This is a genomic window from Mycolicibacterium novocastrense (assembly GCF_001570485.1).
Lineage (GTDB): Bacteria > Actinomycetota > Actinomycetes > Mycobacteriales > Mycobacteriaceae > Mycobacterium > Mycobacterium novocastrense.
On the sequence record NZ_BCTA01000002.1, the window covers coordinates 1 to 225,001 of the forward strand.

The 225,001-nt window shown below is 66.2% G+C and carries 226 protein-coding genes, 1 tRNA gene, 1 rRNA gene and 5 pseudogenes; 143 read left to right on the top strand and 90 right to left on the bottom strand.

The window, feature by feature from the left end; translation table 11 throughout:
• Positions 1–90, top strand: a 5S ribosomal RNA gene (gene rrf, locus RMCN_RS00145); the annotation flags it as partial.
• A gap of 137 nt (positions 91–227) precedes the next feature.
• On the opposite strand, the gene RMCN_RS00150 is transcribed toward rrf, so the two are convergent.
• Positions 228–731 carry a methylated-DNA--[protein]-cysteine S-methyltransferase gene (locus tag RMCN_RS00150; RefSeq protein ID WP_067386865.1) on the bottom strand — a complete coding sequence of 168 codons (504 nt, stop codon included), beginning with the start codon at positions 729–731 and terminating at the stop codon, positions 228–230.
• Between the two features lie 249 nt (positions 732–980).
• Between RMCN_RS00150 and RMCN_RS00155 the strand changes: the two genes are divergently transcribed.
• Positions 981–1,550: a dihydrofolate reductase family protein gene (locus tag RMCN_RS00155; RefSeq protein ID WP_067386867.1), complete on the top strand. Its 570-nt coding sequence runs from the start codon at positions 981–983 to the stop codon at positions 1,548–1,550.
• A gap of 123 nt (positions 1,551–1,673) precedes the next feature.
• Here RMCN_RS00155 and RMCN_RS00160 read toward each other — a convergent pair whose 3' ends face one another.
• Positions 1,674–3,170, bottom strand: a complete 1,497-nt coding sequence (locus RMCN_RS00160; RefSeq protein WP_067386373.1) for a DNA-3-methyladenine glycosylase 2 family protein — start codon at positions 3,168–3,170, stop codon at positions 1,674–1,676.
• A gap of 172 nt (positions 3,171–3,342) precedes the next feature.
• Between RMCN_RS00160 and RMCN_RS00165 the strand changes: the two genes are divergently transcribed.
• Positions 3,343–4,167 carry a mycofactocin-coupled SDR family oxidoreductase gene (locus RMCN_RS00165; protein ID WP_067386375.1) on the top strand — a complete coding sequence of 275 codons (825 nt, stop codon included), beginning with the start codon at positions 3,343–3,345 and terminating at the stop codon, positions 4,165–4,167.
• A 24-nt stretch (positions 4,168–4,191) separates the two neighbouring features.
• On the opposite strand, the gene RMCN_RS00170 is transcribed toward RMCN_RS00165, so the two are convergent.
• On the bottom strand, positions 4,192–4,998 hold the full coding sequence (locus tag RMCN_RS00170) for a FadR/GntR family transcriptional regulator (protein WP_064412850.1): 807 nt from the start codon (positions 4,996–4,998) through the stop codon (positions 4,192–4,194).
• A gap of 160 nt (positions 4,999–5,158) precedes the next feature.
• Between RMCN_RS00170 and RMCN_RS00175 the strand changes: the two genes are divergently transcribed.
• Positions 5,159–6,331, top strand: coding sequence for an amidohydrolase family protein (locus tag RMCN_RS00175; RefSeq protein ID WP_067386378.1), 1,173 nt, complete (start codon positions 5,159–5,161; stop codon positions 6,329–6,331).
• A 16-nt stretch (positions 6,332–6,347) separates the two neighbouring features.
• Here RMCN_RS00175 and RMCN_RS00180 read toward each other — a convergent pair.
• The 3 genes and pseudogenes from RMCN_RS00180 to RMCN_RS00190 all read right to left on the bottom strand — a co-directional run bounded on the left by RMCN_RS00180 (position 6,348) and on the right by RMCN_RS00190 (position 9,187).
• A pseudogene (locus RMCN_RS00180) lies at positions 6,348–7,565 on the bottom strand (CaiB/BaiF CoA transferase family protein).
• A gap of 1 nt (position 7,566) precedes the next feature.
• Positions 7,567–7,986: a Zn-ribbon domain-containing OB-fold protein gene (locus RMCN_RS00185; protein ID WP_067386379.1), complete on the bottom strand. Its 420-nt coding sequence runs from the start codon at positions 7,984–7,986 to the stop codon at positions 7,567–7,569.
• A 7-nt stretch (positions 7,987–7,993) separates the two neighbouring features.
• Positions 7,994–9,187: a thiolase C-terminal domain-containing protein gene (locus RMCN_RS00190; protein ID WP_067386381.1), complete on the bottom strand. Its 1,194-nt coding sequence runs from the start codon at positions 9,185–9,187 to the stop codon at positions 7,994–7,996.
• A 127-nt stretch (positions 9,188–9,314) separates the two neighbouring features.
• Here RMCN_RS00190 and RMCN_RS00195 point away from each other — a divergent pair, with 127 nt between their 5' ends.
• The 4 genes from RMCN_RS00195 to RMCN_RS00210 all read left to right on the top strand — a co-directional run bounded on the left by RMCN_RS00195 (position 9,315) and on the right by RMCN_RS00210 (position 12,619).
• Positions 9,315–10,052 carry a cytochrome P450 family protein gene (locus RMCN_RS00195; RefSeq protein ID WP_084376996.1) on the top strand — a complete coding sequence of 246 codons (738 nt, stop codon included), beginning with the start codon at positions 9,315–9,317 and terminating at the stop codon, positions 10,050–10,052.
• Entirely contained in the window at positions 9,974–10,510 is a 537-nt protein-coding gene (locus RMCN_RS00200; RefSeq protein ID WP_084376998.1) for a cytochrome P450, read from the top strand. The genes RMCN_RS00195 and RMCN_RS00200 overlap by 79 nt, the downstream gene beginning before the upstream one ends.
• An 85-nt stretch (positions 10,511–10,595) precedes the next feature.
• Complete coding sequence (locus RMCN_RS00205) at positions 10,596–11,099, top strand: hypothetical protein (protein WP_067386383.1); 504 nt, start codon at positions 10,596–10,598, stop codon at positions 11,097–11,099.
• Positions 11,100–11,170: 71 nt separating this feature from the next.
• A complete protein-coding gene (locus RMCN_RS00210) occupies positions 11,171–12,619 on the top strand; it encodes a cytochrome P450 (protein ID WP_067386385.1) in 1,449 nt (482 codons plus the stop codon).
• 28 nt (positions 12,620–12,647) lie between these two features.
• On the opposite strand, the gene RMCN_RS00215 is transcribed toward RMCN_RS00210, so the two are convergent.
• Positions 12,648–13,304: a TetR/AcrR family transcriptional regulator gene (locus RMCN_RS00215; protein ID WP_234787525.1), complete on the bottom strand. Its 657-nt coding sequence runs from the start codon at positions 13,302–13,304 to the stop codon at positions 12,648–12,650.
• Positions 13,305–13,368: 64 nt separating this feature from the next.
• On the opposite strand from RMCN_RS00215, the gene RMCN_RS00220 reads away from it, so the two are divergent.
• Together RMCN_RS00220 and glsA are read left to right on the top strand one after the other, a co-directional pair.
• On the top strand, positions 13,369–14,802 hold the full coding sequence (locus RMCN_RS00220) for a carotenoid oxygenase family protein (RefSeq protein ID WP_067386389.1): 1,434 nt from the start codon (positions 13,369–13,371) through the stop codon (positions 14,800–14,802).
• A 9-nt stretch (positions 14,803–14,811) separates the two neighbouring features.
• On the top strand, positions 14,812–16,104 hold the full coding sequence (glsA, locus tag RMCN_RS00225) for a glutaminase A (RefSeq protein WP_067386391.1): 1,293 nt from the start codon (positions 14,812–14,814) through the stop codon (positions 16,102–16,104).
• Here the strand turns inward: glsA and RMCN_RS00230 are convergent.
• Positions 16,093–17,694, bottom strand: coding sequence for an adenylate/guanylate cyclase domain-containing protein (locus RMCN_RS00230; RefSeq protein ID WP_067386396.1), 1,602 nt, complete (start codon positions 17,692–17,694; stop codon positions 16,093–16,095). The two genes, glsA and RMCN_RS00230, sit on opposite strands and share 12 nt — an antisense overlap.
• A gap of 45 nt (positions 17,695–17,739) precedes the next feature.
• On the opposite strand from RMCN_RS00230, the gene nucS reads away from it, so the two are divergent.
• Together nucS and RMCN_RS31310 are read left to right on the top strand one after the other, a co-directional pair.
• Entirely contained in the window at positions 17,740–18,411 is a 672-nt protein-coding gene (gene nucS, locus RMCN_RS00235; RefSeq protein WP_067386398.1) for an endonuclease NucS, read from the top strand.
• Positions 18,411–18,707, top strand: a complete 297-nt coding sequence (locus tag RMCN_RS31310) for an Rv1322 family protein (RefSeq protein ID WP_084376999.1) — start codon at positions 18,411–18,413, stop codon at positions 18,705–18,707. Before nucS ends, RMCN_RS31310 begins: the two co-directional genes overlap by 1 nt.
• A gap of 9 nt (positions 18,708–18,716) precedes the next feature.
• On the opposite strand, the gene mce is transcribed toward RMCN_RS31310, so the two are convergent.
• The gene (mce, locus tag RMCN_RS00245) at positions 18,717–19,190 is read right to left on the bottom strand and encodes a methylmalonyl-CoA epimerase (protein WP_064412961.1); all 474 of its coding nucleotides are present in this window, start codon (positions 19,188–19,190) and stop codon (positions 18,717–18,719) included.
• Between the two features lie 83 nt (positions 19,191–19,273).
• Between mce and RMCN_RS00250 the strand changes: the two genes are divergently transcribed.
• From RMCN_RS00250 to RMCN_RS00260, 3 genes are read left to right on the top strand one after another with little or no spacing between them, the layout of a single operon-like run.
• Positions 19,274–20,455, top strand: a complete 1,182-nt coding sequence (locus tag RMCN_RS00250; protein ID WP_067386400.1) for an acetyl-CoA C-acetyltransferase — start codon at positions 19,274–19,276, stop codon at positions 20,453–20,455.
• Positions 20,456–20,499: 44 nt separating this feature from the next.
• On the top strand, positions 20,500–20,883 hold the full coding sequence (locus RMCN_RS00255) for a DUF3817 domain-containing protein (RefSeq protein ID WP_067386403.1): 384 nt from the start codon (positions 20,500–20,502) through the stop codon (positions 20,881–20,883).
• Positions 20,884–20,896: 13 nt separating this feature from the next.
• Positions 20,897–21,790: a tetratricopeptide repeat protein gene (locus tag RMCN_RS00260; protein WP_201028777.1), complete on the top strand. Its 894-nt coding sequence runs from the start codon at positions 20,897–20,899 to the stop codon at positions 21,788–21,790.
• A 90-nt stretch (positions 21,791–21,880) separates the two neighbouring features.
• Here RMCN_RS00260 and glgB read toward each other — a convergent pair whose 3' ends face one another.
• Positions 21,881–24,094 (bottom strand): 1,4-alpha-glucan branching protein GlgB, encoded by a 2,214-nt coding sequence (gene glgB / locus RMCN_RS00265; protein ID WP_067386407.1) that lies wholly within the window; start codon positions 24,092–24,094, stop codon positions 21,881–21,883.
• Positions 24,095–24,098: 4 nt separating this feature from the next.
• A complete protein-coding gene (locus RMCN_RS00270) occupies positions 24,099–26,183 on the bottom strand; it encodes an alpha-1,4-glucan--maltose-1-phosphate maltosyltransferase (protein WP_067386409.1) in 2,085 nt (694 codons plus the stop codon).
• A gap of 231 nt (positions 26,184–26,414) precedes the next feature.
• Here RMCN_RS00270 and glgP point away from each other — a divergent pair, with 231 nt between their 5' ends.
• From glgP to RMCN_RS00285, 3 genes and pseudogenes are all read left to right on the top strand, one after another.
• Complete coding sequence (glgP, locus tag RMCN_RS00275; protein WP_067386412.1) at positions 26,415–29,039, top strand: alpha-glucan family phosphorylase; 2,625 nt, start codon at positions 26,415–26,417, stop codon at positions 29,037–29,039.
• Positions 29,036–29,884, top strand: coding sequence for a virginiamycin B lyase family protein (locus RMCN_RS00280; RefSeq protein WP_067386414.1), 849 nt, complete (start codon positions 29,036–29,038; stop codon positions 29,882–29,884). Before glgP ends, RMCN_RS00280 begins: the two co-directional genes overlap by 4 nt.
• 105 nt (positions 29,885–29,989) lie before the next feature.
• Positions 29,990–30,726: pseudogene (locus RMCN_RS00285) on the top strand (MspA family porin).
• 7 nt (positions 30,727–30,733) lie between these two features.
• On the opposite strand, the gene RMCN_RS00290 reads toward RMCN_RS00285, so the two are convergent.
• From RMCN_RS00290 to RMCN_RS00300, 3 genes are all read right to left on the bottom strand, one after another.
• Entirely contained in the window at positions 30,734–32,173 is a 1,440-nt protein-coding gene (locus RMCN_RS00290; protein ID WP_067386416.1) for a neutral zinc metallopeptidase, read from the bottom strand.
• A gap of 67 nt (positions 32,174–32,240) precedes the next feature.
• Positions 32,241–34,223: an ATP-dependent DNA helicase gene (locus RMCN_RS00295; RefSeq protein WP_067386418.1), complete on the bottom strand. Its 1,983-nt coding sequence runs from the start codon at positions 34,221–34,223 to the stop codon at positions 32,241–32,243.
• The gene (locus RMCN_RS00300; RefSeq protein ID WP_234787531.1) at positions 34,224–35,483 is read right to left on the bottom strand and encodes a nicotinate phosphoribosyltransferase; all 1,260 of its coding nucleotides are present in this window, start codon (positions 35,481–35,483) and stop codon (positions 34,224–34,226) included. It lies immediately after the preceding gene.
• A 103-nt stretch (positions 35,484–35,586) separates the two neighbouring features.
• On the opposite strand from RMCN_RS00300, the gene clpS reads away from it, so the two are divergent.
• The 12 genes from clpS to RMCN_RS00360 are packed head-to-tail and all read left to right on the top strand — an operon-like array spanning position 35,587 to position 44,556.
• Positions 35,587–35,901 (top strand): ATP-dependent Clp protease adapter ClpS, encoded by a 315-nt coding sequence (clpS, locus tag RMCN_RS00305; RefSeq protein WP_064405504.1) that lies wholly within the window; start codon positions 35,587–35,589, stop codon positions 35,899–35,901.
• Between the two features lie 7 nt (positions 35,902–35,908).
• Entirely contained in the window at positions 35,909–36,493 is a 585-nt protein-coding gene (gene aosR, locus RMCN_RS00310; protein ID WP_067386422.1) for an oxidative stress transcriptional regulator AosR, read from the top strand.
• The gene (locus RMCN_RS00315; RefSeq protein ID WP_067386424.1) at positions 36,490–37,509 is read left to right on the top strand and encodes a P1 family peptidase; all 1,020 of its coding nucleotides are present in this window, start codon (positions 36,490–36,492) and stop codon (positions 37,507–37,509) included. The genes aosR and RMCN_RS00315 overlap by 4 nt, the downstream gene beginning before the upstream one ends.
• A 59-nt stretch (positions 37,510–37,568) precedes the next feature.
• Positions 37,569–38,009 (top strand): M67 family metallopeptidase, encoded by a 441-nt coding sequence (locus RMCN_RS00320; protein WP_263987533.1) that lies wholly within the window; start codon positions 37,569–37,571, stop codon positions 38,007–38,009.
• Between the two features lie 14 nt (positions 38,010–38,023).
• Complete coding sequence (locus RMCN_RS00325) at positions 38,024–38,305, top strand: MoaD/ThiS family protein (RefSeq protein ID WP_064412875.1); 282 nt, start codon at positions 38,024–38,026, stop codon at positions 38,303–38,305.
• Between the two features lie 10 nt (positions 38,306–38,315).
• Complete coding sequence (locus RMCN_RS00330) at positions 38,316–39,278, top strand: cysteine synthase (RefSeq protein ID WP_064346457.1); 963 nt, start codon at positions 38,316–38,318, stop codon at positions 39,276–39,278.
• The gene (locus RMCN_RS00335; protein ID WP_067386426.1) at positions 39,269–39,952 is read left to right on the top strand and encodes a rhomboid family intramembrane serine protease; all 684 of its coding nucleotides are present in this window, start codon (positions 39,269–39,271) and stop codon (positions 39,950–39,952) included. Before RMCN_RS00330 ends, RMCN_RS00335 begins: the two co-directional genes overlap by 10 nt.
• Before the next feature lie 8 nt (positions 39,953–39,960).
• Entirely contained in the window at positions 39,961–40,782 is an 822-nt protein-coding gene (gene murI, locus RMCN_RS00340; protein WP_064412963.1) for a glutamate racemase, read from the top strand.
• A gap of 58 nt (positions 40,783–40,840) precedes the next feature.
• A complete protein-coding gene (locus tag RMCN_RS00345) occupies positions 40,841–41,620 on the top strand; it encodes a cyclic nucleotide-degrading phosphodiesterase (protein WP_064412876.1) in 780 nt (259 codons plus the stop codon).
• Positions 41,621–41,664: 44 nt separating this feature from the next.
• Positions 41,665–42,447: a ribonuclease PH gene (rph, locus tag RMCN_RS00350; RefSeq protein WP_064405490.1), complete on the top strand. Its 783-nt coding sequence runs from the start codon at positions 41,665–41,667 to the stop codon at positions 42,445–42,447.
• Positions 42,444–43,052 (top strand): RdgB/HAM1 family non-canonical purine NTP pyrophosphatase, encoded by a 609-nt coding sequence (gene rdgB / locus RMCN_RS00355; RefSeq protein ID WP_064405487.1) that lies wholly within the window; start codon positions 42,444–42,446, stop codon positions 43,050–43,052. The genes rph and rdgB overlap by 4 nt, the downstream gene beginning before the upstream one ends.
• Before the next feature lie 43 nt (positions 43,053–43,095).
• The gene (locus RMCN_RS00360) at positions 43,096–44,556 is read left to right on the top strand and encodes an MFS transporter (RefSeq protein ID WP_064405485.1); all 1,461 of its coding nucleotides are present in this window, start codon (positions 43,096–43,098) and stop codon (positions 44,554–44,556) included.
• Here RMCN_RS00360 and RMCN_RS00365 read toward each other — a convergent pair.
• Together RMCN_RS00365 and RMCN_RS00370 are read right to left on the bottom strand one after the other, a co-directional pair.
• Positions 44,534–44,866, bottom strand: coding sequence for a DUF3817 domain-containing protein (locus RMCN_RS00365; RefSeq protein WP_064346463.1), 333 nt, complete (start codon positions 44,864–44,866; stop codon positions 44,534–44,536). The genes RMCN_RS00360 and RMCN_RS00365 overlap by 23 nt on opposite strands.
• Positions 44,863–45,240 (bottom strand): hypothetical protein, encoded by a 378-nt coding sequence (locus RMCN_RS00370; RefSeq protein ID WP_067386428.1) that lies wholly within the window; start codon positions 45,238–45,240, stop codon positions 44,863–44,865. Before RMCN_RS00370 ends, RMCN_RS00365 begins: the two co-directional genes overlap by 4 nt.
• A 94-nt stretch (positions 45,241–45,334) precedes the next feature.
• Between RMCN_RS00370 and RMCN_RS00375 the strand changes: the two genes are divergently transcribed.
• A tRNA-Leu gene (locus RMCN_RS00375) sits at positions 45,335–45,418 on the top strand.
• A 5-nt stretch (positions 45,419–45,423) separates the two neighbouring features.
• Here the strand turns inward: RMCN_RS00375 and RMCN_RS00380 are convergent.
• The 3 genes from RMCN_RS00380 to RMCN_RS00390 all read right to left on the bottom strand — a co-directional run bounded on the left by RMCN_RS00380 (position 45,424) and on the right by RMCN_RS00390 (position 46,571).
• Complete coding sequence (locus RMCN_RS00380; RefSeq protein WP_067386429.1) at positions 45,424–45,915, bottom strand: SRPBCC family protein; 492 nt, start codon at positions 45,913–45,915, stop codon at positions 45,424–45,426.
• Positions 45,916–45,950: 35 nt separating this feature from the next.
• A complete protein-coding gene (locus RMCN_RS00385) occupies positions 45,951–46,169 on the bottom strand; it encodes a hypothetical protein (RefSeq protein WP_067386431.1) in 219 nt (72 codons plus the stop codon).
• Between the two features lie 87 nt (positions 46,170–46,256).
• Entirely contained in the window at positions 46,257–46,571 is a 315-nt protein-coding gene (locus RMCN_RS00390) for a WhiB family transcriptional regulator (protein WP_067386869.1), read from the bottom strand.
• Positions 46,572–46,695: 124 nt separating this feature from the next.
• Between RMCN_RS00390 and RMCN_RS00395 the strand changes: the two genes are divergently transcribed.
• Positions 46,696–47,325, top strand: coding sequence for a TetR/AcrR family transcriptional regulator (locus RMCN_RS00395; protein ID WP_064405480.1), 630 nt, complete (start codon positions 46,696–46,698; stop codon positions 47,323–47,325).
• Positions 47,326–47,334: 9 nt separating this feature from the next.
• Here the strand turns inward: RMCN_RS00395 and RMCN_RS00400 are convergent, their stop codons facing one another.
• Positions 47,335–48,186, bottom strand: coding sequence for an AraC family transcriptional regulator (locus RMCN_RS00400; RefSeq protein WP_067386433.1), 852 nt, complete (start codon positions 48,184–48,186; stop codon positions 47,335–47,337).
• A gap of 24 nt (positions 48,187–48,210) precedes the next feature.
• Between RMCN_RS00400 and RMCN_RS00405 the strand changes: the two genes are divergently transcribed.
• On the top strand, positions 48,211–49,473 hold the full coding sequence (locus tag RMCN_RS00405; RefSeq protein WP_067386435.1) for an amidohydrolase family protein: 1,263 nt from the start codon (positions 48,211–48,213) through the stop codon (positions 49,471–49,473).
• Positions 49,474–49,506: 33 nt separating this feature from the next.
• On the opposite strand, the gene RMCN_RS00410 is transcribed toward RMCN_RS00405, so the two are convergent.
• Genes RMCN_RS00410 through RMCN_RS00420 form a run of 3 tightly spaced genes read right to left on the bottom strand, consistent with a single transcriptional unit; the run spans position 49,507 to position 51,642 of the window.
• Entirely contained in the window at positions 49,507–49,740 is a 234-nt protein-coding gene (locus RMCN_RS00410; RefSeq protein WP_064412883.1) for a hypothetical protein, read from the bottom strand.
• A 23-nt stretch (positions 49,741–49,763) separates the two neighbouring features.
• Positions 49,764–50,837 carry an NAD(P)H-dependent amine dehydrogenase family protein gene (locus RMCN_RS00415; RefSeq protein WP_067386437.1) on the bottom strand — a complete coding sequence of 358 codons (1,074 nt, stop codon included), beginning with the start codon at positions 50,835–50,837 and terminating at the stop codon, positions 49,764–49,766.
• Between the two features lie 16 nt (positions 50,838–50,853).
• A complete protein-coding gene (locus RMCN_RS00420; RefSeq protein ID WP_064405471.1) occupies positions 50,854–51,642 on the bottom strand; it encodes an SDR family NAD(P)-dependent oxidoreductase in 789 nt (262 codons plus the stop codon).
• Positions 51,643–51,716: 74 nt separating this feature from the next.
• Between RMCN_RS00420 and RMCN_RS00425 the strand changes: the two genes are divergently transcribed.
• From RMCN_RS00425 to RMCN_RS00490, 15 genes are all read left to right on the top strand, one after another.
• Positions 51,717–52,316 carry a TetR family transcriptional regulator gene (locus RMCN_RS00425; RefSeq protein ID WP_067386438.1) on the top strand — a complete coding sequence of 200 codons (600 nt, stop codon included), beginning with the start codon at positions 51,717–51,719 and terminating at the stop codon, positions 52,314–52,316.
• 109 nt (positions 52,317–52,425) lie between these two features.
• Positions 52,426–53,073 (top strand): hypothetical protein, encoded by a 648-nt coding sequence (locus RMCN_RS00430; RefSeq protein WP_231745160.1) that lies wholly within the window; start codon positions 52,426–52,428, stop codon positions 53,071–53,073.
• A gap of 59 nt (positions 53,074–53,132) precedes the next feature.
• The gene (locus RMCN_RS00435) at positions 53,133–53,735 is read left to right on the top strand and encodes a TetR family transcriptional regulator (RefSeq protein WP_067386440.1); all 603 of its coding nucleotides are present in this window, start codon (positions 53,133–53,135) and stop codon (positions 53,733–53,735) included.
• A gap of 154 nt (positions 53,736–53,889) precedes the next feature.
• Positions 53,890–55,422 (top strand): nitric oxide reductase activation protein NorD, encoded by a 1,533-nt coding sequence (locus RMCN_RS00440; protein ID WP_067386442.1) that lies wholly within the window; start codon positions 53,890–53,892, stop codon positions 55,420–55,422.
• A 31-nt stretch (positions 55,423–55,453) separates the two neighbouring features.
• Entirely contained in the window at positions 55,454–56,257 is an 804-nt protein-coding gene (locus tag RMCN_RS00445; RefSeq protein ID WP_064346477.1) for a CbbQ/NirQ/NorQ/GpvN family protein, read from the top strand.
• Between the two features lie 13 nt (positions 56,258–56,270).
• Positions 56,271–56,399, top strand: a complete 129-nt coding sequence (locus tag RMCN_RS31800) for a hypothetical protein (protein WP_255361544.1) — start codon at positions 56,271–56,273, stop codon at positions 56,397–56,399.
• The gene (locus tag RMCN_RS00450) at positions 56,396–57,079 is read left to right on the top strand and encodes a hypothetical protein (RefSeq protein ID WP_409366027.1); all 684 of its coding nucleotides are present in this window, start codon (positions 56,396–56,398) and stop codon (positions 57,077–57,079) included. Before RMCN_RS31800 ends, RMCN_RS00450 begins: the two co-directional genes overlap by 4 nt.
• A 16-nt stretch (positions 57,080–57,095) precedes the next feature.
• Positions 57,096–57,533, top strand: coding sequence for a hypothetical protein (locus RMCN_RS00455; protein WP_064412886.1), 438 nt, complete (start codon positions 57,096–57,098; stop codon positions 57,531–57,533).
• Positions 57,530–58,753 (top strand): cytochrome P450, encoded by a 1,224-nt coding sequence (locus RMCN_RS00460; RefSeq protein WP_067386446.1) that lies wholly within the window; start codon positions 57,530–57,532, stop codon positions 58,751–58,753. Before RMCN_RS00455 ends, RMCN_RS00460 begins: the two co-directional genes overlap by 4 nt.
• Positions 58,750–59,799, top strand: a complete 1,050-nt coding sequence (locus RMCN_RS00465; RefSeq protein WP_067386448.1) for an NAD(P)H-dependent amine dehydrogenase family protein — start codon at positions 58,750–58,752, stop codon at positions 59,797–59,799. The genes RMCN_RS00460 and RMCN_RS00465 overlap by 4 nt, the downstream gene beginning before the upstream one ends.
• Entirely contained in the window at positions 59,792–60,850 is a 1,059-nt protein-coding gene (locus RMCN_RS00470) for an NAD(P)H-dependent amine dehydrogenase family protein (RefSeq protein WP_067386450.1), read from the top strand. The genes RMCN_RS00465 and RMCN_RS00470 overlap by 8 nt, the downstream gene beginning before the upstream one ends.
• A complete protein-coding gene (locus RMCN_RS00475; RefSeq protein WP_067386452.1) occupies positions 60,847–61,266 on the top strand; it encodes a VOC family protein in 420 nt (139 codons plus the stop codon). Before RMCN_RS00470 ends, RMCN_RS00475 begins: the two co-directional genes overlap by 4 nt.
• The gene (locus tag RMCN_RS00480; protein ID WP_067386454.1) at positions 61,263–62,438 is read left to right on the top strand and encodes a cytochrome P450; all 1,176 of its coding nucleotides are present in this window, start codon (positions 61,263–61,265) and stop codon (positions 62,436–62,438) included. Before RMCN_RS00475 ends, RMCN_RS00480 begins: the two co-directional genes overlap by 4 nt.
• Complete coding sequence (locus tag RMCN_RS00485) at positions 62,435–63,661, top strand: cytochrome P450 (protein WP_067386871.1); 1,227 nt, start codon at positions 62,435–62,437, stop codon at positions 63,659–63,661. Before RMCN_RS00480 ends, RMCN_RS00485 begins: the two co-directional genes overlap by 4 nt.
• The gene (locus RMCN_RS00490) at positions 63,661–64,230 is read left to right on the top strand and encodes an isomerase (protein ID WP_067386456.1); all 570 of its coding nucleotides are present in this window, start codon (positions 63,661–63,663) and stop codon (positions 64,228–64,230) included. Before RMCN_RS00485 ends, RMCN_RS00490 begins: the two co-directional genes overlap by 1 nt.
• On the opposite strand, the gene RMCN_RS00495 is transcribed toward RMCN_RS00490, so the two are convergent.
• From RMCN_RS00495 to RMCN_RS00520, 6 genes are all read right to left on the bottom strand, one after another.
• On the bottom strand, positions 64,147–65,481 hold the full coding sequence (locus RMCN_RS00495; RefSeq protein ID WP_110765716.1) for an MFS transporter: 1,335 nt from the start codon (positions 65,479–65,481) through the stop codon (positions 64,147–64,149). The two genes, RMCN_RS00490 and RMCN_RS00495, sit on opposite strands and share 84 nt — an antisense overlap.
• A gap of 87 nt (positions 65,482–65,568) precedes the next feature.
• Complete coding sequence (locus tag RMCN_RS00500; protein ID WP_064412967.1) at positions 65,569–66,867, bottom strand: MFS transporter; 1,299 nt, start codon at positions 66,865–66,867, stop codon at positions 65,569–65,571.
• A gap of 29 nt (positions 66,868–66,896) precedes the next feature.
• Complete coding sequence (locus RMCN_RS00505; protein ID WP_067386458.1) at positions 66,897–68,363, bottom strand: adenylate/guanylate cyclase domain-containing protein; 1,467 nt, start codon at positions 68,361–68,363, stop codon at positions 66,897–66,899.
• 13 nt (positions 68,364–68,376) lie between these two features.
• The gene (locus RMCN_RS00510) at positions 68,377–68,679 is read right to left on the bottom strand and encodes a hypothetical protein (RefSeq protein WP_064346487.1); all 303 of its coding nucleotides are present in this window, start codon (positions 68,677–68,679) and stop codon (positions 68,377–68,379) included.
• A 13-nt stretch (positions 68,680–68,692) separates the two neighbouring features.
• Positions 68,693–70,192: a class I adenylate-forming enzyme family protein gene (locus RMCN_RS00515; RefSeq protein WP_067386460.1), complete on the bottom strand. Its 1,500-nt coding sequence runs from the start codon at positions 70,190–70,192 to the stop codon at positions 68,693–68,695.
• Entirely contained in the window at positions 70,189–71,040 is an 852-nt protein-coding gene (locus RMCN_RS00520; RefSeq protein WP_067386461.1) for an SDR family oxidoreductase, read from the bottom strand. Before RMCN_RS00520 ends, RMCN_RS00515 begins: the two co-directional genes overlap by 4 nt.
• 209 nt (positions 71,041–71,249) lie before the next feature.
• On the opposite strand from RMCN_RS00520, the gene RMCN_RS00525 reads away from it, so the two are divergent.
• Genes RMCN_RS00525 through RMCN_RS00540 form a run of 4 tightly spaced genes read left to right on the top strand, consistent with a single transcriptional unit; the run spans position 71,250 to position 75,288 of the window.
• Positions 71,250–72,827, top strand: coding sequence for a methylmalonyl-CoA mutase family protein (locus tag RMCN_RS00525; RefSeq protein WP_067386464.1), 1,578 nt, complete (start codon positions 71,250–71,252; stop codon positions 72,825–72,827).
• The gene (locus RMCN_RS00530; RefSeq protein WP_064346491.1) at positions 72,827–73,243 is read left to right on the top strand and encodes a cobalamin B12-binding domain-containing protein; all 417 of its coding nucleotides are present in this window, start codon (positions 72,827–72,829) and stop codon (positions 73,241–73,243) included. The genes RMCN_RS00525 and RMCN_RS00530 overlap by 1 nt, the downstream gene beginning before the upstream one ends.
• Positions 73,244–73,279: 36 nt before the next feature.
• Positions 73,280–74,236: an LLM class F420-dependent oxidoreductase gene (locus RMCN_RS00535; protein WP_067386466.1), complete on the top strand. Its 957-nt coding sequence runs from the start codon at positions 73,280–73,282 to the stop codon at positions 74,234–74,236.
• Positions 74,233–75,288, top strand: coding sequence for a CaiB/BaiF CoA transferase family protein (locus RMCN_RS00540; protein WP_064346493.1), 1,056 nt, complete (start codon positions 74,233–74,235; stop codon positions 75,286–75,288). Before RMCN_RS00535 ends, RMCN_RS00540 begins: the two co-directional genes overlap by 4 nt.
• Here the strand turns inward: RMCN_RS00540 and RMCN_RS00545 are convergent.
• Entirely contained in the window at positions 75,276–75,587 is a 312-nt protein-coding gene (locus RMCN_RS00545; protein WP_064412899.1) for a 2Fe-2S iron-sulfur cluster-binding protein, read from the bottom strand. The genes RMCN_RS00540 and RMCN_RS00545 overlap by 13 nt on opposite strands.
• 116 nt (positions 75,588–75,703) lie before the next feature.
• Between RMCN_RS00545 and RMCN_RS00550 the strand changes: the two genes are divergently transcribed.
• Genes RMCN_RS00550 through RMCN_RS00565 form a run of 4 tightly spaced genes read left to right on the top strand, consistent with a single transcriptional unit; the run spans position 75,704 to position 79,742 of the window.
• Entirely contained in the window at positions 75,704–77,101 is a 1,398-nt protein-coding gene (locus RMCN_RS00550; protein ID WP_067386468.1) for a class I adenylate-forming enzyme family protein, read from the top strand.
• Positions 77,086–77,898 (top strand): acyl-CoA dehydrogenase family protein, encoded by an 813-nt coding sequence (locus tag RMCN_RS00555; protein ID WP_067386470.1) that lies wholly within the window; start codon positions 77,086–77,088, stop codon positions 77,896–77,898. The genes RMCN_RS00550 and RMCN_RS00555 overlap by 16 nt, the downstream gene beginning before the upstream one ends.
• Complete coding sequence (locus RMCN_RS00560; RefSeq protein ID WP_067386472.1) at positions 77,885–78,973, top strand: acyl-CoA dehydrogenase family protein; 1,089 nt, start codon at positions 77,885–77,887, stop codon at positions 78,971–78,973. Before RMCN_RS00555 ends, RMCN_RS00560 begins: the two co-directional genes overlap by 14 nt.
• Position 78,974: 1 nt before the next feature.
• On the top strand, positions 78,975–79,742 hold the full coding sequence (locus tag RMCN_RS00565) for an enoyl-CoA hydratase/isomerase family protein (protein ID WP_067386474.1): 768 nt from the start codon (positions 78,975–78,977) through the stop codon (positions 79,740–79,742).
• 262 nt (positions 79,743–80,004) lie between these two features.
• Here the strand turns inward: RMCN_RS00565 and RMCN_RS00570 are convergent, their stop codons facing one another.
• Complete coding sequence (locus RMCN_RS00570) at positions 80,005–80,769, bottom strand: SDR family NAD(P)-dependent oxidoreductase (RefSeq protein WP_067386475.1); 765 nt, start codon at positions 80,767–80,769, stop codon at positions 80,005–80,007.
• 74 nt (positions 80,770–80,843) lie between these two features.
• Between RMCN_RS00570 and RMCN_RS00575 the strand changes: the two genes are divergently transcribed.
• Entirely contained in the window at positions 80,844–81,989 is a 1,146-nt protein-coding gene (locus tag RMCN_RS00575; protein WP_067386477.1) for a thiolase family protein, read from the top strand.
• Between the two features lie 48 nt (positions 81,990–82,037).
• Positions 82,038–82,925 carry a methylmalonyl Co-A mutase-associated GTPase MeaB gene (gene meaB / locus RMCN_RS00580; RefSeq protein WP_067386479.1) on the top strand — a complete coding sequence of 296 codons (888 nt, stop codon included), beginning with the start codon at positions 82,038–82,040 and terminating at the stop codon, positions 82,923–82,925.
• Here the strand turns inward: meaB and RMCN_RS00585 are convergent.
• Positions 82,880–83,506, bottom strand: a complete 627-nt coding sequence (locus RMCN_RS00585; protein WP_067386481.1) for a TetR/AcrR family transcriptional regulator — start codon at positions 83,504–83,506, stop codon at positions 82,880–82,882. The genes meaB and RMCN_RS00585 overlap by 46 nt on opposite strands.
• Positions 83,507–83,593: 87 nt before the next feature.
• Between RMCN_RS00585 and RMCN_RS00590 the strand changes: the two genes are divergently transcribed.
• From RMCN_RS00590 to RMCN_RS00605, 4 genes are read left to right on the top strand one after another with little or no spacing between them, the layout of a single operon-like run.
• A complete protein-coding gene (locus tag RMCN_RS00590; RefSeq protein WP_064346503.1) occupies positions 83,594–84,301 on the top strand; it encodes a hypothetical protein in 708 nt (235 codons plus the stop codon).
• Positions 84,298–85,137, top strand: coding sequence for a hypothetical protein (locus RMCN_RS00595; RefSeq protein WP_067386484.1), 840 nt, complete (start codon positions 84,298–84,300; stop codon positions 85,135–85,137). The genes RMCN_RS00590 and RMCN_RS00595 overlap by 4 nt, the downstream gene beginning before the upstream one ends.
• Positions 85,134–85,730: a cytochrome c oxidase subunit 3 gene (locus RMCN_RS00600; RefSeq protein WP_064412907.1), complete on the top strand. Its 597-nt coding sequence runs from the start codon at positions 85,134–85,136 to the stop codon at positions 85,728–85,730. Before RMCN_RS00595 ends, RMCN_RS00600 begins: the two co-directional genes overlap by 4 nt.
• A 3-nt stretch (positions 85,731–85,733) precedes the next feature.
• Positions 85,734–86,027 (top strand): cytochrome C oxidase subunit IV family protein, encoded by a 294-nt coding sequence (locus tag RMCN_RS00605; RefSeq protein WP_064346506.1) that lies wholly within the window; start codon positions 85,734–85,736, stop codon positions 86,025–86,027.
• Positions 86,028–86,162: 135 nt separating this feature from the next.
• Here RMCN_RS00605 and RMCN_RS00610 read toward each other — a convergent pair whose 3' ends face one another.
• Both RMCN_RS00610 and RMCN_RS00615 read right to left on the bottom strand, forming a co-directional pair.
• Complete coding sequence (locus RMCN_RS00610; RefSeq protein ID WP_067386486.1) at positions 86,163–87,767, bottom strand: FAD-dependent oxidoreductase; 1,605 nt, start codon at positions 87,765–87,767, stop codon at positions 86,163–86,165.
• Positions 87,768–87,794: 27 nt separating this feature from the next.
• Positions 87,795–88,574, bottom strand: a complete 780-nt coding sequence (locus tag RMCN_RS00615) for an IclR family transcriptional regulator (RefSeq protein ID WP_084377001.1) — start codon at positions 88,572–88,574, stop codon at positions 87,795–87,797.
• Positions 88,575–88,715: 141 nt separating this feature from the next.
• Here RMCN_RS00615 and RMCN_RS00620 point away from each other — a divergent pair, with 141 nt between their 5' ends.
• The 19 genes from RMCN_RS00620 to RMCN_RS00710 are packed head-to-tail and all read left to right on the top strand — an operon-like array spanning position 88,716 to position 109,409.
• On the top strand, positions 88,716–89,636 hold the full coding sequence (locus RMCN_RS00620; protein ID WP_409366028.1) for an alpha/beta fold hydrolase: 921 nt from the start codon (positions 88,716–88,718) through the stop codon (positions 89,634–89,636).
• Positions 89,633–91,333 carry a bifunctional 3-(3-hydroxy-phenyl)propionate/3-hydroxycinnamic acid hydroxylase gene (locus tag RMCN_RS00625; RefSeq protein WP_067386488.1) on the top strand — a complete coding sequence of 567 codons (1,701 nt, stop codon included), beginning with the start codon at positions 89,633–89,635 and terminating at the stop codon, positions 91,331–91,333. Before RMCN_RS00620 ends, RMCN_RS00625 begins: the two co-directional genes overlap by 4 nt.
• On the top strand, positions 91,281–92,201 hold the full coding sequence (locus RMCN_RS00630; protein ID WP_067386490.1) for a 3-carboxyethylcatechol 2,3-dioxygenase: 921 nt from the start codon (positions 91,281–91,283) through the stop codon (positions 92,199–92,201). The genes RMCN_RS00625 and RMCN_RS00630 overlap by 53 nt, the downstream gene beginning before the upstream one ends.
• The gene (locus tag RMCN_RS00635) at positions 92,194–93,966 is read left to right on the top strand and encodes an FAD-binding protein (RefSeq protein WP_067386492.1); all 1,773 of its coding nucleotides are present in this window, start codon (positions 92,194–92,196) and stop codon (positions 93,964–93,966) included. The genes RMCN_RS00630 and RMCN_RS00635 overlap by 8 nt, the downstream gene beginning before the upstream one ends.
• On the top strand, positions 93,963–95,303 hold the full coding sequence (locus RMCN_RS00640; protein ID WP_064412913.1) for an LLM class flavin-dependent oxidoreductase: 1,341 nt from the start codon (positions 93,963–93,965) through the stop codon (positions 95,301–95,303). The genes RMCN_RS00635 and RMCN_RS00640 overlap by 4 nt, the downstream gene beginning before the upstream one ends.
• 23 nt (positions 95,304–95,326) lie before the next feature.
• Entirely contained in the window at positions 95,327–96,145 is an 819-nt protein-coding gene (locus RMCN_RS00645; RefSeq protein ID WP_067386494.1) for a coniferyl-alcohol dehydrogenase, read from the top strand.
• A 30-nt stretch (positions 96,146–96,175) separates the two neighbouring features.
• A complete protein-coding gene (locus RMCN_RS00650; RefSeq protein WP_067386496.1) occupies positions 96,176–97,171 on the top strand; it encodes a cyclase family protein in 996 nt (331 codons plus the stop codon).
• An 11-nt stretch (positions 97,172–97,182) separates the two neighbouring features.
• Positions 97,183–97,773 (top strand): NADPH-dependent FMN reductase, encoded by a 591-nt coding sequence (locus RMCN_RS00655; protein ID WP_064346551.1) that lies wholly within the window; start codon positions 97,183–97,185, stop codon positions 97,771–97,773.
• Positions 97,770–98,609 carry an alpha/beta fold hydrolase gene (locus RMCN_RS00660; protein WP_067386499.1) on the top strand — a complete coding sequence of 280 codons (840 nt, stop codon included), beginning with the start codon at positions 97,770–97,772 and terminating at the stop codon, positions 98,607–98,609. The genes RMCN_RS00655 and RMCN_RS00660 overlap by 4 nt, the downstream gene beginning before the upstream one ends.
• On the top strand, positions 98,606–99,415 hold the full coding sequence (locus RMCN_RS00665; RefSeq protein ID WP_067386500.1) for an SDR family NAD(P)-dependent oxidoreductase: 810 nt from the start codon (positions 98,606–98,608) through the stop codon (positions 99,413–99,415). The genes RMCN_RS00660 and RMCN_RS00665 overlap by 4 nt, the downstream gene beginning before the upstream one ends.
• A 5-nt stretch (positions 99,416–99,420) precedes the next feature.
• On the top strand, positions 99,421–100,137 hold the full coding sequence (locus RMCN_RS00670; protein ID WP_067386879.1) for a TetR/AcrR family transcriptional regulator: 717 nt from the start codon (positions 99,421–99,423) through the stop codon (positions 100,135–100,137).
• Positions 100,134–100,328 carry a ferredoxin gene (locus RMCN_RS00675; RefSeq protein WP_064346517.1) on the top strand — a complete coding sequence of 65 codons (195 nt, stop codon included), beginning with the start codon at positions 100,134–100,136 and terminating at the stop codon, positions 100,326–100,328. The genes RMCN_RS00670 and RMCN_RS00675 overlap by 4 nt, the downstream gene beginning before the upstream one ends.
• Positions 100,329–100,338: 10 nt before the next feature.
• Entirely contained in the window at positions 100,339–101,577 is a 1,239-nt protein-coding gene (locus RMCN_RS00680) for a cytochrome P450 (protein ID WP_064412919.1), read from the top strand.
• 36 nt (positions 101,578–101,613) lie between these two features.
• Positions 101,614–102,783, top strand: coding sequence for an amidohydrolase family protein (locus tag RMCN_RS00685; protein WP_067386503.1), 1,170 nt, complete (start codon positions 101,614–101,616; stop codon positions 102,781–102,783).
• Between the two features lie 59 nt (positions 102,784–102,842).
• Positions 102,843–104,018: a M24 family metallopeptidase gene (locus tag RMCN_RS00690; protein ID WP_201028782.1), complete on the top strand. Its 1,176-nt coding sequence runs from the start codon at positions 102,843–102,845 to the stop codon at positions 104,016–104,018.
• A 5-nt stretch (positions 104,019–104,023) separates the two neighbouring features.
• The gene (locus RMCN_RS00695; protein WP_067386508.1) at positions 104,024–105,166 is read left to right on the top strand and encodes a M24 family metallopeptidase; all 1,143 of its coding nucleotides are present in this window, start codon (positions 104,024–104,026) and stop codon (positions 105,164–105,166) included.
• A 6-nt stretch (positions 105,167–105,172) separates the two neighbouring features.
• On the top strand, positions 105,173–106,123 hold the full coding sequence (locus tag RMCN_RS00700; protein WP_067386510.1) for an enoyl-CoA hydratase/isomerase family protein: 951 nt from the start codon (positions 105,173–105,175) through the stop codon (positions 106,121–106,123).
• Complete coding sequence (locus RMCN_RS00705; RefSeq protein ID WP_067386512.1) at positions 106,123–108,591, top strand: CaiB/BaiF CoA-transferase family protein; 2,469 nt, start codon at positions 106,123–106,125, stop codon at positions 108,589–108,591. Before RMCN_RS00700 ends, RMCN_RS00705 begins: the two co-directional genes overlap by 1 nt.
• An 8-nt stretch (positions 108,592–108,599) precedes the next feature.
• Positions 108,600–109,409, top strand: a complete 810-nt coding sequence (locus RMCN_RS00710) for an SDR family NAD(P)-dependent oxidoreductase (protein WP_067386515.1) — start codon at positions 108,600–108,602, stop codon at positions 109,407–109,409.
• 8 nt (positions 109,410–109,417) lie between these two features.
• On the opposite strand, the gene RMCN_RS00715 is transcribed toward RMCN_RS00710, so the two are convergent.
• Both RMCN_RS00715 and RMCN_RS00720 read right to left on the bottom strand, forming a co-directional pair.
• A complete protein-coding gene (locus RMCN_RS00715) occupies positions 109,418–110,260 on the bottom strand; it encodes an SDR family NAD(P)-dependent oxidoreductase (protein WP_064405375.1) in 843 nt (280 codons plus the stop codon).
• Between the two features lie 18 nt (positions 110,261–110,278).
• Positions 110,279–111,361, bottom strand: a complete 1,083-nt coding sequence (locus tag RMCN_RS00720) for an NAD-dependent epimerase/dehydratase family protein (RefSeq protein WP_067386517.1) — start codon at positions 111,359–111,361, stop codon at positions 110,279–110,281.
• A 94-nt stretch (positions 111,362–111,455) separates the two neighbouring features.
• On the opposite strand from RMCN_RS00720, the gene RMCN_RS00725 reads away from it, so the two are divergent.
• Together RMCN_RS00725 and fadD12 are read left to right on the top strand one after the other, a co-directional pair.
• A complete protein-coding gene (locus RMCN_RS00725; protein ID WP_064412928.1) occupies positions 111,456–112,262 on the top strand; it encodes a lysophospholipid acyltransferase family protein in 807 nt (268 codons plus the stop codon).
• 3 nt (positions 112,263–112,265) lie between these two features.
• Positions 112,266–113,873, top strand: coding sequence for an acyl-CoA ligase FadD12 (gene fadD12, locus RMCN_RS00730; protein WP_067386519.1), 1,608 nt, complete (start codon positions 112,266–112,268; stop codon positions 113,871–113,873).
• Here fadD12 and RMCN_RS00735 read toward each other — a convergent pair.
• Complete coding sequence (locus tag RMCN_RS00735) at positions 113,870–115,303, bottom strand: WS/DGAT/MGAT family O-acyltransferase (RefSeq protein WP_067386521.1); 1,434 nt, start codon at positions 115,301–115,303, stop codon at positions 113,870–113,872. The genes fadD12 and RMCN_RS00735 overlap by 4 nt on opposite strands.
• Before the next feature lie 142 nt (positions 115,304–115,445).
• Here RMCN_RS00735 and RMCN_RS00740 point away from each other — a divergent pair, with 142 nt between their 5' ends.
• Complete coding sequence (locus RMCN_RS00740) at positions 115,446–116,417, top strand: NADPH:quinone oxidoreductase family protein (RefSeq protein ID WP_067386523.1); 972 nt, start codon at positions 115,446–115,448, stop codon at positions 116,415–116,417.
• Positions 116,418–116,439: 22 nt separating this feature from the next.
• Here the strand turns inward: RMCN_RS00740 and RMCN_RS00745 are convergent, their stop codons facing one another.
• From RMCN_RS00745 to RMCN_RS00765, 5 genes are all read right to left on the bottom strand, one after another.
• A complete protein-coding gene (locus RMCN_RS00745) occupies positions 116,440–117,183 on the bottom strand; it encodes an SDR family NAD(P)-dependent oxidoreductase (protein ID WP_067386881.1) in 744 nt (247 codons plus the stop codon).
• Positions 117,184–117,249: 66 nt separating this feature from the next.
• On the bottom strand, positions 117,250–118,329 hold the full coding sequence (locus RMCN_RS00750) for a phosphotransferase (protein WP_067386525.1): 1,080 nt from the start codon (positions 118,327–118,329) through the stop codon (positions 117,250–117,252).
• Positions 118,330–118,342: 13 nt separating this feature from the next.
• Positions 118,343–119,179 carry a mycofactocin-coupled SDR family oxidoreductase gene (locus tag RMCN_RS00755; RefSeq protein ID WP_064424515.1) on the bottom strand — a complete coding sequence of 279 codons (837 nt, stop codon included), beginning with the start codon at positions 119,177–119,179 and terminating at the stop codon, positions 118,343–118,345.
• A 40-nt stretch (positions 119,180–119,219) separates the two neighbouring features.
• Complete coding sequence (locus tag RMCN_RS00760) at positions 119,220–120,350, bottom strand: cytochrome P450 (protein WP_234787533.1); 1,131 nt, start codon at positions 120,348–120,350, stop codon at positions 119,220–119,222.
• A 311-nt stretch (positions 120,351–120,661) separates the two neighbouring features.
• Positions 120,662–121,378 (bottom strand): TetR/AcrR family transcriptional regulator, encoded by a 717-nt coding sequence (locus tag RMCN_RS00765; protein ID WP_082680964.1) that lies wholly within the window; start codon positions 121,376–121,378, stop codon positions 120,662–120,664.
• 122 nt (positions 121,379–121,500) lie between these two features.
• Between RMCN_RS00765 and RMCN_RS00770 the strand changes: the two genes are divergently transcribed.
• A complete protein-coding gene (locus RMCN_RS00770) occupies positions 121,501–122,676 on the top strand; it encodes an acyl-CoA dehydrogenase family protein (protein WP_067386530.1) in 1,176 nt (391 codons plus the stop codon).
• A gap of 12 nt (positions 122,677–122,688) precedes the next feature.
• Positions 122,689–123,471, top strand: coding sequence for an enoyl-CoA hydratase (locus RMCN_RS00775; RefSeq protein WP_064346535.1), 783 nt, complete (start codon positions 122,689–122,691; stop codon positions 123,469–123,471).
• A 68-nt stretch (positions 123,472–123,539) separates the two neighbouring features.
• Here the strand turns inward: RMCN_RS00775 and RMCN_RS00780 are convergent, their stop codons facing one another.
• The 8 genes from RMCN_RS00780 to RMCN_RS00815 all read right to left on the bottom strand — a co-directional run bounded on the left by RMCN_RS00780 (position 123,540) and on the right by RMCN_RS00815 (position 130,396).
• Positions 123,540–124,427, bottom strand: a complete 888-nt coding sequence (locus RMCN_RS00780) for a type IV toxin-antitoxin system AbiEi family antitoxin (RefSeq protein WP_067386532.1) — start codon at positions 124,425–124,427, stop codon at positions 123,540–123,542.
• Positions 124,428–124,606: 179 nt separating this feature from the next.
• The gene (locus RMCN_RS00785) at positions 124,607–125,374 is read right to left on the bottom strand and encodes an acyl-CoA dehydrogenase family protein (protein ID WP_064346555.1); all 768 of its coding nucleotides are present in this window, start codon (positions 125,372–125,374) and stop codon (positions 124,607–124,609) included.
• Positions 125,375–125,410: 36 nt separating this feature from the next.
• Positions 125,411–126,550 carry an acyl-CoA dehydrogenase family protein gene (locus tag RMCN_RS00790; RefSeq protein ID WP_067386534.1) on the bottom strand — a complete coding sequence of 380 codons (1,140 nt, stop codon included), beginning with the start codon at positions 126,548–126,550 and terminating at the stop codon, positions 125,411–125,413.
• Positions 126,547–126,975 (bottom strand): nuclear transport factor 2 family protein, encoded by a 429-nt coding sequence (locus RMCN_RS00795; RefSeq protein WP_064346538.1) that lies wholly within the window; start codon positions 126,973–126,975, stop codon positions 126,547–126,549. Before RMCN_RS00795 ends, RMCN_RS00790 begins: the two co-directional genes overlap by 4 nt.
• Positions 126,962–128,185: a metal-dependent hydrolase family protein gene (locus tag RMCN_RS00800; RefSeq protein ID WP_067386536.1), complete on the bottom strand. Its 1,224-nt coding sequence runs from the start codon at positions 128,183–128,185 to the stop codon at positions 126,962–126,964. The genes RMCN_RS00795 and RMCN_RS00800 overlap by 14 nt, the downstream gene beginning before the upstream one ends.
• Before the next feature lie 2 nt (positions 128,186–128,187).
• Positions 128,188–128,517, bottom strand: a complete 330-nt coding sequence (locus RMCN_RS00805; protein ID WP_067386538.1) for a hypothetical protein — start codon at positions 128,515–128,517, stop codon at positions 128,188–128,190.
• The gene (locus tag RMCN_RS00810) at positions 128,510–129,850 is read right to left on the bottom strand and encodes an aromatic ring-hydroxylating oxygenase subunit alpha (protein ID WP_067386540.1); all 1,341 of its coding nucleotides are present in this window, start codon (positions 129,848–129,850) and stop codon (positions 128,510–128,512) included. Before RMCN_RS00810 ends, RMCN_RS00805 begins: the two co-directional genes overlap by 8 nt.
• Before the next feature lie 6 nt (positions 129,851–129,856).
• A complete protein-coding gene (locus RMCN_RS00815) occupies positions 129,857–130,396 on the bottom strand; it encodes a carboxymuconolactone decarboxylase family protein (RefSeq protein ID WP_067386883.1) in 540 nt (179 codons plus the stop codon).
• Positions 130,397–130,656: 260 nt separating this feature from the next.
• Between RMCN_RS00815 and RMCN_RS00820 the strand changes: the two genes are divergently transcribed.
• The 7 genes from RMCN_RS00820 (at position 130,657) to RMCN_RS00850 (ending at position 138,463) form a co-directional block, all read left to right on the top strand.
• A complete protein-coding gene (locus RMCN_RS00820) occupies positions 130,657–131,952 on the top strand; it encodes an amidohydrolase family protein (protein ID WP_067386543.1) in 1,296 nt (431 codons plus the stop codon).
• 139 nt (positions 131,953–132,091) lie between these two features.
• Positions 132,092–133,258 (top strand): acyl-CoA dehydrogenase family protein, encoded by a 1,167-nt coding sequence (locus RMCN_RS00825; RefSeq protein ID WP_064350243.1) that lies wholly within the window; start codon positions 132,092–132,094, stop codon positions 133,256–133,258.
• A 19-nt stretch (positions 133,259–133,277) separates the two neighbouring features.
• Positions 133,278–134,036: an SDR family NAD(P)-dependent oxidoreductase gene (locus RMCN_RS00830; RefSeq protein WP_064414599.1), complete on the top strand. Its 759-nt coding sequence runs from the start codon at positions 133,278–133,280 to the stop codon at positions 134,034–134,036.
• Entirely contained in the window at positions 134,033–135,253 is a 1,221-nt protein-coding gene (locus RMCN_RS00835; protein ID WP_082950697.1) for a CaiB/BaiF CoA transferase family protein, read from the top strand. Before RMCN_RS00830 ends, RMCN_RS00835 begins: the two co-directional genes overlap by 4 nt.
• Positions 135,254–135,261: 8 nt before the next feature.
• On the top strand, positions 135,262–136,056 hold the full coding sequence (locus tag RMCN_RS00840; protein ID WP_084377021.1) for an enoyl-CoA hydratase/isomerase family protein: 795 nt from the start codon (positions 135,262–135,264) through the stop codon (positions 136,054–136,056).
• Complete coding sequence (locus RMCN_RS00845; RefSeq protein ID WP_067386547.1) at positions 136,049–137,194, top strand: thiolase family protein; 1,146 nt, start codon at positions 136,049–136,051, stop codon at positions 137,192–137,194. Before RMCN_RS00840 ends, RMCN_RS00845 begins: the two co-directional genes overlap by 8 nt.
• A gap of 120 nt (positions 137,195–137,314) precedes the next feature.
• Complete coding sequence (locus RMCN_RS00850; RefSeq protein ID WP_067386549.1) at positions 137,315–138,463, top strand: acyl-CoA dehydrogenase family protein; 1,149 nt, start codon at positions 137,315–137,317, stop codon at positions 138,461–138,463.
• 4 nt (positions 138,464–138,467) lie between these two features.
• On the opposite strand, the gene RMCN_RS00855 is transcribed toward RMCN_RS00850, so the two are convergent.
• The 3 genes from RMCN_RS00855 to RMCN_RS00865 all read right to left on the bottom strand — a co-directional run bounded on the left by RMCN_RS00855 (position 138,468) and on the right by RMCN_RS00865 (position 141,092).
• On the bottom strand, positions 138,468–139,388 hold the full coding sequence (locus RMCN_RS00855; protein WP_067386551.1) for a TIGR03619 family F420-dependent LLM class oxidoreductase: 921 nt from the start codon (positions 139,386–139,388) through the stop codon (positions 138,468–138,470).
• 72 nt (positions 139,389–139,460) lie between these two features.
• A complete protein-coding gene (locus RMCN_RS00860; RefSeq protein ID WP_064350249.1) occupies positions 139,461–140,300 on the bottom strand; it encodes a mycofactocin-coupled SDR family oxidoreductase in 840 nt (279 codons plus the stop codon).
• A 135-nt stretch (positions 140,301–140,435) separates the two neighbouring features.
• The gene (locus RMCN_RS00865; protein ID WP_084377005.1) at positions 140,436–141,092 is read right to left on the bottom strand and encodes a TetR/AcrR family transcriptional regulator; all 657 of its coding nucleotides are present in this window, start codon (positions 141,090–141,092) and stop codon (positions 140,436–140,438) included.
• 70 nt (positions 141,093–141,162) lie between these two features.
• On the opposite strand from RMCN_RS00865, the gene RMCN_RS00870 reads away from it, so the two are divergent.
• The 3 genes from RMCN_RS00870 to RMCN_RS00880 all read left to right on the top strand — a co-directional run bounded on the left by RMCN_RS00870 (position 141,163) and on the right by RMCN_RS00880 (position 143,722).
• The gene (locus RMCN_RS00870) at positions 141,163–142,452 is read left to right on the top strand and encodes a cytochrome P450 (protein ID WP_067386557.1); all 1,290 of its coding nucleotides are present in this window, start codon (positions 141,163–141,165) and stop codon (positions 142,450–142,452) included.
• Positions 142,453–142,604: 152 nt separating this feature from the next.
• A complete protein-coding gene (locus tag RMCN_RS00875; RefSeq protein WP_064414604.1) occupies positions 142,605–143,222 on the top strand; it encodes a TetR/AcrR family transcriptional regulator in 618 nt (205 codons plus the stop codon).
• Entirely contained in the window at positions 143,219–143,722 is a 504-nt protein-coding gene (locus RMCN_RS00880; protein WP_067386560.1) for a hypothetical protein, read from the top strand. The genes RMCN_RS00875 and RMCN_RS00880 overlap by 4 nt, the downstream gene beginning before the upstream one ends.
• Positions 143,723–143,743: 21 nt before the next feature.
• Here the strand turns inward: RMCN_RS00880 and RMCN_RS00885 are convergent, their stop codons facing one another.
• The 3 genes from RMCN_RS00885 to RMCN_RS00895 all read right to left on the bottom strand — a co-directional run bounded on the left by RMCN_RS00885 (position 143,744) and on the right by RMCN_RS00895 (position 146,784).
• Positions 143,744–144,736 carry a phosphotransferase family protein gene (locus tag RMCN_RS00885; protein WP_201028783.1) on the bottom strand — a complete coding sequence of 331 codons (993 nt, stop codon included), beginning with the start codon at positions 144,734–144,736 and terminating at the stop codon, positions 143,744–143,746.
• A gap of 38 nt (positions 144,737–144,774) precedes the next feature.
• Complete coding sequence (locus tag RMCN_RS00890) at positions 144,775–146,076, bottom strand: acyl-CoA dehydrogenase family protein (protein WP_064414607.1); 1,302 nt, start codon at positions 146,074–146,076, stop codon at positions 144,775–144,777.
• 69 nt (positions 146,077–146,145) lie between these two features.
• A complete protein-coding gene (locus RMCN_RS00895) occupies positions 146,146–146,784 on the bottom strand; it encodes a TetR/AcrR family transcriptional regulator (RefSeq protein WP_165604395.1) in 639 nt (212 codons plus the stop codon).
• A gap of 87 nt (positions 146,785–146,871) precedes the next feature.
• Between RMCN_RS00895 and RMCN_RS00900 the strand changes: the two are divergent.
• Positions 146,872–147,623, top strand: a pseudogene (locus RMCN_RS00900) (SDR family NAD(P)-dependent oxidoreductase).
• A 19-nt stretch (positions 147,624–147,642) separates the two neighbouring features.
• Complete coding sequence (locus tag RMCN_RS00905; protein WP_067386566.1) at positions 147,643–148,089, top strand: VOC family protein; 447 nt, start codon at positions 147,643–147,645, stop codon at positions 148,087–148,089.
• On the opposite strand, the gene RMCN_RS00910 is transcribed toward RMCN_RS00905, so the two are convergent.
• From RMCN_RS00910 to RMCN_RS00920, 3 genes are read right to left on the bottom strand one after another with little or no spacing between them, the layout of a single operon-like run.
• Positions 148,041–149,009 (bottom strand): LLM class F420-dependent oxidoreductase, encoded by a 969-nt coding sequence (locus RMCN_RS00910; protein ID WP_067386567.1) that lies wholly within the window; start codon positions 149,007–149,009, stop codon positions 148,041–148,043. The two genes, RMCN_RS00905 and RMCN_RS00910, sit on opposite strands and share 49 nt — an antisense overlap.
• A 13-nt stretch (positions 149,010–149,022) precedes the next feature.
• Positions 149,023–149,766, bottom strand: coding sequence for a hypothetical protein (locus RMCN_RS00915; RefSeq protein ID WP_067386568.1), 744 nt, complete (start codon positions 149,764–149,766; stop codon positions 149,023–149,025).
• Between the two features lie 11 nt (positions 149,767–149,777).
• Positions 149,778–150,692, bottom strand: coding sequence for an NAD-dependent epimerase/dehydratase family protein (locus tag RMCN_RS00920; RefSeq protein ID WP_067386569.1), 915 nt, complete (start codon positions 150,690–150,692; stop codon positions 149,778–149,780).
• A gap of 56 nt (positions 150,693–150,748) precedes the next feature.
• On the opposite strand from RMCN_RS00920, the gene RMCN_RS00925 reads away from it, so the two are divergent.
• The gene (locus tag RMCN_RS00925; RefSeq protein ID WP_067386570.1) at positions 150,749–151,924 is read left to right on the top strand and encodes an acyl-CoA dehydrogenase family protein; all 1,176 of its coding nucleotides are present in this window, start codon (positions 150,749–150,751) and stop codon (positions 151,922–151,924) included.
• Here the strand turns inward: RMCN_RS00925 and RMCN_RS00930 are convergent.
• From RMCN_RS00930 to RMCN_RS00940, 3 genes are read right to left on the bottom strand one after another with little or no spacing between them, the layout of a single operon-like run.
• Positions 151,910–153,616, bottom strand: a complete 1,707-nt coding sequence (locus RMCN_RS00930) for a nitric oxide reductase activation protein NorD (protein ID WP_067386572.1) — start codon at positions 153,614–153,616, stop codon at positions 151,910–151,912. The genes RMCN_RS00925 and RMCN_RS00930 overlap by 15 nt on opposite strands.
• Complete coding sequence (locus tag RMCN_RS00935; protein WP_067386575.1) at positions 153,613–154,434, bottom strand: CbbQ/NirQ/NorQ/GpvN family protein; 822 nt, start codon at positions 154,432–154,434, stop codon at positions 153,613–153,615. The genes RMCN_RS00930 and RMCN_RS00935 overlap by 4 nt, the downstream gene beginning before the upstream one ends.
• Before the next feature lies 1 nt (position 154,435).
• The gene (locus RMCN_RS00940) at positions 154,436–155,596 is read right to left on the bottom strand and encodes a spirocyclase AveC family protein (protein WP_067386577.1); all 1,161 of its coding nucleotides are present in this window, start codon (positions 155,594–155,596) and stop codon (positions 154,436–154,438) included.
• Positions 155,597–155,699: 103 nt separating this feature from the next.
• Here RMCN_RS00940 and RMCN_RS00945 point away from each other — a divergent pair, with 103 nt between their 5' ends.
• A complete protein-coding gene (locus RMCN_RS00945) occupies positions 155,700–156,302 on the top strand; it encodes a TetR/AcrR family transcriptional regulator (protein ID WP_067386579.1) in 603 nt (200 codons plus the stop codon).
• Here the strand turns inward: RMCN_RS00945 and RMCN_RS00950 are convergent.
• Both RMCN_RS00950 and RMCN_RS00955 read right to left on the bottom strand, forming a co-directional pair.
• On the bottom strand, positions 156,289–157,065 hold the full coding sequence (locus tag RMCN_RS00950) for an emopamil-binding protein (protein ID WP_067386581.1): 777 nt from the start codon (positions 157,063–157,065) through the stop codon (positions 156,289–156,291). The two genes, RMCN_RS00945 and RMCN_RS00950, sit on opposite strands and share 14 nt — an antisense overlap.
• 4 nt (positions 157,066–157,069) lie before the next feature.
• Positions 157,070–158,553: pseudogene (locus RMCN_RS00955) on the bottom strand (aldehyde dehydrogenase).
• A 195-nt stretch (positions 158,554–158,748) separates the two neighbouring features.
• On the opposite strand from RMCN_RS00955, the gene RMCN_RS00960 reads away from it, so the two are divergent.
• The 4 genes from RMCN_RS00960 to RMCN_RS00975 are packed head-to-tail and all read left to right on the top strand — an operon-like array spanning position 158,749 to position 162,089.
• Positions 158,749–160,014, top strand: a complete 1,266-nt coding sequence (locus RMCN_RS00960; protein WP_064417416.1) for an aromatic ring-hydroxylating oxygenase subunit alpha — start codon at positions 158,749–158,751, stop codon at positions 160,012–160,014.
• 1 nt (position 160,015) lies between these two features.
• Positions 160,016–160,354, top strand: a complete 339-nt coding sequence (locus RMCN_RS00965) for a hypothetical protein (protein ID WP_064397097.1) — start codon at positions 160,016–160,018, stop codon at positions 160,352–160,354.
• A complete protein-coding gene (locus RMCN_RS00970; protein ID WP_067386583.1) occupies positions 160,351–161,601 on the top strand; it encodes a metal-dependent hydrolase family protein in 1,251 nt (416 codons plus the stop codon). The genes RMCN_RS00965 and RMCN_RS00970 overlap by 4 nt, the downstream gene beginning before the upstream one ends.
• Before the next feature lie 35 nt (positions 161,602–161,636).
• Positions 161,637–162,089 (top strand): MarR family winged helix-turn-helix transcriptional regulator, encoded by a 453-nt coding sequence (locus RMCN_RS00975; protein ID WP_064417418.1) that lies wholly within the window; start codon positions 161,637–161,639, stop codon positions 162,087–162,089.
• A gap of 5 nt (positions 162,090–162,094) precedes the next feature.
• On the opposite strand, the gene RMCN_RS00980 is transcribed toward RMCN_RS00975, so the two are convergent.
• Positions 162,095–163,165 (bottom strand): NAD(P)H-dependent amine dehydrogenase family protein, encoded by a 1,071-nt coding sequence (locus tag RMCN_RS00980; RefSeq protein ID WP_064426259.1) that lies wholly within the window; start codon positions 163,163–163,165, stop codon positions 162,095–162,097.
• A gap of 80 nt (positions 163,166–163,245) precedes the next feature.
• Here RMCN_RS00980 and RMCN_RS00985 point away from each other — a divergent pair, with 80 nt between their 5' ends.
• From RMCN_RS00985 to RMCN_RS01020, 8 genes are all read left to right on the top strand, one after another.
• Entirely contained in the window at positions 163,246–164,259 is a 1,014-nt protein-coding gene (locus tag RMCN_RS00985) for a ferredoxin--NADP reductase (RefSeq protein WP_064417464.1), read from the top strand.
• 30 nt (positions 164,260–164,289) lie between these two features.
• Positions 164,290–165,033, top strand: a complete 744-nt coding sequence (locus tag RMCN_RS00990) for an SDR family NAD(P)-dependent oxidoreductase (protein ID WP_064397089.1) — start codon at positions 164,290–164,292, stop codon at positions 165,031–165,033.
• 45 nt (positions 165,034–165,078) lie between these two features.
• Positions 165,079–166,350: an aromatic ring-hydroxylating oxygenase subunit alpha gene (locus RMCN_RS00995; RefSeq protein ID WP_064417420.1), complete on the top strand. Its 1,272-nt coding sequence runs from the start codon at positions 165,079–165,081 to the stop codon at positions 166,348–166,350.
• 2 nt (positions 166,351–166,352) lie between these two features.
• Positions 166,353–166,682, top strand: a complete 330-nt coding sequence (locus RMCN_RS01000; RefSeq protein ID WP_064426257.1) for a hypothetical protein — start codon at positions 166,353–166,355, stop codon at positions 166,680–166,682.
• 13 nt (positions 166,683–166,695) lie between these two features.
• Positions 166,696–167,541 (top strand): TauD/TfdA dioxygenase family protein, encoded by an 846-nt coding sequence (locus tag RMCN_RS01005; RefSeq protein WP_067386585.1) that lies wholly within the window; start codon positions 166,696–166,698, stop codon positions 167,539–167,541.
• A 136-nt stretch (positions 167,542–167,677) separates the two neighbouring features.
• The gene (locus RMCN_RS01010) at positions 167,678–168,967 is read left to right on the top strand and encodes a cytochrome P450 (protein WP_067386587.1); all 1,290 of its coding nucleotides are present in this window, start codon (positions 167,678–167,680) and stop codon (positions 168,965–168,967) included.
• On the top strand, positions 168,964–169,155 hold the full coding sequence (locus tag RMCN_RS01015) for a ferredoxin (RefSeq protein WP_064397080.1): 192 nt from the start codon (positions 168,964–168,966) through the stop codon (positions 169,153–169,155). The genes RMCN_RS01010 and RMCN_RS01015 overlap by 4 nt, the downstream gene beginning before the upstream one ends.
• A 46-nt stretch (positions 169,156–169,201) precedes the next feature.
• Positions 169,202–169,489: a DUF1330 domain-containing protein gene (locus RMCN_RS01020; RefSeq protein WP_064397078.1), complete on the top strand. Its 288-nt coding sequence runs from the start codon at positions 169,202–169,204 to the stop codon at positions 169,487–169,489.
• 76 nt (positions 169,490–169,565) lie between these two features.
• Here the strand turns inward: RMCN_RS01020 and RMCN_RS01025 are convergent, their stop codons facing one another.
• The 10 genes from RMCN_RS01025 to RMCN_RS01070 form a co-directional block, all read right to left on the bottom strand.
• Positions 169,566–170,345: an alpha/beta fold hydrolase gene (locus tag RMCN_RS01025; protein ID WP_064397076.1), complete on the bottom strand. Its 780-nt coding sequence runs from the start codon at positions 170,343–170,345 to the stop codon at positions 169,566–169,568.
• Positions 170,345–171,550 carry a cytochrome P450 gene (locus tag RMCN_RS01030; protein WP_064397074.1) on the bottom strand — a complete coding sequence of 402 codons (1,206 nt, stop codon included), beginning with the start codon at positions 171,548–171,550 and terminating at the stop codon, positions 170,345–170,347. The genes RMCN_RS01025 and RMCN_RS01030 overlap by 1 nt, the downstream gene beginning before the upstream one ends.
• The gene (locus RMCN_RS01035) at positions 171,547–171,747 is read right to left on the bottom strand and encodes a ferredoxin (RefSeq protein ID WP_064397072.1); all 201 of its coding nucleotides are present in this window, start codon (positions 171,745–171,747) and stop codon (positions 171,547–171,549) included. The genes RMCN_RS01030 and RMCN_RS01035 overlap by 4 nt, the downstream gene beginning before the upstream one ends.
• On the bottom strand, positions 171,744–172,946 hold the full coding sequence (locus RMCN_RS01040) for a cytochrome P450 (protein ID WP_064397070.1): 1,203 nt from the start codon (positions 172,944–172,946) through the stop codon (positions 171,744–171,746). The genes RMCN_RS01035 and RMCN_RS01040 overlap by 4 nt, the downstream gene beginning before the upstream one ends.
• A gap of 66 nt (positions 172,947–173,012) precedes the next feature.
• The gene (locus tag RMCN_RS01045) at positions 173,013–173,855 is read right to left on the bottom strand and encodes an NAD(P)-dependent oxidoreductase (protein WP_064397069.1); all 843 of its coding nucleotides are present in this window, start codon (positions 173,853–173,855) and stop codon (positions 173,013–173,015) included.
• Positions 173,852–174,670 carry an NAD(P)-dependent oxidoreductase gene (locus RMCN_RS01050; protein ID WP_064426254.1) on the bottom strand — a complete coding sequence of 273 codons (819 nt, stop codon included), beginning with the start codon at positions 174,668–174,670 and terminating at the stop codon, positions 173,852–173,854. Before RMCN_RS01050 ends, RMCN_RS01045 begins: the two co-directional genes overlap by 4 nt.
• Positions 174,670–175,527, bottom strand: coding sequence for an alpha/beta hydrolase (locus tag RMCN_RS01055; protein ID WP_064426333.1), 858 nt, complete (start codon positions 175,525–175,527; stop codon positions 174,670–174,672). The genes RMCN_RS01050 and RMCN_RS01055 overlap by 1 nt, the downstream gene beginning before the upstream one ends.
• Before the next feature lie 38 nt (positions 175,528–175,565).
• Positions 175,566–177,221 (bottom strand): thiolase C-terminal domain-containing protein, encoded by a 1,656-nt coding sequence (locus tag RMCN_RS01060; protein ID WP_064426253.1) that lies wholly within the window; start codon positions 177,219–177,221, stop codon positions 175,566–175,568.
• A complete protein-coding gene (locus RMCN_RS01065) occupies positions 177,218–177,517 on the bottom strand; it encodes a ferredoxin (RefSeq protein WP_231984718.1) in 300 nt (99 codons plus the stop codon). The genes RMCN_RS01060 and RMCN_RS01065 overlap by 4 nt, the downstream gene beginning before the upstream one ends.
• Positions 177,518–177,525: 8 nt before the next feature.
• On the bottom strand, positions 177,526–178,827 hold the full coding sequence (locus tag RMCN_RS01070) for an NADH-ubiquinone oxidoreductase-F iron-sulfur binding region domain-containing protein (protein ID WP_064397061.1): 1,302 nt from the start codon (positions 178,825–178,827) through the stop codon (positions 177,526–177,528).
• Positions 178,828–178,863: 36 nt separating this feature from the next.
• Between RMCN_RS01070 and RMCN_RS01075 the strand changes: the two genes are divergently transcribed.
• Positions 178,864–179,337 (top strand): hypothetical protein, encoded by a 474-nt coding sequence (locus RMCN_RS01075; RefSeq protein WP_064426252.1) that lies wholly within the window; start codon positions 178,864–178,866, stop codon positions 179,335–179,337.
• An 88-nt stretch (positions 179,338–179,425) separates the two neighbouring features.
• Here the strand turns inward: RMCN_RS01075 and RMCN_RS01080 are convergent, their stop codons facing one another.
• From RMCN_RS01080 to RMCN_RS01095, 4 genes are all read right to left on the bottom strand, one after another.
• Positions 179,426–180,334 carry an alpha/beta fold hydrolase gene (locus tag RMCN_RS01080; protein WP_064426251.1) on the bottom strand — a complete coding sequence of 303 codons (909 nt, stop codon included), beginning with the start codon at positions 180,332–180,334 and terminating at the stop codon, positions 179,426–179,428.
• A 91-nt stretch (positions 180,335–180,425) separates the two neighbouring features.
• Positions 180,426–180,818 carry a Rieske (2Fe-2S) protein gene (locus tag RMCN_RS01085; RefSeq protein ID WP_064397055.1) on the bottom strand — a complete coding sequence of 131 codons (393 nt, stop codon included), beginning with the start codon at positions 180,816–180,818 and terminating at the stop codon, positions 180,426–180,428.
• Between the two features lies 1 nt (position 180,819).
• Positions 180,820–181,962 carry an amidohydrolase family protein gene (locus RMCN_RS01090; protein ID WP_064426250.1) on the bottom strand — a complete coding sequence of 381 codons (1,143 nt, stop codon included), beginning with the start codon at positions 181,960–181,962 and terminating at the stop codon, positions 180,820–180,822.
• 37 nt (positions 181,963–181,999) lie between these two features.
• On the bottom strand, positions 182,000–183,094 hold the full coding sequence (locus RMCN_RS01095; protein ID WP_064426249.1) for an amidohydrolase family protein: 1,095 nt from the start codon (positions 183,092–183,094) through the stop codon (positions 182,000–182,002).
• A 281-nt stretch (positions 183,095–183,375) separates the two neighbouring features.
• Between RMCN_RS01095 and RMCN_RS01100 the strand changes: the two genes are divergently transcribed.
• The 10 genes from RMCN_RS01100 to RMCN_RS01145 all read left to right on the top strand — a co-directional run bounded on the left by RMCN_RS01100 (position 183,376) and on the right by RMCN_RS01145 (position 193,066).
• Positions 183,376–184,383 (top strand): acyl-CoA dehydrogenase family protein, encoded by a 1,008-nt coding sequence (locus tag RMCN_RS01100; protein ID WP_064426248.1) that lies wholly within the window; start codon positions 183,376–183,378, stop codon positions 184,381–184,383.
• Positions 184,367–185,554: an acyl-CoA dehydrogenase family protein gene (locus RMCN_RS01105; RefSeq protein ID WP_067386590.1), complete on the top strand. Its 1,188-nt coding sequence runs from the start codon at positions 184,367–184,369 to the stop codon at positions 185,552–185,554. The genes RMCN_RS01100 and RMCN_RS01105 overlap by 17 nt, the downstream gene beginning before the upstream one ends.
• A 5-nt stretch (positions 185,555–185,559) precedes the next feature.
• Positions 185,560–186,339, top strand: a complete 780-nt coding sequence (locus tag RMCN_RS01110) for an enoyl-CoA hydratase/isomerase family protein (RefSeq protein WP_067386592.1) — start codon at positions 185,560–185,562, stop codon at positions 186,337–186,339.
• 22 nt (positions 186,340–186,361) lie between these two features.
• Positions 186,362–187,660: an acyl-CoA dehydrogenase family protein gene (locus RMCN_RS01115; protein ID WP_067386595.1), complete on the top strand. Its 1,299-nt coding sequence runs from the start codon at positions 186,362–186,364 to the stop codon at positions 187,658–187,660.
• Between the two features lie 12 nt (positions 187,661–187,672).
• Positions 187,673–188,452: an SDR family NAD(P)-dependent oxidoreductase gene (locus RMCN_RS01120; RefSeq protein WP_067386597.1), complete on the top strand. Its 780-nt coding sequence runs from the start codon at positions 187,673–187,675 to the stop codon at positions 188,450–188,452.
• A gap of 85 nt (positions 188,453–188,537) precedes the next feature.
• Entirely contained in the window at positions 188,538–189,665 is a 1,128-nt protein-coding gene (locus RMCN_RS01125) for an LLM class flavin-dependent oxidoreductase (protein WP_067386600.1), read from the top strand.
• Positions 189,662–190,831: a sulfotransferase family protein gene (locus RMCN_RS01130; protein WP_067386602.1), complete on the top strand. Its 1,170-nt coding sequence runs from the start codon at positions 189,662–189,664 to the stop codon at positions 190,829–190,831. The genes RMCN_RS01125 and RMCN_RS01130 overlap by 4 nt, the downstream gene beginning before the upstream one ends.
• A gap of 2 nt (positions 190,832–190,833) precedes the next feature.
• Positions 190,834–191,598, top strand: coding sequence for a sugar phosphate isomerase/epimerase family protein (locus RMCN_RS01135; protein WP_067386604.1), 765 nt, complete (start codon positions 190,834–190,836; stop codon positions 191,596–191,598).
• Between the two features lie 8 nt (positions 191,599–191,606).
• Complete coding sequence (locus RMCN_RS01140; RefSeq protein WP_067386605.1) at positions 191,607–192,815, top strand: DUF1214 domain-containing protein; 1,209 nt, start codon at positions 191,607–191,609, stop codon at positions 192,813–192,815.
• 38 nt (positions 192,816–192,853) lie between these two features.
• Complete coding sequence (locus tag RMCN_RS01145; RefSeq protein ID WP_067386607.1) at positions 192,854–193,066, top strand: amidase family protein; 213 nt, start codon at positions 192,854–192,856, stop codon at positions 193,064–193,066.
• A 402-nt stretch (positions 193,067–193,468) separates the two neighbouring features.
• On the opposite strand, the gene RMCN_RS01150 is transcribed toward RMCN_RS01145, so the two are convergent.
• The 5 genes from RMCN_RS01150 to RMCN_RS01170 are packed head-to-tail and all read right to left on the bottom strand — an operon-like array spanning position 193,469 to position 197,216.
• Complete coding sequence (locus tag RMCN_RS01150) at positions 193,469–193,945, bottom strand: hypothetical protein (protein ID WP_369816248.1); 477 nt, start codon at positions 193,943–193,945, stop codon at positions 193,469–193,471.
• A 32-nt stretch (positions 193,946–193,977) separates the two neighbouring features.
• Complete coding sequence (locus tag RMCN_RS01155) at positions 193,978–195,366, bottom strand: cytochrome P450 (RefSeq protein ID WP_067386889.1); 1,389 nt, start codon at positions 195,364–195,366, stop codon at positions 193,978–193,980.
• Positions 195,367–195,414: 48 nt separating this feature from the next.
• Positions 195,415–195,606 carry a ferredoxin gene (locus tag RMCN_RS01160; RefSeq protein ID WP_067386609.1) on the bottom strand — a complete coding sequence of 64 codons (192 nt, stop codon included), beginning with the start codon at positions 195,604–195,606 and terminating at the stop codon, positions 195,415–195,417.
• A gap of 19 nt (positions 195,607–195,625) precedes the next feature.
• Positions 195,626–196,486: a mycofactocin-coupled SDR family oxidoreductase gene (locus RMCN_RS01165; RefSeq protein WP_067386612.1), complete on the bottom strand. Its 861-nt coding sequence runs from the start codon at positions 196,484–196,486 to the stop codon at positions 195,626–195,628.
• 31 nt (positions 196,487–196,517) lie between these two features.
• Positions 196,518–197,216, bottom strand: a complete 699-nt coding sequence (locus RMCN_RS01170; protein WP_067386614.1) for an SDR family NAD(P)-dependent oxidoreductase — start codon at positions 197,214–197,216, stop codon at positions 196,518–196,520.
• Between the two features lie 289 nt (positions 197,217–197,505).
• On the opposite strand from RMCN_RS01170, the gene RMCN_RS01175 reads away from it, so the two are divergent.
• The 12 genes from RMCN_RS01175 to RMCN_RS01230 are packed head-to-tail and all read left to right on the top strand — an operon-like array spanning position 197,506 to position 212,102.
• Positions 197,506–199,011, top strand: coding sequence for an aldehyde dehydrogenase family protein (locus RMCN_RS01175; protein ID WP_067386891.1), 1,506 nt, complete (start codon positions 197,506–197,508; stop codon positions 199,009–199,011).
• Complete coding sequence (locus RMCN_RS01180) at positions 199,008–200,216, top strand: CaiB/BaiF CoA transferase family protein (RefSeq protein WP_067386616.1); 1,209 nt, start codon at positions 199,008–199,010, stop codon at positions 200,214–200,216. Before RMCN_RS01175 ends, RMCN_RS01180 begins: the two co-directional genes overlap by 4 nt.
• 18 nt (positions 200,217–200,234) lie before the next feature.
• A complete protein-coding gene (locus RMCN_RS01185) occupies positions 200,235–201,410 on the top strand; it encodes an OB-fold domain-containing protein (protein WP_067386618.1) in 1,176 nt (391 codons plus the stop codon).
• Complete coding sequence (locus RMCN_RS01190; protein WP_067386620.1) at positions 201,407–202,576, top strand: thiolase C-terminal domain-containing protein; 1,170 nt, start codon at positions 201,407–201,409, stop codon at positions 202,574–202,576. Before RMCN_RS01185 ends, RMCN_RS01190 begins: the two co-directional genes overlap by 4 nt.
• Complete coding sequence (locus RMCN_RS01195; RefSeq protein WP_067386623.1) at positions 202,563–203,372, top strand: MlaE family ABC transporter permease; 810 nt, start codon at positions 202,563–202,565, stop codon at positions 203,370–203,372. Before RMCN_RS01190 ends, RMCN_RS01195 begins: the two co-directional genes overlap by 14 nt.
• Positions 203,373–203,375: 3 nt before the next feature.
• The gene (locus tag RMCN_RS01200) at positions 203,376–204,233 is read left to right on the top strand and encodes an MlaE family ABC transporter permease (protein WP_067386625.1); all 858 of its coding nucleotides are present in this window, start codon (positions 203,376–203,378) and stop codon (positions 204,231–204,233) included.
• 9 nt (positions 204,234–204,242) lie between these two features.
• Positions 204,243–205,442: an MCE family protein gene (locus RMCN_RS01205; RefSeq protein ID WP_067386893.1), complete on the top strand. Its 1,200-nt coding sequence runs from the start codon at positions 204,243–204,245 to the stop codon at positions 205,440–205,442.
• Positions 205,439–206,467 (top strand): MCE family protein, encoded by a 1,029-nt coding sequence (locus RMCN_RS01210; protein ID WP_067386627.1) that lies wholly within the window; start codon positions 205,439–205,441, stop codon positions 206,465–206,467. The genes RMCN_RS01205 and RMCN_RS01210 overlap by 4 nt, the downstream gene beginning before the upstream one ends.
• 8 nt (positions 206,468–206,475) lie before the next feature.
• A complete protein-coding gene (locus RMCN_RS01215; RefSeq protein ID WP_067386894.1) occupies positions 206,476–207,579 on the top strand; it encodes an MCE family protein in 1,104 nt (367 codons plus the stop codon).
• Positions 207,563–209,062 (top strand): MCE family protein, encoded by a 1,500-nt coding sequence (locus tag RMCN_RS01220; RefSeq protein ID WP_067386629.1) that lies wholly within the window; start codon positions 207,563–207,565, stop codon positions 209,060–209,062. Before RMCN_RS01215 ends, RMCN_RS01220 begins: the two co-directional genes overlap by 17 nt.
• 5 nt (positions 209,063–209,067) lie before the next feature.
• The gene (locus tag RMCN_RS01225; protein ID WP_067386631.1) at positions 209,068–210,387 is read left to right on the top strand and encodes an MCE family protein; all 1,320 of its coding nucleotides are present in this window, start codon (positions 209,068–209,070) and stop codon (positions 210,385–210,387) included.
• Positions 210,387–212,102 carry an MCE family protein gene (locus RMCN_RS01230; protein ID WP_067386633.1) on the top strand — a complete coding sequence of 572 codons (1,716 nt, stop codon included), beginning with the start codon at positions 210,387–210,389 and terminating at the stop codon, positions 212,100–212,102. The genes RMCN_RS01225 and RMCN_RS01230 overlap by 1 nt, the downstream gene beginning before the upstream one ends.
• Positions 212,103–212,135: 33 nt before the next feature.
• On the opposite strand, the gene RMCN_RS01235 is transcribed toward RMCN_RS01230, so the two are convergent.
• A complete protein-coding gene (locus RMCN_RS01235; protein ID WP_067386635.1) occupies positions 212,136–212,678 on the bottom strand; it encodes an Rv2253/PknI dimerization domain-containing protein in 543 nt (180 codons plus the stop codon).
• A gap of 78 nt (positions 212,679–212,756) precedes the next feature.
• Here RMCN_RS01235 and RMCN_RS01240 point away from each other — a divergent pair, with 78 nt between their 5' ends.
• Complete coding sequence (locus RMCN_RS01240) at positions 212,757–213,134, top strand: hypothetical protein (protein WP_067386637.1); 378 nt, start codon at positions 212,757–212,759, stop codon at positions 213,132–213,134.
• A 509-nt stretch (positions 213,135–213,643) separates the two neighbouring features.
• On the opposite strand, the gene RMCN_RS01250 is transcribed toward RMCN_RS01240, so the two are convergent.
• Positions 213,644–214,924, bottom strand: coding sequence for a cytochrome P450 (locus tag RMCN_RS01250; protein ID WP_067386642.1), 1,281 nt, complete (start codon positions 214,922–214,924; stop codon positions 213,644–213,646).
• 200 nt (positions 214,925–215,124) lie between these two features.
• On the opposite strand from RMCN_RS01250, the gene RMCN_RS01255 reads away from it, so the two are divergent.
• Positions 215,125–215,757 carry a TetR/AcrR family transcriptional regulator gene (locus RMCN_RS01255; RefSeq protein ID WP_067386644.1) on the top strand — a complete coding sequence of 211 codons (633 nt, stop codon included), beginning with the start codon at positions 215,125–215,127 and terminating at the stop codon, positions 215,755–215,757.
• Here the strand turns inward: RMCN_RS01255 and RMCN_RS01260 are convergent.
• From RMCN_RS01260 to RMCN_RS01270, 3 genes are read right to left on the bottom strand one after another with little or no spacing between them, the layout of a single operon-like run.
• On the bottom strand, positions 215,751–216,215 hold the full coding sequence (locus tag RMCN_RS01260) for an Rv2576c family protein (RefSeq protein ID WP_067386646.1): 465 nt from the start codon (positions 216,213–216,215) through the stop codon (positions 215,751–215,753). The two genes, RMCN_RS01255 and RMCN_RS01260, sit on opposite strands and share 7 nt — an antisense overlap.
• Before the next feature lie 45 nt (positions 216,216–216,260).
• A complete protein-coding gene (locus tag RMCN_RS01265; RefSeq protein WP_067386648.1) occupies positions 216,261–217,406 on the bottom strand; it encodes a thiolase family protein in 1,146 nt (381 codons plus the stop codon).
• Positions 217,407–217,420: 14 nt separating this feature from the next.
• Positions 217,421–217,843: a Zn-ribbon domain-containing OB-fold protein gene (locus tag RMCN_RS01270; RefSeq protein ID WP_197506140.1), complete on the bottom strand. Its 423-nt coding sequence runs from the start codon at positions 217,841–217,843 to the stop codon at positions 217,421–217,423.
• A 108-nt stretch (positions 217,844–217,951) separates the two neighbouring features.
• Between RMCN_RS01270 and RMCN_RS01275 the strand changes: the two genes are divergently transcribed.
• The 3 genes and pseudogenes from RMCN_RS01275 (at position 217,952) to RMCN_RS01285 (ending at position 219,697) form a co-directional block, all read left to right on the top strand.
• Positions 217,952–218,371 (top strand): nuclear transport factor 2 family protein, encoded by a 420-nt coding sequence (locus tag RMCN_RS01275; protein ID WP_067386652.1) that lies wholly within the window; start codon positions 217,952–217,954, stop codon positions 218,369–218,371.
• Positions 218,368–219,132, top strand: coding sequence for an SDR family NAD(P)-dependent oxidoreductase (locus tag RMCN_RS01280; protein ID WP_067386654.1), 765 nt, complete (start codon positions 218,368–218,370; stop codon positions 219,130–219,132). Before RMCN_RS01275 ends, RMCN_RS01280 begins: the two co-directional genes overlap by 4 nt.
• Positions 219,133–219,176: 44 nt before the next feature.
• Positions 219,177–219,697, top strand: a pseudogene (locus RMCN_RS01285) (VOC family protein).
• 93 nt (positions 219,698–219,790) lie between these two features.
• Here RMCN_RS01285 and RMCN_RS01290 read toward each other — a convergent pair.
• The gene (locus RMCN_RS01290; protein ID WP_067386656.1) at positions 219,791–220,507 is read right to left on the bottom strand and encodes an enoyl-CoA hydratase/isomerase family protein; all 717 of its coding nucleotides are present in this window, start codon (positions 220,505–220,507) and stop codon (positions 219,791–219,793) included.
• 93 nt (positions 220,508–220,600) lie between these two features.
• Here RMCN_RS01290 and RMCN_RS01295 point away from each other — a divergent pair, with 93 nt between their 5' ends.
• The 3 genes from RMCN_RS01295 (at position 220,601) to RMCN_RS01305 (ending at position 224,959) form a co-directional block, all read left to right on the top strand.
• The gene (locus RMCN_RS01295; protein WP_067386658.1) at positions 220,601–222,169 is read left to right on the top strand and encodes an AMP-binding protein; all 1,569 of its coding nucleotides are present in this window, start codon (positions 220,601–220,603) and stop codon (positions 222,167–222,169) included.
• A 127-nt stretch (positions 222,170–222,296) separates the two neighbouring features.
• Positions 222,297–223,487, top strand: a complete 1,191-nt coding sequence (locus tag RMCN_RS01300) for an amidohydrolase family protein (protein ID WP_067386660.1) — start codon at positions 222,297–222,299, stop codon at positions 223,485–223,487.
• Positions 223,484–224,959 carry a FadD3 family acyl-CoA ligase gene (locus RMCN_RS01305; RefSeq protein WP_082962224.1) on the top strand — a complete coding sequence of 492 codons (1,476 nt, stop codon included), beginning with the start codon at positions 223,484–223,486 and terminating at the stop codon, positions 224,957–224,959. Before RMCN_RS01300 ends, RMCN_RS01305 begins: the two co-directional genes overlap by 4 nt.
• Positions 224,960–225,001: the final 42 nt, after the last annotated feature.

Genomic DNA, 225,001 nt, shown 5'->3' on the forward strand with positions numbered 1-225,001 from the left:
ACGCCCGGACCCATCCCGAACCCGGAAGCTAAGCCTGCCAGCGCCAATGATACTGCCCAACCCGGGCGGAAAAGTAGGACACCGCCGAACACAAATTAAGCCCTGTGGCCCCCATTTCGATTGGGGGCCACAGGCATTTGTACGGCACGACCCGTGTCCGGGCGCTTGCGAATTCGGATTGGGAGTTGGCGCCGGTGATCGAAATTTGTGGTGCCCCGGCAGCCGGTTCACTCGAACAAGGTCAACGCCGGCGAGACGCGACTCTTCTCCATGTCGAGTAGCGCCCGCTTCCTGTCGAGGCCGCCGCCGTATCCCGTGAGGCTGCCGTTGGCGCCGATGACCCGATGGCACGGCACGATGATGCCGATCGGGTTGTGTCCGTTGGCCAAACCCACCGCACGGAACGCACCGGCTGCGCCGATCTGGCGGGCGATCTCACCATACGAGCGGGTCTCACCATAGGGAATGGTCAGCAGTGCCGACCAGACCTTCCGCTGGAACGGCGTACCGACCAATTCGAGGTCCAAGTCGAATTCGGTGAGGTCACCGGCGAAGTAGGCCTCGAGCTGCCCGACAGCCTCGGGGAAGGCTTCATCGTCGGGTATCCAGCCTTCGCGACTGGGCTCATATGTCTGGTCGACCATCCGTAGGTGCCTCAACCGCCTATCCGTACCCGCCAACGTGAGCGGGCCAACGGGGCTGTCGACGACACGGTAGTGTAGGGCTTTCATCGCTTCTCCTTCGGCAGCCACCGTTCGTGTGGCATATGACCGCCGATGTTCGCCACGGGTCGTTGCCGAATCGGACAGGCTTGTCGTGGTCGACTCACCACCGCGGATCTCGTGCACTCTCTCACGATGGCACGTGTCCACCGATCGAGCTGGCGGAAATCCGACATCGTCGTCACGCCGGCTCGTGGAGTCACCGGGCGACGGTGTGGCGCCGCGATGAATTCTGCGGTCCGGTGCAGTCTGATCAGCGTGGGCAGACTCATCTATGGCTTCAACGTCTCGATAGACGGATACATCGCTGACGCGCACGGCAACATCGACTGGTCGACTCCGAGCGATGAACTGCATCAGTACTGGAACGACTTCGAGCGCGAGACCGCCTTGTCGTTCTACGGGCGGCGGCTCTACGAACTGATGTCCGCCTACTGGCCGACCGCCGACGAGGCCCCGGACGCCACCCCGTTGATCGTCGACTACGCCCGAGTCTGGCGCGATATGCCCAAAGTCGTGTTTTCGCGCACCCTGGAGTTCGTCGAATGGAACGCCCGACTGGAACGCGGCGACCCGGTCGAGGTCGTAAGGAAGCTGAAGGCCCAAACCGACGGCAATCTGGAGGTCGCCGGTGCCACGCTGGCCGCACCGATCGTGCAGGCCGGCTTGGTGGACGAGTATCGGCTCGTGGTGGCGCCCACCGCTGTCGGCGGCGGCACTCCGTTCTTTCCGACGCTGCCGGGACGGATCTCGTTGCAGTTGTTGGAGAACCGCACCTTCCCGTGCGGCACGGTCCTGCTGCGATACGGGGCCGAACGAGACGGATGAAGGACAACTCCGATCGGCGACACCCGTATCGCCACACGCGCCATCGCCCTGAAATCTGAAGTCGGCCAATCGAACACCCACCACTGACGTCCTGCGTGAGTGGCTAAACCGTTCGGTGCGGAGCTAGCCCGCGGCGACCGCATCCGGAGGAGGCCAGTCGTTGACCGCATGATCGAGCGCGGTCCACAGATGCTGCGTCACATACGACCGCCACGGTCGCCAACGGACGCTGTGTTCGGTGAGCGACCGCACATCAGCGGGCAGGCCCAGCTGCTCGGCCGCCACCCGTACGCCAAGGTCGGTCACCGGGAACGCGTCGGGGTCTCCCAACCCGCGCATGGCGATGATCTCCGCGGTCCACGGCCCGATTCCCGGCAACGTCTGCAGTTGCTCACGTGCGTTATTCCAATCGCAGCCCGCATCCAGCACCACGTCACCGTCGGCCAGCGCGCGGATCAGCGACGTCAGGGACCGTTGTCTGGATTTCGGAAATGCCAAATGGGCGGGGTCGATCTCGGCGAGATGCTCGACCGTTGGAAAGACATGCGTCAGACCACCGTTGGCATCGGCGATCGGTTGACCGTACGCGGACGCGAGGCGGCCGGCATGGGTTCGCGCCGCCTTTACCGACACCTGTTGGCCGAGTACCGCTCGCACGGCCAGTTCCTGTTCGTCGACGGTGCGGGGAATGCGCTGCCCCGGAGCCTTGGCGACCAGGGCGCTCAAGCCGGCGTCGGCGCAAAGCGCATCGATGACCGCTTCGGGGTCGGCATCGAGGTCGAGGAGCCGTCGGCAGCGGGCGATGGCCGTGGCGAGGTCGCGGAAATCCTCGAGTGCGACGCGGCACTGCACATGGTCCGGCTGCGGTGTGAGACAGACGATTCCGTTGCCGTTGGGCAATCGCAGTGTGCGCCGATAAGTGCCGTCGCGCACCTCTTCGACGCCCGGCACCGCACTGGCCGCCAAGTGGCCGAACAATCCCTCGTACGCAAACGGGGTGCGGACCGGCAGTCGCAGCGATATGGCTCCGACACCGTCGTCGTTGCGGCCCAGGCGTGTTCGCGCGCGCTGGCGGAGTGCGGTCGGAGGAAGGTCATACACCGTTCGGACGGTGTCGTTGAACTGACGGATGCTGGAGAAGCCTGATGCGAATGCGACGTCGCTGAAGGGCAATTCGGTGGTCTCGATGAGCACACGTGCCGTTTGCGAACGCTGTGCCCGCGCCAACGCGAGCGGATTGGCGCCGACCTCTGCCTGTAGGAGCCGCTCGACCTGGCGGGTCGTGTATCCGAGTCTGGCGGCCAGTCCGGTGACACCTTCGCGGTCGACGACGCCATCGGCGATCAGCCGCATGGCTCGCGCAACGACATCGCCACGGAAGTTCCACTCCGGTGAACCGGGGGAGGCGTCGGGTCGGCACCGCTTGCAGGCGCGAAATCCGGCCTTCTGGGCGGCCGCCGCGGTCGGATAGAACCGCATATTGCGGGCGTACGGCGGGCGGACCGGACAGCTCGGCCGGCAATAGATTCCGGTGGTGAGTACCGCGGTGACGAACCAACCGTCGAACCGGGCGTCCTTGGACTGGACGGACCGGTAGCAGCGGTCGAAATCGTCGTACATGTCTCTCACCTTTACACGGGACCACCGACAGAACTCGCGGAAAACCGACATGGTCGTCGGGGGCCGAAGTGGGTACCGGCCATGCGGTCGCGAAACGGGATGCTTGACGGTGGAGCCGCGCCCCCCTTACGTTGATTCAAATAGTCGAACATTCGAGAACCGACGGAGACCGATGACGGGCGCGCAGCGGGTCGCAATGATCACGGGGGCGGCTCGCGGGCAGGGCAGGGCCCACGCCGTGCGCCTGGCCGCCGACGGCATCGACGTGATCGCGGTCGACATCTGCGCCGATATCGAGACCATTCCTTACCCCATGGGTACACGGGACGAACTCGAGGAAACCTGCCGACTGGTGGAGAAGGCCGGGCAGCGGGCCAGCCTCCAGATCGCCGACGTCCGCGAATTCGACCAAGTCCGACAAGCCTTTTCGGCCGGTACCCATGACCTCGGCGTCGACTGCGCCGACATCGTGATCGCCAACGCCGGCGGGTGCGCCTACCCCGCCGACGTCGACGAGGCCCGCGCCTTCAAGGACGCGATCGACATCATGCTCGCCGGCGTATGGAACACCGTGAAGGCCACCACCCCAGCACTCGTCGAGGCCGGTCGTCCCGGATCGGTGGTACTGACGAGCTCCACGGCCGCAGTCAAGGGCTTCACCGGCGGTTGGGGCGGCCTCGACGGCTACACCGCCGCGAAGTCGGGCATCCTCGGTTTGATGCGGGTGTTCGCGAACACACTTGGGCCGCACAACATTCGCGTCAACGCCATACTGCCTACCGGTGTTGACTCCGGGATGACCCGCAACGAGGCGTTCTCCAGTTGGATCGCAACCGTCGCCGAGCGGCCACTGGCCAACCTTCGCAACCTTCTGCCGGACGTCAACATCCTTCAGCCCGAGGACATCGCCGACGCGGTGGCCTGGCTGGTCTCCGAGCGGGGCCGCTACATCACCGGCGTGTGCCTGCCCGTCGACGCCGGATTCTGCAACGTGTGAAGCGCGGCCCGACCCGCGGGCCCGTCACTGCCAGTCGACAAGGTTGTCGGCCAAGTCCGGCGCAACCTCGAAGATCGCTTGCGACGCAGTGGTCATGTGCTCACGCATGAGTTCGCGCGCCGCGTCCGGATCGCCGGCTTCGATGGCATCGGCGATGCGGATGTGGTCGAAGTGCAGGCGGGTTCTCGTCATGTCACTGAAGAGGTTGGCGCCACCTTGCGCGGTGCGGCTGGAGAAGATGTGGCTCACCGACTCGGTGAGAAGGTCGAGCGCCGGGTTCGGGCAGATGTCGCGGACCACGATGTGGAAGCGGCTGCCCGAGTCGACGTAGTCGTGGCTGGACAGATTCTGCTCGGTCACTCGGGCCATCCCGCGGCGGCTCTCCTCGACCATCTGCGCGACGAGGTGCGGATCGGCCGAGCCCTCACGAACTCGCAGTGCGGCCCGTTCGGCCGCCAGCGGCTCGAGATAGATCATTGACTCGTTGACGTCGCGCATCGTCGCGTGGGCCAGCTGCAGATGCATCGTCATCGTCTCGCCGAAGCGTTGCGGGCCGCGGTGGCCGACAACCGGACCGCCGCCGTTGCCCCGGCGGATCTCGACGATTCCCTGTAGTTCGAGCACCCGCAGGGCTTCGCGGATCGAGGCCCGGCCGACGCCGAACTCGGCGGCCATCGCCTGTTCGGTGGGAAGCGGGCTCCCGGCCGACAGCTGATCCAGTGCGATGCGCCGAACGATGTCCTGGGCGATACCCAACGAGAGCTTGCCGCGACGGATCCGGGCAACCAGCTCCTGACGGGGACCGTCGGCCCGCCAGTCGTCAACCGTCATCCCTCATACCGCCTTGCCCGCAAGAACGCGTGAATACTCGGACATTCAGCGTACTCGTCGCGGCTCGGAAAGCTTGTACGTAGTCCGAATATAGGTATATTTGAGCAGTCGCCGTCACGACGGACATGGACGCCGTCGACGCCGGCATCGGGAGGATGCCATGCCGCTACAGGAACAGCACCAGATCATCTCCGTCGACGACCATCTGGTGGAGCACCCCTGCGTGTGGGTGGATCGCCTGCCCACGCGGTGGCACGAGGACGCACCGCAGATCAGGGACGTCAACGGCAGCCAGTTGTGGCATTACAACGGCGAGCGGTTCCCCACCATCGGACTCAACGCCGTGGCCGGTAAACCTCGCGAGGAGTGGGGTGTGGACCCCGTGCGCTACGAGGACATGATCCCCGGGTGCTACGACCCCGCGATGCGGGTCAAGGACATGGACGTCGACGGCGTCCATGCCGCCCTGTGCTTCCCCTCATTTCCCGGTTTCGCGGGAAGCACGTTCTTTCGTGGCAAGGACAAAGAGCTTGCGCGGCTGTGTATTCAAGCGTGGAACGACTTCTACATCGACGAATGGTGCGCCACGGCGCCGGACCGGTACATCCCGCTGGGGATGGTGCCGTTCTGGGATATCGACGCGGCGGTGGCCGAAGCCGAACGCCTCGTCTCGAAGGGCGCGCGGACACTTTCGTTCCCCGACACCACATCGGTTTTCGGTCTCCCGTCATTCCACACCGATCACTGGGATCCGCTGTGGCAGCTGTGTTCGGACGCCGACCTTCCGGTGTCGCTGCACTTCGGTGCCGGCGGCTATGTGCCCGGCTTCTCGTTTTCCGGTGCGCCGTTCGCGCCCAAGACCATGAAAAGCAAGGCGGCCCCCTTCGCTGTGGCGATCGCCGTGTTCGCCACGAACTCCTGGTGGACGACGGTCGATCTGCTGTTGTCCGGCAAGCTCCAGCAGTTCCCGAACCTGAAGTTCTCCCTGGCCGAGGGAGGCATCGGCTGGGTTCCCTACATGCTCGAACGAACCGATTTCACCTGGGAACGGCACCGCTACTACCAGGACATCGACTTCGACGCCCGCCCCTCGGAGTTGTTCCACCAACACTTCTGGACCTGCTTCATCGATGACGACCACGGTGTGGAAAGCCGGCACAAGATCGGCGTCGACCGCATCATGCTGGAAAGCGATTTCCCGCACTCGGATTCCAACTGGCCGAACTGCCGTAAACGCGCCGCTGAAGCCCTGGCCGCCGTGCCCGACGACGAGGTGGCGATGATTGCCGAAACCAACGCGCGCAACCTGTTTCACTTTCCGCGTTCGGACTGAGCCGATACCACCGGGGTCAGGTGATGGCGCCGCCGATCTTCAGGTTCATGATCGTCTCATCGTCGTATCCGCACGCGCGGAGCAAATCGTCGGTGTGCTCCCCGTGTCCGGGTGCGGGGCGCAGATCTCCCGGCGCCTCGTCGAACTGGACGGGGGCGGGCACCAACGGCAACCGGGCGCCGTTGTCGTAGTTCACCATCGTGAAGAAGCCGTTGTCCCAAGCCTGCTGGTCGCTGAGCGTCTCGCGGGGTGACTGCACGACGCTCCACTGACCTTCCTGGCTGTCGAGCACAGTCTTCCAATGCTCCAGTGGTTCTTCGGCGAACAACTCGTCCAGGAGTGCGACGCAGCGCTCGATGTTCTTGCGCCGGCACGAGGCGGTCGCGAATTGCGGATCGTCGATCCACTCGGGCCGACCGACGGCGCGGCAGAATCCCGGCCAGTACCGGTCGGCTTCGAGCATGGCGAGGAAGACGAAACGGCCATCAGCGGTCCGGTATACGTTGGCCAGGGGATTGCCGGGACGGCGCCGGTCACCCTTGACCAGTTGGTCGCGATCGGTGACATAGCTGCCAGCGATGCTGGATTGCATGGCCCACAGGCCCGCCGACAACAGCGACGCATCGACGACCGCACCCTCACCCGTGCGCTCACGGTGATACAGCGCCCCACAGATGCCGCCCGCCAGGTTCAGTCCGGCCTAGATGTCTCCAACGGCCGGACCCGGCAGATTGATCGGGTAGTCGTAATCGGCCGGCATGGCCGCGGTCGCCAAACCTGCGCGCGCCCAGTAGGAAATACCGTCGATGCCGCCGCGGTCGGCGTCGGGACCCCGGACGCCGTGACCGGTTCCCCTGGCGTAGATGATGCGCGGGTTTCGTGCCCGGATGTGTTCGGCGTCGATGTGCAGGCGCTGGCGCGCCGGCCCCAGGAAGTTCGTCAGGAAGACATCGGCCTGGTCGACGAGCGCCATCAGCGCTTCGTACCCGTCTGGATGGGCGATGTCGATTCCCGCGCAACGCTTTCCGCGATTGAGCACCTCCCACAGCATGGTTACCCCGCCGTCGCTGGGCTTGACCCCGAACGCCGCCAGGCCGCGAATCGGGTCACCGGTCTCGGGATGCTCGACCTTGATCACGTCGGCTCCCCAGTCGGACAGCGCGCTGGCCGCCGCCGGTACGAAGCCGTACAGGGCCACCTCCAGCACCCGCACACCCTGCAGCACCTTGGTCACGTCAATCCCCTTCCGCGTTCTCGGTGATGGGCGCCCACTGCGGCAGCAGCGCTCCGCTGGTATCGGGGCGCGTGAAGAACCGCATGCGCTGCCCCTCGTACAGGGGCGGGGCCCCGTCGAGGTGCGCGATGAGTCGGACCGCGGGGTGTGCGGCGAGAGCGACCAGCACGACGGTGTATGGAACCGAGAACGCGCGATGGACCGGATGATGTACCACCGCCCAGGAATACACGGTCGCCTCACCGTCGACCTCGCGCCAGGCCAGGGTCTCCGAAGCGCACCGAGGGCACTGTGGCCGCGGAAGGTGGACCGGTTGATCGCATGCGTCACACCACTGGACCGCGAGTGTTCCGCGTTGTGCTGCTTGCCAGAATCCACCGGTGTCCGGGTCATCGACGACGGGGGAGGGTGCATCGGTCATGGAAGTCCTATCGGGCGGCGGTGAGCATCAGGGCGCCGGTGGCGGTCGGTAGTCCCGACGTCACCAGGCACACCTCGGCGCCGGGCACCTGACTGGTCGAATGCCCTCGGATCTGCCGCACTCCTTCGACCACGTGGTTGAGTCCGTGGATGTAACCCTCCGACAGGTTTCCGCCTGCCGTGTTGATGGGCAGGGTGCCTCCGGCGCGCAGTGCGCCGCCCGCGGCGAAATGACCGCCCTCACCCTTGGCGGCGAAGCCGTAATCCTCCAACTGAAGCAGCACGGTGATGGTGAAGCAGTCGTACAGCTGTGCGACGTCGACGTCGCTTGGTCCCAAACCGGCTCTGCGATAGAGGGTTTCGGCCGTCCGTCTCGACGGTTGCTCGACCAGGCTTTCTCGCATCAGCGCCGGGAAGACCAACCCGGGTTGTTGGTAGGCATCGGCGCCCTGGGCCACCGCGCGGATCGACACCGGCGTGGAGGCGGTATCGCGCGCCCGTTCGCTGGAGGTCACCACGACGGCGCACGCACCGTCTGTTTCCAGGCAGTAATCGTAGAGGCGCAGCGGTTCGGTCACCGGCCGCGAGCCCAGGTAGGCGGCCATGGTCATCGGCTTGCCGTGCATCTGCGCGGCGGGATTGGCGTTGGCGTGCTCGCGACAGGCGAGTGCGATCGCACCCAGATGCTCGGGCTCGGTGCCGAATTCGATCATGTGCCGACGGGCGATCAACGCGAACATCTGACCGGGGGCCATCAGACCGTAGGGCAGGAAGAACTCGTCGTACGAGCCGTTCCCGCCGACGGGTGCGTTCTGGCGCCGCCCCCGGCCGAAACGAGCGCCCGAACGCCCGTTGAGCGAGCGGAACACCAACACGGACCGCGCCAGCCCGGCGGCGATCGCGGCGCAAGCCTGCGCGACCATCCCGGCCGGGGCCGAACCCCCCGTGCCGGTCGATCCCCAGTAGGTCAACGAAGGCAGGCCCAGAATGTCGGCCACGTCGTTGTGGCGCACTGTGTCTTGTTCGCAACGCACGATGCCGTCGACGTCGGCCGGTGTCAGGCCCGCGTCGGCGATCGCGGCGGTACACGCCTGCGCGGCCAGCGCCAGTTCGGTGCGTCCGGACTTCCTGTTGAAATCGGTGGTGCCGATCCCGACGATCGCGCAGCGGTCACGCAACGGGTGCGTTGACGGCGCGGACATGAAAAGCACCCTAGCGTCAAACACCTCAAATATGACAGTATTCGGGCTTGTCCGCCGGACGTGGGCGCGGTTCGCGACGCACGCCGGTGGCAGGCACACACCCGGAGGTTGTAGATGACCGACACACTTGACGCCGCACGCGCCGGAGATCCCCATCGATCTGTACTCGGCGAAGTCGTTCAGCAACGGCCACCCCTTCGAGCAATACCGATGGCTGCGGGCCAATGCGCCCGTCTACAAGCACCCTGCCCCGGACGGCGGCTTCTTCTGGGCGGTGACGCGCAACGCCGATATCCGCCACATAGAGCACCATCCCGAGCTGTTCCAGTCCTCACCGTCGGTCGGCATCGTGGACGCGGAGATCGAGGTCGGGTTCCTGTCGATGGACGCACCACGACACGCACACTTTCGCAAAGTGATTGCGCCGCGCCTGATCCCGGCGCGGGTCAAGCACATGCTCCCGGACCTGCAGCGGTTGGCCTCCGGCATCGTCGACGAGGTGTCCGGTCTCGGCGAGTGCGACGTCGTCGAGCTGGCCGGTCAGATGGCCGGCTACACGGCGGCGGCCCTGCTGGGCATACCCCGCGAACACGGTCACCGCCTGCACGAGCTGTTCATGATCACGCACAGCTCCCCGGACATCGTGGGGGAGGAGGCGTTTCACGCGGCGTTCATCGAGATGGCGGGCATGGGCTTCGAGGCGTTCGCCGCGAAGAAGGCCAACCCTGCCGATGACGTGTTGAGCGCCTACGCGAACATGGAAGTCGACGGTCGCCCGATACCGACATGGAGTTCATCGGCAACTTCATACTTCTCACCGACGGCAGCCTCGACACGTCGCGCAACCTCATCTCGGGCGGGATGAAGCTGTTGTTCGATCATCCTGACGTCCGTCGACGTCTGGTCGAGGATCTCGACGCGCTCCTGCCCGGTGCGATCGAGGAGATGCTGCGTCTGCTCTCGCCGGTCGTCTACATCCGCCGCCTGGCCACCGAGGACACGGAGCTAGCCGGCCAGCCGATCGCCAAGGGGGATCGCGTGGTCATGTACTACGGCTCCGGCAATCGCGACGAGCGGGTCTACGACGACCCCGAAGCCTTCGACATCGACCGCAAACGCAGCGAGCACATCGCGTTCGGTGGCGGCGGCCCGCACTTCTGCGTCGGCTCGCATCTGGGCCGGGCGGAAGGCACGGTGATGATCCGTGAGTTGCTCACGCGCCTACCCGACATCGAGCAGGCCGGCCCGGAGACATGGGCGGCGACCAGTCTCACCTCCGGTCTGTCGTCCCTTCCAGTGCGGTTCACGCCGAGGTCCAGCTAACGGGCCGGTTGCGGCGTGCTAACGATTCGGGCCAGTTGGCCTTTGTCAGGTGCGCAGATGCCGATGTCGTGGTGTCGTGGAAGCAATGTCGAATCGAGGATGGTTTCTGATCGGTGCCGTGGCCGCATGCTCGGCCGCGGCCGCGTTCACCCTGCCGTCGGCCCTCGCGGCGCCGGCCAGCGACACCCGCGGCTACGTCGACTCGACCGCGCGGTGTGCGGCGCCCTACTCGGCGGTGGTGTTCGGCAGCACCGCCACGTCGCGCGTGGCGATCTGTGAGACACCCAACGGCGGTTACGAATACCGCGGAGTGCGGTTGCGCGACGGCGCAAAACTGATCAAAACCGCTGAGAAATCAGGCAACACGTTCACGGTCGACAACAACGGGATCACCTACACCCTCTCCGAGGAGTCGCTGATCCTCGCGGAAGGCTCACGCGTCATCCGCGACGAGGCAATGCTGGATTTCCACGAGGGCTCCGCGTCGAGCCCCGGGATGTCGCCGCCCGCGGCAAGTTCGGCACCCACCACATCGCAAAAGCCGCTGCCACCACCGCTGCCCGCGGAAGTGGGGCACGACGACAGCTGACAGAGCCGCGGCCTTTTGCAGTCGGCGGTTTCGGAGGTTAGGTTCCAGATAGTCGACGGAGGGTTCGCCCGATGATCAACCTCGTGGACGCCGTCGCACCGCCGACCTCACTGGTCGAGGCGCGACAACGGCTGTCCGGACTCGGCGCGACGATCGCCGACAGGTGGCCGAGCCCCGACCGCCCACTGGCGGATCCGCCGGCCGGCTCCGGGCTCGCACCGGTGATGGGCAACTACGGTGTGCCGTACCTCGGCCATGTCCTGGCCGCACTCGCCGACCCGCTCGAGTTCGCCCGCCGCCGTTACGCGAAGTACGGACCGGTGTCGTGGGCCGGCGGGGTCGGATTTCGCGTCGTCGCCCTGATGGGACCCGAAGCACTCGAGGCGGCATGGGTCAACCGGGACAAAGCGCTGTCGAGCACCCGGGGATGGCAACCGGTGATCGGGCCCTTCTTTCATCGCGGCATCATGCTGCTGGATTTCGAGGAACACCGCGACCACCGGCGCATCATGCAGCAGGCGTTCACGCGCACCGCGCTCAACACCTATCTCGCCGACACTGCCGACGGCATCGACCGCGCCCTGGCGACCTGGCGGCCCGCGCCCCGTTTTCCGATGTATCCGTCGATCAAGCAGCTGCTGCTGCAGCAGGCCGCCGAGGTGTTTGTCGGCACCGAAATCGGCGCGGTGTCCGACCAACTCATCCGAGACTTCCACGACACCGTGCACGGCGGTCAGGCCATCGTCCGCGCCGATGTGCCGGGCGGCACGTGGGCGCGCGGACTGCGGGCTCGAAAACGCCTCGAGCGCTACTTCGACAGGCAGATCTCCGACCGCCGTCGCGGCGACGGCACCGATTTGTTCTCGATGCTGTGCCGCAGCGAATCCGAGGATGGTCAACGCTTCACCGACGCCGACATCGTCAACCACATGATCTTCCTGCTGATGGCCGCTCACGACACCACCGCCATCGCCCTGGCCATGCTCGTCTACGAGCTGGGGCGAAACATCCGCTGGCAGAACACTCTTCGTGAAGAGGCCGTCGACCGCCCGATCGATCTGCCCACCCTCGACGACCTGGAAGGGTTTGCTTGGCTGGACGCGGCGTTCAAGGAAGTGCTGCGCATGTACGCCCCAGCGGGCACCCTGTTCCGCCAGGCGATTCGCGATACGGAGATCTGCGGGCACTACATACCGCGCAAGGCCCAGATCGCGATCAGCGTGCACGCCTCGATGCGGCTGCCCGACTGGTGGCCTGCCCCCGACACCTTCGACCCTTCGCGGTTCACCGATGCGGCCAACCGCGCCGCGGTCAACCGGTATGCGTTCGCCCCCTTCGGCGGCGGCGCCCACAAGTGCATCGGCCAACAGTTCGCCGACATGACGGTCAAGACGGTCATGCACAAGCTGTTGCGGCGCTTCCGCTGGAGCGTGCCCGACGGCTACCGCGTCCCGCTCACGTGGGGGACCGGACCCACGCCGGCCGACTCGCTGCCGATCGAGCTCGAAACGGTCGGTTGAGATTTCGGTCCTCCACGGTGGTGAGCGCCTACGGTCCGGACAGGGTCGTCATGGCGGTCGTCAGCGACTGCATCGTGCGGTCGCGCTCGTCGCCCATTCCGACCAGGGTGTCGACGATCAACGGTCCGAGTATCTGAGTCAGGCCATGGCCCTCGTGCCCGAAGAACCCGGCGACCTCCAGCAGCACCGCACCGTGGCTGATGCTCCACAGCCGCCCCGCGACGGCCGCCTCCCCGTCGTCGCGGATGCGCCCGGCCGCGATCATCCGACGCACGCCGGTCAGCAGTGCGTCGAACGACGCGGCCCACTCGCTTCGGGCGCTGGCGCTGCCGGTGGCGGTGAGATCGGCGTGGTACCTGTTCAATGACTCGGCCGCGGTGCCGAACATCATCTGGTAGCGCTGCGGGTTCTGCAGCGCGAATTGGCGGTAGCGCGCGCCCATCACGAAGAAGTCGGCGACCGGGTCCTCGGTCGGTGTGACCTGGGTCAGGGCCCGCGTGAAGCGGAGGAACGACTCGCCGGCGATCGCGTCGATCAAACCCGACATGCCCCCGAAGTGGGTGTACACCGCCATCGTCGATGTTCCGGTCTCGGCGGCGAGGTTGCGCGCGCTTAGCGCGGCCAGGCCGTCGCGCTCGAGGATGCGGATGCCGGCCTCGACCAGCTGTTCCCGAGCGGTGCTCACCCTTGCCATAGTGCCATAACGGTGTTATACAGAGGGGGTCATAACACTGTTATAGGGATGTCCGATGACGAACCGTTACCTCGAAGGCGCCTTCGCGCCGATCCACGACGAGCACACGCTGACCGACCTCGACGTCACCGGGACGATTCCCGAGCACCTCGACGGCCGTTATCTGCGCAACGGCCCGAACCCGATCGGAGAGCTCGACCCCCAGCTGTACCACTGGTTCATCGGAGACGGGATGGTGCACGGGATCCGGATTCGCGACGGCAGGGCGGAGTGGTATCGCAACCGGTGGGTCCGAGGTCCGCAGACCGCGCGGGCTCTGGGAGAGCAGCCGCCAAAGGGGCACTTTCCGATCTCGGGAATCGGCGCCAACACCAACGTCATCGGACATGCCGGTAAGACGATCGCGCTGATCGAGTCCGGCGTCACCAACGTCGAACTCACCGACGAGCTCGACACCGTCGGTGCCTGTGATTTCGACGGGACGCTGACCGGTGGCTACACCGCCCATCCCAAGCGCGACCCGGACAGCGGTGAGTTGCACGCCGTCTCCTACAGCATGTACCGCGGCAACACGGTGCAGTACTCGGTGATCGATGCCGACGGGCGCGCGCGGCGCACGGTCGACATCGAGGTGGCGGGAAGCCCGATGATGCACGACTTCTCGCTGACCGAGAACCACGTCGTGTTCTACGACCTGCCGGTGACGTTCGACACCGGTATGGCGGTCCAGATGACGGTTCCGCGCGGTCTTCGTTCCGTGTCCCGGCTGGTGTTGTCGGCTCTCATCGGCCGGGTACGCATTCCCGACCCGATCAGCGCGCGGCAACCGCGGGGTCAGACAACCGATCGCCGGTTCCCGTACTCGTGGAACCCTCGGTATCCGGCGCGGGTCGGCGTGATGCCACGCGAGGGCGGCAATGCCGATGTGCGCTGGTTCGACGTCGAGCCCTGCTACGTGTTCCATCCGATGAACGCCTACGACGACGGCGACACCATCGTGCTCGACGTGGTGCGTCACCCGAAGATGTTCGACACCAACCAGCTTGGACCCGACGAGGGGCCCCCGACGCTCGACCGCTGGACGGTCGACCTCGCCGACGGGAAGGTCCGCGAATCGCGCATCGACGATCGCGGTCAGGAGTTTCCCCGTGTCGACGAACGCCGCGTCGGCAGGCGGCACCGCTACGGGTATGCGCCCAGCGTCGGCGAGGGCGAGGCCGCCGACGTCCTGCTCAAGCACGATCTCGTCGGCGGCAGAACCCAATCGCGGTCGTTCGGTGACGGAAAAGTGCTCGGGGAGTTCGTCTTCGAGCCCTCGTCACCGGACGCGGCCGAGGACGACGGCGTGTTGATGGGCTATGTCTACGACCGCCGGACCGACCGCAGTGAGCTGGCACTACTCGATGCGCAGACCTTGGAAGACGTCGCGACCATCCGGCTACCGCACCGCGTTCCCGCGGGGTTCCACGGAAACTGGGTACCGGCCTAGGATTGCGCCATGGCCGAACTGGTGCAGTCGCTCCTGGACCAGATTCGGGAGCGCCATGCCGACAACGACGAAGGGGCGCTGGCCGACTACATCCCCGAGCTGAGACGCGTGGACCCGAAGGGATTCGGCCTGTCGTTGTCGATGGCCGATGGCTATGTCTATGAATCCGGTGACACGGCAATCGAGTTCACCATCCAGTCGATATCGAAGCCGTTCACCTACGCGCTCGCGCTCGAGCGCATGGGCATGGACGCCGTCGACGCCAAGATCGGCGTTGAACCCTCCGGCGAGGCGTTCAACCAGATCAGCGTCGACGAAACCACCAAAACGCCGAAGAATCCGATGATCAACGCCGGTGCGATCGCCGCCGCCTCGCTGATACCCGGCGCCACGGCCGACGAGCGGTTCAACCAGATTCACGAGTTCTATTCGGCTTTTGCGGGCCGCGAGCTCGCAATCGATCACGACGTCTACGGTTCAGAGCAGGCCACCGGTAGTCGCAACCGCGCGATCGCCTACATGCTGCAGAGCTTCGGCGTACTCGACGGCGATCCCGACGAGACTCTCGACGTCTACTTCCGGCAGTGCTCGATCAAGGTGACGAGCAGCGATCTGGCCGTCATGGCCGCCACGCTCGCCCGCGGTGGCGTCGAGCCGGTGGCTGGGCGGCGTGTGGCCAGTGCGGCGGTCGTGCAACGCACGCTGAGCGTGATGGTCACGTGCGGGATGTACGACGCGGCAGGGGATTGGGCGAGTGCCGTCGGCATGCCCGCCAAGAGCGGTGTCGGCGGCGGCATCGCGGCCGTGCTGCCCGGGCAGCTCGGAATCGGTGTCTACTCACCGCGGTTGGACGCCAAAGGCAACAGCGTGCGAGGGACCGAAGTGTGTCGCAGCATGTCTGCGGAGCTCGGCCTGCACTTCCTCGCGCACACCCGGGAATCCCGGTCCACGATCCGCAACGCGTACGACGTCGAACCGGGTGTGCGGGTTTTCGAACTGCACGGCGACCTGTTGTTCGCCGGTGCCGAGCAGGTGCTGCGCAGGGTCTATCGCGAGCGCGACGCATTCGACGTCGCGATTCTGGAACTGTCACGGGTCGACGACATCGACGACGCGGCGCGCCGCATGTTCGCGGGCATGCGCGAATCGCTCGTCGCGGCCGGCAAGGAGGGCTACGTGGTCGACCCCGACCGGGTCCTGACGGCGAGCCACACCGCGGGCTTCGATGCCAGGGTGTACGGCACACTCGAGGATGCGCTGAGCGCTACGGCGCACCTCGGCTCGGGTGATTCAGGCGGGTAGGGCCAACCTCGTCGGCTCGTCGTGCCCCCGCAACGTCACCTCATCACCCAATCGCCAGTGGGCACACTCGGTTTCGCTAGCGCCGCGCAGCGCGTCGGCGCTGGCGAGAATGTGTCCGGGAGTCTCCTTGGCCAGTTCGCACAGCCGTGCCGCCTCGTTGACGGGCTCGCCGATGACGGTGTACTCGAAACGTTCCCGGGCGCCGACATTGCCGGCCACCGCCTCGCCGGCGGCCACCCCGATGCCGGCGTCGAACTCGGGCACCTCCTCGTGGATGCGCCGCGCGATCGCCCTCGCGGCGGCCAGCGCCGAATCCTCCGGGTTCTCCAGGCGCACCGGCGCCCCGAACACCGCGAGTGCGCCGTCGCCCTCGAACTTGTTGACGAAGCCGTGGTGACGATCCACCTCCTCGACGACCACGGCGAAGAACCGGTTGAGGAGGTCGACGACCTCGGTCGCGCGCTTGGCCGTGACCAGCTTCGTCGACCCGATGATGTCGACGAAGATCACTGCGACGTGACGTTCCTCGCCGCCGAGCTTGGGTCGCTGCTTCTCCGCCTCGGCGGCGACCTCCCGGCCGACATGGCGTCCGAAGATGTCCCGCAGGCGCTCGCGTTCCTTGAGCCCCTGCACCATCGAGTTGAACCCCCGCTGTAGCTCGCCGAGTTCGGTGCCGTCGAAAACGACGAGATTGCAGTCCAGGTCGCCCTCCTCGACGTGCTTGAGAGCCGTTCGCACGACGCGTACCGGGGTGGCGATGAGCCACGACAGCAGCCACATCAGGGTGAGCCCGAAGGCGAGGGCGATCACCGCGATGATCATCACGGCCACCGCGAATTGGGTGGCGGTGAGGTTCCGCAGCGCCAGGGCGAACACCGCAAGTAGAAGGATGCCCAGCACCGGCACCCCGGAACTGAGCAGCCAGACCGTCATCGTTCGCCCCATGACACCGTGCGCCAACCGCCGCGGCGGGCGACCGGCCTCGAGTGCTTGAGCGGCGATCGGGCGCAGCGCGAACTCGGTGATCATGTAGCAGGCGGTCGCCACCACGATGCCGGGAAAGCCCACCGCGAGCAGGAACCGCGGAATGAACGCCGGGTCCTGCATGCCGTACAGCACGGTCAGCAGCACCGTGCCGATGCCCCACAGCAGGAGAAGCTTCTTGGCCACCCGCCACGGCGCCAGGAACACGTTTCGCTGGTCCTCGCGGGTGGGTGCCCGCTCCTCGATCGCCCACCGCAGCGAGCCAACGGTGCGCGACGTGATCCAGGTCGTGCCAAAGATGAGCGCGACCACCATGTAGGCCGGAACCACGCCCCAGGTCAGCCAGGCCGGTGCGTCGGTGAAGACGCTGGGAACCGGGATGGCGACCCCGTTGAGCAGCAGCGAGACCGCGATGCCGAGGATGTTGGTGAACAGTATGAAGAACGTCAGGATCACCTGGATGCGGACGCGTCGGCGCGCCTGACTCTCCTGGGGCTTTCCGAGTAACCACGATCCGTATTCGGGGGTGCCCAACCGCCCACTCTGGCGGGTCACCGTCTCCAGGACGCGACCCAGCCGATGTGCGACGCTCCTGTTGGCGGTCATCGTCCCCTCAGCCTAAATCGCCGGGCGGCCGCCTAAGGTGGTCGGGTGCGTCTCGTGATCGCCCAGTGCACTGTCGACTACGTCGGACGCCTGACCGCACACCTGCCTTCGGCGCGGCGGCTGCTGCTGATCAAGGCGGATGGTTCGGTGAGCGTGCACGCCGACGACCGTGCCTACAAACCGCTGAACTGGATGACCCCGCCGTGTCGCCTCACCGAGGACACCTCCGGCCCGACGCCCGTGTGGGTGGTCGAGAACAAGGCCGGTGAGCAGCTGCGGATCACCGTCGAAGACATCGAACACGACTCGAGCCACGAACTCGGCGTCGATCCCGGCCTGGTCAAGGACGGTGTCGAGGCCCATCTGCAGGAGCTGCTGGCCGAGCATGTCGAATTGCTGGGCGCGGGTTACACGTTGGTGCGGCGCGAGTACATGACCGCGATCGGCCCGGTCGACCTGCTGTGTCGCGACCCGAACGGCGGTTCGGTCGCGGTCGAGATCAAACGCCGCGGCGAGATCGACGGGGTCGAGCAGCTCACCCGCTATCTCGAACTGCTCAACCGCGACAGCCTGTTGGCCCCGGTCGCCGGCGTCTTCGCCGCACAGCAGATCAAGCCGCAGGCCCGCACGCTGGCCACCGACCGCGGTATCCGCTGCGTCACGTTGGACTACGACAAGATGCGCGGTATGGACAGCGACGAGTTCCGGCTGTTCTGATGGCCCGCAAGCGGTCTCGTCGGCGTTCCGAGCGTCCGCCACCGCCGCTGTCTTCGTCCCGCCGTGTCGAGACGGGGCCCGACGGCTACGACTACGAGGTGCGTCCGATAGCCGCCGCGCGTGCCACCAAGACGTACCGGTGTCCGGGGTGTGATCACGAAATCCGGCCCGGGACAGCACATGTCGTGGTGCTTCCGGCCGATATGGGGGAGCGGGCGGCCGAGGACCGTCGGCACTGGCACACGCCGTGCTGGACGCACCGCGCCACGCGCGGACCGACCCGCAGGTGGTCCTAGTGACCGCCGTCAGTGCTTGTCGGAGGCCGGCTCGACGAGCTCGACGAGGACCCCGCCGGCGTCCTTGGGATGAATGAAGTTGATCCGCGAGTTCGCGGTGCCGCGACGTGGGGCGTCGTAGAGCAGCCGAACGCCGTCGGCGCGCAGGCGCTCGCTGAGCGCGTCGATGTCGCTGACGCGGTAGGCCAGTTGCTGAAGACCCGGGCCGCGCTTGTCGATGAACTTGGCGATGGTCGAGGTCTCGTCCAGCGGCGCCATCAACTGAATCTGCGCGCTGCCGACCGGGGCGCCACGCACCGAGAGCATCGCCTCGCGCACACCCTGGTCCTCGTTGATCTCCTCGTGAAGGACGATCATGCCGAGGTGATCGTGGTACCACTTGATCGCGGCGTCGAGGTCCGGAACGGCGATCCCCACGTGATCGATCGCCGTCACGAGTGCGCTGGCGAGCGCTGGACGTGCGTCTACGTGTTCGGTGGTCATAACGTAACGGTAACCTTGAGACAGATGTTTGCGGAATGTGTCATGGAACACACATCGCTATACCCACTTTTTGGAGGTAGTAAATGACCACGTCGGTGATCGTTGCCGGGGCCCGTACACCCGTCGGCAAGCTGATGGGCTCGCTGAAGGACTTCTCCGGCAGCGATCTCGGCGCGATCGCGATCAAGGGGGCGCTGGAGAAGGCCAAGGTCCCCGCCTCCGCCGTCGAGTACGTGATCATGGGCCAGGTCCTCACCGCGGGCGCCGGGCAGATGCCAGCCCGGCAGGCGGCCGTCGCGGCGGGCATCGGCTGGGACGTGCCCTCGCTGACCATCAACAAGATGTGCCTGTCGGGTATCGACGCGATCGCGCTGGCCGACCAGTTGATCCGCGCGGGCGAGTTCGACGTCGTCGTGGCCGGCGGCCAGGAATCGATGACCCAGGCGCCGCACCTGCTGATGAACAGTCGGGCGGGTTACAAATACGGCGACGTCACCGTGCTCGACCACATGGCCTACGACGGTCTGCACGACGTGTTCACCGACCAGCCGATGGGCGCGCTCACCGAGCAGCGCAACGAGGTCGACCAGTTCACCCGCGCCGAGCAGGACGAGTTCGCGGCCCGTTCCCACCAGAAGGCCGCTGCTGCTTGGAAAGACGGCGTCTACGCCGATGAGGTGGTGCCGGTGCAGATCCCGCAGCGCAAGGGCGACCCCCTGGAGTTCTCCGAGGACGAAGGCATCCGCGCCAACACCACCGTCGAATCGCTGGCCGGTCTGAAGCCGGCATTCCGCAAGGACGGGACCATCACCGCCGGGTCGGCCTCGCAGATCTCCGACGGTGCGTGCGCCGTCGTCGTGATGAACAAGGCCAAGGCCGAGGAACTAGGGCTGTCGTGGCTGTGTGAGATCGGCGCGCACGGTGTCGTCGCCGGCCCGGACTCCACGCTGCAGTCGCAACCGGCCAACGCCATCAAGAAGGCGGTTGCGCGCGAGGGCATTTCGGTCGATCAGCTCGACGTCATCGAGATCAACGAGGCGTTCTCCGCGGTCGCGCTGGCCTCGACGAAGGAACTCGGAGTCGATCCGGACAAGGTCAACGTCAACGGCGGTGCGATCGCCATCGGACACCCGATCGGGATGTCGGGCGCCCGCATCACGCTGCACGCCGCACTCGAGCTGGCCAAGGGTGGTTCCGGTTACGCGGTGGCGGCGCTGTGCGGTGCGGGCGGTCAGGGTGATGCACTGATCCTGCGCGCGCGCTGAGGGTCTACGACGGCGTGTAGTAATCGACGCGTGTTTCGGGCACAATGGCGGCCATGACTCGCCTGCTGAACCAGCGCACCGTCTCGGGATGGTTTCGTTTCGTCGCCCTGCTCGAGGCGGTGAGCTGGGTCGGACTGCTGATCGGGATGTACTTCAAGTACCTCGGCGCCCCGCGCACCGAGATCGGCGTCAAGGTCTTCGGGCCCGCCCACGGCGCCGTCTTCGTGGCGTTCGTCGCACTGGGGCTGCTGGCGGCCGTGATGTTCAGGTGGGGGACCGGTACGTGGTTGCTGGGGATCGTTGCGAGCATCGTGCCGCTCGGCAGCGTGGTCTTCCTCATATGGGTGGAGCGCACCGGCCGGTTGGGAGCGGAGTCCGTCGTCGCGCCCATCGCGCAACCGGGGCAGCCGGTTGCCGAAACGACGTGACAAACTTATGGGCGTGAGTCGTCCACGCCCTTCCATCGCGGCCTCGATGGCCGGTGCGGTTGATCTGTCCGCCCTCAAGCAGCGCCCCTCGACCGGCGACGGCGAATCGTCGGCCCCGTCCGGTGGAGTCGAAGTCACCGAGGCGAACCTCGAAGCCGAGGTGCTGGTCCGGTCCAGCCAGGTTCCCGTCGTGGTGCTGCTCTGGTCACCGCGCAGCGACGCCAGCGTCCAATTGGGCGATGCCCTCGGCCAACTGGCCGCAGCCGACGGCGGTAAGTGGTCGTTGGCCACGGTCAACGTCGACGTCGTGCCCCGTGTCGCGCAGATGTTCGGTGTGCAGGCGATCCCGACCGTGGTCGCGCTGGCCGCCGGCCAACCCCTGTCGAGTTTCCAGGGCATGCAGCCCCCCGAGCAGTTGCGCCGGTGGATCGATTCGCTGCTGAACGCGGTCGCGGGCAAGTTGCCCGGCGGTGCTGAGGAGGGGGAGCCCGAACAGGTCGATCCCGAGCTCGCGCAGGCGCGTTCGCACCTGGACGCCGGCGACTTCGACGCCGCGCGCACCGCATACCAGGCGATCCTCGACGCCAACCCCGGTCACGCCGAGGCCAAGGGCGCCGTGCGCCAAATCGATTTCCTGCAGCGCGCCACTTCCCGGACGCCCGACGCGATCGCCGCCGCCGACGCGGACCGCGGCGATATCGAGCTGGCGTTCGCCGCCGCCGACGTCGAGGTCCTTCAGCAGAACGTCGCCGCGGCCTTTGACCGGCTCATCGATCTCGTCAAGCGGACGTCGGGCGACGATCGCACCACCGTGCGTACTCGCCTCATCGAGCTGTTCGATCTGTTCGATCCGGCCGACCCCGAGGTCATCGCGGGCCGGCGCAAGTTGGCCAACGCGCTGTACTAGGCGCCCGGCTCTAGTGTGCGCACAGATCGACAATCGCCCCGAATCCGGCCGAAACGACGATCTGAGCGCACACTAGAGCGCCCCGGCACATCAGGCGGGCTCGTACTCGAACCACAGCGCCGACAGCGGTGGCAGCACCATGACCGCCGACGCCGGACGCCCGTGCCACGGCTCGTCGGTTGCCTCGACCGCACCGTAGTTGCCGATGCCCGACCCGTTGTAGATGTCGGCGTCGGTGTTGAGCACCTCGCGCCAGGTGCCTGCGTGCGGCAGCCCTAGGCGATAGCGGGTGTGCTCGGCGCCGGAGAAGTTGAACACACACGCAAGCACGGAGCCGTCGTCGCCGTAGCGCAGGAAGCTCAGCACGTTGTTCGCCGAATCGTTGGCGTCAATCCAGCTGTAGCCCTCCGGGCGGGTGTCTTGGGACCACAGGGCCCGCCTGGTGCGGTAGACGGTGTTCATGTCGTGCACCATGCGCTGGATGCCCGTCGAGAAGCTGTTCTCATCGAGCTGGTACCAGTCGACGCCGCGCTCCTCGGACCATTCGGCACGCTGGCCGAACTCCTGGCCCATGAACAGCAACTGCTTGCCGGGATGCGCCCACTGGTAGGCCAACAGGCTACGCAGCCCCGCGGCCTTGTTGTGGTCGTTGCCCGGCATCCGGCCCCACAGTGTGCCCTTGCCGTGCACGACCTCGTCGTGGCTGATCGGCAGCACGTAGTTCTCGCTGAACGCGTAGAGCATCGAGAACGTGATCTCGTGGTGGTGGTAGCTGCGGTGGATCGGATCGCGTTTGATGAACTCCAGCGTGTCGTTCATCCAGCCCATGTTCCACTTCATCGAAAAGCCAAGGCCGCCAAGGTTCGTCGGCCTCGTCACCCCCGGCCAGGACGTGGATTCCTCGGCGACCGTGACGATGCCCGGGGCGGCCTTGTGCACGGTCGCGTTCATCTCCTGCAGGAACTGCACGGCCTCGAGGTTCTCGCGACCGCCGTAGATGTTCGGGGTCCAACCGCCTTCGGGTCGGGAGTAGTCGAGGTAGAGCATCGAGGCGACCGCATCCACCCGAAGGCCGTCGATGTGGTACTCCTGCAGCCAGTACAACGCATTGGCCACCAGGAAGTTGCGCACCTCGGCCCGGCCGAAGTCGAAGACGTAAGTGCCCCAATCCAATTGTTCACCGCGGCGGGGGTCGGAGTGCTCGTAGAGCGCGGTGCCGTCGAAACGTCCGAGCGCCCACGCGTCCTTCGGGAAGTGGGCGGGCACCCAGTCCATGATCACACCGATGCCGGCCTGGTGAAGGGTGTCGACCAGATGGCGGAACTCGTCGGGGGAGCCCAGGCGCGACGTCGGTGCGTAGTACGAGGTCACCTGGTAGCCCCAGGAACCGCCGAACGGATGCTCGGCCACGGGCATCAACTCGACATGGGTGAAACCGTTCTCGACGACGTAGTCGGTGAGCTGGGTTGCCAGTGCGCGATAGCTCAGACCCGGGCGCCACGACATCAGATGCACCTCGAGGGTGCTCATCGGCTCGAACACCGGGTTCTGGGCCGCGCGGCGCGTCATCCACTCGTCGTCCGCCCACGTGTAATCGCTCTGGGTCACCTTCGAGGCGGTCTTCGGCGGCACCTCGGTGGCGAACGCCATCGGGTCGGCGCGCTCGCTGACCGAACCGTCGGCGCCGTGGATACGGAACTTGTACAACCCGCCGATCTCGAAGCCCGGCCAGAACACCTCCCACACGCCGGTCGAACCGAGCACGCGAAGCTGGGCTTCATTGCCGTCCCAATGGTTGAACTCGCCGATCAGGGCGACGCCCTTGGCATTCGGGGCCCACACCGCAAACGAGACACCGTCGACGACACCGTCGGGGGTGGTGTAGCGGCGGGGATGCGCGCCCAGGATCTCCCACAGCCGCTCGTGGCGGCCCTCGGAGAACAGGTGCAGATCCATCTCGCCGAGCGTCGGCAGGAATCGGTACGCGTCGGCCACCGTGTGCACCTGGGTCGACCCGTCGCCCCCCGTGTAGTGCACCTCGAGTCGGTAGTCGGCCAGCCCGGTGAACGGCAGTGCCACCGCGAAGAGCCCGGATTCGATGTGCTGGAACGCATACCGCTCCCCGCCGATGACCGCGACCACCTCGACGGCATGGGGTCGGTAGGCGCGGATCACGGTGTGGTCGTCGTACTCGTGCGCACCGAGCACCGAATGCGGGTCGTGGTGCTCGCCGGCCAGCAACCGGTTGAGGTCGGCGGTGTGCGGCCGCAGATGTGGGCTGCTCGCTTGTTTGGTCTGCGTCATGTTGTCACTCCCTACGCAGCAGATTGAGTCGTTGGTCGGCGGGCACCTGCGGCATGTTCAACACATGTGCCACCGCGCGCACCGGGTCAAGGCGGACGTAATTGGACTGCCCCCATTGGTATTCGTCGCCGGTGATCTCGTCGCGGACCCAGAACCGGTCGTAGGGCTCCATTCCGAGAGCGGGCATGTCCAGCCACAACGTGGCCTCTTCGGGTCCGAACGGGTTGAGCGTGACCACCACCAGAACCTGATCTCCCGTGGTGGGATCGAACTTGCTGTAGGCCAGCAGTGCGTCGTTGTCGACGTGGTGGAACGTGATGGTGCGCAACTGATGTAGCGCGGGATGCAGTCGGCGGATCTCGTTGAGCCGGGTGATGAACGGCTCCAGCGATTCACCGTCGGCCAGCGCTGCGTCGTAGTCACGGGGCCGCAACTCGTACTTCTCGGAGTTGAGGTACTCCTCGCTGCCTTCCCGGACGGCGCGGTGTTCGTAGAGTTCGAATCCGGAGTACACACCCCACGCCGAACTCATCGTCGACGCCAGCACCGCGCGGATCGCGAACATTCCAGGGCCCCCGTGCTGCAGGCTTTCATGCAGGATGTCGGGGGTGTTGACGAACAGGTTCGGGCAGGCGTAGTCGGCGTGCTCGGCGATCTGTTGGCCGAACTCGGTGAGCTCCCACTTCGCGGTGCGCCAGGTGAAGTATGAATACGACTGCGTGAAACCGAGTTTGGCCAGTCCGTACAGCCGCGCGGGACGGGTGAACGCCTCTGAGAGAAACAGCACATCGGGGTGCTCGTTCTTCACCCGGCCGATCAGCCAGGCCCAGAAGTTCGGCGGCTTGGTGTGGGGGTTGTCGACCCGGAAGATCTTGACGCCGTGCGAGATCCAGTGTCGAACCACCCGCAGCACCTCTTCGTAGAGCCCGGCCGGGTCGTTGTCGAAGTTCAGCGGGTAGATGTCCTGGTACTTCTTCGGCGGGTTCTCCGCGTAGGCGATGGTGCCGTCGGGCAGCACGGTGAACCACTCGGGATGTTCCCTGGCCCACGGATGGTCGGGGGCGCACTGCAACGCGAGATCGAGCGCCACCTCCATACCGTCGTCGCGCGCCGCGGCGACGAAGTCGTCGAAGTCGTCGATCGTGCCCAGGTCTGGATGGACCGCGTCGTGGCCACCCTCGTCGCTGCCGATCGCCCACGGCGAGCCGACGTCGTCGGGCGCGGCGGTGACGCTGTTGTTGCGGCCCTTGCGGTGCACCTTGCCGATCGGATGGATCGGGGGAAGGTAAACGACGTCGAAGCCCATCCGGGCGATGCGGGGCAGCGCCTTGGTGGCGGTCGCGAAGGTGCCGTGCACCGGGTTGCCCTTGGCGTCCCAGCCGCCGGTCGAACGGGGGAAGAATTCGTACCAGGCGCTGAACCGCGCCTCGGGGCGGTCGACCCAGACGCCGTACTGCTTGCCGCGGGTCACCAACTCACGCAGCGGATACTCATCGAGCAGACGGGTGACCTCCGGTGCCAGCGCGGCGCCGGCGCGGGCGAACGGGTCGCCGGGTTGGCGCAGCCGCGCCGCGGCCTCGATGAGCGGATAGCGATGCTGACGCGGCACACCGGTCGAGGCGCGTTCCAGCAGACTGGCTCCGATCAACAGGTCGTTCGACAGTTCCGATTCGCTCTGACCGGCGTCGAGCTTGGCGGTCACGCTCTTACGCCAGGTCGCCACCGGATCGCCCCAGCCGTCCACCCGAAACGTCCACAGCCCGGCGCAGTCGGGGGTGAACACACCGTGGAAGACATCGGGAGTCCGCCCGGTCGACATGGGCAGATGCTGAGGCTTTTTGCGCGGCGTCGTGCCGAGCACGGTCTCGATCGGCACCGCTTCGGCGGATACCAGCCCCGGCGGATCGTCAGCAAGCTGGGGATATGCCGTGCCGCGATAGCGCACCACCAAGGTGGCCGCGACCGCGTCGTGGCCCTCTCGCCACACGGTGGCCGCGACCGGAACGATCTCTCCGACGACCGCCTTGGCTGGGTACCGCCCCCCGGAGACGACAGGCGCGACGTCATCGATCTCGATTCGACCGGCCACCTACCACTCCTTCTTCTGGTCCTTCTTCTGGCGCGGCCACCGAGGTGCTCCGGCGGCACCGCCGACGGGACCGCTGCGTCGTCTTGGTCGCGTTCACAGTCACGATGAATAAGCCTCGTCGCGCCCTATACCCACGTTAGTGCGCAGCCCAACCCGAAGCGGGCCAAGCAGTTCGACCAGCGCCCTGCGAGCCGCCGGATTGTCAGTAATGTTGTCTCGCGTGATAGCCCGATGAAAGCGCTGAGAAGGTTCACCGTCCGAGCGCATCTGCCCGACCGCCTGGCCGCGCTCGAACGGTTGTCGATCAACCTGCGCTGGTCCTGGGATCGGCCGACGCAGGATCTGTTCGAGACGATCGAACCCGAGCTGTGGAAGCGGGTCGGCTGTGATCCTGTGGGCCTGCTGGGGCAGGTCAGCCCGCAGCGCCTGGACGCCCTGGCCGGCGACGAGGAGTTCCTGCGCCGCCTCGACGGGCTGGCCGCCGATCTCGACGACTACCTCAACCGGCCGCTGTGGTACCAGCAGGAGGTCGAGCACGGCGCCCAGTTGCCCAACGGGATCGCGTACTTCTCGATGGAGTTCGGGGTGGCCGAGTCCCTCCCGAACTACTCGGGCGGTCTCGGCATCCTCGCCGGTGACCACCTCAAGGCGGCGTCGGATCTGGGCCTGCCGTTGATCGCCGTCGGGCTGCTCTACCGCTCGGGTTACTTCCGGCAGTCGCTGACCGCCGACGGCTGGCAGCATGAGAGCTATCCGGCGCTGGACCCGCAGGGCCTGCCGCTTCGGCTGCTCACCGACCATGACGGGCAACAGGTGCTCGTCTCGGTCGCGATGCCCAGCGAGAACGGCTATGACGCCCGGCTGCAGGCGCGGGTCTGGATCGCCCAGGTGGGCCGAATCCCGTTGCTGCTACTGGATTCCGACGTCCCAGAAAACGACCACGATCTGCGTGGCGTGACCGACCGACTCTACGGCGGGGATCAGGAGCACCGGATCAAGCAGGAGATCCTCGCCGGTATCGGTGGGGTGCGGGCGATCCGCGCTTTCATCGAACTGGAGGGCAGACCCTCGCCCGAGGTGTTCCACATGAACGAGGGACATGCCGGCTTCCTCGGTGTCGAGCGCATCCGGGAACTCATCGACGCCGGGCTCGACTTCGACACCGCGCTGACGGTGGTGCGGTCTTCGACGGTGTTCACCACGCACACCCCGGTTCCCGCGGGTATCGACCGATTTCTTGTGGAGATGGTGCGGCGGTACTTCGGCGGTTTTGCCGACGGTCCATCGGGCGCGATGTCGCGGCTGCTGCCCGGCCTTCCGCTCGATCGCATCATCGCGTTCGGAGAAGAGGACGACCCGACCAAGTTCAACATGGCCCACATGGGTCTGCGCCTGGCGCAGCGCGCCAACGGCGTCTCGATGCTGCACGGCAACGTCAGCAGGCACATGTTCAACGAGCTGTGGCCGGGCTTCGATCCCGGCGAGGTGCCGATCGGGTCGATCACCAACGGTGTGCACGCGCCCACCTGGGCGGCGCCACAGTGGATGGAACTCGGCCGCGAACTTCTCGGCAGCGAGGACCTCACCAGCGCGCGCGAACCCGCGGTGTGGGGCCGCCTGCAGCAGGTCGACACCGGCCACCTGTGGTGGATCCGCTCGCAGCTGCGCGAGCAACTCGTCGAGGACGTGCGCGCGAGGCTGCGTAGATCCTATCTGGAACGCGGCGCGGCGGAAGCCGAGCTGGGTTGGATCGCAACGGCTTTCGACCCCGCCGTGCTGACCATCGGGTTCGCGCGGCGGGTGCCGACCTACAAGCGCCTGACGTTGATGCTGCGTGACCCCGAACGGTTGGAGCGGCTGCTGCTCAACGACGAAAGGCCGATCCAGCTCATCGTCGCGGGTAAGTCCCATCCGGCCGACGACGGCGGCAAGGCCCTGATCCAGCAGGTGGTCAAGTTCGCCGACCGGCCCGAGGTACGGCACCGAATCGCCTTTCTGCCCGATTACGACATGTCGATGGCCCGCCAGCTGTACTGGGGATGCGACGTGTGGCTGAACAATCCGCTGCGGCCGCTGGAAGCGTGCGGCACGTCGGGCATGAAGAGCGCACTCAACGGCGGGCTGAATCTGTCCATCCGCGACGGGTGGTGGGACGAGTGGTACGACGGCGAGAATGGGTGGGAGATCCCGACCGCCGACGGTCTGGCCGACGAGAACCGGCGTGACGACCTCGAGGCGGCCGCCCTGTATGACCTGCTGGAGACCTCGGTGGCGCCGAAGTTCTACGACCGCGACGAGCGCGGTGTCCCGGCGCGGTGGGTGGAGATGGTGCGGCACACGCTGATCGTGTTGGGGCCCAAGGTGCTTGCGTCGCGCATGGTGCGCGACTACACCGAGAAGTACTACGCACCGGCGGCGCACTCGCTGCGGCGGACCGTCGAGCCCGGCGGTGACGGTGAACCGTTCGGCGCCGCAAGGGATCTGGCCAACTACCGGCTGCGTGCCCAGGAATCGTGGCCCAAGATCCAGATCACCGACGTCGACAGCTACGGTCTGCCGGACACCCCGCTGCTTGGTTCGGAGCTCACGCTGACCGCCACCGTGTACCTGGCGGGTCTGCGGCCCGAAGAGGTTGCCGTGCAAGCGGTGCTGGGCCGCGTCGACACGAGCGATCAACTCGTCGAACCGGTCACGGTGCCGATGGTGCACACAGGAAGCGCCGACGCGGGCAGGGAAGTCTTCTCCGCGACCGCACCGTTGCCCGTCGCGGGGCCGGTGGGCTACACGGTGCGCGTGTTGCCGCACCACCCGCTGTTGGCGGGCGACAACGAGCTCGGCCTCGTCACGCTCGCGTGACACCCGCTCGAAAGGTCGCGCTCGACGGCGGGCCCTACGGGATCGCGGCGGGTCCGGACGCGGCGCTCTGGGTGACCCTCGTGCACGACGGCGCGATCGCGCGGGTGACCGACAGCGGTGAGGTTGCGGTTCATCCCGTGGCACCGGACTGTCGGCCCTCGATCATCACCGTCGGACCCGATGGGGCGTTGTGGTTCACCCGCAACGGCGACGACCACATCGGCCGCATCACCACCGCCGGCGAAGTGAGCGCATTCGAACTGCCTGCCGGAAGCGCTCCGTACGGCATCACGGCCGGCCCCGATGGGGCGCTGTGGTTCACGGCCATGGGCTCCGGCGTGGTCGCCCGGATGTCGGTGGACGGTGAAGTGACGGAGACCCATCCGGTAGGCGGTGCGCCCTCGATGATCGTCACCGGCCCCGACGGCGCGCTGTGGTTCACGCTGAATCAGGCGAGCGCCGTGGGCCGTCTTACGCTGGCCGGCGACCTGACCGTTCGCGAAACACCCACCGCCGCTTCGGGTCCCGTCGGTATCACCGCAACCCACGACGATGCGCTGTGGTTCACCGAGATCCTCGCCGAACGTCTCGGCCGGATACCGATCGACGACGCCATCCAGGAGATCGAACTGCCCGGCAAGCCGCACGCGGTGATCGCCGATCCCAGCGACGGCGTCTGGGTGACGCTGTGGGGTTCGAGCCAGCTTGCCCGCGTCAGCGGTGACGGTGACATCGTGACGATCGACCTCCCGCCGGGTAGTGAACCGCATGGCCTCGCGGTCGACGCCGAAGGCGCCGTCTGGGTCGCCCTGGAATCGGGCCACGTCCTGCGAATGCCCACCTGAGCGGGGCAATCGCAACGATTCTGGGAGCATCCGCACGCGGCACACGGCGGGCGCGGTAGGTTCCGAAGCGTTGCTAACGACGGAGGGTGGCCAGTGACGATTGGGATTGTGCTGCAGCGAGGCATCACCGTGATCGCGGTCGCGGGGGTACTCGGCAGCTTGGGCGCCGCATCCGCGTCGGCCGATCCGGAGGCCGACCCGGTCGTGGCCGAGGTGCCCGCCGAAGGGGCGCCTCCACCTCCTCCGCCGCCTCCGGACGGCGCCGTCGAATCCACCCCGCCCGCGGTGACCGAGACCCCCGATGGTTGGCGTCTGGAGATGGGCGCCGAGAAGGAGACCCAAGCGCCGACACCCCCGCTGACGACTGCACTGTCGTCGCGTGAATACGTCGTCGGCGGCACCTACAAGGGACGGCTGATCGGCCCGGGCGATGGTGAAGCGCCGGAGGGCAGCCTCGAAGTCGGTTACGAGATCGGCTGCGGCATCGACATGAGTACCTCGAACGGCGTCTCCCTGACCGGCACGGCGGGCATGAACCCGTCCATCGGACTCCTGGGGCTCACCGTCGTCGGTGGTGGAGAGGATTTCGGAATCCTGCCGAGCTCGGCGGCAATGTCGGCGGCGGTATCACCGTCGGCCTCAAACCGGGCCTGGTCAACGTGGTCCCGGTGACGAAGAAGAAGTTCACCGGCGCGGAGCCGTGGGTGATGGTGAGCAACTTCCGGGTCAAGATCGACGGCTGCGTCGGTGAGTCCTTCATCCGCTCGTATGCCTACCTCAGCCACACGACGGACCAGTCGGAGGCGATCGTCGCCTGGTACGGCGTGACCAAGAAGATCTGAGCCGCGTTCAGTCGAAGCGTCTGAAGCAGCGTTCGGTGTCGCCGAGGACGCCGACGCGGAACGCGTCGATGCGCGAGAAGCCGGAAGGCACCGATTCGCCGTTGACGTCGCTGGCCACCAGGCCGTTCATCAGGATGCCCGACACGGCTTCGTCGACGTCGCCCGCCGTCAGCGCCACGGTGTTGCCGTCGGGGGTGGTCACGCTTTTGGAGAGCTTGGTGGTCGCCACTCCGGTCAGGCAGGCGGTGCGCAGCGCGGCCTCGGCGTTGTCGAGCGCGACGCGGCCGTGCTCGTTCTGGATCGCCTGCATGTACCGCGACACCAGCACCGAATAGGCGGTGTTGTCACCGGTGGCCAGGCTGACCGGGTCCTCGATGTCGGGCTGAGCGCCCATCACCGCCAGCTCATCGAGGTCGACGGCGATCGTGTTGGTCGCCGGGCAGTAGGACACCGGCGGACTCGGCCGCGCGTTCGTGCACTGCGGGGGGTCGAAGCTCAGCTGTGGCGGGTTGGCAGGTGTGAAGAGGATGTTCATCGCGTCCATGACGGCACGCACCGACTCTTCGGAGACGGGCCATTCACCTGTCTCGTCCTCTTCCAGGAGCACCGGCAGATCGCCCCGGCGTTGGCCGATCTCGCGTAGGTCGATGGCCGCGCAGGCCGACGGGCCATCGGTGAAGCCGAACTGGAAGGCCGATAGGCGCTCGAACGCCGAACCGTGTTCGTCGACACCGACTTCCGGGTCGTCCTCGCTCAACAACGGATCCCGGAACGCGATGACGGACGCCAACACGTTGTTGAGTCCTTCGCCGGTCGACAGCGTGAATCGCGGCGAGTTGTCTTCCGCGACCCAGCGCATGTAGGCGCCCGCGAGGCAGTCGGCCTGCTGTTCGGATACCAGCGTCGGGGTTTCGTCGTCGACCAGGCCGGCCTGCCTCTGCACGGCGTGACCGTATTCGTGGGCGAGCACCATCGTCACACCCATGTCTCCGAACTCCTGGCGAAGGCTGGGCAGAAGCTCGCCGCGATCCCATCCGATGGTGTTGTCGGTGGTGCAGTAGCCGGCGTTGACCAGTCCGTAGGTGTCGGTGTCACAGAACCCGGTGCTGTCGAATCCGTTGGCGTCCCAGGAATAGACGCGGTCGACCGGCTCGAACCGGCCGTCGAAGGCGGTGCCGTAGGCGCCTTCCCAGAACTCCTCGATGTCGCTGATCGCCTGGCGGGCCAGTTCGTCGGAGTCGCTCCCGTCGGTGCCCACCACCGCTCGGGCCGGACCGCGCGCGTCCGGTCGCAGACCGGTGGGTCCGTCGGTCGCCGGCATGCCCGCGACACGGAACGGATCGTTGAACACCGACACGGGTTCGCCTCGCAGCGTGGTGGTGCATCCGGTGACGACGAGCACCGCCGACAACGCGGTCACGGCGCCGACCAGGTGTCGCCGAGTCATGGACGCCGCCTTTCGCGTCGAGGCGGCCGCAGGGCGCGCACTGAACCGTTGTCAGAATAGAAAACAATCACCGTGCGCGGAGACGTTCGAGCGCCTGGCGCACGCGCTCGGAGTCGGTGGTCGCCCAGAACGGCGGCAGGGACGCTCGCAGGAATCCGCCGTAGCGGGCGGTGGCCATTCGCGAGTCCAGCACGGCGACCACGCCGCGGTCGTCGACGGTGCGCAGCAGCCGACCCGCCCCCTGGGCCAACAGCAGTGCCGCGTGGCTGGCGGCAACGGCCATGAAACCGTTCCCGCCTCGGGCGGCCACCGCCCGTTGCCGGGCCGTCAGTAACGGATCGTCGGGACGCGGGAACGGAATCCGGTCGATGAGCACCAGTGACAATGACGGGCCGGGCACGTCGACGCCCTGCCACAGCGACAGCGTGCCGAACAGCGACGTCTCGGCATCGTCGGCGAACCGCTTCACCAACGCCGACGTGGTGTCCTCGCCCTGGCACAGCACCGGGGTGTGCAGTCGTTCCCGCATGATTTCGGCGGCCGCCTTGGCCGCACGCATCGAGGAGAACAGCCCGAGCGTTCGGCCGCCCGCCGCGGTGATCAGCGCGGCGATCTCGTCGAGTTGTTCCGCGGATCCTGTGCCGTCACGTCCCGGCGGCGGCAGATGCGCTGCGACATACAGGATGCCGGACTTCGCGTGCTCGAAGGGGGATCCGACGTCGATACCCTTCCACTCAGTCTCCCCGCCTGTCAGCCCCCACGCCGAAGCCATCGCGTCGAACGTGCCGCCGATCGTCAGCGTCGCCGACGTCAGAACGGTTGTGGTGTGCTCAAAAAGCCTGGTGCGCAACAGACCCGACACCGAAAGCGGAGCGACGCGCAGTATCGTCCGCACCGATCCGCGCGTGTCCTCGCGTTCGATCCACACCACGTCCGTGCGGTCGGGGATGGCAGGCAGGAAGGAGTCGAGGACTCGCGAGGCGGTGTCACCGATATCGGTCAACGCGGTGACGGCTTCGGTGCGCGCGGATGCGGCCGCCGGGTCGCTGGGTGCGGTGTCGATCGCCGACCGGGCCCGGAACGCGGCGTCGCGCACCGCGGTGAGGTAGGTCGCCAATTCGTCGTCGAGGACGTCGATGCGACCCGGTTCCGTGTCGTGGATGGCCGACGACAGCGTCGCCGTCGCGGCTTCCAGCCGTTGCGCCAGTTCCTGGTCGACCAGCCGAGCGGCCCTGCGGTGGGCGATGCCGAGCGATGTCGCGGACAGCTCGCCGGTGGCCACCGAGGTCACGCGGTCGACCAACTCGTGCGCCTCGTCCACGACGAGCAGGTGGTGTTCGGGGAGTACGGCGGCGTCGGAGATCGCGTCGATGGCCAGCAGCGCATGGTTGGTGACGACGACATCTGCACTGCCGGCGCGACTTCTGGCCTTCTCGGCGAAACAGTCGGTGCCGAACGGGCATCGGGCCACCCCGATGCATTCGCGCGCCGACACGCTGACCTGTGACCAGGACCGGTCCGGGACGCCCGGGGTCAGCTCGTCACGGTCGCCGGTGTCGGTGTCCGACGACCACGCGATGAGCCGCTTCACGTCTCGACCCAGGGCACTGGTCGCAACCGGTTCGAACAGATCTTGCTGGGAGCGGTCGTCGGGTTCGGTCGCTGCACCGTTGTGAATCTTGTTCAGGCACAGGTAATTTCCCCGGCCTTTCAACAGGGCGAACTCGGGTGCGCGCGGTAGCGTGTCGGCCAGTGATTCCGCCAGCCGCGGAAGGTCGCGGTCGACGAGTTGGCGCTGCAGCGCGATGGTCGCCGTCGACACCACGACGGGTTCGTCGGCGTCGACGGCACGTGCGAGTGCCGGCACGAGGTAAGCCAGCGACTTGCCGGTGCCCGTCCCGGCTTGGACGGCGAGGTGCTCACCGGTGTCGAAGGCATGGGTGACGGCCTTGGCCATTTCAACCTGGCCCGCGCGTTCGCGGCCGCCGAGGGCAGCCACGGCGGTGGCCAGCAGCTGGGTGATGTCCGGCGTGTCCGACGTGGTGACCACCTACGCGCCGGGAGGAATCAGCCGCGTCGGCACGGCGGGTTCGCCGCGGGACAGTTTCAACCCGTCCCACGGAAGGCTCGTCAGGCCGTCCCTGACCCGGGCGCGGGCCGCATCGAGGCCCAGATCGGCGACCGGTTCGCCCTGCTGTACCAGTGGAACGGTCAGAACCCGCGCGGTGAAGCCGGTGGGATCAGTGGGCGGGCGCTCGAAGGGGAAGACGACCTCTTCGACGATCGTGCCGGTCGTCTTGGCCACCCGCATCGCCTGCTTACGTCCGCCGTGGGATTGCTTGTGGCTGCTGCGTTTCTCCACCGGGAGCCCGTCCACTTCGGTCAGCTTGTAGACCATCCCGGCGGTCGGGGCACCGGAACCGGTGACCAGGGACGTGCCGACGCCGTAGGTGTCGACCGGTTCGGCGCGCAGCGCGGCGATCGCGAACTCGTCGAGATCGCCGGAGACGACGATCTTCGTGCCGGTGGCGCCGAGGTCGTCGAGTTGAGCGCGCACTTGGCGCGCGAGCACCCCGAGGTCTCCGGAATCGATGCGCACCGCACCGAGTTCCGGACCGGCGACCTCCACGGCCGTCGCCACGCCCGCGGTGATGTCGTAGGTGTCCACCAGCAGCGTGGTGCTCACCCCGAGCACCTCGACCTGCGCCCGGAACGCCGCGCGCTCGTCGGGGCCGTCGTGGGTGGTGTGGAGCAGGGTGAACGCGTGCGCGCTGGTGCCCAGCGCCGGAACCCCGTAGTCGCGCTGCGCCGCCAGATTGGACGACCCGGAGAAGCCGGCCAGGTAAGCGGCACGAGCGGCGGCGACTGCGGCGTGCTCGTGGGTGCGTCGCGAGCCCATCTCGATCAGGGGTCGCCCTTCGGCCGCGCTGACCATGCGGGCGGCCGCGGATGCGATCGCGGTGTCGTGGTTGAAGATCGACAACGCCAGGGTTTCGAGTACTACACATTCGCCGAACGTGCCGTGCACCGAGAGCACCGGTGAACCCGGGAAGTAGAGCTCGCCCTCGGGGTATCCGTCGACATCGCCTGCGAACCGGTAGTCGGCGAGGTACGCGAGCGTTTCGGCGTCGAGGAAATCCGCGAGCGACGACAGCGCCTCGTCGTCGAATTCGAACTGCGCCAAAGCATCCACAAACCGTGCGGTGCCGGCCACCACCCCATAGCGGCGTCCTTCGGGCAGTCGGCGCGCGAAGATCTCGAACGTGGTGCGTCGGTGCGCGGTGCCGTCGCGCAGCGCGGCCGCGAGCATCGTCAGCTCATACTTGTCGGTGAGCAGGGCCGGGGATGCGGCGGTCACAGGTGTCACCGTAGTAGCTCGAAGTGCCGGTTATGCGTTGGCTATCCTGAACGACATGGTTACGCCGGCGAAGGCTCGACCGGGGACTCGCGAAGAGCGGGGCGCCAAGTCCGTCGCGACGGAAGACGCCGCCGTCGACACACCCTGGGTGACCATCGTGTGGGACGACCCGGTGAACCTGATGACCTATGTGACCTACGTCTTCCAGAAGCTGTTCGGCTACCCCGAGGCGCACGCGACCAAATTGATGCTCCAGGTGCACAACGAGGGCAAGGCGGTGGTGTCGGCGGGCAGCCGCGAGGCGATGGAGATCGACGTGACCAAGCTCCACGCCGCCGGGCTGTGGGCCACCATGCAGCAGGACCGCTGACAGACACGTGCGTAAGTGGAAGCGGGTGGAGACTGCCGATGGAGCGCGCTTCCGGTCGGCCATTGCACCGCACGAGGCCGCCCTGTTGCGAAGCCTGGCCACCTCGGTGGTTGGCATATTGGAGGAGCGCGAATCATCTGCGCCCGCAGATGAACTCGAAGCGATCACCGGGATGCGGACCGGCAATTCGACGCCACCTGAAGACGACACGATGAAACGCCTGCTGCCGGACTTCTACCGGCCGCAGACAGAGCACCCCGCCGGCTCCAGCGCCACCGAGAGCCTCAACAGCGCGCTGCGCGGCCTGCATGAGCCCGACATCATCGATGCGAAACGTGAAGCGGCGCAGACACTTCTGGACACCATGCCGGCGCAGGGCGGCAAGTTCGAGCTGAGCGAGGACGATGCGCACGCCTGGGCCGCCGCCGTCAACGACATGCGCTTGGCGCTGGGCACCATGCTCGCGATCTCACCGGACGGGCCCGACGAACTGCCGCCCGACCATCCGATGGCCGGACACCTCGACGTCTACCAGTGGTTGACCGTGCTGCAGGAGTACCTGGTGCTGGGGCTGATGGGTAAGTCGAGATGAGTTCGATCACCGATGTGGCCGGTATCCGGGTGGGACAACACCATCGGCTGGATGCGGACGTGACGTTGGGATCGGGCTGGGCCAGCGGCACCACGGTCGTGTTGACGCCGCCGGGAACCGTGGGCGGTGTCGACGGCAGGGGCGGGGCCCCCGGGACACGGGAGACCGACCTGCTGGACCCGATCAATTCCGTTCAGCACGTCGACGCCGTGGTCTTGAGCGGCGGCAGCGCCTACGGGCTGGCAACCGCCGATGGGGTGATGCGGTACCTCGAGGAGCAGGGCCGCGGCGTCGCGCTGGACGGCGGCGTGGTGCCGATCGTGCCCGCCGCGGTGGTGTTCGACCTTCCGGTCGGCGGTTGGCAGTGCAGGCCGACCGCCGAGTTCGGCTACGCCGCGGCTGCAGCCGCGGGGACCGAGGTGGCGATCGGCACCGTGGGAGCGGGCACGGGAGCGCGCGCCGGGGTGCTCAAGGGCGGGGTCGGCACGGCGTCGATGCAACTGGACTGCGGCGTCACGGTGGGCGCCCTGGTGATCGTGAACTCCGCGGGCGAGGTGTTCGACACGGCGACCGGTCTGCCCTGGCTGGCGTACCAGATCGAGGAGTTCGGGTTGATCCCGCCGCCGGCCGACCAGATCGCGGCCTACGCCGACCGTCATCGGGAATTCAGCCCGCTCAACACGACGATCGCGGTGGTGGCCACCGATGCCGCGATGAGCCCCGCGGCCTGCCGCCGGGTGGCCGTCGCCGCACACGACGGGTTGGCGCGCACCATCCGGCCGTGCCACACGCCGCACGACGGCGACACGGTGTTCGCTCTGGCCACCGGCGCCGTGGAGGTGCCGCTCGATCCCACCACGCCGGCGTCGATGACGCCCGAGATGCCGCTGATCACGCAGGTGGGCGCCGCTGCGGCGGACTGTCTGGCCCGCGCGGTGATGGTCGGGGTGCTGGCCGCCGAGTCGGTGGCCGGAATACCGGCGTACCGCGACATGTTGCCTGGAGCGTTCGAGTAACCGCGAAACTGCGTTCCAGCAGCCGTTTACTCGATTTTTCGCTGCTGGAATACAGTTTCGTGCAGAAAGGGGTAGCTGCTGTGTTGGTGATCCGAGCGGATCTGGTCGACGCCATGGTCGCCCACGCCCGCGCCGACCATCCCGACGAGGCCTGCGGAGTGATCGCGGGACCCGAAGGCTCGGACCGGCCGGAGCGCTTCATCGCGATGACCAACGCCGAGCGGTCGCCGACGTTCTACCGGTTCGACTCGATGGAGCAGCTGCGGGTGTGGCGGGAAATGGACGACGCCGACGAGGTCCCGGTCGTGATCTACCACTCCCACACCGCGACGGAGGCCTATCCCAGCCGCACCGACATCTCATTGGCCCAGGAACCCGACGCCCACTACGTGCTGGTGTCGACCCGCGACCCCGGGGAGCACGAACTGCGGAGCTACCGCATCGTCGACGGTGTCGTCACCGAGGAACCCGTCAAGATCGTCGAGCAGTACCAGACTTAAAAGGAGCCCTTCGCATGTCCGTTTCAGTGTCCATCCCGACCATCCTGCGCACCCACACCGGAGGGGAGAAACGCGTCACCGCATCCGGCGACACCCTCGCGGCGGTGATCAGCGACCTGGAGGCCAACTACAACGGCATCTCGGAGCGCCTGATGGACAAGGACAACCCCGGCAAGCTGAACCGGTTCGTCAACATCTACGTCAACGACGAGGACGTGCGGTTCTCGGGCGGGCTCGACACCACGGTTGCCGACGGCGATTCGGTGACGATCCTGCCCGCAGTGGCTGGAGGGTAGCGGGCGTCTGATGGCGCGATACGACTCGCTGCTCGAAGCTCTGGGCGGTACACCGCTGGTAGGCCTGCGCCGCCTCTCGCCCGGCTGGGACACCGAGCCCCATGTGCGGCTGTGGGCCAAGCTCGAGGACCGCAATCCCACCGGCTCCATCAAGGACCGTCCGGCGCTGCGGATGATCGAGGAGGCCGAACGGCAGGGCCTGCTGCAGCCCGGTGCGACGATCCTGGAGCCGACGAGCGGAAACACCGGCATCTCGCTGGCGATGGCGGCGCTGCTCAAGGGCTACCAGATGATCTGCGTGATGCCGGAGAACACCTCGATTGAGCGCCGCCAGCTGCTCGAGTTGTACGGTGCGCGGATCATCTACTCGCCCGCGGAGGGCGGCTCGAACACCGCCGTCGCCCACGCGAAAGAGCTTGCGCTGCAGAACCCTTCGTGGGTGATGCTCTACCAGTACGGCAACGAAGCCAACTCGTTGTCGCACTACGAGGGCACCGGTCCGGAGTTGCTGGCGGATCTGCCGGAGATCACCCACTTCGTCGCGGGCCTGGGCACCACCGGCACCCTGATGGGAACCGGGCGGTTCCTGCGCGAGCGCAAGCCGGACGTCAAGATCGTCGCCGCCGAACCCCGGTACGGCGAGGGCGTTTACGCGCTGCGCAACATCGACGAGGGGTTCATCCCCGAGTTGTACGACCCGGACGTGCTCACCACGCGGTTCTCGGTCGGTTCGTACGACGCGATCCGGCGCACCCGCGACCTGGTTCAGGTGGAGGGGATCTTCGCGGGCATCTCCACCGGCGCGGTGCTGCACGCGGCGCTGGGCATGGCGGCCAAGGCGGTCAAGGCCGGCGAGCAGGCCGACATCGCGTTCGTCGTCGCCGACGCGGGTTGGAAGTATCTGTCGACCGGTGCGTACGCCGGTAGCCTGGATGACGCTGAAGACGCGCTTGAAGGGCAGCTATGGGCATGACCGGGTATCCGGGGACCACACCGTCGCAACCGCGCAAACGACCCGCGTGGGTGATCGGCGCCGTCACGGTCTTCAGCTTTGTCGTGCTGCTGTGGGTCATCGAACTGTTCGACTCGCTGTCGAACCATCGCCTCGACGACAACGGCATTCGGCCGATGGAGTCCGACGGCCTCGTGGGCATCCTGTTCGCGCCGCTGTTGCACTCGAACTGGGATCACCTGATCGCCAACACCGTTCCGGCTCTGGTGCTGGGTTTTCTGATGACGCTGGCGGGGATGTCGCGGTTCATCTTCGCCACCGCGATCGTGTGGATCTTCGGCGGTCTGGGCACGTGGCTCATCGGCAACGTCGGCATGCACTGCCCGTATGTGGGGGTGCGCTGCGAGGCCAACCACATCGGCGCTTCCGGGCTGATCTTCGGGTGGCTGGCGTTCCTCATCGTGTTCGGGTTCTTCACCCGCAAGGCCTGGGAGATCATCGTCGGCGTCATCGTGCTGCTCGTCTACGGCAGCGTCCTGCTCGGCGTGCTGCCCGGCACACCGGGGGTGTCGTGGCAGGGCCATCTGAGTGGGGCGGTCGCGGGCGTCATCGCGGCCTATCTGCTGTCCGGCCCGGAGCGCAAGGCTCGCGAGAAGCGCAGAAGTGTGGCGTCGAACCCGTACCTGACGTCGTGACACCGGCGGTGTCCGCCGACGCACCCGTCGGCATCTTCGATTCGGGTGTCGGCGGGCTCACGGTCGCCCGCGCGATCATCGACCAGTTGCCCTCCGAGAACATCGTCTACGTCGGCGACACAGCCAATGGCCCGTACGGGCCGCTGACCATCCCGGACGTTCGCGCACACGCCCTGGCGATCGGTGACGATCTCGTCTCGCGCGGCGTCAAGGCGCTCGTCATCGCCTGCAACACGGCGTCGTCGGCATGCCTGCGCGACGCCCGCGAACGCTACGCGCCGGTGCCCGTGATCGAGGTGATCCTGCCCGCGGTGCGCCGCGCGGTCGCGACCACCCGCAACGGTCGCATCGGTGTCATCGGCACCGCGGCCACGATCTCCTCGGGTGCGTACCAGGACGCGTTCGCGGCGGCCCGCGACACCGAGGTGTTCGGGGTGGCCTGCCCCCGGTTCGTCGACTTCGTCGAGCGCGGGGTGACCAGTGGGCGCCAGGTGCTCGGGCTCGCCGAGGGGTATCTCGAACCGCTTCAGCGCGCACAGGTGGACACGCTCGTGCTGGGCTGCACGCACTACCCGATGCTGTCGGGACTGATCCAGTTGGCGATGGGCGAGAACGTCACGTTGGTGTCGAGCGCCGAGGAGACCGCCAAGGACTTGCTGAGGGTGCTCACCGAACTCGATTTGCTGCGCCCGCACGACTCCCCGGCGCCGCAGCGGATCTTCGAGGCGACGGGCGACCCGGACGCCTTCACCGCCCTTGCCGCACGGTTTCTCGGGCCGACGCTCGACGGCGTTCGACCTGTTCAACGTCACGTCGGCGCGCCGAGATGATTTCGGTCGCTCAAACCGGCCATGTTTTCGTCAAGCGGGGACCGGGCATGGCAAGCTAGTGAGCGTGCGAATCACCGTACTCGGTTGCTCCGGCAGTGTTGTCGGGCCTGATTCGCCGGCGTCCGGATATCTCGTCACCGCACCCGATACCCCGCCGTTGGTGCTCGACTTCGGCGGTGGCGTGCTCGGTGCGCTGCAACGCCACGCCGATCCCAACGACGTGTACGTGTTGCTGTCGCATCTGCATGCCGACCACTGCCTGGACCTGCCGGGCCTGTTCGTGTGGCGGCGCTACCACCCGTCGCCGGCTCAGGAGCGCGGCATCATGTACGGCCCCGCCAACACCTGGGCCCGCCTTGGTGCGGCGTCATCGCCCGAGGGCGGCGAGATCGACGATTTCTCCGACGTGTTCGAGATCCGCCACTGGGTCGACAACGACACGGTCACCATCGGTTCGCTGAGCGTGACGCCGAAACTGGTTTGCCATCCGACCGAGTCCTACGGCATGCGCATCACCGGCCAGGACGGTGCGACGCTCGTCTACAGCGGCGACACCGGCTACTGCGATCAACTCATCGACCTCGCCCGCGACGCCGACGTCTTCTTGTGTGAGGCGTCATGGACACACTCGCCGGATCGGCCGCCCAGGCTGCATCTGTCAGGTACCGAGGCGGGCCGGGCCGCCGCCGAGGCCGGAGTCGGCGAACTGTTGCTGACCCACATTCCGCCGTGGACATCGCGCGAGGACGTCATCAGCGAGGCCAAGGCCGAATTCGACGGCCCGGTGCACGCGGTGGTGTGCAACGAGACGTTCGACATCGCGCGTGCGGCGGCCTGATGGTCTCGAGCGATGGGGTCGGAGCCAGCCGATAGGGTTGGCTGGTGTCCCGAAGAGAAGACGGCCGGCTTGACGACGAGCTGAGGCCGGTCCGCATCACCCGTGGTTTCACCACCCATCCCGCCGGTTCGGTGCTGGTGGAGTTCGGCGAAACGCGCGTCATGTGCACCGCAAGCGTCACCGAGGGTGTGCCGCGCTGGCGCAAGGGCTCCGGAAAGGGCTGGCTGACAGCCGAATACGCGATGCTGCCCGCCGCCACGCACGATCGGTCCGATCGCGAGTCGGTCAAGGGGCGCGTCGGTGGCCGCACCCAGGAGATCAGCCGGCTCGTCGGCCGGTCGTTGCGGGCGTGCATCGACCTCGCGGCGCTGGGCGAGAACACGATTGCGATCGACTGTGACGTGCTGCAGGCCGACGGGGGTACGCGAACGGCCGCGATCACCGGGGCCTACGTCGCGCTGGCCGATGCGGTGACCTACCTGTCGGCCGCGGGCAAGCTGTCGGACCCGCGGCCGCTGTCGTGCGCGATCGCCGCGGTCAGCGTCGGCGTCGTCGACGGGCGCATTCGCACCGACCTGCCGTACACCGAGGACTCGCGCGCCGAGGTGGACATGAACGTCGTGGCCACCGACACCGGCACCCTCGTCGAGATCCAGGGCACCGGCGAGGGCGCGACGTTCCCACGCTCCACACTGGACAAGATGCTCGACGCGGCGATGGCGGCGTGTGAGCAGATCTTCGAGATTCAGCGCGAGGCATTGGCGCTGCCCTATCCCGGGGTGCTGCCCGAGCCGAAAGACCCGCCCAAGAAGGCGTTCGGAAGCTGACCGAGCTGCTGGTTGCCAGCCGCAACTCGAAGAAGCTGGCCGAGTTGCACCGGGTGCTCGCCGCGGCGGGGGTGTCGGGGCTGAGGCTGCTCTCGCTCGACGACGTGCCCGCCTTCGACGAGGCCCCCGAAACCGGGGCGACGTTCGAAGAGAACGCGTTGGCCAAGGCGCGCGATGCTCATCGCGCGACGGGCCTGGCGACGGTCGCCGACGACTCCGGTCTGGAAGTCGCGGCGTTGAACGGAATGCCCGGCGTGCTCTCGGCGCGGTGGGCCGGCCGGCACGGAGACGACGCCGCGAATACGGCGCTGCTGCTGGCACAACTGGCCGATGTACCCGACGAGCGGCGCAGCGCGGCGTTCGTGTCGGCCTGCGCGCTGGTGCACGAGGGGGGCGAAATCGTGGTGCGAGGGGAGTGGCCGGGCAGCATCACCCGCGCGCCACGTGGCGACGGCGGGTTCGGCTACGACCCGGTGTTCCTGCCCGCCGGATCGGAGCGGACCGCGGCCGAACTCGACGCGGCCGAGAAGGATGCGGCCTCGCACCGGGGGCGGGCGCTGACGGCGCTGCTTCCCGCGTTGCGTGAGTTGGCCGCGCGAACCTGAGCGCGAATTTTGTATAGATCAACTAAGCGGTAGCATCCCCGGGGTGCGCCGCGCCCCCGCCCAAGCCGATGTCGGCAGAACGCGGCACCCGGCGATCGTCGTGGCGGTGCTCGCGGCGGCGGGCATCAGCGTGTCCCTGATGCAGACGCTGGTCATCCCGCTCATTCCCGAACTGCCCACGCTGCTGGACACCAGCGCGTCCAACGCGTCGTGGGTGATCACCGCGACGTTGCTCACGGCGGCCGTCGCCACACCGATGTTCGGCAGGCTCGGCGACATGTACGGGCCCAAGCCCATTTTGATCATCTGCGCCGTACTGCTCACGGTCGGATCGTTGATCGCGGCGACGACGACGGCGCTGGTCCCGGTGATCATCGGTCGCGGGCTGCAGGGCTTCGGGATGCCGATCATCCCGCTGGGCATCAGCGTGATGCGCGCATCGGTGCCGGCTCATCGGGTCGGCACCGCGATGGGACTGATGAGCGCATCGCTGGGTGTGGGTGGGGCGCTTGGCCTTCCGCTGTCGGCGATGATCGCCGATCGCTTCGACTGGAGCGCGTTGTTCTGGTTCGGCGCCGCACTGGGGGTGATGTCGGCGGTGTCGTTCGCCGCGCTGGTACCGCGGCTGCCCTCGGTGTCGGCCGACCGCTTCGACGCGCTGGGCGCGATCGGTCTCGCCGGCGGGCTCGTCACGCTGCTGCTGGGCATCTCCAAGGGCGGAAGCTGGGGTTGGACCAGCGCGATCACCGTGACGATGTTCGGCTCGTCGGTGGTGATCTTCGGGTTGTTCGCGCTGTGGCAGTTCCGGACGGCTGCCCCGATCGTCGATCTTCGCACCACGCTGAAACGGCCGGTGCTGACGACGAATCTGGCGTCGATCGCGGTGGGCTTCTCGCTGTTCGCGATGTCGTTGATCGCGCCGCAGATCCTCGAGCTACCCGCGGGCTCGGGCTACGGACTCGGCCAGTCGCTGCTGCAGACGGGTCTGTGGATGGCGCCCGGCGGGTTGGCGATGATGTTGACGTCGCCGGTGGCGGCTCGGATCGCCGATGTGCGCGGGCCTCGGTTCACCTTGTTCGTCGGGTCGACCGTGGTGGCCGCCGGGTACCTGTCGGGGCTGGTGCTGATGAACAGTGCGTGGCAGCTGTGCGTGTTCAACGTGATGGTCAGCATCGGCGTGGGTTTCGCGTTCTCGTCGTTACCCGCGTTGATCAATGCCGCCGTGCCGGTGTCGGAAACGGCCGCTGCCAACGGAATCAACGCGCTGGCGCGCTCGCTGGGCACATCGATCTCCAGCGCGGTGATCGGTGCGGTGCTGACGGTGATGACCACGACGGTGGCCGGGCACGAGGTGCCGTCGTTGGCCGGTTTGCGGGTCGCGCTGCTGATCGCAGCGGGTGCGGCCGTCGTGGCCGCGCTCACTGCGCTCGCGATCCCGAAACTCGGTGAAATGAACGAATCAGAACCGGATCTGGCGCTGGCTACAGACCGTAGCGGTCTTTGATCTCCCTGGTCTGGACCTGCTCGACGATGATGCCGACGAGCGGAATGGTGCCCGCGAGCAGTACGCCGATGGTCTTTCCGATCGGCCAGCGCACCTTGACCGCGAGGTTGGCGGTGAAGAGCAGGTACACGAAGTAGACCCAGCCGTGGACCACCGCGATCCAGTTCAGGCCTTCGACGTGGTAGACGTACTTCATCACCATCTCGTAGCAGAGCGCGATGAGCCAGATGCCCGTCGTCCAGGCCAGCACCCGGTAGCCCAGGAGTGCCTTGCGGACGTTTTCGGCGGAGGTGATCGGCGGTTCGGTCATGTGGCCGGGTGTTCCTTGTCCTTCTCGGCGAGCTCGGCCAGGTAGGCGTTGTACTCGCGCAGTGCAGGGTCGTCGACATCGTCGTCGAATCGGGTTGTCGCTGAGGGCTTTTGCGGGAGCAGATCCTCGGGGATCTCCGTGACTTCGCGTTTCGCGGGCTCGGGGGGAGCTTCCTCGTAGCGCACGAATTTGTAGTAGGCGTACACGACGAAGCCGGCGAACAGCGGCCACTGCATCGCGTAGCCGAGATTCTGGAAGCTGCCCGAGGCCGACTCGAAGCGGGTCCACTGCCACCACGCCAGCGCAAGGCAGCCGACGGCCCCGACGATCACCAAAGCGATGAGCGCCGGGCTCCTACGCCGTGTAGTGGACACCTTCCAACGGTACCGCGACGTGCTTGGGGCCGACGAACTCGTCGAGGCGGTCCGACAGGTGTGGGGGAGGCGCGGAGTAGCATCGACACTCGCTGCGGGCGTGGCGCAATTGGCTGACGCGCCGGCTTTAGGTGCCGGTGTTCGAAAGAACGTGTGGGTTCGAGTCCCACCGCCCGCACGAACTCACCTAGCGGCGAAGTACTTCTGCCCGTCGCCGGGAATGCGCCCGAAGCCTGCCTTGAGTAGCGGCGCCAATACTTTGACGGGCAGGGTCATCGCGTTCTTCGGTTCGATCGCGACGACCCAGGTGAACCGTGTCTGCTCGCCGTCGGCCTCGACGATGTAATCCTCGGCGAAGCGTTTGAACAGCGGCAACGTCGACTCGTAGACGTAGAAGGACTTCTGATGGCCCTCGTCCCATTCGAAGAAGCGTTCACGTAGGACGGCGCCGCCGAGGGCGGTCACGTCACGGGTCGTCCCGACTCCGAACGGACGCGGTGAGGTCCAGGTGACGTTCTTGACAGCGGGACCCCACGCCGCGAGCGACTCGTCCGAAGTCAGCGATTTCCACACCTGCTCCGGGGTCGCGGCGTAGCGCTTCTCGTAGCGGAAGACGTGGGGAGCCGATGCCAAGAAGTCAGCGTCAGCGGATACCAGGGGATACCAGCGGGCCATAACCGGCCATCATCGCAGGCGTGTACCGGCGCGCGTCAGTCGTCTGCGCTCTGCTTGCCGAAGCACAGCAGGCTGGCAGTGAAGCTGACCACGGCGACGAGCCCCGCGGCGGCGGCCAACGGTGCGTCGGAGGCACCCCAACTCGACAGGCTCACGGCGAGCGCGATGATTGCGGTGAAGATCAAAAAGAGGCCGGTGGTGGCGATCGCCTCGGCGGTCGGGTTGTCGGCGGGGGCGAGAGCGCGCTCGCGCATCGGGGTCTCCTGGTGGCTCGCGGAATCGGTTGCGCTGAGGTTGCCCGCTGGCAACGCCAGTGAAACCCGCGGCCTGAAAGATGCGGTTCAGCCCGCCTTTCGGACGGTGAATCCATTGCGTTCGGCCAGCGACTGTAGTTGCCGCAACGCGAACTGGCGTGCCCGGCCGGTGTCCGGAATGTAGATGCCGGCCCACACCCCGACCGCTCCGGGTGTCCGACACGCCTCCTGGGCGCAGAGCCAACGGCGAGGACATGTCCGGCACAGCTCCTTGGCGCCCTCGTCGGCCCCGAGGGCCCACCGGTCGGGGTCCTGAATGCAGGCGCCGATCGCCGTGTCCTGGGGCGCGTTGACCGCAACGGGGCGCGTCGTCCGGCCATTCAGCCGCTCGTCGACGGGCATCTGCGTTTCCTTTCGGTCGGGACGGTCCTCCGCCACGAGGGTGACAATACACGCGTATCGGTTTCCGACAATACACGCGTATTGGCTACTGTGTGGGGGTGAGCACTCAGACCTGCGGGTATCGATGACGGCGGCGTCGACGGGGCAACACGCCTCCGAGAAGCATCAGCGTTCGAGCGTCGAACGGATTCGCGATGCGGCGCTTCAGTGCTTTGCGGCTCGCGGCACGTCGGCGACGTCGCTTCGCGCAGTCGCGGCGGAAGCCGGCGTCTCGCTGGGGTTGGTCCAGCACCACTTCGAAACGAAAGCCAACCTGATCAAGGCCGTCGACGACCACGTGCTCGGGGTGATGAATACCGCACTCATGCAGCGCATGCCCGAATCAACGGTGGACTCCATCACCGACGTGGGGGACCGCGTGACGTCCCTGGTGGCCGACGAACCCGATGTGGTCGCATATGTCGTACGTGCGCTGACCGACGGGAGTTCGCTCGGCACGCAGGTGTTCGACTCGCTCGCCGCCGTCGGCGCTCAGCGCTGGCAGGCGCGCAGGGAAGCCGGGCTGACCCGCCCCGACCTCGACCCGACGTGGGGTGCACTCAACCCGCTGGTGTTGGCCCTGGGCGCCTGGATCCTGCGCGACCACATCGAGCGTCACCTCACCGAACCGTTCGACACCCCCGCCCAACTTCAGCGATGGGGGAGCGCGGTGAACGCGCTGCTTCGCGATGGCCAGATGCGCGACGAGTCGTGACGCTGCCTTTTACAGCGATGTGCCGCCCACCCGCTTGCGGTAGCTCGTCGGCGTCTCCCCGCAGAACTGAGTGAAGGCCCGGGTGAAGGAACTGAGGCTGTCGAAGCCGACCGCCGACGACGTCTCCTGCACCGACTGACCCGGCGCGGCCAGCAATGCCATGGCCTTCAGCATGCGGGCGTGCAGAAGGTATGTGCGCCAGGACAACCCGACCGAATCCTGGAACAGCCGCCGGAGCGTGCGTTCGGACACCGAAACGGCCCGGCTCACCTCTTCGGCGGTGACACCGTCGAGATGCTCCTTGGTGTAGGCCATTGCGGCGGCGACGATCGGATGCTCGGACGTGGGCAGGCTCAACGGCGCCTCGTGGTCGAGTGCCTCGGTCACGAGATTGGCCAGCGTGCGGAAGAACGCGTCGGAGATCTCGTCGCCTTCGGCGCGGTCGATGGGCCAGCGCAGCGCGTAGATCATCATTTCGCGGATCAGTGGGGACACCGCCAGGATGCGCGCCCGGTCGCCGGCATGCGGGATCAACTGCGGGTCGAACATCACCGCGACGGTCCGGACGTCGGGGTTCATGGTCGCCTGATGGTCGAGACCCACGGGAATCCATGCGGCCTGCTGCGGCGGCAGAAGGTAGTGCGCCGAGTCGGTTTCCACCTCGACGACCCCGCCGAGCGCGTACTCGATCTGGTGCACGTCGTGCGAGTGCCAACCGGTGATCAGCGCATCGCCCTCATATAGATAGCTGCCGCCCAGCGCTCGACCGCCTCGCCGCAGGTCGATGACGCGTCGGTTCGCGGCGACTGCCATGTTGGCCGGTTGGGCAAAACCTCTGTCCGATAGCGCAGAGACGGTCATGGGGCTAGACGGTACTACTGGGGTATGAACGTTGACGACCTGATCCTGGTGAGCATCGATGACCACGTCGTGGAACCGCCCGACATGTTCCTGCGACATGTGCCGGCGAAGTACAAGGACGAGGCGCCGATTGTGGTGACCGACGACAAGGGCGTCGATCAGTGGATGTATCAGGGCCGCCCGCAGGGTGTCAGCGGGCTGAACGCGGTGGTGTCGTGGCCGGCCGAGGAGTGGGGCCGGGATCCGGCCGGGTTCGCCGAGATGCGGCCGGGTGTGTACGACGTGCACGAGCGGGTGCGCGACATGAACCGCAACGGCATCCTGGCCTCGATGTGCTTCCCGACGTTCACCGGGTTTTCCGCACGCCATCTCAACATGACCCGCGAAGACGTCACCCTGGTGATGGTGTCGGCCTACAACGACTGGCACATCGACGAGTGGGCCGGGTCCTATCCGGACCGCTTCATCCCGATCGCGATCCTGCCGACGTGGACGCCGGAGGGGATGTGCAACGAGATCCGCAGGGTCGCGGCCAAGGGGTGTCGAGCGGTGACCATGCCGGAACTGCCCCACCTCGAAGGCCTTCCGAGCTATCACGACGAAGAGTACTGGGGCCCGGTGTTCCGTACGCTCTCCGAGGAGAACGTGGTGATGTGCCTGCACATCGGGACCGGCTTCGGCGCGATCAGCATGGCGCCCAACGCCCCGATCGACAACCTGATCATCCTGGCCACCCAGGTCTCGGCGATGTGCGCACAGGACCTGTTGTGGGGTCCGGCGATGCGCAACTACCCGGACCTCAAATTCGCCTTCTCCGAAGGCGGTATCGGCTGGATCCCGTTCTACCTGGACCGCAGCGACCGCCACTACACCAACCAGAAGTGGCTGCGACGCGACTTCGGGGACAAGCTGCCGTCCGACGTGTTCCGCGAGCACTCGCTGGCCTGCTACGTCACCGACAAGACCTCGCTGAAGCTGCGTCACGAGATCGGTATCGACATCATCGCGTGGGAGTGCGATTACCCGCACTCAGACTGCTTCTGGCCCGACGCGCCCGAGCAGGTGCTGGCCGAGCTCAACGCCGTGGGGGCATCGGATTCCGACATCAACAAGATCACGTGGGAGAACTCCTGCCGGTTCTTCAGTTGGGACCCGTTCAAACTCACCCCCAAGGAGCAGGCGACCGCGGGTGCGTTGCGCGCCAAGGCAACCGACGTCGACGTCTCGATCCGGCCGCGCAAGGAGTGGGCGCGGCTCTACGAGCAGAAGCAGCTCGCCAGGGCGTGAGACCTGACGTGCGCGTCGTTGGCTGACGCGCACTCAGGGGCGGCCGGCCGCGTCGCCACGCGGTGGGTCTCCGAGCCGGAGTCGTTGCACCGAGGCAAGAATCGATGCCACGCCGATGCTCAGGAAAAGCACACCCAGCACGAGGAAAATCAGGCCGCCGTGCGCGAAGAAGGTGTAGCCGCGCACGATGCCGAGCGCGATGGCGACGACTCCGCCGAGGATCAGCCAGCGGGCCTGGCGGACGGTGGTCGGAACGAGACTGTTCATCACTGGTGGCTGCGACCCTGCGCTCACCACACCAGTCCGCGGACCATTTCGGCCGGCGGGATGTCCTCGACGGCGATGATGCCCTGCGGGGCGCGGCACACCCAGTCGATGACGTTGACGACGCGGGCCGCGGTTGAGACGCATCCGGCCTCGGTGACATCGAGTAACGGATGAGACAGCAGCGTATTCACTTCGATGCGCGGCTCGCCTTCCACGATCACCTTGTGGACGCCGGAGTGACCCTCGGGTGGGTACTCCCAGTCCGGCGCGGCCGCCGGTGTGAGCCGGGTGGTGTGCTCGACGGCGATCAGGGGCGCGCCGCCGCGGATTCCCTCGGCGGCGAACCGCACCCCGGCGAGCCCCCCGGGTTCGACGGTCATCATCTTGCATTCGATGCGCCGGTCGGCGTACCAGGGCTCGAATCGCTGCGTGACATCGTCGAGTTCGACACCGAGGTGGTGGGCGATGTTTCGCACCAGCCCACCGAACATCGTGGTGATGACCCCGGGCTGGAACGCCATCGCGAGCTCGTCGTCGGCAGTGGTGCCGAATCCCATTGCGGTACCGGTGTACTCGTAGTCGTCGTAGTTGCCGTAGTCGAAGACTTCCTGCACCGTGACCGATTCGGCACGGGTCACCAGGCTCAACGCGGCCAGTACCGCGGTGTCACCGGAGTATCCCGGATCGATGCCGTTGACGTAGAGCGACGAATTGCCTGCCGCGCAAGCCTCTTCCAGTGGCACCCGCAGCCAGTCGTCGATCTGCCGAGGTGTCACCAGCCATACCATCGATGTGCCGACCACGTTGATCCCGGCGGCCAGGAAGCGCGACATCTCCTCGATCGCCTCCATCGGCCGCGTCTCGCCCAAAGCGGTGTAGACGACGCAATCCGGTTTCAGCGCGATCAGCGCGTCGATGTCGTCGGTCCCGGTGACGCCGGTGGGATCGCTCAATCCGCACAACTCGGCGGCGTCGCGGCCGATCTTGTCCGGATTGGCGGCGTGCACCCCGACAAGCTCGAGATCGGGCCGCCCGATGAGCGCCCGCAACGAGTGCTGCCCGACGTTGCCTGTGGAAAATTGGACTACTCTGCGCATCTCGCGTCCGTTTCTATCAGTAGTCGGGTATGGGCAGTGGCAGGTTGTTCGAGTCGATTCCGCCGTCGACGTGGAAGATGGCGTTGGTCGCGTAGCAGTCCTTGGTCGATAGGTAGACACAGAGCCGACCGAGATCCTCGACGTCGCCGAGTCGATGCAGCGGCGTGAGCGAGAGCATCGTGTCCAGTGCCCCCGGCATCATATCGAGGCCGCTTTGCAGTCCCTCGGTGGCGAATGAGCCGAGTGCGATGGCATTGACGCGGATCTTCGGCGCCAACTCCTGGGCCATCGCCCGGGTGAGCGCTTCGAGGCCACCCTTCGCGACGCAGTACGCGGTAAGCGCGCGGATACCGAAACGTGCTGAGCCCGAGGAGATGTTGACAATGTTGCCGTGTCCGGCCTCGATCATGTGACGGGCGGCGAGTTGACTCATGATGAACGCCGACGTGACACACCAGTCGAAGGTGTGCCGGAAGTCCTCGTCGGTGATGTCGAGAAACGACCCGAACGTCGAACCGCCCACATTGTTGATGAGGATGTCGATGCGCCCGAACTCTTTCATGGCCGTGTTCACCACGCGCTCACCGTCCGGTCGGCTCATCGCGTCGGCCACCAGGGCCAGCCCCTTGCCACCCGAATCCTCGATGCCCTTGATTGTTTCCACGATGTCTGATTCGGTACGTGCCGTGCCGACGACCGTGGCACCCGCTTCCGCGAGCACCCTCGCGATACCCTCGCCGACTCCCTTGCCGGCTCCGGTGACGATCGCGACCTGCCCGGCGAGGTTGAACTGTTCCAGCGCCATCGCAGACTCCTTCCGAAATTGACTGCAGTCAATCACACGTGTCAATACCCGACCGGTGTTGCTATCGTCGGGTCATGGCCGTGGTGGACAAACCCTCAGCGCGCGAGGCGAAACGCCTGCAAACCCGCGAGCGGCTGATGGGAGCCGCCATCGCCGAGTTCAAGCGGTCGGGGATGGCCGAGGCCGACGTGGGAGCGATCGTGGCCGCCGCCGGGGTCGCGCACGGCACCTTCTTCTTCCACTTTCCCACCAAACAGCACGTACTGCTCGAGCTGGAGCGCAGGGAAGAGGAGCGCATCGCCAAGCAGCTCGGTCGGTATGCCGATTCCGCCCGCAGCCTGTCCGCTGTGCTCCAGGAGGCCGTTCGACTGGTGCTGGGACTCGAGCGCCGTCTGGGCGCGATGCTGTTCAAAGATTTTTTGGCGCTGCACTTTTCCCAGACGCGACCCACTGACGAGAGCGATGAGCACCCGGTCATCGTCAGGGTCGCTCAGGAGATCGAACGTGCGCAGAACGCGGGTCGGGTCGCACCTGACGTCAGCCCGATGAACAGCGCGGTGTTCTTCCTGCTCGGTCTCTATGCGCTGTTGACCACCACGCATGAGTGGCCGACGCAGGGCTCGATGCTCGACGACTATGTGGCAAGGACATTGCGCGGCATCGAAGCCCGATGATGGTTGACTAAAGTCAGCCACACTGCAAAGCTCATGCGCTGAGCGATGCAGGAGGTGGCCCTTGACCATGCCCGCGAATGCTGCGACCACAAGCGGCCTCGACGAGCACATGGAGCGATCGCGCCAGGTGCAACGACAGGCCGACAAGTGGCTGATCGCGGGCAGCATTCTCATCGGCACGGCCGCACTCGGCGTGTTCGGCCTGCCGCTCTTCTTACGCGGTGTGTGGATTCTGCGTAACGCGGCACGGGAGGGCCTGACCGTTCGGCCGATGTTGGTGACGCTGCTCGGCTACTGCGTCATCGTCGACGCCGCGATCAACGTCTTCGGATGGGCGCTGGATCTGGTGGCCCACCACACGTTGTTGGCCCGAGTCCTGTTGAACGGCTGGGGCGCGATGTTCGACGCCGGGTATTTCTGGCACTACAACGAACTGTGGCTCGGCGGTGCGGCGGGTCCCGGCGAAAAGGCGCTCGAGGTCGGTCTCATCCTCACCGTCTTCTGCATGCGGATCGCCGCGGCGATCGGCTTCCTGCAGATGAAGCGGTGGGGGCACCAGTGGATGATCATCACCTGCTGGATGGGTGTGGTGATCTGGTGCGTGTACGTGTTCAACATGACCATGTACGCCGACGTGCGTTATGCCGGGGTGATCCTGCCGGTGGTCGGCTGGTGGATCTACGACATCTTCTACATCACGCCATTCCTGGCCATTCCCTACTTGCACTCGGTCAATCGCGAGATCTTCTCCGATTGACGTCTCGACTGACTTCACTCATTGACTTGGGTCAGTAACTACGTTACAAATAGCGAATCATGACGGCACAGGCGAACGCGTCGACGCGTGAAGCGCGGCGGCTGCAGACGCGGGAGCGCATCCTCGCCGCGGCGATCACCGAGTTCACGCGTGCCGGTATGGCCGGGGCGGACGTCAACTCGATCGCGAGGGCCGCAGAGGTCGCACACGGGACGTTCTTCTTCCATTTCCCGAGCAAGGAACATGTGCTCCTGGAGTTGGAGCGCCGTGAGGAATCGCGGATCGCGGACGAGTTCGCCGGTTTCCTGCAGCAGCGTCATGATCTGGCCGCCACCCTGACCGAGCTGGTGGATCTGGTCACCGGCCTGGAGCAGCGGTTCGGCCCGATACTGTTCAAAGAGATACTGGCGCTGCACTTCTCACCTACCCGTCCACACAAGGACGAATGGACCGACCACCCGGTCATCGTCTTGCTCGTCCGCGAGCTGGAGCGGGCGCGCGGCAATGGTGAGGTGCATCTAGAGGTCGACGCGTTCTACAGCGCAACGTTCTTCCTGCTCGGCATCTACGGGGTGCTCACCACCACGGACAACCCCGGTACGCGCGACACGATGCTCACCAAGCTCGTGGCGACCGCCGTTCATGGGCTGGAGGTGCGATGACCCGATCGCACAAACGACGACACGACAGAGGAGTGCACAGTGTGGGCCTGGATCTGGGAGATATTGCGATACGTCGGCGCCTGGGGCGGAGCCGCCCTTGTCATCTGGTTCTGGTACTGGATGTTCTCGAGTCTGGGCACGTTCTAGGGCCACGATGACCGAACTGTCCGACGCGCACGCGATGGCGATCGAACGCAGCTGCGCCGTGACCGCCGTCGCGCTGAGCGACAAACGTCGCGAGGGTGTGCGCCTGGTGACCGGCGAGCACCGCCAGTTCAGCCTGAGCGGATCGTTGGACTACGTGCAGGTGCCGTACCCGTCGCTGGGCCGCGACTGGACGCGCAGAACACTGACCTGCGGTGTGGCTCTGCAATGTTCGCCGTCCAAGGATCGGGTCGTCGAGTTCCGGATCAACGAATTGTCCGCACGCGAGATTCGGGCACTGACGCTCGTCGAGGCCGGCGTCGCGCTCGGGTGGGTCGGCGCCAACTGGCCGGGGCTGCTGGCAGAGATGCGGCGCCTGTTGCCCAATGTTGAAGCGCTGCCGCAGGACACCACCGTCGAGTCCATGCTCAACCGCGCAATCTCGTTGGCGCGCACGAGCGATCCGCTGTCGGTGCCGTCAGTGGCCGGCAGGTTGCCGTCGGTCTACACGGTGCCGCAGAGCCTGTCCGACAAGATGCGACGCACCTTCGGCCGGATGCCGTGGACCACGACGCAGAAACGCCTGCCGCGCCCGTACTCCGTTCCTGTCGGCGGCGACGGCGGTATGCGCAACCCGAACCTGCCCCCGCCGAGCCGGCCGCAGGACAACGATATGGACGTCACTCCCGAGCACCGGCCCGGCATTCCGTATCCAGAGTGGAACGCATGGACCAAGAGCTTCATGCGAGACCACGTGGCGGTCCTGGAACGCCCCCATCCCAGCCGGGAGCGCCAACCGGGCGCGGCGTCGGCGGACCTGCGGAAGTGGTTCACCGAGCACACCCATCGCGCGATGACGAACCGTCTCGAGGACGGTTCCGATCTGGACGTCGAACAGTACGTGCGCCACTACATCGACCTGACCACCGGTGAGGCCGTCGAACCGCGTATCTTCCGCGAACTCCTGCCCAGCAGCCGCGACGTCACGACCGCGCTTCTGCTGGACGGCAGTTCGTCGCTCGGTGTGCACGGGGGCCGGGTCTTCAAACTGGAGCTGGCATGTGCTGACGCGCTGTCGCGGGCGATGACGCATGCGCGGGAGCGTCACGGCATCTTCATGTTCACCGGCAACACCCGCCACCGTGTCGAGGTGAACTGCCTCAAGGACTTCGAGGACCGGCGGTTCGTGCCGCCGAGCCGGCTGGGACTGTCCGCCGGCGGCTACACCAGGCTCGGCGCACCCCTGAGGCACCTCACGAGCCGGTTGCTCGCGCAGCCCTCCGAGCGGCGACTGCTCATCGTCATAGGAGATGGCCTGATCTCCGACGAGGGCTACGAAGGCCGCTACGCATGGGCCGACGCCGCCCACGCGGTCGAAGAAGCCGCCGAAGCCGGAGTGTCCATCTACTACGTCGGCGTCGGGCCCACCCGGGTGGACCCGCTGCCAGAGGTCTTCGGACCGCGGCGATCCCAACGCATACGACGGGTCGAGGACCTCCCGCGCGTCCTTGCACACGTGCACCGCGAACTGGTCGCCGCATGAACCATCACCACCCAAAGGAGCTGCATCCATCGTGACAACCGACACCTACTACTCGAACGGCAACGAGGTTCAGCTGTTCGAGCAGGCATACCACCAGCGGCTGCCGGTGATGCTGACCGGTCCGACCGGGTGCGGTAAGACGCGCTTGGTCGAACACATGGGGGCGCTGCTGCGCAGGCCCGTCGTCACCATCAGCTGCCATGACGACCTGACCAGCTCAGACCTCGTCGGCCGGTTCATGGTGACCGGAGGCGACGTCGTGTGGACCGACGGGCCGCTCACCCGGGGTGTGAAGGCCGGCGCGATCTGCTATCTCGACGAGGTGGTGGAGGCCCGCCACGACTCGCTGGCCATCCTGCACTCTCTGACCGATCATCGCCGCGCCCTCTATCTCGACCGCGCCGGCGAGGTGGTCCGAGCGCCCGACACCTTCATGCTGGTGTGCTCCTACAACCCGGCCTACCGCAGTTCGCTCAAAGAGCTCAAACCGTCGTTCCGCCAGCGCTTTGTCACGCTTCCGATGACCTACCTTCCACCGGACCGTGAGGCCGAGGTGATCGTCGCGGAGGCGGGCATCGAGTTGGCGACCGCTCGACGACTGGTCGCCTGCGCCACCGCGATCCGCACCGCCGATGAGGCATTCCACTTCGAGCCGCCGTCAACGCGTGTCCTCGTCACCGCCGCGCAGTTGGTCGCCGCCGGCGCAACGGAATTGGATGCCGCCGAAGCGTGCATCCTTGCGCCGCTCTCCAGTGACGGCGCGGTCACCGACGGCTTACGTGAAGTGGCAGTGGCCAGCCTGACCACGGCTGACAACCCGAATTCCACACGCTAGGAAGGAGTCCCGCGTGGACCCGAAGGAGAAGCAGCGCAAGAAGGCGCTCATCATCCTGCAGATCGTCATCTACGGCTATCTGCTGGCAATGTTCCTGATCCAGCTCTATATGTCCTTCGACCGTGGATGGTGGTCGCTGTGACCACCACGGCGACAGTCAGTCTCGAGGACCACCACGAAGAATCCCGGCTCGCGCAACGCCGGGCCGACAAGTGGATGATCATCGGTGCCGCACTGATGGGCATGTGGGCGCCCGGCCTCATCGGGTTCCCGATCTTCATGCGCGGAGTCTGGCTGCAACGCCAGGCTGCGCGCGCCGGGCTGTCGGTGCGGCCGATGATCGTCACCCTCATCGGCTACCTGGTGTTGATCGACGGCATGCTCAACAGCCTGGGCTGGGCGCTGGATCTGGTGGCCAACCACACGCTGATCAACCGCGTGCTGATGATCGGCTGGGGCCACATGTTCGACGCCGCGTACTTCTGGCACTACAACGAACCCTGGGTCGGCGGATCCGCGGTGCCCGGCGAGAAGGCGTATGTCGCGGGCCTGATCCTCACCGTCTTCGCCATGCGGTGCGCGGCGGCGATCGGCTTTCTGCAGATGAAGCGGTGGGGTCACCAGTGGATGATCGTCACCTGCTGGATGGGCGTGGTGATCTGGTGTGCCTACGTGTTCAACATGACGATGTACGCCGACGCCCGCTACGCCGGTGTGCTGTTCCCCGTCATCGGCTGGTGGATCTACGACATCTTCTACATCACCCCGTTCCTCGCGATCCCGTATCTGCACACGGTCAATCGCGAAATCTTCTCCGACTGAACGCCAGGAGCACACCATGACGCCTTCACCGTCCTCGTCCACCGACGAAAAAGACCCCGCAGAGGATCTGCCCCCGGGCACCACGCCCTACTACGCGCGCATGCACAAGTACATCAAGCGCGCGGTGCTCGTCTGCCTCATCGCCCTTGTCATCGAGGGAGCGTTCACCCTGCCGTTCATGGCGGTGTGGTACGGCTACCCGACCCTGAGCCTGACCGAGATCTGCAGCGGTTTGCTCAAGGTCCGCTACTCCGACGACACGCTCGAGTGCAAGGTCCCGTACCCGATGCTCGGGCCCCCGGAAGGCGCCGAAGGCAAGGACACCGCGCGCGACGAGTGGGGCATCCAACCGGTTCCCAAGTACGACCGGATCGGATTCCGCGAACTGGTGCGCATTCACGAGGAGAGCGAAGCCCGCAAAGCGGCGCAACAGCAGCAGGATTCGGCCCCGTGAGTCGAAGGTCGCCGGAGCAGCACGCGGAGAACTGGGATCTGCGCCACGAGGACTTCAACGATGAGGAGTTCCTCTACGACGTGTACGCGGTGATGCGCCGAAACGGGCCCTTCGCCCATACCGATTCGCCGTTCCTGAGCGCGACGCCCGGCGGCGCATGGGTCGCGGTGCGCTACGAGCAGTGCTACAAGATCCTGCAGGATTGGCAGCACTTCTCCAGCAATCCGACACCGGAGGCCTCCGAGCACCTCGCGGGCGACCTGGTCATCACGTTGGATCCCCCGCGGCAGCAGAAGTTCCGCAAGGTGCTCAACCCGTACTTCTCGCCGGCTCGGATGAAGGCGCTTCGACCTCAGATACGTGAGGAGACGGACCGGCTGATCGACGGCTTCATCGAGCAAGGCGCAGGAGATCTGGCCGAGGTGGCTTGGCGGCAGCCCGGCGTCGTGTTCTTCAAATACCTACTCGGTATGCCGATCGACGATGTCCCGCTGTGCATCGAGCTGACCGACACCGCGCTCAACGGGGCGACCGAGGACTCGCGCATGGCGGCATGGGGCGGGCTCTATCAACACATCCACGACGCGGTCGCAGCGCGCAGCACCGAGCCGGAGCACGATGACATGATCGATGTGCTGCTGTCGGCCGAGATCGACGGTGAGAAGCTGCCGTTCGCCGATGTCGTCTCCAACGCGATGTTACTGGTGCAAGCGGGCCTCGAGACCACCGCCAATGCAATGTCATTCGCCTTTCATCACCTGGCCACTCACCCGGCGGAACGCGACCGGTTGGCCGGGGACCGCGAGATGCTGCCCCGCGCCGTCGAGGAGTTCATTCGGTTCGGGGGATCGATACATGGAATTCCCCGCACGGTCGCGAAAGAGGTTGAGCTGGGAGGGCATACGTTCCGCCCCGGCCAGTCGGTCATCGTCAACTACGCCTCCGCTAACCGGGACGAGCGTGAGTTCCGTGACGCCGGCCGGTGCATCCTCGACCGTCGCGAGAACCGCCATCTCGGATTCGGTGCGGGTGTCCATCGATGCCTCGGTTCGAATCTCGCGCGCTTGGAGTTGCAGGTCGGTATCGAGCAGGTGCTGGCGCGGATGCCGGATCTCGCCATCGACCCGGACGCTTCGCCACACTTTCACGGAAGTTCGGTCACGCGCGGTTTTCGTTCGGTGCCCGTCGTCTTCAGCCCCGCCGAACGGTCCGCGGCATGACGTATCGGATCGTTCAGTGGACGACGGGAAATGTCGGCAAGCGATCCGTCCGCGCTGTCGCACTGAACCCGCACCTGGAGCTGGTCGGGTGCTACGCGTGGTCGAAGGACAAGGTCGGCCGCGATGTGGGGGAGCTGTGCGGCATCGACGCGCTCGGCGTGTCCGCGACCGATGACATCGATGCACTGCTGGCGCTGGAGCCGGATTGCGTTGTCTACAACCCGATGTTCGCCGACGTCGACGACATGGTGCGAATACTGAGCGCCGGCATCAACATCGTCTCCACGTCCGAGTTCATCACCGGACATTTCTTCGGCGATGACCGCGACCGCATCGTCGGGGCCTGTCGGGATGGCGGCTCGACCATCTTCGGCAGCGGCATCAACCCGGGGTTCATCCAACTGTTCGCCGTCATCTCGGCCGGGCTGTCGGAACGTGTGGACAAAGTTTCGGTCGTGGAGGCCATCGACACCACCATCTACAACTCGCCCGCCACCGAAAAGCCCATGGGCTTCGGGTATCCCATCGACCTGCCGGAACTGAAGTCGATCACCGAAAAGGGCTCGGCGATCTTCCGCGACGGAGTTCTTCTCGTGGCCGACGCGCTCGGCGTCGAACTCGACGAGGTCCGGTGCGACGTCGCCTACGCCCAGACCACCGAAGACCTACACCTGCCCGGGGACTGGCTGATCGCGAAAGGCTGTGTCGCCGGGGTGGACGTCGCCTGGAAAGGCGTCATCGGCGACAAGGAGGTCGTCGAGATCCGCGGTCGGTGGCGCAAGGGGCAGACCCTGGAACCGGATTGGGAACTCGACATGGGCTACACCGTGGAGGTTCAGGGCACGCCGACGATCAAGACCACCCTGAGCTTCCTTCCACCCGAGGGATTCGTCGGCGAGACGTTGGACGACTACATCATGCTGGGCCTGTCGATTGTCGCGATGCCGGCGATCACCGCGATACCCGCCGTCGTGGCCGCACCTCCCGGCATCGCCACGTACAACGATCTGCCGCTTCTGCTTCCGAGGGGAGTGCTCAATGTCTGACAAAACGTACCGGGTCATTCAGTGGATGACGGGCGACGTCGGTCAAGTCGGAGTGCGACATTTCACGCAGTGCCCGATATTCGACCTCGTCGGCGTGTTGGTGCACAGCAAGGACAAGGTCGGCAAGGACGCCGGTGAGATCGCAGGCATCGGACCGACCGGAGTGGCCACGACCGACGATGTGGAGGCGATGGTCGCACTCGACGCCGACTGCGTGTTCTACACGCCGATCATCATGGACGTCGACACCGTGTGCCGGCTCCTACGCTCGGGCAAGAACGTCGTCACCACCAGTGGCTTCTTCCATCCGACCGAACGGTTTCGCGAGGGCGGAGACAAGATCCGGGCGGCATGTCAGGACGGCGGCACATCGTTCCACGCCGGTGGCATCCATCCCGGTTACGCGGGCGACATACTTCCGCTCACGCTTGCCCGCGTCGCCAGCAGGGTCGACAGGATCGAGGTGTGGGAAGTCGTCAATGTGCTGACCGATGCCCCCATGGACCACATCGACTGGATGGGGTTCGGCAAGGACAAGGGCCAGTTCCTCTCGGAGCCAACGATTCTCGGTCTGGGTGTGCCGTTCTTCGCGCAGTCGATGCACATGGTCGCCGACGGCCTCGGGGTGACCATCGACGACGTGACCGCCGCGGACGTGAAGGCCGCCGTCGCCACCGAGGACATCGCGCACGACGAAGGCGCGATCCCGCGGGGAACGGTTGCCGCACAACACCACGAGTGGACCGCCTGGGTCGATGGCAACCCGTTGATCGTGTACCACGCCATCTACCTGACCGCCGGCCCCGATCAACTCGACCCCGCGTGGGATTGGGGAAGGACCCGCTATCGCATCGTCATCGAGGGCGACCCGCCCACCGAACTCACGATGCACGGTCTGGTCTTAGCGGACGGGACCATGACACACCCGGGCTACACGTGGACCGCGATGGGTGCCATCAACGCCATTCCCGACGTCTGCGACGGCCCGCCCGGTTGGCTGACCCACCTGGACCTCGGCCTCGTCCGCCCGCGCGGATTGGTCCGGAAATGACCGCCGAACCACTGCAGTTGCACCACGTCGTGTTCGCGGTGGCACCGGAACGGCGGGTCGCGATGGCGTCGCTGTTCACCGACCTCGGCTTCGCATTCGAAGAAGCCGAACTGACCGAACTCGGCGTGCGCGTCCACCTGGATTGGAACCGGGGGATCGAGCTGATCAGCCCGGTTCCCGGCTCGACGGCCTCGGTGGCGAACTACGTCAACGACTTCCTCGAGCGTCGGGGTGACGGTGTCTACACGGTGGTGCTGCGGGTGCCCGACGCCTCGGCGGCGGAATCGGTCGCGCAGCGCTACGGCTCGACCACCCGCTTCCGCCAGGGCTTCTCCGGAGAGGGTTCGTATCTCGACGAGATCGACCTGTCGGTCCTGGGCCTTCCGCTGACGTTTCTGGCCACCAACGTGTCATGAGCGAGGGTTCGGGGTTGACGCAGGTCCTCTACGAGGACCTGCCGATGGCGCGGGACCGCGGTGCGGGCTGGGCCAAGCTGCGCGACCTCGGCCCGCTGCTCTACGGCGAGGGCTGGTATTACTTCACCCGCCGCGAGGATGTGCTTTCCGCACTGCGCGATCCGGAAACGTTCTCGTCGAGAACCGACTACGACGACATGATCAGCCCGGTGCCCCTGGTGCCGCTGGGGTTCGATCCTCCCGAACACACCCGCTACCGCCGGCTCCTGCATCCGTACTTCAGCCCCCAGACGCTGAGCGCGCTGCTGCCGTCGCTGCAGGCGCAGGTGATCGACATCATCGACGAGATCGCCGACCGTTCCGAGTGTGAAGTGATGGCCGATCTCGCGATCCCGTATCCCTCGCAGGTCTTCCTCACCCTCTTCGGCCTTCCGCTCGACGACCGCGAACGGCTGATCGCCTGGAAGGACGCGATCATCGCGGTCAGCCTGGCGACCGATCCCAACAGCGTGGACCTGACCCCGGCAGCCGAACTCTTCGGCTATCTCGCCGAAGCCGTTCAGGCACAGCGGGAGTCGCCACAGGTGGGCATACTGTCCGACGTGCTCCACGGCGAGGATGCGCTGTCCGACGCCGAAGCCACGGGGATGTCGCTGGTGTTCGTCCTCGCGGGCCTGGACACCGTCACCGCCTCGATCGGCGCCGCGATGCTGGAGCTGGCCCGTCGCCCGGATCTGCGCCGGCACCTGCGCGAGAACCCCGACCACGTCGGCGCGTTCGTCGAGGAGGTGATCCGGTTGGAGCCCGCGGCGCCGGTGCTCGGGCGCGTGACCACCCGGCCGGTGACCGTCGCGGGCGTCACCTTGCCGGCCGGATCACAGGTTCGACTCTGTGTCGGCGCGATCAACCGTGACGGAAGCGATCCACACTCCGGCGACGACCTGGTGATGGACGGCAAGTTGCACAAGCACTGGGGCTTCGGCGGCGGTCCGCACCGATGCCTGGGAGCCCACCTGGCCCGGATGGAGCTGAGGCTGGTCGTAACCGAATGGCTTACGCGCATATCGGATTTCGACCTGATCGAGGGCTACGTCCCGGAGATTACGTGGCCCTCGGCGACCTGCTCGCTGCGAGAGCTCCCCCTGAGGATCCGCGCGGGGACGGCGCCATGACCCTCGGAGCGGCCAAACCCAGCGTCTTCGACGCCGGACTGCCGACGCTGACCTACGACATCACAGCGACCCCCCAGGAGATCTACCCTCAGTTTCGCGCGGCGCAGCAGGAAGCGCCGATCGCGCTCGGCCCGATCGGCCCGGAGGTGCTGTCCTACGAACTGGCCAGGACCGTTCTGCGTGACCCGCGCTTCGGAATCCCGCAGGGCATACACCTGTCCGCACATGGGATCACCTCAGGGGAGTTGTGGGACAGGGTGACCCGCAGCATCCTGAATATGGACGGCGAGGAGCACCGCCGATTGCGCGGGTTGGTGTCGAAGGCATTCACACCACGCGGGACGGCGCGCATGGACCCCACCATCCACACCGTGGTCAACGAACTGATCGACCGAGTCGCCGCCCGCGGCCGGTGCGAATTCGTCGACGACATCGCCAGGCCGTACCCGATCCCGGTCATCTGCGCGCTTTTGGGCGCGCCCCGCCGGGATTGGCAGCGGTTCTCCCGGTGGGCCGAGGACATCTTCAAGATCGTCAGCTTCGACTGCGATCTGGCCGAGGAAGAGCCGGTGGTCCTCAAGGCGTGGGACGAATTCGACGCCTACATCGACGAGATGATCACCCACCGGCGCGAGGACCTCACCGACGATCTGCTCTCCGAGCTGATCCGCACCGAAGACGACGGCGACCGACTCAACGCGGGGGAGCTTCGCATGCTGGCGTTCAGCATCCTGATCGCGGGCACCGACACCACCCGAAGCCAACTGGCGGCGTCCATGCAGGTGTTGTGCGAGCATCCCGAGCAATGGGAGCTGCTGCGCGACCAGCCCGGACTCGCGATGTGCGCCGTCGAAGAGACGATGCGACATTCGCCGTCGATGTGCAGCACCGTGCGCAGCGCCCTTCACGACGTCACCATCGGTGAATACACCTTCCCCGCGGGCACATTCATCATCGTGAACACCTACGCGGCCAACCGCGATCCGGCCATCTACGATGATCCGACCCGTTTCGACATCACCCGTGCCGATCCGCCACCGATCCTCACCTTCGGCGGCGGCGCACACTACTGCCTGGGTGCCAACCTCGCCCGACGCGAGCTCTGCGAGGCCCTGGTCATCATCGCGCGACGCATGCCGAACCCGCGCGTCACCGGGCCGGCGCCGTGGAAGCCGCTGTTGGGCATGAGCGGACCGACGAGCCTGCCGATAGAGTTCGGCTGATGCGTTACCAGATCGACCCCGACGTGCTGCACGGCGTCGCTGCCCAGCTCGTCGGACTGCCCACCGGCGCACTGACCACCCGCGCCGTCGAATTGCTCGCCGAGGCGTACCCCGACCTCATCGATGCGGAACCCGGACGGTGGGTGGCGAGCAAAGCAGGCGGAATCCTCGGCAAGGTCCGGTTCGTGTACTTCAGTCCGCGCGAGTACATCGTGATCTTCGGTTCGCCGACGGGCACGCAGGGCTTCTCCGGACGCTACAAGCGGGTGCAGATTCACAAGTTCCTGATGGCCGGACGTATCGACTCCTACGACCTGGAATCCGACGACAGCGCCGCGATGACGTTGCTCCCCGGTGAACGCACATGCCTGGACAAGGGTCAGGCGCGGGGCCTGACGATCCATCCCGGTTCGTGGCACATCGAATACGGACGCGGCGCGGTGGCGACCACCCTGCCGTTCGCGATGGTCGACACGCTGCTGGTGTCACTCGAATGGGATTCGGTCCGCCGCTCGACGGTCGAGTTCGCGCGGTTGATCCGCCGCCGGCCGCGTCCACGTACCCGGTAGGAAACACGCCGATATCGCCGAGATCACCGAGACGGCAACCAGATAGGCCACGATCGAGTCGCTGGTCCTCGTCGCCGCGTACAGCGCGGTGGCGATGGTCGGGGCGAACGCCGAGCCCACCACTTGGGACAGCGTGTAGCCGATCGAGACCCCGCTGTAACGGACGTCGGGATCGAACGCCAGACTGAACAACGAGCCGGTCACGCCGGCGGCCGGCGCCATCGCGAACCCGAACACCAGCAGAAGCGCGACACCGAAAAGCAGCGCGCTGCCGGTGTTGATCAGCGCGAAGGCCGGGCCGATCGACATGCCCATCAGGATCACCCCGGCCAGGAAGACGGGCTTGCGGCCCAGACGGTCGGAGAGCGCACCGAACATCGGGTAGGTGGCGACCGCTACCACCGCCGCCACGGCCACCCCGAAAAGCGCTTGCGTACGGCCGATCCCGGCAACCGTCGTACCGTACGACACCAGATACGCCACGCAGATGTACGCGAACACCCCTTGAGACAAGTACGCGCCGGCGACCAGCAGGATCTGCTTCCAGTGCCTGCGAAACGCGTCGGCGATCGGCATGCGCACCACTTGTGCGCGCTGCCGCAGCGCCGCAAAGTCCGGGCTCTCCGATATCGACAGCCGGATCACCAGTCCGATGACGATGAGCAGGGCGCTGGCCACGAACGGGATGCGCCAACCCCACGCCAGAAACTGGTCGTCGGGGAGCCGCGACACCGCCCAGAACGCCAGCGTCGCGCACGCTGTCCCGGCAGGCGCACCCATCTGCGGGAAGGCCCCGAAGAGCCCCTTGCGCCGGTCCGAAGCGTGCTCGACGGCCATCAGCGTCGCACCGCCCCACTCGCCTCCGACCGCGAAACCCTGCGCCAGCCGCAACACGGTCAACAGGATCGGGGCCGCGAGACCGATCTGGGCATAGGTCGGCAGAAGGCCCATCAGCACCGTCGCGATCCCCATCACGAGCAGCGAGTAGACGAGCATCTTCTTGCGCCCCACCCGGTCCCCGAAGTGACCGAACACCGCACCGCCGAGAGGACGGGCGACGAACCCGACGCCAAAGGTCGCGAACGACAACAGCAATCCCGTCGCAGGGGACACGGCCGGAAAGAACAGCTCCGGGAAGACCAGCGCGGCTGCGGTGCCGTAGATGAGGAAGTCGTAGAACTCGACCGTTGTTCCGATGAAGCTGGCCAGCCCCACGCGCATCGGCGAGACCGGTGAAGACACCGTCGACATCCTTCGATTGTGTGCCATACCCGATTTCGGTGCACCCGGTTGCGGTGACCGCAACGAAATACCCCGAAATCGCCGCCCACGCGTGCGCTATGTGTGCACCGTCGCTCGCAGCGGCCGCCGCGCGGTTTCCCGCATCGTCAACAGCGTCGCAAGGGTGACGGCGGCGGCGGCGATCACGTAATAGGCGGGAGCGATTTCATTGCCGGTGCGGTCGACGAGCCACGTCGCCACATACGGCGCGGTCCCGCCGAAGATGGCGACCGACATGTTGTAGCCGATGGAGTATCCGCTGGAGCGGACTCTGGTGGCGAACAGCTCTGCGCCGGCGGCCAAGGATGCCGACACGAAGACCGACTCGAGCGCCGCCAGGGTGGCGTGGGCGGTGACCGCGGCGGCCAGCGAGCCCGAATTCAGCAGTAGGAACAGCGGATAGGCGAAGAGGGCGAAGCCTATGGCACCGGAATACAGCAGCGGCTTGCGCCCGATCCGGTCGGACAGCGCGCCCAGTGGCGGGATCAGGATGATGGCCACCATGCTGGCGACGGCGATCGAGACGAACGCGTCGACCTTGGTGAACTCGAGTGTCTCGGTGAAATACGTTGGCAGGTAGGTGAACACGATGTAGAAGCCGACGTTGTGGATGACCACCAGGCCGGCGATCTGCAGGATGGGCCGCCACGAGGTGCGCAGCGCCTCGCGCAGCGGTGACGTCGCGACCTCACCCTGCTCGCGCAGGTTCTCGAACTCCGGTGTGTCTTTCAACCGCAGCCGGATGTAGAGGCCGACGACACCGAGCGCGCCGGCGATCAGGAAGGGGATCCGCCAGCCGTAGGAGTTCATCGCCGGTTCGGACAGGAGGGTTTCGAGACCGGTGACCGTCAGCGCACCGAGAAGGAAACCGACGACCACCGACCACACCAGAAACGACACGATGAAGCCGCGGTGCCTGTCGGTGGCGTATTCGGCGAGGAAGCACGCCCCGCTGCCGTACTCGCCGCCGGCCGAGAAGCCCTGCAGGCACCGCAGGAACAGCAACAGCAGCGGTGCGGCCACCCCGATGGCGTCGTAGCTGGGAACCAGTCCGATGGCCAGAGTCGAGGCCGACATCAGCAAGATCACCAGCGCGAGAACGCGTTGGCGGCCGATCCGGTCGCCGAGTGGGCCGAAGAAGAACCCGCCCAAGGGCCGCATGAAGAACGCGGCGGCGAAGACGGCGAATGTGTTGAGCAGCGCGGCGGTCTCGTCACCCGGCGGGAAGAACTTCTCGGCGATGTAGGTCGCCAACAGCCCGTAGATGGCGAAGTCGAACCACTCCACGGCGTTGCCGATCGACGCGCCGACAACGGCTTTCCGAATGGCCTCCGAGTCCGCGGTGCGCGCAACCATGCCGCTGTATTCCCCGACGGTCCGCGTCTCTAACCAGGCTCGGCGGCCGGTGTCCACATCTGGGTGGGGGCGGATCGGCCGCGCAGGTTTTCCGATCCCTGTGCCTCCCAGCGCCGTCGTTCCGCCGTGCTGGCACGTTCGAGCGCGCTGCCTGAGCACAGCGCTCGCGCGGGAAACTCCTTGGCCCGGTCGGCCAGTCGGGCCGCCTCGTTGACCGCGTCCCCGACAACGGTGTATTCGTACCGGTTCTCCGCGCCGATGTTGCCCGCGAAGACGGGTCCGGCCGAGACCCCGATGCCGAAGTCGAGTGGCAGGCGCTGCAGATCGGTGACCAGATCGCGTGCGGTCATCAGCGCCGCCGACGCTGGATCGTCGACGCGCAGGGGAGCACCGAAGACGGCGAGTGCCGCATCGCCTTGGAATTTGTTGATCAAGCCGTGCCGCTGATCCACGGCCGCGACGACGATACGGAAGAACTCGTTGAGCAGTTCGGCGACCTCGGCGGGCTCGTGGGTGGCCGCCAACGGAGTCGACCCGACCAGATCGATGAACAGCACCGCGACGTCACGTTCGTCGCCGGACAACGACTCGTTCTCCTCGATGGCTCGCCGGACCACGTCCTCGCCGACGTGGCGGCCGAACAGGTCGCGCAGCCGGTCACGTTCACGCAGCCCGGCCACCATACGGTTGAAACCGCGTTGCAGACGGCCGATCTCGGACCACTCGTAGACCTCAACGGACCGGTCGATTTGCCCGCGCTCCACATCGGCCATCGCCTGGACGACTTCCTGAACGGGGTCGGAAATCGACATGGAGGTCAGGATCAGTGAACGCAGACCGAGCACGACCGCGACCAACGCGAGCACGATCAGCGCCAACTCGATGGCCGCGGTCTCCTCGAGAAGCCACCCGTTGTTCCGCATGATCAGCAGTGCGGCGATGGCGACGCCCGGCAGGGCGGTGCACACGGTCCACATCAGCAGCAGCCGCGCCCGGACTCCGGGCGCCGTCAACGTCGGCGTGCTGGAATCGACTGCCACGCTGGCCAATACGGGTCGCAACGTTCGTAGTGTGAACAGGAAGCCGGTGCACACCGTGGCGATCGTCCCGAAGAGCATGGCCGATCCGATCACCGCCAGCGCCTCGGATCCGGCGTCGAGGTTCAGTGGTACCAGGACCGCGGCAGTGAGGATCCACGGCGCCACCGTGGCCGCGGCCTGGCGGCGCATCATCGTCAGCGTCGAGCGTCGTTCGGCGGCGGTGGGCTCGCGCCCCGCGCGCAGATACCGCAACGCCGGGAGCAGGATGTAGGCGGCACTGACGCCGACGGTGGCGGTGCCGACCGCGAGCAGTGCCGCCGCGGTGATCACATTCTCGGGAGTGACCACGTCGCGACCGCCCAGCAATCCGACGATCGCGATGACCTCGACCGCAGTCAGCAGGTAGGCCGACGCGAGCCCGGCCACATACCGGGTGAGCAGGCGGCGCGGCCTCACCCAGAGGAAGGTATCAGTCGCTCGCGGGCAGGGGCTTGGCTTCTTTGAGAGACAGTGGCGTGGTGCCCACGCTCAGCGTTCCGGCACCGGCCTTCGTCACCAGGACTTCGGCGCCGTTGTCGTCGACATAACGCTTGCCCATCGCGTTGCCGTCGGAGAATTCGGGGTCGATCTGAACGTCGGTACTCTTCTCGGCATCCAGGGGCACCATCGGAACGCCGCCCGCGCGCAGATCGTCGAGGCTGTCCGAGCTGCGCACGACGATCACCTGGGTGTCGCACACCTGGCTCTGCAGTCGCGTGCCGTTCTTGATCATGCTGGGCTCCTTGCTATCTGGTGGCTGTCAACTCGGCGATCAGTTCTCGACGCAGCACCTTGCCGGTCGCATTGGTCGGCAACTCGTCGCGGAACACGACGCGGTCGGGGGTTCGCGATCCGCGCAACTGGCGCCGCACATACTCGCGCAGCTCCTCGGGGTCCGGGTTCGCGGGGCCGTCCGGACTGTCGGCCGGGACCACGACCGCGACGATGATCTGACCCCATTGCGGATCCTCGGGCCCCACCACGGCGCAGTCGCGCACCGCCGGATGTTCGACGAGCACGTCCTCGATCTCGGCGGGTGCGATGTTCTCCCCGCCGCGGATGATCGTGTCGTCGGAACGCCCGCCGATGAAGAGATAACCGTCTTCGTCGAGCATCGCGATGTCTTTGGTGGGGAACCATCCGTCACCGTCGAGCACCGAGCCGATCTCGGTGTAGCGGCCCGATACCTGCTCGCCGCGGACGAACAGTTCCCCGGTCTCGCCGGGGCCGAGCACCTCGCCGTCGGCGTTGCGGATCTGTACTTCGATCCCTGGCACCGGCTGGCCGACCGAGCCCAGCCTGCGCAGGACGGCCTCGTCGGACGAGGAGAGCGCCTCGCGGTGGTCGTCGGGCCCGAGCACCGCGATGGTCGAGCTGGTCTCGGTCAACCCGTAGGCGTTGACGAAGCCGACCTCCGGCAACAGTGAGAGCGCCTTGCGCACCAACGGAAGTGGCACCTTGGAGCCGCCGTACGCCAGGTTGCGCAGGGTGGGCAGGGCCACGTTCCCCGTTTCCAGGGCGGTCACGATGCGGTCCAACATCGTCGGCACGACCGTCGCCGACGTCACGCCCTCGTCGCGCACCAGCCGGATCCATTCGCTGGCGTCGAACTGCGGCAGGTACACCATCTTTCGCCCGGCGTAGAGGTTGGACAACGCGGCGCTGACACCGGCGATGTGATACGGCGGGACGCAGATCAACGCGGCGTCGCCGGGCTCCGCGGAATCGAACTCGACCGTGCCGGTGATGTAGCTGGTGAGGTTGCTGTGCGTCAGCTCAACGGCTTTCGGGCGCGATGTGGTACCGGAGGTGAACAGCACGACCCCGACGTCTTCGGGATCGGGGAACTCCGCGGCCGGATCGCTGGTGCGCGCGGCGCCGAGGAACTCGTCGGAACCGATGACCTGCTTGCCCGCGCCGGCGACCATATCGAGGTATTCGGCGTCGGCGACGACGAGCGGTTGGGGGAGGCGATCGATGAGCTCACGAAGGCCGTCGGCGCTGAGCCGGTAGTTCAGCGGCGTCACCGGCACCCCGGCGCGAGCCGAGGAGAACAGCAGAAGGGGCAGCATCGCGCCACCCATGCCGACATAGGCGACGTGGGAAGCACCGGACTCGGCGATGACGCCTGCCCCGCCGTCCGCCAGGGCGCTCAACTCACCTGTGGTCAGCCGCAATCCACCCGACACCACGGCGGTGCGGTCCGGATTGCTCGAGGCCATCTCGAGCAGCAGTGAGATGCTCATGATTTGTCGACGAAGATATCAAGGATGGGGTCGTCCCCACCGCCGTAGCGCGACAGGTCTGTCACGCCGGACTCGGCGAGCAGTTCGGAGTCGATGAAGCATTTGCCGTTCGCATCGGCCGGGGGGCGCGACAGGATCAACGCGGCCGCGTCACCCATGATCTGCGGGTCGCGCGACCGGTCCAGCATCTCCTGGAAGCCGGGAGCGTTGGCGACCGCAGACGTCGCGATGTAGGTCTCGGGCCACAGGCAGCTGAATCCGATGCCGGTTTCCGCGTACTCGGCGGCCCACCCCAGCGAGAGCAGAGTCATTCCGTACTTCGACAGGGTGTAGGAGGGGTGAGCGCCCAACCAGTGCGGGTTCATGTTCAGTGGCGGCGCCAGCGTGATCACGTGCGCGCCTGCCGGCTCCGCTCCCTGGGCGCGTGCCGCGGACTTGCGCAGGTACGGCAGCGCCGCCTTGGTGAGCAGGAACGTGCCGCGCACGTTGATGTCCATCATCAGGTCGAACTTCTTGGCCGCCAATTGCTCCGTGGGCTCGGTGGCGATGGCGCTGGCGTTGTTGACGACGACGTCCACCCCGCCGAAATGCTCGACGGCCGCATCGACCGCACGTTGCACGTCCTCTTCTTTTCGGACGTCGCCGACCACGGCCACACCCTTGCCGCCGGCGGCCTCTACCTCGGCGACTGCGGTGTGCACCGTGCCCGGCAGCTTCGGATGCGGTTCGGCCGTCTTGGCCAATAGCACGACGTTGGCGCCCCGCCTGGCCGCAGCGAGGCCGATTGCGAGACCGATGCCGCGACTGCCGCCGGAGACGACGAGCGTGCGGTCAGTGAAGGCGGACATGGACCTCCTTTGGCTGCGACCTGCGTCGCCCCACGATGCTAGCGGACCTCGAATACAGGCGGTATTGGCGTTCTCATTTTACGCAAGTGCCATATTCGCTGTGTACCGGGTCTTCGCAGGCTTTGGACGGTGGGCGACGCCCCTTCTCGGGTGCACGTTTCCGGCCTGCGGTATTGGCATTCTCATTTTTTGCAAGTACGTTATCCGTGATGAGCGAGCCAGTACAGACCCCGTCGGGGATCCCGCTCGAGCCGGTGTATGGGCCGACGGACCGGGCGACGGAACCGCCTCCGCCGGGCACATATCCGTTCACGCGCGGGAACTTCGCCACGGGATACCGCGGGAAGACGTGGACGTTCCGGCAGTACTCGGGGTTCGGGACGGCCGAGGAGTCCAATCGGCGTTACCGCTACCTGCTCGACCAGGGCGGAACCGGGCTGTCGGTGGCGCTGGACCTGCCCACGCAATGCGGCTACGACTCCGATGACCCCGAGTACGGCGAAGAGGTCGGCCGGGTCGGCGTCGCGGTCGACACTCTCGCCGACGCGGAGATCCTGTTCGACGGCATCCCGCTGGACAAGATCAGCACCAGCTTCACGATCAACGGCACCGCCGCCATCCTGCTGGCGTTCTACGTCGCCGCCGCAGAGAAGAAGGGGGTGCCGCGGGCCAAGCTCACCGGCACCATCCAGAACGACATCCTCAAGGAGTACGCATCGCGCGGCACGTGGATCTGGCCGCCCGAACCGTCGCTGCGGCTGATCGCCGACACCATCGAGTTCTGCGCGGCCGAGGTGCCCAAGTTCAACGCGATCTCGGTTGCCGGTGCGCACTTCCGCGACGCGGGCGCCAACGCGGTGCAGGAGATGGCGTTCACCCTCGCCGACGGCGTCACCTACTGCGACACCGTCGTTGAACGCGGGCGCATGACGATCGACCAGTTCGCACCGCAGATCTCGTTCTTCTTCTACACCCACGGTGACTTCTTCGAGGAGATCGCCAAGTACCGCGCCGGACGGCGGCGCTGGGCGACGATCGTGCGCGAGCGCTACGGGGCCTCGTCGGACAAGGCGTCGATGTTCCGATTCGGCTGTGTGGCCGGTGGCGCATCGCTGTTCGCGCCGCAGGCCCAGAACAACCTCGTCCGCGTCGCCTATGAAGCGATGGCCGCGGTGCTCGGTGGCGTGCAGTCGATGTTCACCGCGGCGTGGGACGAACCGTTCGCACTGCCCAGCGAGGAATCGGCGACCCTGGCGTTGCGTACGCAGCAGATCCTCGCCTACGAGACCGGCGTGACCAAGGTCGCCGACCCGCTCGGCGGGTCGTACTTCGTCGAGGCGCTCACCGACGCGACGGAGGAGAAGATCATCGAGATCATGCACGATCTCGAAACCCACGGCGGCATGGTCCGTGCGATCGAGGACGGATACCTGCAGGGCCTGATCGCCGACGAGGCGTTCAAGATCCACCAGGAGATCGAATCGGGCGAGCGACCGGTGGTCGGGGTCAACAAGTTCGTCTCCGACGAGCCGCCGCCCGAGATCGCGACCTACGAACTCGATGCCGAGGGCCGCGATCTGCAACTCAAGCGGCTCGCGAAGGTCAAGGCCGAGCGCGACGCCAGCGCGGTCTCCGCATCACTGGCGGCGCTGGCGCGCGCGGCCGAAGGTGACGACAACCTGATGCACAAGCTGGTCGACTGCGCCAACGCCTACTGCACTGTGGGAGAGATGGTTTCGACGTTGAAGTCGGTGTGGGGCGAGTTCCAGCAGCCGGTGGTGTTCTGATGGCGGACTCTTCTACGGCCGGCCCGGTGCGGGTCCTGGTCGCCAAACCCGGCCTTGACGGGCACGATCGCGGCGCCAAGATCGTCGCGCGGACGCTGCGCGACGCGGGCTTCGAGGTGATCTACACCGGAATCCGGCAACGCATCGAAGACATCGTGTCGATCGCCCTGCAGGAAGACGTTGCGCTGGTAGGGCTTTCGATCCTGTCCGGCGCGCACGTGGCTCTCACCACGCGCACGGTCGAGGCGCTGCGCGCGGCCGACGCCGGCGACATCGCGGTCGTCGTCGGTGGCACCATCCCCCAGGGCGATGTGCCCAAGCTCCTGTCCGCGGGCGCGGCTGCGGTGTTCCCCACGGGCACTTCGCTGGACACGCTGGTCGACGAGGTCCGCAAGCTGACATTGAGCGAGCAATGACTCCCTCGCCGCTGAACTCCCGGAGGAAGAACTGACATGCGCCTTGGCGTGATGATCGGGGCCGAACGCGGCGATATGGCGCGCAAGGTCAACAAGCTGGTCTCCGATATCGAGTGGGCCGAATCTGCGGGAATGGATACCGCATGGATGCCGCAGGTGCCCAACGACTTCGACTGTCTGACCATGGTTGCGCTGATGGCCGCGCACACCTCGAAGATCGAGCTCGGCACCGCGGTGGTGCCGCTGCAGGCGCAGCACCCGATCGCGCTCGCGCGTCAGGCGCTGTCGGTGCATGCGGTGGCCGGCGGGCGGCTCGCGCTCGGGGTGGGACCGTCGCACCACTGGATCGTGCGCGACATGCTCGGCATCCCCTATGAGAAGCCGGCCGCGTACACCCGCGACTATCTCGAGGTGCTCAACGCCGCACTCGCCGGCCCCGGTGACGTCGACGTCGAAAACGACACCTTCACGGTGCACAACCCGACGGTCCTCGGCGCGGAGAACCCGCTGCCGGTCCTGGTGGCCGCGCTGGGTCCGGTGATGCTGCAGATCGCCGGCGAGCGCGCCGACGGCACCGTGCTGTGGATGGCCGACGAGAAGGCCATCGGCGAGCACATCGCCCCCAAGATCAACAAGGCTGCCGCCGAGGCAGGCAGGCCCGCTCCCCGCATCGTCGCGGGGATACCGGTGTGCCTGTGCGCGAATTCGGAGATCGAAGCCGCCAAGGACCGGGCGAACCGCATCCTCGCCGAAGCCGAGACGTCACCGAACTACCAGCGACTGCTGGACCGTGGCGACGCCCGCGACGTCGGCGATCTCTGCGCGGCCGGTGACGAGGAAGCGATCCTGGCACGCTTCAAGCGATTCGCCGATGCGGGGGTCACGGACCTGTCGGTCCGGCTGCTGCCGATCGGCGACAACCGCGACGAACTGATCGCGTCGAAGTACCGGACGCGTGAGGTGATCGCGGAATTAGCCAAGCAGGTGCAATGAGCGGCCCGCCGCTGGCCGGCATCCGCATCATCGAAGTCGGAGTCATGCTGGCCGGACCCTACGCCACCATGCTGCTGGCGGACCTCGGCGCGGAGGTCATCAAGGTCGAGCCGCCGGGCGGCGAGATCTCACGGCAGGTCGGGGACAGCTATTTCGCCAGCCTGAACCGCAACAAGAAGAGCGTCGTCCTCGACCTGCGCTCGGAGGACGGCCGACGGCGGCTCGGCGAACTCGTCGCGGATTCCCATGCGCTGCTGGTGAATATGAAGCCGTCAGCGATCAAGAAACTCGGACTGACATACGACTCGCTCAAGCGGTTCAACGAACGCATCGTCTGTGTGGCGCTGACGGGATTCGGGCTCGAGGGCGGCGACGATCCGGCGTTCGACTACGTCATCCAGGCGGCGACCGGCGTCGCGGCCATGACGGGACATCCGGACGAACCGCCGACCTTGCCGGGATACTCCTCGGCCGACAACTCGACCGGGCTGGCCGCGGCGCTGGGGCTGCTGGCGCAGATCGTGTCGGGCCGTGGTGGTCAGGTCGACGTGTCCCTGCGGGATGTGATGTTCTCGCAGCTGAACTACCGCGCATCGGCGTACCTGAACGACGGTGCGGCGCCGTTGCGTTATCCGTTCGGGGCACACTCGTATTACGTTCCGGCGCAACTGTTCGCGACGGCGGACGGCTATCTGGCGCTGTTCATCACCCATGATGGGTTCTGGCGCGCGTTCTCGGACGAAGCAGGTATCGAGGGCTTTCCCACGATGGCCGAACGGTCAGACAAGCGCGACGAGGTGCTGGCGGTCGTGGCCGCGGCGTTGGCCACCGATACCGCCGCGAGTTGGGAGTCCCGGTTGCGTCCCTTGGGTATTCCGGTCGCCGCGGTGCGCACATTGCCCGAGGCGTTGGAGCAGACGCCCGAGGTGATCGTGCAGGCGGGTGATTTCCGGTTGGTGCGCAGTCCGATTCAGATCGTGGGCTATGAACCGGAGTACCGGCCGGCACCCCGCGTCGACGAGCACGGCGACCTTGCGGTTCAGTCGTCGTAGGTCACGCAGATCGTGTCGGTGTCCGGGATCGCTTGGCAGGTGAGGATGTATCCCTCGTCGACCTCGTCCTCGTCGAGAGCGTCGTTGACCCGCATGGTGGCGCGGCCCTCGGTGAGCTTGCCCATGCAGGTGCCGCAGTTGCCGGCTTCGCACGAGAATGGCGGTGACAAGCCGGCCCGCCTGGCGCTCTCCAACAGCGTCTCGTCGGCGACGCGGGTGACCGACACCTTCTTGCGGTCGAGCACGATCGTCACCTGTCCGCCCTGTGCCGGCTGGTCAGGTATCGGATCGGCCGTCATCAACAACTCTCCTGGCACATCGGTTCTAACTGGACGAGAATATCATTCTCGTTAAATGATACGCTATTCTCAAAGCGAAATCCGACCCCCGGGGCACTAGCTAGTGAGGACAGGGTGTGAGTGAGGCGATCGCGCTCGCCTTCGAGCAGCGTGAATACACGCTGTCGCAGCTCGACGCGCTGAGTGCCGGGATGGCCGCAACCCTGAAATCCCGCGGCGTTCGCGCCGGCGACCGAGTCGCGTTGATGTCGTCCAATCGCCCCGAATTCGTCGTCGCGCTGCGCGCCGTATGGCAGTTGGGGGCCGCGGCGGTCCTACTCAGCCCCGCGTGGAGGCGCGCGGAGATCGAACATGCGCTGGCGCTGACCCGGCCGGCGCACGCGGTCGGCGATCATCCCCTGCTGGCCGAGATCATGCCGATGCTCTCGCTCGACGATCCGATAGAACCCGAGCAGCGGGAGGTCACCGCACCCGATCCCCAGGCCGACGCCCTGTTCGTGTTCAGTTCCGGCACCACCGGTATGCCGAAGGCGGTTCGGCACACCCATGCGGCGTTCGCCGTCGCGGTGCGGCACTGGCGCGATGCGCTGCAGCTGTCGTCGTCGGACCGCATGCAGATCATGACCCCGCCGTCACACATCCTGGGCCTGCTCAACATCGTGATGGCGCTCGACACGGGGACCTGGATCCGGCTGCACCGGCGCTTCGACATCGACACCATGTTGCGGCATATCGAAAGCGACCGGCTCACCATCGAGATGGCCGTGGCGCCAATCGCTTTGGCGCTGGCGGCCCATCCGGATCTGGAGTCCCACGACCTATCGTCGCTGCGCTACATCATGTGGTGCGCGACGCCGGTCACCGAGAGCGTCGCACAGGCCGTCACCGCCAGGACCGGGGTGAAGTGGGTGACCGCGTACGGCGCCAGCGAGTTGCCGGTGATCTCGTGTAACGAGCTCGACGGCCGCCACCTCGACACCGTTGGCCGGCCCGTGCCCGGTGCGCGCGTACGCGTGGTGTCCCTGGACACCGGTGCGGTCCTGGACTCGGGCGAGCCCGGCGAGATCGAGGTGCAGTCGGATTCGGTGATGGCGGGCTACCTGCCGGAGTCGGCGACCGCGGCAGCCTTCCACGACGGGTGGTACCGCACCGGTGACGTCGGCTATCTGGACGACGACGGTTGGCTGCGGATCACCGACCGGTCGAAGGAGATGATCAAGGTGCGCGGCTTTCAGGTTGCGCCCGCCGAGGTCGAGGCCGTGTTGCACGGGCATCCCGCGGTCGACGACTGCGCGGTGTTCGGGGTGCCCGACGCGGCCAACGGCGAGGCGATCGTCGCGGCCGTGAAGACGAATACCCCTGTGCCGGAGTACGAATTGGCGTCGTGGGTGGGGGAGCGGCTGGCGTCGTACAAGCGGCCCAGCCGGGTGGTCGTCGTGCCCGAGATCCCGCGGTTGCCTTCCGGGAAGGTTCTGCGTCGAGTGTTGAAGGAGCGTCTGTGGACGTCCGTCTGACAAGTGAACAACAACAGTTGAGGGCCGCGGCGGCGAGCTTGGCCGACGACCTCGGTCCGGGGTCGGTCGCCGACCTCGAGGATGCCAGCAGGGTCGCCAGACTGGAGAAGGCCGTGGACGCCACGGGCTTTCGCACGCTTCGCTCGGACGGGGCGTCGGGTGTCGAGGTCGCGATCGTGGCCGAGGAGTTCGCGCGAAGGCTCGTCGACGTGCCGTTCATCGGGCCCTTGCTGGCCGACGACCTTCGCATGCGAGGCGGCGGTGAGCCGGTTGCGGCAGAGGCGGCGGATTCGATCGACCTGACGAAAAGCCTTGCCGGCGTGGTTGAGTCACCCGCCGAACTCGACAGCCTCTCGGATGAGGATGCCGGCCGATGGCGGGCGCTGGCGCTGACGGTCACGTGCGCCGACCTGGTCGGGGCGGCCAGGGGAGCCCAGGATCTGGCCGTCGAGTACGCCAAGGTGCGTGAGCAGTACGGTTCGACGATCGGGTCGTACCAGGCGGTCGGTCACCTGCTGGCCGAGAGCCTGGCACTGATCGAGGGTTCGATCAGCGTGTTGCGGCATGCCGCATGGGCGGTCGACGAACTCCCGGCCGCCGAGGCCGTCGAGGCGGCCCGGGTTGCCAAGATCTACTGTGCGCGAGCGGCGTTGACCGTCTGCGAGACCTCGATCCAGGTGCACGGCGGTATCGGCAACACGTGGGAGTGCTTGGCCCACGTCTACCTGCGCCGGGTGCTGTCCGCCACCGAGGCGTGGCCCGTGAAGTTGGAGGAGTTGTCCATTGGACTTTCGTGACTCACCGGAGGAAGCCGCGTTCCGCGACCGTCTGCGCGGCTGGCTGAGCGAGCAGAAGGGCAAGTTCCCGACGTCGGGCGACGAGTACTGGGCCGCCCAGGGTGCGTGGCACCAGGCGCTGTATGAGGCCGGGTTCTTCGGCACCTCGTGGCCGAAAGAGTATGGCGGACAGGATCTGCCTCCGGTCTACGACGTCATCGTCGACGAGGAGATCGCCAAGGCCGGTGCGCCGGCGCGGCCGAGCCTCGGTTACCTGGTGGTGGGGCTGTCGCATCACGGAAGCGAGGAGCTTCGCCAACGGTTCCTGCCGGGAATGATCAACGGCACCGAGCGGTGGTGCCAGGGCTTCTCCGAGCCTGGCGCCGGCTCAGACCTGGCGTCGCTGACCACGACGGCAACCAGAGAGGGTGACGAGTACATCATCCATGGTCACAAGATCTGGACCAGCTATTCCGATGTGGCCGACTGGTGTCTGTTGCTGGCTCGTACGGACAAGGATGTGCCCAAGCACAAGGGCATTTCGGCGTTCATCGTGCCGATGCATCAACCGGGGATCGAACAGCGGCCGCTGAAGATGATCAGCGGCGTCACCAAGGAGTTCGGCCAGGTGCTGTTCGACGGGGCCCGGGTGCCCGCGGAGAACATGGTCGGCGCGCCGGGTGAGGGCTGGAAGTTGGCGATGACCGTCGTCAGCCACGAGCGCGAGCCGTCGACGCTCGGGTTCTCGGCCCGCTACGGAAAGCTGGTGCGGCAGTTGGCCTCACGGGTGGACGGCTCGGCTCCCGAGGAGCTGGCGTGGGCGTGGGTGCAGACCGAGATGCTGCGGTTGCACGTGCGCAGGAGGTTGTCCGAACAGCTCGACGGGATGACGCACGGGCCGCAGGGCTCGTTGGACAAGCTGTTGATGACGTGGACCGAGCAGTCCGTCGGTCACGCCGCGCTGGCCACCGTCGGCACCGGCGATCCCGAATTGTTCGGCGCCTACATGTACAGCCGCGCGCAGAGCGTGATGGGCGGTACCTCGCAGATTCAGAAGAACATCATCGCTTCGCGCATTCTCGGATTAGGAGTTTGAGTTGTACGACCTACCACCGGAGATCGACGTCCAGGCCGACGGCGCATTGCGCATCATCACGCTGAACCGGCCGGAATCCTTGAATTCGGTCAACGACGACCTGCATTGCGGGCTCGCCTGGCTGTGGCCGCGGCTCGCCGAGGACCGGGAGGCTCGCGCGGCGGTGATCACCGGTGCGGGACGGGCCTTTTCGGCCGGCGGCGACTTCGGCTATCTCGAGGAGCTGCGTCAGGACGCCGACCTACGCGCCAAGACGATCCTGCACGGCCGCGAGATCGTGCTGGGCATGGCGCGCTGCCGGATTCCGGTGGTGGCCGCCGTCAACGGTCCGGCGATGGGCCTGGGCTGCAGCCTGGTGGCCTTGTCCGACATCGTTTACATCAAAGATGATGCCTACCTTGCCGATCCACACGTTCAGGTCGGGTTGGTCGCCGCCGACGGTGGACCGCTGGTGTGGCCGCTGGAGATGAGCTTGCTGCACGCCAAGGAATACGCGCTGACCGGTGCGCGGATTTCGGCCCAGCGCGCCGCCGAGCTGGGGTTGGCGAACCACGTCGTCGAAGATCCGCTGAGCGAGGCGATCGCCTGCGCGAAGAAGATCATGGAGCTGCCGCGCCAGGCGGTCGAAAGTACCAAGCGGCTGTTGAACATTCACCTCGAGCGCTCCGTGCTGGCGGTGCTCGACTACGCCAACACCGCGGAGGAGCAGTCCTTCAAGACCGACGATTTCCGCGAGATCGTCAACCGGCTGAACGCCAAGAAGAAGTAGCGCACACTCAGTTTGGCGCGAGCGTGCGTGTCTGCTGCGCGACACGCCGCTCGCGCGCGCCGCTATGCGCACGCTCATGCGCGTGCGAGTGTGCGCAACCTGTCGAACCCGACCGGTATACGAAACGCACGGCCTCGTATGGCCCGTGCTGAGCACACGTGCCAGATGCAGACGCGCACCGTCGCGATGGCGCGATGGTGCGCAAACTGCTGAAATTGCGCGGCGTGTCGTGTGCAAACACGCACGCTCGCGGGACAGGGAATTACTTGGGCGGGAAGCGTAGAGCTCCGTCGAGGCGGATGATTTCGCCGTTGAGATAGTCGTTTTCGACGATGCTCTGCGCCAACTGCGCGTACTCCGTCGACCGGCCCATCCGCTTGGGGAACGGCACCTGCGGGCCCCAGTACTGCTCGAGTTGGTCGGCGGCCTGTCCATACGCCGGGGTGTTGATGGTGCCGGGCGCGATGGTGACCACGCGGATGCCGAGCGGCGAGAGGTCGCGGGCCGCATTCAGCGTCATCCCGATCACGCCGCCCTTGGCCGCGGCATACGGCAGCTGACCGATCTGACCCTCGTAACCGGCGATCGACGCGGTATTGATGATCACGCCGCGGGCGCCCTCGTCGAGCGGCTCGGACTTCGCGATCTCGGCGGCCGCCAGCCGCATCACGTTGAAGACCGCGGTCAAGTAGAACTCGATCGTCGTCTTGAAACCGTCGAGGTCCAGCGGGGAGCCGTCCTTGCCGATGAGCCGGCCGCCGCTGGCCGGGCCGCCGTGGGTATCCACCGAGATGCGCAGCGGAGCAAGCGCCGCGGCCTCGGCGATCGCCGCGTTGACGGAGTCCTCCGACGTCGCGTCGGTGCGGACGTAGCGCACGCCGAGCTCGCTTTCCAGCTTCTTGCCCTTGTCGTCGGCCATGTCCGCGACGACGACCTTGGCTCCGGCCCCGTGCAGACGCCGGACCGTCGCCTCGCCGAGGCCGCCGGCGCCGCCGACCACGATTGCCGAGCTACCCGCAATCTGCATATGGTTCCCCTTCTTGCAACTAGCACTCTCGGCTTGAGAGAATAACATTCTCATACGTCGAGACGGAGATACCCATGCCCGAAGCCGTGATCGTTTCTGCCCTGCGCACCCCCATCGGCACCGCGATGAAGGGCACGTTGCGAGACACCGACGCCTACGAGATGGCCGAGCATGTGATCGGCGCGGCCGCCGGTGAGGTGAACGGCCTGGCGATCGACGACGTGATCCTCGGCGAGGGGCTCTACGGCGGCGGGGTGATCGCTCGCCACGCCGCGATCACCGCGGGCCTCACCTCGGTGCCCGGGCTGTCGAACAACCGGCACTGCGCTGCGGGGCAGGCCGCGGTCCAGAGCGCCGCCGCCTGCATTCGCGCGGGCATGGATCAAGTGGTGATCGCCGGTGGCGTCAATTCCGCCTCGACCACGCCCCGCTTCACCCGCCGCGCCAGCAGCGCGAAAGACGCCGCGATGCTCGACTGGTTTCCCCCGACGCACCCCGACCGCGCCGACGCACCGAACATGGACATGTCGATCACCGTCGGCTGGAACGCCGCCGTGCGCGCGGGCGTGAGCCGCGAGGAGATGGACGAGTGGGCGCTGGGCTCGCACCGCAAGGCGATCCGGGCGATCGACGAGGGCCGCTTCAAGGACGAGATCGTCCCGATCGAGACGCCCTACGGGCAGTTCGACACCGACGAGCATCCCCGTCGCGACACCAGCATCGAGAAGCTCGCCGCGCTCAAGCCGCTGCATCCCGAGATCGAAGGCTTCTCCATCACTGCAGGCAACGCCTGCGGAGCCAACGACGGGGCCGCCGTGCTGACGTTGGCCAGCGACCGGCTCGGGCTGCCCTCGCTGGGCACCGTCAAGGCGTGGGCGTCGGTCGGTGTCGATCCCGCCTTCACCGGGCTGGCACCCGTCGAAGCGATCCCGAAAGCCCTCAAGCGCGCCGGCATTTCGCTCGCCGACGTCGACCTGTTCGAGATCAACGAGGCGTTCGCGGCGATGTGCGTGGCGACCGTCAAACTGCTCGACATCGACCCCGACCGCGTCAATGTCAGTGGAAGCGGCTGCTCGCTGGGGCATCCGGTGGCGGCCACCGGCGCGCGCATGCTCGTCACGCTCGTTCACGAATTGCGCAGGCGCGGCGGCGGAATCGGCGTCGCCGCGATGTGCGCGGGCGGCGGCATGGGATCGGCCACGGTCATCGAGGTGGCCTGAGCCGCCCGGCGGCGACACCAAGCAGGCGATCCGTAGACTGCCATAACGATGACCAGCTCAGACCGTCTTGCGGAACTCATCGAGGCGGCGCGCAACGGATCGGCCCGCGCGACCGGCCGATTGCTCAGCATCGTCGAAAGCCCCCGGCGCAGCGAACTTCTCGACACGCTCGGACCCGTCGACACGCCGCGAGTCGTGGGAGTGACCGGGCCGCCGGGCGCGGGGAAATCGACGACGGTCGGTGCGCTCGTCGGCGCGTACCGGGAGCGGGGCGAGCGGGTCGCGGTGTTGGCGGTCGACCCATCGTCGCCCTACAGCGGGGGAGCGCTGCTCGGCGACCGGATCCGGATGGCCGCCCACATCAACGATCCCGACGTGCTGATCCGGTCCGTCGCGGCGCGCGGGCATCTCGGCGGGTTGGCCGCGGCGGTACCCGCGGCAATCCGTGTTCTGGCGGCGCTGTCCTACGGGCTGGTGGTGCTGGAGACCGTCGGGGTCGGACAGTCGGAGATCGAGATCGCCGCGGTCGCCGATCCAACCGTCGTCATCCTCAATCCCGGCGCAGGCGACGCCGTGCAGGCGGCCAAGGCCGGGTTACTGGAAGTGGCCGACATCGTGGTGGTGAACAAGGCCGACCGCGAGGGCGCCGACCAGACCGTGCGCGACCTTCGTGCGGAGACCATGGCGCCGGTGCTGAAACTGGTTGCAGCCCAAGGCGACGGCCTGCCCGAACTCGTCGACGCGATCGAAATGCATCACCGTTCCGACAGTCCGGAACGACGCGCCGCGCGGGCCAGGGCGCAGATCTTGTCGCTGGCGCAGACGCTGCTGCGCACGCATCCGGAACTGGACCGGTTGGCCGCAGCCGTCGCCGACGGCGACGACGACCCCTATACCGCCGCCGAGCGCCTCTTCGTCGTACGGGGGGGGCCCTGAGCCCGCTCCGGTAGGTCGAGCAACCGGCGGGACATCCGAATCAACTGAGTGCGAAGCGTTTCGGCGTCGATATCGGAAACCAGTGGGTGCATCACGGCCACGCTGATCGCACTCGACAGCACCGCGGCGTGCAGTCGGGCCTCCGGACCGGCATGGGTGCCCAGCAGCGCGGCATACAGGCGTTCGATGAATCGCTGGAACGGCTCATGTTCGGCCTGCAGCCGAAGGATCACCGGATCGAACTGCAGCGCACTGACGACTCCGCGCCGTTCGACGGCCTGGTCGATCATCCGGTCGAGCAAGATCTCCCGAGATTTGACACCGTGGCCGGCCGCCTCGGCGACTTCGAGCGCGTCCTCGAGACGGCCCATCTCCCGTTCGGTGATCGCGATGACGATCTCTTCCTTCGTCTTGAACTGGCGGTACACCGCCGCCTTGGTCACCCCGATGGAATCGGCGATCATCTGCAGGGAGGTACCGCTGACCCCGTGTTCGGCGATCAATGCCAGCGCTGCGTCCAAGACCCTCGTCTGCGCAGCGGTGCGGGTGATCGCACTGAATCTCTGCTCTGCCGTGGCCATGACGTCGAGGGTAGCCCAGCATTGACCGCCTGGTTGCCGATCGGCTACCGTTCGAGTAGCCGATCGGCAACTAGCCTTGGAGCGCACATGAGACGAACTGATGGTGAGTTGATCATGCTGTGGGTCTTGCCCGCGATGGTGATCATCTGGGCGTCCGCGTTCTTCCTGTTTCCCGGTTTCCTGCATCCGATGTCGCCGACCATGTCCGCGGAGGAGGTCGCGGCTTTCTACCGCGACGAGACGGCCCGAATTCGGTACAGCATGATTCTGTTCAACTGGTTCGGGGTCGGTTTGATCCCGACGGTGATCCTGCTGGCGATGCAAGTGCGCAAGATGGCACACCGCACGCCGATCCTGACCTACTGCCTGATCGCCTGCGCGGGCGGTCCGCCGACGCTGTTCTTGATCGCGAACATGTTCTGGCTTCTGGGGTCCTTCCGGCCCGAACGTTCTCCCGAACTCACCCAACTGCTCAACGATCTGGCCTGGGTCACCTTCACGGTGCTGGTGCCCTATCTGATCGCCCAATGCCTGGTGCTGGCCCTGGCGATCTACTGGGATCGCCGAGACCAGCCGGTCTTCCGGCCGTGGGTGGCGCACTTCAATCTGCTCATCGCCGTCGCGCTGATGCCGGCGGCATTCGGGGCGGTGACCTTCGAGGGCCCGTTGGCGTGGGACGGCGTGCTGTCCTTCTGGGTCAAGAACATCGCGATCGCCGTCTGGATCGTGGTGATGGGAGTTGTTCTCGCCCAGAACATCCGCCGCCAACGCGCAGAAGTCGCGGTCCCCGCATGAGCGCGCTCAGCGCAGAGACGGTAGCGGCGCCCGATCCGCCCAACGATTCACGGCTGGGTCGCCTGGTGTGGAACTTCCGCTACCACCCCAAGCGTGAGCTGTGGTTCGCGTGGTGGGTGATGGTGATCTTCTACCAGTTGTACGGCGTGCTGTTCTTCCTCGTGACGCGGGTGCAACCGCCGCCGAGCCCCGACTGGGACACGCCGTTTGTGGTGCAGTGGTTCGCCGACCGCCATCTCGGCCTGCTCACCGGATTCGGCGTCGTATTCCTGATTTCGGGCATGTGCGCGCCGATGAACGCCCTACTCGCATACTCGATGTGGCGGATGTCGGTGAGTCGCGTCTTCGCCTATTCCTACCTGATCATGTACTCGCTCGCCGCCCTGCCCGGCATGCTGGTGATGGCCATCGCGATGACCGTCGGCGCGCTCCGCCCTGATCGCGATCCCGAATTGATCCTGTGGATGTATGACTTCGCGTTCCTGTCGTTCAGCGGAACGATGGGGGTGTTCCTGGTCGGCTCAGTGGTCTGGCTGGTGGCGATCCTGCTCGACAAGAACAACGTGTTCCCGAAATGGTTCGCGTATCTGGGGCTGTGCAACGCGCTGACCGAAGTCGTCGTCGCACCCGCCTGGATCTTTCAACGCGGCGCATTCGCGTGGAACGGTGCGATCGCGTGGTGGATCAACATGGTCGTGTTCATCCTCTACACCGCGGCGTTCATCGTGTTACTGCGAAAGATGATCGAGCGCGAGGATTTCGGCACCGGGCCGCTGCCCGACCCGCCGCCGAAAGGTGTAACCGAACCCTCGGCCTCGGTGGGGGCGGTGCGATGACCGACGTCGTTGGCGCCACGTCGAAACGGCTCGAGGACAAGCCGCAACGCCGTGTACCCGGCCAGCCGGACATGTGGTTGTTCGTGTTGTTCGAGGCCATGCTGTTCACCGGCTACTTCTCGGTCTACCTGGCGCTGCGCACACAGAATGCGGATCTCTTCCTGGCGTCTCAGGCGGATCTCGATCTGCGGATCGGTGTCTTCAACACCATTGTCCTGCTGACGAGTTCGTGGGCGATCGCCAGGTGCGTCCAGGCTTCACGCGGCGGTTCGTACCGCTCGGCGACGACGTACGCGTATGTGACCGTCGGTCTCGGTGTGACGTTCGTGGTCTCGAAGGTGTTCGAATGGATTCTGGAGATCCGACTGGGGAACACGTTCACCAGCGATGAGTTCTTCCAGCATTACTTCTTTCTCACGTCACTGCACTGCATCCACGTGTTGATCGGATTTATCGTGTTGGGTGTGGTCCTCTACCAGTTGCGGAGCCCGGCGCGACGCTCGCAGGAGCTGATCGAGACCGGAGCGACGTACTGGCACACGGTTGACTTCCTGTGGGTGCTGATTTTCGCGATGCTCTACGTGGTGAGGTGATCGGTGACCAACGCTGTGAACAAGAGACTCGTGATCGCCTGGGCGATCCTGACGTTGTTGACGTTGGTCTACGTCTGGATGGATGAAGCGGTCGACCAGAACAGCACGCTGAAGGCCAGCACCGTGGTCACCGTCAGCGCGATCGTCATCGCACTCATCAAGGTGCGCATCATCTTCCGGGAGTTCATGGAGGTGCGCCACGCCCCCGCCTGGCTGTGCCGCCTCACCGACGGGTGGGTGGTCCTCGTCGCGACCTGCCTGTTGAGCAGTTACTTCATCGGAATGGCGGTCGCCTGAACAGCGCTGCACCGACCGGCCCGCGATACCGAGTGCGCGGTTTCATACGCAACACGCCGCGATGGGCGTATCAGGATGCACAGTCGAGCACTGGCCGGCCCTGAACAGGCGAGCAACAGGCGAGCTACACGCGAGCTACACGCGAGCCGAGGCCGCACGTCCGGCGCGGTAACCGAACACCATTGCGAGCCCGATCGTTCCACCGGCACCGCCGTACGCCTTGCCGGTGGCCCCGGCCATCGCGTTGCCCGCGGCGAACAAGCCCGGGATCGCCGATCCGTTGACATGCAGCACCCGGCCGTCGCCGTCGGTGCGGGGACCACCCTTGGTGCCCATCGCGCCGATCGACACCGGCACGGCATAGTAGGGCGGCGTATCGATCGGGCCGAGGGTGCGGCCGGCGGGCGTCGGTGCTTTGTCGTCGCCCCAATAGCCGTCGTAGGCGCTCGAACCGCGCTCGAAATCCGGATCGCGGTCGTGGGCGACGCTGTCGTTCCAGGACTGCAGTGTGCGTGCCAATCCGTCGGGGTCGATGCCGGTCTTCTCGCCGAGCTCGACCAGGTCTTTGGACGGCGAGAACCATTCCGGCGCAGGGCCGTCCGGTTCGATGCCGAGGAAGCCGTACTTCTTCAGATGAAGCGAGTCGAAGACGATCCACGCCGGATCGTTGGCATACCCCAGCTTCGGATCGAGGTAGTGGAACGGCCCCGCCATCGAGTTGTACTCGCCGGCCTCGTTGAGGAACCGCTTACCCGCCCGGTTGACGATGATGCTGCGCGGTCGGGTCCGTTCCAGCCGAACGCTGCGGCTGCGCGGCTGGCCCTGATACGTGTCGCCGGGAAGTTGGACGATCGGCACCCACCAGGCCTCGCCCATGTTGGCCAGATCGGCGCCGTGCGCCATCGCCATCCGCAGGCCGTCACCGGTGTTGTTGGGCGGTGAGACGGGTCCGCGCATCGGTCCCCGCAGGTACGCCTCGACGAGTTGGCGGTCCCACTCGAACCCGCCGGTTCCCAGAATCACGCCTCGACGGGCCCGCACGGTGAAGTCGTTGCCGTCCTGCGAGATTCGCACACCCGTGATGCCGAGCGGATCGGCGAGCAGTTCGACCGCGCGCGCGTTGGTCCGTGGTGTCACACCGAGGTCCAGCAGGCCCTTCAGCAGTCCGGCGATCAGGGCCGTGCCCGCCACGCAGTAGTCACCGGATTCGTCGTCGACCGACGCGTGGATGCGCGCGCGGGTTTCGGCGTCGATGCCGACGTTGCTGAAATCCGCCGGGAACGACGTGATCCGGTCGCGCCACTCACCGAGTCGGCCCAGGTCGAACGGCTTGGCGTTGAGCGAACGCCCACCCGACGGCCGACCACCGGGCAGCTCGGGCTTGTAGTCGGGGAACCCCTCGGCAACTTCGAACCGCAGATCGCTGTGTGCCTCAACGAAATCGAGCATCTCGGGGCCGGTGCGCACGAATGTCTCGACCAGGTTGTCGTCCATGTATCCCAGCGATTGGGCGCGCAGGTAGGCCATCGCGTCCTCGACGGTCAGTTCGCCGTCTGCGGCCCGGTTGTGCGCGGGAATCCAGATGATGCCGCCCGACACCGCCGTCGTACCGCCCACGGTCGCGGCCTTCTCGTAGATCTCCACCGAAGCGCCATTGGCCGCCGCGGCGAGCGCCGAGGTCAAACCGGCCCCGCCGCTACCGAGTACGACCACGTCGACGTCATGATCCCAATCGGTCATGTGCTGCTCCTTCCGGCTGGAGTGCCCTTAGTTGAGGATCGCGGACAACTCGTCGGCCGCCCTGATGACCGCGTCTCGGCCGCGCGTCAGGACGTCCTCGCGATGCGAGATGAGGTTGATACATGTCGGCGGCGCCGGTGGCCGTCGGCGCACCGGGACCGCGAGGCCGTAGGTGTTGGGCTCGATCTCGCCGTGTGTGATCACCCAGCCCTGCTCGCGGGTCAGCGGCACCAGATCACGTTCGTCGGGACGAGGCGGCATGCTTGCCAGCAGCGCGATTCCGGCGGCGCCCCGGTCCAGCGGATAACGGCTGCCCTCATGGAAGGACAGCTGATAGAAGACGTTGGTCGGCACGACGACGGCGATCGCGACCTGCTGATCACCCTCGGCGACAAGAAGGGACACCGTGCTCGCGAGTTCGTCGGCGAGCCCCCGCAAGGTCGGCAGGCTCAGTTGCCGCACGTTGTTGTCGAACGACGCCCCGAGCACCGCCAGCGCCGCCGCCGAGCGGTAGCGACCGTCCTCGCCCTTGGCCAGCAACCGGAACTGCGACAGCGTCGACAACAACCGATAGGCGATGGTCCGGTGCACACCGATGTCGTCGGCGACCTGCTGAGCGGTGAGGCCGGTAGGGGAGCTGGCCACCAGCTGCAAGGCGGCCAAACCCCTTGCCAGCGTCTGCGAGCCCGGCGCCCCGTTGGGTACGACGCTGATCGGCTCCGTCCCCTGCCGGGCTCCGCCCTGCTCGACCCGATGTCGGGCTCCGCCCTGCTCGACCCGATGTCGGGCTCCGCCCTCCGAAGGCATGGCGTCCCTTCCTCGACTTCCCTTGACATCACGCTGTCGCGAGAGTGATGCTCTGACTATAGTGCACGTGGGTGTGCGATAAATGAGCAGAGTGCTTACAAAATACGAGAATTCGATTCTCGCGGTCAAGAGAGGGTAAGCGTGTCTGAGCCGGATTCGCTGGCGGCGTTCGCGGCCGCCGACGGGCGTGCGGAGGTCGCCGAATACGAGAGCGTGTGGAGCGATCTGCAGGGCGTTTCGTTCTCTCAGGGCTACCTCGACGCCGGTGGGACCCGCACCCGATACCTGCACGCCGGTGACTCCGATAAGCCGGTGCTCGTCTTCCTGCACGGCTCCGGTGGGCATGCGGAGGCGTACGTGCGCAACCTGGAGGCGCACGCCGAACACTTCTCGGTCTGGTCGATCGACATGCTCGGCCACGGCTACACCGATAAACCGGGGCATCCGCTCGAAGTCCGCCACTATGTGGACCACCTGCTGGCGTTCCTCGACGCGGTCGGGGCCGACCGCGCCCACATCAGCGGCGAGTCGCTCGGTGGATGGGTCGCCGCTCGATTCGCGGTCGACCACCCCGATCGGTTGGACCGGCTGGTGCTCAACACGGCGGGCGGCTCGCAGGCCGATCCCGAGGTGATGAAGCGGATCATCACGCTGTCCATGGCCGCCGCCGAGAACCCGACGTGGGAAACGGTGCAGGCCCGCATCAAGTGGCTGATGGCCGACAAGACCAAGGATTACGACGACATCGTCGCGAGCAGGCAGCGGGTGTACCGGCAACCCGGGTTCGTCGCGGCGATGCGCGACATCATGGCGTTGCAGGATCCAGACATCCGCGCACGCAACCTCCTCGGGCCCGACGAGTACGGATCGATCACCGCGCCAACCCTGGTGGTGTGGACCAGCGACGATCCCACGGCCGACGTCACCGAGGGGCGACGCATCGTCTCGATGATCCCGGGCGCCCGCTTCGAGGTGATGCCCGGATGCGGTCACTGGCCCCAGTACGAGGACCCCAAGACGTTCAATCGCCTGCACCTGGACTTCCTCTTGGGGCGGCTATGACGACGACCGACGTCGACGTCGCCATCGTCGGCGCAGGACCATCCGGTTTGACGTTGGCCAACATCCTTGGGCTGCACGGGGTTCGGACGCTTATCGTCGAGGAACGCGACACGCTCATCGACTACCCCCGCGGTGTCGGCCTCGACGACGAGGCGCTGCGGACGTTCCAGTCGATCGGCCTGGTCGACCGGGTGCTGCCGCACACCGTGCCCAACCAGATCTTGAGGTTCTTCGACGCCAACCGACGGCTGCTCGCCGAGATGGCACCGCCCGACGCCCGCTTCGGCTGGCCCAAGCGCAACGGCTTCGTGCAACCGATGGTCGACGCCGAATTGTTCGGCGGCCTGGACCGATTCGACAACGTGGAGGTTCGGTTCGGGTGCCGGATGGAGTCGTGCGTCGAGGCCGACGGCGCGGTGACGGTTCAGTTCGCCGGCGGCAAGCCGTCGGTCACGGCCCGATACGTGGTCGGGTGCGACGGCGGCCGCAGTGCCACCCGCCGGTTGATGGGTGTGTCGTTCGACGGCACCACGTCGTCGACGCGCTGGCTGGTGGTCGACGTCGCCAACGATCCGCTCGGCCATCCGAACAGTGAGGTCGGCGCCGACCCGGCGCGGCCCTATGTGTCGATCTCGATCGCCCACGGCATCCGCCGCTTCGAATTCCTGATCCATCCTCACGAGACCGACGAACAGGCCGACGATCCGGCGTTCGTCAGAAAGATGTTGGCGCAACGGGTTCCGTATCCCGAGCAGGTCGATATGATCCGCCACCGGGTATACACCCACCACTCGCGCATCGCGGGTTCGTTCCGCAAGGGCCGGATGCTGCTGGCCGGCGACGCCGCGCATCTGATGCCGGTTTGGCAGGGGCAGGGATACAACAGCGGTATCCGCGACGCGGCCAACCTGGGCTGGAAACTGGCAGCGGTGGTGAGCGGACAGGCCGATGACGCCCTGCTGGACACCTACGACGTCGAGCGCCGCAAACATGCCCGCGCGATGATCGACCTGTCCACCATGGTCGGTCGGGTGATTTCGCCGACGAACCGCAGGGTCGCCGCGTTGCGGGACCGGGTCATTCACGCCGCCTCGGTGGTGCCGTCGCTGAAGCGCTACGTGCTCGAGATGCGCTTCAAGCCGATGCCGCGCTATCAACAGGGTGCGGTGTTCCATTCCGCACCGGGTGCCGGTGCCGCCGCCGCGGTCTCGCCGACGGGCACGCTGTTCATCCAGCCGCGCGTCGACACCCGCACGGAGCAGAACGTGCTTCTCGACGACGTGCTCGGACCGGGATTCGCGGTGCTGTGCTGGAGCAACAACCTGCGAGCGATCCTCGGCGACAACGCGTTTCACCGGTGGAAGGCGTTGGGTGCGGAGTTCATCGAAGCGCGTCCGATGACACAGCTGCGCTGGCCGGGGCACGACGACGACGATGTGGTGGTGGTCGGCGACAGGACCGGCGCGCTCAAGGCGTGGTTCGACACCTACACCGACTCGGTGCTGTTCCTGCGTCCCGACCGCTGCATCGCCGGCGCCTGCATCGCCCAGCGCGCCGCCGAACTCAGTGAATCTCTTTTCGACGTTCTGTGTCTGACCCAGGGAGGAGGCTCCGGTTCTCATGGGCACACTGGCCCTGTGCTGCATGTCGCACAGCCCGCTACTGAACCTTCCGGGACCGTCACGGGAACTCCTTGACGACATCGAGGCGGCGATATCCGAGGCACGTCGGTTTGTCACCGCGTACGCCCCCGAACTCGTCGTGATCTTCTCGCCGGACCACTACAACGGATTCTTCTATCGGACGATGCCGCCGTTCTGCATCGGCACGGCCGCACAGGGTGTCGGTGACTACGGCTCGCACGCCGGGCCGTTGAACGTGCCCGAGGACGTCGCGACCGACTGCGCCCGAGCGGTTCTCGAATCAGGGATCGACGTCGCGATCTCGGCGAGCATGGACGTCGACCACGGGACCGTCCAACCGCTCCAGAGCCTGTTCGGGGATGCGGCGTCGGTGCCGGTGATCCCCGTCTTCATCAACTCGGTGGCCACCCCGCTCGGGCCGGTGCGCCGGGTGCGGGCGCTCGGAGCCGCGCTCGGCACATATCTCGCGACGCTCGACAAGCGTGTCCTCGTCGTGGGATCCGGTGGACTGTCCCACGATCCGCCGGTGCCCACGCTGGCGACCGCGCCGCCGACCGCGCTGGATCGGATCGTGCACGGCGTACCCATGACACCGGAGCAGCGGCAGGCCCGCCAGGTCGCGGTGATGGACGCCGCGCAGGCGTTCGCGCACGGCGAGAGTCCGTTGCAGCCGCTGAATCCGGACTGGGACGCGGCCTTCCTGGAGCTGATCGACAACAACCGGCTCGCCGAGGTGGACGGCTGGTCCAACGACTGGATCGAACGCGAGGCCGGCCATTCCGCGCATGAAGTACGCACGTGGATCGCGGCTTTCGCCGCACTTGCCGCGCACGGTCCCTACCGCACCGAACAGCGGTTCTACCGGGCGGCACCGGAATTGATCGCAGGGTTCGCGATCAGGACGGCGGTTCTGGATGTCTGACAGCAAGTTCGACCACACCGTCGATGTGCTCGTCGTCGGCTCAGGTGGCGGCGGAATGACCGCGGCACTGGCCGCCGACGCGTTCGGCCTGGACACGCTCATCGTCGAGAAGTCGGCGCACTTCGGTGGTTCCACCGCGCTGTCGGGTGGCGGTATCTGGGTGCCCGGCGCACCGGCGCAGCGCAAGGCGGGTTACGTGCCGGATCCCGACGGTGTCGTGGAGTACCTACGCCAGATCACCGGCGGCCTGGTCAGCGACGCGCGTCTGCGCCAGTACGTCGACACCGCTCCAGAGATGATGGAGTTCCTCGAAAAGCGCAGCCCGTGGTTCGAATTCGTGTGGAAGCCCGGCTACGCGGACTACTACCCGGAACTGCCGGGAGGATCCGCGCAGGGCAGCACCATCAACGTACCCGCCATCGACCTGCGCAAGCTCGGCGACGAGGAGCAGCATCTGCTGCAGCCGCTCGCGCTGGCACCCAAGGGTATTTGGTTCGCGCCCAAGGACCTTCGGTTGTTCTACCAGGTCCGCCAGAACTGGCGCGGCAAGGCTGTTCTCGTCAAGCTGATCTGGCGGATGTTCCGTGCGCGCGTCTTCGGGGACCGGATGGCGGCCATCGGCCAATCGCTGGCCGCCCGCATGCGGCTGGCGCTCAAACAACACGACGTCCCGCTGTGGCTCGACTCGCCGATGAGCGAACTGATCACCGATGTCGACGGAGCGGTGATCGGGGCGGTGGTGGAGCGTGACGGCCACCAGCAGCGGATCAGGGCCCAGCAGGGCGTGATCCTGGCCGCGGGCGGATTCGATCACGACATCCAGTGGCGCCGGCAGCACCTACCGCTGCTCGAAAAGGATTGGAGCTTCGGCAATCCGGCGTCCATGGGCGATGCCATCCGGGCAGGGGAGAAGGTGGGCGGATCGACCGATCTGCTCGACGAGGCCTGGTGGTTCCCCGCGATCTGCTGGCCTGATGGGCGGTTGCAGTTCATGCTCAACGAACGCATGATGCCGTCCCAGTTCGTGGTGAACGGTGCGGGTAAGCGGTTCATCAACGAGGCGGCGCCCTACATGGACTTCGCGCACGCGATGATCGAAGGCCACAACAGCGGGGTCACGCACATTCCGTGTTGGCTGATCACCGACATCCGGTCGTTTCACCGGTACGTGGTCGCCGGGCATCTGCCAATTCCGAAGATCCCGTTCGCACCCGTGCCGACCGGCTGGAAGGTGCCCAAGGCGTGGCTGGAATCCGGTGTCGTGCACGAGGGCAGCAGTTTCGAGGAGCTCGCCGGCAAGATCGGCGTCCCGCCGGCCCAGCTGCGCCAGACCGCCGAGCGATTCAACGAACTGGCGCGCAACGGCCACGACGACGACTTCAACCGCGGCGACTCGGCCTACGACAACTACTACGGTGATCCCACGCTGCCGAACCCGAACCTGCACCCGCTGGGTAAGCCGCCCTATTACGCGTTTCAGATCATCCTGGGCGACCTGGGCACCTCCGGGGGGTTGCGCACCGACGAGTACGCCCGGGTGCTGCGCGCCGACGACGGCGTGATCGAGGGCCTCTACGCGGTCGGCAACACGTCGGCCGCGGTGATGGGTCGCAGTTACGCGGGCGCCGGCGCCACCATCGGCCCCGCGATGACCTTCGGTTATGTCGCGGCCAAGCACATCGCCGAGCAGCTGTCCGGTTCTGGAATTCAGACCGGCACTAGTACCGATTCGACACTCGATACACATCGGAAGGTAACGAAATGAAGATCTCGCTGTTCTACGAATTCCCACTGCCGCGGCCGTGGAGCGAAGACGACGAGCACAAGCTTTTCCAGGACGGTCTCGACGAGGTGGAGCTCGCCGACAAGGCCGGCTTCTCGACGGTGTGGCTCACCGAGCACCACTTCCTGGAGGAGTACTGCCACTCCACTGCGCCCGAGATCTTCCTGTCCGCGGCGAGCCAGCGGACCGAAAACATCCGCCTGGGCTTCGGCATCATGCACCTTCCGCCGGTCGTCAACCACCCCGCTCGTGTCGCCGAACGGGTTGCGACCCTGGACCTGATCTCCAACGGGCGCGTGGAGTTCGGCACCGGCGAGTCGTCGTCGGTCGGCGAACTGGGCGGTTTCGGTGTGGACCCCGCCGACAAACGCGCGATGTGGGAAGAGGCGCTGGAGGTTTCGATCCGTTGTATGACCGAGGAGCCGTTCACCGGTTTCAAGGGTGAGCACATCGAGATGCCCCCGCGCAACGTCGTGCCCAAGCCGCTGCAGAAGCCGCACCCGCCCGTCTGGGTGGCGTGCACCCGGCCCGCGTCGGTGGCCATGGCGGCCCAAAAGGGCCTGGGCGCATTGAGTTTCGCCTACACGGGGCCGGGACCGCTGACCGAACGGGTGAACGGCTACTACAAGGAGTTCGAGGAGAACGGCGCGCCCGTCACCCCGCAGATGAACCCGAACATCCTGGCCATCGGTGGTGACTTGTCGATGATGGTGGCGCCCACCGACGAACAGGCCATCGAACGGCTCGGCAAGGGCGGCGGCTTCTTCGCGTTCGGCATCATGCACTACTACATGACCGGTATGCACACCCCCGGCCGGACCGGGGTGTGGAAGCGCCACCTCGAAGAGATCGAGAAGGACCCCAGCATCGTCTACGGGCCCGACCGCGGTCCGATCGGCAGCCCGGAGACGGTGCGCAATTTCCTGCGCGGCTACGAGGAAAGCGGCGTCGACGAGCTGATCCTGCTGCTGACCCCGCGCAGGCACGAAGAGACGATGGAGTCCATCGAACTAATGGGCAAGGAGGTGCTGCCCGAGTTCATCGAACGCGATGAGAAGGCGCGGGCGGCCAAGGCCAAACGACTCGAGCCGATCATCGAGAAGGTCGAAGCGCGACGGCAACCGTCGCAGGCGCCCATCTTCGACGAGAGCTATGCATTCGGCGGACTGCCGACCGGCCGCCAGAACTACACGGCCAACGAGGTGTCGCTGGCGATGGACGAGATGAACGCCGGTATCGAGGCGGCGGCCGCCAAACTCAAGTCGGGAGAAGGGTGGGCGAGCCGCAACCCCGATGCGGACGCCAAGAGTGCGCAGTGACGGGCGCCGGCCAGAGATGAGCCATGGGCCGAACTGACGAACTGTGGCGCTACGACGGGCGTCGGGTGGTCGTCACCGGATGCGCCTCGGGCATCGGTGCTCACGTCGCCCGTCAGGTCGCCGACCTCGGCGCCGAGGTGATCGGACTCGACATCAAACCGCCGACCGACCCTGTCGGCGAGTTCGTCGAACTCGATCTGTCGGATCCGGGGTCGATCGAGCGGGCGGCCGACGCCGTCGGCGAACCGATAGACGCGTTGTTCAACGTCGCCGGGGTGTCGTCGGGGATCAAGGACCCGCTGCGGGTCGTGACGATCAATTTCCTGGGCACCCGGCGGTTCACCGAGGCGCTGGTGCCGCGGATGCGCGCCGGGTCGGCGATCGCCAACGTGTCATCGCTTGCGGCGTCGGCGTACCGGCAGAACGCTCCGGTCACCGCCGGGCTGGTCGACACGGACTCGATCGAGGCCGGAATCGCATGGTGTCAGCGCCATCCCGAAGCGCTGGCCGACGGCGGCGGTTACCGGCTGTCGAAGGAGGCCATCATCCTCTACGGCATGGCACAGGTCAACGCATTGGGCGCCAGGGGAATTCGCATCAACTGCACCGCACCCGGGGTGACCGACACCCCGATCCTCGACCAGTTGCGCAGCGCGTACGGCCAGGAGTTCCTCGACTCCTTCCGGACACCGCTGGGCCGGGCCGCCGAGCCGGCCGAGCAGGCCAGCGTCCTGACCTTCCTCAACAGCAGGGCGGCCAGTTATCTGACCGGCCAGGTGATCTGGGTGGACGGCGGCACCACGGGAGAGACGGACCTCGCGGGATCGGTTCGGCGGCGGTGAAGTGAAAGTCGGCACGGTGAAAGGCAATCCATGGCCAGCATGAAGGAGTTCCGTCGCGTCGCAGACGACGTGCGCAACTGGGGCCGTTGGGGTGACGACGACGAGCTCGGCACGCTGAACTTCATCACGCCCGACAAGGTCGCCGAAGCGGCCTCACTCGTGAAGAAGGGGACGGTGATCCCGCTCGGGGGCGACTTCGGATCGAACGGCCCCCAGGGCGCGTTCCAGTTCCGGCCGAACCCCACCCATGTGATGACGGTGGACGGCGGTGACGCGAACACCCTGGCGCAGTACGGTCCTCAGTGGCTGCGCAACTCGGTGGCCCACCAGCTCAGCGAGTTCTTCGTGGACAACCCGTTCCGCTTCAACGACGACATGATCGTGATGCCGCTGCAGGCGGCCACGCAGTGGGACGCGATCTCTCACGTTTACTACGAGGACAAGCTCTACAACGGTTTCCCCGCGGATTCGGTGACCAGTTTCGGGGCATTTCGACTGGGGATCGAGAAGGTCGACGTCAAGGGCATCACCTCACGGGGTGTGCTGCTCGACGTGGTCAAGCACCGCGGCGCCGACGTCTTTATCGAGCCCGGAAATCCCGTGACACCGGCAGAACTCGACGACATCGCCAAAGCCCAGGGCGTGACGATCACCCCCGGGGACATCGTCGTCGTGCACACCGGGTGGTGGACGCGGTTCCTGTCGACCGGCGACGGCGCCGAGCCGGGGTCCGGGTTGGACTGGACGTGCGCTCGATGGCTGCACGACCACGATGTCGCCGCGGTCGCTGCCGACAATCTCATGGTCGAGGATCCCGATCCGGCCAACGGAGTGGAAGGCACGTTCCTGCCCATGCACATGATCTGCCTGCGCGACATGGGCCTGATGTTCGGCGAGTACTGGGACCTCACCGGCCTGGCGGCCGACTGTGCCGCCGACGGTGTCTACGAGTTCCAGTTGATCGCCCCGCCGTTGAAAGTCGTTGGCGCGGTGGGCGCACCCGTCAGCCCGATCGCAATCAAGTAGTGGGTGAGGAAATGACTGCAAGCACCAGAACCGGCGGTGCGCCGTTCGTCGTCGGACTCGGCGGCACCCTCCGGGCGAATTCGTCGACCGAACGCGCGCTGCGGTACTGCCTGGCGGCCGTCGAGCAGCAGGGCGGGCGGACGCGGCTGTTCGCGGGACCCGACTTGGACTTACCGATGTACGCCCCGCACTCGCTGGAGCGCACTCCTGCGGCCCTCGAACTGGTCAGCGCGCTGCGCGATGCGGACGCCGTGGTCGTCGGCTCGCCCGGCTACCACGGAGCGATCTCAGGACTGGTGAAGAACGCGCTGGACTACATCGAGGACCTGCGGGAGGACGCCCGCGTCTACTTGGACAACACGCCGTGGGGCTGTATCAGCTGCGCGTACGGCTGGCAGGCGGCGGTCAACACGCTTGGGCAGTTGCGGTCCATCGGGCACGCGCTGCGGGCGTGGCCGACTCCGCTCGGCGTGGCCATCAACTCCGCCGACGAGATCTGGGACGCGGCAGGGGAGTTGATCCATGACGCCACCCAGAACCAGCTGGACATGCTCGCCACGCAGGTGCTGTTCTTCGCCAAGGCCGCCCGGGAGACGGCGTGACACAGCCCCAACGCAAGTCGGTGCTGGTCGACGGGCTCGTGACCGGCTATCTCGAAGCCGGACAAGGGGATCCGGTCGTCCTGCTGCACGGTGGTGAGTTCGGCGCAGGCGCCGAGATCGGCTGGGAGCACAACATCGCCGCGCTCGCCACGGGCTACCGCGCGCTCGCGCTCGACATGCTCGGGTTCGGTGAATCGGCGAAGGTCATCGACTTCAACGACGGCCGCGGTATGCGCATCCGGCACATCGCGCGGTTCTGCGAGGTCGTCGGTGCCGAATCGGCGCATTTCGTGGGCAATTCGATGGGGGCGGTGAACCTGTTCGTCGACGCCACGTCCGAGGCGCCGGTGCTGCCCGCCCGCAGCCTGGTCACCATCTGCGGAGGCGGCGAGATCCAGCGCAACGAACACTCGGCCGCGTTGTACGACTATGACGCGACGTTCGCGGGGATGCGCAGGATCGTCACCGCGCTCTTCCACGACGCCTCCTACCCCAACGACGAGGCATACGTCCGGCGTCGCTACGAAGCCAGCATCGCGCCCGGCGCGTGGGAAGCACTGGCGGCGGCGCGGTTTCGGCGCCCCGGCCTGGAGGCCCCACCGCTGCCGTCGAGCGCGCGCGCCTACGAGCGCATCAGCGTGCCGACTCTGGTGGTCGAGGGTGGCGGTGACAAGTTGCTGCCCCGGGGATGGGCGGCCGAGATCGCGGGACAGATCCGCGGGGGCCGCTCCGCGGTGATCGACGCGGCCGGGCACTGCCCGCAGATCGAACAACCGGACGCGGTCAACGAACTACTGCTCGGCTTTCTGGCCGACTTACACGAAGGGGCGGCATGACCGGCGAACTCGAGGGCAAGGTCGCGGTCGTCACCGGCGGCTCGTCCGGACTCGGTGAAGGGTTGGTGCGGCGGTTCTGCGCCGAGGGCGCCAAGGTGGTCGTCGGTGACATCGACCGCGAGGGCGGCGCCCAACTCGTCGCCGACCTCGGCAAGTCCGTCCGCTTCGTCGAGACCAATGTGGCCGAGGTCGAGCAGGTGACCCGTCTGGTTTCCACCGCGGTCGAGGAGTTCGGCGGGCTGCACGTGATGGTCAACAACGCGGGCGTATCGGGCCAGATGTTCCCCAAGTTCCTCGACGACGACCTCGCCGACTTCCACCAGGTGATGGCCATCAACGTGCTTGCGGTCATGGCCGGTACGCGCGATGCGGCCCGGCACATGTCCGAACACGGCGGCGGGTCGATCATCAACCTGACCTCGATCGGCGGCATCCAGGCCGGCGGTGGAGTGATGACGTACCGGGCGTCGAAGGCTGCCGTCATCCAGTTCACCAAATCGGCGGCGATCGACCTGGCTCACTACGAGGTTCGCGTCAACGCGCTCGCCCCGGGCAACATCCGGACCGCGATCGTGCGCAAGTCGGCGACGGGGGAGGACCTCGAACGGCTCGAGGCGTTCGAGGCCAAGATTCGCGAACAGATGCGCAACGACCGGCCCTTGAAACGCGAGGGCACCGTCGACGACGTCGCCGAGGCCGCGCTGTACCTCGCCGGGGACCGTTCCCGGTATGTCACCGGAACCGTCCTTCCCATCGACGGCGGCACCAGTGCCGGGAAGGTGATCGTCCGCAAACCGAAGTCGTGACGGCCATGACAACTTTAAATCAGTCGCTTGACTTAAGGGCCTGGGAGCGGTTGACTGTGACGGTGACCACTGCCAGAAGCGTGCGCACCGAACGAGCCAGCACCACGCGGGAAGCGATCCTGGCCGCCGCCGAGCGACTGTTCGCCGAGCACGGCGTCTATGCGGTATCGAACCGTCAGGTCAGTGAGGCCGCAGGGCAAGGCAACAATGCCGCGGTCGGCTACCACTTCGGCACGAAGGCCGACCTGGTGCGAGCCATCGAGCAGAAGCACCGCGTGTCGACCGAGCGTCTGCTGTCGCGGATGGTCGGCGAGATCGGCGACTCGACCAATCTGCGCGACTGGGTCGCCTGCCTGGTGCGTTCGCTCACCGAACACCTGGCCCAGATCGGGACCCCGACGTGGTACGCGCGCTTCGCCGCGCAGGCCCTTGCCGACCCCGAGTACCACAAGATCGTGGTGAAGGGCGCTCTGGAGTCGCCGTCGGTGCAACGCGTCGTCGTCGGCATCACCCGCTGCCTGCCGGACCTGCCGCCCGCGGTGGTCACCGAACGAAACATCATGGCCCGCAACCTGATGATGCACACCTGCGCCGATTTCGAACGTGCCTTCGCCGAGGGGGCCGACATGCCGCGCACCACCTGGAACTCCGCGGCGTCCGGGCTCATCGACGCGATCGTCGGGTTGTGGCAGGCGCCTGTCACGGAGCACCCGACATCATGAAACTGACTGTCGATCAAGACAAGTGTGTGTCATCCGGTCAGTGCGTGCTCAACGCAAGCGAAATCTTTGACCAGCGCGACGACGACGGTGTCGTGGTCCTGCTGAACGCCAGCCCGGCGGACGACCAGGCCGACGACGCCCGCAAGGCGGCGGCGGCCTGCCCCGCACTCGCCATCCACATCGAGGAATGAGAAGGACTGAATGTCTGAGACCTTGACCGGAACCCCCGACGTCTCCGCGGATATCCCCGAATACCCGATGGAGCGCGACGCCCGCTGCCCGTTCGCCCCGCCGCCGCAGATGCTCGAGATGGGTGAGGTCAAACCGCTTTCGCGGGTGCGGATCTGGAACGGCACCACTCCGTGGCTGATCACCGGGCACGCGGTGGCCCGCGAGTTGTTCGCCGATTCCCGGGTCAGTGTCGACGACCGGATCGAGGGCTTCCCGCACTGGAACGAGCACATGCTGTCCACGGTGTACAAGCGGCCGCGCTCGGTGTTCACCTCCGACGCCGAGGAGCACACCCGGTTCCGCCGGATGCTGTCCAAGCCGTTCACCTTCAAGCGGGTGGAGGGACTGCGGCCCGCCATCCAAGAGGTGACCGATGAGTGCATCGACAACATCCTCGCCGGTCCGCAGCCCGCCGACATCGTCAGCAAGCTGGCGCTGCCGGTGCCCACTCGGGTCATCAGCGAAATGCTCGGCGTTCCTTACGAAGACCACGAGTTCTTCCAGCACCACGCCAATGTCGGCCTGGCCCGCTACGCCTCGGCCGAGGACGGGCAGAAGGGTGCGATGAGCCTGGCCAAATATCTCAGCGATCTGGTCAAGACCAAGATGGAGAACCCGTCGGAAGACGCGGTGTCCGACCTCGCCGAGCGAGTGAACGCAGGGGAGATCAGCGTCAAGGAGGCCGCGCAGCTGGGCACCGGCCTGCTCATCGCCGGCCACGAGACCACCGCCAACATGATCGGTATCGGGGTGCTGGCGCTGCTCGAGAACCCCGAACAAGCCGCGCTGCTGCGGGATTCCGACGATCCGAAGTTCATCGCCAACGCGGTCGAGGAGCTGATGCGCTATCTGTCGATCATCCAGAACGGCCAGCGCCGCGTCGCGATCGAGGACATCGAGATCGCCGGTGAGACCATCCGCGCGGGTGAGGGCATCATCCTCGACCTGGCGCCTGCCAACTGGGACGCGACCGCCTACCCCGAACCCGACAAGCTCGACCTGAGCCGCGACGCCGGCCAGCAGCTCGGCTTCGGCTACGGCAGGCATCAGTGCGTCGGTCAACAGCTCGCCCGTGCCGAACTGCAGATCGTGTTCCACACATTGCTGCGACGCATACCGACGCTGCAGCTGGCCGTGCCGTTCGAGGACGTGCCCTTCAAACATGACCGGCTTGCCTACGGCGTCTACGAACTTCCGGTGACCTGGTAGTCAGGTCCGTTCCCCAGCCCGATTGGAGTGTCAACGATGTCAGCACCAACTACCGCCACCCTGTATCCTCCGGAGGGTTTCGGCGCCCCCAAGCACCGCAAGGGCCACGCCACAGGCGATTTCGGGTTGCCCGCCGGCACCGAGATCTTCTCCGCGGACAACCACATCTCGGTGGCCGACGACATCTTCTACGACCGCTTCCCCGAGGAGCTCAAGGGCGCCGCGCCACGCATCTGGTACGAGGACGGCGCCTACATGGTCGGCATGAAGGGCAAGGCCTGGACCGGCGGCGACTTCGGTCGCGTGCTCATGCAGTACGACGACCTCGCCGGAGCGGCGTCCAACAACATCGAGGCCCGCGTCCGTGAGCTCAAAGAGGACGGTATCGACAAGGAGCTGGCGTTCCCCAACGCGGTGCTGGCGTTGTTCCACTATCCGGACAAGGCCCTGCGCGAGCGCGTTTTCCGGATCTACAACGAGCACATCGCCGATCTGCAGGAACGCAGCAAGGGCCACTTCTACGGTGTCGGGCTGATCAACTGGTGGGATCCCAAAGGCACCAGGAGCACGCTGGAGGAACTGAAGTCGCTGGGGCTGCGGACGTTCCTGCTGCCGCTCAATCCCGGTAAGGACGACGACGGCAACATCTACGACTACGGCAGCACCGAGATGGACGCGGTGTGGGACGAGATCGAGGCCGCAGGCGTGCCGGTCAGCCACCACATCGGTGAAACACCGCCCAAGACGCCGTGCCAGCACAACAGCGTCGTGGTCGGCATGATGGTCAATGTCGACTCGTTCCGCGAGCAGTTCGCCAAGTACGTGTTCTCCGGCATCCTCGACCGTCATCCATCACTGAAGATCGGCTGGTTCGAAGGCGGTATCGCCTGGGTGCCAACGGCTCTGCAGGACGCCGAGCACATGCTTGCGTCGTACCGGCACATGTTCAACCACCAGCTCGAGCATCCCGTGCGGCACTACTGGGACAACCACATGTGTGCATCGTTCATGGTCGACCCACTCGGCCTGGAGCTCATCGACAAGATCGGCGTCGACAACGTGATGTGGTCGTCGGACTATCCGCACAACGAGTCCACATTCGGCTATTCGGAGAAATCGCTGAAGACGGTCGTGGACGCGGTCGGACCCGAGAACGCCGTGAAGATCGTGTCCACCAACATCAAGAACTTCCTGGGGATCTCGTGACCACATTTGCACCACAATCGACGTCGATCGACATTCCGGACGTTCCCGACCTCGCCCGGATGTACCGGGAATGCGGTGTGCGGCTGCGCGACTCGATGAAGGACAAGGGTGTCGACGCGCTCGTCCTGCTCGGCAACGGCAACGTCGTATATGCGACCGGCGTCAGCTGGCCGCTGCTCGACGCCGGGCTCTCACACGTGGAACGCCCGGTGGCGATCGTGCTCGCCGACGACCCGCATCCGCACCTGTTCATGCCGTTGCGGGAGGGGTCGTCATCGCAGTGCGAGGTACCCGAGGACCATGTGCACGGGCCGCTGTACCTCGAATTCGACGAGGGCGTCGAACAATTCGCCAAGGTGCTGGCCGATCTGGTTCCTGCCGGAGGCAAGGTCGCGGTCGACGAGCTCACCGGCGCCATGCGCCGAGCGTCGGCAACGTTGTTCCCGTCGGGTCCACCGTCGGACGCCGCGCAGGTCGTCGGGCCGGCCAAGCTGGTCAAGACGCCCGATCAGATCTCATGCGTCCGAACCGCCTGCCGTATCACCGAAGAGGCGATGGTCGATGTGCAGAAGGCGCTTGCCCCCGGCGTTCGGCAGGTCGACCTTTCGGCGGCATTCGTCCGGCGCGCGTTCGAACTCGGCGCGACGGCCAACATGCTCGAGGCCATCTGGCAGGTGATGCCCACGACGAAGACCAGCGGTTCGGTCTGGACCACCACCGGAGACCTGGCGCTGCCCTTGCTGACCACCGAACGCGAACTCGAACGCGGCGACGTGTTGTGGACCGACGTCAGCATCACCTACAAGGGATACTGCTCCGACTTCGGCCGCACCTGGCTGGTCGGCGACGAGCCGGACGACCGTCAGCAGGCGCAGTACGAGAAGTGGCGGGAAATCCTGTCGGCCGTGCTGTCGGTCACCAAGGCCGGCGCCACGAGCGGTGACCTGGCCCGCGCGGGGATCGCCGCCAACGGCGGCGCCAAGCCGTGGCTACCGCACTTCTACCTCGGTCACGGCATCGGCACCAACGCCGCCGAAATGCCGATGATCGGAACGGATCTGGGTGAGGAATTCGACGACAACTTCGTGTTCCCGGCCGGGATGCTGCTCGTGCTCGAACCCGTGGTGTGGGAGGACGGCACCGGTGGCTATCGAAGCGAGGAGATCGTGGTCATCACCGACGACGGTTATCAGTCCATCACCGATTACCCCTACGCCCCCTACGGACGGAACTGAACTGAATGGCACTCGAGATTCTGCCTGACGCAGCCGATCTGCGGCGCGGTCGCCGTGAGCGCGCGCTGGCCCAGATGGAAGAACGCGACATCGACATCCTGGTGCTGGGCCGGCAGGCCAATGTGCGCTATGTGACCGGTGCCCCGCAGTTGTGGGTGGCGGGCACCCGGCCGTTCGGACCGATCTGCGAGGTCGTCCGCTCGACCGGCGAAATTCACCTCAACAGCACCTGGGACGAGGGCATCCCCGACGAGATTCCCCACGACCACCTCTACGGGCTGGCGTGGAATCCGATGACACTTGTCGAGGTGCTCAAGGCGCTGCCCGGGGCCGCCACCGCCAAGCGGGTGGGGACCGATTCGCTGACACCGACATTCGCGCAACTGCTGCCGATGGCGTTTCCCAACGCCGAACTCGTCGACGCCGAGCCGGCGCTGCGGGCGGCCCGGCGGATCAAGACTCCCGACGAGATTGCGGTGCTCCGCGGCGCGCTCAGCGTGGCCGAAGCGGCGCTGGACGCCGCCCGAGCCGAGTTGGCGGCCGGTACGACCGAGAAGTCGCTGACTGGTGCGCTGATGGAAGCGATGGCCGCCGGCGGGGTCACCACGCCCGCCACCCAGGACGGCGCCTGGGTGACCAGCAAGGAACACTTGTGGCGGCGTGCCCGCAGCGACGGCCGTATCGAAGACGGCGATCTGGTGGCGTTCTCTGCCGGTGCCCTGGCCGACGGCTATGTCGGCGAAGTCGGCCGCACGTGGCCCGTCGGTGAGGTGGAAGGATCAGCGGTCCCGCGGCTTTACGATCGCTGGAACCGGCTGTGGGACAACCTCTTGGACGCGTGCCGGGCGGGTCGTCCCGCGAGTGGGCTGCTCACCGCCTACGAGGCGGCCGGCGAGCCGCTGCCCTCGATGCCCGTCGCCCATGGCCTCGGCCTGGGCTACGACTCGCCCGTCGTGACCCCGGCCCTGCGGTCCACCATCGCCGACGAACTGCTCGAACCCGGCATGGTGCTCGCGGTCAGCGGCTACGTCTGGCAGCAGGGTGTGGGGGCCGTCTTCAGCCGCGATGCCGTGCATGTCACCGCCGACGGGGCCGAGGTGCTGACCTCCAGCCCGCTCTGGAGTGGTGCGGGCGTCGGAATCGGTTGACGCGACATGTCGGATACCGGGAGTCGGCCCGCCCCTGAGGAAATCGTCCTCTACGAGAAGGACCCGGCGACCAAGATCGCGACCATCACGTTCAACCGGCCGGAGTACCTGAACGCACCGACGTCGGCCGCGCGGTTGCGGTACGCCGACCTGCTGCGGGGCGCCACCGTCGACGACGACGTGAAGGTTGTGGTGATCCGCGGGGTCGGCGAGAATCTCGGCAGCGGCGCAGACCTGCCGGAGTTCATGGAGGGCGACGAGTCAGCTCGGTTGGCCGAGCTTCGGGTGGACGATCCGGCCGTCGCCTACCCGCCGAAGGGTTCGTTTCGGCACGGCGCGACGATGGGGCAGTGGTACGCCAACGCCGCAGCGGGCAACCGGGCGTTGCAGGAACTCAAGAAGATCAGCATCGTCGAGGCCAAGGGCTACTGCTATGGCTGGCACTTCTATCAGTGCGCCGACGCGGACCTGGTGATCTCCAGTGACGACGCGCTGTTCGGCCATCCGTCGTTCCGGTACTTCGGCTGGGGCCCGCGGATGTGGACCTGGGTGATGACGATGGGGCTGCGGCCATTCCAGGAGATGGTGTTCACGGGTCGCCCGTTCACCGCCGAAGAGATGCTCGCGTGCAACTTCCTGAACAAGGTGGTGGCGCGCGACCAGCTGGAGGACGAGGTCGCCAAGTATGCCCACGCGTGCGCGCGGAACCGGCCGGTGGACAGCGTCTTTCAGCAGAAGATGTTCTTCGAGGTGGTCAAGCAGTTCCAGGGTGAATACCTCGGCAGCCTGCTGTCGGCGATGTTCGAGTCGATGGGCGGCGCGGCGCGGCCGGACGGCGACGACTTCATGCTCGCCGATGCGATCGACGTGGGCCTGGCGGACGCCGTCAACGACAACGACGACAAGTTCCCGCCCGAGTTCCGGCTGAGCAAGGCCAACCGCAGAAAGAAGGATTAGTGCCGGCGCTGGACGAGTACACCATCGTTGACCTGTCGAGCGGAATCGCGGGCGCCTACGCCACCAAACTGCTCGCCGACGGCGGCGCCACCGTGATCAAAGTCGAGTCGCCGCAGGGCGATCCGCTGCGCAGCTGGTCCGCGTCCGGTTCGCGCATCGAGCCGGGCGGCGACGGGGCACTGTTCAGTTTCCTGGCCTGCTCGAAACAGAGCGTCGTCGTCGACCCGAAGCGCGCCGACGATCTCGAGGTGCTGCGCGCGCTGGTGCGGTCGGCCGACGCGGTGGTGTGGTCGCGCGGGTCGGAGGTGGCGGAGCTCGGCGAGTTCGCCCCGGCCGCGCTGGCCGACGCCTACGGTCACCTGACCGTCACCGCGATCACCCCGTTCGGGCTCGACGGACCCTGGGCCGACAAACCCGCCACCGAGTTCACGCTGCAGGCGTGGTCGGGCGGCGTGATCGGACTGGGTCGGGGAGCCCCGGATCGCGCGCCGCTGTTCGTCGCGGGTCAGATCGGGGAGTGGCTCGCGGGCGCGTACGCGGCCGCGGGCACCACGACGGCGGCGTCGGGCCTGGTCGACGTCTCGATCCTCGAAGCCCAGATCCTCTGCCTGACTTACTATTCGGTGTCGTTCAACGACGCGCTCGGGCGTCCGTTCCGCGACCGCCGCCGGTTGACCGTCCCCGGTGTCGCGTCCGCGGCCGACGGGCTGGTGGCGTTGGGGTGCGGCACCGCGCAACAGTGGTTCGACCTGTGCGCGATGGTCGGCCACGACGAGTGGATCGACGAGGGCGGCGATCTGTCGATCACCGAACAGGCCAACATCCACGCCGAGCAGATCTACGAGTGGGTGCGGGAGAACCGCGTCGAGGACATCCTCGAGCTATCCAGCGCGTTCCGGATTCCGAATGCACCCGTCGGAAACGGCGCCACCGTCACCGGTTTCGACCAGTTCGTCGAACGCGGCACGTTCGTTACCAATCCGCGCGACGGCTTCACCCAGCCCGGGCCGCCGTACCGCACCACACCGTCGCTGCTGCGCGAGCCACAGCCCGCGCCCCGGCTCGGCGAGCACACCGATCTGTACCGTTCGCGAACGGTACAACAGGGTCGCGATTCCGCCGGGGATACGACCCTGGGGTTGGTTTCGCGAACGGTACAACAGGGTCGCGATTCCGCCGGGGATACGACCCTGGGGTTGGTTTCGCGAACACCGTTCGAGGGGCTACGGGTGCTCGATATGACGAGTTTCTGGGCCGGTCCGTCGTGCACCCACATGCTGGCGCTACTCGGCGCCGAGGTGATCCACATCGAATCGACGGCGCGGCCCGACGGCACGCGGCTCATCGCCGGGGTGCCGATCACCGAGGAGCAGTGGTGGGAACGCTCGCCGATCTTCTCCGGCCTGAACACCAACAAGAAAAGCGTCACGCTCGACATCCGGACGGCGCGCGGCGTCGAACTGCTGCGCCGGCTGATCACGACCTGCGACGTCGTCGTCGAGAACTACACCCCGCGCGTGCTCGACCAGATCGGTCTGGACTTCGATGCCGTGCACCGGCTGCGTCCCGACGCGATCGTGATGCGCATGCCGGGCTTCGGGCTCGACGGGCCGTGGCGCGACAAGCCGGCGTTCGCCTACGTGATCGAGGACTGTTCCGGAATCACCTGGCTGACCGGCCATCCCGATCAGAATCCGGTCGAGCCGTACTCTGTCGGCGACCCCAACGCCGGTGTGCACGGCCTCAACGCTCTGCTACTCGCGCTGGCGCACCGGCGGCGGACCGGGCAGGGGGTACGGATCGAGGCCGCGATGGTCGACGCGGCGCTCAACGTCGCCGCCGAGCAGGTCATCGAATACTCGGCCTACGGGAATCTGCTGCAGCGGCAGGGCAACCGGGGGCCGGCCGCCGCGCCGCAGAACCTGTACCGCACCAGTGAACTCGACGAGTTCGGCCGCCCCGACGACTGGGTCGCCATCGCGGTGGCCACCGACGAGCAGTGGGCCGGCCTGGTCGACGCCCTCGGGCGCCCGGCGTGGGCCACCGACGAGATGGCCACATTCGACGGGCGGCGCCGCAACCACGACACCATCGACGAGCAGCTGAGCGCCTGGTGCGCCGGGCGCACCGGTGACAAGATCGTCGAAACGCTCTGGGCGGCAGGGGTTCCGGTGGCCAAGGTGATGCAACCGCACCGTGTCGGCGACCTTCCGCAGCTGGTGTACCGCGGCTTCTACGAGGAGGTCGACCATCCGGTCAACCCTCCGGCGCGGCACAGCACGCTGCCGATGCGCCTCGCGTCGGTGCGCAGCTTCCACCACAGCCCCGCACCGCTGCTGGGACAGCACAACCGCGAGGTCCTCACCGGTCTCGGGCTCAGCGAGGACGAGATCGCGGAACTGGAGGAGCAGGGGGTTATCGGATCGGCTCCCGCGGGTCTCACCATTCGCACGACCAAAACTGGTTGACTCGACCCGTGGCAATCGATCCATCGAGCATCCTGCTGACCGGGCGCGTCGCGGTCGTCACAGGCGGCGGCGCCGGTATCGGCAAGGGAATCGCCGAAGGGCTCGCCGCCTTCGGGGCGTCCGTCGCGATCTGGGAGCGCGACCCCGACACCTGCGCCGCGACCGCCGAAAGTATCGGCGCGCTGGGTCTCGTCACCGATGTGCGTGACAGCGCGCAGGTGGACACCGCGCTCGAGTCCACCGTCGGCGAGCTCGGCGAGGTGTCGATTCTGGTCAACAACGCCGGTGGCACCTTTTTCTCGCCGATGCTCGAGACCACCGAGAACGGCTGGGATGCGCTGTACAAGGCCAACCTCCGTCACGTGCTGCTGTGCACCCAGCGGGTGGCACGCCGTCTCGTGGCGGCGGGCAGCCCCGGCAGCGTGATCAACGTGACGTCCATCGAAGGTGTGCGCGCCGCACCGGGATACGCCGCATACGCCGCGGCCAAGGCCGGCGTCATCAACTACACGCAGACCGCGGCGTTCGAACTGTCCCCGCACGGTATCCGGGTCAACGCGCTCGCCCCGGACCTCACCCTGACCGAGGGGCTGATGCAGATCTCCGGCGGGACGTTGAACCCCGACATCGCCCCCGGCATACCGATGGGCCGACCTGGTCACGTCGACGAAATCGCTTCGGCCGCAGTATTTCTGGCCTCCGACATGTCAAGCTACATCACCGGCCAGACGCTCCACGTCGACGGCGGGACCCACGCGGCGGGCGGCTGGTATCACCACCCGCAGACGGGCCGCCCGACACTCGGCCCGCCGGGGTGATTTCGGTGTCAGTGGGTCCAGCCGGCGGCAGCTTGGTCGTCGAAGGTGCGGTCGATGCGCTCGAAGCGGCGGCGAATCGAGCCGCGGGCCGCGCTGTGCGGTAGCACGTAGAGCCGGTTGGCTTCGATCGCGTCGGCAGTCAAGCGGGCGACCTCGTCGACATTGAGCACGGAGTCGTCGCTCGGATTCGACGCCAACTGCTGAACCGAGTCCGCGCCCGACGCGGTGGCTGGACCGTAGTCCTCACTGCGCACGCGTTCGGTGTTGGCCAGCAGATTCGTGTCGACGATCATCGGGCACAACACCGTCACACCGATGCCGTTGGCGCGCACCTCGCGCGACAACGTCTCCGCGAGCGCGACGACGCCGTACTTGGCGACGCAGTAGGGGCCGAGCCCGACGTTGGGGATCAGCCCGGCGAACGACGATGTGAACGCGATGTGGCTGTCGGCTTCCTGGGCGAGCAGCCGCGGCAGGAACGCCTCGACGCCGTGGATCGGTCCCCACAGGTCGACGTCGATGACGAATCGCCAGTCGTCATGGCTGGTCTGCGCGATCGGGCCGGCGTAAGCGATACCGGCGTTGTTGAAGACCAGGTGCACGTCGCCGAACACGCCGAATGCCTCGTCGGCCAACCGGTTGACGTCGTCGAACTTCCGCACGTCGCACACCACGCCGTGGGCCTCGACGCCGTCGGCGCGCAGGTCGGCCACGGCACGGTCGAGCGCGGCCGAGTCGATGTCGCTGAGCATGATGCGCGCCCCGCGCCGGGCGAACTCTTGCGCGGCGGCGAAACCGATGCCGCTTGCGCCGCCGGTGATGACCGCTGCGCGGCCGTTGAACGTCTCCACCCGCCGAAGACTAGGCGGTCAGGTCAGATCGCGGGGTCGATCCCACGCCGGCTCGCCCAGCCGGGCGCGGATCGCCGCCCACGGGTCCGCGTACTTGCCGGGTGTGTTGCGGTATGCGCCCCGTCGCGCGAGCAGTGCGCGCGCAAGCGGCGCAAGCGGTGTCAGCAACCGCATCGCGTACCGCGTCCAGCCCGCGTTGGCGGCGGCCTCGGCTTGCATGTCGGGCCACGAGTAATGCTGGAACCGCAACGCTTCCTGCGCGCGCGTCGTGTCCATCCAATCGGTGACGAACCACGTGTCGTCGCGCTCGGGGTCGCCGGGTCTGCCGGGCGGCAGTACCCCGGGCAGGCCTCGGGCCGCCGCCAGCGCCGCGCCCACGTCGCCCTGGCGGATCCGGTGCGAGTCGTCGCCGGCGATCAGCAGGATCTCCCGAACGACGTCGGCGGTGGTCGCCGCGGCGAAGGCCCACGCGACATCGCGGACATCGACGGTGTGCAATCGGCCGTCGGTCGGAAGGAGGCTCTCGAAGTACAGGGCGTCGGCGCTCATCGGCATCGCTTTGGGATCGGTGCTCAACACCCCACCGAGACGCAGAACCACCCACGGCAGTTTCGAGGCCCGCACGATCGCCTCGGCCTCCGCCTTGGTGCCGCTGTACAGATCGCATGGCCGCATCGGGTCATCGGCCCGCACGGGCGCGCTCGCCGTGTGGGGGTTGCGCGCACCGTAGACCGCGTTGCTCGACGCCTGCACGAAGCGCGGCGGGGTCGGTTGTTGTTCGGCGATGCGCACCAGCGTGGCGGTGGCTTCGACGTTGACGCGCCGGGCGAGGTTGGGGTTCTTGTAGATCGGCGGCGGGATCACGGCGGCCAGATGGATGATCGCCTCGGGCGCGGTGTCGGCGACAAGTCGCTGCACCTGAGCCTCGTCGGTCAGGTCGGTCCATCGCACCGAGGCGCCCCGCGGGAGTTTCGCCTGTGCTTTCCTGTTCGCGGGTGTCTCCAGGTCGGCCACCACCACCGAGCGTCTGAGTTCCGCGAGCCTGCGCACGGTCGCCGACCCCACCAGGCCGAAGCCGCCGGTCACCAATACCGCCGCCATCCTGCCTCCCACCTGCGAATATGACATTCTCTTTTTACGAAAGTAGCATGTTCAGGTCTAGGGGAGGGGCGGCGCGGGGTATGACAGGTACGCCATGAACAGCAATGGGGCGCAGAAGCCGGAAGTCGCCAAGTGGGACCCGGCGTTCACTCGGGGCATCGTCAACACGGTCGGCCCGCTCATCCGGCGGTACTTCCGCGCTGAAGTGCGCGACGTCGACGCCATGCCGGCTGCCGGTGGGGCGCTGTTGGTGTCCAACCACTCGGGCGGCATGCTGACGCCGGACGTGCTGATCTTCGCGCCCGCCTTCTACGAGAAGTTCGGCTTCGACCGCCCCGTGTACACGCTTGGGCACGACGCCATATTCGTCGGGCCGGTCGGCACGTTGCTGCGGCGCGCGGGCGTCATCGGGGCCAATCGGGAGAACGCCGCGAAGGCCTTGCGTGAAGGCGCGGTGGTCCTGGTGTTCCCCGGCGGGGATTACGACTCGTACCGGCCGACGTTCAGCGAGAACGTGATCGACTTCGCCGGCCGTACGGGCTACGTCCGGACCGCGATCGAGGCCGGTGTCCCGATCGTGCCGATGGTTTCGGTCGGCGCTCAGGAGACGCAGCTGTTTCTCGCGCGGGGCGACTCGATCGCCCGGCGCATCGGCCTCAAGCGGCTGCGCGCCGAGATCCTGCCGATCAGCGTCGGATTCCCGTTCGGGGTGTCGGTGTTCTTCCCGCCGAACCTTCCGTTGCCCGCCAAGATCACCACGCGGGTGTTGCCGCCGATTGATGTTCTCGAGCAGTTCGGGGAGGACCCGGACGTGAAGGAGGTCGACGAGCACGTGCGCTCGGTGATGCAGGCCGCGCTCGACGAGCTGGCCGCGGAACGCCGATTCCCGGTGTTGGGCTGAGAGATGGCCGACGTTGTGGGACTCGTGCAGACGCTGTGGCGGGCGGGCCTGATCGCTCCGCTGCGCCCCGACAAATACCTGCGGATGGGTGCGGCGATGCGCCGCGTGGGCATGACGGCGACGGTCGGTTTCGCCGCGGCCGCGCAGCGCTGCCCCGACCGTCCCGGGCTCGTCGATGAACGCGGCACCCTGACCTTCAAGCAGATCGACGACCGCTGCGACGCGGTGGCCACGGCGCTGCAGAACCTTCCCGGCGGCACCCCGAAAACCGTTGCCGTCATGTGCCGCAACCACCGCGGCTTCATCGAGTCCCTGGTGGCATCGAACCGGATGGGCGCCGACGTCTTGCTGCTCAACACCTCGTTCGCGGGACCGGCGCTGGCCGAGGTGGTCGATCGGGAAGGCGCCGACGTCGTCATCTACGACGAGGAGTTCTCCGAGATCGTCGACCGGGCCATGGCCGACAAGCCCGACGCGACGCGCATCCTTGCCTGGACCGACGAAGCGGCCGACGGGCTGACGCTCGATCAACTCATCGAGTCCAATATCGGCAAGCGGCCCGCCCCGGTCGAACGCAAGAGCGACATCATCTTGCTGACGTCCGGCACCACCGGGACCCCGAAGGGCGCCAAGCGCGGCGAAGGCAGCGGCGGCGCAGGCGATCTCAAGGCGGTGCTGGACCGAACGCCGTGGCGCGCCGAAGAGGCGACCGTCATCGTCGCGCCGATGTTCCACGCATGGGGTTTTTCGCAGTTGCTGTTCTCCGCGTTGCTGGCCTGCACGATCGTCACGCGGCGCAAATTCGATCCGGAGGCGACGCTGGAACTGATCGACCGATACAAGGCGACGGGCCTGGTGGTGGTGCCGGTGATGTTCGACCGGATCATGGACCTTCCGGACGAGGTGTTGAACCGCTACAGCGGCAAGTCACTTCGCTTCGCGACGGCATCGGGTTCCCGGATGCGTCCCGATGTGGTCATCAAGTTCATGGACCGGTTCGGTGACGTGATCTACAACAATTACAACGCCACCGAAGCGGGGATGATCGCCACCGCGACGCCGGCCGACCTGCGAGCCGCTCCCGACACGGCCGGGACCGCCGCCGACGGCACCGAGATCCGCATCTATGACGCGGATTTCAACCAACTCCCAGCGGGTGAGACGGGTCAGATCTTCGTCCGCAGCGGCACGCTGTTCGACGGATACACCTCCGGCAAGACCAAGGACTTCCACGACGGTTTCATGGCCTCCGGGGATGTCGGTTACCTCGACGAGGCCGGGCGGTTGTTCGTGGTCGGCCGAGACGACGAGATGATCGTCTCCGGCGGCGAGAACGTGTACCCGATCGAGGTCGAGAAGACGCTGGCCCAACACTCCGATGTCAAGGAAGCGGTGGTGCTGGGCGTCGACGACGAGCAGTACGGTCAGCGCCTCGTCGCCTTCGTCGTGCTCAACGACGGTGGAAGTGCCGGCCCCGACGACCTCAAACAACACGTCCGCGACAACCTCGCCAACTACAAGGTGCCGCGGCAGATCACCGTCCTCGACGAACTGCCGCGCGGCAGCACCGGCAAGGTGGCGCGAAAGGACCTGCTCGACCGGGTCGACTAACGGGCCGCCGGGGCGGGAGCCATCGCCGTACCCACCACGGAAAGTGCGGGAAGCCCTGCCGCGGAACGGATTTCGTCGAGTCCATGCAACATGGCGTCGGTGGCCTCGTGGATGTCGTCGAAGGTTCTGTCGTCGGACAGGATCGAGATGTCCACCTGGTCGACGTAGCTCCACACGGTCATGTTGAACGCGCTGCCGGCCGACAGCACGCCGATCGAATAGATCTCGCTCACCGGGGCGCCGCCGATGTGGCCGCGTCGGCGTGGTCCCGGCACGCTCGACACCGCGACGTTCATCAGCGGATTGTGCTTGGCGCGCTGGCTCTGCCAGCGCAGTAGCGCCGGTGTCAGCGGGGGAGGCAGGTATTCCATCAGCTGGCCCTGCAGTTTGGGGCCGAGCAGTTCATAGTTCTCTTTGGCCCGCCCCGTTGCCAGGGAGGTCAGCCGGACCCGTTCGAGCGGATCATCGATGTGAACGGGAAGAGATACCGACAGCCCACCGATTTCGTTGCCGGTGATCCGGTCGGGGGACAGGTCCGTGCTGACTGGGACCGACGCCATCAACGGACGGTCCGCGCGCCCGTCGTAACGCAACAACAGTTCTCGCAGCCCACCCGCCGCAGTGGCCAGCACAAGATCGTTGAACGTCACCTCGAGCTGCTTGGCCGTCTCCTTGATCTCGGCCAGCGACAGCGACGCGGTGGCGAACGTGCGTCCCGGCGAGACCACGTGGTTGAGGAACGTCGGCGGCGTGCGGAACATCTTCGCCAGGTCCGGTTGATCGGCGCGCTCTTTGGCGCGGCGCCGCAACTTGGTGAACCCCCGGACGGCGTCACGGGCGAGAGTGGGCAGCGCGGCGACGTTCGTGGCGTGGTCGCGCATCGCGAACTTCATCAGCTCGGAGCGACCCGGGCTGTCACAGACGGCGTAGTCCTCATGCTCGTGCTGCGTGCCGTCCGCGAGATCCATCAGCCGCGCAAGCAGATTCGCCGATGCCACACCATCGGCCAGTGTGTGGTGCACCTTGCCGATGAGCGCGAACCGGTCGTCGGCCATTCCCTCGGCGAAGTGGAACTCCCACAGCGGCCGGCTGCGGTCGAGCGGCGTGCTGGCGATCCGGCCGATGACCTCGTCGAGCTCGCGGCGACCCCCCGGGCTCGGCACGTGCACACGGCGCAGGTGGTAGTCGAGATCCACCGGGCAGTCCTCGAGCCACATCGGATGGTGCAACTTCCAGGGGATGTCGACGAGCCGGTAGCGCAGCGGGTCGAGCAGGTGCAGTCGCCGGGCGATGGTTCGCCGGAAGTGATCGAAGGTGAATTCACCGTCGAACTCGGCGGCATTGATGATCGCGACCTTCAACGTGTGCGTGTGCAGGTTGGGCGTCTCGCTGTAGAGCAGCATGGCGTCCATGCCGTTGAGTCGCTTCACATCCCCACCCCTTGCGGACAACCGGTACCCAAGGGTCCATCGAACCACTCGGACGGACATGCTCGGGGGGTTTCAGTCAGCGGAGCTACGGGGCTCGTGACCTCATGACTATTGTTAGGTGATCGAACGATTGGAGTGAGTGATGAGAGCGGTCGTGTGCCGGGAGTATTGCCAACCGGAGGATCTCGTGCTCGACGAACTTCCCGACCCGACACCGCAACCCGGTCAAGTCGTCATCAGGGTGCGTGCGGCTGCGGTGAACTATCCCGATGTGCTGTTGATCGGCGGCAACTATCAGGTCAAGGTCCCGCCTCCGTTCAGCCCCGGCAGCGAGATGGCCGGAGAGGTGATCGCCGTCGGTGACGGCGTCGACTGCCGCGTCGGCTCCCGAGTGACGGCGACGACGTTTGTCGGTGCCTTCGCCGAGCAGGCGGTGGTGGACGCACGCGCGGTGTCGCCGATTCCGGATGGCGTCGACTACGCCGAAGCCGCCGCGTTCGGGGTCACGTATCGGACCGCTTACTACACCTTGCGCACGATCGCGCCGGTGTGCCCGGGTGATTGGGTCGTCGTGCTCGGTGCCGCCGGGGGCGTGGGTATCGCCGCCGTCGACATTGCGCAACTTCTCGGGGGCAGGGTGCTGGCCGCGGCCTCCGGCGAGGAAAAGCTCGAGCTGTGCCGCGAGCGCGGCGCCGAAGCATGTGTGGACTACGACCGCGAAAACCTGCGGGACCGGATCAAGGAGATCACCGGCAAGGCCGGCGCACAGATCGTCGTCGACCCTGTCGGCGGGCCGTACTCCCTGCCCGCGCTGCGGGGCCTGGGGCGGGGCGGAACATTCGTCACGCTCGGGTACGCGGCCGGTGAGATTCCGTCCATTCCCCTGAATCTTGTTCTGCTCAAAGGGATCACCGTGCGCGGCATGGAGATCCGGACCTTCGCGTCCGACTATCCGGACGAGGTCATACGCGACGACGAAGAGCTGGACGCACTCTTCGCCGAAGGGAAGCTGCGACCGTACATTGGTGGGCGTTTTCCGCTCGACGATGCCGCGGTCGCGTTGCGCCACGTCGCGGAGCGCAAGGCATTGGGCAAGATCGTCATCGAGATCTGAATGCGCTCTTTTCGCGCGGGTTTCAGAGTGTGCGGAACAGTCCGCCGTCGACGAGAATCTGTGCTCCGTTGATGTAACCGGCCGCGTCGCTGGCCAGGAAAACGCATAAGCCGACCATGTCCTCGGGCACCCCGATGCGCTTCATCGGATTCATCGCCGCTGCCGCGGCCTGCGCCTGCGGGCCCCAGGATTTCGAGATATCGGTGTCGAACGCACCCGGCATGACGAGGTTGGCCCGAACCTTCGGCGCCCACGCCCCGGCTAGGGCCAGGGTCAGGGCGTTGAGCCCCGCCTTCGCCATGGCATAGGGGAGGTCGGCCGTATCCGGTCGCAGTGTGCCCGCCGCGGTGACGTTGATGATCGACCCGCCGTCCGCCTCCGCCATCCGAGTTCCGAAAAGCGTTGCCAGCCGGAACGGTCCGCGCGCATTGACCGCGTGCACCTTGTCGTAGAGTTCCTGCGTGACAGAGGTGAGATTGTCGTACACCGGCGACATTCCGGCGTTGTTGATCAGCACATCGCATCGACCGAAGGCGTCGTAGACCTTCTCGAGGAGCGCCTCGGAGTCGTCCCACCGGCCCACATGGCATCCGACGGGCAGAGCGCGCCGACCGGTGGTGCGCTCGATCTCCGCGGCGACCGCTTCACAGTTCTCGAGCTTTCGGCTGGCGATCACCACATCGGCGCCCGCCTCCGCGAACCCCTGGGCGACGGCCCGGCCGATCCCGCGGCTGCCGCCAGTGATGACCACGACCTTGTCGCTCATGTCGAGCAGGTCCCGAAGACGGGTCACCCTTTTCTCCTTCAGTTTCAGGTGACGGGCTGGACGCGGTCAGTCCAGGGCCGACAGCGCGGCGCGGGTGTCGAGGTCGATGAACGCGGCCGAATACCGTTGTGCCAGAGCTAAACAGATGTCCGCGCCCTGCCAGGCGTCGCCCCCGGAGAGGGTGGCCATCCAGATGGCCAGTCCGTGCGCGACCGACGCGCGGTAGCGCAGCCAGACCTCCTCGGCCGACGGAAGTTCGTCGGCGGGCAGCCTGAGCGCGGCCCGGTACTCGTCGAGCAGATCCCGCTCGGCTTTTCTGCGATCCTCGATCGTCAACGCACCCTGCACGAAGTAGCCCAGATCCAGCGACCAGTTGCCGCGTCGGGCCATCTGCCAGTCCAGGAACCCCACGTCGTCATCGGGCAGCACGTAGGTGTTTCCGATGTGCGGATCACCGTGCAGCAGGGTCTCGGGTGACTTCGAAGTTCCGGTGAGGGTGCCGATGTAACGGGCCCAGATGTCGACGAAAAGCTCTGTGCCGCTCATCTCGACGATCTCCGAAGAGACCGTCTTGCCCAGTCGCTCACGAGCGATGTCCAGCGGGGCGTGCTCGAGGCCTTCGAAAGCGACGAACGGCTCGAGCCAGTCGAGTGCCGGGTTCGCGGTCAGCCGCTCACCCCAGAACTGGCTGTGCATGCGCGCCAGCCCGCGGACGCCGTTGGCGACCTGCTCGACCGTCATCGGCCGGGTGGAGTCGCGTGGGTCGGCGCCGCGCGCGACGACGTCCTCCATGATCATCACGAAGTTCGAGCCGGGCTCGTCGATCAGCGCGGCGTAGACAGTCGGATGGTCCAGCGGCAGTGACACCCCCGAAGTGAAAAGCCGCGGTTCGTGGAACAGGCCGCTGGTGAGTGCGACGAGTTCGGCGTGGTCGGGGTCGACGGCCTTGGCGAACACTGTCGCCGGACCCGACCCCGCCGAATACCTCAGCGCCAGCCGCGCCCGGCGGTTGGTGCCGTCGTCGCGCAGCGCGACGCTGACGGTGTCGACGGTGGCGCCCGGGAAGTGCTTCCCGAGCACCGCCGTCATCCACCCCGGCGTCATCTCCTCCCAACTGCGCGGAAGCGACAGCTCGGCGGCGGTCATCTGCCGGGTCCCGTTACTTGAGGCAGCTGCCGCCGTCGACCGGCAGCGTCACGCCGGTGATGTAGCGGCTCTCGTCGGAGGCCAGGAACAGCACCGCGTTGGCGATGTCCTCGGGCTCCACCCAGCCGATCGGCAGCGTGTGCATCATCTGCGCAACGACCTTCATGTCGTCGGGGCCCGGGTTCTCCAGGTCGGGACGGAACAGCTTCATCGTGCCCTCGTTCATGTACAGCGGCGTGTTGACGTTGGTCGGATGCACGGAGTTGACCCGGATGTTCTGTGCGCCGAGCTCGACCGCGAACGTCCGCATCAGGCCCACCACACCGTGTTTCGCCGCGACGTAATGGCCCGTGTGCGGGTAGGCCTTCAGGCCGCCGACCGAACTGGTGAGAATGATCGAACCGCCGCGGCCACCGGCCAGGATGTGCGGGACACCGGCTTTGACGGTCTTCCAGACCCCGCCGAGGTTGACGTCGATCATGTCGGTCCAGTCACCTTCGCTGGTCTTGTCCAGCGTCGCGCCGCCGTTGCCGATGCCGGCGTTGGCGACGATGATGTCCAGCCGGCCGAGCTGTTCGACTCCGGTGTCGACCGCGGCCTTGAGCGCGTCGAAGTCGCGGACGTCGACCTCGGCGGTGTAGATGCGGCGGTTGAGGCCCTTCACCAGATCAGCGGTTTCCGCAAGGTCTTCGGGCGTCGACAGTGGAATCTGCACGCTGTCGATCTGCTTGCAGATGTCGACGGCGATGATGTCGGCGCCTTCCTGGGCCAGCCGTACGGCATGTGCGCGGCCCTGGCCGCGGGCGGCGCCGGTGATGAAAGCGACCTTGCCTTCAACGCGTCCGGTCATCGGTTACCTCAATTCGTTGTGGTTACAGGGGGTCTCGGTGCTATTTCGAGTTCACGAAGGTGGGCATGGATTCCCAGCCGCGGACCGCGGTGGTCTGCGACGGGCGCGCGTTGGGCCAGTCGACCTCCCAGGTCGGGAATCTCTTGAGGATTTCCTCGAGCGCGATCCGGCCCTCCAGTCGGGCGAGCGCGTTACCCATGCAGAAGTGAGTTCCGGCGCCGAAAGTCATGTGTGAGTGCAACTCTCGGTGGATATCGAAGACGTCGCCGTCCGGCGGGAAGCGGCGATGGTCGCGGTTGGCCGCACCCACCAGCATCAGCATGGCCGATCCCTCGGGGACCGTCTGGCCGTAGTACTCCACATCACGGGTCACGTAACGGGCGATCTGCAGCGCGGGCGGTTCCCAGCGCAGGATCTCTTCGATCGCCTGCGGAATGAGGCTCGGGTCTGCGGCCAACTCGACCCGCTGATCCGGGTAGTCGGCGAGCGTCTTTCCCGCCCAACCGATCAGGCGTGTCGTGGTTTCGCTGCCCGCGGTGGCGATGACCGTCAGGTACATCAGCAGTTCCTCACGGCGCAGCCTGCGACGGGTGCCGGTCTCGTCCTCGAACTCGGCATTGAGCAGGTCGGTCATGATGTCGTCGGACGGGTGCTCGGTGCGGTAGTCGATGAACTCGGCGAACACCTCGCCGGTGGCCAACAGATCGACCGAGTCGCTCTGCAGCGTCGCCTCGCCGTGCTCGGTGACGCGGCGTTGGTCGGCTTCCGGTATGCCCAGCAGCATTCCGATGACGCGCATCGGCATCTGCGCGCCGAGATCGTGGACGAAGTCGAACGTCTCCGTGCCGGTCAACGGGTCCAGGCAACGGGCGGTGAACTCGCGGATCTGAGGCTCCAGCGCCTGCACTTTGCGCGGGGTGAACACCCGGGACAGCAGGTTGCGGTGGATGTTGTGGATCGGCGGGTCTTCGAAAATCAGTGTGCCCGGGGGGATTTCCATGCCCGACTTGATGATCTCGAGCAACGCACCGCGACCAGAGATGAAGGTCTGGTGGTCGATGACGGCCTTGTTGACGTCCTCGAACCGGCTCAACGCGTAGAAGTCGTGCTTGTCGTTGTAGTACAGCGGGGCCTCTTCACGCAGACGCGCGAAGACCGCATAGGGGTTCATGTTGAGGTCGACGCTGTACGGGTCGTAGTACAACGCGTCTTGCTTCGCTTCGTGCACGTCGGGATTTTCAGCGCTGATCGTCACCGGATCGCCTCTCGCCGGTCAGGTCGCATAAGACAGTGGGCTGGCATTTGTCTCACAACTCTGGCATTCGCTCCGGAGGAGTGTCAATACGGGATTCAAAACGGAATATTTAAGCTCTTCGTTGGGAAGAATCCGATTCTCCACAGAGCGTGTCGGGCGCCCGTGGGTACAGCGCTGGGAGCCGAGAACGCGATTCTCGCGCCGGACGTGAGAACGAAGTTCTCCGCCTATTGGGCGGCAAAACCGTGCGAGACGAAGTCCCAGACCTCGTCGGCGGTGATCGGGTGGGTTGTGCCGTCCTCGGCACCGTTGGACTGCGCCACGAACATGACGGTCTGCATCGTCATGGCCGCCATCCGCTTCGGGTTGATGCCCTCCCGCAACTGGCCCGCCTCGCCGGCCTCTTCCATCAGCTCCGTCAGCAGCGCGAGCAGTGGTGCGTGCGCGACCTTGACCTCGGCGGGGTGCGAGAGCAGCAGTCGAGGCGCGAAGTCGGTGAACAGCGGGCGCTTGGCGGTCGGGTCCGGACGCGAGGATTCGAAGAGCAGCTGCACGGCGACCTTGAGTCGCTCGATCGGCTCGTCCTCGGTGGTGGTGGCGGCGCGGATCTGGTCGGCCGACCGGCTCAGTGCATCCTCGAAAAGCGCCAGCAGCAGCTCATGCTTACCGTCGAACTGCAGGTAGAAGCTGCGTAGCGACTGCCGCGAGCGGTCGACGACCTCTTGGACGGTGAAGTCGGTGCTGCCTTTTTCGATGATGATCGCCTGAGCGGCGTCCAGGAAGCGCTGCACGCGTTGCGCGGCCCGGAGCTTCGCCGTTTTGATCGACCGTTCGACCGCACGCTGCTTCCAGGCGGGCTCTTCGCTGGGGCTTGTCACCGGTGGCTCAGACGCCGGCCGGGTGGGGAGAACATGAACTGACTGTACCGGAGAACGTCTCGCCATTGCGGTCCTCGACCCCCTCGCGGCCAACGTGTCAGAGATTGTAACTTTCTCACGATGAGAATAGTATTCTCATTTTGGAGATAACAATAGTCCTACCAAAGATTTGATCCGGCGGGAGTCCCGTGCAGCTCACTTTCGATGCTGATGTCGAGGCGTTCCGCGCCGAATTCAACGCCTTCCTCGACGAACATCTTCCCTCCGATGACGTGGCGCTCGAGCGCTCGCGGTCCAGCAGCGACGTGCCGGGCTGGGCTCGAGACTGGCAGCGGCTGATGTTCGACCACGGCTGGCTGCTGCCCGGCTATCCGCCGGAATTCGGCGGGCGCAACGCGACGATCCTGCAGCAGTACGTCCATCAGCAGGAACTGGCACGTCGGCGCGTGTATTTGACCTACAACCCGCAGGGCGTGGGCATCATCTCTGCGTCGTTGATCTCGTTCGGCACGCCCGAACAACAGCGCCGTTGGGCGATCCCGATCCTGCGCGCCGAGATCACCGCGTCGCTCGGGATGAGCGAGCCGGGCGCCGGCTCGGATCTCGCGTCGCTGCGGACCGCCGCGGTGCAGGACGGGGACCACTTCGTCGTCAATGGGCAGAAGGTGTGGACCTCGGGGGCGCACGACGCCGACGTCCTGCTGACTTTCGTTCGTACCGATCCGAAGGCGCCCAAGCACAAGGGCATCAGCGTGCTGATGATCCCGACGGACCTGCCGGGCGTGGTGCGGCGCCCGTTCGCGTCGCTGTGTGACGCCGATGACCTCGATTTCAACGAGGTCTTCTTCAACGACGTGCGGGTGCCCGCGGAGAATTTGATCGGACCGCTGAACGAGGGTTGGCGGGTCGCCAACGGTTCGCTCGGGCATGAGCGAAACATGTTGTGGCTCAGCTATGCGGACCGCCTGCAGGAGCTGGTCGAGGATTTCCGTCCCACCTCCGCACTCGATCGCGACCGGTACGCCGGGCTGGTGATGGACAACCAGGCGCTGCGCCTGCTCGGTTCGGTGGCACTCGCGCGTGCCGCCCGCGGCGATGAGGATGTGCCCGCTCTGTCGGTGCTCAAACTCCTCGGCTCGGAGGCGTCGCAGTCGGCGGCCGAGTACGCGGTGGACGCGGCGGGGGTCGACGCGTTGGCCCATCCGACGTTCTCGGGGCCCTACAGCGCACAGCATCTCGAGCTGTACCGGTGCGGCTGGTTCGAGCGGTACGTTCGCACATTCGGCGGCACGATTGCCGGCGGCACCTCAGAGATCCAACGCAACATCATCGCCCAGCGACTGCTGGGACTGCCGCGAAACTAGAAGGGCTGCACCATGTACATCGAATACGAGGTCGCCGACCGCATCGCGACCATCACGTTGAACCGGCCCGAGGCCGCCAACGCCCAGAACCCGGAACTGCTCGACGAACTCGACGGGGCGTGGACCCGCGCGGCAGAGGATCCCGAGGTGTCGGTGATCGTGTTGCGCGCCAACGGGAAGCACTTCTCGGCCGGGCACGACCTGCGCGGCGGGGGACCGGTACCGGACAAGATCACGCTGGAATTCATCATCCAGCATGAAGCGAAGCGCTATCTGGAGTACACGCTGCGCTGGCGCAATGTGCCCAAGCCCTCGATCGCCGCGGTGCAGGGGCGCTGCATCTCCGGTGGGCTGCTGTTGTGCTGGCCGTGCGATCTGATCATCGCGGCCGACGACGCCCAGTTCTCCGACCCGGTGGTGCTGATGGGCATCGGCGGTGTCGAATACCACGGCCACACATGGGAACTCGGGCCGCGCAAGGCCAAGGAGATCCTGTTCACCGGCCGCGCGATGACGGCCGAGGAGGTCGCTGCCACCGGCATGGTGAACAAAGTGGTGCCGCGCGATCAGCTCGACTCGGAAACCAGGGCGATGGCCGAACAGATCGCGAAGATGTCACCGTTTGCGCTGCGCCAGGCCAAACGTGCGGTGAACCAGACGCTCGACGTGCAGGGGTTCTACGCCGCCATCCAGTCGGTGTTCGACATCCACCAGACCGGCCACGGCAACGCGCTCAGCGTCGGCGGATGGCCGGTGCTGGTGAACCTCGACGAGATGAAGGCCAGCATCCAGTAATTCCTTGTTGGCGCGAGCGTGCGTGTCTGCGCGCGACACACAGCCAGATTTCGACACTTTGCGCGCGCTCACGCGGCGCGAGCGTGACGGAGCTGTCGGTCGATCCTGCCTACGAAGTCCGCCGCCCGGTGCCGCACGTCGTCTGAGACGATCGCGATGACGGTCCAGCCGACGTCCTGCAGGGCGAGTTGGCGTCGGCGGTCATTGCGCAGCACGTCGGGATCGGTGTGCCAATCGATGCCGTCGTACTCGACCGCGACATGACAATCCGGCCATGCGAAGTCGAGACGTCGCAGTTGTCCGTTGCCGTCGACGACCTCGTACTGCAGTTCGGGCATCGGCAATCCACCGTCGATCATTGCCAGCCGCGCTTCACTTTCCATCGGGGATTCGGCGCGTCCGTCGGCGAGAGGAAGTAGGTCGCGCACCGCGACAATGCCGCGCCGGCCGGCCTGTCGAATTGCCGCGCGCCACAACTCAGCCCGGGTGCATGTGCCGGAGCGGAGCGCGGCATCGAGCGTTGCGAGTGCGCGGGGCCGTCGCAAAGCGCGGGCCACTTCGATCGCGGTCCATGCCGGTGACGTCGCGATCCGGTCGGCGGTGTGGACCAGCGGTGCGCCTTTCCGGCGGTGCACGACAAGACCGTCGGCCGGGCGCAGCTGGTGGCCGGGGGGATTGAGAACGTGAAGTGCGGGAGGCCCTTCGGTGTCAAAGCCGAACAGGGCCGCGGCGGTCGACAGGCACACCGGTACCGTCGTGCCACACGACAGGTCCAGTCCGCGCAGCCGTAGCTCGTCCGTTGGCTCTCCGAGACAGTAGATCCCGTGCCAGATTCGCTCGAGATACTTGGCTTTCAGCACTGATTCGAATGTGTATCTCGGAATGATCGCCAGGATCTGGGCGCTGGTCGCCACGCCACCTTGCTCGTCGAACAACTGCCTCAGGGCGGTATCCATGGCGGCAATCCTCGCGCCGACGCGTCAACAGCTCGGACGCAAAGAACACCGTCTGTGGATGAAACCGCCTTTGTGCACAGTCGGTGGCGCCGAACGCGCGCAAAGTGTTGATATTCCGCGGCGTGTCGTGTGCAAACACGCACGCTCGCGCCAAAAGGAGGGGGAGCTCGCGGAATGAACTAGAGGTGGGCGAGGCGGGGGACCGAGCCTCTTGCCCGCAGGCCGGCTCCGGCTCTCTTGGTGAGTTCGCGTGAGCTGCCGAGCAATCCGTCCAGCACCAGGGCCCGTTTGATGTGCCGGTGCAGATCATGTTCGGCGGTGAAGCCGATGCCGCCGAGCACCTGCTGGCAGTGCTTGGCCGCCGTCATCGCCGCCTTGCCCGCGGCCGCCTTGGCCAGCATCGCCGTGAGGTCCGCGCTTTCCGTACCGGGCAGACCCAGCGTCGCCTCGGCGCCTTCGATCGCTACGAGCGTCTCGGCCAACCGGTGCCGGATGGCCTGGAACGACGCGATCGGCTTACCGAACTGGACGCGGTCCAACGCGTGCTGACGGGCCAGTGCGAGCATTCCGCGTGCGGATCCGACCAGCCACCAGCCCACCGCGCGACGCGCCTCGCCCATTCGCATCAACTCGCCGTCGGGCACCCGGCGCAACGGCAGGTCACCCAGCGTCGGCTCGGTGTTGGCCGTGCGCTCCCAGACCACCCAGCTGCCGCCGGTGTAGGGCATCGGCGGTGTACCACCGGGCAGGCCGCCGATGGTCTCCAACAGCACATCGTTGAGAACCGAAGCGTGCGAACCGGTTTCGCCTAGCAGGCGGAACACCAGCGGAATCGCCTGGTCGGGCGCGTCCGCCAGCATCTCGGCCCAGCCCAGCTCCGCCAGCGCCGCGTCCAGCTCGGCTCCCGAGGCGGACAGCATCGTCTTGCGCAGGGTGTCTTCGAGCATCGCCAGTGATTCGGCGTCCAAACCGGATTCCACTCCTCACTCCTTACCGAGATCGAGCAGGCGACGGGCGATGATGTTGCGTTGCACCTCGGCGGTGCCGCCGTAGATGCTCGCGGCCCGCGAATACAGGTACTCGGTCCGCCATACGTTGTCTTCGAGTTCGATGCGCCCCGGCAACAGGTCGCGCACGGTGTCGTAGAGCCGCTGCTCGGCGCCCGCCAGCAACACCTTGTCGATCGAGGTGTCCGCACCCAGTTTCTGTCCCTCGCCCAGCCGGTGCTGGGTCGCGCGCGAACGGCAGCGCAACGTGTGCAGCGCCAGGTACACCTCGCCGAGATCCGAATCTGAGGCGGTGCCAAGTCCTTTGACTTCGTTGACGAGGTCGTCGAACCGCGAGTACAGGTAGGCGATGCGCTGCCAGAAGCAGGTGGAACGCTCGTAGGGGAGCAGGTCCATCGCCAGTTTCCAACCGTCTCCGGGGTTGCCCAGCATGCGATCCGCGGGCACCACGACGTCGTCGAAGTACACCTCGCAGAACTCATCGACGTCATGCATGGTGCGCAGCGGCCGCACCGAGACACCCGGGGAGTCGAGGTCGACGAAGAATGCGGTGATCGCCTCGTGGTTGGGCGTATTCGCGTCACCGGTGCGGGTGAGCAGGATGCAGCGGGTGGCGTACTGGGCGAAGCTGGTCCACACCTTCTGGCCGTTGACCACCCAGTTGTCGCCCTGTGGCACAGCGCGGGTGGTCAACGACGCCAGGTCGCTGCCCGAACCGGGTTCGGAAAAACCCTGACACCACGACTCTTCACCCGAGAGCAGCCGCGGCACCATCTCAGCGGCCAGTTCCGGCCGGGCGTAGTCGATCATGGTCGGCGTGAGCACGTCGAGCATCGAATACGGTCCCGGGTGGTCGAGACCGCGTCCGACGACCTCCTCGCCGACGATGGCGCGCAGGATATCGGGTCCGCCGAGCCCGCCGGCCGACTCCGGCCAGCCGTAACGCATCCAGTCGGCGTCGTACAGCGCCTTGAGCACCCGCAGGTGCTGGGCTTGATGCGCGTCGAGCGAATGGTCGTCGGTGAGCGGGGTCAGTTCACCGGAATCGAATCTGGCGTCCAGCCATTCCCGCAGCCTGGTACGGAATGTGGCGGGCTCGAAGAGGTCGTCACTCATCCAGCTTCGGGCCTCCCGATCGCGTGTGGGCGGCCGGAGTCGTGGTCACCGCTGCGCCGAATGAACGTCATGGCACGGGTTTTCAGCCGCCAGCCGTCATCGGTGCGGACGTAGGTGTCGTTGTAGTAGCCGATGCGCATGTCGTGTTTGGAGTGCTCGATGAAGCACAGCGGCTGGGTCCCCGACGCCTTGTCGGGGTCGTCCGGATCCAGATGCACCAGTGACGTGCCGGTCATGAACAGACCCTTGGGCGCGGCTTCGACGAGTTCGGGGAAGCGGTTCAGCGTGTACGTGGAGCCGAACGCGCTGTACGTCCCGTCCGGGGTGAACACCGAAGTCAGCCCCTCGATATCGCCCTGGGTGATGGTGACGGCGTACTTGGCCAGCAGCTGCTGGATCTCGACGAGGTCGTCAGTTCGAGTCATGTCGGAAGACCTTACCGCCCTTCATTACAAAACTGACATCGCGTGTAACACTGATATCGACGAGGGGATCCCCGGGCACCGCGATGATGTCCGCGAGGTACCCCTCGGCGATGCGGCCCAGGTCGCTTCTGTCGATCAGATCGGCGGCGACGACGGTGGCCGCGCGCAACACGGCCGCGGGTGGCATACCCCAATCCACCAACGTGACGAGCTCGTCGGCGTTCTTGCCGTGGGGGATCGCCGGGGCATCGGTGCCGACGGCGATCTTCACGCCTGCCTCGTAAGCGGCCTTGATGGATGTGCGCGCCTTCGGAAACATCTCGGCGGCCTTGTCCTGCAGGGCTTTCGGAGCACGGGACACATCCATGGCCTCGGCGAGGCGGCGCGTGGTCACGAGCCACCGGTCGTTGTCGACGAGCATCTGGATGGCTTCGTCGTCCATCAGGAAGCCGTGCTCGATGCAGTCGATACCGCACGCGACGGCGTGCTTGACCGCCTCGGCTCCGTGGGTGTGCGCGGCCACCTTCAAGCCACGCCGGTGCGCCTCGTCGACGATGGCCCGCAGTTCCTCATCCGAATAGTGTTGCGCGCCAGCCTCTCCGGTCAACGACATCACACCGCCGGACACGCAGACCTTGATGAGCTGCGCGCCGTGCTTGATCTGGTAGCGCACCGCCTTGCGGATCTCGTCGACGCCGTTGGCGATGCCCTCCTCGATGGTCAGCTCCAGTGCGCCGGGCATGAATGCGGCGAACATCGTCGGGTCGAGGTGGCCGCCGGTCGGGGTGATCGCGTGACCGGCCGGGATCACCCGCGGACCGTCGATCCAGCCCGCGTCGATCGCCTTGCCCAACGCGACGTCGAGCAGGTACCCGCCGGTCTTGACGAACAACCCGAGGTTGCGAACCGTGGTGAAACCGGCCCGCAATGTGCGCCGGGCATTGCCGACGGCCCGCAGCACCCGCGTCGCGGGATCGTCTTGGACCTGGGATAGGCCGGGGTTCTCGCCCCGGCCACCCATTAGGAGGTTGACCTCCATGTCCATCAGGCCGGGCAGCAGGATGGCGTCACCGAGATCGATGACCTCACCCTCGCCGTCGGCCGCACCGCCGAGGCCGACGATGCGGTCGCCGTCGATCCGAACGATGCCCGGCCGGACGATCTGTCCGGCGTCGACGTCGAGCAGACCCGCCGCTTTGAGGGTCAGCACTCCTAAACCACCGGCTCCTTGATGAGCTTGATATATGCGGCGCCGCTGTCGAGTACGCGGGGCTGCTTCCACACCTCAACGGGGAAGCTCACCATGACGATCGACTGACCGAGGTGCACCAGCGCCTTGGCATCGTCCGGCATCCCCTTGAGCGGGAAGCGGGCGTCGACGTAGACCATGATGTCCTCGAGCCTAGCCATGCCCGCGTCGTACAGTTCCTGCATCTCTTCCATCGTGGAGTTCAGCCGCTTCTGGTAACGCTCCTCCTCGGTGGGCAGGCACCAGTCGCTGAACCGCTCGAGGTCCGCGAACTCCTCAGGCAGCTTAGACATTTGCTCCCTCCTTATGGGTCTTGGCGTGAGCTGCGCCGTTCGCCCCGGCGCGATTTCCGCTCGCCAGCGACTCCTTGTACCGATCGACGTACTTGTGGGCGGTGTGGTGCAGGTGTCGCAGCAGGATTTCCTGGTCGCACAGCGGGAAGTCGAGAACGGCACGGGTGCCGATCTGCGTCTGCGTGGCTTCCAGTGTGTTGGCGTCCTGGAACGCGTACTCCTTGAACGTCACCGCGGCCAATTCTTGAGAGAGCCGCTCGCGCAGGTTCTTTGGTGGCACGAAGTACAGGTCCGCCTCGAAGATGTGGGTGTCCACACCAGTCGGCCAGTAGTTGTACGTCAGATACCAACCCGGCACCCAGAAGAGCAGCGTGAAGTTCGGGAAGAACTCGAATGAGTCTTGGCCCCACGTCGCATGACGGCCGGGATTGATCGCCGGTGGTAGTTCGTCGGGCAGGATGCCCTTGATGTCGGGGCGATCCCACGGCCCGAACAGGCCGCTGTGCAGAATGCGCTCGATGGGTTTGACCATCTTCAGGTCCTTCGGCGGGCTCATGCCACCCCAGGACGAGATCATCGAATGATCACCCTTGATGTCGTAGTGCAGCGCCTCGAAGCCGAATTTGGCCAGCTTCTCGGCCTCCTCCTTCTCCGCCTGCTTCATGTGCAGGATCGGCGCGTGGTAGAACTCGACGAATGCGTCGATGAACAGCTTCCAGTTCGACTTGATCTCTGCGCGGTAGCTGTAGTGCTCGGTCATCTCATGGAAGGGATAACCCTTCAGTCCCTGCCCGAACTCGCCCAGATACTCCTCGAGCGAGACCGCGTCGTCGTCGAAGTTGACGAAGATGAAGCCCTCCCATACCTCGCAGCGCACCGGCTTGAGTGGGTAGTCGGCCTTATCGATATCGAAGAACTCTTGCTCCTGCTGAATGAACGTCAGGTCGCCCTTGAGGTTGTAGCGCCAGGCGTGGTACTTGCACACGAACTGACGGCAGGTGCCCGAGACTTCTTCGCCGGGATAGTCGTTCCACACCAGCTTGTTGCCGCGATGGCGGCACAGGTTATAGAAGGCGCGGATCTCATCGCCATCGTTGACGATGACGATCGATGTGCCCGGGCCGACCGACGGCAGCTCACGGGTGATGTAACTGCCCTTCTTGGGAATCAGCTCGATCCGGCCCATCTGCAGCCAAGTCTTGCGGAAGATGGCCTGCTGCTCCAGCTTCCAGTGCTCGGGATCGATCGAGTCCTCGTAGTTGACCGGAGCGGTACCGAGTTCAGGCCAGTGCTCGGTCCAGCTGCCCTCGGCTGGTTTGGGGAAAAACGCCACGGTTATCTACCTCTCTGCGAGATTTTCGGTGTCTGGTTCTACGCCGAAAGTGTTGATGGCCATGGCGAGTGCGCCATAGCAGCCGATGGTGAAGACGAGGTCCATCAGTTGACGTTCCTCGAGGTGTTCGGACAATGCGGCCCACGTTGCGTCGGAGATGGTGGCGTGGGCTTGGAGGTCGTCGACCGCATGCAGTACGGCCCGGTCGAGTTCATCTGATGCCTCGCCGCGCTGGAGGGCGTCGATGACGTCGTCCGTCAGGCCTTCGTCGCGGCCCATCTCGACGTGGTGCCGCCACTCGTATTCGCAATTGGTCAGATGTGCGACGCGCAGCACCGCCAACTCCCGCAACCGCGGCGGCAGCGTCGACCCGTAGAGCAGGTGGAAGTTGAACCGCAGGAAGGCGCGGGTCAGCTTCGGATGGCGGACCATCGTCGCCAGCAGGTTGCCCGCCAGTTCGGGATTGCGCCGTTCGGGAGACATGTTGGACAGGGCCTCGTAGACGGCTTCGTCCCACTCCTGCGCGGGTAGCGGCGGCACGCGCAAGGCGCCTCCTTCCGGTGTGCTCTCGGTGATGAGAATCAGGTTCTCATATTTCGCCAATAGATTTCCACCTTTCGCGCCGATGGTCAATGCGGGACGTCATCGACGGTGGTCACGGGGGTGTCTCGCGGAGGCCAACTGCCCTGACAGGAGGGCATAGGGTGGCTTTCGGACATTGATTCTCGTAGGGTGAGAAGATAGTTTCCTCACATTGAGCAAGGTCCTGATAGCTAGCCTCGGGGGACGCGACGAAAGGAACGGGCATGAACAAGGACGAGATGATCTTGATCAGCGTTGATGATCACATCGTCGAACCGCCCGATATGTTCAAGAATCATCTGCCCAAGAAGTACATCGATGAGGCGCCGCGGTTGGTGCACAACCCGGATGGGTCGGATACCTGGCAGTTCCGCGACACGGTGATCCCGAATGTGGCGCTCAATGCGGTGGCGGGGCGCCCCAAGGAGGAGTACGGGCTGGAGCCGCAGGGTCTGGATGAGATCCGCCCGGGCTGTTGGCAGGTTGATGAGCGGGTCAAGGACATGAACGCCGGCGGCATCCTGGGTTCGATGTGTTTTCCGTCGTTTCCCGGTTTTGCGGGTCGGTTGTTTGCCACTGAGGATCAGGAGTTCTCGCTGGCATTGGTGAAGGCCTACAACGACTGGCACGTCGAGGAGTGGTGTGGGGCCTATCCGGCGCGGTTCATCCCGATGACGCTGCCGGTGATCTGGGATCCGGTCGAGTGCGCCAAGGAGATCCGGCGCAACGCTGAGCGCGGTGTGCATTCGTTGACGTTCAGCGAGAACCCGGCGGCCATGGGGTATCCGAGTTTTCATGACTTCGAGCATTGGAAGCCGATGTGGGATGCGCTGGTGGACACCGAAACCGTGCTCAACGTGCACATCGGTTCCTCGGGCCGGTTGGCGATCACCGCCCCGGATGCGCCGATGGATGTGATGATCACCTTGCAGCCGATGAACATCGTGCAAGCCGCCGCGGACCTGTTGTGGTCGCGCCCGATCAAGGAGTACCCGACGCTTAAGATCGCGCTGTCCGAAGGCGGTACGGGCTGGATTCCGTACTTTTTGGAGCGGGTGGATCGCACCTTTGAGATGCATTCGACGTGGACGGGTCAGGACTTCGGCGGCAAGCTGCCCAGTGAGGTGTTCCGTGAGCACTTCTTGACCTGTTTCATCGCCGATCCGGTGGGGGTGGCCACCCGCAATGCGATCGGCATCGACAACATCTGCTGGGAGGCCGATTACCCGCACAGCGACTCGATGTGGCCCGGGGCTCCCGAGCAGCTCGACGAGGTACTCACCGCCAACAATGTGCCCGACGACGAGATCAACAAGATGACCTTCGAGAACGCGATGCGCTGGTATCACTGGGACCCGTTCACCCACATGACGCGCGAACAGGCCACCGTGGGTGCCCTGCGCAAGGCCGCCGAAGGACACGACGTCTCCATCCAAGCCCTGTCAAAGAAGGAAAAGACCGGCGCGTCGTTCGCGGACTTCGCGGCCAGCGCCAAGCAGGTGTCCGGCAACACGGACTGAGAGGTCTGCAAGTATCGGGAGGTCCGGCCACGGGGTCGGAAGCAGCGTCTTCGAGTGCGCCGGTGCGGAAGCTGCGTTCACGCGCCGGCGCACTGTTCTGCGGAACGATGACAAGAGGAGAACCACCGTGCCTGGCGGGATGAGTTTCGAGCTGACCGAGGACCAGGAGCTGATCCGCAAGTCCGTTCGTGAGTTGGCGAGCAAGTTCGACGACCACTACTGGATGGAAAAGGATCTCGCACACGAGTTCCCGCGGGAGTTCTACGACGCGATCGCCAAGGGCGGCTGGCTCGGCATGACCATCCCCGAGGAGTACGGCGGGCACGGTCTGGGCATCACCGAGGCCACGCTGTTGCTCGAAGAGGTGTCGCGCTCCGGGGCCGCGATGAACGGTGCCAGCGCCATTCACCTGTCGATCTTCGGGATGCAGCCCGTCGTCAAGCACGGCTCCGACGAGCTCAAGGCCGAGACGCTGCCGCGCATCGTCAACGGTGATCTGCACGTCTGCTTCGGCGTCACCGAACCCGGTGCGGGGCTGGACACCTCGCGCATCACCACCTTCGCCAAGCGGGAAGGCGACAAGTACCGGATCAACGGCCGCAAGGTCTGGATCTCCAAAGCGCTGGAGTCCGAGAAGATCCTGCTGCTGACCAGGACTGTGCCTTTTGACGAGGTCACCAAGAAGACCGACGGGATGACGCTGTTCCTGACCGACCTCGATCCCGACCACGTCGACATCCGGCCGATCAAGAAGATGGGACGCAACGCGGTCAGCTCCAACGAGGTGTTCATCGACGACCTGATGGTGCCCGTCGAGCACCGCGTCGGAGAAGAAGGCAAGGGCTTCAAGTACATCCTCGACGGCCTCAACCCCGAGCGGATGCTGATCGCGGCCGAGGCGCTGGGCATCGGCCGGGTGGCGTTGGAGAAGGCCGTGAAGTACGGCAACGAGCGGCATGTGTTCAACCGGCCGATCGGCATGAACCAGGGCCTGCAGTTCCCGCTGGCCGACTCGCTGGCCCGGCTCGACGCGGCCGAGTTGGTGTTGCGCAAGGCCACCTGGCTCTATGACAACGGCAAACCGTGTGGGCGCGAAGCCAATACGGCCAAATACCTGTGCGCCGACGCCGGCTTCGGCGCCGCCGACCGGGCCCTGCAATTGCACGGAGGCATGGGCTATTCCGAGGAGTATCACGTCTCCCGCTACTTCCGCGAGTCGCGGCTGATGAAGATCGCGCCCGTGAGCCAGGAGATGATCCTCAACTTCCTCGGCGAGCATGTCCTCGGACTGCCGCGCAGCTACTGACGGAGGAGCACGACTACCGATGGTGAACTATTTCGACCTGTCCGGCCGTTCTGCGCTGGTGACCGGCGCCGCGGGCGGCATCGGCTCGGCCGTCGCACAGGCGCTCGCCGACGCGGGCGCCGCGGTCCTCGTCACCGACCTGGACAAGGACGCCGCAGCCGCTGTCGCCGAACGGATTTCAGCCGGCGGCGGCCGTGCGGAGTCCGCCGCGCTGGACGTCTCCGACCGGGACTCCGCCGACGCGGCGGCCGCGCAGGCGGCGGCGCTGACCGACGGCGCCCTACACATCCTGATCAACAACGCGGGCGTCACCAAGCCCGCGATGTTCGAGAAGACGACGCAGGAGTCGTTCCGGCTGTTGTTCGACATCCACGTGATGGGCGCGTTCAACGTCACCCAGGCCGCGCTGCCGCACATCCCGACCGACGGCACCGGCCGTATCGTCAACGTCACCTCGGCGGCCGGGCTGACCGGCACGCTGGGCCAGGTCAACTACTCGGCGGCCAAGGCGGGCATCATCGGGTTCACCAAATCCCTTGCGCGCGAACTGGCGACCAAGAAGATCATGGTCAACGCGCTGGCGCCGCTGGCCGCGACGCCGATGACCGAGACGATCCGCACCAATGAGAAGTTCTCGGCGAACATGATGAACCGGATCCCGATGAAGCGGTGGGCGGACCCGGAGGAGGTCGCGGGCGCGTTCGTGTTCATGGCGTCCGATGCCGCGTCCTACATCACCGGACAGGTGCTGCCGGTCGACGGCGGAATGGTCATGTGAGCGCCCCAGCGCCACTGAGCGGCGTCACGGTCGTCGCGATGGAGCAGGCCGTGGCCGCGCCGATGTGCACCCGGGTGCTCGCCGACTTCGGGGCCCGCGTGATCAAGGTGGAGAACCCCAACGGCGGCGATTTCGCCCGCGACTACGACGACGTCGTTAACGGGCCCGGTGGTTTGGCCGCGCACTTCGTCTGGGCCAACCGCGGCAAGGAGTCGGTGACGCTGAACACCAAAGCGCCCGAGGGTATCGACCTTCTGCACCGCCTGTTGGACCGGGCGGACGCGTTCGTGTCGAACCTCGCGCCGGGTGCCACCGCGCGGATGGGCTTGGCTCCCAGTGACCTCGCGACGCGTCATCCCAACGTGATTCCGGTCGAGATCGACGGTTACGGCCCCGGCGGTCCGATCTCCCACAAGCGTGCCTACGACCTTCTCGTGCAGGCGGAGTCGGGATCGTGCGCGGTCACGGGCTACCCGGGGATGCCGGCCAAACCGGGACCCGCGATGGCCGATTTCTCGACGGGCCTGTACGCGGCGATCTCCATCCTGGCGCTTCTGGTCGGACGAGGCAGGGGCAATGCCGGGGCCGCGAGCCAGTCGGTTGCGCTGAGCCTGTTCGACGTGATGACCGACGTGATGGGTTATCAGTTGACATACACCCAGCATTCGGGCATCGACCAGGAACCGCTCGGCGTCGGCTCACCCGCCGTCGCGCCGTACGGGGCGTTTCCGACGCGCGACGGTCAGACGGTGGTGCTCGGCACGACCAACGACCGGGAGTGGCAGCGGGTGGCCCGCGAGATCATCGACCGCCCCGACCTCGCCGAGGATCCCCGCTTCGCCACCAACCCTGACCGCTGCGCCCACCGCGAGATCTTGGAGGAAGCCATCGGATCGTGGTGTGCCCAGCGTGATCTCGCCGAGATCCAGAAGATCGCCGACGACGCCGGGATCGGCAACTCGCGGTACAACCTGCCCAGCGAGGTCGTCGCACACCCCCACCTCACCGCTCGGGACCGGTGGCGCACTGTCGCCACCCCCAAGGGTGACATCCGCGCGCTGCGCCCCCCGCCGGTGATCACCGGCTTCGAGCAACCGATGGGAGCGGTACCCGGTTTGGGCCAGCACACCGATGCCGTGCTGGGTGAATTAGGGCTGACGGCAGAGGATCTCGCGCGGCTACGTGCCGACGGAGTGATCGGGCCCGCGTACCAGTGAGCGATGACGTGCTGCTGAGTTCCGACAGCGACGGGGTGCGGACCCTGACGCTGAACCGGCCGGACCGCAAGAACGCGATCAACGCGCAGTTGTGGGGGGACCTGGCCGATGCCCTGCGGGCGGCCGCCCGCGACACCGAACTTCGCGCATTGGTGATCACCGGCGCGGGTGGGGCGTTCTGCTCGGGCGCCGACATCGGCACACCCGAGGACATCCACCCGCGACACAAGTTACGGCGGCTCACCGATGTCGCGCTCGCACTGCACGAACTGTCCGTACCCACCATCGCCAAGGTGACCGGGGTTGCGGTCGGGGCCGGCTGGAACCTGGCGCTCGGTTGTGACTTCGTGGTGGCGACGCCGGATGCCCGGTTCTGCCAGATCTTTTCGAAGCGCGGCCTGTCGGTCGACCTCGGCGGTTCGTGGCTGCTGCCCAAACTGGTGGGCCTGCAACAGGCCAAGCGGCTGGTGTTGCTGGCCGACATGATCGACGCCGCGGAGGCCCACTCGTTGGGGCTGGTCACCTGGGTGCGGTCCGCCGATGAGATCGACGGCTTCGTCGCCGATCTGGCGGCCCGGCTCGCGGCGGGCCCACCGGTCGCCTTGGCGCAGAGCAAGGCGCTGCTCAACGACGGGGCCAACGCGACGCTGCGTGAGGCGCTGGCCAATGAGGCCCGCGCACAGCCGGGCAACTTCGCCACCGCGGATTCGGCGGAGGCCTATGCCGCGTTCGCCGCCAAACGCGAGGCCGTATTTACTGGGCGATGGGCGATCGGGCCCGGATCGGAGAAGAACAATGCGTGAAACCGTGATCGTGGAGGCGGTGCGCACGCCGGTCGGCAAGCGCAACGGCGGGCTGTCGGAGATGCATGCCGCCGACCTGTCGGCGATCGTGCTCACCGCACTCGTCGAGCGTGCGGGTATCGATCCCGAGATCGTCGACGACGTGGTGTGGGGTTGTGTGTCTCAGGTCGGCGACCAGTCGAGCAACATCGGCCGCTACGCGGCTCTTGCCGCGGGCTGGCCGGAGACCATCCCCGGCACCACGGTCAACCGCGCCTGCGGGTCGAGCCAGCAGGCGCTGGATTTCGCGGTCCACGCGGTGATGTCGGGTCAGCAGGACGTCGTCGTCGCCGGCGGGGTCGAGGTGATGAGCCGGGTGCCGCTCGGTTCGGCGCGGGCGACCGGAATGCCCTACGGGCCCAAGGTCCTCGAACGCTACGGCGATTTCTCGTTCAACCAGGGCATCTCGGCGGAGTTGATCGCCCAGAAGTGGGGTTTCTCCCGAACCCGGCTCGACGAGTACTCGGTGCGCTCACACGAGCTGGCCGCTGCCGCGCAGGACAACGGCGCGTTCGAATCGCAGATCATGCCGGTCTTCACCGACGGTGAACCAGTCGTGGCTGACGAAGGGGTGCGGCGGGGGAGCACGGTGGAGAAGCTCGCGGGGCTCAAGCCGGCCTTCAAGGACGACGGCGTCATCCATGCGGGAAATTCGTCACAGATCTCCGATGGTGCCGCGGCGCTGCTGGTGATGGCGGCCGACAACGCTGTGGCGTTGGGACTGAGCCCAATTGCCCGCTACCGTGCGGGCGCGGTCACCGGTGCCGACCCGGTTCTGATGCTGACCGGTCCGATCCCGGCGACCGAGAAGGTCCTGCACAAGGCCGGAGTGACCCTCGACGAGGTCGGTGTGTTCGAGGTGAACGAGGCGTTCGCGCCGGTGCCGCTGGCATGGCTGGCCGAGACCGGCGCCGACCAAGCCAAGCTCAACCCGCTCGGCGGGGCGATCGCCCTGGGGCATCCACTCGGGGCGTCGGGTGCGGTGCTCATGACGCGCATGCTCAACCACATGCGCGACAACGGGATTCGGTTCGGTTTGCAGACCATGTGTGAGGGCGGCGGAACCGCCAACGCGACTTTGGTAGAACTCATCGCCTAGCGATGGGGGTAGAGCTCATCGCCTAGCGATGGCGGCAGAACTCATCGCCTAGCGATGGGGGCAGAACTCATCGCCTAGCGCTGCTGACGCAGTAAGCACTGATTCCACGGGAGGACCCGCGTGCAGAGAACCCTGTTCACCGAAAACCATGAGGCGTTCCGCGAACTCGCCCGTGACTTCGTCGAAAAGGAAGTGGTCCCGCACTATCCCGAGTGGGAGAAGGGCGGCCGCATGCCTCGCGAGGTGTTCAAGCAGATGGGGTCGCTGGGCATGCTCGGGATGGCCATTCCCGAGGAGTACGGCGGAGGTGGGACCCCCGACTATCGCTACAACGTCGTGCTGCAGGAGGAGGCGGCGCGCGCACTGGTCACGCTGTCGACCGTGCGCACCCAGCTCGAGGTGATCCTCCCGTACTTCCTGCACTACGCGAACGAAGAGCAACGCAAGCGGTGGTTTCCCGGGCTTGCCGCCGGGGAGCTGCTGACCGCCGTCGCGATGACCGAACCGGGCACGGGATCCGACCTCGCCGGTGTGCGCACCACCGCTGTACGCGACGGTGACGACTGGATCCTCAACGGCGCCAAGACGTTCATCACCGGCGGTATGCAGGCCGACCTCGTGATCGTCGTCGCGCGGACCTCGACCGACCCGGACAACCGGCGCAAGGGGCTCACGCTGTTCGTCGTCGAGGACGGGATGCCCGGGTTCACCCGGGGCCGTGAGTTGGAGAAGATGGGCTGCAAGGTGCAGGACACCGCCGAACTCTCGTTCGTCGACGTCCGCGTACCCGCGACCAACATGCTGGGCGAAGAAGGCGAGGCGTTCAGCTACCTGGGCCACAACCTGCCTCAGGAGCGGCTCACCGTCGCCGTCGGATCGGTCGCGCAGGCACGCTCGGCGATCGCCGCCGCCATCGATTACACCAAGAGCCGCAAGGCGTTCGGCACACCGGTGGCGTCGTTCCAGAACACTAAGTTCGAGTTGGCGGCCTGCTCGGCGGAGGTGGAGGCCGCGCAGGCGATGCTGGATCGCGCTGTGGCCCTGCATGTCGACGGCGAGTTGTCCGGCGCGGATGCGGCCCGCGTGAAACTGTTCTGCACCGAGATGCAGCAGCGGGTGGTGGACCGCTGCCTGCAGTTGTTCGGCGGTTACGGCTACATGATGGAGTATCCGATCGCTCGGCTGTACACCGACGCCCGGGTGGCCCGCATCTACGCGGGCACCAGCGAGGTGATGAAGGTGATCATCGCCAAGTCGCTGGGCCTGTAAACCACTAGGCCAGCTGCGGTTTGATCTCCTCGATCACCCATTGCGCGTAGTCGAGATACTCGTCGACCCCTGACACCGGCGGCAGGGGCACAGCGCTCACGGTGACGCCCTGCTGCGCGAGCCAACCGAGCCGGTCGACGATCTCGGCCGCACTCATGCCCGGTCGGCCCTCGGGGTCGTCTTGCACGGTATGGCCCTCGCCGACCCGATTCGTGCCCAGCCCGTGCACCACGTCGAATGGCCGACCGTCGTAGCCAGGTTGGGACTTGATGAAGTCGAGGCGCTCGGCGATCTTTTCGGGCGGCGTGAGGAATGACCACCATCCCGAGGCGTACTTCGCCGCTCGGCGCAGTGCCGCGTCCGCATCACCGCCGATCCAGATCGGCAGATGCGGCTTCTGGATCGGCTTGGGCTCGAAGGCGATGTCATCGAAGGACACATACTTGCCGTCGAAGCTGGGCGATTCACTGGTCCACAGTTCGACAATCGCAGCCAGATACTCGTCGGCGATGCGGCCACGTTCATGGAAGGGCACACCCAGGAGTTCGAATTCGCGTTCCAGCCAGCCCACGCCGAACGTCACCATCATGCGGCCGCTGCTCATCCAGTCGGCGGTGGCCAGCGACTTCGCCAACACGATCGGATGTTGCAGCGGCAGTACCGTGATGCACGAATTGAGCATGATCCGCTGTGTTGCCCCGGCGAGATACGCCTGAGCCACGGTGGACTGCAGATAATGCGGCCCGGACAGTTCGACGTGATCGTTGGGAATCGCGAAATGCTCGGGCACGGCGATCATGTCGTAGCCCCACTCGTCGGCGCACTTGGCCATCCGCGTCTGGTCGGCACCGGTCACCGATGCTTCCCACGGCTGCATCATGGCCTTGAGTCGCAGCATGTGCGGAAGGTTGAAGACGAGTTTCACTCAGGACTCCACTCACGTGAATTGGGTGTGATCGATGCACTACACGCTAGCGACTCCACCCGAATTGCCCGGCTACTTCAGCATGCTGCCCGCGTCGATCGTGACCGGAAGACCTGTGATGTAGCGGGATTCGTCCGAGGCCAGGAACAACACGGCGTTACTGACATCCTCGGGCTCCACCCAGCCGACGGGGAGCACATGCATGAACTGTGCGGCGACGGCGAGATCGTCGGGTCCGGGATTCTCGAGGTCGGGCCGGAACAGCTTCATGGTTCCCTCGTTCATGAACAGCGGTGTGTTCACATTCGTGGGGCAGACGGCGTTGACCCGGATTGAGTGCTGACCGAGTTCGACGGCGAATGTGCGCATCAGGCCGATCACGCCGTGCTTGGCGGCGATGTAATGGCCGGTATGGGGGTAGGGCTTGAGGCCACCGACCGAGCTGGTGAGGATGATCGAACCGCCGTGCCCTGCGGAGAGCAGATGGGGGACAGCGGCTTTGACGGTCTTCCACACACCAGAGAGATTGACGTCGATCATGTCGCGCCAATCGTCTTCGCTGGTCTTGTCCAGCGTTGCTCCACCGTTGCCGATGCCGGCATTGGCGACCACGATGTCCAGCCGGCCCAACTGTTCGACGCCCCCGTCGACGACCGCCTTGAGGGCGTCGTAGTCACGCACGTCGACCTCGGCGGTGACGATGCGGCGGTTCAGGTTCTTGACGAGGTCGGCCGTTTCGGCGAGGTCGTCCGGTGTGGCCCATGGGATGTCGTCGTTGCTGGAGATCTGCTTGCAGACGTCCACGGCGATGATGTCGGCACCCTCCGCGGCGAGGCGCACCGCGTGGCTGCGGCCCTGGCCCCGCGCCGCGCCGGTTACGAACGCGACTTTGCCCTCGACTCGTCCACCCATGTGTCCACCTTCTGGCTGCTCGATTAGTTTGGTCGATCGATCAGGATCGTGGCACCGATCGGCCCACGTGTCAACAGTCGGGCCTGCGAGGCGGAGGGATCGCGGTGTCGCGGCACCGCCGATCGATGTGCGAGCTCAGCCGGGGGGAGGTAGCGACCCGCCGGAGGTCAAGGACTCCTTCAGCGATTGCATCCAGCGCTGCATGAAGTCGCGCATCTCGTCGTGTCCGAGCGTGAGGCCGACCGCGTCCTCGTTGCACAGGCTGCGCGCGATCTGCACGATCAACATCGAAACGGCGACCGGCGGGTAGTCGTCGAGATCGACACCGTTGGCCCGCAGGGCCACGGTGACCGCGGCGGTCTCGATGTCGCGCACGCGCTCCGCGTAGGCCTTCAGCTCCGTACGAATCACCTTGCGGTGGTTGGCCAGTGCCATGAACTCGGTGTTCAGGATCGTCCTTCGCAAATCGCTGTTGATCAGCCACAGCGTGTGCAACGGGTCGTCATCGGTGAGCGCGGAGCGCATGTTCTCCAGGGACGCCTCGGCGCCGGCCCGCAACACCTCGACGAACAGGTCATCCATCGTGGGGAAGTAGTAGTAGACCAGCGCTTGTTTGACCCCGGCCTCGGCCGCCACGCGTCGTGACGTCGCGGCGGCATAGCCCTCGTCGCGCATGATCTTCGCGGTGGCCTCGATGAGTCGCTGGCGCGCCCCGACCTCGGCTCGCTTGGCGTTCCCGGCGCGCCCCTCCGTCCGAATGCTTGACCCTCTGTCACGACCCGTGATAGGCATGGCGCATCCTAACAGTTTGATCGATCGATCAGACTGGCTACGGGCGCCAGGACCGAAAGGACGGCCGTCGATGACCGATCTCGCCTCGGTGGACTACTTCTCCGACCACGCGATCAGTCAGGATCCCTATGACTACTGGGACCACCTTCGCGAGCAGGGCCCGGTGTTTCGGGAACCGAACTACGGCGTCGTCGCCGTCACCGGTTACGCCGAAGTGGTGGCGGCTTTCAAGGATCACGATTCCTTCTCGGCGGTGAACGCGATCGGCGGGCCGTTCCCGCCGCTGCCGTTCGTCCCCGAAGGTGACGACATCACCGAGCAGATCGAGGCGCACCGCCACCTGTTTCCCATCTACGAGCACATGGTCGTGATGGACCCGCCGGCCCACGAACGGGCCCGGTCGCTGTTGACCAAGCTCCTGACGCCGCGCCGGCTCAAGGAGAACGAGGACTACATGTGGCAGCTGGTCGACAGCCAGATCGACCAGATCATGGACCCGCATTCCTCTGAGGGGCGGTGCGAGTTCCTCTCGGAGTACGCCAAACCCTTCGCCACGTCGGCGATCATCGACCTGCTCGGCGTGCCCGACGAGGACCGGCCCGAGTTCCTGGCCGCGCTCGGGGTCGAGGAGCGCTACGGCACCCGCGTCGGCGCGCTCGACGGCGCCCCGGTGGGGCGGGACCCGCTGCAGTATCTCGACGACAAGTTCGCCGGCTATCTCGCCGAGCGCCGCCGCCAACCGCGCGGCGACGTGCTGTCGGGTATGGCGACCGCGGTGTACCCCGACGGTTCGACACCGGAGCTGATCGAGGTCGTCAAGCCGGCCACGTTCCTGTTCGCCGCGGGGCAGGAGACCGTCACCAAGCTGCTCAGCGCGGCGGTGCAGACCCTCGGAGACCGGCCGGACTTCCAGCAGATGCTGCGCGAACACCCCGAGCGGATTCCGGCGTTCATCGAAGAGGCGCTGCGCATGCACTCGCCGACCAAGGTCGACTTCCGGCTCGTCCGCAAGAGCACGACGCTGGGCGGGGTGCCGCTCAAGGCGGGCACGATCGTGATGCTGTGCCTCGGCGCGGCCAATCGGGACCCGCGCAAATTCGACGATCCCCACGAGTTCCGCCCGGACCGGAAGAACGTGCGCGAGCACATCGCGTTCGGTCGTGGAATCCACTCCTGCGCGGGCGCGCCCCTGGCCCGGGTGGAGGGCCGCATCACCGTGCAGAGGTTGCTCGAGCGTACGCGCCACATCCGGATCAGCGAGGCGGCCCACGGTCCATCCGGTGAGCGCCGCTACTCCTACGAGCCGACGTTTTTGCTGCGCGGGCTGACCGAGCTGCACATCGAGTTCACGCGACGATAGGAAACCTGGCGCGGGGACGGCGGATTGCGCCCGAAACACGCGCTGACCTGGCGATGTGACGGCGGTCTAAACCCAATTTGGCTGAGACGCTTGTCACAGCGCCCAAACCTACCTACTGTGTGTTCACTAGGTTGGTTGAACGAAGGAGTTCGGTGTCCGCCACGGAGCCCGCGCGGCCGTATGCCACGCTCCTCGCCAAGGGCGAGGATCGTCGTCAGCGCATCCTGGCGGTGGCCGAACGCCTGCTCGCGCGCAACGGGTGGCGCAACACCTCGCTGGCCCTGATCGCCAAGGAAGCCGGGGTCACGCCCGCCGGTCTGCTGCACCACTTCGAGTCCAAAGAGCAGCTGCTCAACGCGGTGCTCGACGCCCGTGACGCCGACGACGCGATCCACGCCGACTACCGCTCGGGTGATCTGGTCACCGAACTCGGCCGGGTCCCCGAACGCTTCGAGCGCGCGCCCGAGCTCGTCGGGACCTTCACCGTGCTGCTGGTGGAGAACATCGCGCCCGACGCGCCTCTGCACGACCGCCTGGTCAAGCGTTACCGCGACGCGGTCGACATCATCACCGCGATCATCGAGCGCGGTCAGCGGAGCGGAAAGTATCGCCAAGACCTCGACCCGGCCACCAAGGCCGTGGAAATCCTCGCGTTCACCTATGGAATGGAGACCCTATGGTTACTCGACCCATCGATTCAATTGGCCGAGGTGTTCAAGGGGTACGCCGAGTCGCTGGGGCGCGAGTTGGCGCCGCGGAGCTCGACATGAGGTACCGGCTCGACATCGCCGCCCCGACGGTGTCGGACGCGGTGAAGTCGGCCGGCGGCTGGATCTACGACCGGGTGATGGCCGGGTGGGACGTCACCGTGCTCGTCGGTGGTGGCGAAGACGTTCGCCCGCTGACGATTCTCGGAGCCGAGACCCTCGACCTGGAAACGGTCCTCGCGGCCTGGGAGGAACGGCCGCATCCCCAGACCGTCGCTGTCGCGGCGAACCTGATCGACCGCGACGCGCGTGTCCTCCAGCACGTGCGCAACGCACTCGATCAGGGCGCGACCGAGGTGATCCTGTGGGGCGAGCGGGTGCCCGCAGAACTCGACAGCAGTGTCGATTCGGTCGAGCACCGCCTGAGCGCGGCGGCCAGGGCGTTCAAGGCCAAGGCGCTGGCCGCAGCCGGTGATCCCGCAGTCGCCGAGGTCGGCGACTGTGAGATGTTCCGCTGCGGGATGATGGTGTCGGTGGCCGCGGATCTGGTGCCCGCCAGCTGATTTGGGCGGGCACCTGCCGCGTCACCGGTAGTCGCTGGATTCGGCCAGCTCGGCGGCCGAGCACATCAGTTCGACGATGACCGGGCCGTAGGCGAGCAGCTTCTCGTTGTCGCCCGCGCGCTGGAAACCCTGCTCGAGCACGATCGCCAGCTTCCACTTCGCCAGCACCAGGTAGTAGTCGAGATCGTCGACCTGGCGCCCGGAGACCTTCGCATAGTGTGCGACGACGTCTGCGCGCGAGGGCATTCCCCGCATGTCGACGTAACCCATCTCCGAATCCGTCGGCGCCGCGGTGTCCTCGGGCCAGCTCTGCACCATCCAGCCCAAGTCCAGCTTCGGGTCTCCGACGGTGCCCATCTCCCAGTCCACGATCGCCGCGAGCCGAGCGGGCGCGCCGTGCCGATACATCACGTTGGCGAACTGATAGTCGCCGTGCATCAATCCGGGGACGTAGTCCAGCGGCCGATGTGTGCGCAGCCAGTCGGTGGCGACGTCGAGGCCGTCGATCTCGCGGCCCTTGATGCGCTCGAAGAACGCGGTCCAGCGATCGACCTGGCGTTCGTGGAAGCCGTCGGGCCGCCCCAGATCATGCAGTCCCTTGGCCTTCCAGTCCACTTGGGACAGCAGCGCGATGCCCTCGGCGAGTTGATAGGCCAGCTCCCCGCGGGCGGAGAGGTCGGAGTCAAACGGTTCGGGCCACTTGCGGTCGTCGAGGTCCATCGGCGACCATCCGTCGACGAACCCCATCAGGTAGAAGGGCCGACCAAGCACCGCGGCGTCCTCACATACCGCGACGGCCTCGGTATGTGGCACGTCGGTGCCGTCGAGCGCCTCGATGATGCGCCACTCCCGCAGGATTCCCTTGTCGCGGTCAGCAGGGGCGCCGGGCGGCGGCATCCGAAGCACACAGCTGTGTTCGCCGCGGCGCAATTCGTAGATGACGTTCTGGGTGCCGCCCGACAGGAACCGGGTCTGCAGCGGCTCACCCTTGCCGGGTAGTTCGGCCGCGTCCATCCAGTCGGTCAGGCGCGCAACGTCTATCGCGTTCTCGCTCACAGATTCCCCACTTCATGGTCTAGATACTCAGCGAACTTGGCCCTGGCCTTCTCCCGCTTGGCCGGGATCCACTCGCTCGGCCATGTGTCGGTGCTGGGCGCATAGTCGCGCAGCACCTGCTTGGCCACCGTCGCCTTGTGCACCTCGGTCGGACCGTCGGCCAGGCCCATCACCGCGGCGCCGGTCACCATGCCCAGGAACGGCATCTCGTTGGTGACGCCCAGCGCACCGTGGACTTGCATTGCGCGCCAAGCGATATCGTGCAGCACCGTCGGCATCACGACCTTGACCGCGGCGATGTCCTTGCGGACCTTCTTGTAGTCGTTGTACTTGTCGATCTCCCACGCGGTGTAGAGCACCATCAGCCGGAACTGCAACAGCTGTGCGTAAGAGTCGGCGATGTAGCCCTGAACGAACTGTTTCTCGGACAGCCTGCTGCCCTGGGTTTCCCGGCTCAGCGCGCGTTCACACATCATGTCGAGCGCTTTGCGCGAGAGTCCGATCGTGCGCATCGCGTGGTGGATACGGCCGCCGCCGAGGCGGGTCTGGGCGATGACGAATGCCTGGCCTTCGCCGCCCAGCAGCGCATCGGCGGGCACCCGCACGTTGTCGTAGTGGATGAGCGCATGCGAGCCTTCGTCGTCACGCTCGCCGTGCAGTCCGACGTTGCGGACGATGTTGACGCCCGGTGTGTCGGTCGGCACCAGGAACATCGACATACCCTGATAGGCGCTCACGTCGGGGTTGGTGACGACCATGACGATCAGAAACGACGCGGTTCTGGCGTTGGAGGAGAAGAACTTCCAGCCGTTGATCACCCAGTCGTCGCCGTCACGGACCGCGGTGGTGTTGAACAGTGTCGGGTCGGCGCCGGCGTGCGGTTCGGTCATCGAGTAACACGAGAAGATCTCGCCGTCGAGTAGCGGGCGCAGGTAGCGCTCCTTTTGCGCCTCGGTCCCGTAGTGCGCGATGATCTCGGCGTTGCCGGTATCGGGCGCCTGACAACCGAATACGATCGGCGCCCACTGGGAGCGGCCGAGGATCTCGTTGAGCAGCGCGAGCTTGAGCTGTCCGTAACCCTGTCCGCCGAGTTCGGGACCGAGGTGGGTGGCCCACAGACCCCGTCGGCGCACTTCGTCCTTGAGCGGGTCGATCACCTTGCGGCGGTTGGCGTCCAAAGGAACGAACTGCTGATCGGGAAACGCCAAGTCGAGCGGTTCGACCTCCTCCCTGACGAATTCGTCGGCCCAGTCGAGCACCTTCTGGTACTCGGGGTCGGTCTCGAAATCCCACGACATCGTGGTCTCCTTTCTCTTTGTTCAGGTATCAGTCGAATGCGACGCCCTACGCGCACTCCACCGAGATTCTCACCGCTGCGCCTTTCTCGAGTTGAATCCGGCGATCAGTGCCGCGACGTCGTCGGTCACGACCTCGGCGAACGATCGGTCACCGAAACTCCCGCTCGCCCAGTGCCGGACGCCTTCGCTGACGTGCATGCCCGCCAAGCGGGAGAGGTGTTCGACGTCGACATGCGCGCCGATTTTCCCGTCTTGCTGTGCCCGGGTGAAGAGCTCGCCGAACATGTCGGCGTCGGCGGTCTCGTCGATTGACTCACCCGCGAGGATCCGGTGCTCATGCCGGTAGCCCTCCAAGATCGTCTGGATGATCAGTTCGCGCGGGTTGCGCCCCATCGACCGTTCGAGGCTGCGCAGCGCCTCGGCGATGACGGTCTCGACGTCGTAGTCGGCGCGCAACAGCGTGCGCACCTTCTGCTGCGCCGACCGGGTCGACAGCAGGCCGACCTCGAAGAGGATGTCCTCCTTGGCGGGGAAGTAGAAGTAGAACAGGCCTCTCGACACGCCCGCGGCCCGGCAGATGTCGGCGACGGTCGTCTTGGCATAGCCGTTCGTGCGCCACAACGCCATGGCCGCCTGCACGAGCGCCCGCTTCGTCTCATGCGATCGAGCCCGCTGGAAAGATGCGCGCCGTTGACCACCGTCAGCCATAGCCTCGCTGCTGACCTTCGACACTCCGGCACTGTAACAGGGCGATTGAGGGTTGCAAATAGTTGACGTTTGTCTAACTATCTATGGGTGGTCGCGACATTGAACGGCAGGCGCATCTTGGTGACCGGTGGGGCTACAGGCATCGGCGCGGCGGCGGTGCACGTGCTCACCGAGGCGGGTGCACGCGTAGTGGCCACCCGCCACACCACGGCGCCTCCCGCCGTGCCGGGCGTGTCCTGGCTGCAGTGCGACGTGCGTGACGCCGACGCAGTCGAGGAGACGGTGCGAGCCGCTGCCGAGGCGATGGGCGGCCTCGACAAGTTGCTGAATGCGGCGGGGTTATGGCAGGCGGGGATCCCCGGCCAGATCGCCACCGACGACATCGAGTCCCTGACCGGCACCAACGTGAAGGCCACGATCCTGACCAACCAGTCGGCGTACATGGGCATGCGCGAGAACGGCGGTGACCGCATCATCAACTTCGGATCCGCCGAGGCCGTGATGGGTAGCCCCCTCTCGGCGGTTTACGCAGCGACCAAGGGGCGCTGGCCGCCTGGACCCGATCGGCCGCCAGGGCGTGGGCGGCCGAGAACGTGTCGGTGATCGCGCTGGCGCCCGCGGTGCAGACGCCGGGTGCCGAGCGGTTGCGTGAATTCCTCGGACCTGCAGCCGAACTCATGGATGAGCAGCTGAAGACCTCGATCCCGCTCGGCGGAGCGCTCGGTGACACCGTTCGTGATCTCGGCCCCACGCTGGTGTTCTTCTGCAGCGAGGGTTCGCATTTCATGACCGGGCAGCTCGTCGCGGTCGACGGCGGTCTGATCATGCTCGGGTCGTAGGCCGATCGGAAGGCGGGACATGCCCAATCTTCACCACGTCGTCATGCGCAGCCATTCGGCGCACACCTTCACCGCGTTCCTGGCCGAGGTGATGGGGATGGAGATGCAGTTTCGGATGCACGTCCCCGGTGAGGTGCTGCAGAAGACGCTCGGGTGGCCGGCGTCGGACGGTGCGGAGGTCACCATGCTCGGCACCGGCGATACGGGGCTCATCGAGGTGCTGGACGTTCCCGAGCACCTTCGTGACATCGTGCCCGAGGGGTTGGCCGCATTGTCCTTCATGGCGCCCGAATTCGCCGAAACACGCGCGAAGGCGAGCGCTTTCGCCGATGAGGTCACAATGCTGGACACCGGTGTGCCTGGCGTTGACCTGTTCTTCTGTACGATGGGCGGGGTACCCGTCGAGTTCATGGGAAGCTATGTTCCCGCGGCGAACTCCGAAGCCAACGATGCGACGAACTCCTGAGTGCGCCGACGCGACGCCTGTCGCTGCGCGGCATCCTGTCCGAGCGGCACCACGCGCAACGCCAGGTCGGTGACGCCGGCGTCGCGGTAGCGGCGCAGCCGCGCGTCAACGGTCGCCTCGTCGCCCGCGGCCATGGTGTCGCCGACGTCTTCGGCGTCACCATGTTCGAGCAGGCGGACGTAGTTGGGGGAGAAGTCGGCGTGGCCCAGGACCTCGCTGGCGTAGGCCCGGGCGTCATCGACTTCGCGGTCTGCACAGAGCGCGACGGGTACACCGGCGACGATCCGAACACCCTCGCGGCCCGCCTCTTTGGCCGACGCCGTGATCCGGGGCACCACGTAGTCGCCGATCGCACGCTCGTCGGCCATCCACAGTATGGTCCCGCCGGTGCGCTCCCCGGCGATCCGCAGCATCGTCGGGCCGAGCGCAGCCACCAACACCGGCACGGTGAAGGCGTCGGTGACGTCGACGGGGCTGTGTACGCGGTAGTTGTCGTTGTCGACGGCTATCGCGCCCGGTCCGCCGAACGCCGCGTCGAGCACCTCGAGGTAGTCGCGTAGTAACCGCGCGGGCCTGTCGTAGGGCAGGCCGAGCTGGTCGGAGATGATCCAGTGGTGTGACGGGCCGATCCCGAGGGTGAACCTGCTGCCGCAGGCGATCTGAGTGGTGAGCGCCTGTTGGGCCATGATTAGCGGATGGCGGGTCTGGATCGGTACCACCGCCGTCCCGATCTCGATGCGGTCCGTGGCGGCTCCGAGCAGAGCCACCGCCGTCATCGCATCGAGGTAGCCGGGCACCTGCGGCATCCAGAACGAGGCGAAACCTTGCTCCTCCGCCACTTTTCCGTCGTCGATCAGTCCGTTGAGCCGCTCGGCGCGGGGGCGCTCCTTATCGGAGCCCACCATCAATCCGACGCGCATTCATACCTCCCTGTCATGGGACGTAGCGGTCCCACTCGTACGGCACGACGGCGTAAAACGGCGCCGCGAAGAGCGCTTCGACGCCGTCCGTCTCCCATCGGGTCCGTAGGACCGGTCCCAGCCGCCCGGCGACGGTGACGGGGTCATCGTCGAGGAAGCAGTACGTAAGCGTCTGCGCGGCAGGGGCGCTCGCCAGACGGGCTTCGACCGGCAGAGACGTCGCCGCCCACGCGCCTGCCACCCCGTCGACGTCCACCAGTTCGTCCGGAGAACCTGCGCCTCGTTCCAGCAGTAGATACACGCCTCTATTCGGCCACCACGGCAGCACGTCGGCGCCCACCTTGATCCGTGGCGCTGCGGCGCGCTGCTGCACGTCGTACACACCGCGTTCGACCGCTGGCAGCAGAGGAAGTTTGCGGCCCGCGTCACCGAGTGCCTTGGACAGTGCGAGGAACGGTCCCATTCCCTCGACCCCGGTGAAGAAGTACGTCATCACGTGATCGATCTCGTCATAGGGAGTTTCACCGGTTGCGCGTGCGGCGCGGCACTGCGGCGTGGACACCAGGCGCAGGGATGCGCGCACCGCCGGCATCCGGTGCTGTTCGGGGCGGTGGTCCAGGGTGTGCCAGCGCAGATAGTCCGCGTCCGCTCCGTCGGGGTGGCGTCGCGCCATCGAGACGAACATGGTGGTGATGTCCCCGTCTCCGTTGGCGAGCACCTCGGGAACCTCGTCCGACGGTCTGCCCGGTAGTTGCATCGACGTCTCCTCTACACCGAACCCGGCTGTGGCAGCGGGATTTCGGGATGGCGGGCCTCGATCATTCGGCGGAAACCGTCGCGCCACCCGACCGTCGTGCGCCCCAGCACCTCGTGCATGTGGGTGACGTCAGGCCACAACGGCGTGTGGGCCTCGGGCGTGTACTCGAAAATCGGATCGATGCCGACCAGTTCGCCCATGTACGCGCAGTACTCCTCGACGCTGACCGTCTCGCTGCCGGCCCAGTTCACCACGACCGGCGGCGTGTCGGCTGCCTCCATCGCCCTGATCCCCAGCGCGACGTAGTCGTCCTCGTAGATCGGGTTGTAGTTGTTCGGCCGGTCCGGGTGCAGCCTTATCGGTCTACGAGCCAGCATTGCGTCGAGACGGTCGGCGGGGGCGCCGCCTTCGGGCCCGTAGGTGGAACAGATTCTGATGATGGTCAACGGAATCTCGTACTGTCTGGCGACCCACGTGCAGACCGCCTCGGCAGCAATCTTGGAGAAGCTGTAGTTCGCCCGCAACGGCACCCCGGGCGGATCGGATTCGGTCAGCGGCCGCTGACCCTGGTACGCGTAGATCGAGCCGGTCGAACACAGTACGAGGCCATTTGCGGCGCGGTACCGGTGCAGCAGGTCTCCCGAACGCTGCGCGTTCGTCTCCAGGCAGCGCGTCCAGTCCTCGGCTCCGGGATCGACCGCGGCGTGGAAGACATAGGTGAAATCGTCGGGGAGCGCGGAGAAGTCGCCGTCACCGATGTCGAGGGCGACCGGAATGACACCCGCGGCGCTCAGCCTGTCGCGGCTGGCCGGCTCACGCATCCGGGCTGCGCCCCACACCTCGTTGTTGCGTGCCAGCTCACGCGCCAAGGGGAACGCGATCTTGCCGGTGGCGCCGGTGATCAGGATCTTCTCGCCGTTGAGCATCCCTTAAGTCTTAGCGCACCGCGCCTCAAATGTTAAGTACTTGATATGTTGGCGGGATGCAGCTCACCTTCGATGCCGAAGTGGAGGCGTTCCGCGCGGAGTTCGTCGCCTTCCTCGACGAGCACCTGCCGCCGGAGGCCGAGGCGGCGGAGCGGTCCCGATCGACGGCCCACGTGCCGCAGTGGGCACGCTGTTGGCAGCGGCTGCTGTTCGACCACGGATGGTTGCTACCGGGAAACCCGCCGGAATTCGGTGGCCGCAACGCGGGCGTGCTCGAACAGTTCGTCCACCGCGAGGAGCTGGCGCGGCGCCGGATCTATCCTGCCTTCAATCCGCAGGGCGTCGGGATCATCGCCGCGTCGCTCCTGTCCTTCGGCAGCGACGAGCAGAAGCAGCGGTGGGCGGTGCCGATTCTGCGTGCCGAGATGACCGCATCGCTGGGCATGAGCGAACCCGGGGCCGGTTCGGACCTGGCGGGCCTGGCGACGCGAGCGGTGCGCGACGGTGAGGATTTCGTCGTCGACGGGCAGAAGGTCTGGACTTCGGGCGCACACGACGCCGATGTCATCCTCGCGTTCGTGCGCACCGACCCGGATGCCCCCAAGCACAAGGGAATCAGCGCGCTGTTGATACCCACCGACCTACCTGGAGTCGAGCGCAGGCCGTTCGCTTCGGTGTACAGCCGTGAGGACCTGGACTTCAACGAGGTGTTCTTCTCCGGCGTTCGGGTGCCCGCAGAGAATCTCGTCGGTCCTCTGCATGAGGGTTGGCGCGTGGCCAACGGATCGCTGGGCCACGAACGCACCATGATGTGGATGGCGTTCGCCAATCGGCTGGATCAACTGCTGCAGGACTTCCGCCCGGTGGGAGCGGTGAACCAGGACCGCTACGCGACGATCGCGATGGACTATCAGGCGCTGCGTCTGCTCGGTTCGGTCGCACTGGGGCAGGCGGCGCGGGGCGAACGCGACATCCCCGGCATCTCGGTGTTGAAGCTGTTCGGGTCGGAAGCCGAGCAGAAGGCGCTCGGGTATGCGCTCGACGCCGCGGGCGCAGACGGCTTGCGCAGTCCCGGACTCACAGCGCCGTACAACCCCTACAGCCCAGGTCTTTTCACCGCCGACTGGTTCACTCGCTACATCAGCACCTATGCCGGGACGATTTCGGGTGGGGCGTCGGAAATCCAGCGCAACATCATCGCGCAGCGGGTGCTCGGCCTACCGCCGCGCTAGGTATGTCGGCGGGGGCGCGGGTGCGGCGAGTTCCCGCAGCGATGCCATGAACAATTCGTCCATCCGTGGGCTCAGCTCGGCCAACGAGGCGGCACCGGCATGGCCGACGGAACCGAAGACGCGGTCAAGCGCATCGGCGCCCGCGGAAGAACCGATCGAAAGACACAGGCATGCAACGCCGTCGGCGCGCAGCTCCTCGAGGGCCTTGTGCGCGTCGGCCTCCGCATAGCGACCTTCGTAACCGTCGTCGTACGGGTGGCCGTCGGACAGGACGAGCAACAGCTTGTTGGGGGTGCCCGCCTCTTGCTTGAGGATCTCGGCCGCACCGCGGATCGCCGCGCCGAGGCGGGTGTAGCTCGACGGTTGCAGTTGATTGAGGCGAGCCCGCCCGACCGCCCCGAAGCGCTGATCGAACTTCTTGATGGCCGGAAGGTGGACCGCATGACGGCCTCGGGACCGGAAGGCGTAGACCGCGACCCGATCGCCGAGCTCCTCGAGCGTGGCCGCCAGTGTGGCGGCCGACCGCCGCTGGTGCTCGTGCACGGCCAGTCCGTCCGGGTCGGCGTCGGTCGCCGAGCCGGACGCGTCGAGCAGGATCAGCACCCCGAGGTTCCTGGCGACCTTGCGGTGTTCGGAGAAGATGTGCTCGGGCGGGGAGAACCCGGAACGGAGGTCGACGGACAGGTCGACGAGGGCTTCGATGTCGAGTTCGTCGCCATCCGGTCGGCGCCGCAACACCCTGGGGCCCAACCCGATCCGGGAAAGTCGGCGGCGCAGGACGTCGTCGGGGGCGACGACGGCAGCTCCGACGTCGGCGGGTGTGGTCAGCGGGTAGTCGATCACCCGGCACCAGTCCGGCCGGTACCGGCGCCGGAAGACGTCCCACTCGGGATGCAGCGCTCCGCCCACCCCGACGGCGGCACCCGGGCGTTCGTCGTCGGTGAAGTGGATCCGGGTGGGCACCGGCCTGGCGTGCGGCCCGCCCGCGCGGACCCGCCGCACGGCTTCGGCCTGCGGGTCGCCGCCGGCGCTGTTCCCGGAGGACCCCGAGGTGCCGAGCAGCTTGCGCAGGAAGTCGCCGACCGTTTTCGAGTTGAAGAGCGGGTTGTCGAACATCTTGAGGATCTTGCTTTCCTCCGACGGCCCCTCGTCATCGTCATCGTCTTCGTCTTCCGGTAGGGCGGCCGGATCGGGTGTGAACCGCAGGTCGTCATCGGAGGCGCGTGCGCCCAACTCGGTCGTGCTCAGCAGTGCCGACGGTTTGAGGGTGCCGAACCAGTCGGGCGGATCACCGACTCTTGTTCGGCTGCACGCGATTTCGAGGGACTCGGCGGCGGACGTGGTGCCGTGCGGGTTCTCGGGGTGGAGCCTCGCCGCCAACGGCAGCCGGCGGGCCAACTCGACGAGCACCCGGCTACCCTCGATCGCCAGATAGCGACGTGCGAGAGCCGAGCGCGCCCGCAACGGCCGAATCAGTGGCTCGCGCAGGCTGCCCGCCCCGATGAGCGCGCTGTGCAACACCACTTCCCGCCGAATCTGCTCGGCCGAACCCCTGTCCGAGACGAAGATGACCGTGCCGTTGGTGTGGGCGGGGTGGCCCTTCGGCGCAGTCGCGATGTCGATCGACCGACCGGCGATGAACGTCGCCAGAAGCCGGAAGCGATCGAGTTCGGCCGCGCCCGGGTCGTTCACGGGCCGGGCAGCAGCGCATCGACGAGTTCGCCGAGCGCGCGCACGACGTCTCTGTCGTCGGACAGCGCCTCCACGATCGCGGCCTGCACGGCGCGCCGCAGACCGAGCCCCTCGGCAGCGAGCCCGCCGGCCAGGATGAGCGTCCGCGTCGAGGACGCCTCGCGCAGCGGTGAGCCCTCGATACCGCGGATAGCATTACCGATCGACACCAGGGTCCGTGCCGTGTCGACGTCGATTCCGGCCTCGTGCGCGACGATCTCGGTCTCCACCTCGGGCGGCGGGAAGTCGAGTTCGATCGCGACGAACCGTTGGCGCGTCGACTCCTTGATGTTCTTCAGCACGCTCTGGTAGCCCGGGTTGTACGAGATCACCAGTTGAAACCCGGGCGCAGCGGACAGGGTCGTACCGAGCCGGTCGACCGGCAGTTCGCGACGGTGGTCGGCCAACGGGTGGATCACGACGGTGGTGTCCTGGCGCGCCTCGACGATCTCGTCGAGGTAGCAGATCGCGCCCGTCCGAACGGCTCTGGTCAGCGGTCCGTCGACCCAGACCGTCTCACCGCCCTTGAGTAGGAACCGGCCCACCAGATCGGCCGACGTCATGTCTTCGTGGCCGGCGACGGTGATCAACTCGCGGTCCAGTTCGTGGGCCATCGCCTCGACGAACCGGGTCTTGCCGCATCCGGTGGGACCCTTGAGCAACACCGGCGAACCTCGCCGGGCCGCGGCGCGAAACACCTCGACCTCATCGCCGACCGACCGGTAAAACGGTGCCCGCGAGTGACTTTCGAGCGTCGGCACGTGATTATTGGCTGACACCTCATTCGCTCCGTTCGTGCGGCACCACCGCAGGCATCTCCACGCCCTCCGGCAGCACGAATTCGCCGTCGGTGTTGATGTAACCCGAGTGCCTGGTCGGAATCGGCAGCGACGGGTCGGGGCACGGCCGATCGGTGCCTTCGCCGCAGAGGCCGGAGGTGAAGTAGGAACGCTTCTGCACATCCTCGGGCCACGGGTCGGCATGGGTCGCCATGAACTGCGCGGGAATGATGTAGAAGACGAAGAACGATGCGCTGATGGCGGCGAAGATCGCGAGGAAACGCACGAACTGCTGCTTGGCGAATTCGCCGCGGACGTTGTCTAAGCCCCGCTCGACGACCGTGCGGCCGCGGTCGTCGGTGAAGAACCGCAGACAGCACAACGCGGCCTGCACGCCGCCCCACATCAGGCCCTCGTAGATCGGCCACTGGTAGTAGGTTCCGGCGTTGATCGACAGCGCCTGGATGGCACCGGGGAACGTGTACATCCCCAACGGCATCAGGACCAGGCCCTCCATCACGAAGTCGAACACGAAACCCCAAGCGAAGGCGACGCCGATCAGACCCTTGGCGCCGAGGTTCGGCCACCGCTGCTGAGCTTTTCGCATGACCCAGCAGCCCAGGATCGTGCACAGCAGCACGCCGTACGCGTATCCGGAGACGTTGATGCCCAACGGTTCTGCCACTTGGGCGCCGGGCCTCTCGGGCGACAGCCAACCCGGGACGTGCGGGGCCCACGAGCCCATGTTGAACGCCCACGCGTTGTAGGTGCACCAGGTGTTGATGTAGTTCAGCAGCGGGTCCTGGAAGAAGAACAGACCCGTGGACACCATGATCATGCCGTCCAACGTGATGCGACGTTCGCGTCGCCACGGCCGGATGATGAACCACCAGATGGCGACCGGGAAGAGCACCGGTGAGCCGATCTGCCACATCATCAGGGCGACCTTCATGAAGGTGGGCGGCTCGGTCGGACCGGGATCGACCGGCGTGAAGTACGGGCCGGTGATCCACCGGATCCAGACGTAGATCTGGAAGACCAGGATCACGCCACCCAATGTCGCCCAGATCTTGACCCGGTTTGACGGCCGCGGCGACGCCTCTTCGAGTCGACCCACTGTGCTCAGCGACTCAGCGGATGGCTTGTTCGACAGTTCGCTCACGACGCCTCCTCGATCGCGCCTCGTCATCGCGATCTCGAGAAATATACCCGTCGGTATCTGGATAACTCAATGGGATCTTAGATTCTTATGGCAGAATTCCTGCATGGCGGAGCGGTGGACCCGGGAGCGGCGACTCGAGCACACCCGGTCGCTGCTGCTGGACGCGGCCGAGGACGTGTTCGCCGAAAAGGGTTTCACGGCAGCCACTGTCGACGACATCGCCTACGAAGCCGGTTACACGAAGGGCGCCATATACAAGCACTTCGCTACCAAGGAGGAGCTGTTCCTGGCCGTCAGCGACCGCTACTGGCGGCGCTATTTCGACAACTTCGCCGAGGTGATGTCGTCGTCGAAACAGGTGGAGGCCCGCGAGCGCGACGAGATCGCGCAGCGGTGGCGTCAGCTGAGCCAGGACCGCGGTGCCGAGCACGCCGCCCTCGGTCACGAGTTCACCCTGTACCTGTTGCGCAATCCGGATGCGCGAGAACGCGTGGTCGGCAAGCGCGCGGAGGTGGTCGAGGCGCTGGCGAAGTTCATCGTCGACGGCATCGACCGCCTCGGCGGAACTCTGGTGATCCCGCCGTTGACGTTCGCCCAGGTGCTGATCGCGACCAGCGATGCCATCGTGCTCGGCAGTGAGCTCGACGACGTCGACCTCTACCGGCCGATCATCGACATGTACGTCTCGGCGATCAAATTCCCGTGACGGCCCGCGCGCCCGCCCGCCGCGTCAAATAGTCGATCTGCAGGTGAATCGAGTACAGGACCAGTGGGGGCAGCACCATGAACGGGATGTTTTCGGCGATGAACTTGAAGCCCAGACCGTAGCCGTCCTGTCCGATGTTCTCGAATCCCGCACCCACCTCGGCGAGGAAGTACACCGCGGTGCTGCTCATCAGGACGGCACATCCCGCGAACGCTCCCCACAGGCAACGGATCCGGGATTCCGTCGACAGGTCGGTCTTGATCAGTCGCGTCCACATGACGAACACCACGACACCGGTGGTCACGCCGACCACCTCCAACGCGAAGATCCACGGGTTACCGCTGACGTAGCGGGTGTCGGCCAGGGCGTACTGCCACCACAGCCACTTCCAGCCGGGGTCGGTCGTGGGCGTCCACCAGCCGAGCGGATGGCCGATGAGGAACATCAGTTCGTAGCCGATCTGGCTGCACGCGGTATAGGGCAGATAGAACAGCGTGAGTTCCGCTGCCTTGTCGAGCCGACTCCGGTTTTCGCCCGGCGCATCCCACAGGATGACGATGGGCACCAGTATCACCGGTATCCCGAAGAGCAGGTTGGCGATGACGTCCGCGGTGAACGTCGGGGCGATCAGGCCGAACTGCACACCGATCGTCATCGCGAGGAAGACGACCCCCGTCAGTAACCCGACGCCGAGATAGATTCGGCCGCGGTGCGGCGCCACCGGGCGAGCGAAGTTCGGCTCGCGGGTCTGCAATGTCGTCATGCCATCACGCTCCGTTTCCTGCCGTGACGGCAACCGGATTCTGTTGCGCCGCTATCGATATCGACTTCGTGTCGGTGTAGCCGTCGATCCCCTCACGGCCGAGTTCGCGGCCGTAGCCGCTGTCCTTGACGCCGCCGAACGGTGCGAACGGATCCATCGTGTAGCCCTGGTTGACGCCGAAGGTCCCGGTGCGGATGCGCTCGGCGACGGCGACTCCCCTTTCGGCGTCTTCGGTGAACACCGATCCGGCCAGGCCGTAGTCGGAGTCGTTGGCGACCGCCACTGCTTCGTCCTCGTCGGCATAGGCGATGACGGTCAGGACGGGCCCGAAGATCTCCTCGCGCGCGATGGTCATGTCGTTGTCGGCGTCGGCGAACAACGTCGGCTTCACATACCAGCCACGGTCGAGCCCGTCGGGCATGTCGGCGCCCCCGTCGACGAGGCGCGCGCCGTCGGACCGGCCGGTCCGAATATAGCCCCGCACGCGCTCCTGCTGACGTTGTGCGACGAGCGGTCCGACCTGTGTGGCCGGATCTGTCGGATCCCCGACGACGAGCGACGTCATCTCGGCGGCCAGGGCATCGGTGAACTCAGCCGAACGTGCCGCAGGCACCAGAATCCTGGTGAGCGCGTTGCAGATCTGACCGCTGTTGGACAGGCTTGCCGAGCGGACGCCGGCGGCGACGGCGGCGGGATCGGCATCGGCGAGGACGATGGCGGCCGACTTGCCGCCGAGTTCGAGGCTGACGCGGCGCAGATCGACGGCGCACGCGGCGGCCACCGCCTTGCCCGCCGCGGTCGACCCGGTGAACGAGACCTTGTCCACCCCGCGATGTTTCACGAGGTACTCGCCCGCGGAGCGGTCACCCGGCAGCACGCTGACCACGCCGTCGGGGAGCCCGGCCTCGGCGATCATGTCGGCGAGCAGCAGTGCGTCCAGCGGTGACTCGGCCGCAGGCTTGAGCACGACCGTGCAGCCGGCGAGCAGCGCGGGAATCAGCTTGGTGACGATCAGGAACTGCGGCATGTTCCACGGCACGATGGCGGCGACGACACCCACCGGCTCGCGGCGGATACGGATATCGGTTCCATACATTCCCGGACGGGATTCCTCCCACGGGTACGTGTCGGCCAGATCGCAGAACGCCGACATCATCATCGTGGGCAGTCCGACCTGCGCGCGCTGGGCGAAGCTGATGGGCGCCCCGATCTCGGCGGTGATGGTCTCGGCCATCTCGCCGCGCCGTTCGCCGTACCGCTCGGCCAGCCGGCGCACGGCGGCGATGCGTTCGGCGGGGGCCAGACGCGGCCACGGACCGGAGTCGAACGCGGAGCGCGCGGGGCGGCGACGGCCCTGTCGATGTCCGCGGGCCCGGCGGCGGCGACGCGCGCGACGGGTTCCTCGGTGTGAGGAGAAATGACCTCGATGTGGTCCCCGGCGCTCGCTGGCGACCATTGGCCGCCGATGAACAACTCGTCCGATCGCATTGTCTGCTCACCTTTCCGCGCCGATGTCTGCACCACGGTTGTGGTCCGAATGGAGGTCCGACCGCGGTGCGTAATCGGTGTCGCTGCCCGGCCCCGGCCGGTCTATATCAACTACTTGCGATTGTGACATGGAGCATATACCGTCGGCGCTGCAGCTCCCGGCACGGTCCAGGCCGGGCGGACAGGAGTAAGGCAATGGCTCGCTTTCCCAAACCGCCAGAAGGAAGTTGGACGGAGCACTACCCCGAACTGGGAACCGATCCGGTCTCCTACGAGGACTCCATCAGTCCGGAGTTCTACGAGAAGGAACGCCACGCGATCTTCAAGCGCGCGTGGCTGAATGTCGGCCGGACCGAACAGGTTCCGCGCAAAGGCAGCTACTTCACCAAGGAGTTGAAGGTCGCAGGCACGTCGATCATCGTGGTGCGGACCACCTCCGGTGAGGTCAAGGCGTATCACAACATCTGTCGGCACCGCGGCAACAAACTGGTGTGGAACGACATGCCGCTCGAAGAGACCAGCGGGGTATGCAGGCAGTTCACCTGCAAGTACCACGCCTGGCGCTACGACCTCGACGGCAACCTCACCTTCGTGCAGCAGGAGGAGGAGTTCTTCAACCTCGACAAGAGCCGCTACGGGCTGGTGCCGGTGCACTGCGAGGTCTGGGAAGGGTTCATCTTCGTCAACTTCGCCAAGGAACCCGAACAGTCGCTGCGTGAGTTCCTCGGTCCGATGATCACCAACCTGGAGGGCTACCCGTTCGACAAGATGACGTCGCGGTTCCACTACCGGTCAGAGGTCAAGGCGAACTGGAAGCTCTACATGGACGCGTTCCAGGAGTTCTACCACGCGCCGGTACTGCACGCGAACCAGTCGCCGACCGCCTACTCGAAGGCCGCCGCCGAGGCCGGCTTCGAGGCGCCGCACTACCGCATCGAGGGTCCGCACCGACTGGTCAGCACCTCGGGTGTGCGCGCCTGGGAGATGGCCGACGAGATGCGCAAGCCGATCGAGGACATCTGCCAAAGTGGATTGTTCGGGCCATGGGACAAGCCGGATCTGGGGGAGATGCCCGCCGGCCTGAACCCGGCGAAATGCGATCCGTGGGGCCTTGATTCGTTCCAGTTGTTCCCGAACTTCGTGATCTTGTTCTGGGGGCAGGGCTGGTACCTGACCTACCACTATTGGCCGACGTCGTACAACACGCACCTGTTCGAGGGCACCGTGTATTTCCCGCAGCCGCGCACTCCCCGAGAACGCATCGCGCAGGAACTGGCCGCGGTGTCGTTCAAGGAATACGGGCTGCAGGACGCCAACACGCTGGAGGCCACCCAGTCGATGATCGAGTCGCGGGTGCTCGACGACTTCCTGCTCTGCGATCAGGAGGTGCTGATCCGCCACCTGCACAAGGAGACCGCGGCGTGGGTAGAGAACTACGAACGCAAGACGGCGGGTGTGTGAGATGACGACCACGACGGCCAAGTTGCCACCGGAATTCGCCGACTTGGAACAGTTTTCGGACTGGTGCCTGGGGTCTGAGGCCGAACGCTATGCCAAGCGGCTGTCCTCGACGATGACCGAGATGCAGGCCTTCTACGATGCGATCACCGCGCGCGCCGAGGAGGCCATCGCCTACTGCGACAAGTTCTCCCTGGACGAGCTGCCCGAGGACGTGCTCAACCTGATGCATCTGCTGTACTCGATGATTCAGGTGTCCTTCCCGGTCGAGTGCTGGAAGCAGCCGAAGGTGCCCGATTCGGGTGCCACAACGCTCGACTGCGTTTCCGAACCGGTTCCGTGACCGATCGAATCGTCCTGCGCGCTGCGCGCTGGGCCGACGTCGTGGCCGGTGAGGTGCGCTCGCCGGCCGTGGTGGTCGTCGAAGGCAACCGCATAGTCGCGGTCAATCCAGCGGAACCGCAAGACGATTCGGTGACCGAGATCGACCTCGGAGATGTCACGCTGTTGCCGGGCCTGATGGACATGGAGCTCAACCTCCTCATCGGAGGGCCCGGCGGGCCGGAGGGCTTGCCCAGCCCCATGCACGGTGTGCAGGACGATCCCGTCTATCGCACGCTGCGCGGGGCGGTCAACGCCCGCAGGACGCTGGAGGCCGGCTTCACCACCGTGCGCAACCTCGGCCTCATGGTCAAGACGGGCGGCTACCTGCTCGACGTCGCGTTGCAGCGGGCGATAGACCAGGGTTGGCACGTCGGCCCACGGATCTACCCCGCCGGGCACGCGGTCACTCCGTACGGCGGCCATCTCGATCCGACGGTGTTCCAGCGGCTGGCTCCGGGCATCATGCCGTTGTCGGTGGCCGAGGGCATCGCCAACGGCGTCGACGACGTGCGCGCGTGCGTGCGCTACCAGGTCCGCCACGGCGCCAAGCTGATCAAGGTATCGGCCTCCGGTGGGGTGATGTCGCACAGCACCGCTCCCGGCGCGCAGCAGTACTCCGACGCGGAACTCGCCGCCATCGCCGACGAGGCGCACCGTGCGGGCGTCCGCGTCGCCGCACATGCGATCGGGGACAGCGCGATCCGTGCGTGCATCAAGGCAGGCATCGATTGCATCGAGCACGGATTCCTCGCCAGCGATGAGACGATCCAACAGATGGCCGACACCGGCACCTTCCTCGTCTCGACCACCTACTTGACCCAGGTGATGGCGATCGACCGCATCGCGCCCGAGCTTCGGAAGAAGGCAGAGGAGGTGTTTCCCCGCGCACAGGCCATGCTGCCCAAGGCCATTGCGGCCGGTGTGCGCATCGCCTGCGGTACCGACGCCCCGGCGATTCCGCACGGCCAGAACGCCAAAGAACTGTGTGCGCTCGTCGAACGGGGCATGACGCCGATTCAGGCGATCCGCGCCGCCACCGTGACCAGTGCCGAGCTGATCGAGGCCGACGACGAGCTGGGCCGCCTGGCGCCCGGCTACCTCGCCGACATCATCGCGGTGCCCGGGGATCTGACCGACATCGCCGCCACCCTCGATGTGTGCTTCGTGATGAAGGACGGTCACGTCTACAAGCACGAAGAGGGGTGACGGTGGTGGCTGGGGAAACAGACGCAGAACTGGGCATGGAACTCGGCGACAACATCCTGTGGCATCTGAAGCAGGCCTGGTACTTCGCGCTGACCGCCGTCAACGACGCGGTCGGCCAGCACGGCGTCAGCACCGCCCAGATCGGTGTGCTGCGGCAACTGGCCAACGAGCCGGGCCTGTCCGGAGCCGAACTCGCGCGCCGATTGCTGATCACCCCGCAGGGGGTGCAACTGGCGGTCAAGTCTCTGGAGCAGCGGGGGCTGGTCGAACGTAAACCCGATCCGCACCACGCGCGAATCCTGAAGGCGTACCTGACCTCTGAGGGACGCAAGGTCGCAGGCGCGGTCGTCAGCGATGCCATCGCCGCCCACGAGGCCGTCTTCGGCGTCCTCACTCAAGAAGAGCAGCAGACGCTGCGTGACCTGCTGGCCCGGGTGGTCGTGAAGGGTACCGGGCACACGATGGCCGACGACCACATCGGCGACTGATCGACTCAGCCGTTGCCGAAGCCGATGTGGCTGCGAATCAACGGAAGATCCGCCATGGTCGCGAATCCCGCGGGCGCGGCGACGATCGCGGGCACCGCGTTGAGCACCTGCATCGCCGTCGCCACGTTCGCCGAGCGCACGTGCTCGGCCATGCTCGCATCGCGGCTGAAGCTGGCGAGGGAGAAGAAGTGGGTGCGCATCGACGGATCACCCTCGATGGTCAGCGTCCAGCCGTGTTGTGGCTTCGGCCAATGCGTGGGGTACTCGTTGCCGACCGTCCACAGCGTCTCGATCTCGACCAGTGTCTCACCGTTGCGTCGGCCCGACCACGTCCACCGTTGGCCCGCCGTCGTTCCCGCGGCCAGGACGCGGTCGAAGATCTGATGGTCGGACGTGGCCGCGACGGCGTCGACCGAGGCGGTCACCTCGTCGATGCCCGCGTTGAGCGCATCGGCGATGAGCCAGACCTGCTCGCTGAAGATCGCGCTGTTGAACGCGAGGAAGTCGGTGCCCGTGGGGCTGATGGTCTCGACGGGTTCTCCGAAGCACATGTTGTCGAACGTGATCGCCGTGCTGTCGTAGACCGACCAGTCGGCGCGCTCCTGCAGAGTCACCCTGTCGATGGTGCGGCTCATCCCCGACAACGCCAACGGCAGCACGCCGGACAGGTTGCCCGGATTCAGACCGCTTCCGTGCACGGTGCTGTTGCCGGTCTTGCACGCGTCGAGCAACCGATCGCGGTCCGCAGGCCGGATGCGACGCGGGTGGAACAAGAATGCGGTCGTGGCCACGTTCTTGCAGTTGGCCAGGATCGCGCACACCTCGTCGACTTCGGTGTTACGGGGCGTGTACAGCACGCAATCGGCGTCGAGGGCGAGTATCCGATCCACGTCCGTGGTGGCGGCGACGCCGATCGGGTCGCGGCCGGCCAGGGTCCCGACATCGACACCGTCCTTATCCGCGGAATACACACGCGCCCCGACCAGATCGAACGCCGACCGGTTGTCGAGCACCGCGGTGATCATCTCGACGCCCACGGCGCCGGTGCCCCATGCGATGACGCGATGCCGTTGCATTCGGTCACGCTACGTCATCGGCACACGGGGCCGCATCAAGTGCTTGAGATCAATCGCAAGTACTTGATACTGTGGTGACGATGTCCGATGACGAGTTCGCCCGACTGCGCATCAAACGCGTGGTGCACGAAACCAGCGACGCCGTGTCGCTGGTTCTCGATGTTCCGGCGGACTGCTCTGATCGCTTCGTCTACAAGGCGGGTCAGTTCCTGACGCTGCAGGTCAGGGTTGACGGAGACGACCACCGCCGGTGTTACTCGATGTCATCGTGCCCGCACAACGGCAACGACCTGCAGATCACCGTCAAGCGCGACCCGGGTGGGCTGGTCTCGAACTGGCTCAACGACACCGCGCAGGTGGGTGTCGAGATTCACGCTTCGCCACCCGACGGTCGATTCCTGCTCGGCGACACCGAGCGCGACATCGTCGCGTTCGCCGGCGGCAGCGGTATCACCCCGATCTTCTCGCTGATCGGCTCGGCGTTGGTGAGCACCCGCAGGCGGGTCAGGCTGTTCTACGCCAACAGAAGCCGCGATTCGGTGATCTTCGGCGAGCCGCTCACAGCGCTGGCCGCCGCCAACGCCGAGCGCCTGTCGGTGACCAACCACTTCGACGACGAAGCCGGCGTCGTGCAGGCCGCGGCGGTCGAGGCATTCGCATCGGCGAGCGGTGACGTCGACTACTACATCTGCGGTCCGGGGCCGTTCATGGACACGGTGGAGAACACGCTGTTGAGCATGGGCGTGCCGCGCGAGCGGCTTCACCTCGAACGGTTCACGGTGGCACCGGTTTCCGACGAGGTCGCCGCCACGTCGGAGCAAACCGAGGAGGTGGTCATCGAACTCGATCGCAAGTCCACCATCGCGCCCTACCGGTCGGGTAACACGCTGCTGCAGACCGCGCGCATGGCGGGGTTGCGTGCGCCCTCGTCATGTGAGACGGGTTCATGCGGAACGTGTATGGCGCGCATCGTGTCCGGAAGCGCTCGCATGCTCAACAACGATGCGCTCGATGACGACGAAGTGGCCGAAGGTTGGGTGCTGACATGCCAGTCGCTGCCGACGAGCCGAACGGTCCACATGATCTATGAGTAGAAGACGAGGTCGGCTGATGGGACGGACGCGATGACTCGGGTCGCGGTGGTGACTGGCGGTGCTTCGGGCATGGGGGAGGCGACGTGCCACGAGCTCGGCCGTCGTGGGCACAAGGTGGCCGTACTCGACGTCAACGGCGAAGCGGCCCAACGGGTCGCCGAGAAGCTGCGGGCGGACGGCGTGACGGCTCTGGGAGTGGCCGCCGACGTGAGCAATCGTCCGGCGGTCGAGGAGGCGTTCGCGAAAGTGCGGAGCGAGCTGGGGCCGGTGCACATCCTGGTCACCAGCGCCGGTGCCGTGGACTGGGCGGCTTTCACCGACATCACGCCGGAGGCGTGGCAGCGGCTCATCGACGTCAACCTCACCGGAACATTCCACTGCTGTCAGGTGGCCGTGCCCGACATGCTCGACGCGGGCTGGGGTCGCATCGTGATGATCTCGTCGTCCAGTGCGCAGCGCGGCTCTCCCCGGATGGCGCACTATGCCGCGTCCAAGGGTGCATTGCTCTCGCTGACCAAATCGCTTGCGCGCGAGTACGGACCGGCCGGGATCACGGTCAACAACATCCCGCCGTCGGCCATCGAGACACCGATGCAGCATGCCGGTCAGCAGTCCGGACACCTGCCGTCGAACGAGCAGATGGCCGCGACGGTCCCGCTCGGCCACCTCGGCACCGGCGAGGACATCGCCGCGGCCGTGGGCTTCCTGTGCTCTGAGGAGGCCGGTTTCATCACCGGTCAGATTCTCGGCGTCAACGGCGGGTCGGTGCTGTGATGGCCGCCCCGTTTTCCGCATACCGAACACGACACGGAGGTTTCCATGGCTAAGTGGCCAAAGCCCGCCGAGGGTAGCTGGACTGAGCATTATCCGCAGCTGGGGACCGGACCGATCTCGTTCCGTGACTCGATCTCGCCGGAGTTCTACGAGCTCGAACGCGAAGCGGTCTTCAAACGCGCCTGGCTCAACGTCGCGCGTGTCGAGGAGCTGCCGCGCGTCGGAAGCTACCTGACCAAGGAGATCGACGCCGCCAAGACGTCGGTGATCGTGGTGCGGGGTAAGGATCAGCAGATCCGCGCGTTCTACAACATCTGCCGTCACCGCGGAAACAAATTGGTGTGGAACGACTTTCCTCACGAAGAGGTCAAGGGCACCTGCCGACAGTTCACCTGCAAGTATCACGGGTGGCGCTACGACCTCAAGGGCGATCTGACCTTCGTGCAGCAGGAGGGCGAGTTCTTCGGTTTGGACCACCAGCGGCACGGGTTGAAGCCGGTGCAGTGCGATGTCTGGAACGGGTTCATCTTCATCAACTTCGATCCCGAGCCGCGGTGGACGCTGCGCGAGTTCCTCGGCCCGATGATCACCGCGCTCGACGACTATCCGTTCGAATTGATGACCGAGCGTTACGAATTCGAGGCGCGCAACAACAGCAACTGGAAGATCTTCGCCGACGCGTTCCAGGAGTACTACCACGTGCCCTCGCTGCACTCGCAGCAGGTGCCCAGCGCGGTGCGCCAGCCGAACGCGACGTTCGAATGCGGTCATTTCCAGATCGACGGACCACACCGCCTGGTGTCGACGGCGGGCACCCGGCGCTGGCTGCTCGACCCGGAATACATGTACCCGGTCGAACGGGTCACGCGCTCTGGGCTCGTGGGGCCGTGGCGCACCCCCGAGACGCATCAGTCGGCCGGCCTGAACCCCGGTGGCATCGAACCCTGGGGCATCACCAACTTCCAGATTTTCCCGAACCTGGAGATCCTCATCTATCACGGCTGGTATCTGCTGTATCGGTACTGGCCGACGTCGCACAACACCCATAAGTTCGAGGCCTACAACGCATTCCATCCCGCCCGCACCGTGCGCGAGCGCATCGAACACGAGGTCGCTTCGGTGGTGCTCAAGGAGTTCGCGCTGCAGGACGCGGGAATGCTCGGCGGCACGCAGGCGGCGCTGGAGTACGGCCTGGGGGAGCCGATCGTCGACGACTATCCGCTCAGCGACCAGGAGATCCTGGTGCGCCACCTGCACCACGAGGCCGTCAAGTGGGTCGAGGAGTACAAGGCCGAGCGCTCGCCGGTGGGGGTGTGACCATGACGCGTCTGCCCAGTGCGTTCGCGGAGTTCGAGTCGTTCGCCGAGACGTGGTGCCTGCCAACCGAAGCCGAGAGGTGGGCCACCCGGATGGCCACCCCGATGCCGCAGATCCGGGAGTTCTACGACGCGTTCACGCCGCGCTTCGAGGAAGCGATCGACTACTGCGACAAGTTCCCGCTCGACGACCTGCCCGAAGACGTGCTGAACCTGCTGCATCTCATCTACTCGATGATCATGGTGTCGATGGCCGTCGAGGTGTTCGGTACCCAGAAACCCGCCGACTCCGCCGACGCGGTGATGAACCGCGTCAGCGCGCCGGTGCCATGACGAAGGAGACACCATGAGCCTGCTCACCATCACCAAGCTGACCGCATCGGTCGGCGCGGAGGTGACCGACGTCGATTCCGACGCGCTGGCCCACGACGACGCGCTGGGCGCAGCGATTCTGGATGCGTTGGAGGACAACGGCGTACTGGTGTTTCCCGGGCTCGGGCTGACGCCGGAGGCGCAGGTGGCGTTCTGCCGGCGGCTCGGCGAGATCGACCACTCGTCGGACGGCCACCATCCGGTCGCCGGCATCTACCCCGTGACGCTCGACAAGTCGAAGAACGCTTCGGCGGACTATCTGCGGGCCACGTTCGACTGGCACATCGACGGATGCACGCCCACCAACGACGAGTGCCCGCAGAAGGCCACCGTGCTCTCGGCCAAGCAGGTCGCCGAGACCGGCGGCGAGACCGAGTTCGCGAACTCATATGCGGCCTACGAGGCGTTCACCGACGAAGAAAAGGAGCGTTTCGGGGCGTTGCGGGTGGTGCATTCGCTGGAGGCCTCCCAACGCCGGGTCACGCCGGACCCGTCGCCCGAGCTGGTCGCCAAATGGCGGTCGCGACCCACCCATGAGCACCCGTTGGTGTGGACTCACCGCAGCGGCCGCAAGTCGCTGGTGCTGGGTGCGTCGGCGGATTACGTCGTCGGTATGGACGTCGACGAGGGTCGGGCGCTTCTCGCCGAACTCCTCGACCGCGCCACCCAGCCGCAGCTGGTGTACAGCCACCGCTGGACCGTCGGCGACACGGTGATCTGGGACAACAACGGAGTTCTGCACCGCGCCGCGCCTTATGACCCGAACTCACCCCGCGAGATGCTGCGCACGACGGTGCTGGGTGACGAGCCGATCCAGTGAATCGCGTCGGCGCATAGGCGCTGAGTACCGGACTCGCGCGCCCGCGCGTTGACGCAGGGCGTGCCGCTATGGAAATCTGATACCCAGATATGAGAATCACGTTCTCGTACGTTGAGATCGTCGAAATGGAGGGCGCATGACCGAGGACCTCACCACGGTCGACTTCTTCCGGGACGGGCGCCTGACGGACGACCCGTACCCGTTCTACGAGGCGCTGCGCAACAAGTGCCCGGTCGCCCGTGAGGACCACTACGGCGTGACGATGGTGACCGGCTGGCAAGAGGCCGTGGATGTCTACAACGACGCCGAGACGTTCTCGTCGTGCATCTCCGTGACCGGTCCGTTCCCGGGCTTCCCCGTTCCGCTCGAAGGGGACGACGTCACCGACCTGATCGTCGAACACCGCGACGAGATCCCGTTCAGCGACCAGCTGCCCACGCTCGACCCGCCGACGCACACCAACCACCGCGCCCTGCTGATGCGGCTGATCACGCCGAAGCGCCTCAAGGAGAATGAGGACGCGATGTGGCAGCTCGCCGACGACATCCTCGACGATTTCCTCGCATCCTGTGAAGGCGAGTTCATCAGCGGTTTCGCCGCTCCGTTCACCCTGCGGGTGATCGCCGATCTACTCGGGGTGCCCGACGAGGACCGGCCGGAGTTGCTCGAGCGGTTGGCCCGCGGCACGCACGGCGGCGGGCTGGGCAACGCTGACAAGACCCTGACGAAGACACCGCTGGAGTACCTCTACGAGGTGTTCGCCGAGTACATCGAAGACCGTCGTCGCGAACCGCGCGACGACGTGCTGACGGGGCTGGCGACCGCGACGTTCCCTGACGGCACGGTGCCGGAGGTGGCCGACGTGGTCCGCGTCGCCACCAACGTGTTCTCCGCAGGCCAGGAGACGACGGTGCGGCTGCTGTCGACCGCGCTGAAGGTGCTCGGCGACCGGCCCGACATCCAGCGCAAGCTGCGCGACGATCGCAGCCTGCTGCCGAACTTCATCGAGGAGTGCCTGCGCATCGAGAGTCCGGTCAAGGGCGACTTCCGGTTGTCGCGAGTGCCGACGACGGTGGGCGACCAGGCCCTCGGCGCCGGATGCACCGTGATGGTGATCAACGGTGCGGCCAACCGCGATCCGCGCCGCTTCGAGGATCCGGACAACTTCGATCCCGAGCGCAAGAACGCCCGCCAGCATCTGGCGTTCGGCCGCGGCATCCACAGCTGCCCGGGCGCGCCGCTGGCCCGGGCCGAGACCCGTGTCGGGCTCGAGCGACTGTTGGACCGCACCACCGACATTCGGATCAGCGAAGCCCATCACGGCCCCGCGGGGGAGCGTCGTTACAACTACATCCCGACGTACATCCTGCGCGGGCTGACCGAACTTCATCTGGAGTTCGACGTGGTCTCGGGTGATGCCGAATGAAGGTCACCGTCGACGAGGATCGCTGCGCAGGACACGGCATGTGCCTGACGTTGTGCCCCGAGGTGTTCGAGCTCAACGACGACGGTTGGGCGGTCGCGAACCCGGAAGAGGTTCCGGCCGAACTGGAATCCGCGGCGCGCGAAGCGATCGACAACTGCCCGGAACGCGCGATCCGCGAGATCGACTGACAAGCGACGTCGGCGCGGTGCCGGCATCCAACACGAAGGAGCTCGAATGGCGAAGGCGTACATCCTCATTACCGAGGACGTCAAGGATCCCGACGGTATGGCGGAGTACGGCAAGGTGGCCAGCCAGACGATGGCCAGCGCGACGCTGCTGGCATTCGATCAGAAGGCCGAGGTGATCGAGGGCACCTGGCACGGCACGCAGACCGTGCTGCTCGAGTTCGAGTCCGAGGAAGCGGCCAAGGCGTGGTACTACTCCGATGAGTACCAGGCCGCCGCGAAGCTGCGTCAGGCCGCCGCCGACTGCAACGGCGTCATCCTGCACGGGCTGGGCTGATTCGCTGTCGCCCAAACCGACGTTTTGGCGGGAGAATTCGAGCAAAAGCCGCCAAATCGTTGGTCTCGGCGCGACTTCAGGCGGAAACCAGCGGGCCGGTCGGCGTCGTCGTGGTGGCGTGTACCAGTAACTCGGCGAGTTCTCGCGGTCGGCTCAGGAACGGCGAGTGCGAGGCGTCGATGGTCAACTGTTCAACGCCGAGGCGACGGCTCACCGTGTCGGCCAGCCAGCGCGGCATCGACCGGTCCTGCAGACAACGGATGAAGCTGCGGGGGAGATCGGCCTCCCAGAACCGCGGCACGGATACCGGCGTCACCGTCGTGTCGCCGAAGCGTTCGGGACCGAGGCGCTCGAACGCCCAGCGCGCGGTGGCCTCGTCGCAATCGTGGTAAAAGTACCGCCACGCGCCTTCGAAGTCGGCGAACCACATCGCGCCATCGTCGTCGAACTTCAGGTAGCCCAACATCTCTCCGACGTCGGCGTCGAAATCCTCGCCTAGTTCGTCGCCGTCGTCGCGCATCGCCATCGCTTCGGGGTAGGTGCGACCTTCACGGGGCAGCGCCGCCGCGAGGTAGGTGATGTGGCTGACCAATTCGGGCGCGGCGTCGGCCGCCAGCGTAGCGTCGAAGCCGCCGCCCGAATGTCCGACGAGAACGCTGCTAGCCGAACCGGCTGCCCGCAACGCTTCCACGATCGCGTCGCGCCGGTTGGCCAGTGTCGACTCCTCGTCGGCGCGTGCACCGTGTCCCGGGAGGTCCACCGCGACCGCGTCGTGGCCCATCGCCGTCAGCTCGTCGATCACGCGCTCCCAGCACCAGGCGGCGTGAAAGCCCCCGTGGACGAAGACGAATCGCATCAACTCAGGGCGCGCACCGGAACATGCGACCAGCCCGCGACGTTCTGCATCGCCACCCGACGGCAGTCATCCCACAGCACTTCATATTTGGGGATCAGGTCGAGCAGCCGCTCGAGTGCGATCGCCGTCTCCATCCGGGCCAACGCCGCACCGAGGCAGCTGTGAATGCCGTAGCCGAAGCCCAGGTTTTGCGCCTCGGTGCGGTTGCGGTCGATGTCGAAAGTGTCGGCGTCGGTGAATGCCTCGGGATCGCGGTGTGCCGAGGCCTGCAGGAGGAACACCGGCTTGCCCTCGGGGATCGTCACGCCGTGCAGTTCCACATCGCGCATCGAGCGCCGCACGTTGTAGTGCACCGGCGGCTCGTAGCGCAGCAGTTCCTCGACTGCGGCGGGAATCTTGCTGCGGTCATCGAGAAGCTTCTGCCACTGGTCGGGGTGACGGGCGAACGTGACCGCCGCGTTGCCGACCAGCTTGGTGACGGTCTCGGCGCCAGCACCACCGAGAAGCGTTGCGAATCCGGCGATCTCGAAGTCGTCGAGTGATTCCTTCTCACCATCCTCGCGGGTGATCTCGGCGGCCACCAGGCGGCTGAACATGTCGTCCTTCGGGTCAGCGCGCCGCTCCTGGATCAGTTGGAAGTACAGCCCCATGGCTTCGCCGATGGCCTGCATACCCTCTTCGGACATGTCGACCTGGCCGGGCTCGCGATGCAGCGACGCGTCGACCCATTCTCGGACCTGCTGCCGATGTTCCTCTGGCACGCCCAGCATCTGGGTGATGACTTCGACCGGGAAGAATGCGGAGAAGTCGCTGACGACGTCGAAGTGGGAGGGATCGGCCTTGGCGATGTACCTGTCGATGGTCTCGGTCACCATCGGCCGCATCGCCTCGATCGCCCGGGGGGTGAACACCTTGTTCACCAGGCTGCGCATGTGGCGATGTTCGGGCGGATCCATCAGGATGATCATCTTGGCCGGCATCGGCTCGTCAGAGCGAATGGTCGCCAGATCCAGACCGTATGCCGACGAGTAGGTGGCGAAGTCCTTGTAAGCCGCGGATACGTCTTCATGCCGCGACAAGGCGTAGAAGTCGAGTTCCTCGTTGTAGTAGACCGGTGCTTCTTCGCGCAGGCGCCGGTAGATCTCCCACGGTCCGTCGAAGTACTCCTGCGAGAACGGGTCGAAGACGATTTTCGACGTGGTCATGCGTCTTCGATCGAGATCGCCTGGCGCGGGCACTGTCGCACCGCTTCCCTGACTTGCTCCTCGTTCTCGGGCGTCACTTCTTCCTGAAGCACGTGTAGGTAGTCTTCCTCGTCGAGATCGAACACCTCGGGGATGATGCCCATGCACACTCCGTTGCTCTCACAGAGCCCGAAGTCGACGATGATCTTTTGAGTCACTTCAACACCTTCACCGGGACGTGGTGGTATCCGGCCACATTCTGCATGTGCACGCGTTCGAGGCCGTCGAAGTTCACCTCGTAACGCGGCATGAAATCGAGCAGGTGCTCGAGCGCGATCGTGGTTTCCAGGCGGGCCAGCGCAGCGCCAAGGCAGCTGTGAATGCCGTAGCCCAGTCCGAGGTTCGGTGACTGCGTGCGATCCCGGGTGATGTCGAACGTCTCGGCGTTGTCGAATGCGCGGGAATCGCGGTTGGCCGCCGCCTTCATCAGGAACACCGGCTTGTGCGCGGGAATGGTGCCGCTGGGCACCTCGGCTTCCTTCAGCGTGTAGCGCACGTTGTACTGCACCGGCCCGACGTAGCGCAGCAATTCTTCGACGGCGGCCGGCACCAGGCTGCGGTCGTCGAGCAGCATCTGCCACTGTTCGGGATGGCGGGCGAACTCGACCACCGCGCTGCCGACGAGCTTGGTGACCGTCTCCGCGCCGGCGCCACCGAGAAGTGCTAGGAATCCGGTGATCTCGAGATCGTCGAGCTGGCGCATCTCACCGTTCTCACCGGGAATCTCCGCGCGGATGAGCCGGCCGATCATGTCGTCCAGAGGGTTCTGCCGCCGCTCCTGAACGAGGCCGTAGTAGTACATGCCCGAGTCGATGTTGGCCTGCATGTTCTCTTCGGACAGCTCGAGCTGGCCGGGCTTGCGCTGGAGGCTGATGTCGATCCAGCGCCGGACTTGTTGACGAAACTCCTCAGGCACCCCCGCCATCCGGGTGATCACTTCTACCGGGAACGGACCCGAGAAATCCTGCACCACATCGAAGTTGTCGGGATCGACCTTCGAGAGGTACTGCTCGACGAGTTCGGTGATGTTCTCGCGCTGCGATTGGATGGCCCGGGGGGTGAAGGCCTTGTTGAGCAGGCTGCGCATGTGCCGGTGCTCGGGCGGGTCCATGAAGATGATCGACTTGTGCGGGCCTTCCTCCGAGCGCACCATCGCCAGGTCGCAACCACGAGATGAGGAGAACGACTCGTGGTCCTTGAGCGCTGCGGCCACGTCGGCGTGCCGCGTCAGCGCGTAGAAGTCCTGCTCCTCGTCGTAGTAGAGGGGCGCTTCGTCGCGCATCCGTTGGTAGATCTCGTACGGGTTGTCGAAGAACTCCTGCGACACCGGGTCGAACACGAGTTTGGGCTTGGTCATGGTCTCCTCTTTCGCGGCGGGCTGTCGACCGCTTCCGTTACGCGAGGCCGCAATAATGTAACGCCTCTAGTATGCCTCACCGGATGCCTCCTGGTAAGGGGAATCGCCGCTGTTTATGGCCAGGATCCCGGCATCGATGACCTCGTCGAGCAGGCCAAGGTCACTGCCCAGCTCGCCCGCCGTCTGGCGAACCACCGCGACGTCCTTGCCGATGAACTCGCCGACGTCGGTGACGAAGCCCTGAACCGAGCCCCGCGCGGCGATGAACTCGCCGACCCGGCTGGTCCCGCTGCCGTGGGTGAGCGAGGTGAGCAGCTCGGCCTCCTGGACGCCGAGGCGGGCGCCGAGGTCGACGGCGGTGCGCAGCAGACCGATCTGGGCGGCGAACAGGCTGTTGTTGACGAGCTTGACGGCCTGGCCCGCGCCGATCTCGCCGACGTGCAGGATCGGGTCGCCGTAGCTGGCCAGCACCGGTCGGACCTTGTTGACCGCGGCGTGCGCGCCGCCGACGAACAGGGTCACCTCGCCGGCCGCGATGTTGTGCGGGCCGCCGCTGACCGGCGCGTCGACGACGTCGATGTCGGTGAACTCGGCCGCCAGCCTTCGCGTGGTGGCCGGGCTGCCCGTCGTGTGAATGATCAGCGCACCGCCCGGTTGCATGGCCGCGGCCAGGCCGTCGTCCAGGCACACCTGGCTGACCTGCTCGTCGGTGAACACGCAGATCGCCACGGCGTCGGCCCCGTCGGCGACGTCGGCCGCACGGGTCACGGGCTGCGCGCCGATATCGCGTAGCGCGGCGCATTTCTCGTCGGTCCTGCCGAGTGCGCGGACCTCGTGACCGGCTTCGATAAGGCGGCGCACCATCGGCGCGCCCATGCGCCCCGCCCCGACGAAACCGACCCGCGTCACCGCGGGTGGTCCATGTTCTGCAGCGCCGTGTCGGCCACGGTGAACACCGATCCCTCCGGTGCCGATGCGGTGGCCGCGATGCTGGCCGCGTGCCGAACGTCCTTCTGCAGCAACGCGCCTGCGATGGGCGCCAGTGCCTCGACCGTGCCGCCGAACATCGCGATGCTGCCCAACGCCTTGCTGGTTGCCGATCCACCGTTGAGCACCTCGGCAAGGCGCACGCGCGGAATACCCAGGGACTCACCGAGATCGAGAGTGCTCAGCGCGCTGCCGAGATTGGCGGTGAACAGCAGGTTGTTCAGGATCTTGGTGACCTGTCCACTGCCCAGCGGGCCGAGATGCACGATTGGGTCGGCATAGGTCGCGAACACCGGGCGGCAGCGTTCGACGACGTCCTCCTCGCCGCCGACCATCACCAGCAGCTTGCCCTCTTCGACGGCGGGCCCACCGCCGCTCACCGGCGCGTCGATGACCGAAACACCCTGTTTGGCAGCGGCTTCGGCGATCTCCCTGCAGGTGTCGGGATGTACGGTGCTGTGGATGGCAATGGTTGCGCCGGAGGCCAGGCCGGCGAGCACACCGCTCTCACCGTTGAGGACTTCGCGCACGTCGTCGTCGCCGACCACGCACAGGCAGACCAGATCGCTGGCCGCGGCCAACTCCGCAGGCGTGCTCGCGGACTTGGCTGCCGTGCCGGCATACGGTTCGAGGCTGGCCGCCCGACGCGCCCACAGCGTCGTCTCGAACCCGCCCTCGACGATCTTGCGGGCCATGGGGCCGCCCTGGCTGCCCAGTCCGATGAATCCGACGCGCATCAATCCGCCTCCACTTTCTGCTCGGCCTTGTCCTCGGCGCCTCTTCGGGCCGCGACGCATTCCTCGACGAACGACAACACTTTGTCGTGGTAGTCCGCGGCCGCGTAGGACAGCGAAATGTTGTGACCTGCGCCGGCCTGTTCGTTGAGGACGAAGCGGGGCGCGGCGGTGAACACCGCGGCGATGTCGGCCAGCGACTCGGGGTCGGTGCGCCACACCCGCTCGTGTTCGGCGACGGTGAACTGCACGGGCACCTCGACCCGCGCAGCCATCGCCGGAAAGTCCCGCCGCGGCCAGTTTTTCGTCATGTCCGCCTCGTACGGCGCGCCCGTCGACGAGTTCGTGATACCCGAGAGCACCTCGGGCGGATACAGGTCGGCGGGTTCCCACAGCAGGTCGCGAAGCCCCACCGGCCGCCGGGTGGCCGTCGTCGTCTTCAGGATCTGGGCCGCGGAGTCCGCATACCGCAACCCGGTACCGGCCAGGCCGAGTCCGAGCACCCCCGCCTGAGCGGCACGGTCGTCGGCGGCCATGCGCACCGCCAGTTCACAGCCTGCCGAGTGGCCGAGCAGGAACAGGCCTTCGCCGCGCGGGTTCTGGCCCAACACCTTGTCGACGGCACCATAGGCGAGCGCGACCCGCTGGTCGGGTTGGTGCATCGCCTCGGGATAGGGCGCCGAGCTGCCGTAGCCGGGTCGGTCCAACGCCACCACCGTGATTCCTCGGGCCGGACCGGCGCGCAGCAGCGACAGCTGAGGATGGCCGGGACAGTCGAAATACGCTGCGGTGCTGGCACCTCCGTGGAGGGCGACGATGACGGCGGCCGGGTTGTCGGCATGTGCGACAAGGCCCGACATGGGAACGCCGTCGACGAGGACGACGCGGGGGCGCGGGCTCACCCGTCGGTCCGCATCAGGATCGCCCCGCTTGGCGTGAGCCCGCCACTGCTGACCACCGCGACCTTGGCGTCCTTCACCTGGCGCTCGCCCGCGTCGCCGCGAAGTTGCGTGACGGCTTCGTGGATCAGGCCCATTCCGTGTGTCCGGCCGTGCGACAGCTGACCGCCGTGGGTGTTCAACGGGATCACCCCGTCGCGGGCGATGGCCTTGCCGCCGTCGAGGAAGTCCTTGGCCTCGCCGATACCGCAGAAGCCGAGAGCCTCCAGCCACGACAGGCAGTTGAACGAGAAGCCGTCATACAGCTCTGCGACGTCGACATCCTTGGGCCGCAACGAGGTTCGAGTCCACAGATGGGCGGCCTGACCGAGTACCTGAGGTTCGTGGGTCAGCGTGCTCTGGTCCCAGTCGGTGCGTTCGACGATCTGCGTGCCGACCGCCTCGAACAACACCGGCTTGTGGGGCATGTCTTCTGCGGTTTCGACGGCCGAGACGATGACCGCGACGGCGCCGTCACAGGGAACGTCGCAGTCGTACAACCCGAACGGGGTCGTGATCATCCGCGCGTTGAGGTAGTCGTCCATCGTCATGGGGTCGCGGTAGATGGCGGTCGGTTTCAGCGCCGCGTTCGCGCGCTGGTTGAGCGCGATCCAACCGAGCGTCTCGCGCGTGGTGCCGTAGCGCTCGAAGTGGCGCTGGGCGTTGAGCGCCAGCGTGTGCGCGGCCGACATCGCACCGAAGGGCATCTGCCAGCTCGAGGTTCGGGCGCCGCCCGGCGGTGACGCCTTGCCCTCCTTCATCAACTGCTGGAACGTCGCCTCCCACAATGTGCGGAAGCACAGCACGTGCCGGGCCATACCCGTGGCCACCGCCATCATCGCCGCGATGACCGAGCCGCCGGGTCCGAAGGTATCCATGCCGCCGTTGATCCACGCCGGGCGTAGACCGAGAGCGCCCTCCAGCGCGGCGACGCCGCCTTCGCCCATGCCCGCGATGTCCAACCCGGGATAGGTCGACAGGCCGTCGATGTCGTCGAACGTCAGACCCGCGTCGGCGACGGCGGCCTCGCACGCTTCGATCGTCAGCGACAGCGGCGGCACCATCAATCGCCGACCGAGCCGCGACGCACCGATTCCGGTGATCGCCGAATGCTCTTCGAACCGTTGGCGAGTCAGCGGCTGGCTCACGTGACGGGCGAAGTCCTGTGGTGCGATCTCGTCCTCGGCGACCGGGCCACTCTGTTCGTCGGCGCCGGGTGTGAAGACGGGCAGCCAGACAGTTCCGGCCCCATCGCCGAGCTGTTGAAACGTCACCTCGACGACTTGACCGAGTTTCAGGTCGTCGGGGTCGCAGTCGACGATGTTGGTGGTCAGTCGAACTCGCGGATCCTCGACGATCGCCACCTGGGCCACCACGTAGGGCGGCGGCAGGTCCGGGAAGCCGAACCGGTGGTTGACGGTGAACGCCGACAGCGTGGCCTTGCCGGAGACGTCGCGAATGCCCATGTTGTGGCTCCGGCAGTACCGGCACACGGGTTGCGGCGGATGGATCAGCGCCGTGCAGTCACGACACTCCTGGATACGCAGGACACCGTCGGCGCCGGCGGTCCAGAAAAACTCGTTGAGTACCGTCAGCTCGGGTAGTGGTCTTGTCACCGCACGAATCCCGAGATCGCCTCGTTGTCATCGGTTTTGGGTTCGGGTTCGGGCACCTCGTGTGCCTCCTGATGCACGGCGGTGTCGTCGGACGGCCGGTGTTCGCCCATGTAGATGATCGCGTGCACCGGGCAGTCCAATAGTGCGCGCATCACCGCGTCCCTGTCCTTCTCCGGCACCGTGCCGTCGCCGATGAGGGAGGCGTACCCCCAGTCGTCCAGGGAGAAGTACCCCGGGGCGTGCTTGGCGCATATCCCGAAGCCGTCGCACAGCGTCCGGTCGAGCCGAATCCGCAAGCCCTCACTCATGATTGAGCCACCGCCTCCACTTCGTAAGGCCGCACGGCGGCGAACGCGTCGGCGCGACAGGCCGTGCAGTCGTCGGTGAGGTGGCGAGCCACCACTTGTGGGAACTGTCGCAGCAGGCTCGCGGCGACGTTGGTGGCGCCGTCGAGAGTGCCACAGGCGCCACGCCCGCGAAGCACCACCGACCAACGCTCCAGGCGGGTGACGTCCTCCTGGGTGGCTACGCCGTCGCGCAGCGCCGACGTGACCGCGGCCATGGCGGCGGTGCCGTTGAAGCAGGATCCGCACTGGCCCGCGTTCTCCCGGTCGAAGTACGACATCACCGCGGCCGCGACGGCGACGGGGCAGTCGTCGGTGAGGATCGAGATGGCCCCGCATCCCAGACCGCTGCCGAGCCGGCGAACCGACTCGTGGTCGAGCGTCGCGTCGAGGATGTCGGTGTTGACCAGGCCGGCGAAGTAGCCGCCCATCAAGACGCCGGTGACCGCGTCGCTGGTGACCCCGTGCAGGTGCAGCAGATCGGAGAACGATGCACCGTGCGGGATTTCGTACAGCGCGGCTGGTCGTCCGCCGCCGGTGATGGTCGCGAGAAACGTCCCGGGAGACATCGGCGTGCCGACCGAACGGAACTTCTCGGCGCCGTGCTCATGGATGTAGGGCAGGTTGGCCAGCGTCTCGACATTGCTGACCATGGTGGGGACGCCGGCCACGCCTTCCTCGAAGGGCCGTGGCGGTTTGTCGGTCGGCTTGGCGGGTCCGCCGTTGATGCGCCGGACCGCGGCGGTCTCTTCTCCGGCCACGTACCCGGGTTCGACTGTGACGACGGTGATCTCGGTCGCGCCGAACGTTTCTGGTGGCACTTCGCTGAGCGCGGCGGTGACGGCGTTCGCGGCGGGGGAGTCGGAGACGTAGACGTATGCCCGGCGGGCGCCTGCGACGGCCGTCGCCAAGCGCAGACCGTCGAGCACGAGATGGGGCCGGTTACGCAGGAGCCAGCGGTCTTTGACCGACGCGGGTTCACCTTCTTCGCCGTTGGCCACGACGACGGTCTCCGAGCCGCGCTGGTGGGCATTGTGCACCGTGCGCAGTTTGGTGCCGATCGGGAACGCGGCGCCGCCGCGGCCCAGCAGCCCCGACAGGTCGACCTGCGTCAGCAGCGCATCGGCATCGATCAGCGGCCGGTATCCGCCCGCCCGGGTGTACTCGGCGTAGTCCTCCGTGCCCGCCTCCGACGGGCGCAACAGCCGCGGCGCGCAATCCGGCCAGGCGGCGACGGCGAGATCGGTGGCAGTAGAGGTCATGGCTGGTCCTTCCGGCCCGCGGATAGGCTGACGGACATGAGGACTGCGGTCGTGCGCGTCGGTGTCGACACGGCGGGCGAACTCGGCCCGGCCCAACTCGACGACGGCCTTGCTCGGCTGAGGGATTCGGCGGCTGCGCACGGTATCGAGGTGGTGGCCAACGATCTGGCCGGGTTGCCGCCGAAACGCCGTGAGGTCGAGTTGTTGATCGCCGGCGACGACCAGGACGAACTCCGTCGGCTCGCGGTCGACCTGTGCGACAAGGCATTCGGCACCACGCCGGTGCCCGGCGTGGTGACGTTCATCAGCCGCGGCACCGACGACGATGCGCACGGCGTCCTTGCCGGGCTCGGGCTGTCCGGGGAGATCGAACGGGTACCCGGCGACGACGGCTGGGACGTCATATATGTGACGTTGCGCAGGGCCGACCTCGAACGCGTTCCGGAGAGTCGGGTGCACACCGCGCTGGAGGCCTCACTCAACTGCGAGGTCCACATCCGTACGACGTAGTGCTTCCGGGCGAGCGCGCAGTCTCGAACACGAAGCGCCGTAGCCGGCGTACGAGGATGTGCCCTCACGGTTGTGGTGGATCCGCTCATCAACTGTCCAGGAACTTCAGAATTGCCGGCGCCGCCTGCACCCACGTGTCGAACAGGCAGAAGTCCTTTCCGCCGCTGGCCGCGAACTTCTCACCGGCACGCTCCCAGGCATCCTCGGGCCAGGGCGGGTCGATCAGCGTTGAGCCCTTGATCAGGCAGCTGACCTCGAGCGACGTGCGCTTCGGATGATCCCAGTCGTTCTCGCCGCCGCGGACGATCAATGTCGGCACCGTGATGTTGTCGAACATCTCGTCTTCGACACCGGGGATCGTTTGACCGGGCTTGGGCACGAAGGCGTTGAGCCAACGCAACATCACCTTCAGAAACTCGTCGACGTCGAGGGCTCTGAACCGCTCCTCGTTGCGAGGATTCTCGCCGATGCGCTCCTTCCACTCGGCGACGTGCAGCAGTCCGTCGATGCCCGCACCGCGGGCGGCCAGGATGCTCGGCACCACGTAGTGTCCGCCCAGTACGAAGGACCCGTATACGCCGCCGACGATGTTCCAGACCACCAGCTTTCGGACGATTTCGGGGTAGAGCATCGTCGTCAGCATCGAGTCCCGCGCCCCACCGGAACCGCCCGCGATGATGCACTGCTCGATGCCGAGACCGGTGATCAGCGCGTGCAGCGTTTCGGCGCGCATATGAGATTCGCTCTTACCGTAGAACTGCACGTCCGACTTGCCACAGTTCGGCCGATCCCACAGCAGCACGCGGTAACCGCCCGATGCCAGCGCCTCCGCCAGTGGCCGTAGGCCGGGAATCTCCTTGCTGAATCGGCCGCCCGGCGTCAGTGCGATGAATTCGCCTTCGTTGCCTAGGATTTCGTAGACGACGTGGCCGCCGTTGATCTCGACGGTCTCTTCGCCCGGTTTGAGAGTGGGGCCCGCGGCCTCCGTGGTGGTCATGCTGAGCCTCCGCGAACGTGCGCAAACTGCTGAATTTTCGCGGCGTGTCGTGTGCAAACACGCACGCTCACGCCAACAAGGGGACCTGTGATCATGCCTGGACCAACACCTCGTTGCCGACCACCCGCACGGGGTAGGTCCGGATGCTCCACTCCGGCTTGACCGCCGTGGTGCCGGTGGCCAGTTCGAAACCCCACTGGTGCCACGGGCAGTAGATGTACTCCAGATCGCGCACCATCACCGCATCGCCGGGCACGCTGTCGTCGACCACGGTGCGGCCGCGGGCACGTCCGGAACACAGCGGTCCACCCTCATGCGGGCAGTAGTTGGCGATCGCGTAGAACGTGCCGTTGACGTTGTAGACGCCCACGCCGTGGCGTCCGATCGGCACCAGTTTGTGCTTGCCCGGCGGGATCTCGTCGACCGTGGCGACGACGTGCTCACGCCCCTGGGCCAGCCGGGGCGTCTTCTCTTGTTCGCTCAACTCAGAACACCCGCACCTGGCCCTCGAGGGCCGGAACCGTGTCGGGAAGGTGATACGTCGCGATGCCGTTCTTGAACATCACCGCTTCCCGGGCATGCTCGGGCAGGTGCTTGACCAGCCAGCGTGGGTCGTCGAACGTCCAGTGCGGGTAGTCCGACGAGTAGAGCAGGATCTTCTCGCACTCCATCCACTCGAACGCGCGCGACAGCTCGGTCTTGTCCTCGGGGTAGTCCAGCGGCTGGGTGGTGAACTTGATGTGGTCCTTGACGTATTCGGACGGTTTGCGCTTGATGTCCAACCACGACTTACGGGCCTCGTAGATGGCGTCCATCCGCCACATCAGCGGCAGAATCCAGGTGAAAGCGTGTTCCACCAACACGATTCGCAGCGTCGGGAACCGGTCGAAGAGCCCGTCGAAGACCATGCTCATCACCTGGTTCGCGGCCAGCAGCGAGTAGGTGACCATGAAATCGTGGTTGTAGCTGGGGAATCCGACCGGCGGGATCGGCAGCTCCTCGTGATGGCTGCGGGACAGGTGGCAGCTCACCGTGATGTCGTTGCGGGTCGCGGCCTCCCAGATCGGGTTGTACTTGGGATCACCCCACGCCGGGCGGGGTTCGGCCTTGATCAGGATCTGGCCCATGTACGGGTGGCCGGCCCAGCGCTCGATCTCGCGGGCCGAATCCTCGGGCGCCTCGATCGCCACACAGATCGATCCGCGCCACCGCTCGTGCCAGTTGTTCTTGCTGTCGAGCCAGTGATTGGCCTGCCAGTCGTTGAGCGCGACGCTCATCGCGTGGTTGACCTCGGGGAAGCGCGCCGGGTAGGCGGCGGGTTCCAGGATCGCGATGTCGGCGCCCGCCTCCATGATCAGCTGCTTGAACGCCAGTTCGGGGTCGCTGCCCGCGAAGTTCCCGTCCGAGGGGAAGGTGTCGACCCGCATCGCGTACGCGTGGGCGTAGTCGGGTGCGTCGTAGTAGATCTGGTCGCCGATCCGCCGCGTCAGGAAGTACTTGCTGCGCCACGGCTCCGGGATGTACGGCGTCAGCTCACCCGCCCTCGGCGTGGGGTGAACGTCGGAGTCGACGCAGCGCACCGCGACGCGCTCCGCGGCGGGCTTGCGCTCTGTCACTGTCACCGTCATCGTGGCTCCCTGCCTTTCAACTGCGTCTCACGCCCTATCACTGTGCGCCCACTGCGGCACCGACGTCTATGCCGTAGAGCTCGGCGGCATTGCGCCAGCACAGCTTGTCGCGCTGCTCGTCGGTGTAAGCGGAGGGCACCGTCAGCTCGTTGAGCTGCCAGTGTGGATAGCTCGACCCGTACATCACCATGTCGTCCTTGCCGGTGAAGCTCAACCACTCGCCGGCGTAGTCCACATCGCCGGGCCCGTCCATCGCGCCCTGCACGAAGTAGGTGTGGCCGGGCAGGTAGTCGCTGGGCATCCGCGGCGCCCACGGGGTCTGCTCCAGATGTGGGCGCCCGAAACAGTCCATCCGCCAGATGAACGGCGTCAACAGGTCCGCCGCCCCATCGGCCCAGACGAACTTCAGCGTCGGCATCCTTTCGAATACCCCTTCGACGATGAGATTCATCAGGTGGTACAGGTAGTTCAGCGCCATGAAGCTGACGTAGTTCTCGTAGGTCCTCGGCACGCCCGACGGCGTCGGCGCGTACTGGACACCCGCCCCCACTTCGATGTGCACCGCGACCGGCAGGTTGGCCTCGTTGGCGGCCTCCCACAGCGGCCAGTACTGCGGCTTGCCGTACAACTCGCGGGACTGCAGGGGCACACCGATCTGCACGACCCGGGGATGGTCGGCGTATTTGGCGATCTCTCGCAGCGAACCGGAGATGTCGTCGGGGTTGACCCGGATGGTGCCGCGGAACTTCTCGGCGTACGGGTTGTCCTCGAGCCAGCGGCTGACCAGCATCTCGTTGTGGCCCGCCGCGATCGCGGTGCCCAGATGCCGGTCCGGCATGATGCCGCGGGTCATCGGATGCAGGATTGCGACGTCGACGCCGCGCTCGTCGAACAGATGCCCGCCGACGAACTCGGGGTCCGAGCCGGGGTAGCGGCGGTCATCCTCGGTGCCGGGGGCGTACTCGCCGCCGGGAGCGCCGTACCAGTCCATCTCGTAGTCGGGGAACCCGCGGCTCTTGAAGGGCTCGCGAAGGAAGCTGCGGAAGTCCTTGTTCGACTTGCTGAAGATGTGCACGCTGGCATCGATGACGGGGGTTTCGTAACCAGGCGGGGTCCCGTCCTGAATATGCATCACCAAGGCTGTCCTCCGATGTCATCCGGCCGTCGGCAGGCGCAGAAGAGCGCTGCGCGAGCGCCGAACACCTCCCAGTGTAAAGCGTTGTTCTTCAATCGCAAGAATCTAGTTCTCGACAAAACGCTTACTTTTGCGCAGGTCAGGGTGTCTGCTGGTCAGCTGCATGACACACGTTATGCGAAACGTGGTAGTCACGTCGTGAGAACGGTTACGCCGCGATTGGAGAATGTTATTCTCGCTGCGACGCGTTGCCCATCTTCGAGGCCCCGGGAGGCTTGGTGTTACTGGAGTTCGACGCCGATCAGCGGCTCTGGCAGGGGACCGTGCGCGACGCGGTGAGCAAGCAGTGCCCGGCCTCGCTGATCCGCGGCATCGCCGAGAACGGGGTGGACCCGGCGCCACTCTGGAAGACCTACGTCGACGCCGGGTGGACCGAGTTGGCCGACGCTGAGAACGCGGTCGAACTCGCGATCGTGCTCGAGGAGCTGGGCCGGGCCACCGACCCCACGCCGTTTCTGGCGACGCTGACCCAGTTCGCGCCGTTGGCCGGCGACCGTTTCGATGCGCAACAGGCCGGCACGGCGGTGTACGACGGCGTGTCCGCCCACCGGGTCGCCGACGGGTGGGTACTCGACGGCACCGCTCACCACGTGCTCGACGGTGACCGTGCCGAGCGCTTCGCCGTGGTCACCGATGCCGGCGTCTTCATTGTCGACGCCGACCAGGTCACGTCGCGGCGCAGCCCGGTCTTCGATCCGGTCCTGCACGTCGCCGAGGTGTCGTTCGACGATGTTCGGGTGCCCGACACGGTGCGGGTCCGCGCCGACTCCGAACGCGCCCGCCATGTCGCGCTGACCGGTATGGCCGTCAGCACCGTCGGCGCCTGCCAGCGCATCCTGGATCTGGTGCTCGAGCACGTCAAGCAGCGCCAGCAGTTCGGGGTCGCGATCGGTTCCTTCCAGGCCGTGCAGCACAAGGCCGTCGACATGCATGTCGCCATCGAACGCGCCAGGGCGCTGGCCTATTTCGCCGCGCTGACCATCGCCGAAGACGATCCGCGCCGACGGTTGGCGGCCGCCATGGCCAAGGCGTCGGCGGGGGAGGCGCAGGCGATCGTGTTCCGGCACGGGCTGCAACTGTTCGGCGCCATGGGATTCACGTGGGAGAACGACCTTCAATTCGCGCTGAAGCGGGCGAAGGCCGGCGAGCTGCTCCTCGGTGGCGCCGCCGAGCATCGCGCGATGATCGCGGAGGAATACAGGAGTAACAGTGCAGCTGTCCTTTGACACGGACGTCGAGGAGTTCCGCGCCGAGTTCGCCGCCTTCCTCGACGAGCTTCTGCCCTCGGAGGCGCAGACGCTGGATCGGCCGAAGTCGGTGTCGCACATGCCGCAGTGGGCGCGCGACTGGCAGCGGCTGCTGTTCGACAACGGCTGGCTGCTGCCCGCTCAGCCGCCGGAGTTCGGTGGCCGCAACGCGACCGTGCTGCAACAGTTCGTGCATCTCGACGAGCTGTGCCGGCGACGGATCTACCACAGCTTCAACCCGCAGGGCGTCAACATCATTGCCGCGTCGCTGATTTCGTTCGGGTCCGACGAGCAGAAGCACCGCTGGGCGGTGCCGGTGCTGCGCGCCGAGAAGACGGCGTCGCTGGGGATGAGCGAGCCGAGCGCGGGTTCGGACCTGGCGTCGCTACGGACTCGCGCTGAGTTTGTCGACGGCCCGGACGGGCCCTACTTCGTCGTCAACGGCCAGAAGGTGTGGACCTCGGGTGCGCATGACGCCGACTTCCTGCTGGCCTTCGTGCGCACCGACCCGGATGCGCCCAAGCACAAGGGCATCAGCGCGCTGATCATCCCGACGGACACCCCCGGTGTGGTGTGCCGGCCCTTCGCCGACATGACCGGCCAGGAGAACCTCGACTTCAACGAGGTCTTCTTCACCGACGCCCGCGTCCCGGCCGAGAATCTCGTCGGCCCGCTCAACGGCGGCTGGGGCGTGGCCAACGGCTCACTCGGACACGAGCGCACGATGATGTGGCTAGGCTTCGCCGACCGGATCGACAACATGATCGCCGACTTCCGGCCCCGTACCGCGCTCGAACGCGACCAGTACGCCACGACGATCATGGACTACCAGGCGCTGCGGGCGATGGGTTCGGCGGCGCTGGCCCGCGCATCACGCGGAGAGGCGGACACCGCGTCGGTGTCGGTGCTGAAACTGTTCGGGTCGGAGGCCGAGCGGCAGGCGATGGAGAACGCGCTGACGGCCGCCGGGGCCGACGGGCTCACCCATCCCTCGCTGAGCGGGCCGTATGCCCACATGAACCTCGACCACTACTTCGCCAGCTGGTTCGAGCGCTACGCCCGAAGCTTCGGCGGGACGATCGCCGGGGGCACCTCGGAGATCCAGCGCAACATCATCGCCACCCAGGTGCTCGGCTTGCCGCGGCGCTGACCATCGTGCCCGAGACGCTCGACATCGACCGGGGCCACCCCGGAATCGTTGTGCTGCAATTGAGCCGGCCCCCGCAGCTCAACGCGATCAACGCGGTCATGCGCGACGAGTTGAGGCGGACCTTCGCCGAGATCGCCGCAGACACGACGGTCAACGCCGTCGTGCTCACCGGCGCGGGCCGGGGGTTCTGCTCGGGCATCGACATGCGCAACTTCGGTCCCGACGCCGTGGACGAGTCCGCGCCCGCGATCGAGCGGCTGCGATTCCAAGAGGCCATGGCTGCTCTGCCACAGGCGATCTGGGACCTGCCACAGCCCGTGGTAGCCGCGGTCAACGGGCCGTGCGTGGGTGCGGGACTCGCGCTGCTGTTGGCCTCCGACATCCGGATCTGTTCGGATGTCGCCACATTCGGCAACGCCGCGATCCTGCTGGGACTGTCCGGTGCGGAGATGGGCATGAGCTACCACCTGCCGCGGATCGTCGGAACCAGCGTCGCGGCCGACTGGATGCTGACCGGCCGTACCGTATCGGCCGAGGAGGCCGACCGCCGCGGCCTGGTCAGCGAGATCGTCGAAGCCGACGGCCTGGTCGACCGTGCGGTGCAGATCGCCTCGACCATCGCCGAACACGCACCCCTGGGGGTCCAACTGACCAAGCGGGCGCTGCAGGCCAACACCGATGCGCCCGGACCGGCCGCCGCGATGGAATTGGAAAACCGCAACCAGGTGCTCAGCCATGCCACCGACGACGCGGCGCAGCGCCGCCGCAAGTGGTCCGGCGGCTGAGCCTCACACGGAAGGACGAGCAGTGGCCTGGGATTTCTCGACCGACCCGGACTGGGCCGACCAACTCGAGTGGGTCGAAGATTTCGTGCGCAACGAGTGCGAGCCGATCGACTATATCGTCAAGGAGTCGCACGACCTGCGCGATCCGGTGCGCCAGGCGCTGATCCCGCCATTGCAGGAAATCGTCAAGGAACGCGGACTGTGGGCGACTCACCTCGGCCCCCATCTCGGCGGCCCCGGCTACGGCCAGGTCAAGCTCGCGTTGCTCAACGAGATACTCGGCCGGTCGGAAAGCGCGCCGATCGTCTTCGGTTCGCAGGCACCGGATTCCGGTAACAGCGAGATCCTCGCCCATTACGGCACACCCGAACTCAAGGAGCGCTATCTCGAGCCCTTGCTGGACAACCGGATCGTGTCCTGCTTCTCGATGACCGAACCGCACGGCGGCGCGGACCCGAAGGTGTTCACCACCACCGCGACGCAGGACGGTGACCACTGGGTGATCAACGGCGAGAAGTGGTACTCCTCCTTCGCCTCGATGGCGTCGTTCATCATCGTCATGGCGATGACCGACCCGGATGCCCCGCCCTACCAACGGTATTCGATGTTCGTGGTGCCGGGCGACACGCCGGGCATCAACGTGCTGCGTGACGTCGGGCTGGGATACCAGCCGCTCGGCGGCGGGGGACGTGAGGGCTACGTCCGCTACGAGAACGTCCGGGTGCCCGCCGACCACATGCTCGGCCCCCGGGGCGGGGCGTTCGTGGTGGCTCAGACGCGCCTCGGTGGCGGTCGCATCCACCACGCCATGCGCACCGTCGGCCTGGTCCGGCGGATCTTCGACATGCTCACCGAGCGGGCGGTCTCGCGCTACAGCCAGGGCGAGGTGCTGGCCAACAAGCAGATGGTGCAGGAGATGGTCGCCGACTCGTGGATGGAGATTGAGGCGTTCCGGCTTCTGACACTTCAGACCGCGTGGAAGATCGACAAGTTCAACGACTACAAGGCCGTCCGGGCCGACATCTCAGCGGTCAAGGCGATGATGCAGAAGGTGCTGCACGACGTGTCGGCGCGGGCACTGCAACTCCACGGCTCGCTGGGCACGTCGCACGAGATGCCGTTCGTGCAGTACCTGACCGAGTCCTTCGTCCTGGGTCTGGCCGACGGGCCGACCGAGGTGCACAAGGTAACGCTGGCGCGGCTTCTGCTCAAAAACGTCGAGCCGGCGCCGGACGTGTTCCCATCCGAGCACCTGCTGCGCAAGCGGGCCGCAGCGGAAGCCAAGTTCGCCGACAAACTCGCGGGCATACCGCGCACCTGAGGAGGTCGATCGATGTCGTGTGACGGCAAGGTCGCGTTGGTGACCGGCTGCAGCCGGGGGCTGGGCAAGGCGATCGCGCAGCGCCTGGCGCAGGAGGGGGCGACCGTCGCGCTGACCGCGCGCACCATGGAGCCCGACCCGAAGTACCAAGGCTCGCTGCGTGAGACGCTCAAGGAGATCCAGGCCGGCGGTTGCACGGCGATCGCGGTGCCCGCCGACCTGTCCGACAGCGCAGAGCGGGAGAGTCTCTTCGCCGAGGTCGTCGACCACGTCGGCGCCCCAGACATTCTGGTCAACAACGCGGCCGTCACGTTCCTGCGTCCACTCGACCAGTTTCCCGAGCGTCGGGTGAAGCTGATGATCGAGATGCATGTGATGGCGCCGTTGCATCTGACTCAGTTGGCCATTCCCGCCATGCGCGAGCGTGGTCGCGGGTGGGTGCTCAACGTGACGTCGGTGTGCGGTGACCTGCCGGAGGGGCCGCCGTTCTCCGACTTCGACCGCAGCGCGGGGTTCGGCGTGTACGGGACCGTGAAGGCAGCGCTGAACAGGTTGACGAAAAGCCTTGCGGCCGAATTGTACGACGACGGCATCGCGGTCAACGCCGCGGCGCCGACGAATCCCGTCGCCACGCCCGGCGCGGGGACCCTCGACCTCGCCAAGACCGACACCGAGGACATCTCGCTGATCACCGAGACCGCGTACCTGTTGTGCACAGGCGAGCCGAGAACGTTGACCGGCCACATCGCGCACACGCAGACCTTCCTGCGCGAGGTGGGGAAGCTGCCGTGACGCACCGGACCTGCCCCGCGAGTGTGGGATTGATCGACGCTTTTCGCCAGGAAGCGTGCGTTAAGCCCACACTCGGGCCAGAAAAGTGAAGGTCCAGCCCGCAGCGTATCTGCGCACCACGTTGCCGCTGGATCTGTCGGTGCTCGACACTCTCGACAGCGGTCGCTACCACTCGATCTGGATGCCGGATCACATGGTCAGCTTCTGGCCCGACTCGATCTGGACCCCCGAATTCACCGATCTGGCAACCGTTTCGCCGTCCCCGCACCGCCACCTGGACGCGATGGCGGTCGCGGCGGCCGCCGCAGTGTTGACCGATAGCGTCCCGCTGGTGACCAGCGTGATCGACACCGTGCGCAGGCATCCGGTGATGCTGGCGCAGAGTGCGCTCACCATCGACCACCTCGCCAATGGCCGCTTCATCCTGGGTCTCGGCAGCGGTGAGACCGAGAACACCGTGCCCTACGGGTTCGACTTCGACCGGCCCGTCAGCCGTTTCGAGGAGGCGCTGGAGGTAATCCGGTTGCTGTGGGACAGCGAGGGGCCCGTCGATTACGACGGCCGGTTCTACCGGCTGCACCACGCGCGGCTCGACACCGAGCCATTCGAGGGTTGGCCGCCGCGGATCTGGATCGGCGGCAGCGGCCCGCGGACGCTGGACATCGTCGGTCGCTACGCCGACGGCTGGTGGCCGACGGGCGCGTGGACTCCCGAGGACTATGCCGACAAGCTCACCGCCGTACGGCGTTCGGCCGAACGGGCGGGCCGCGACCCGGCGGCGATCACGCCGTGCTACATCCAGATCTGCGTGATGGGTCGCGACGAGGCCGCAGTCGAGGAGATCCTCGCTGCGCCTCTGGTGAAGTCCTTCCTGCTGCAGGTGTCGGCGGAGTTCTTGCGCGGCTTGGGTTTCGAGCACCCGATGGGCCGGGACTGGCGCGGCTATCAGGACATCGACCCCGCCGTGCTGACGCGCGAGCGGATCGTCGAGTTCCTCGACGCGGTACGGCCGGAGATGATCCTGGCCGTCATCCCGCACGGCACCCCGGCACAGGTCGCCCGCACCATCAAGGACTACGTCGACGCCGGGCTGCGGGTGCCAAAGATCCTCGACTATGGGGGAATGGCCGGCATTCAATACGCCGCCACGTCGGCGCAGAATGTGCGCGACGCGGAGGACGAACTGATGCGCTTGTGTGGAGACGTCGAGTGACCGGCCTGTTGAACGCCGCGGAATTGCTGGCGCATGCCGAGGCCGCGACCGGCCTGCACGATTACGGGGACCCGACGCTGCCGGAGCGGTTCGCTCTGGTGGTGCAGCATCTGAACGAGGTCGGCATGGACGCCGACGGCAGGCGGCGCGCCGCGGAGGTGTGTCACTGGCTGCTGGCGTCGCGGCTGGAGTTCTTCGAGGACCGCCGCCGGTTCCCGGTCGCCGACGAGGTGATCGAGCGGCCGATGTTCGTCACCGGTGAACCCCGGTCGGGCACCACGCTGATGCACGCGCTGATGTCGGTCGACCCGGCCGCGCGCGCACTGCGGTTCTGGGAGGTGATGTATCCGTCGCCGCCGCCGGGCACTGCAGCCGGAGACGATGCCCGCCGCGCACGCGCCGATGCCGACTGGCGGGAGATCAACGCCAAGTTGCCGAAGTGGTTGCACAGCCACCCCTACAACGACATGTTGGGTGACGGCCTGCCCGAGGACGAGCGGACGTGGGCGTTCGACTTCCGGGTGCTGACACCGACGGCGTGGTGGCGGGTGCCGATGCAGACCGTGGTCGGGGGACTGCCCACCGATGCCGCTGCCCAGTACGCGATCCACAAGGCGATGCTGCAGCAGTTCCAGTTCCGGCGGCCCAAAAAACAGTGGGTGCTCAAGGGTTTTCACGGGTTTCGCCTCAAGGAGCTCTTCAACGCCTATCCCGATGCCACGCTGATGTGGCTGCACCGCGATCCGGTACAGGTCGCGGCGTCGCGCACGATGATGATGGCCGACATTCTCGAGGGCATCGTCGGACCGGTCGACCTGCGCGCCGCGGCCAAGATGCATTTGCAGCTGACCCGCGAGAGCATCGCGAACACGATGAGCAACCCGCTGGTGGACGACCCGCGAATCCTGCACGTGCGCTACACCGCCTTCATCGCCGACCAGGTGGGCACCGTGCGCCGGTACTACGAGTTCCGCGGCTCGACGCTCAGCGGGGAGGCCGAGGCCGCGATGCGCGCTTACCTCGCCGACAACCCCGGCGACCGGCACGGCAAGTTCCGCTATTCAACGAGCCTGCTCACCGACATCGGTGAGGACATCGGTGCACTGCACGACGAGTTCCGGCCCTTCCGTGAGCGTTTCGGCGTCCAGATCGAGAATCGGAACTAAAGGTGCGCGAGCGGCTGTCGGTCCACAGTGTGACGTTCTACGGCGCGCCGCTGCCGCAGCTGGACGATCACTGGCAGGCGCTCGGGGTCACCCGGCTCAGCCTGATCGACTCTCAGCTGAGCGAAGACGGCCTTCCTGAACTTATTGAGCGACAGGGGTATTCGGTGGACACCGTCTACCACCTGTTCACCACGCCAGAGGAGTTGTGTCGCGTCATCGACGCCGCGGCCGCGGTCGGCACCCGCGTCGTCTACATGCTGACCGGTGGACGAGGCGCGCTGACGTGGGATCAAGCAGCCGAACGCTTCTGCTCCGCTGTCGCTCCCGGCGTCGAACAGGCCGCCCGGGCCGGGGTCGGGTTGGCCGTCGAGAACGCGTCCGCGCTGTACGCAGACATTCACATCGCACACACGTTGCGCGACACCGTCACGCTGGCGGAGATGGCGGGTCTCGACGTGTGCATCGATCTCTTCCACTGCTGGGCCGAGGCCGGCTTTCCCGAGCTCGTCGAGCGCGCGCTGCCGCGCACCCAACAGATCCAGGTCAGCGATTACGTCTTGGGGGACCGAGCGCTGCCGGCACGCGCCGTCCCCGGCGACGGCGCCATTCCGATCGAGCCGTTCCTCGCGCAGGCTCTCGCGGCGGGCTATCCGCACGGCTTCGACCTCGAACTTATCGGGCCACGCATCCAACAGGAAGGTCCGCTTGCCGCCGCGAACCGGGCCTGCGACGCGATCTCGACGATGCTGGACCGACTCGAGTCCTAGGAGGGGCGATGGCGTTCGGAGATGGCGCGGACGACGCCACGCTGAAGGCGGCGTGGGACGAGTTCTGCGATCGGCTGAAGACGGCCGGCGAGCGCGTCTTCAAGGACCACAACCCCGCGTCGGCGGCACATCGTGTCGACGGGTTCCGGTTCCTCACCCAAAACCTCGGGCAGGCCTTCGATCTCGCGCTGGAAACCCGCGACACGCGTTACCCGCTGCTGCACACCTTCTGTCACCCGACGCGGAAGCTGGGTGGTGACTGCGCGGACTTCACCTATCAGCAAGCCTGGATCGACGGGCAATCGACGTACCGGATCACCGGAGAGCGCGGCACGGCCCGGTTCTTCAACATCACGGTGCAGGGGCCGCGGCCGGACCGTCCTGGGGTGTTACACGAACCCTTCGGTGATGTACCGGAGGTGAATCTGCTTGACCATCAACTGGAGACGGCCTCCGACGGCACCTTCGAAATCCACATCGGCGGCCCGCCACGCGACCGCAACTGGCTGCCCACCACACCCGGTTCGCGCAAACTGTTCATCCGTCAAGGCTTCGACTCGTGGGATGAGAGGCCGGCGCGGATGTGGATCGAACGCGTCGACATGAACGCGCCCAAGCCACTGCCGGGCACTGCGGTGATGACCGCAGCGATCGACTGGGCGGGTCAATTCCTCACCGCGATGATGGACGACTGGCCCGAGTTCCCGTTCGCCCATGGCGGTGTCGATGCCGATCGGTCGAACCGGTTCCCGGACATCGACGCGACGGGCGCCGACGCGAAACGCGGCCGTGCCGCAGTCAACATGCATTGGGAGCTGGCTGCCGACGATGCGCTGATCCTCGAGTTCGACGCGCATGAGGGGCTGTGGATGCTGACCAACATGGGCGCCTTTTTCACCAGCATGGATTTCCTGTACCGGCCGGTGAGCTACACGCCGAGTCGAACGGCCGTCGACGCCGACGGCAAGATCCGCATCGTGCTGTGCCATGACGATCCGGGCTACCACAACTGGATGGACACCCAGGGGTTCGAGCGCGGCAACGTGACGTACCGGCACATGCTAGAGGGTGCACCGGTGCAACTGCACACCCGATTGGTCAAGCGCACCGAGCTCGCGACGGTGCTGCCGCCGGACACCGCGACGGTCACGCCGGCCGAGCGCACCGCGCGGATGTGGGAGCGTTTCCGGGGAGTACGACAGCGCTACGGCTGCTGAAGCCACTACCGTTGGAATACGACGGCTGACGGCGCGCTGTGGCTGGCACATCGGCTGGCGGGGCTATCCGTCGTCGTGACTTCTCCAATCGCGAACTGCTGGACCTGTATCTGGACCGCATCGCGCGGCTGAACCCACCGCTGAAGGCCGTCGTGACGCTCGACGTCGACGGTGCCCGCCACTCGGCCGACGCCGCAGATGCGGCAGTCGCCTGCGACGAGGCGGTCGGGCCGCTGCACGAATCCCTGTGACGGTCAAGGATTCATTCGAGACAGCAGGTATCCACGACCTGCGGCGTGCCGCCCCGCGGGGGTGCAGAACTCGCCGCCGACGCGGTCGGCGGCCTATGCGCCGCGGGCGCAATCATTATTGGTAAGGCATGGCGACCGATTGGCAGATTGACAATCCGATCTTCGGCTCATCAACAACCCGTCGACACTTCGCGGTCGACCGGGGTCGCCGGGTGGGGCGGCCGCTGCCCTGGCTGGCGGCCTCACGGCCTCGAACTCGGTAGCGGTATTGCGGGATGGATTCCTGCCGGATCCTGGGGCTGCGTTAACCGCGAGGCGCCGGGGCGAATCACTCAGTCAGCAGACGCATATGGCCCCGACACGCCTTGAAAGAGGGGCTTTTGCGTCTACTCGCGCAGAAAGTCAGAGTCGCTGCAGCGCGAACGTCCAGAACTGAACGCCCGGCGGGCCGTTGAAACACCCCACGTCGTAGCGTGACTCGATGGTGCCGGCTAGCGACACCTCGTCCCAAGTCCACGTCTCATGCGTCGGCATGGCGTAACCGGGCAGGCACTGCAGTCCGTCTGGAACGTCGACCGTCAACGTATACCGACCGTTGTTGAGGTGTGCATCACCGTCGTAATAGGCATAGAACTTCAGCCGCGGTATGGCGCTGATGTCCAGACAGTTGTCGTCCGGAGGTTGGCAATTCGAAATGAACCACACCCACGAGGCCCGCTCGTACCTGTTAGACAGCACGTCATAGTTCCCGACGAGCATTTTGGCTTGGGCCGGCGGCGGTGCGACGAAACTCGCGACGACCATCAGGCCGGCGGCAGCAATTAGAAGATTGAAGCGCTTCAACGTCGGTCCTCCCAGTACCCCGTACCCGCTGCACATCCAATCACCTCTGCGGTCGTCGGATATGCTAATCAGTCGATGACGGCAGCCTCTTTGCGCTCGGTGATCGGCCTCGCTAGCTCCTGCTCGTCGCAGATTCGCTGCAACTTCTCCAGCGTCTGGTCCAGTCCCGGACCGAGCGGCTTGCTCGGGGTGAAGGTCGCCGGCAGGTGTTTCATGCCCTGGATGACCCCGATGGTCTCGTAGTGTTCGGTGCCTTCGGGATCGCAGACGTAGTCGGGCATCCGGTCGAGAACGGCGGTGACCATCGACTTGAAAACGGTGCGCGCGACGTTTGAACCCACGCAGCGATGCACGCCGATACCGAAGCTGAAGTGCCGGTTGCCTTTTCGATCGAGCACCACCTCGTTGGGCTTCTCGAACACCGACGGGTCGCGGTTGGCCATGGCCCAGGAGATCCAGAGCCGCTCGCCCTCCTTGAACCGGATGCCCTCGACCACTACGTCGTCTGAGAAGGTGCGACCGTCTCCGGGAGCCGGAGTGAAGTAGCGCAGGAACTCTTCGGTGGCGGCATCGAGCAGGGTGGCCCGCTCGCGGCTGAGCAGTTCGCGCTGGTCGGGATGGTCGGAGAGCCACTCGAGCGAGTGCGCGGTCAGCGCCGTCGTGGTGTCGAACCCGCCGCCGATGATCAGCCCGAGGTTGCCCAGGATCTCCAGATCGGGTGCCGGTTCGCCGTCGATGCGAAGTTGCAGCAGCGCGTTCACCAGTCCCGGCCGCGGGCTCTCCCGCACCTCCATCATGGTGTTGATCATGTCGATACCCATCTGCCGGTTCATCTCGGCGACGCGGGCGGCGTCGGGTGAGTGCTCCGGGGTGGACACCGACAGGTGCGCCGGCTCGCTGTAGACCGGCCACTTCTTGAGCTCTATGCCCATCATCGCCAGCGTGAGGACCGCGGGCACGATGTTGGCCAGGTCGTCGACGAAGTCGATGCGGCCCGACTCGATCTTCTCATCGAGCGCCGCGCGTACGATCTCGTCGACGAACGGTTTCCAGCGCTTGACCGCCGCGGGGGAGAGATAGGGGTTCAGCACTCCGCGGTAAATGCTGTGTTCAGGCTCGTCCATCTCCAAGATGCCGCCGCGGACCACCGTGGCCCTTTGCGCCTTCGGGATTGTGATGCCCTGATATGGTGTCTCGCCGGTCAGGTCGTGATGATTGGAGACCGCCGGACAGCGCGCGAGTTCGAACACGTGCTTGCTGTCGGCGGCCACCCAGTGCCCGTTGTAGGTGTCCGTCCACGCTATCGGGCACCGGGACTGCATCTCCTCGGTGATCTTCTCGAACTGCAGCCGGTATTCCGGTGTGTGCCGGTCGAAGTGGTACCTGTTCTTCTTGCGGTCGTCGTCGGTCGCGACACTCTCATCGGCTCTTCGCGCGAGCGGCTCATCGCTTTCGATAGGCAACGCATGTCTCCTATTGCTTCCTTGTCGGCCTGGGTGCCGACGTCATTCGATGACGATGGCCTGTTCCGGACACGAGTGGGCGGCTTCTTTGACCAGCTCCTCCTGGTCGGCCGGCACCTCTTCGGTGACCGGTGAGGCATGGCCGTCGACGTCGTCGAGCACGAACATGTCGGGCGCGATCATCGAGCACAGGGTGTGGCCCTGGCAGCGTGTGCCATCTACTGAAACCCTCACTGGCAAGTCTCCTTTCGGCTCAGTTGTGGTAGTCGTACCACTTGAGGTAGCCGCCGGCGTCGACGCGCAGCTGCGCACCGGTGACGAAGCGCGCCTCGTCGGAGGCCAGCCACAGCACCGCGTTGCTGATGTCCTCGGGTTCGACCCACGGCACCTTCATGGCCTGCTGGACGTAGAACACCGGCTCGGCGTCCTTGAGTTCGGGCTTCTCCAGATCGGGCCGGAACGACTTGTACATCGGCTCGCTCTGCAGCATGTTGGTGTTGCAGTTGGTGGGATGCACCACGTTGGCCCGGATCCCGCGTGGCGCAAGCTCGGTGGCAAGGTCGTGGACGTAGGCCGACAGCGCGCGCTTGGAGTGCACATAGGCCATGCCGCCGGGATCGTTGCCGGGGTCGTTCTTTTGGTGGGTGTCCATCAGCGCCGCGGTGGAGCCCGTCGCGATGATTGAGGCGCCCTCCTTGAGGTGCAGCAGCGAGACCTGGATGGCGTTGATGGTCCCGATCAGGTTGGTGTTGATGACGTCGATCCAGGCCTGCAGCGGCGGCTGGCCTTTCATACCGGCCACCCCCGCCTGCGCAACGACGATGTCCAGTCCGCCGAGCTGGGCGATACCGTCCTCCAACGCGGTCTTGAGCTGGGTCGCTTCCCGCACATCCGCCTTCGCGGTTACGGCCCGCCGACCGGTCTTCTCGATCAGTGCGGCGGTTTCCTCGAGGTCCTCCGGAGTGGCCATCGGGTAGCCGATCGTCGAGATGTCCTCGCAAAAGTCGACGGCGATGACGTCGGCGCCTTCTTCGGCCAGCCGAACCGCGTGGCTGCGACCCTGCCCCCGTGCCGCGCCTGTGACGAATGCGACCTTTCCCTGTACGCGTCCCACTGGAGATCCCTTTCCTCTATACCTGGCTCTGTTACGTGTTCCGGCCGCCGTTGACGCCCAAGATCTGTCCGGTGATGTAACCGGCCTCCTCGGACACCAAGAACGCGCACGCGGCCGCGATGTCCTCGGGCCTGCCGATCCTGCGCACCGGTGTCGAGTCGATGTTCTTCTGCACCACCAGATAGCCGCGCTCCTCGGATTTACGCAGCATCGGGGTGTCGATGAACCCCGGAGGAACGGCGTTGACGGTGATACCGCTCGGGCCGTACTCCAGAGCAAGGGACTTGGTCAGCCCGTTGACAGCCGACTTCGCGGCGACGTACGCCGACATGAACGGCTGGCCGGAATGCGTACTCGACGACGAGATGTTCACGATGCGGCCCCAACCCGCCTCGACCATGTCAGGCAGCACCGCCTGAACGCAGTGGAAGACGCCGTTGAGGTTGACGTCGATGACGCGCTGCCAGTCCTCGAACTTCAAGTCGGTGAACCGCTTGAACTTCTCCAGACCGGCCGCGTTCACCAGAACCGTCACCGGACCGAGTTGAGCGCGGATCGCGTTCAGCGCATCCTCGACCTGAGCCCGGTCGGTCACGTCGGCGGTGAAGGCGAACTCGGCGTCCGACGGGTTGATGTCGAGTGTGGCCACATGAATGCCGTCGGCGCGCAAGCGGTGCGCGACGGCCAATCCGATGCCGGAACCACCCCCGGTCACGACGGCGTTCTTCATGCCCTCGCGTTGGCCTTCGTCATGTCGCTCCTCGCTGGCGCGGCGCTATCAAGAATCGTCCTTCCGATTATGAGAACCGTACTCTCGCGTACTGCACTCTAGCAAGACGCAAAGGCTCCGCTGTTCGCAGTGGTGAGACGTTCGACGGATGAGTGTCGCACCGCAATCCCCAGGCAGTCGAAGTCCTCACCATTTTCTTGAGTTCTCCCTTGGCGAATGTATGATTCGCCGGTGATGAGAATGAAGTTTCCATCACTAGCGACCACGGCAACCATTGCTGAGGAGGATGATGCAGGAAGCGACCACCATCTCGGAGCCAGCCGCAACCGAAACTCCGACACACGGTGTGCAGCGGCGGTTGCTGATCGGCGGCGAGCTGCTCGAGACCTCTCGTTCGTTTCCTTCCGTCAATCCAGCGACCGGCGACGTGCTCGGTTATGCGCCGGATGCCACGGTCGCCGATGCCGAAGCGGCGGTCGCGGCCGCGCGCCGGGCGTTCGACCAGACCACCTGGTCGACCAACACCGAGTTGCGCATCCGCTGCCTCGAACAATTCCACCGCGCACTGGTCGACCACCGCGATGAGCTGGCCGCGCTGACCATCGCCGAGGTCGGCGCCACCGAGGCCTTGTGCCAAGGGGCGCAGCTCGACCAGCCGATCGAGATCGTCCGTTATTACGCCGAGCTGCTGAAGACCTATCCGATGACCGAGGATCTCGGGAACATCGAGGCCCGGGGGAAGCAGCACCACCGCTGGGTGGAGAAGGAGGCCGGCGGGGTGGTCGCGGCCATCATCGCCTACAACTACCCGAACCAGTTGGCGCTGGCGAAGCTCGCGCCGGCGCTGGCCGCCGGGTGCACGGTGGTCCTCAAGTCGGCACCGGACACCCCGCTGGTCACGCTCGCACTCGGTGAGTTGATCGCGCTGCACACCGATATCCCGGCCGGGGTCGTCAACGTGCTCAGCGGAGCCGATCCCGAGGTTGGCGCCGCGATGACCACCAGTTCCGACGTCGACATGGTGACCTTCACCGGTTCGACCCCCACGGGACGGCGGATCATGGCTGCCGCCAGCGACACGTTGAAGAAGGTTTTCCTAGAGTTGGGCGGTAAGTCGGCGGCGATCGTCGTCGACGACGCCGACTTCGGTACCGCGGCACTGTTCAGTGCGTTCAGCATGGTCACGCACGCCGGCCAGGGGTGTGCGCTGACGTCGCGGCTGCTGGTGCCCCGCGCACACCACGACGAGATCGTCGAGATGGTCAAGAACAACTTCGGCCTGGTGCGGTACGGCGACCCCGCCGATCCCGGCACGTACATGGGACCGCTGATCAGCGAGAGGCAGCGCGACAAGGTCGACGGCATGGTGAAGCGCGCCGTTGAGGCCGGCGCCACGCTGGTCACCGGCGGCGAGAAGGTAGACCCCGGCTACTTCTATACGCCGACGCTGTTGACCGGCGTTGACCCAGACAGCGAGATCGCCCAGGAGGAGGTGTTCGGCCCGGTGCTCGTGGTGATCGCCTACGACGACGATGACGATGCGGTGAGGATCGCCAACAACTCCATCTACGGGCTCTCCGGGGCGGTGTTCGGAAGCCAGGAGCGCGCCCTGGCCGTCGCCCGGCGAATCCGCACGGGCACGTTCTCCATCAACGGCGGCAACTACTTCAGCCCGGACAGCCCGTTCGGCGGATACAAGCAGTCGGGCATCGGTCGTGAGATGGGCACCGCCGGTCTCGAGGAGTTCCTCGAGTCGAAGACCTACGCGACGGTTGTCACGGAGGAGTCAGCATGAGCAGGCCGCTGGACGGTATCCGGGTCCTCGAGGTCGCGATGTACGGGTTCGTTCCCTCGGCGGGTGCCGTGCTGCGCGAGTGGGGCGCCGATGTGATCAAGGTCGAGCACGCGGTCACCGGTGATCCGCAGCGTGGGCTGCGTCAAACGGGCTTGTTGCGCGTCGAGGGCGACCCCAACCCGAACATCGAGCACGCGAACCGCGGCAAACGCAGCATCGGCCTGGACATGTCGGTCCCCGAGGGCAAAGAGGTGCTGCTGGAACTGGCCCGCCGCGCCGACGTCTTCCTGACCAGTTTCCTGCCGGGCCACCGCCAGAAATTCGGCATCGATGTCGACGACATCCGTGCGGTGAACCCGAACATCGTCTACGCCCGGGGCAGTGCGTTGGGGCCGCGGGGCGAGGAGTCGGTCAAGGGCGGCTATGACATGACCGCGTTCTGGTGCCGCGCGGGGACCGCAGCCACCATCACCCCGCCCGGTACGCCCGGGATGGTCGGACCGCCCGGGCCGGCCTACGGCGACACCATCTCCGGCACGAACCTGGCAGGCGGGATCGCCGCGGCGCTGCTCAAGCGCGAGCGCACCGGCGAGGCACCGGTGGTCGACGTGTCGCTGCTCGGCAGTGGTCTGTGGTCGTTGGGCCACACCGTCGCGCTGACCAGACACCTCGGCCAGCGGATGGAGGCGTTTCCGCCCGGCGTGCACGGCTCACCGATCAATCCGCTCGTCGGGCTGTATCCGACGGCCGACGATCGCTACATCTCGTTCGTGATGATGCAACCGACCAAGTTCTGGGCGGACGTCTGCAAGCACATGGACCTTGACGACCTCGCCGACGATCCCCGGTTCGCGACCGTGGAGTCGATCGCCGAGAACACCGAGGCCGCCGCGGAAATTCTCAAGGAAGCGATGTCCAAGCGACCGCTCGCCGAATGGAATGAGCGGTTCTCGACGCTGTTGGGTCCATGGGCGCCGGTGCAGGACACCCTTCAGGCCGCTGAGGACGCGCAGATCCGCGCCAACGAGTACATGGTGCAGGCCGGGGAACTCGAGTTGGTCGCGAACCCGGTGCAATTCGATGTCACGGCACCCCAAACCGGTCCCGCTCCGGGCTTCGCTGAGCAAACTGACGAGATATTGCTGGAAATCGGCTTGGATTGGGACCGCATCATCGAGCTCAAGACGGCCGGCGCCGCCACCTAGGTTCGGAAGAGAGTCCCGATGCCCTACGTCGCGTCCATCGGTACGTACCTGCCGTGCTGGGGGGACCCCCAGCACCGCGTGCCCGGCGATGACGAGGACGCCGTCACCCTTGCCGTGGAGGCGGGCCGCGCGGCACTGATCGCCAGCGGCGCGGTGGAACGCGTCGTGCTGGTCAGTCGGGACCTGCCGCTGCTCGACAGTAGTAACGCCGCGGTGCTGCTCGCCGGTCTCGGGCTCGATCCGGAACTCGAGGTCGACGAGCGGCTCGGCGGGGCACCCGCGACACTCGACGCGGTCAGCTCGGCCAGGCCGCGAACGCTGATCATCGGGACCGATCTGGAACCCGCGGGCGCGGCCGCGATCCTGACCGCCGAACGTGGACTGCAGGTCCGGACGGCGGCGCGGGTGGCGCGGAGCCTGCCGGTGCGCACGCGCAAGGCCACCGGCGACGTGCACGACTACGGCGATCCCCGGCTGCTGCACGAGCGAGGACTGATCGCCTCGTTGGAAGCGGCGTGGCTCGATACCCCGGCCGCCGTGGCCGGGGTGGATCACGCTCGCGCAAGCGAACTCACCCTCGGCGACCCGCTCCCGTTGCCGACCATCGGCGCAAGCTCGGGGTTGTTCGCACTGGCCGGGATGGCCGGGCGGGCAACCACCGGACCCCTGGTAGCCGTCGAGCAGGCCAGCCTGTCGGGTATCACGGTCATCGGCGGTGTCGCCGAGCTGCACCGGCGCGAGCCGGCGCCCCGTCCACTACCCGAGGGGACGGTCGTCGGCGATGCCGAGATTCCCATCTCCCTGGCGGCCTACGAACGTGCCTTCGAAGCCAAAGTGCGTTGGGAGGCAGGCCGTTTCACCGATTCCGACGAACTGGACTTCCCGCCCCGATACCGGGTGGCCGAGGACGGCACGCTGTCGACCGGATATGAACTCATTCCGTTGCCGCGCACCGCAACGGTGTACACCGAGACGACGGTGAACATTCCGGTGCCGGGCCTGCGTTCGCCGTACTCGCTGGTGATCGTCGAGCTCGACGGCGTCGGGGTGCGCGCACTGGTGAAGGTCACCGGTGCCGAGCCGGGATCGGTGGACATCGGCACCCGCGGGCGGCTGGCGCTGCGCAGGGTCGCGGTGCGGTCCGGTGTCCCGGACTACGGCTACATGTTCGAGCCGGAAGCGGTGGCGGCATGAGACGTGTGGCCATCGTCGGCGCCGGAATGACCGCGTTCGGCGAACATTTCGCGCTGGGGTTGAAAGACCTGCTGCCGATGGCGTTCTCCGAGTGCGCGGCCAGCGTGGACAAGGGGTTGAAGAAGTCGGATCTGCAGGGTGCCTGGTTCGGCGCGATGGGTACCGCCGACGGGTTCCCGGCGGGCATCCTGGCCGACAGCCTCGGGCTGCCGGACCTGCCCGTCACTCGCATCGAGAACTCCTGTGCCACAGGCAACGATGCGATACGCAACGCGTTGTTTGGCATCGCCTCGGGGGCCTTCGACGTCGCGTTGGTGATGGGCGCCGACAAGCTGCGCGACACCACGTCGCGCGACATGCTGTGGAAATGGGAGGCGATGGCCCGCGACATGGCGTGGGATTACCCGCTCGGGGTGGTCTCGCCCGCCGGGTTCGCGCTGCACGTCCGTCGGTACCTGCACGAGTCGCCCGCGACCCGCGAACACCTGGCGATGGTGGCGGTGAAAAATCACCGCCACGGCGTCAAAAACCCCAAGGCTCGACTGCGGTTCGAGATCACGATGGAGCAGGCACTGGAAGCGCCGATCGTTGTCACGCCATTCGGTGTCTACGACTGTGCGCCGCAGAGTGATGGCGCGGCCGCCCTCGTACTCGCGGCAGAAGACGTCGTCGACCGGTTCACGAACCGTCCGGTCTGGGTCCGCGGCGTCGGCCTCGGCCTCGACTCAGTGATGCACCAACACAAGGGCGACATGACAACATTCCCCGCGACGACGCGTGCCGCCAAACAGGCTTTTGGGATGGCCGGTCTTGTTTCTAGCGATGTGGATGTTGCTGAAGTTCACGATTTCTTCACGGGAATCGAGCTGATCAGCTATGAAGATCTAGGATTCGCCGAACGGCGCGGGGGCCACAAACTCGTCGAAGCGGAGGTTACGACTATCGGCGGAGGTTTGCCGGTGAACCCCAGTGGGGGGCTCAAGGCCAAGGGTCACCCGCCCGGCGCAACGGGTGTGGCACAGTGTGTGGAACTGTTCGACCAGCTTCGCGGTGAAGCCGTCAATCAGGTTGACGGTGCTCGGATCGGACTAGCCCACAATATCGGTGGACCGACGGCGGTTTCCGCCGTCACGATCCTGGAGGGATCAGTCAATGGCGCGCGGTAGCGGAGCGGAACGATGGTCGACCGGCATATCGCTAGGGCGGGGTTCCAAGCCGATGGAGGCCGTCGGCGGATTGTTCGCAATGGCGAAGGACGCGGTACGAAACGTCTTTCGGCGGCCGTTTCAGTGGCGCGAGTTCCTGGAGCAGTCGTGGTTTGTGGTGAAGGTATCGTTGGCACCGACGTTGTTGGTGGCGATACCGTTCACCGTTCTTGTGTCTTTCACCCTCAATATCTTGCTTCGCGAATTGGGTGCAGCCGACTTGAGCGGTGCCGGTGCGGCATTCGGCGCCGTGACCCAGGTCGGTCCGCTGGTGACCGTGCTCATCGTGGCAGGCGCGGGTGCCACGGCCATGTGTGCGGATCTGGGTTCGCGCACAATCCGTGAAGAGATCGATGCCATGGAAGTGCTGGGCATAGACCCAGTGCAACGTCTCGTGACTCCTCGGATGCTCGCCTCGGGACTGGTGGCGCTCCTGCTGAACAGTCTGGTAGTCATCATCGGGATTCTCGGCGGCTATACGTTTTCGGTGTTCATTCAGGACGTGAATCCGGGCGCGTTCGCTGCGGGCATCACCCTGCTGACCGGTGTGCCCGAGGTGATCATCTCCTGTGTGAAGGCCTTGCTGTTCGGGTTGATAGCGGGATTGGTGGCCTGCTACCGCGGACTCAACGTTTCCGGTGGTGGCGCGAAAGCGGTGGGCAACGCCGTCAACGAGACTGTGGTGTATGCGTTCATGGCACTGTTCGTGATCAATGTGGTCGTGACGGCCATTGGTATCCAGATGACGCAGGACTGAGCGATGGGGACACGAACAGCACTTCAGAATAACTTCCCGCGGCTGACCCGGGCGATCCAGAAGCCGATCGACGTGCTGGGCAACATCGGCGATCACTTGTTGTTCTATCTGCGGGCCCTAGCCGGTGTGCCCCATGCGACCGTGCACTTCCGCCGGGAGATCGTCCGGCTGATCGCCGAGATCTCTATGGGCGCAGGGACATTGGCAATGATCGGCGGCACGGTGGCCATCGTCGGATTCTTGACCCTGGCGGCCGGTGGAACGCTCGCTGTTCAGGGGTACAGCTCTCTGGGGGACATCGGCATAGAAGCCCTGACCGGATTTTTGGCGGCGTTCATCAACGTCCGCATCTCTGCCCCGGTGGTGGCCGGCATCGGGTTGGCCGCCACCTTCGGGGCCGGTGTGACAGCGCAGCTGGGCGCGATGCGCATCAACGAGGAAATCGACGCGCTCGAGTCCATGGCGATCCGTCCGGTGGAATACCTAGTTTCCACCCGGATCGTCGCCGGCATGATCGCAATCACCCCGCTGTACTCGATCGCCGTGGTGTTGTCGTTCCTGGCTTCCCAATTCACGACGGTGGTGTTGTTCGGACAGTCGGGCGGCCTATACGACCACTATTTCGACACCTTTCTCAATCCGATAGACCTACTCTGGTCGTTCCTCCAGGCGATCCTGATGGCGATCACGATCTTGTTGGTGCATACGTATTTCGGATACTTCGCATCCGGGGGACCGTCAGGCGTGGGCGTCGCTGTTGGCAACGCGGTGCGCACCTCCTTGGTCGTGGTCGTCTCGGTCACCCTGTTGGTGTCGCTGTCCATTTATGGTTCCAACGGCAACTTCAACTTGTCGGGATAGGTGGCGCTGATGAAGAGTAGTGCGGTTCGCCCGCTTACAGGCCTGGCGCTGATAGTCGCCCTCGGTTTGATCATCGCCCTGGCCATCGGTCTTTTTCAGGGCAGCTTCACCAAGACCGAACCCCTGACGGTCATCTCGAATCGGGCCGGTTTGGTGATGAACAACGATGCCAAGGTCAAGATGCGTGGCGTGCAGGTCGGCAAGGTCGAATCGATCGAGTACCGGTCCGACGGCACGGCAGCGCTCCACCTCGCGATGGATCCGTCGCAGCTGCATCTCATCCCGTCGAACGTAAAGGTCGACATCGCATCGTCAACCGTGTTCGGCGCCAAGTCTGTCGACATGGTTTCCCCGGACAACCCTTCACCGCAGCCGCTGCGTCCGGGACAGGTGATTCAGAGCGAGCACGTCATGGTCGAGATCAACACCGTGTTCCAGCAGTTGGTGCAGGTGCTGGACAAGATTGACCCCGCCAAGCTCAATCAGACCCTGGGAGCGATCGCCAAGGCGTTCAACGGCAGGGGTGATAAATTCGGCAAGACGCTGACCGACTTCAACGCATTTCTCGCCAAGATCGAACCGAGCCTGCCGAATCTCAGCCGAGACCTCGAAGTCGCGGCACCGATGTTCAGTGCGTATGCCGACGCGGCGCCCGACCTCGTCAGCACCGTCCGCAGCGCCACGCAGATCAGCAATACCATCGTCGACCAGCAGCAGGAACTCGACCAGTTCCTGGTCAGCTCCATCGGTCTGGCGGACATCGGAAACGAGGTGATCGGCGGCAACGAACCGGCGCTGGCCGAAACATTGCGTCTGCTCGTGCCCACCACCGACGTGTTGAACCGGTATCACGAGTCGCTGACGTGCTCTATCGGCGGGCTTGCCGTGCAGGCGAATTCGCCGCCACTTCCGGGTAACAACAGCGCCGTGGTGGTATCTGCCGGCCTTACGCTCGGTACCGAACGATACCGTTATCCGCAGGACCTGCCGAAAGTCGCCGCCAAGGGCCGGCCTTACTGCAAGGAATTGGGTCTGCCAAATGTTCCCCCTGAGTTCCGGGTGCCTGCGGTCGTCGCTGATGTCGGCGCTAACCCATTCCAGTACGGCAATCAGGGCATCCTGCTAAACTCCGCGGGACTCAAGGACTGGCTCTTCGGGCCGATTCCTGGCCCACCGCGGAACTCTGCACAGATCGGAATGCCAGGATGACCCGCCCGACAGGCACACTCATCAAATTCACCGCGTTCGCGCTCGTGATGGCCGTCCTGACTGCTTTCCTGTTCCTGATCTTCAGCAATATGAGGACCGGGTCGACGAACGGATACTCGGCGATCTTCACGGACGCTTCGCGACTCAAGACTGGTGACACCGTGCGTGTTGCGGGCATCCGGGTCGGGACGGTGAAAGCGGTGTCGCTGCAGTCGGACCGCAATGTGCTCGTCGAATTCGACGCAGATCGCGACATCGTGCTGACCACGGCGACCAAGGCTCAAATTCGCTACCTCAACCTGACCGGCGATCGCTTCCTCGAACTCGCCGACAGCCCGGGATCGACGAAAATACTGGCTGCCGGCTCGCAGATACCCGCGGATCGCACGGCACCCGCCTTGGACCTCGATCTCCTACTCGGCGGGCTCAAACCTGTGATTCAAGGCCTCAATCCGCAAGACGTGAACGCTCTCACCTCTTCGCTGATCCAGATCCTGCAGGGCCAGGGAGGAACCCTCGAATCGCTGTTCTCGAAGACATCGTCCTTCTCAAACTCGTTGGCCGACAACAGCCAGGTCATCGAGGAGTTGATCGATGACCTGCGTACGCTGCTGGATACGCTGTCCAAAGACGGCGATGAATTCTCCGGTGCGATCGACCGCCTCGAGCGACTTGTCAGTGGCCTGTCGGCCGACCGCGATCCGATCGGGGAGGCCATCACATCCCTCGACAACGGCACCGCCTCGCTGGCCGACTTGCTCGGTCGGGCGCGCCCACCGCTGGCCGGCTCCGTCGACCAGTTGACGAGGCTGGCGCCACTGCTGGACGGCAAGTATAGGGATTATTTCGACGCTACCCTGCAGCGCCTGCCCGAGCTCTACCGAAAACTGGCGCGGATCGGTGCCTACGGTTCGTTCTTCCCCTACTACATCTGCGGTATCACCTTCCGAGCCACCGACCTGACCGGCCGCACCGTGGTGTTCCCCTGGGTCAAGCAAGAGACGGGGAGGTGTGCGGAGAACTAATGGCACTCATGGACAGATACCGCGGTTCGCAACTCATCAAAGCGGGCGTCATCGGCGTCACCCTGATGATTCTGGTCATCGTCGCAGGCCTTCAGCCGGAACGACTGCTGCAGTACGCGACCGCCATCAAGTATCAGGCCCTGTTCCTTGAGGCGGGCGGTCTCGCCGTGGGCAACGACGTCACGGTGTCGGGTATCAAGGTCGGCTCGGTGTCCTCGGTCGAACTCGAAAACGGGGACGCACTCGTCGGTTTCACCATCGCGGGCACGGCGGCGCTCGGCTCGGAAACCACCGCGCACATTCGCACGGGGACGCTGCTCGGCGAGCGTGTGCTGGCCCTGGAGTCTTCGGGAAGTGGCACGCTGGACCATCATCAGGTGATTCCGGTAACGCGCACGTCGTCGCCGTACTCCCTGACCGACGCCGTCAGTGAACTCACCGCGAATACCGCTGCGACCGATACCGACACACTGAACCAGTCACTGGATACTCTGGCGACGACGCTCGACCAGATTTCACCGGAGCTGGGCCCGACATTCGACGGCCTGTCCCGGCTGTCGCGCTCGCTCAATGACCGCAACGAGAGTCTGGCCGAGTTGCTGAGAACCGCCGGCGACGTGACCGGCATCCTGTCCGAACGCAGCCAGCAGGTCAACACGCTCATCCTCAATGCCAACGATCTGCTCGCAGTACTCAACGAGCGGCGACAGGCCATCGTCAGCTTGCTCGCGAACACGTCAGCGGTGTCGCAGCAGCTGACCGGTGTGGTAGCCGACAACGAGCAGGAGCTGGCGCCGACGCTGGAGAAGCTCAACAGGGTCAACGCGATGTTGGTCAAGAACCGGGACAACATTTCGAAGGCTCTGCCCGGCCTGGCCAAGTACGAATTGACGCAGGGCGAACTTGTGGCTAGCGGCGCTTATTACAACGCATTCATACCCAACATCTCACCGGCACAAATCCTGCAGCCGTTCCTGGACTACGCCTTCGGGTTCCGCCGCGGAGTCGATGCGGGCCAGCCGCCAGACAATGCCGGGCCACGCGCCGAGCTGCCTTTCCCGGTGAACGGCATCCCGCAACCAGGAGATCTGCCCAATGATGGCAACCCGTAAGCGACTCGCGGTCACCACCGCTGTGCTGCTGGCCGTCGTGCTGGTTGTCGGCGCGGTAGTGCTGGTCCGTCAGATCTTCTTCGGGCCCAACACGATCACCGCGTACTTCCCGACTGCCACAGCGATCTACCCTGGCGATGAGGTTCGCGTATCGGGTGTCAAGGTTGGCAAGATCGACTCCATCCAGGCCGAAGGCACGCAGACCAAGCTGATCTTGAAGGTCGATCACGACGTGCCCGTTCCAGCCGACGCCAAGGCGGTGATCGTCGCCCAGAATCTGGTCGCGGCGCGTTACGTCCAGCTCACGCCGGCGTACCGGAAGGGCGACGGACCGGTCATGGACGACGGCGCGGTGATCCCCAGCGACCGAACCGCAGTCCCCGTCGAGTGGGATGAGGTGAAAGATCAATTGATGCGCCTGGCGACCGAGTTGGGCCCGCAGACTGGAGTGTCGGGTACGTCCATCTCCAGGGCAATCGACAGCGCCGCCAACGCACTGGACGGCAACGGCGACAAGCTCCGGCAGACGCTAGCTCAATTGTCCGGCGCGGCACGCATTTTCGCCGAAGGTGGCGGCAACATCGTCGATATCATCAAGAACCTGCAGACCTTCGTCACCGCGCTTCGCGACAGCAAAGACCAGATCGTGATGTTCGAGGACCGTCTCGCCAGTCTGACCAGCGTCGTGAACGACAGCCGATCGGATCTCGACGCGGCGTTGTCCGACCTGTCGGTTGCACTCGGCGAGGTGCAGCGCTTCGTCGCGGGCAGCCGCGAGCAGGTGTCGGAACAAGTCAAGAGCTTGGCCGATGTTACCCAGGTCTTGGTCGACAATCACATGTCTATCGAAAACGTCCTCCATATCACGCCGAACGCGATCGCCAATTACGGGAACATCTACTACCCCCCCTCCGGGGGGGTGAGTGGCGCGTTCAATTTGTCCAACTTCGCGAATCCGGTGTACTTCATTTGCGGCCTCATCGGCGCCATCGAGAACACCAGTGCCCCCGAAACAGCGAAACTCTGCGCGCAATATCTTGGGCCGGTTCTGCGATTGCTCAACTTCAACAACCTGCCTTTCCCCATAAACGCCTACCTCAGGCCTGCCCCCAAACCAGAAAACATCATCTACACCGACCCGAAGCTTGCGCCGGGAGGCGCCGGGCCGGGCGACCCGCCCGAGCCCTTCCCATCGGTGTCGGCCTACCTCGGCGCCGGCGATATCCCACCGCCCCCGGGTTGGGGTCAGCCGCCCGGCCCACCGGGGTTGTATTCTCCGGGCGGAGAAGTACCCGCGATTCCGTCCCCGGCGTTGTATCCGGGTGCCCCGATTCCAGGGCCGCCCACCGTTCTTCCGGGACCGCCTCCCACGGTGGATGGGATGCTCCTCCCGCAGTCCCCTGCGGTGCCCGCGGATCAGGCGCCGCCGCCCGTGCCACCTGGTACGCCGCTGCTGCCCGCAGAAGGGGGGACACAACCATGACTGGTATGAGGAAGGTCAAGTCGTTGGCCATCGGCGGCGCATGTCTGGTGGTGGCGATGACGGGCTGCTCCTTTCAGGGGTTGAACTCGCTGCCGTTGCCGGGAGCGGTGGGGCGTGGGCCAAATGCCGTTACCTACCACGTCGAGATTCCCAATGTTTCGACGATGGAGTCGAATTCGCCGGTCATGATCAACGACGTGGTCGTCGGCAGCGTTGGCAAGATGACCGTCGACAACTGGCATGCGAATGTGGAGATCTCGGTCAAAGAGGACGTTGTCGTGCCCGCCAATGCGGTGGCCAGGGTTGGGCAGACCAGCCTGCTGGGGTCGATGCACCTGGCTCTCGACCCGCCGCTGGGCCAAGAGCCGAGCGGCAGACTGCGGCCGGGCGCCACTATCGGCTTGAACCGCTCGTCCACCTATCCGACTACCGAACAGACACTTTCATCGCTGTCCGTGATCGCCAACGGAGGCGGTCTGGGACAAATCGGTGACATCATCCACAACTCCAGAATCGCGCTGTCCGGACGTGAGCCGCAGATTCGCGAGCTACTCACCCGCCTCGACAACGTCGTCGGCGTGCTCGACCAGCAGCGTGACAACATCGTCACCACCATCCAGCAATTGAGGCGAGTTGCCGGCACATTCGCAGCTCAACGCGATGTGATCGACCGCGCGCTAACCGACATTCCGCCGGCGCTGGATGTGCTGGTCAGGGAGCGGCCCCGGCTGACCACCGCCCTGCAGAAGCTGGGGCAGTTGAGCGATACCGCGACCCGTTTGGTCAACGACGCCGGGGACGACCTGGTCACCGATCTCAAGAACCTCGAGCCGACTATCAAGGCGCTCGCCGACGTCGGACCGGACCTCACGATCGGACTTCGGTTTGCCACCTCCTTCCCGTACGGTCCGACCTTCGCCGACCGAGTCGCCAAGGGCGATTACATAAACCTGTTCGCCGTGTTCGACATCACCTATCCGCGGCTGAAGCGGACGTTGTTCCTCGGTACTCGGTGGGGCGACCAGGACGCCAAACTCATTCCAGCGCCCGGAGATCCCTACTATCTGAATTACTCATATAACCCGCTCGGTATCGGTGTCACGCCGCCTCCGCCGGAGGATGAGGCCGTCACGCAGGGGCTGCCGCCAGCACAAGCTGGGCCGAGCGGGCCGATGCCGCCGGTGAGCGGGCCGGTGGTTCCGGTGGTGCCACCGGCGAACACTGCCGAGGTGAGCACGTCCGTGCAAGTATTCGCCGGACCATATGAACCCGCAGGGACGGCGCCCGCTATGCCCGTGCCACCGATGCCGGGAGGCGGCGGCTGATGCTCCTCACGCGGTTCGTCCGAAATCAGTTGATCATCTTCACCATCGCGTCGATCGTCGGTGTGACGGTAATGGTGTTCACCTACATGCAACTGCCGGCCCTGCTCGGAATCGGCCACATCCAGGTGACGCTGGAATTGCCGGCCGCCGGTGGTCTGTACCGCTTCTCCAATGTCACTTACCGGGGTGTGCAGGTCGGTGAGGTGCGGGAGGTGAAGCTCACCGAGAACGGAGCGGAAGCGACGCTGACGCTGGGCACCTCGCCGAAGATTCCCGCAGACCTGCAGGCCGAGGTCCGTAGCGTATCGGCTGTGGGTGAGCAGTACGTCGATCTGCGTCCACGAACCGATTCCGGCCCGTTCCTGGAGGATGGGTCGGTTATCCCGATGGCGAATTCCACTGTGCCGCAGCAGGTGGGTCCGATGTTGGATCAGGTCAGCAAACTGGTAGAGAGCCTTCCCGGAGACAGGCTCAGTGACTTGCTCGATGAGTCGTTCAAGGGGTTGAACGGCGCCGGTGAGGACTTTCAATCGCTGCTCGACTCGTCGTCGAACATCACCGAGTACCTCAATGACGTATCCGACCAGAGTCGAGCGCTTATCGACGACAGTGGGCCACTTCTCGAGTCGCAGGCCGAAAGTGCGGAGGCGATCCGGACGTGGGCGCGCAGTTTAGCGGGTATCACCGAGCAGGTCGAGCAGGATGACCCGAAACTGCGGACCATACTGCAGCGCGGACCGGCCTTCGCGCAGGAAGTGTCACAGCTTCTCGCCCAAGTGAAGCCCACGTTGCCGGTTCTGTTGGCGAACCTGACCACACTGGGTCAGATTCTCGTCACCTACAATCCGTCGCTCGAACAAATTCTCGTGCTTCTGCCGGGAGTAATCGCAGCCCAATCGGAATTCGGGCTACCGAAAAACAACCCGACGGGCCTGCCCCTCAGCGACTTCACGTTGACCATCGCTGATCCGAACTCGTGCACGGTCGGCTACCTGCCACCGTCACAGTGGCGCAACCCCGCAGACCTCACCAGCGTTGACACGCCGAACGGGTTGTACTGCAAACTCCCGCAGGATTCGCCCCTCGCAGTGCGGGGCGCTCGCAATTACCCTTGCATGGGACATCCTGGAAAGCGTGCTCCCACAGTGGAACTCTGCAACGACCCCAAGGGGTTCGTGCCCTTGGCCGTGCGCCAACACACACTTGGGCCGTCTCCGTTCGACCCTAATCTGATCGCCCAAGGTGTGCCGGTCGACGACCGCGTCGACTTCAACGACCGGATCCATGCGCCGCTAGAGGGAACACCCCTGCCGCCAGGGGGGCCACCGGTCGGGACCCAGCCCGGGCCGCCGAACCCTCTGACGGCTCCGCTACCGCCGACGCCCTCGTCACCGCCGCCGCCGGTCGGCAATTCCCTCAACGGTGTGCCGATACCGCCGGAGGCAGCGCCGGTCGCCCCGGCCGCCGGCCAGCTACCGCAGGGGCCGCCGCCAGGACCCGTTCCCGTGGTGCCGCCGGACGGCGGCGCGGTTCCGGCAGCACCAAGTGCGTTCGGCAGCAACGGTTCTGGACGCGCCGGCGGACCGTCGGTCGCCGTCGCGGAGTATGACCCACGCACGGGGCGCTATCTCGCACCCAATGGTCAGGTACAGCGGGTTACGACGGAGGCTGCCGGGCCACACCTCAAGACGTGGAAGGACTTATTACCGATCTGAGCAGCTGACGATCTGATCGGACCTGAGGCGCGACTATGACATCCGTTCCAGCCGCACCGGCAATTGGGTGACAACCGACTTGTTGTAACCGCAGGCGCCGCTCGGACTCTGCGTCCTTTCATAACCCACGATCAGATCGCGGTTTTTATTCTTCTCACTTGTGTCGGGAGTCCACCCCCATAAGGCGAAGTGCTGGTGACCGGGGGCTGCGGTGCCGTCGGGGCACGGCTGCCAGTTCGGGATGTCGCGGTCCATCCTCCAGGAGTCGCCGTTCCAGTTGAGCACGCCGGTCCAGCCGGCGTCGCTTCTGACCTCGCCGTAGCATTCGATCGGACTGACGCAGTCCGAGGTCACAGTCCAGGTCTCCAGCTTCGACGGCTGGTCTATGTAGACCATGGCTCCACCCGCGCCGTGCGGACCCGCGCTGGTTTGCGCCCAGTCGCCGTTCGAAAAAGCTCGATACGTGCCATTGAGTGCAACTCCGTAATCGGTGGCATGCGCCGACGGCGCGGATACCAAACCTCCGATCACGACGATTGACGCTACGGCGCCAGCGGCCAACTCAACTCCGCGCATGCTTCCTAGACTATCGCTGCCGGCAGCCATCCTCTGCGAAAGTGAGAATTTGGTTTCCCCGTGTGCGAAAATGGGGGCGTGCGATCCGTCGTCGCAGTGCTTGCCGCCATCGTGACCGCAGGTTCGGTGGCGGCCGCCCCGCCCGCCGCGGGACAACCCGAGTGCAACTATTCCAGCTGCACCCCAGGCATCGTCCCCAACATCGTGCTGGGTTCCTATTGCAGTAATCCCACCTACTACGCGTTCGGTGTGACGTCGTGGGGCCGACTGGTCTTCTGTGGTTCACCTAGGCGTTACGAACCCCGCTGGTTCCGCTCGCCTGAGATGCACGGCGTCAAGAATGAGGGCGACTTGTGCCCCGCCTTGGACGGCGAGGTGGCTCAGGCGCCGGATGGGCTGTTCTTGACGTGCGTGGGCAACAATGGCGCCAGTCGCTGGGTTCGCGGCGACCTGTAGATCTCAGGGGAAGTGCACCCACCGCGTCGCACCGTTGATGTGCGCGCATTTGAGCGGGACACCGGGGGTACGCGGCTGCAAGTCATTGCCGGCTAGGGGTTCCTGCGCGGTATCACCCGGCCTTTCGCAGGGCAGCGCCAATTCGCGTGTGCCGATCAACGGTCCGACACGGACCCACGCGCCATGCGCGGCGCAGATGAGAGTCCCGCGGTTGGCGTCCAAGCCGAAGACGAAGGAAGGGCGAGGTTGACAGGGCGTGCCCTCGACGACGTTATGAGCGACGTTCGGGACGCAGTCCGCCGAGTCACAAGCTGCCGACACCTCATCGGCGAGAATCGTTGTGGCGGCCATCAATCCACAAGCGATGACCGGTGCCGCGAGGATCTTAAGCACCTTTGGCCCCCTTTGGAAATCGAGTCGCTCCTCGGATGTCCAGCCTAGCGCTGTCACCAAAGCTTCGGGCCATGTTCTGAGTCGATGAACCGTACGACGGCGACCCGCCGGGCTGGCTACCCCGTGGGAGTGAACTCGATGTTGATCTCGGTCAGCCCGCGCAGAATGAACGTCGGCTCGTACACATACCGGCGGGCCTCGATCGGGCCGTGCTTATCCTCGCTGACCCTGATGTCACTCAGTCGGTCCAGTAGGCGCTCGACCGAGACGCGGCCCTCCACCCGCGCCAGGGGGGCGCCAGGGCACGAGTGGATACCCCGGCTGAACGCGATGTGCTCGCGGACGTTCTTGCGGTCGAGCGAGAACTCGTGAGGGTTGTCGAACCGCTTGGGGTCGCGGTTGGCGGCGCCCGGGCTCACCATCACCGTGGTGCCCGCGGGCACCGGGGTCTCACCCAAACTGGTTGTCTTCCGCGCCATCCGGAACACGCTCTTCACCGGACTGTCCATGCGCAAGCACTCCTCGATGAAGACCGGGATGAGGCTGCGGTCGTTGCGGAGCCGCTGTTGGATGTCCGGGCGGTCGCTGAGCACCCGCATCGCCGCGCCGAGCAGTTTGGCCGTCGTCTCCTGACCCGCCGCGAACAGGAACGTCGCGGTGCGGACCACGTCGACCACCTCGGGCGTCGAACCATCCGGGTACTTCGCCGTGGCGATCGAGGTCAGCACATCGTCGCGTGGGTTCTCGCGACGCTCCTCGATGTAGCGGGAGAACTTCTCATCGGCCCACTCCAGCGGGTTGGCGGCGATCACCTCGTGGTCGAGCCCGCCGATGTTGGATCCGGGACGCTGGGCGCCGAACGACTCACGGAACGCCTCGTGGTCCTCCTCGGGAACACCGAGCAGGTCGGCGACGACCAGGAGCGAGAACGGCTTGGCGTACGCGGCGAGGAACTCGCACTTGCCGTCGGCGATGAACTCGTCGATGTGGCGGTCTGCCAGCCGCCACATGAAGTCTTCGTTCTCCTTGAGCCGCTTGGGGGTCAGCAGCCGCGCCAGGATCGAGCGGGCGTCGGTGTGCTGCGGCGGGTCCATGGTGACCATGTGCTCGTACATCGGGATCTCGGTGCGGTGCTCTTCGAGCTGTTTGCAGATGTCGTCGCCTTCAGGTGTGAACGGGATGGGCGTGAACGGGCCCATCACCGCGACGCACGACGAGTAGTTCTCCGAGTCCTTGTAGACGGTGTTGGCCGCCTCCCAGCCCGTCACCGCGAGCACACCGTTGTTGATGGGGCAGCACACGGGGTCCTTGCCGCGGATGTGGTCGTAGTACGGATGCGGGTCGGGGACCAGGGAGGGATCGGTGAAGTAGTCGACCGAATCGAAATCTGTGGTCATGTGCGGGAACCCTCCAAGGTCGACGCTGGCGCGTGCTGATGGTGGTGATGAGCAGACGGTGCCGCTCGCGGAAATCTGTTGATCGAATATGCTGAGCACCTGCTTAGCATGGGGCTAAGGTCAGGGTCAAGGATTCGGGACGGGCCGCCACTACGATCGGCGTGTCGGAACGGTTCATGTCGGGAAAGTGAAGTGATCGCATGACTACGCGCGCCGGCCAGGCGCGGCGCATCGGAGCGCCAGACGCGAAGAACCGCGGGGTGCTGCTCGACGCCGCCGAGAAGCTGCTGCTCGAAGACGGCTACGCCGCGGTGACGTCGCGGCGCGTGGCTGAGGCCGCCGGCCTCAAACCGCAACTTGTGCACTACTACTTCCGCACCATGGAAGACCTGTACCTGGCAGTCTTTCGCCGGATGGCTGAAACCGGATTCGATGTGCTGGCGAAGGCGCTGGCTTCGCAGCAGCCACTGTGGGCCTTGTGGCACTTCAGCACGCAGCCGGAGGCCACCAGGCTGACGATGGAGTTCATGGGGCTGGCTAATCACCGCAAGGCGCTGCGAGCCGAGATCGTCCACATGGCCGAACGGTTCAGAGCTGAACAGAACAAGGCGATCGCCACGGCTCTGCGGCGCTACGGTTTCGAGACGGCCGACGTGCCGCCGGTGGTGTGGACTGTGTTCGCGACGAGCGTTTCTCAAGCGCTGACCGTCGAACGTGCGTTGGGCATGACGACCGGCCACGCGGAGACATTCGCGTTCTGCGAGAGATGGATTCGTCGGCTGGAGGGCGAACCGATTCCAGCCGACGAGGCGATGTCGCCCGACGTTCAGTAACTCCGGATCGAGCAGAGCGCACCCTTCGGACCCTGATGGGTCTTGACGACCACCCCGTCGACGGCGAGCGCGCAATGGATGTTCGGGTTCTGTACGCCCGGTCCGCTGGTCGCCGTGACCATTGCCCAGCTCTCCGGGTTGGCCAACTGCACGTCGAGGTTCCACTGCTGATCCGGCCCGACCTGGGCCTCGACCTTCGGGCTGAACTGGTACGGGTTGTGGCTGTAGGCCGCCCAGTTCGGCGGATCGACGTCCCGGTAGTAAACGTCGACGAAGAACGGTTGTTCGGCCCACACCGTGTACTTGACGTTGTGCAGGGGTGCGGGCGGCGGTGGAGGTGGCTGTGCCGCCACCGGCGCCACCGAGATTAGTACGCCGCCAGCCGTGACGGCCGTTGCCGACGCGAGTGACAGCAACGGCGATTTCAGCGCTCGCCCGCGTGCCCGCGAAAATTTCATTTCCGAATCTTAGAACGATGTTTCACGGCCGGGTCCCGATTCGCCTCAGACCGTCAGAATGGTCGCCGACGCCGTCCCCGGCGCCCCGTAGACCTGGGCCAGCCCGACCTTCGGCTCCCCGGGTACCTGGCGGTCACCGGCCTCGCCGCGCAACTGGCGGACGAGTTCGTGCACCTGGCGCAGGCCCGACGCCCCGATCGGTTCACCGTTGGCGATCAAACCGCCGTCGGTGTTGATCGGCATGGATCCGTGAATCTCGGTGGCTCCGTCAGCGAGCAGCTTCTCCTGCTCCCCGTCGGCGCACAAACCGGTCTCGGCCATGTGGATGACCTCCGCGCCGGCGTCAGTGTCCTGCAGCTGTGCGACGTCGACGTCCTCGGGGCCGATGCCCGCCACCTCGTAGGCGGCCCTCGCCGCGTACACCGTGGGCGAGGCGTCCTCGTCGAGCGGCGCCGACGTGGCGTGCACCTCGTAGGCGCCGAAGGTTCGGGTCCGGATCTCGGTGGCCTTCACGTACACCGGCTTGTCGGTGAAGCGGTGCGCGATGTCACCCCGGCACATGATCACCGCGGCCGCACCTTCGTCGGGTGCACAGAACATGTACTGCGTCAGCGGATAGTTCAGCACGGTCGAGTTGAGGATCTCCTCGACCGGAATCTCCTTGCGGCGGAAGGCGTTCGGGTTCAGCGCGCCGTTGCGGAAGTTCTTGTTGGCCACCCGCGCCAGCGTCTCCTGCGAGATGCCGTGCTTGTGGATGTAGTGGTTGGCCTTCATCCCGAAGAACTTGGTGGTGACGAACTGACCGTTCTCGGCGTACCACTGCGGCAGCGCGAGCTTGGCGGGATCGTCGGTGAACGCCCCGCGCGGGTGCTTGTCCAATCCGATCGCAATGCCGATGTCGTATTTGCCGAGCCGGATGGTGTCGGCGGTCTGCTGGATGGCGCTGGCCGCGGTGGCGCACGCGTTGAAGACGTTGGTGAAGGTGATACCGGTCAGCCCGACCAACCGGGTCACCGCGTCCGGGTTGGACACCTCATAGCTGCCGCCGAACCCGAACTGGATGTCCTTCCAGTCCACCTTCGCATCGGTCAGTGCGGACTGGATGGCTTCGGCGCCCATCTCCATCGCGGTCTTGTCGAACCGGCCGAACGGGTGCAGCCCCACCCCGATGATCGCGACGTCATTAGTCATGGTCGGTTTCTCCTCTAGACCGGCTTGAACGCGAACGTGACGACCTCGTTGCCCTCGTCGTCAGTGGTGAACGGGATCATCGTCAGCTCGACTTCCTGACCGAACTGGAGTTTGGCCGGGTCGTTCTCGGTGAGCCGGCCCTCGACCCGGATGACGTCCTCGAGCTGGACCAGGCCGACGCCGAACGGGACGAAATCCTTACCGGTCGGCCCCTTGTACGGCGGGCCCGGCGGGAACCCCTGCGTCGTCCAGGCCACCAGCGTGCCGCGCCGAGGCAGTTTGACCTCGGACATCGCGTCCGCGCTGCACTTGGGGCACCGTTGCTGGATCGGGAAGGTGGTCGCGCCGCATGCGCCGCACCGGCTCCCGATCAGCTCGGGATTGTCGGCGGGCCAGGTCGAGATTTCAGGCGCGAGGGCAATCTGTTGTGTCGACACGCCGCTGACATTAATCGGAAATAGCGTTCTCGTCTAGAGAGAACAAGAGTGGTCGGATGCTTCCGGGAACGCGTCCGGAGGCCGATCGGCATCAGCTAGCCTCCGGATGTGGACGACGACAAGGCGCAGATTTCCGAGGTACTCATCCGTTACGCCACCGGCATCGACGCCAAGGACTGGGCGTTGTTTCGCACCTGCTGGACCGATGTCGTCGACATCGACTACGGCGACCTCGGCACGTTCACCGATGCCGACGCGTTCACCTCGCTGATGAACCAGATTCACGACTCGATGGGCGACACGTTCCACCGCATCTCCAACGTGGTGATCGACGTGGACGGGGATCGGGCGACGGCGCGGTCGTACGTCCACGCCGTGCTTCTGGCCGTGCCGGGAGACTCCAACAGTTGGATCGACGCCGTCGGCCGCTACGACGACGAACTCGTCCGCACCCCGCAGGGGTGGCGGATCGGCAAGCGGTCGACGCACATCAGCCGCGTGATGAGCGCGTCGGGCGTCGCGCAGTGACCGACGGCCAGGGGTTCGCCGCGCGATACGGACCGTGGGCGGTGATCGCGGGTGCATCCGAGGGAATCGGGGCCGCGCTGGCCGATGAACTGGCCTCGTGCGGAATCGATCTCGTGCTGATCGCACGCAATGGTCCACTGCTCGAGGAGGTCGCCGCCCGTGCACGCGATACGCACGGCGTGCAGGCGCGTGCCGTCGTGCAGGACCTGACCGACCCCGATGTGGTGGTCAAGATCGCCGCGGCCACCGACGGCCTCGAGGTCGGGCTGCTGATCTACAACGCGGGTGCCTCCGACCGCACCTCGACGTTTCTCGACAACGAGTTCGACTATTCGCTCATACAGGTGGCGTTGGACTGCGTCGGGCCGATGGCGTTGACGCACCACTTCGCACCCGCGATGACCGAACGGGTCCGCGGCGGCATCGTGATCGTCGCATCGCTGGCCTGCCTGGCGGGTTCGGCGACACTGGCCGTCTACTCGGCGGTCAAGGCCTTCCAGCACACCTTCGCCGAGGGCCTGTGGGCCGAGCTGCGGCCACACGGCGTGGACGTGTGCTGCACGCCGCGCGGTATGACCTACACACCGGCGTTGGCGCGGATGGGTGTGGCCTACGACCCCAGACTCAGATGCGCTCGGAGGACGTGGCGGCCGAGATCGTCGAAAACATCGGCAACGGGCCTAGTTTCGTCGTCGGCGAGACGGATCGCGCAATGGCATCGCAGGTGTGGACCGTCGACCGGCGCGTGTTGGTCGAGATGATCAGCGCGGCCTCAACCGATTTCGCCGCCAAGAGGGAGCAGTAGATGAGCGTCGTGCCTGGGCCGATTCGTCAGATCGGATACATCGTCACCGACATCGACCGGGCGATGGCGAGTTGGCTCGACCTCGGCGTCGGACCTTGGTTCGTGATGCGCAACCTGCCGCTTCGCGGGGTCTACCGCGGCGCGCCGTGCGAGATCTCGATGACGCTCGGGCTGGCCAACAGCGGTGAGCTGCAGGTCGAGCTGATCCAGCAAGACGACGACACCCCGAGCATCTACACCGAGTTCCTGGCCGCGAAAGGCCCGGGCTATCACCAGTTGGCTTACTGGGCCGAGGATTCGACGCCGCGATGGCGTCGGCACGTGAGGCGGGCTGGCCAGTCGTCTGGTCGGGTGGTGAGGACGTCGGGGCGCGCTTCGCCTACCTCGAGGCGCCGGACAGTCCGGCGACGATCATCGAGGTGATGGAGCTGACCGAAACGACCACCGGGATGGCGCACTACGTCCGCGACAGCGCGGCGAACTGGGACGGCAGCGACCCGATCCGCGTCCTCGGCGGTTAATGGTTTCGCGAAACTGTATTCCAGCAGGCGTCTTCTCGAACTTCCGCTGCTGGAATACAGTTTCGCGGGAGCGTGGGCGACGCACGCGGAAAACTATTTGGCGCGGTTCATGGCCTTGTCGGCGGCGGCCCAGTGCTCGTCGGACACCCATAGCCGCGCGAACGCGGCGACGGCCTCGTCGGTCGAGGCGCCTTTCATCACCCGCTTGATCTCGCCGGCCGCGCGGTGGGCCAGCTTGCGGGCGATCGCGCGCCAATCGTCGTCGAACGACTCGCGCGGCAGCACGCGGTCGACCAGGCCGAGGCGATGGGCCTCGGGGGCCTCGAGGATGGTGCCGGTGCCCGCCAACAAGAGCGCCTGGCTGTAGCCGACGAGCCCCACCAGTCGCTCCGCGCCGCCCCACGCCGGCATGATCTCGAGCGCCACCTGGTTGAAGCCGATCTTGATGTCGGCGGCGGCCAGTCGGATGTCGGCGGCGGTTGCGAACTCGGCACCGCCGCCGAGCGCATGCCCGTTGAGCACCGCGACCGTCGGCGCCGGGAACTGCACGATCCGGTCGCACACCGAGCGCATCTGCCGCGCCATCGCGGCGGCGTCCTCTTCGGTGCGCAACGCGGCGAGTTGTTTGAGGTCACCGCCGGAGACGAAGGCCCGGTCGCCGGCGCCCTTGACGACGAGCGCGGTGGCACCCCGGGCACCGTCGAGCGCGGTGTGCAACTGCTCCATGGTCTCGGGCGCAATCGCATTGCGCGCCTGCGGCCGGTCGATGGTGATGACGGCGAGGCCGTCGTCCCACTCGAGGTCCACCATCAAACATTCTCCGTATGCGATATTGGCATTCTCGGAAACAGAGAATAGCATCGCCTCCGTGTTGGAGCCGTCCCCCGGAGGTGTTGGGAGCCCATGCGAAACATCCCGGTCGAGCTGAGGAAACGCTACGAAGAAGAGGGCTGGTGGACCCGCGACACGCTCGGTGAACTGCTCGCCCGGCACCTGACGGCCAATCCCGACACCGGCTTCTGGGTGCACTCGGATGTGCGCCCGTTCGCGGGCACGTTCGCCGATGTCGAACTGCAGGCCCGTCGCCTCGCGGCGGGGCTGCACCGGCGCGGCGTCGGCCCCGGCGACGTGGTCGCCCTGCAGCTGCCGAACTGGATGGAAGCGGCCGTCGCGTTCTGGGCGGCGGCGTTCCTCGGCGCGGTCGTCGTGCCGATCGTGCACTTCTACGGCCGCAGGGAACTCGGCCACATCCTGTCGACGTCGCGGCCGAAGGTGTTCATCACCGCCGAGGAGTTCGGCCGGATGAAATTCCAGCCCGACCTGGCTGCCGATGTCCCGATCGTCGGCCTGGTCGGTGACAACTTCGCCGAGCTCCTCGACGACGAGCCGCTCGCGGGCACGCTGCCCGCCGATCCGGCCAGCCCGGCGCTGATCGCGTTCACCTCGGGCACCACGAGCAACCCCAAGGGCGTCATCCACAGCCACCAGACGCTGGGTTTCGAGACGCGCCAGTTGCTCGCGAACTATCCCGAGAACCGGGGCCGGCAGCTGACCGCGACGCCGATCGGCCACTTCATCGGCATGCTGGGTGCCTTCCTCATCCCGGTGCTCGAGGGTGCCCCGATCGACCTCTGCGATGTGTGGGATCCGGGCAAGGTCCTCAAACTCATCGAGACCGAGGGGCTGTCGATCGGCGGCGGCCCGCCGTACTTCGTCACCAGCCTGCTCGACCACCCCGACTGCACCGACGCGCACCGGTCAAAGTTCACCACCGTCGGACTCGGCGGTTCGACCGTCCCGGCAGCGGTCACCCGCCGGCTCGCCGACCTGGGCTTCTTCGTATTCCGCTCCTATGGCAGCACCGAGCATCCGTCGATCACCGGATCGCGGCCCACGGCGCCGGAGGACAAGCGGCTCTACACCGACGGGGACCCTCGTCCGGGCGTGGAGATCAAGCTCACCGAGGAAGGCGAAATCCTCTCCCGCGGCCCGGACCTATGCCTGGGCTACACCGACGACGAGCTGACCAGGCGCGCGTTTGACGACGACGGCTGGTATCACACCGGCGACATCGGCGTGCTCGACGAGGACGGTTACCTGACGATCACCGACCGCAAGGCCGACGTCATCATCCGCGGTGGCGAGAACATCTCCGCGCTCGAGGTCGAGGAGGTGCTGCTGAGCATGCCGGCCGTGGCCGAGGCGGTGGTGGTGGCCGCGCCCGACACCCGGCTCGGTGAGCGCACCGCGGCGGTGCTGCGCATCCGTGACGGGCACGCGATACCCACGCTCGACGATGTCCGTGCGCACTTCAAGGCCGCCGGCATCGCGGTCCAGAAGTGGCCCGAAGATTTGCACCAGGTACCGGCCGGGCAGGACTACCCCCGCACGGCCAGCGGCAAGGTCCAGAAGTTCCGCGTGCGGGAAGAGGTCCGAGCGAACAGCGCGGCCGCCCGTACACCAGGGTCGTGATTCGAGGGTGGCCCACAGGCCTGGGGCACCACTTGCGAGCTGGATTGGCGCGCCGTGCGGGCCCAGGGACGTTGCGAACCCGACGTTTGTGAGAATAGGATTCTCCCGAGAGGATAAGGAGCGTTCCATGGGGCAACTTTCACACCGGGTCGACATCCCGTTTCCGCTGTTCGATGCGGACAACCATCTCTACGAGCCGCCCGAGGCGATGACCAAGTACCTCCCGAAGGAGTACGCCGACGTCGTCCAGTACGTCGAGGTCAACGGCCGCACCAAGATCGCGATCAAGGGCCAGATCAGCAACTACATCCCCAATCCGACGTTCTCGGTGGTCGCCAAGCCGGGGGCCTGGGAGGAGTACTTCAAGTTCGGCAACCCCGACGGCAAGAGCAAGCGCGAGCTGTTCGGCGAGCCGATGCGGTCCATCCCGGCGTTCTTCGAGCCCGCCCCCCGCCTCGAGCTGATGGACCAGCTGGGCGTTGACCGCTCGCTGATGTTCCCGACCCTGGCCAGCCTGATCGAGGAGCGACTGCGCGACGACCCGGTCGCCATCCACGTGATCATCCACTCGCTGAACCAATGGCTCGACGAGGTCTGGGGCTTCAACTACCAGAACCGCATCTTCACCACCCCGGTCATCACACTGCCGATTGTCGAGAAGGCAATCGAGGAGTTGGACTGGGCCGTCAAGCGCGGTGCTCGCGCGATCCTGGTCCGCCCCGCTCCGGTGCCCGGATTCCGCGGACCGCGGTCGTTCGCGCTGCCGGAGTTCGACCCGTTCTGGGAGAAGTGCGTCGAGTACGACGTGTTCGTCGGCATGCACTCCTCGGACAGCGGTTACTCGCGCTACACGTCGGAGTGGGACGGCGCCGCGCAGGAGATGCTGCCGTTCCAGACCAACGCGATGTCGATCCTCAACGAGTGGCGCCCGATCCAGGATGCGGTGGCCTCGTGGGTGATTCACGGCGCGTTGTTCCGACACCCGAAGCTCAAGGTCGGCATCGTCGAGGCCGGCTCCAAGTGGATGTTCCCGCTGCTGGACTCGATGGCCGAGGTGTACAAGAAAGCACCCGAGGCGTTCCTCGGTAACCCGATCGAAGAGATCAAGAACCGCATCTTCGTCAGCCCGTTCTACGAGGAGGGCATCGACGATCTGATCAACCTGATCGGCGTCGACCAGGTGCTCTACGGTTCGGACTGGCCGCATCCTGAGGGTCTCGCGGAGCCGACCCACTACGTGACCGCGCTCGAGCATCTGTCTGTCGAGGATCAAGCGAAGATCATGGGCGGCAACCTGGGCCGCCTCGTCACGGTGTGACCTACCGGGAGATCTACCGGACCATCCCCGAGATGGTCTTGAGCGCGGCGGACCGCTTCGGCGACGCGGAAGCGGTCGTCGACGGTCCGCTGCGCCTCACCTTCACCGAACTGGTGCATCGAATCCGATGCGCCGCAGGCGCGTTCAACGAGTTCGGCATCGCCAAGGGCGAGCGCGTCGCCCTCTGGGCACCGAACTCCGCGGACTGGATCGTCGCCGCCTTCGGGCTGCTGACGGCCGGTGGCGTGTTGGTGCCGGTCAACACCCGGTTCAAGTCCGAGGAGGCCGCCGACATCATCGGCCGCAGCGGGGCCAAGGCCGTGCTGGTCCAGAAGAACTTCCTCGGTCTGGACTACTCGCTGCCATTCCCGGAGCCGGCCCGACGCCCGCCCGTCATCGACCTCAAATCCGGCTTCCTGTCCAGCGGCGCACCGTTCGAGCGGGAGGTCGACGGCGCCGACATCGCCGACGTGATCTTCACGTCGGGAACCACGGGAAAACCCAAGGGCGCGATGATGAACCATCGGCAGACCCTGCGCGCGTACGAGGAGTGGGCGACGCTCGCAGACCTGCGCGAGGGCGACCGCTACCTGATGATCAACCCGTACTTCCACACGTTCGGGCTCAAGGCCGGGCTCATCGCGTCGTTCCTGCGCGGCGCGACCATGCTGCCGGTGCCGGCCTTCGACGTCGACCTCGTCGTGGACCTGATCGATCGCGAACGCATCACGGTGCTGCCCGGCCCACCGACGCTCTACCACTCACTGCTCACAGTCGCCGACAAGGACCGGCTCGTGAGCCTGCGGGCGGGCGTGACAGGAGCGGCCGACATCCCGGTCGAGCTGATCCGGCGCATCCACGACGAACTGCCGTTCCAGACGCTGATGACGGGTTACGGGCTCACCGAGGCGGGCAATGTCACGCTGTCACGGCCCGGTGATTCGTTCGCCGACGTCGCGACCACGGCGGGCGTGCCGTGCGAGGACGTGGAGGTCCGCATCGCCGACGACGGCGAGGTGCTGGTGCGCGGATACAACGTCATGCAGGGCTACCTCGACGACCCCGACGCGACGGCCAAGGCGATCGACGCTGACGGGTGGCTGCACACCGGCGATCTCGGTGAATTCACCGACACGGGCCGGCTGCGGATCGTCGGGCGCAAGAAGGACATGTTCATCGTGGGCGGCTTCAACGCTTACCCTGCGGAGATCGAGGGACTCCTCTTGAAGCATCCGGCGGTCGCCCAAGCGGCGGTCATCGGCGTGCCCGACGACCGATTGGGAGAGGTCGGTATGGCGTTCGTCGTCCGCCAGCAGGATCACGACTCTGTCACGGATAACGACCTCATATCGTGGAGCCGCGAGCAAATGGCCGGTTTCAAGGTGCCACGATATGTAGAGTTTCTCGACGAGTTGCCGTTGAACGCCACCGGCAAGGTCATGAAAGACCGCCTTCACCACAATCACGGCTGAGCAAGCGCACAGCGTGTGAATAACATTTCCGCAGGAAAGACG

What these genes read in the sequence shown, in the direction of transcription:
- RMCN_RS01140 (WP_067386605.1), top strand. Translation starts at nt 191,607, where the DNA reads ATGGCGTTCGGAGATGGCGCGGACGACGCCACGCTGAAGGCGGCGTGG.
- RMCN_RS00600 (WP_064412907.1), top strand. Translation starts at nt 85,134, where the DNA reads ATGACCGACGTCGTTGGCGCCACGTCGAAACGGCTCGAGGACAAGCCG.
- RMCN_RS00975 (WP_064417418.1), top strand. Translation starts at nt 161,637, where the DNA reads ATGGAACTCGGCGACAACATCCTGTGGCATCTGAAGCAGGCCTGGTAC.
- RMCN_RS01300 (WP_067386660.1), top strand. Translation starts at nt 222,297, where the DNA reads ATGGGGCAACTTTCACACCGGGTCGACATCCCGTTTCCGCTGTTCGAT.
- RMCN_RS00200 (WP_084376998.1), top strand. Translation starts at nt 9,974, where the DNA reads ATGGAGTTCATCGGCAACTTCATACTTCTCACCGACGGCAGCCTCGAC.
- RMCN_RS00925 (WP_067386570.1), top strand. Translation starts at nt 150,749, where the DNA reads ATGCAGCTCACCTTCGATGCCGAAGTGGAGGCGTTCCGCGCGGAGTTC.
- RMCN_RS00480 (WP_067386454.1), top strand. Translation starts at nt 61,263, where the DNA reads ATGAGCGAGGGTTCGGGGTTGACGCAGGTCCTCTACGAGGACCTGCCG.
- RMCN_RS00455 (WP_064412886.1), top strand. Translation starts at nt 57,096, where the DNA reads ATGACGCCTTCACCGTCCTCGTCCACCGACGAAAAAGACCCCGCAGAG.
- RMCN_RS00365 (WP_064346463.1), bottom strand. Translation starts at nt 44,866, where the DNA reads ATGACCGAACCGCCGATCACCTCCGCCGAAAACGTCCGCAAGGCACTC.
- RMCN_RS00995 (WP_064417420.1), top strand. Translation starts at nt 165,079, where the DNA reads ATGGCTAAGTGGCCAAAGCCCGCCGAGGGTAGCTGGACTGAGCATTAT.
- RMCN_RS00425 (WP_067386438.1), top strand. Translation starts at nt 51,717, where the DNA reads ATGGCCGTGGTGGACAAACCCTCAGCGCGCGAGGCGAAACGCCTGCAA.
- RMCN_RS00395 (WP_064405480.1), top strand. Translation starts at nt 46,696, where the DNA reads ATGACGGCGGCGTCGACGGGGCAACACGCCTCCGAGAAGCATCAGCGT.
- RMCN_RS00690 (WP_201028782.1), top strand. Translation starts at nt 102,843, where the DNA reads ATGTACCGGGAATGCGGTGTGCGGCTGCGCGACTCGATGAAGGACAAG.
- RMCN_RS00790 (WP_067386534.1), bottom strand. Translation starts at nt 126,550, where the DNA reads ATGAGTGACGACCTCTTCGAGCCCGCCACATTCCGTACCAGGCTGCGG.
- RMCN_RS00895 (WP_165604395.1), bottom strand. Translation starts at nt 146,784, where the DNA reads ATGGCTGACGGTGGTCAACGGCGCGCATCTTTCCAGCGGGCTCGATCG.
- RMCN_RS00775 (WP_064346535.1), top strand. Translation starts at nt 122,689, where the DNA reads ATGTACATCGAATACGAGGTCGCCGACCGCATCGCGACCATCACGTTG.
- RMCN_RS00880 (WP_067386560.1), top strand. Translation starts at nt 143,219, where the DNA reads ATGAGGTACCGGCTCGACATCGCCGCCCCGACGGTGTCGGACGCGGTG.
- RMCN_RS00980 (WP_064426259.1), bottom strand. Translation starts at nt 163,165, where the DNA reads ATGCAACGGCATCGCGTCATCGCATGGGGCACCGGCGCCGTGGGCGTC.
- glgP (WP_067386412.1), top strand. Translation starts at nt 26,415, where the DNA reads ATGAAAGCGCTGAGAAGGTTCACCGTCCGAGCGCATCTGCCCGACCGC.
- RMCN_RS01185 (WP_067386618.1), top strand. Translation starts at nt 200,235, where the DNA reads ATGCCCTACGTCGCGTCCATCGGTACGTACCTGCCGTGCTGGGGGGAC.
- RMCN_RS00495 (WP_110765716.1), bottom strand. Translation starts at nt 65,481, where the DNA reads ATGTCGACGGTGTCTTCACCGGTCTCGCCGATGCGCGTGGGGCTGGCC.
- RMCN_RS01095 (WP_064426249.1), bottom strand. Translation starts at nt 183,094, where the DNA reads ATGCATATTCAGGACGGGACCCCGCCTGGTTACGAAACCCCCGTCATC.
- RMCN_RS00695 (WP_067386508.1), top strand. Translation starts at nt 104,024, where the DNA reads ATGGCACTCGAGATTCTGCCTGACGCAGCCGATCTGCGGCGCGGTCGC.
- RMCN_RS01260 (WP_067386646.1), bottom strand. Translation starts at nt 216,215, where the DNA reads ATGAAATTTTCGCGGGCACGCGGGCGAGCGCTGAAATCGCCGTTGCTG.
- RMCN_RS01050 (WP_064426254.1), bottom strand. Translation starts at nt 174,670, where the DNA reads ATGCGCGTCGGATTCATCGGACTGGGCAGCCAGGGCGGCCCCATGGCC.
- RMCN_RS01205 (WP_067386893.1), top strand. Translation starts at nt 204,243, where the DNA reads ATGAAGAGTAGTGCGGTTCGCCCGCTTACAGGCCTGGCGCTGATAGTC.
- RMCN_RS00740 (WP_067386523.1), top strand. Translation starts at nt 115,446, where the DNA reads ATGAGAGCGGTCGTGTGCCGGGAGTATTGCCAACCGGAGGATCTCGTG.
- RMCN_RS00785 (WP_064346555.1), bottom strand. Translation starts at nt 125,374, where the DNA reads ATGCTCGAAGACACCCTGCGCAAGACGATGCTGTCCGCCTCGGGAGCC.
- RMCN_RS00525 (WP_067386464.1), top strand. Translation starts at nt 71,250, where the DNA reads ATGAGCGAGCCAGTACAGACCCCGTCGGGGATCCCGCTCGAGCCGGTG.
- RMCN_RS01150 (WP_369816248.1), bottom strand. Translation starts at nt 193,945, where the DNA reads ATGTGCAGCGGGTACGGGGTACTGGGAGGACCGACGTTGAAGCGCTTC.
- RMCN_RS01195 (WP_067386623.1), top strand. Translation starts at nt 202,563, where the DNA reads ATGGCGCGCGGTAGCGGAGCGGAACGATGGTCGACCGGCATATCGCTA.
- RMCN_RS00160 (WP_067386373.1), bottom strand. Translation starts at nt 3,170, where the DNA reads ATGTACGACGATTTCGACCGCTGCTACCGGTCCGTCCAGTCCAAGGAC.
- RMCN_RS01075 (WP_064426252.1), top strand. Translation starts at nt 178,864, where the DNA reads ATGAGGACTGCGGTCGTGCGCGTCGGTGTCGACACGGCGGGCGAACTC.
- RMCN_RS00905 (WP_067386566.1), top strand. Translation starts at nt 147,643, where the DNA reads ATGCCCAATCTTCACCACGTCGTCATGCGCAGCCATTCGGCGCACACC.
- RMCN_RS00570 (WP_067386475.1), bottom strand. Translation starts at nt 80,769, where the DNA reads ATGCAGATTGCGGGTAGCTCGGCAATCGTGGTCGGCGGCGCCGGCGGC.
- RMCN_RS00945 (WP_067386579.1), top strand. Translation starts at nt 155,700, where the DNA reads ATGGCGGAGCGGTGGACCCGGGAGCGGCGACTCGAGCACACCCGGTCG.
- RMCN_RS00700 (WP_067386510.1), top strand. Translation starts at nt 105,173, where the DNA reads ATGTCGGATACCGGGAGTCGGCCCGCCCCTGAGGAAATCGTCCTCTAC.
- RMCN_RS01005 (WP_067386585.1), top strand. Translation starts at nt 166,696, where the DNA reads ATGAGCCTGCTCACCATCACCAAGCTGACCGCATCGGTCGGCGCGGAG.
- clpS (WP_064405504.1), top strand. Translation starts at nt 35,587, where the DNA reads ATGGTTACGCCGGCGAAGGCTCGACCGGGGACTCGCGAAGAGCGGGGC.
- RMCN_RS01010 (WP_067386587.1), top strand. Translation starts at nt 167,678, where the DNA reads ATGACCGAGGACCTCACCACGGTCGACTTCTTCCGGGACGGGCGCCTG.
- RMCN_RS00430 (WP_231745160.1), top strand. Translation starts at nt 52,426, where the DNA reads ATGGAGCGATCGCGCCAGGTGCAACGACAGGCCGACAAGTGGCTGATC.
- RMCN_RS00990 (WP_064397089.1), top strand. Translation starts at nt 164,290, where the DNA reads ATGACTCGGGTCGCGGTGGTGACTGGCGGTGCTTCGGGCATGGGGGAG.
- RMCN_RS00760 (WP_234787533.1), bottom strand. Translation starts at nt 120,350, where the DNA reads ATGAACCCCTATGCGGTCTTCGCGCGTCTGCGTGAAGAGGCCCCGCTG.
- RMCN_RS01215 (WP_067386894.1), top strand. Translation starts at nt 206,476, where the DNA reads ATGGACAGATACCGCGGTTCGCAACTCATCAAAGCGGGCGTCATCGGC.
- RMCN_RS01000 (WP_064426257.1), top strand. Translation starts at nt 166,353, where the DNA reads ATGACGCGTCTGCCCAGTGCGTTCGCGGAGTTCGAGTCGTTCGCCGAG.
- RMCN_RS00965 (WP_064397097.1), top strand. Translation starts at nt 160,016, where the DNA reads ATGACGACCACGACGGCCAAGTTGCCACCGGAATTCGCCGACTTGGAA.
- RMCN_RS00865 (WP_084377005.1), bottom strand. Translation starts at nt 141,092, where the DNA reads ATGCCTATCACGGGTCGTGACAGAGGGTCAAGCATTCGGACGGAGGGG.
- RMCN_RS00805 (WP_067386538.1), bottom strand. Translation starts at nt 128,517, where the DNA reads ATGTCTAAGCTGCCTGAGGAGTTCGCGGACCTCGAGCGGTTCAGCGAC.
- RMCN_RS00330 (WP_064346457.1), top strand. Translation starts at nt 38,316, where the DNA reads ATGGCGCGATACGACTCGCTGCTCGAAGCTCTGGGCGGTACACCGCTG.
- RMCN_RS00960 (WP_064417416.1), top strand. Translation starts at nt 158,749, where the DNA reads ATGGCTCGCTTTCCCAAACCGCCAGAAGGAAGTTGGACGGAGCACTAC.
- RMCN_RS31310 (WP_084376999.1), top strand. Translation starts at nt 18,411, where the DNA reads ATGGCCCGCAAGCGGTCTCGTCGGCGTTCCGAGCGTCCGCCACCGCCG.
- RMCN_RS01295 (WP_067386658.1), top strand. Translation starts at nt 220,601, where the DNA reads ATGCGAAACATCCCGGTCGAGCTGAGGAAACGCTACGAAGAAGAGGGC.
- RMCN_RS00410 (WP_064412883.1), bottom strand. Translation starts at nt 49,740, where the DNA reads ATGAACAGTCTCGTTCCGACCACCGTCCGCCAGGCCCGCTGGCTGATC.
- RMCN_RS00315 (WP_067386424.1), top strand. Translation starts at nt 36,490, where the DNA reads ATGAGTTCGATCACCGATGTGGCCGGTATCCGGGTGGGACAACACCAT.
- RMCN_RS01255 (WP_067386644.1), top strand. Translation starts at nt 215,125, where the DNA reads ATGACTACGCGCGCCGGCCAGGCGCGGCGCATCGGAGCGCCAGACGCG.
- RMCN_RS00915 (WP_067386568.1), bottom strand. Translation starts at nt 149,766, where the DNA reads ATGCAACTACCGGGCAGACCGTCGGACGAGGTTCCCGAGGTGCTCGCC.
- RMCN_RS00755 (WP_064424515.1), bottom strand. Translation starts at nt 119,179, where the DNA reads ATGACCGGACGCGTTGAAGGCAAGGTCGCTTTCATCACCGGCGCCGCC.
- RMCN_RS01055 (WP_064426333.1), bottom strand. Translation starts at nt 175,527, where the DNA reads ATGTCGGGCCTTGTCGCACATGCCGACAACCCGGCCGCCGTCATCGTC.
- RMCN_RS00440 (WP_067386442.1), top strand. Translation starts at nt 53,890, where the DNA reads ATGACCGAACTGTCCGACGCGCACGCGATGGCGATCGAACGCAGCTGC.
- RMCN_RS01265 (WP_067386648.1), bottom strand. Translation starts at nt 217,406, where the DNA reads ATGACTAATGACGTCGCGATCATCGGGGTGGGGCTGCACCCGTTCGGC.
- RMCN_RS00625 (WP_067386488.1), top strand. Translation starts at nt 89,633, where the DNA reads ATGACGACGACCGACGTCGACGTCGCCATCGTCGGCGCAGGACCATCC.
- RMCN_RS01030 (WP_064397074.1), bottom strand. Translation starts at nt 171,550, where the DNA reads ATGACCACGTCGAAAATCGTCTTCGACCCGTTCTCGCAGGAGTACTTC.
- RMCN_RS00300 (WP_234787531.1), bottom strand. Translation starts at nt 35,483, where the DNA reads ATGCTCGCGGCCGCGCTGCGCGACGGCACCGCGCACCGACGCACCACG.
- RMCN_RS00415 (WP_067386437.1), bottom strand. Translation starts at nt 50,837, where the DNA reads ATGCGCAGAGTAGTCCAATTTTCCACAGGCAACGTCGGGCAGCACTCG.
- mce (WP_064412961.1), bottom strand. Translation starts at nt 19,190, where the DNA reads ATGACCACCGAACACGTAGACGCACGTCCAGCGCTCGCCAGCGCACTC.
- RMCN_RS00485 (WP_067386871.1), top strand. Translation starts at nt 62,435, where the DNA reads ATGACCCTCGGAGCGGCCAAACCCAGCGTCTTCGACGCCGGACTGCCG.
- RMCN_RS00465 (WP_067386448.1), top strand. Translation starts at nt 58,750, where the DNA reads ATGACGTATCGGATCGTTCAGTGGACGACGGGAAATGTCGGCAAGCGA.
- RMCN_RS00500 (WP_064412967.1), bottom strand. Translation starts at nt 66,867, where the DNA reads ATGGTTGCGCGCACCGCGGACTCGGAGGCCATTCGGAAAGCCGTTGTC.
- RMCN_RS00470 (WP_067386450.1), top strand. Translation starts at nt 59,792, where the DNA reads ATGTCTGACAAAACGTACCGGGTCATTCAGTGGATGACGGGCGACGTC.
- RMCN_RS01225 (WP_067386631.1), top strand. Translation starts at nt 209,068, where the DNA reads ATGAGGAAGGTCAAGTCGTTGGCCATCGGCGGCGCATGTCTGGTGGTG.
- RMCN_RS00590 (WP_064346503.1), top strand. Translation starts at nt 83,594, where the DNA reads ATGAGACGAACTGATGGTGAGTTGATCATGCTGTGGGTCTTGCCCGCG.
- RMCN_RS00610 (WP_067386486.1), bottom strand. Translation starts at nt 87,767, where the DNA reads ATGACCGATTGGGATCATGACGTCGACGTGGTCGTACTCGGTAGCGGC.
- RMCN_RS01190 (WP_067386620.1), top strand. Translation starts at nt 201,407, where the DNA reads ATGAGACGTGTGGCCATCGTCGGCGCCGGAATGACCGCGTTCGGCGAA.
- RMCN_RS00545 (WP_064412899.1), bottom strand. Translation starts at nt 75,587, where the DNA reads ATGACGGCCGATCCGATACCTGACCAGCCGGCACAGGGCGGACAGGTG.
- RMCN_RS00640 (WP_064412913.1), top strand. Translation starts at nt 93,963, where the DNA reads ATGAAGATCTCGCTGTTCTACGAATTCCCACTGCCGCGGCCGTGGAGC.
- RMCN_RS00575 (WP_067386477.1), top strand. Translation starts at nt 80,844, where the DNA reads ATGCCCGAAGCCGTGATCGTTTCTGCCCTGCGCACCCCCATCGGCACC.
- RMCN_RS01120 (WP_067386597.1), top strand. Translation starts at nt 187,673, where the DNA reads ATGTCGTGTGACGGCAAGGTCGCGTTGGTGACCGGCTGCAGCCGGGGG.
- RMCN_RS01210 (WP_067386627.1), top strand. Translation starts at nt 205,439, where the DNA reads ATGACCCGCCCGACAGGCACACTCATCAAATTCACCGCGTTCGCGCTC.
- RMCN_RS01220 (WP_067386629.1), top strand. Translation starts at nt 207,563, where the DNA reads ATGATGGCAACCCGTAAGCGACTCGCGGTCACCACCGCTGTGCTGCTG.
- RMCN_RS00665 (WP_067386500.1), top strand. Translation starts at nt 98,606, where the DNA reads ATGACCGGCGAACTCGAGGGCAAGGTCGCGGTCGTCACCGGCGGCTCG.
- meaB (WP_067386479.1), top strand. Translation starts at nt 82,038, where the DNA reads ATGACCAGCTCAGACCGTCTTGCGGAACTCATCGAGGCGGCGCGCAAC.
- RMCN_RS00950 (WP_067386581.1), bottom strand. Translation starts at nt 157,065, where the DNA reads ATGACGACATTGCAGACCCGCGAGCCGAACTTCGCTCGCCCGGTGGCG.
- RMCN_RS00745 (WP_067386881.1), bottom strand. Translation starts at nt 117,183, where the DNA reads ATGAGCGACAAGGTCGTGGTCATCACTGGCGGCAGCCGCGGGATCGGC.
- RMCN_RS01235 (WP_067386635.1), bottom strand. Translation starts at nt 212,678, where the DNA reads ATGCGCGGAGTTGAGTTGGCCGCTGGCGCCGTAGCGTCAATCGTCGTG.
- RMCN_RS00210 (WP_067386385.1), top strand. Translation starts at nt 11,171, where the DNA reads ATGATCAACCTCGTGGACGCCGTCGCACCGCCGACCTCACTGGTCGAG.
- RMCN_RS00845 (WP_067386547.1), top strand. Translation starts at nt 136,049, where the DNA reads ATGCGTGAAACCGTGATCGTGGAGGCGGTGCGCACGCCGGTCGGCAAG.
- RMCN_RS01090 (WP_064426250.1), bottom strand. Translation starts at nt 181,962, where the DNA reads ATGACGGTGACAGTGACAGAGCGCAAGCCCGCCGCGGAGCGCGTCGCG.
- RMCN_RS00255 (WP_067386403.1), top strand. Translation starts at nt 20,500, where the DNA reads ATGGCGGCCATGACTCGCCTGCTGAACCAGCGCACCGTCTCGGGATGG.
- RMCN_RS00780 (WP_067386532.1), bottom strand. Translation starts at nt 124,427, where the DNA reads ATGGATACCGCCCTGAGGCAGTTGTTCGACGAGCAAGGTGGCGTGGCG.
- RMCN_RS01170 (WP_067386614.1), bottom strand. Translation starts at nt 197,216, where the DNA reads ATGAAGAACGCCGTCGTGACCGGGGGTGGTTCCGGCATCGGATTGGCC.
- RMCN_RS00890 (WP_064414607.1), bottom strand. Translation starts at nt 146,076, where the DNA reads ATGTCGTGGGATTTCGAGACCGACCCCGAGTACCAGAAGGTGCTCGAC.
- RMCN_RS00510 (WP_064346487.1), bottom strand. Translation starts at nt 68,679, where the DNA reads ATGATCAAGAACGGCACGCGACTGCAGAGCCAGGTGTGCGACACCCAG.
- RMCN_RS00860 (WP_064350249.1), bottom strand. Translation starts at nt 140,300, where the DNA reads ATGGGTGGACGAGTCGAGGGCAAAGTCGCGTTCGTAACCGGCGCGGCG.
- RMCN_RS00290 (WP_067386416.1), bottom strand. Translation starts at nt 32,173, where the DNA reads ATGACTCGGCGACACCTGGTCGGCGCCGTGACCGCGTTGTCGGCGGTG.
- RMCN_RS00520 (WP_067386461.1), bottom strand. Translation starts at nt 71,040, where the DNA reads ATGTCCGCCTTCACTGACCGCACGCTCGTCGTCTCCGGCGGCAGTCGC.
- RMCN_RS00385 (WP_067386431.1), bottom strand. Translation starts at nt 46,169, where the DNA reads ATGCGCGAGCGCGCTCTCGCCCCCGCCGACAACCCGACCGCCGAGGCG.
- RMCN_RS00390 (WP_067386869.1), bottom strand. Translation starts at nt 46,571, where the DNA reads ATGCCCGTCGACGAGCGGCTGAATGGCCGGACGACGCGCCCCGTTGCG.
- RMCN_RS00150 (WP_067386865.1), bottom strand. Translation starts at nt 731, where the DNA reads ATGAAAGCCCTACACTACCGTGTCGTCGACAGCCCCGTTGGCCCGCTC.
- RMCN_RS00540 (WP_064346493.1), top strand. Translation starts at nt 74,233, where the DNA reads ATGAGCGGCCCGCCGCTGGCCGGCATCCGCATCATCGAAGTCGGAGTC.
- RMCN_RS00175 (WP_067386378.1), top strand. Translation starts at nt 5,159, where the DNA reads ATGCCGCTACAGGAACAGCACCAGATCATCTCCGTCGACGACCATCTG.
- RMCN_RS00400 (WP_067386433.1), bottom strand. Translation starts at nt 48,186, where the DNA reads ATGACCGTCTCTGCGCTATCGGACAGAGGTTTTGCCCAACCGGCCAAC.
- RMCN_RS00870 (WP_067386557.1), top strand. Translation starts at nt 141,163, where the DNA reads ATGACCGATCTCGCCTCGGTGGACTACTTCTCCGACCACGCGATCAGT.
- RMCN_RS00325 (WP_064412875.1), top strand. Translation starts at nt 38,024, where the DNA reads ATGTCCGTTTCAGTGTCCATCCCGACCATCCTGCGCACCCACACCGGA.
- RMCN_RS00585 (WP_067386481.1), bottom strand. Translation starts at nt 83,506, where the DNA reads ATGGCCACGGCAGAGCAGAGATTCAGTGCGATCACCCGCACCGCTGCG.
- RMCN_RS00170 (WP_064412850.1), bottom strand. Translation starts at nt 4,998, where the DNA reads ATGACGGTTGACGACTGGCGGGCCGACGGTCCCCGTCAGGAGCTGGTT.
- RMCN_RS00190 (WP_067386381.1), bottom strand. Translation starts at nt 9,187, where the DNA reads ATGTCCGCGCCGTCAACGCACCCGTTGCGTGACCGCTGCGCGATCGTC.
- RMCN_RS00795 (WP_064346538.1), bottom strand. Translation starts at nt 126,975, where the DNA reads ATGACTCGAACTGACGACCTCGTCGAGATCCAGCAGCTGCTGGCCAAG.
- RMCN_RS00595 (WP_067386484.1), top strand. Translation starts at nt 84,298, where the DNA reads ATGAGCGCGCTCAGCGCAGAGACGGTAGCGGCGCCCGATCCGCCCAAC.
- RMCN_RS00230 (WP_067386396.1), bottom strand. Translation starts at nt 17,694, where the DNA reads ATGACCGCCAACAGGAGCGTCGCACATCGGCTGGGTCGCGTCCTGGAG.
- RMCN_RS00830 (WP_064414599.1), top strand. Translation starts at nt 133,278, where the DNA reads ATGGTGAACTATTTCGACCTGTCCGGCCGTTCTGCGCTGGTGACCGGC.
- RMCN_RS00165 (WP_067386375.1), top strand. Translation starts at nt 3,343, where the DNA reads ATGACGGGCGCGCAGCGGGTCGCAATGATCACGGGGGCGGCTCGCGGG.
- RMCN_RS00825 (WP_064350243.1), top strand. Translation starts at nt 132,092, where the DNA reads ATGAGTTTCGAGCTGACCGAGGACCAGGAGCTGATCCGCAAGTCCGTT.
- RMCN_RS00335 (WP_067386426.1), top strand. Translation starts at nt 39,269, where the DNA reads ATGGGCATGACCGGGTATCCGGGGACCACACCGTCGCAACCGCGCAAA.
- RMCN_RS00650 (WP_067386496.1), top strand. Translation starts at nt 96,176, where the DNA reads ATGGCCAGCATGAAGGAGTTCCGTCGCGTCGCAGACGACGTGCGCAAC.
- RMCN_RS00645 (WP_067386494.1), top strand. Translation starts at nt 95,327, where the DNA reads ATGGGCCGAACTGACGAACTGTGGCGCTACGACGGGCGTCGGGTGGTC.
- RMCN_RS00680 (WP_064412919.1), top strand. Translation starts at nt 100,339, where the DNA reads ATGTCTGAGACCTTGACCGGAACCCCCGACGTCTCCGCGGATATCCCC.
- fadD12 (WP_067386519.1), top strand. Translation starts at nt 112,266, where the DNA reads ATGGCCGACGTTGTGGGACTCGTGCAGACGCTGTGGCGGGCGGGCCTG.
- RMCN_RS00675 (WP_064346517.1), top strand. Translation starts at nt 100,134, where the DNA reads ATGAAACTGACTGTCGATCAAGACAAGTGTGTGTCATCCGGTCAGTGC.
- glsA (WP_067386391.1), top strand. Translation starts at nt 14,812, where the DNA reads ATGGCCGAACTGGTGCAGTCGCTCCTGGACCAGATTCGGGAGCGCCAT.
- RMCN_RS01080 (WP_064426251.1), bottom strand. Translation starts at nt 180,334, where the DNA reads ATGACCACCACGGAGGCCGCGGGCCCCACTCTCAAACCGGGCGAAGAG.
- RMCN_RS00220 (WP_067386389.1), top strand. Translation starts at nt 13,369, where the DNA reads ATGACGAACCGTTACCTCGAAGGCGCCTTCGCGCCGATCCACGACGAG.
- RMCN_RS00250 (WP_067386400.1), top strand. Translation starts at nt 19,274, where the DNA reads ATGACCACGTCGGTGATCGTTGCCGGGGCCCGTACACCCGTCGGCAAG.
- RMCN_RS00725 (WP_064412928.1), top strand. Translation starts at nt 111,456, where the DNA reads ATGAACAGCAATGGGGCGCAGAAGCCGGAAGTCGCCAAGTGGGACCCG.
- RMCN_RS01290 (WP_067386656.1), bottom strand. Translation starts at nt 220,507, where the DNA reads ATGGTGGACCTCGAGTGGGACGACGGCCTCGCCGTCATCACCATCGAC.
- RMCN_RS00685 (WP_067386503.1), top strand. Translation starts at nt 101,614, where the DNA reads ATGTCAGCACCAACTACCGCCACCCTGTATCCTCCGGAGGGTTTCGGC.
- RMCN_RS00185 (WP_067386379.1), bottom strand. Translation starts at nt 7,986, where the DNA reads ATGACCGATGCACCCTCCCCCGTCGTCGATGACCCGGACACCGGTGGA.
- RMCN_RS00750 (WP_067386525.1), bottom strand. Translation starts at nt 118,329, where the DNA reads ATGACCGCCGCCGAGCTGTCGCTTCCGCGCAGTTGGGAGGAGATGACG.
- RMCN_RS00530 (WP_064346491.1), top strand. Translation starts at nt 72,827, where the DNA reads ATGGCGGACTCTTCTACGGCCGGCCCGGTGCGGGTCCTGGTCGCCAAA.
- RMCN_RS00205 (WP_067386383.1), top strand. Translation starts at nt 10,596, where the DNA reads ATGTCGAATCGAGGATGGTTTCTGATCGGTGCCGTGGCCGCATGCTCG.
- RMCN_RS00490 (WP_067386456.1), top strand. Translation starts at nt 63,661, where the DNA reads ATGCGTTACCAGATCGACCCCGACGTGCTGCACGGCGTCGCTGCCCAG.
- RMCN_RS01020 (WP_064397078.1), top strand. Translation starts at nt 169,202, where the DNA reads ATGGCGAAGGCGTACATCCTCATTACCGAGGACGTCAAGGATCCCGAC.
- RMCN_RS00655 (WP_064346551.1), top strand. Translation starts at nt 97,183, where the DNA reads ATGACTGCAAGCACCAGAACCGGCGGTGCGCCGTTCGTCGTCGGACTC.
- RMCN_RS00405 (WP_067386435.1), top strand. Translation starts at nt 48,211, where the DNA reads ATGAACGTTGACGACCTGATCCTGGTGAGCATCGATGACCACGTCGTG.
- RMCN_RS00910 (WP_067386567.1), bottom strand. Translation starts at nt 149,009, where the DNA reads ATGCGCGTCGGATTGATGGTGGGCTCCGATAAGGAGCGCCCCCGCGCC.
- RMCN_RS00435 (WP_067386440.1), top strand. Translation starts at nt 53,133, where the DNA reads ATGACGGCACAGGCGAACGCGTCGACGCGTGAAGCGCGGCGGCTGCAG.
- RMCN_RS01040 (WP_064397070.1), bottom strand. Translation starts at nt 172,946, where the DNA reads ATGACCAAGCCCAAACTCGTGTTCGACCCGGTGTCGCAGGAGTTCTTC.
- RMCN_RS01230 (WP_067386633.1), top strand. Translation starts at nt 210,387, where the DNA reads ATGCTCCTCACGCGGTTCGTCCGAAATCAGTTGATCATCTTCACCATC.
- RMCN_RS00670 (WP_067386879.1), top strand. Translation starts at nt 99,421, where the DNA reads ATGACAACTTTAAATCAGTCGCTTGACTTAAGGGCCTGGGAGCGGTTG.
- RMCN_RS01025 (WP_064397076.1), bottom strand. Translation starts at nt 170,345, where the DNA reads ATGCGATTCGTCTTCGTCCACGGGGGCTTTCACGCCGCCTGGTGCTGG.
- RMCN_RS00920 (WP_067386569.1), bottom strand. Translation starts at nt 150,692, where the DNA reads ATGCTCAACGGCGAGAAGATCCTGATCACCGGCGCCACCGGCAAGATC.
- RMCN_RS01175 (WP_067386891.1), top strand. Translation starts at nt 197,506, where the DNA reads ATGCAGGAAGCGACCACCATCTCGGAGCCAGCCGCAACCGAAACTCCG.
- RMCN_RS01070 (WP_064397061.1), bottom strand. Translation starts at nt 178,827, where the DNA reads ATGACCTCTACTGCCACCGATCTCGCCGTCGCCGCCTGGCCGGATTGC.
- RMCN_RS00765 (WP_082680964.1), bottom strand. Translation starts at nt 121,378, where the DNA reads ATGGCGAGACGTTCTCCGGTACAGTCAGTTCATGTTCTCCCCACCCGG.
- RMCN_RS00515 (WP_067386460.1), bottom strand. Translation starts at nt 70,192, where the DNA reads ATGAGCATCTCACTGCTGCTCGAGATGGCCTCGAGCAATCCGGACCGC.
- RMCN_RS00615 (WP_084377001.1), bottom strand. Translation starts at nt 88,574, where the DNA reads ATGCCTTCGGAGGGCGGAGCCCGACATCGGGTCGAGCAGGGCGGAGCC.
- glgB (WP_067386407.1), bottom strand. Translation starts at nt 24,094, where the DNA reads ATGACGCAGACCAAACAAGCGAGCAGCCCACATCTGCGGCCGCACACC.
- RMCN_RS00380 (WP_067386429.1), bottom strand. Translation starts at nt 45,915, where the DNA reads ATGGCCCGCTGGTATCCCCTGGTATCCGCTGACGCTGACTTCTTGGCA.
- RMCN_RS01250 (WP_067386642.1), bottom strand. Translation starts at nt 214,924, where the DNA reads ATGACCACAGATTTCGATTCGGTCGACTACTTCACCGATCCCTCCCTG.
- RMCN_RS00885 (WP_201028783.1), bottom strand. Translation starts at nt 144,736, where the DNA reads ATGGACGCGGCCGAACTACCCGGCAAGGGTGAGCCGCTGCAGACCCGG.
- RMCN_RS00820 (WP_067386543.1), top strand. Translation starts at nt 130,657, where the DNA reads ATGAACAAGGACGAGATGATCTTGATCAGCGTTGATGATCACATCGTC.
- RMCN_RS00985 (WP_064417464.1), top strand. Translation starts at nt 163,246, where the DNA reads ATGTCCGATGACGAGTTCGCCCGACTGCGCATCAAACGCGTGGTGCAC.
- RMCN_RS00720 (WP_067386517.1), bottom strand. Translation starts at nt 111,361, where the DNA reads ATGGCGGCGGTATTGGTGACCGGCGGCTTCGGCCTGGTGGGGTCGGCG.
- RMCN_RS00475 (WP_067386452.1), top strand. Translation starts at nt 60,847, where the DNA reads ATGACCGCCGAACCACTGCAGTTGCACCACGTCGTGTTCGCGGTGGCA.
- RMCN_RS00630 (WP_067386490.1), top strand. Translation starts at nt 91,281, where the DNA reads ATGTCGCACAGCCCGCTACTGAACCTTCCGGGACCGTCACGGGAACTC.
- RMCN_RS01200 (WP_067386625.1), top strand. Translation starts at nt 203,376, where the DNA reads ATGGGGACACGAACAGCACTTCAGAATAACTTCCCGCGGCTGACCCGG.
- RMCN_RS01180 (WP_067386616.1), top strand. Translation starts at nt 199,008, where the DNA reads ATGAGCAGGCCGCTGGACGGTATCCGGGTCCTCGAGGTCGCGATGTAC.
- RMCN_RS00420 (WP_064405471.1), bottom strand. Translation starts at nt 51,642, where the DNA reads ATGGCGCTGGAACAGTTCAACCTCGCCGGGCAGGTCGCGATCGTCACC.
- RMCN_RS01015 (WP_064397080.1), top strand. Translation starts at nt 168,964, where the DNA reads ATGAAGGTCACCGTCGACGAGGATCGCTGCGCAGGACACGGCATGTGC.
- RMCN_RS00635 (WP_067386492.1), top strand. Translation starts at nt 92,194, where the DNA reads ATGTCTGACAGCAAGTTCGACCACACCGTCGATGTGCTCGTCGTCGGC.
- RMCN_RS00535 (WP_067386466.1), top strand. Translation starts at nt 73,280, where the DNA reads ATGCGCCTTGGCGTGATGATCGGGGCCGAACGCGGCGATATGGCGCGC.